This is a genomic window from Nocardia sp. CA-084685 (genome assembly GCF_050955785.1).
In the GTDB taxonomy this organism is placed as follows: domain Bacteria; phylum Actinomycetota; class Actinomycetes; order Mycobacteriales; family Mycobacteriaceae; genus Nocardia.
This window is the reverse complement of the sequence record NZ_CP192094.1, coordinates 7,179,029-7,409,714: the sequence shown is the minus strand read 5'-3', so window position 1 is coordinate 7,409,714 and position 230,686 is coordinate 7,179,029. Positions and strand designations below refer to the sequence as shown.

The following is a 230,686-nucleotide window of genomic DNA, read 5'->3' as shown; positions in this document are numbered from 1 at the left end:
CCAGCGCTGATCAGAACAGCCACCACCTGTTGGCCGGCTCTTTCTGGTCCGTTGCGAGACCGTAACGACGATCTTGCCGGCGTGAGGCCCTTCTCGAGGTGGCGGTGGGCGTCGACGACGTCGTCGATGGCGAACACCTTGTCGATGGCGGGTCGTAGTGCACCGAGGCGTACACCGGCGTTCAGGAACGCCGCCATGCGCTTCACCACGACGGTGTCGAGGGTGTGCTCGAAGCTCCGGTAGCTGAAGATCGTGAGCGGCGTGCTGGTCGGGAAGGGTGTGGGCCGAGTGATGGCGATGGGCACGGCGCCGATCTGATTGGCGATCTGCATTGCCGCGCGGCCGACACCGCCGGACGCGGCAGGGATGAGGACGTCGTCGCCGGGCCGCATCCTCGCCTTCTCGATGAGCGCGCCGTAGGCGGTGGAGTACGCGACCCAGATCGCCGCCGCCTCCGTGATTGCGAGACCTTCCGACCGGGCGAGGCTCCAGCCCCCGGGCCTTTTGTGTTCCAGGGTCATCGTGCCTAGTTCTTGGCAACGGAGGAGAACTGCTTAACAGAAAGCCGAAAACTGTGCCCAGCGGTTTGGGACCGGTCATCCGACACTCACCCGCGCCGGGTAGCTCGGCCAGCACCTGGGTAAGGCAAGAGCGTGCCTAGACGAACCCAACTATGGAAGGGGCGTGAGATGCTCGACCGGCGCGATGACGTCGCAAGGCCGGACCACGCGGACACCGCGCGACGCGGGTCCGGATCGGGCGTCGATCTCCTCAACAAGGTCGCCACGCTGATGCCGGTACCCACCATGCTGGCGGGCGCCGTCTGTGTTGCCCTGTCGTCCGTCTTCGTGCCTCTCACGCACGTCTCGACCGGAACGGTGACCTTATTCCGCAGCCTCCTGTCGATGCCGCTGCTGATTCCGATGGCGCTCTCCGAGGCTCGGACCGCGTCCGCCCGGCCGCCGCGCTCACGCTGGATGGCCGTTGCCGCAGGGGTTCTCCTGGCGGGTGACGTCCTGCTGTGGAACCAGGCGATCGCCGACAGCGGCGCCGGAATCGCAACTGTGGTCGTGAACGCCCAGGTGGTCCTGGTCCCCATCCTCGGATGGATCTTCCTCCGGGAGCGCCCGACGGCCGCGTTCGCCGCGATGGTGCCCGTCATGCTCGCTGGGGTGGCGCTGGCCGGCGGCGTAGTGGGTGGCGGCTCCGGGAAGAACCCGACCCAGGGCGTGATATTCGCCGCGGCGGCGGCCCTGTGTTACGCAGGCTTCTTGTTCCTGCTGCGCGAGGCGAGCGACGACGACCATGTCGTCGTGCCCGTCACCGAGTCGGCGGCTGCCTCCGGCGTCGTGGCGCTGGTCGTCGGGCCGCTGTGGCACGGCTTGGACCCGCTCCCGGGCTGGTCGGCGTTGGGCTGGCTGTTCGCCATCGCCGTGACCGGGCAGGTGGCGAGCTACCTGCTCATCGCGAGCGCGCTGCCTCGCCTCTCCGCGTCGATGGGAGCGGCGCTGCTGCTGCTCCAGCCGGTCGGTTCAGTGCTCCTGGGCGCCGTCATCCTGGACGAGCGCCCAACGCTGCTGCAGCTCGGCGGCTGCGGGGTCGTCCTCGCCGCCCTCTACCTCGCCACCCTCGCCACCCGCCGCTGCGACCCCAGGGACGAGGAGGCCACCACTCCGAGGCGGCGTCCCATCAGAGCCCCTGAGCCATGACCGGATCCAGTACACGGCGGGGCGGCCCCGGCGTACGGGCTGGGCGGTAAGACGCCGAAGCTGGGCGGAGCCCGGTCGCGTGTAGTCCTGATTCCACGGCCACAAGGACTTCGCCATTGTGGCAGGGTGCTGGCCGCTACCGCGCTCGGTCCGTGTGGAACTTCGCCAGTCCGAAACCCTTGGGCAGCACGCGATGCAGCACTGGCAGCGACAGCCGGTAACTGCGCGGCAGAGTACTGCGGAGCGCGGGCGGGGGGTCGGTGATCGAGCGGGCATCGGTGACCCGCAAGCCTTGTGCGGCGAACGACTCCGGTTCTCCGCCGGTCCAGGCCCAGCGCGCGTCCATCGCGCCCTTGTCGGCCGCCCGGTTCTGGAACCGCAGCATGCCAGGGCTGTAGTAATCGAGGATGACCGTGGCGTGCGGGAAGCGTGCGGCGAGGTTGTCCAGGGCCCGGCGTACGTCCGCCTCGGGCAGGTAGACCAGCACTCCTTCGGCGACAAAACAGTACGGCCCGGGCTGCGCGGAGACGGTGTCGTACCAGCTGTCGTCGAGTACTGAGGCGACCAGCATGCGGCGACGCTCGGTGTCGGTGAAGAAGTGCCGGCGCAGCGCGATGGTATCCGGCAGGTCCAGGTCCAGCCAGTGCACGTGTCCGTTGTCGACGCGGTCGAAGCGGGCGTTGAGGCCGGTGCCGATTTCAACGACGGTCCCGTCTGGATGCGTGGCCAGGAATTCCCGCACCCAGGTGTCGACGATGGCAGTGCGCAGCACGCTGGGGTCGGGCCCGGCACCCCTGGTCAGCTTCTTGGGCGGATTGTCCAGAGCGGCCATGATGTCGCCGGCTTTCGGGTCGACCAGAATCGGCTTGCGCTTCACCGACTCCCGTGCGCGGCCCGCGAGGGTGATGAGCAGAGTCTCTTGAATGGTGCCGAGTTCCACCGGTATCCGATCCATGGACAGAATTCAGCCAGAGCCGCACCGGCTGCGCAACGGCCGCAGTGATGTTTCACGGCGTGGTGGTCAGCTCACTGATCTGGTAGATGGTCACCCGGCCGCCGTCTTCGGCGTCGCCTGATTCGTGCCCCTGCTGATAATCGCCGACCTGGAAGCGGACCGTCGCATCGTGAAAGTCCTGTGGTACCAGAGCAGTTGCTTGCTTTGTGTCGGTGCCGTACGTCGCGCGGAACACCATGGTGCCATTGCCGATGTCGCTGATAGCGAAGTCGAATCGCTGGTTCATCGGCACCCCGGTGAGCAGCGGGAAAGACAGTGTCTGCGAGCCGCTCTGCTGCTGCCGAGCTACCACTTCGATGGTGCCGGCCCGGTAATGCAGCATCACGTAGGGCACCGAGCTGATGGCGCCCGCCCCGTGTATCTGGCCGAGGATGATGTCCTTGGTACCCGTCGGCACCTGAAGGACCGCGGATGCGACCTTCAGCGTGTGCGGGCCGCTGGTCCCGGCCGAGAAGTTGCTCGAGCTATCCAGCTCGGTACGGGCGTGCTCGGAATGCGGCGTGGTGGCGCCTCGAACCGGCGCCCAGAAAGTGAGACTGCCGTCCGGGCCCCCGGTAAGCCACGGCGGCGCGACGGCGGCAGGCTCGATAACAGCGGCATGGCCGCTCTTGTCCTTCTCCGGGATGGTCAGCTTCCAGCCCCGCAGGCTGATCCGATTGGGGGGGACGGACATCCGCTGTGCCGCCGTGCCGAGAGGGTGCTGGTGCCGGCCAGCACCGGGACCGGCGGACACCGACCACATGCTTCCGCCGAACAGCACGAGAACAACCACAACAGCCAGTCGATCGCGGTGTAGGCATCTCGGCCGGCCGCCCGGATCCCTGGTCATGAGTACACCCCTCGTCGGTCGGACTCGAGTGCATCACTGCCCGATCGTGTCCATAGTGTGAGGCATGGGCGAGGACGGCGGCGGCCGACCCCAAGCCCGCATGTGTCGGAAGGCCAGCACGATTGCTTTGCTACGGGGGAGGACTGCTCGCGAAGCGGCAGGGCATCGCCGGTCGCATAGCCTTTTCCTGCTCAGTCGCCTGCTCGGGCGTGACGGACCGTCCTAGACGCAGTCGGCCGGGAGGTTGTCTACTTCTCAGCGGGGCTCGTCCGTCAGGGCATACCGAGGGAGTGCTGAGCCCGGGGTTCGGTGGGCGCTTTCCCACTGCTGGGGAATGGCGGAGCCGTTGAATACCATCCGGTTGGTTCTCGGTTTGCCGCACTGCCGAGCCGCGCCGGGAACCGTATGGGGTCGGAGCCGAGTCTCGTGCGCCCGTCCGGGAAGGACGATCGAGGCTCGGCTCCGCCGGATTCCAATGGTGCGGTCCGGTAGCTCTGCGCTGGGTTCGGCCGACTCTTGCCATGGCGCGGCAATATCCAGTAACCCCTGAACTGCCACTCGCGCAAGATATCTCGTGATCCGCTTTGGTTCGCTTTCCGAATGTGCTGCCGGCCAGCGAAGCTGGCGCGGTGACGTGTAATCCCCTGCGCCGGCGCTGATCAGCCGGACGATGAGTCCGCAACAGGTGTAGCGCGTCGATCGCCGCCCGAGCCGGGGATCGACAGTACCGAATACCGGCGGGTTGCTGTCGACATGACGTCGGGACGATGGAAGCGCGGTCGGTTGCGAAGCAGTGAGCATGGGTGTGGGACGCGGATAGGTGGTCCGGGTGCTTGGCAACATTTGTGCGAAACCGGACGAAAGCGGATCAGCAGATGCGTTGCCCGGCAACCGGTCCAGGAGTGTTAATGAAAGAGCCGGAGCTTTCGGCAGGAGTCGGTGCCCCTGGATGCGGAGCAACGATCGAACGCAGCAACGAGGAGGCAAGCATCATGCCTATCATCGCGTCGCCTTCTCCGACCTCAGGACCTATCGTCGGAACGTCCCCAAGCCGCGCTGACCGGTTGCCGATCGGCTCGCCGAACGAAATCGATTGGCTGTGGAAGTATTTCGGGTGCCGGCAGCACGCGCGGACCGATGCGATCGTGATCGCACGTGTCCGGCGGGCGGCAGGCAATCAGGTCCGCCCGATTCGCGACCGAGGAAACCACAGCGGCTACGAAACTGTCCCTGCCTCCGGTGTGATCCTCGCCGCGGTGCTGGACATTCCGGCAGTCGAATCCACACGCAGCAGGGACGATCCGGGCCGTCCTCCTGGTGGCGGTGAAGCTGTATGAGAAGCCCGAAGTCGCCTGCCCGCCACGACCCGTTCGAGGTGGTCCTCTGCGCTGTGTTCGGCATTTCGGCCTTGCTGCAATGTTTCTACGGTTCGCCTCCGAACTCCGCTGTCGCGACACTGCCGCCGGGATTGCGGGTACTGTGGCTGGGGCTGACGCTGAGCGGTTGTCTGATGACCCTTGTCGGCGTGTTCGCCCGGCGGGTATGGGGTTATCTGATCGAGCAGATCGGTTTGGGGGCGCAGGGCTGGTCACTGTTCGCCTTCGGCACGCAACTGCTGATGATGCAGATCCATCAGCAAACCATCAGTGCGGCCACGGTCCTTGGCGGTCCACTGCCCATCGCGTTGGGTGTCGCGTTCCTGTGGAAGCGCCGACAGGTTTTGCAGGATCTGAAGACGCTGCGCGTGATCCGAGCCAGGAGGACCGCCTCGTGAGCACGCTCGCGTCCTCATCCCTGTTCTCCATACTCGTGCTGCTCGCCAGTTCCTCAGCGCTGTCAGCCGCGGTCACCGCATGGTTCAAACGAGGCGATGTCGACGCCACCATGACCAAGACGAAAGCTGACGCCGCCAAGGTGCTGAGCGACCTCGCCATCTCCGAAACCCAACGGATGTCCGAACAAATGGGCGAATTCCGGATGGCGCTGCGAGCGCATCGGGAGTGGGACCGGAAAATGGTTACCCGGGCACGCCAGGCAGGCATCGAAATCGACGACCCTCCTGAGCTGTACCTGTAACACAAGCGAGGTCCGCTACTCTCTCATCCGCCGAAATCAGCGCTGCGACTATGCAGTGGAGTGTCACTTGCCCGGTGCGCCCAGACCTGAGCGCCTGACGATTCTGCCATCGCATTTCGGCGGTCGCAGTGGAATGAGCAGAGCCCAATCGGGTTCGGGGGTCCCTCGGGGCTGGGCAGGCTTCACTCTGCGCGCGAGAGCACCGCCACTAGAAAGTCGGACTCGTCGGTAAATGGACGTAGATCCCAGGTCGATAGCCGCAGGTCCACCGTAAGTCCGGCGTCCTCGGCGTCGGCCAGGAACTGCGGGAACTCGTAACCGCGGCCGGCGCCGAAGCCCACAACCACCCGACCGGCTGGGGCGAGATGGCGGGCGAACCCGGCCAGCACCGCCCGCCGGGTGGAGGGCGCCAGAAATGTCATCACGTTGCCCGCGCACACGATGACATCGAAGTCGCCGGCGACTCCTCGGCCCGGCAAGTCCAGTTCGGCGAGATCACCGACTATCCAGGTCGGACCGGGATAGTCCTGTTCCGCCGCGGCGATCAACACCGGGTCGACATCGACGCCGACCACGACGTGGCCAGCTCGGTGCAGATAGGCACCCACACGCCCTGGACCGCACCCCGCATCCAGGACTCGGCTACCGCGGTCGAGCATCGCGTCGACCAGTCGCGCCTCCCCGACAATATCGGTGCCTTCGGCCGCCATCGCTCGGAACCGTTCCACATACCATGTCGAGTGCGCAGGGTCCGCGGCAGTGAGCTCTTCCCACTGGCTGGGGGTACGTCCGTTCATGGTCTGTTCCTCTTCGCTCGGTCCCGCCTCTGGTTCACTGTGCCACCGCCGTGCCGATAGTGAGCGCGCGGCCTGATGGTGCCCGCCGCTGGTGCGGCCCGCCCATCGACACCGCACTTCAGGCGGATGACGACGCCCGAATTTGCCCATGTAGACCCTCCGTCCCGATTCTCAACCAGAGCACGCCATAGCTACCCGCTCTGCAGAATGTTCGGGCCGCGGCAGGTCTCGCCCACAGCTGCATGCCGGGCGGATCAGTTTCTTCTCCAGACGCTTATCGACAAGTGCGGTGGACGCGAGAAGTCCCGGTGTAACGGGCGAGATCGGCCGCCGAGGCCAGCCGAAGCGCGAGATCGTCGCCGGCCGGTGATCGGCAAGTTGGTTGGCAACTGTTGTCGACGCTGGTGGTTGCTCAGGCCGGTCGTCGTTGCACGGCATCGGAGATGACCGATGTCACGAATTTGTCGATCGCTGCTGTGGTCGGCGGGCCGGAATCGCGGTCTGTGAACAACAGATGCCCGCCGCCGACGAGGGAGAGAGTGAGCGAGTCGATGTCGGCGTCGGCGGCGATGCGGCCGAATTCGCGCTCGGCGGTCAGGTAAGTGGAGATCGCGGTCGTCGCCTCGGCGAGGATCGCTATGCCGCCGCCGGTGCGCGCTCTCCGTAGTCGAGCGCGCACCTCGTCGCGGAAGGTGATGAGCGGGATGATCGCCACCGGAACCGGTCCGAATAGCACGGTCAGCGCGCCGGTCAGGTTGGCGGCCACCGTGCCGGTGCCGGCAGTGGCATGCAACGCATTCGCCTGTGCCTCGAGCTGGGCGGCCCGGTCGAGCACGAGGTCGGTGAGGAAGGCGTCGAAGTCGGTGAAGTGCCGATGCAGAACGCCTTTGGCGCAGCGCGCCTCGTCGGTGACGGCCCGGCTGGTCAGTCCGTTCGGCCCGTCGCGCAGCAGCACGCGTTCGGCGGCGTCGAACAGTTGCTGTCGCGCAGCGTGTAGGTGCACTCCGGTCGGCACTCGCAGATCCTTTCGTACGTCGATTCACCGCAGTCGTTGCGCAGTGGGCATGTGCCCACTAATGTGGGCGCATGCCCATACTATCGCGAGAGCAACCAGAACCGCCCTCAGCGCATCCGGGGGAGTCCCAGCGCATGGCCACGTCGTTCGGCGTGGACGCACAGCGCTATGACCAGGCCAGACCCGCCTACCCCGACGCATTGGTGGCGCGTATCCTCGCCGGGATCCCCGGGTCGGACGTGCTCGACGTCGGCTGCGGTACCGGCCTCGCGGCCCGCCAGTTCCAGTCCGCGGGGTGCACGGTGCTCGGCATCGAACCCGATGCGCGAATGGCCGACTTCGCGCGAGCCCGCGGCCTGCGGGTCGAGGTGGCAACCTTCGAGGCGTGGGAGCCGGGCGACCGGATGTTCGATGCGGTCATCGCCGCTCAGTCGTGGCATTGGGTGGATCCAGTTGCCGGTGCCGCGAAGGCGGCCGGCGTGCTGCGTCCAGGGGGACGACTGGCGATCTTCGGTCACGTGTACGAGCCACCCGCCGAGGTGGCAGAACCGTTCGCCGCCGCCTACCGGCGCGTGGCACCGGACTCCCCGCTCAGCGGCCAACCAGCTCGACGTCCCCTGGAACTCTACGAGGCCGGCTACGGAAAATTCGCCGACCGGATCCGCGAGACCGAACAATTCGGAGATCCCGAACAGTGGCGATTCGACTGGCAGCAGTCCTATACCCGCGAGCAATGGCTGGAGCTGCTCCCCACCACAGGCGGCCTCACCCGGCTCCGTCCCGATCAGCTGGTCGAGATACTGGACGCGACCGGCAGCGCCATCGACTCGCTGGGCGGATCCTTCACGATGGACTACACCACGCTGGCCGCGACCGCCGTACGCGCGGGCACCTTCTGACAACCGCGCTCGATCTCGCCCCGCGCGGGCGGAATCGCCTCCCCGCTGCCGGACCCGGTGACCAGACGACTCGACCGAGCAGCGAGGCCGGCAACAGGATCAAACGCAGTCGAGCATGCGGCACGCCTGGAATCTCCACCCGCGCACACCCATCGGATATTCGAGATGGCCTCAGCTTGAAGGAAACTCACCGGTACGGACCGCTGCGGCGTCCAATGCCGACAACTGCCCCGCTAACCCTGGTACGGGTGGTTGGTGAACTTGACTTCGCCCGACTCCGGGAAGTGGGCCGCGTTGAGTGTGACGGTGCCGACAAAGTTGTCGTGGCCGGGGCTGAACAGGGCCGAGTAGCCGCTGTTGCCCCAGTATCCGGGGCCATTGGCATGTGCGGTGAAGCTACCGGTTTCGCCGGTGTCGACATTGCGGTAGTGCAGAGTGATGTCGAGTGAGCAGGCGCCGACGCCGATCATCTGGGCGGTGACGGTGAAGGCGGCCATGCCCGGGTAGGCGTTGCCGTTGACCGACGAGTCGACGATCGCGACGCACGGGCCGGTTGTCAGCGAGTAGATCGTCGCGAACTTGCCGCCGCTCGAGTCCGCGGAAGCTGGTGCGGCCGTGGCGGTTACGGCCGCTACGGTCATCGCGGCGACGGAGAAAGCAGTCACGGATCGGATCGAACGCATCATTACCCCCAGCGTTGGATGGTGGTCATGCCGACGTTATGCCGTGCGACGGTACCAGTTTTCGCGTCATCCCATGACCGTTCGCGCGGAACAGAGCTGACACCAACGGCAGATCTCGCGCGATGAGTTCAGCCGAGGCTGAAGGGTTGGCCCCAAAGGGTTTCGGAGTCGTGGGCGTGCGGATTCGACGGTTGGCGACCTCGATGACAGTTCGGCGCTCGGGAACAGGGTGTCTGCGATGCCGCGGATACTCCAGCCCGGTGGAAAGTCGATGAATCGGACGTCGTCGAGGCGGTGGCGCGGAATCGGCGCGCCGCGGGGGTCGTCAAGTCGTCGCGACCAGGAACTGCTCCGCGCTCGGGGGCCGGAGGCCGTCCGTTCGGTCGGCGAAGTAGCGCTGTGTCAGGGTGGATGTCGAAATGTGTTGCGCCGAGACGAAACCCGCTGCCTCGGCCAGCTCGATCAATTCATCGGGCCTGAAGAGGCTGAGGAATGGCACTCCACTTGCTCGTGCGGCATTCTCGACGGCCTGGCGTATCGCGCGTTCCTCGACACTCAGTAGGTCCAGCGGCAGTTGGAAGGTCATGGCCAAGGTGGAGCCGGATGCGAGGGTCGAGATCCGCTGCAGCGTCTGGATATTCGCTTCGCGGGTGAGGTACATCGAGACACCGGTTTCGGCGACGACCGCGGGACGTGACGGGTCGAAACCCGCCGAAATGAGCCGGTCCCACCACGATTCGGCCTCGAAATCGACCGGAACCAGCCGTAGCCACTGTGGAATCCCGAAGCCGAGTTCGTCCAACCGCTGCCGCTTCCACGCTTGCGGCCCGGGCTGATCTACCTCGAATACGGTTAGACCGGAAGCGATTTCGGATCGACGCTGAGCAAATGTGTCGAGTCCCGCCCCGAGGATGACGTACTGATCGACACCGCGCGCTGCCTGCTCGACCACCAAGTCCTCGACGAAACGGGCGCGCGCCACGACGCACGCTCGTGACAGGCTCGTCGTCTCGGGATCCATATCCGCTCGGGCGCGCCATCCGGCGTCGGGGTCGATCAGTCGCAGCCCGATCTCGTCTTCGAGCACATGCGGCGCCGGATCGATCTCGACATGCAAGGCCCGCCACAGCGCCACGCGCTCCGCCGTGCTCTCGGGACCGATGACCTGTGGCATGAGTCAGCCGACCTTTCCGACCTGCAGACTCCACAGCCGGCCATCGGGGTCACGCACCGTCATTTCCTTTGTCCCGTAATGGGTTTCCTCGAACGGCGTGACCACCTCGATGTCACCGCTCGGCCGGAACGCATCCGGTTCGGTGACCGTGAGCACGAGCTGTGTCTGTGGGGTCTGACTGCGCGGGACCTCGGCGATGAAGACATAGGGACCATCGCCATTGCGGAACAGTCCGGAGTTGTGGTCGGTGGTGAATTCGGGTTCGAAGCCGAGCGCCTGAAAGAACCGCGCCGACTTGCCCCAATTGTGCGTTTCGACGAATACGCCTTCGATGCCCTGCGTCGTCATATCGTCTCTCCTTCTCGCGTTCACGGTTGCTGATCGTGGGTGTCGTCGAGGTATCCGCGCAGCGCCTCCGCGACCAATGTCGACAGCGACATCCCGGACTCGATAGCCCGGAACTTGACCTGCTTGATCAAACCCACCGGCAAATACACGTTGAACTGCTTCACATCCTCGTCACCCACGACGCGATGCTAGCATTCTAGGAAGCTAGTATCAAGATCATCATCGAGTGCGCTGCCAGGTGATCTTGATCAGGCCCCGGATTGCGGGGGCATTCGGCCGGCCGCGGGGCGGCGCGATAACTTGAGCGGGTGATCAAGAGTGCGGTATCCACGACGGCGGGGGCATGGCGGGCAGGTGACGGCGTCCCGGTGACGTTGCGGGAGGCGACGGTGGCATGGGCCTTCGCGGCACATGCGGAGCTGTCGGAGATCGCCACGAGGTACGGGAACTTCATCACTGTGGATGAGTTGGCCGGCCGGGTGCAGGAAGCGTCGGGGGTGCACACGGGTGCGCCGACGCGGATGTGGATGGCGGCGATTCTGCGCAAGGTCGCGCGACGTTGCCACAAGGCGGGCGAGCCGCCGCTGACCTCGCTATGCGTGCAGGAGAACCACACCGTCGGCGACACCTACAAGTACGTGCTGGAATTGGCCGGGCTGCCGATTCCGAAGGACCTCGAGTTGCACGCCTCCTACGCCAGGTGGCAGTGCTACGAGCACCACGGCGCCACCATGCCCGCCGAGCCGACCGCTCCGCCGCTAACACCCAAGGTCGCGGGCCGCCGTTCGGCGAGCACCACCACGCAGGAGGCCAAGCCGGAACCTGCCCGCGCGGCAGTGTGCGGCCAATGCTTCATCCAGCTGCCTGCCAGTGGGACCTGCCAGTACTGCGTGTAGGCGTCACGGCGAAATGGCCTTCCGGACGCTCAATGCACCATCCATGTTGGCGTGATATCGGCAATAGAAGGGGTGCGACCCGACTTCATCGGGCGCGGTGAAAGTGATGCTCTGGCCCGGGCCGATCTCCCGATCGAAGAGGCCGGGACGCTTGCTGGTGATGCTGTGTTTCACCGAATCGTGGTTGACCACCGTGAGCGCCGCACCCGGCGTGATCGGGGGAGTGCCGCTGTAGTTCTGGTGTTCGATGGTGATGGTGACGGTGGGTATCGGCGCGGGGCCGGACCACGTAGGCGGGGCGCTCTCCTCCGAGGAGCCGCACCCTGCCGCCCACGCGACGGTGAGCAAACCGATCGCGATCCGATGTCGCCACGGCGAGGTTCGAGTGCTGTTCACCTAGACCGGCTGCCCACAATCCGAGCCGCCATGCCCATCGGCTATAACGAGTTGACGACTGGTGATGTCACCCTGCTCGACGGTGTTTAGGCCACGGCCGAAACATAGTGGGGGTAGCGCCCGCTGATTCCTAGGCTGCTGAACAGTGCGGATTCGGGAGTCGAAGATGGTGAACGAGGTATCGGCGCGGCCAGTAGGTCTGGTGCTGAGATGGCCGAACGTAGTCGGGTGGCGGAATCGGTGGCGGCCGAGCTGGTTTCGTTGGACGGCCCCGCCGTCGGCTACCGATCAGATCCTTAGGATGGATCCGGTCCTCGCGGTAATGCTGCGAGGACCGCGGTGATCGCGGGTACCGTGAGGTACCTCGGTATCACGATGCGGGGCAGCCTATGAAGCGGATCTATTGCACAATCGAGGATCTGACGCGCATCCGGATCGGAGCGCCGCTCGGCGCGATGGGCGAGACAATGCTGGCCACCCGGGTGGTACAACGCACCGACGCGACGTTGTACGACGGTTGGCGCGGACAGGTGCGGCGCGCGATGCCGGACAACTTCGGCGTGCTCGCGGATATCTTCCCCGGCGTGCATCACTTCGTCGACCTGATCACACCGACCCGTGGCGCGCGGTCGATGTCGGCGGGGATCGAGGCATTGCATCTGGCCTCTCGTGACGAACTCCGCCGGGAGGTGGAGCACGCGGGTCGCCAGCGGGCGCTGACCGACCATCCGCTCCCGGCCTGGACGCGAAATCTGTCCGACCGCGACAGCGCCGCCCGCCACGATGTCGCGCTCGCCGTCGAGGCATTCCACGCGGTGGCATTTGCCGGTCGGTGGGCGCATGTGCAGTCGTATCTGGAGGTGGCGGCCGAGCGGATGGCGCGCACAATCGCCACCGAGGGCGTCGAACGGTTCTTCGCCGGACTGGCGCCCTTCGCGCGGTGGCGCGCGCCCGCCCTCGAAGTGCTCACCCCGAGCGAATGCCACGACGAATATCTCGACGGGCGCGGCCTGATCATCATTCCCTCGCTGTTCATCTGGCCCGGACCGAAGCTGCTGAAGTCCACCACCGATAAGGACGCGCCGATGACGCTGGTGGTTCCGGTGCTGCGCGATATCGCCGATTTCGCCTGGGCGTGGGGTCCCCGCGCGGCCAACGAGGCGCTGACGGCGCTGCTCGGTCGGACGCGAGCCGCCGCGCTCCAGGAGATCGCCGAGGGCTGTACCACGACCGAACTCGCTCGCCGACTGGGCATTTCACCCGCGACGGCCAGTGAACACGCATCGATACTGCGCGAGGCGGGGCTCATCGAGAGCTGGCGGCACCGCAATGCGATGCGGCATCAGGCAACCACTTTGGGTATCGCCCTGCTCGACGGCGATCTCGACAGCGGTGTGCGCATCGCTTAGTGCGGGGCCAGTATCGTCGGGCGGGTGCAGCTCATAACCGACCGGAAGACAACGCTTCGGCTGGGCGTCGGACTGGCGGCCGCAGCGGCGCTGGTCGTCGCGGGTGCAAATCTCCGATTGTGGCTGGTGTCGGCCGGATATCGCTGCGGACCCGCGGCCGCGCCGACGGTTCCGGTGGTGATCGTGCCGGGCGCGAAGGTCGGGCCCGATGGCGCGCCGATGGCCTATCTGCGTGGACGACTCGATGTCGCGATCGAACTGCTGCGGGCCGGAAAGGTGCGCGAGATCCTGGTGTCCGGTGATGCGGCGGGCACATCCGGCGACGAAATCGCGTCGATGACAAGCTATCTCGCGGACCACGGCGTCGATCCGGCGGTTGTGCGCTGCGATGGCGAAGGGTTGTCGACCCGGGCGACATGTGAGCGGGCGAAGAACGTGTTCGGTGTCGATCGCGCGATCATCGTCACCCAATACCAGCACCTGCCACGCGCGGTCGCATTGTGCCGTGGCGCGGGCATCAATGGCTACGGTGTCACGGCCTACTGCGAATGTAAGCGAAAAACACTGATGCGCAACACTATTCGTGAATGGTTGGCCGCACCTCGAGCAGTCGCCGCGCTGATCTGAGCGCTACCGCGGCTCCGGCAGCGCCGGATCCATCGGATCGACCGGACCGCCGGGATTCGGGATCGGGGGCGGTCGCATCGGATCCGGACTCGGCCGTGGATCGGGCATCGGCGGCTCCGGCGTCGGGCCGGGGGCCGGCGGTGGTACCGGCTCGGGGTGCGGTACGGGACCGGGCACGGGCGGTATCGGATCCGGTGAGGGGCCGGGCACTGGCTCAGGACCGGGCACGGGCGGTGCCGGATCCGGTGAGGGGCCGGGTACCGGCTCAGGACCGGGCACCGAGTCCGGACCAGGCTTCGGTGGAATCGGTTGTGGTGCCGGACCTGGGATCGGTTCCGGCCCCGGATGCGGTTCGGGCTCGGGCACCGGTTCGGGGCCGGGTTTCGGTGGTACCGGATCCGGGATCGGTGTCGGTGGTACCGGCTCTGGGATCGGCATCGGCGGGATGGGGCTCGGATTCGGTGGCACGGGACGAGTCATGCGCTTACCTCCTCGACACAGCGGTACCCACCCGATTGCGGGCGAATCAGCCCGATGTCGGACGCCGAGCGTCGACCAACCTCCGCAATGAGATGTCCCCTCCTCCTATCGGGTGATTCCGCTCGTTCGGAAAACCGAAACCGCTTGATGACTGGAGGTTTCGCGATATCGCGGTGCTGCGCACCGCGATATCGCGGTGCGCAGCAGCGATGCCCACGACTTCGACCTGGCCGTATTTCCGGTGTACCTCGCCTGACGCACTCAGTTGGTGCGCGTGGCGTACCACGGCGGTAGTTTGTGCGGCGGACAGTCGATCACGGTGTCGTCGTCGAGATCCCGGGATTCCAGGAAGGTAATGCGTCCGGATGCGGAGACCAGGGTCAATGGATAGGTCGGTCCCCGGTCGCGCTCGGCGATGATCGCGTCGAGATTCTCCTCGTAGCAGGTGAGGGTGCAGTCGGGATAGTCGAGCATCCATTGCGGGTAGGAGATCGTGGTGTGCACCCGACGGTCGCCGAGCCAGACGATGAGCACGGTGGTGGTTCCGGTCGCCTCCACCCAGGCGATTTTGTACATATCGTCGCTTAGCTGGACCAGTTTCGCCGCCTGATTCTTGGCCCAGCGCCCGAACATCGGCCCCATCAGACTTCGCGATTCGATCGTCTGCTCATCGCGCACGTACAACTCGTATTTCCAGCCGTTCTCGTAGGCGTAGATGAGGTGTTTGCCGACAATGCCGGTCAGATCGCCGTGTAGCGCCATGTGCGTGGTCGCCAACCGCTGCGCGCTCATCGCCTGACTCCTCTCGGTCGACCTCCGATGTCGGGACCTGCGTCTTCTATGTCAGCCTAACCAGTGGCGCGGGTATTGCGGCCGGTTTGCGGGGAACGCCGAAATCAGGGCCGCGCGGCCGCGTAGAGGACCTCGCGCATCCCGGGCAGCGATTCCTGATCGGCCCGCCACACCAGCCGCAGACTCAGCTCGGGCATCGGAAAGTCCAAGCGGACCAGCGTGCCGTGCGCGAGGCCGTCGGCGACCGCGAATTCCGGCAGCAGGGATATGCCGAGTCCGTGTTCGGTCCAGGCCCGCATGACCGGAACCGCACCGGCCTTGATGCGCCGCGGACCCGAGCCGAGTGCCTTCTCGCCGGCCATCCAGAACGAGCATTCGGGCACATTGACGAGCAGCCGTTCATCGATGAGGTCGGCGGGCGTCAAGCCGGACCGCGCTGTCAGCGGATGCGTCGGCGCGGCTACCAGGGCCAGCGGCACCGGATCCAGGTCGAGGAACGCCAGCGGTTCGGCGGGAGCCGGGAAACCCAGATCACCCACGGCGCCACCGGAATCAAGCAGCAATGCCGCATCGAGGTCGCCGCAGACCACGTCGGCGAGCAGTCCGTCGCGGGCTCGATCCGAGCGCACCTCGACCTCGATATCGGGCCGTCGTTCGGCCAGCCGCGCCAGCACCTGCGGCACATAGGCACCTGCGAGGGTTTCCAACGCGCCGAGTCGCAGGACGGGCCGTTCCTGCCTTACGTCGCGCGTTGCCTGTTCGGCCTGTTCGAGTAGTCGCCGCGCCCATCCGGTCAGCCGCTGACCCGCGGGGGTGAGCCGCATGCCCTTGGGATCGCGTACGAAAAGTGTCACCCCGAGTGCGGTTTCGAGCGTGCGGATCTGCTGGGACACCGATGACGGCGCGAGCTCGAGCGCGACCGCGGCGTCGGTAACTGTGCGGTGGCGCACAACGGCCTCGAAGGTCCGCAGCTGACGTAACTCCATGGCCTGGCCAACAGCGCCGCAGCATTCGGATATTCCGAATGCGGTATGCGCCTCGGCCGGTAGAGCCGACGTGCCCGTTCGAGAAGAGTCGATCGCGTCATCACCGAGCCGAGGAGCTGTCGCAACCGGATGAGCATTCTGCAATCGCGGGCGAGTACGTCCGCATCAACCAGGGCATTGCTGGGGATATCACTCGGATACTTCATGGTGCTGTTGGATATGACGGTGCTTTCGGTCGCCGAGCCGGATCTAGCGGCGTCCCTGCACACCTCGGTCGCCGGACTGCAATGGGCGACCACCGGCTATACCGTCGCCTTCGCCGCACTCCTGCTCTCGGCGGGCGCGGTCGCCGATCGCCATGGTGCACATCGGGTATTCCGCTTCGGCACAGCGGCTTTCGGGTTGATCTCGCTGCTGAGCGCATTCGCCCCGAATCTGTGGGTGCTGGTCGCGTTACGGGTGCTGTTGGGCGTCACGGCGGCGGCATGCGTGCCGGCATCAATGGCGATGATCACCCAGCTGTACCCGGATCCGGGTCGACGCGCACGGGCGATTTCGACGTGGGCGGCGATCAGTGGCGCGGCGGTCGCGGCCGGGCCGATCGTTGGTGGCGCACTGGTCGGGCTGGCCGGTTGGCGGTCGATATTCCTGGTCAACGTCCCGATCGCGGTGGTCGTGTTGGGGCTGAGTATGGGATCCGCGGTGACCTGCGGGCGCGGTGATCGCCGCATCGACTGGGCGGCGCAGTCGACCGCGGCCGTCGCGCTGGCGCTGTGCACGGACACGTTGATCGCGGCGGGCGCGCAGTCGTGGGAGCATACGGCGTGCTCGCTCGGCGGCGCGGTACTCACGGTAGGTATTTTCGCATTTCTCGAACGACGCAGTGCCGCACCGGTATTGAATCGCGACCTGTTGCGCACGGGCCGGGTGCGGGCGGGGTTGCTGGTAGGTGCCGCGGTGAATTTCGCGCTCACCGGGGCATTGTTCGTCCTGCCATTGCTGCTGCAGCGACAGCTGAATCCACTGCAGACCGGGCTCGCTTTCCTCCCGCTGACCGTACCGTTCGCGATCATCCCGCCGCTCGCGGGCAAACTCGTGGCCCGTGTCGGACCGCGTCGCCCGATCCTGACCGGACTCGCCCTGCTGAGCGCGGGCGGTGTGGTGCTTGCCGCGGCGGTATTCGCGGGGCTCGCCTATCCGGTCCTGGCGGTCGGCCTGCTGCTGTCGGGATTCGGTGTCGCCTTCGCCCTTCCAGCGCTGGTCACCGCCATTGTCAATGTGGCACCACCGGGTGCTGCGGGCGCGGTAGGCGGCCTGCTCAACGCCGTCCGCCAAGTCGGCGCGACCCTCGGCGTCGCAATCATGGGCGCACTCGTCACCCCAGGCATCGGCTGGTCCTTGCTGACCTCAGCGGCCGCCTGCGCACTCGCCTTCATCGTCTTCGGCTACCCCCGCGCCGCCGAATCCTGATGTTGGCGAGGCGAATCGGGCCGGCGAACGACTCGTTGTCTGCCCTGGCTCGGACGCCGAATCGGCGTTCGCGACGCGCAGCCGCAAGCCTCGCGAGCGGACGGTTGGCGACCCGCGAGCATCGAAGGTTGACCGTGCGCGGTTCGGCGGGGCATGGTTGCCCGATGAGCGCGGAAGAGGTTCGTGCGGGTGTCGAGCTGACCAATCTCGACGCACCGCTGTTCGATGGCGCCGAGGCGACGAAGCGTGATTTGATCGACTATCTCGAATTCGTCGGTGATCGGCTGGTCGGGCAATTGCGTGACCGTCCGCTTTCGGTGGTGCGCATCCGGCCGGGCCAGGAACCGTTCATGCAGAAGAATCTGCCGAAGTACACACCGGAGTGGGTGCGCCGGGTGACAGTGTGGGCCGAGACGTCCAAACGCCAAGTGACCTACGCCCTCTGTGATGACGTGCGCACGCTGGTGTGGTTCGGCAATCAGCGCGCGGTCGAATATCACCCGACGCTGCTGCTTGCCGACCACACCGCGGGGCCGACCCACCTGATCCTGGATCTCGATCCGCCCGAGGGCGGCGACTTTCGGCAGGTCGTACTGGCCGCCGAGTTGATCAAGCAGGCGCTGTCCGATGACGGACTCGCTGGCGCGGTGAAAACCAGCGGTGCAAAGGGCGTGCACATCTTCGTACCGATCCAGCCGCGCATCCCGATCGAGGATGTCGCCGCCGCCACCCGGGCGATCGCGGCGAGGGCCGAACGGATCGACCCGGATCTGGCCACCACCGCATTCATCCGTGAGGACCGGGCGGGGAAGGTGTTTCTCGATTCGACGCGCGCAGGCGGTGCGACGGTGGTCGCGGCCTACAGTCCGCGCGTGCGTCCGGGGGTACCGGTGTCCTTCCCGATCGAATGGGCCCAGCTCGCCGACATCAGCCCGGGGGATTTCACTGTACGCACCGCACCGAAGCAGTTGGGTGATCAGGATCCGTGGGCGCAGGAGATGCCCGCGCCGCAGGCCTTGCCCGCCGATCTCATCGAGGAGGGCCATACCATCCCGGTGGCCCGGGTCCAGGCGATGCACGAGGGCAAGCGCCGGGCCCGAGCCCGCAGGCAGAGTTAGCTTTTCAGTGATCGATGACGGTGCGGAAGTGTGCCGCCCCGTCGGTGATCGCGTCGACAGTCACCAGGGCCCGGAACTCCATCCCGTTATCTGTCACCGTGCAGACCTCTGTCGCGCCGATATCGGCGTCGAGGGAATCGGGGCAATGAACGTGCTGCGGGGTGTGCCCGGTCTGGTCGGTGAAGTCGATGGCGACCGACCGGGCGAGCTGTGAACCGGAGATCGCATCCCTATCGTCATCATCGCTCCAGCCCATGGAGGTTTCGCCGAAGCTGCCGAGAATGCCGACGATGAGCATGACGATCAGCAGCGCCCGGCCGCCGCCGGAGAGCACAAGCGGGCGGGTCGGCGACTGCGCAGCTTCCGGCCCACCTGTCACCCGACCGGCTCCACCCATCGGACCGCTCGGCGATCCGATATATACCGGACCGGGTGGGGGCGCCTGCCTATCGCCGAAAACGCCTTTCAGGTATGTCGGGGTCAGCAGGTACGCGTAGGCGGACACTCGCATTTCGGTGCGCAGCACCGCCGAAGTGGCCTCGAAGATCGCATGCGGCATCCGTCCGGTGATCAGGACGATCAGCCACAGAATGAACGAGATGATCCCCCACCCGGTGGTGAACCATCCCGACAGCACCAGGATCGGGAAGGCCAGGATGAGCCGGAACAGCACCGCGAGTCGGTTCAACGGCGTGGGCGCGGGGAACAGCAGGCGGATCGGATAGTCCGGTGCGTGCCAGGCGAACGGCGGGTAGTCGTCGACCAGCAACATGACATAGCCGTGCACCCGCACGGTGTAGCCGTAATATCCGCGCAGGAATTCACCGCACCACTCGGGCAATCGGCCGAGCACCAGCGCGGCGAACCAGCCGCAGACGATCACCACGAAGGCGGCGACGCTCAGGAACCAGAGCACAATCAGCTGGGGTATGGCCAATAGCAGCCGCAGCAGAACGGTCCAGCGGCGGTGTTGCTCCGGCGGAAAGACATCCAGTTCGACCAATGCTTCGCGACTGGTCGGTGATCCCTCGCTCATTACCACGGCGATCCACTCACTTCCTTCGGCCAGCGGAATTGTCCAGAACTCGGATGAGTGAGATCGAATGTAGCCCGTGGGTTGCCGATAGCTCGGTAACCGCGCCGCCCGCGGCGAACTCGAGCGTTCTGTTAAGGGATTCTAAATAGCCGTCTCCGAACAGGCGCCACCGGCGGGCGCGGCGCACAATTCCGTTGTCGGAGAGAACGATCCACTCCTGACGGTACGGGTCCTCAGTGGATCTGGTGAGATAGTTGTCAGCGGAGGAACCAGTGCCCCCACATGTGACCGTGATTCATCGAGTGCGCGGCGTCGACGTCCCCTACCTCGAGCGTATCGACCACAATGCCAATGCCGTCACCTACGTTTGCGCGAGGGATCTGATCGACGGAATACCGAGGCATGCGGCCGCCGCCGTCGAATTACTCGAGGATATGGACAACGCGGCCGAGGCCGTGCACATGTTGGCGGCTCGATTCGGTACGCCGGACCGTATTGTCGCGCTGCATGAATTCGATTTGCTGACTGCGGCTCGATTGCGGCGGGAGTTCGGTATCGCGGGTGACAGTCCGGACTATGTTCTCCCGTTTCGCGACAAATTGGTGATGGGTGCGATTGTCGCCACCGCTGGGGTGCCGACACCGGCCTTCACCCATGTCGGCGATATCGAGTCGATCACCGATTTCGCTGCGGTGCACGGCTTTCCGCTCATCGTCAAACCCCGTCTCGGTGCCGGAAGCAAGGACGTTATCCGGCTCAATTCCATCGATGACTGCGCGACACTGCCCGACCTGAGCGCGGAACCCTTTCTGGTACAAAGTTTCTGCCCGGATGAGGTCGGCGCCGTCGACGGCGTGTGGACCGGCAGCGCACTCGGTCCGTGGCGGGCCTCGCAATATCTCGGCAACTGTCTCGAATTCGCCAATGGCGGCACAACTCTCGGTTACGTAGAGCTCGACGAGCCGGAATTGCTGGCGGCGCTGACGAACTTCGTCGAGGCTGTGCTGGGCGCGCTGAGCGCCGACGTGCCGACGGTTTTCCACCTCGAATTCTTCCTCGGTCGCGACGGCGCCGCACCGCGTATCCAGTTCCTCGAAGTGGCCGCGCGGGCCACGGGTGGCGAAACCACCCATATGTGGCGGGAAGTGCACGGCTACGACCTGCTCGGTGCGGCGGTCGATATCCAACTGGGCCGAATTCCGGCTGCCGACCCACTGACCGATGCATCCGTGGTCGGTGAGTTGCTGATCCATCCGCAGGTGACCCCACCGTGCACCGTGGTGGACGTCCAGCTGCACGTCCCGCAGCAGCATGCGCCATACCATGTCTCGGTCCCGGAGCCGGGCACGACCATCACTCAGACGTTCGGCTATGCCGAAATCGGTGCCGCCTTCCGCTTCCGGGGCAACTCGACGGTGGAGGTCATCGACTCCTTGCGACGCACTGCGGCGGGGTTCCGGATGGATTGTGTGGCTTACGATCCGGCCGTCGACCCGGCCGTCGACCCCGCTGTCGCCTGAATCGCGGGATCGGATCGTGTCCCGGTTCTTCGCTGCCCTGCCGCCGGTCGGCCCACAGCGCGTACTGACGCTGATCACCGCGGCCTCCGCCGTTTTCAGCGGGATCTATCTGTCCACCGTTGTCCTCTATTTCACGCGAATCGTGCACATTTCGCCGATGCGGGTCGGTATCGGCCTCAGCGTCGCGGGGGCCGTATCCATCGTCGTCTCGATACTGGCCGGGAAGTTGTCGGATCGACGCGGTCCGCTTGGTGTGCTGCGGGTCAGTCTGATCTTCGCGGCCTGTGGCACCCTCGGCTTCCTCACCGTCGGTGAATTCGCCTGGTATCTGGTCGTCATACCGGCCACGGCCGCCGCACAGACCTGTGTGCAGCTGATGATCTCGACAATCATCAACCGCGTCGTCACCGAACGGGCCAACGAATTCCGGGCCTACATCCGCTCGATTCTGAATGTGGGCATAGCCATCGGCATCGGCCTTTCCGCGGTTGCCGTGCAGTGGGATTCGGCGAATTTCTATCATGCGGCCATTGTCATCGGTGCTGGCTGCGTCGCCGGGGCCGCGCTACTGGTCGGGCGGCTACCCGCATTGGGGCCGGTTGCGCTGGAACCCGGAGCGGGCGGACAACGCTGGGCGGTATTGCGTGATCGGCCGTATCTGGCGCTCACCGTATTGGATGGGGTGTTGTCGCTGCAGTACCGGATTCAGTCGGTCGCGATTCCGCTGTGGATCATCGGTGCGACGACGGCTCCGCGCTGGTCGATCGCGGCGATCGACATGCTCAATATCGTCATCGTGGTGTTCTTCCAGGTCCGCGCGAGCCGCAACGTCGCGACCGCTCGCGCGGGCGGTGCCGCGCTCCGACGCGCCGGATGGGCCTTCCTGCTGGCCTGCATTGTGCTGGCGGCGGCAGAAGGCCAGTCGGGCTGGCTCGCTGTGCTCACCCTCGCCAGCGGTGCGGCGGTTTTGAGCGTCGGTGAATTGTGGCAGACGGCAGGCGGTTTCGAGGTATCCAATGCCTTGGCGCCACCGGAGGCCATCGGTGAATACCTCGGGGTATTCGGCACCGGACTGCGGTTGGCCGATGCGCTCGGCCCGGCCTTGCTGACGTGGTTGTGCATCGGCATCGGGGTCGCGGGCTGGTATGTCGCGGGGCTGATCCTGCTCGCCGCCGGTCTGCTCGCGCCGGTAATCGTCGCCAAGGCGGAGTCCCGGCGAGACGGGCACACACTCGTGGCGGCATCGTAGGCCGCTACCCGGTGGCCGAGACCGCGGTATCAGCCGGACCGATCGATAGGACGAAGTACAGCTCACTGCGCCGAGCCACCCCGAGTTTTCGATAGACGCGGGTGAGATGTTGTTCGACGGTGCTGGTGGTGATGGCGAGTTCGGCTGCGATTTCGCGATTGGCCTTGCCGCTGGCCGCTAACTCCGCCACCCGTCGCTCGGCGGGACTCAACGTCGCTAGCTCGCCCGGAATCCGGCGCAGTGCGGGCATCGGTTGGGTCGGCTGCGTCGCGGTGTGGGGTTTGCCGTCGAGCAGATCACGCAACAGCACCTCTGCGCCGCAGGTTTCGGCGATGCGCGCCGCATCGCGGATCAGCGTGCGGGATCGCTCGTGGTCGCCGACAGCACGGTGTGCCTTGCCGAGTTCGCCCAGGGCTGTGGCCAATTCGACATCGTCACCGCCGGTGCGGGCGATCGCGGCGGACTCACGAAGGAAGCGGAAGGCCTGATAGCGATCGCCGGCGGTGGCGAGCAGCCGGAGTGCGACGCCACCGGAGCGGTGCCGGTCGGCGGCCCCGAGCAGCTCCAGATGTCTGGCCGCGAATTCCTGTGCCTGTCGATACTCGCCGACTGCGAGATGCGCGGCCGCAATGTCATTGCGCCACGGCACCAGCCAGGGGAAGTCCATATTCCAGCAGTTCATGAGATAGCCGCAGCGGCGGAAACTGCGCAATGCTTCGTCGGCGCGGCCGACCGCGAGTTGATGGTGGCCCTGTGCTTGCAGATACGGCAGTCCGAAGCGAGATTCGAAAATCGTTCGGGGCACCGGCCTTTCGAGTTGGGCTGCGGCCTCGGCATGCCGACCGGCGATCGTCAGTGCGTGCACCATCGCGGCGATCGGCGTGCCGATCCAGAGTCCGAGGTGTTCGGCGGGCACGTAATTCAGCGCCAGCGCCGCATCACTGATCGCCCCGTGAATATTGCCCTTGCGCAGCATGGTTTCCGCGCGCAGTCCAGCGAAGATCGACTGCCAGGTCGGGGCGCGGCGGGCATCGGCCTCGGCGAGCAGCGATTCGCACCAGGCAGCCGCGGTATCGAGCCGATTGCTGTAGATGAGACATCGCACGGCCGCGACCAGGGTTTCGATGGTGGTCGAGGTGAGGCGGTGACTGGTGAGCAATCGCTGCGCGAGCGTGGCGATCTCGTCGAGCGGATGGGTGAATAGGCCGGTGAGCAAATCCGCGCCGTGGCGATGCGGTGAATGTTGGTCGGCGCGCACCTTGGGCGGCCGGGCCGGGGCCGCGAACAGTCGCGGATGACGTTGGACGTGTGGGGGATAGGAGTATCGCAACCAGGCGCGCAAGAAGTCGATCTCCGGCGTCGCCGCATCGGGCTTACCGCTGTTGAGCCGACCGAGTGCGTAATCGGCCTGCTGCACCTGGCCGTGCCAGAGCAGATACATGACGGCGGCGGGCAACTCATCATGCGGTACCCGGCCCGCGCGCAGCGCGGCCTTCAATCGGGTGAACTGGCGCGAACGGGTCGACGGGTTGATCCGCCATTCCAGGCAAACCAGCCGGATCGCGATGGTGGCCCGCTCGCCCGCATCCCGGGTGGCGCGATAGGCCAACTCCAACCGATCGACCGCGGGTTCGATCTGGTCATTGGTTATCGCATCCTCGGCGGCGGTGCGCAGTACCTCGACCGCCCACGGGTACCCGGCGGCACCGGCGTCGACCAAATGGTCGGCGACGGTGCTCGCCGGAAAACCCCGATGGTGCAGCAGTTCCGCGGCCCGGCTGTGCAATTGCCGCCGGACCTCGTCGGGGGTATTGCGCAGAATCCGCGCACCGACCTGCGCATGTTCGAAGCGCGCGGTTTCGGCGAGTTGTCGAACGACGGCCCGCACCGCGACCTCGTCCACCTCCAGCAGTTCGGCGACCAGGCCGACCGTGCTCGCGGCGCCGAGTACGGCCATGGCCTGACCGACCCGGGATTTGGCGAAGTCGGCCCAGTGGTCGCGGTGCGCCGGGTGGTCGCTGTGGGGCGGGACAGGCTGACACATACTCGCAAGGCCCTTCGTCGAGGTGGTGAGCCCGACTGTGGGAGAGCACCATCGAAAACGAGCAGCTCGGGTGCACTGAGGATGCGGCATCGTCGCAGCGGGAAGGACGCGTCCACGCGCCCGATGATCCAGCCGGTGAACCCAGGTTAATTCGCCCGCCCGATCCTGTCACGACAACTGATGACACCTACGTAATATGAGGTGCTTCAATGCCTTTCGTATCATTGACTCCCGGCGTGCGCGAGTACGTGCTGGTGGTAGGCCAGACAGGCGGCCGAGGTGTCATCGGCGGCCAGGAACAGCACCGTGCGTGCCGCGGCGAGGGCGCCGCTGTCGCGCGCGCTCACATACGCGTGCACCGGAGCCGCGGAGTACGGATTGTCCACCGAAGGATCGACCCCGACGATCGCTTCCGGCGTGAACCCGAGCGCCGATGCCAGACGGGCACGGAAGGCGAGGGTCCAGGTCGGTGCGAGTAGCACCGCGCGACCCTCGGCGAAATCGTCGACGTCCAATCCGTCGGCGGTCAGGCAATCGCGCACGGCAACCATGGCCAATTCGACCGGATCGTCGGCGCCGGCCTTGGTGCTCATGGCCGAGCGGCCGTTCGCGCCCACCTCGCTCATCGCTACCCAGGCGGTCGGATCGGCGGGCCCCGCGGTATCGGTGGTGTGCAACGCACCGAATCCGCCGGTGGTGCTCGATGTTGCGAGCAGGATCGCGGCGGCGCTGGTGCTATAGGGGAAACCCTCGACATGACGTTCGGTCGACGGATGGGTATCACCGGCGACCAGCAGCGCATACGACACTTCGCCGCTGACCAGAAAACATTCGGCGGTCGCGATCGCGTGTAGTAGACCCGTCCCGCCGTTCATCAGATCGAAGGAGAATGCGGGCACCCGGCCGGGCGTGTATTCGAGGCCGATGCCGATGCGCTTCTGGATCAGCGCCGATACCGCGGGTTCACAGATGTTCTGATCGCGGAAGACTCCGGCATTGATCAGCATTCCGACCTGCTCCGGGGCGACGCCTGCCTGTTCGAGGCAGGAGGTGGCCGCGCGGGTCGCCAGTTCGAAATAGCTGCCGGTATCGAGATCGGCATTGATCGCGGCCGCGAGGATGGTGGTCGGCATGGGTCAGGCCTCCAGACGGGAGATGGTGGCGGCGAGGTGTCCGGAGACGATGCCGGATGCCTCCGGAATCATCAGCACCTTGGAACCTTTGGGGATCTTCTGCTGCGCCAGGTGTTCGTGCAGGACGACGAAGTGCGAGGTCGACGCGGTATTGCCGAAGTCGTGCAACACATTCAGGGCCTGCGGCATCGGGGTGCCGAAGTGGCGTTCGGTGAGGTGCGAGATGTACTCGATGGCGGGTGCGCTGAACTGGTGGTGGATCCAGTAGTCGAACTTCTCGCTCTCCCAGGTGCGCCCGGTCTCCTCGAGGAAGGTGGACATGCGGTTGATGGCCTGCAGATAGCGGCCCTCGTTCTGCATCGCGCGGTTATCGGTGTAGAGCGCGATTCCGGGGGCCTGGTCGCTGGGCATGCCGATGCAGTGTTCGGCGCCGTCGGCGGAGGTCATCAGTTCGACGTAGTGGATTTCGTCGTCATCGTCACCGCGGTCGTCGAGCATCACCGCGACCGCCGCATCGCCGACGGTCAGCGCCGCGAACTGCGGATCGTATGGCTTGTTGATCTCGCGCGCCGCCGTTTCGGCGATCGGGGTGATCTGTTCGCCACTGACCACCAGCCCATTGCGCACCACACCGGCCTTGATCATCCGATCCAGCACCAGCACCCCGGTCATCATGCCCGCGCAAGCATTCGACACATCGAAGTGCCTGGCCTTCGTCGTGCCGATCTGCTTGCCCAGCATCACCGCGAAAGACGGTGCGTAGCAGAAGATCTCCTTACCTCGGGTGCGGGTAATGGAGGCCGAGACGACCACATCGATGTCATCGGGGGCGTAATCGGAGTGCGCCAAGCAGTCCTCGATGGCGCGCAGTGCCAGATCGAAGGAGGATTCGTAGCCCTCGTCACTGGAGTCGTAGACCCGCCGATGCTTGATACCGGTAATCCGTTCCAGATCAAGGGATCTCGGTACCGCGAGTCCGGCGATGATCTCCTCGGTGGAACGGACGGTGGATGGTGTGTACGAGCCGATGGACTCGAAACGCGTGCGCAGCATTACCCCTGCTTTCTGTGTCGCGTGATTTCCCTGTGTTGCCAGGAGGTTCGACGGCGCTGTCGTGGGTCGCCTTATCCGGGCAGCCCGACCAAACTCGCGCTCACCTCGTACAATCTGCGGGCCAGCGCATCATCGCGGGCCAGCCGCGACGGTTCGCGCTCTCGGGTCTTACGGAAATAGGCGCCGGTCACCTCCGCGACACTCGGATCGGTCGCGAGGAAGGTGAGCGCGGCGGCGCCCTCGGCCGCGGTGATGAAGAATAGGCGCTTGCCGAGCGCGATAATCGGTTGCCCGAACCACGGCAGCGAATTCCAGATACCGGTCGCGACCGCGCCGGGATGGAACGCATTGACCGTTACGCCGGTGCCCGCGAGCCGATCGGCCAGTGCGCGGGCGTAGAGCACATTGGCCAATTTGGACCGGCTGTAGGCCTTTTCGCCCGAATAGCCTTCGCGGAACCCGAGATCGTCGAAATCGAGGGTCGCGCCGTAGTGCATCACCGAGGAGGTGAACAGAATGCGCGCGGGGGCGCTGCGCACCAGCAGATCGATGAGCAGTTCGGTGAGCAGGAATCCACCGAGATGGTTGGTGGCGAAGGTTGCCTCGATACCGTCCTCGGTTTCGGTGCGCGTCTGGTGGTAGCCGCCCGCGTTGTTCGCCAGTACATCGATGCGGTCATAGGCGGCTTGGACCGCCTTGGCGAGTTGGCGCACCGAGGACCGCGATGCCATATCGCATTCCAGCGTATCGACCCATCCCGCCCCTGCGGCCCGTACCAATTCCGCGCTGGCGGCGAGCTTCTGCGGATTCCGGCCGACCAACACCAGCCGATCGCCCCCCGCGGCGAGCTGTTGTGCGGCTTCCAGACCGATGCCCGAGGTGGCCCCCGTTATCAGGATCGTCTTCATGTTCGATCACCTTGCCACCAATGGCATATCCGAAATCCGCTCTCGGGGTGGCTTCGGCGAGTTGCCCGATGCCTGCGAATGACCAGGTAGCTCAAGGGCGTCCCATCGATTGTGCAGATCAGCACGCGCGTGCCGAATTCGGCCCGACGATGCTGCGCCGTAGTTGTCGCCGTCGTGCATGACTGTCGATAGGGGTGGATAGGGGTAGGTCGTTCCATCTGAGCGGCAATCCCGATCCCGATGCATACCCGGCTGCCACCACGACGGCATAAGCCGCACGGTCGGGAAACTCGCGCACCGGAAGTACAGTGACTGTCATCGCAACACCGAGGAAGGGCGGATATATGCGAGATGCTCAGTGGTCGCCGGCTCCGGAAGCCGTCGATCCTGCGCCCAGGCATATGACCGCGGACGAGTTTCGGGAATACGGTCGCGCGGTGGTGGATTGGCTTGCGGACTACTGGGACCGAGTGGAGTCTTTACCCGTCCTCGCACAGGTGGAACCGGGACAGGTGCGAGAGCAACTACCGGCCCGGGCGCCGGAGCACGGTGAAGATTTCTATGCGGTGCTCGAAGATATGGACACGATTGTGGTGCCCGGTCTCACACACTGGCAACATCCCAGTTTCTTCGCCTACTACCCGAGCAATACTTCAGGACCGGCAGTGCTGGCCGAATTGCTCACTGCCGGACTGAATGTGCAGGGGATGATGTGGCAGACCGGCCCGGCATGTACCGAACTGGAGCAGCACGTCCTCGATTGGCTGGCCGGACTGTTGGGGTTGTCCGATCGGTTTCTTTCCACCGGCAGCGGAGGTGGTGTCATCCAGGACACCGCCTCCAGTGCAATACTGGTGGCCCTGCTCGCCGCGCTGCACCGGGCTTCGAACGGACGGGCGACGCGTGACGGTGTGGCAAGCGGTCGGTTTACCGTCTACACATCCGCCGAAGGACATTCGGCATGCGAGAAAGCGGCCCGCGTCGCCGGGCTCGGTGCCGCGGCGCTGCGAACGGTCGACACCCGCGCGGACTTCTCGATGGACCCGGACGCACTTCGGAACGCGATGAAGCGCGATATTGCTGCGGGTTATACCCCCGCAATGGTGCTGGCGACAATCGGTACAACCTCGACCGGCGCTATCGATCCCGTCCCACAAATAGGATCTGTCTGCACGGAATTCGGTGCCTGGCTGCACGTAGACGCCGCACACGCCGGAGTGGCCGCCATATGCCCCGAACTGCGCTGGATTCATCACGGCGTCAACGACTACGCGGACTCTTACGCCACCAATCCGCACAAATGGCTGCTCACCACATTCGACTGTGACGCCTGCTATGTAGCTGATCGTGACGCGCTGATCGGTGCCTTGTCCGTGCTGCCGGAATATCTCCGCAACCAGGCCAGCGAGTCGCACTCGGTGGTGGATTACCGAGATTGGGGGGTGCCGTTGGGCCGTCGGTTCCGCGCCCTGAAGCTCTGGTCGGTCATCCGCTGGTATGGCGGTGAAGGTCTTCGCGCGCACATCCGGCACCATGTCGCGCTCGGGCAGCAGTTCGCCGAATGGGTTGCCGGCGATAGTCGATTCGAGCTGATGGCACCACATCCGCTATCGCTGGTGTGTTTCCGGTTGCGCGGGCCGGATGAAGTGAACCGGCAACTCCTCGAAGCGGTCAATGCGACCGGACGGATCTACCTGTCCCACACTAAATTACGGGGAACATACACGTTACGAATGGCCATAGGCGCGATCTCCACCCGAGACCGCCATGTGGCAGATGCGTGGGATCTACTCTGCCGCGAAGCGGCTCGCCTCCTGCCCGGATAGCGTGATCTGCGGTTCGAGAAGCCGAGACCGCGAACGGGCAAGGCGAGACAGGACAGCTGTCGCCGGTACCGCGCTGTGCGGAGCCATCCGCAGACTCGGACTGCGGTCGCCGTCGAATCGAGCGCAGATGCCTTGGTGGGCAAGGTAAACGGAGTGCAGTGTGGCCCGCAGTGCCTCCCGGTGTTCCGAGAACTCCGCGGGCATTGCCCCCAGTGTCGGTCCTACCGCTCGCAGCAATGTGATGAGGCAGGCGTGGTCGGCGGACGCGAGTCCGGTGAATTCCGGTGGCATCGCGGGACGCACGGTTCGGCGGTAGTCGTCGGAATGGAAGTCAGCGGTGAAGCGCAGGCACGCTTCGGATGCGGCAAGCATCGCGGTGCCATAGTCCAGCGCGGTGACCGCGTCACGCCATGCTGCACGTTCCGCAGCGTCCAGAAAACCGCGTAATCCGATGATGACGCATTGGGTGAGGACGAAAAACGCACGGTGTCCCACTTGCCAGCGCCCGGCAGGATCAGCAGCGCGGTGAGGGCGCGGCAGCGGCGAATGTCGGTAGCAGGTGCGCCTGTCGGCAGGCAGCAGGAAATTCAGCGTGCTGTGTATTCCGGCAGCCAACGGATGCCATTGCACCGGTGCGAGGTTCGATCGGGCGGACCGTAGATTGTCGAGCACGCCGTGGAAGGCGATGAGGACGCCCTTGGCCAGGGCGTCGTGGTCTCGAGTTCTACGGACGCCGAAGTATGCGTCGTACCGAGCCTGTGTGGTGTCCAGCCGTAAAGCAGACTCGTCGCTGTTCGCCATGATCGGTGGTTGGAGATTCCGGAGATCGGGTAGCGGCACTTCCTCGTCGTCCATCGCCCGGCGAAGGCACATCGCTAGATCGGAGCCGATGGTGCTCGGCGCAGAGACCAGAATCTGTTCCCGCATACCGGGAAGTTCCCGAGGATGCAGCAGGGGAAGGATGGGTAGCGGCACAACGGACTCCGGGTCGGGAGGCGAGTGTTCACCGAGGCGTCCGACACACGTCCGCACGCCTCGGGCGAAGTGAACAAAACTCACTTGGTGATCGTGAAGGTTCCCTCGAGCGTCGCGGAGGTCACGCCGAGGCACAGTTGGCCGAAGGGGGTCGCGATGCTGGAGCCGATTGTGGGAGTCACAGTGTTAGTGTCGGTGGCGGTCTTGCCGTTATAGGGTCCGGTACTGATCAGCGTTGGGAATTCGCCGCTACGGGATCCGTCGGCATCGATTTCGGAACTTCCGCTGCTGACTGCGGTGGTGGTGCCGTCGGACCAGACAATCGTCCCTGTGCTTTCGTTGTCGGTGGTCGGCTGACTGCAACTGGCGGTCTCGGTGCCGGCGTCCGTCTCACTGACGGGATAGGGCAAACCCTGGTCAATCGCCGGGCCAGTGCAGTTGCTGAATGTGATCGTATCGGTCCAACCGACCTTTGCGGGTGAGTCGCCGATCCCGGCGCCGAGCCAGTTGACGGTTCCTTTCTCGGTGCACGTGAGCAACACGTCATCGGCGTTAGCTGGTCCTGCGAGCGGTATCCCGACGAGGCTGGCGAGAATCGGAACCGACAGGGCCAGAGCAAATTTCGAGTTCATCATGGCGGTGAGATTAGCAACGTCCCGTCGCAGTCGTAGCCACCGCTACCCCTGTCCGCCGAGTGCATCTTGCGTCGCTGATCCAAAGCCCGCGAACGGCTCGGATAGAGTCACGGGCCATGACGATCAGCCAGGCAACCGGCGGGCGGGGGATGGCCGAATCCGGGCTTATCCCACAGCGATTCGCGAAGATCGACGGGGTAGGCCTGGCTCAGGGCATCGGCATGCTGGAAGCAGTGGTCGACGAGATTTACTGGTTGGACCGCTCACCCTTCCTTGCCGCATCCGCGCGCCCTGCTCTCCGTGCGGGACGGGGGCCTGAGCTGCACGCTGTTTCACCGTTTTCGCATTCCGACAAAGATGCTCCCGGGACTGCCGGGCGTGCGGTGTGCGTGGCATTCGCCCCCGAACATGGTCCGACGGCCATCGAATGGGCTGCGGCCAAAGCCTTGCCGTTGCTGGCGCCCGACCCGGCGGCGTCGGCATTCGCGGCGGACAAGCTCGACGCCCTGACCCTGTTCGCGCAAGCCGACATCGAAACGCCGGAATTCGTGCGGGTGCCGTCCGCCGACCGTGCCGGCGCGAGACAGTACTGGCCCGACGCCTGGGAGGCGGTGGTGGTCCAACGCCGCGAGAACAATCTGATCGGCAGGGGCACTCGTTTCGCGCGGAATCACGACGAGTTACAGGAGTGTCTCGATGCCTGGGCCGCAAGGGAATTGCGAGTGGGCCGGTACGTGGACGGCCCCTCGGTAACCGTCACCGCATGCGTCGCCGGAAACGCCACGATCGTGACGGCGGTGTCGCAGCAGCTGGTCGGCATCCCCGGCTTGACCACCGTCTGGGGCGCCCACTGCGGCAATCAGCTCATCGCCCCCGCCGATCTACCCGACGGCGCCTACGAAGCCATCCGCACGGCCGCGGCTCGGGTGGGTGATCAGCTTCGTCTGCGCGGATACCGCGGGGTCTTCGGCTTGGACATGGTACTGGATGGGAATCGGCCGTTGGCCATCGAGATCAATCCCCGATTCCAGACGGTCGTGTCGTTGGTGCAAGCAGCCGAGCAGCGCGCAGACCTGCTGCCGTGCCTCGGTCTGCATGTGCTCGCCTGTCTGCTGCCGGAGCTGCCGGTGCAGACCATCGTCGCACCGGTGCCAATGCTCGGCCAGCTGGTTGTGCACGCCGAGCGCGACAGGCGGCTGGGCGCACTGCCGGAATCTGGAACTTATCGGCTGGCAGGCGGTGCCCTCGTGTCAGCGGAAAACCGTTGCCTGGCAGACCTTCCAGCCGGTCACGCATTGCTGTGGGCGCAAGCCCAACCCGGGGTGGAGGTAGCCGAGGGAGACGAGCTCGTCTTGCTCCAGCTCGCTGAAGCTGCCGCCGGCCTGCAGGCGCATCCGCACCTCACCGCGGCCGGGTCCGACTGGGTGAGGGCCGTGTCAGCCTGCGTCGAAGCAGCGTCATGCTGACCCCGCCACCGCTGACCCTGCCGGTCGACCAGATGCGTGCGGCGGGCCGACGTGCGATCGAGTTGATCATCGAGCGCATGAGCGAAGGTGAGCTCGGGCCGGTACTCGTCCGCCGGTCTCGCGATGACCTCGAACAGAATTGGGATGAGCCGATCCCCGAACACGGCCAAGACCTGGTTGGGTTGTTGGAGCGGCTGGCCGGCGACGCTTTGCCGTCCGGTATGCATTCCGACCATCCGCGGTGCTTCGGCTTCGTGCCGACCTCCGGCAACTATCCGGCGGTACTCGCGGACGCGTTGGCGGCGGCCTTTTTGTCGGTCCCCGGGGCGTGGCTGGTCGGCTCCGGGCCCACCCAACTGGAGTTGGTCACGCTGCGTTGGCTGCGCGAACTCCTCGGTCTCGAACCATGTTTCGGCGGACTGTTCGTCTCCGGCGGCTCGATCGCCAACCTCACGGCATTGACCGCGGCGCGTGACAGCTTGCTCGGCGGCGATCTCAGTACAGCGCGCGCCTACTGCTCGACCCAAGCCCATCCCTCGATCGCCCGCGCCCTGCACATCGTCGGCCTGCAACGTGACCAACTCGTGGTCCTGCCGCCTGATGACCGGCTCCGCCTGGACCCGGCGCGAGTGGCCGAGCGTATCGGTTCCGACCGCGCTGCTGGATGGCATCCATTCCTGGTCGTCGCCACGATCGGCACCACCAGTACCGGCGCCGTGGATCCGATCGAGGAACTCGCCGACGTATGCGGTCGTGAAGGGATGTGGCTGCACGCCGACGGCGCGTTGGGTGCGGCGGCCGCCGCCACCGCCCGCGGTCGCCGCACCCTGGCGGGTCTCAATCGTGTTGATTCGCTTACCTTGGACCCCCATAAGTGGCTCTTCCAGCCCTATGAACTCGGATGTGTCCTACTTCGGCAGCCCGAGCGGTTGACGGAAACCTTCGCGATGGCCCGGCACTTCCTCGACAGTGGCTACCTCGCGGTCGCCGAATCCGATGGCAGGGAACCGAATCTGTCCGACTACGGCCCGCAGCAGACCCGCGGTCTGCGTGCGCTCAAACTGTGGTTGTCGCTGAAAACCTTTGGCGCGAACGCCTTCCGCGACGCCGTCGACCAAGGAATTGCTCTGGCCGAGCACGCGGCCACACGCATCGGCAACCACCCTGACCTCGAACCGGCCAGCGAGCCGGGGCTGGGGATCGTCACTTTCCGATATCGCCCGCCCGGTGTGGCGCCGGGCGCAGGACTCGACTCCTTCCAAGCCGAGCTGGCCCGCACCGTGCTGGACGGCGGATTCGCCATGATCACCACCACGGCGGTGCGCGGCGAGACCGTCCTGCGGATGTGCACCATCAATCCGCGAACGAGCGTCCGGCACATCGACAACACCCTCGATCACATCGTTGAGTGCGGCCGAGTTCTCGCCGCTCGTACTTGAACGTTCGGCAGCAAACGACATGCCGCATTGACATCGCGAGCCGGGCGCATACGCGTCGGCATTACGATGTTTCGACTTGCGGCGTAGGCGGTTCGGTCGGCTGGCCAGTACTCACTACCCGCGTGGCGGGTCTCGTCCAGCAGGTCGGCGAGCATCGGATCCGCCACCGCCCCTGGATATGCCGCCCCGCGCTGTCGTGAACCAACTACGACGAACTGGACGTGTCGATCGGTCCAGCGCCGTTCACCATTCGGCCGATCTGTCGGGCCAGGTCGTCGGGGTCGGCGAGTAGTTGTTTCGCCGGTGTCAGCCAACATCGCGCGAGCAGGTCGTATCCGATCCGTCCGATCTCGGCATGTCGAGGCCATTGCGCACTGGTCCACGGCGGTTCATCGCGATAGGCCGCGACACCGCTGAGGTGGTTGCCGACGAGTTCGAATTGCAAATCGCGACGCCAACCGACCATTGGGTTTTGTGTGTCGGGACACGCACTCGACCCTTTTGCTCTAGCGTTGGCAAAGTTGCTGCCGAGAGGGGTTGTCGATGCGTACGGGGATGCTGGAGCTGGTGCAGTTGCGCGCGCTCGTCGAGGCGGGGGAGATCGACACGGTGCTGGTAGCAATGACCGATATGCAGGGCCGTTTACAGGGAAAGCGGTGTGCTGCCAGGTTTTTTCTGGACGAGGTGATCGGGCATGCCACCGAGGCGTGCAACTATCTGCTCGCGGTCGATGTCGATATGGCCACGGTCGACGGGTACGCGATCTCTTCTTGGGAAACCGGTTATGGCGACTTCGTGCTGCGGCCGGATCTGAGTACCCTGCGGCTGGTGCCGTGGCAGCCGGGAACCGCGCTGGTGCTGTGTGATGTGGAGCACGTGGAACCGGCGCACACGCCGGTGACAGTTTCGCCACGGCAGATATTGCGGGCGCAATTGGCGCGGCTCGCCGAGCGCGGACTGCGGGCTTATGTCGGGACCGAACTCGAGTTCCTGGTCTTCGACGACAGCTATGAGGACGCGTGGAATTCCGGCTATCGCGATCTGCGGCCCGCGAACCAGTACAACGTCGACTATTCGATGCTCGGGACCGCACGCATCGAACCGCTGCTGCGCCGTATTCGCAATGAAATGGCCGGTGCGGGACTGTATGTCGAATCAGCGAAGGGGGAATGCAATCCAGGACAGCACGAAATCGCCTTCCGCTATGACGAGGCGCTGGTGACCTGCGACAACCACAGCATCTACAAGAATGGCGCCAAGGAAATCGCCGCCCAGGAGGGGCGCAGTCTCAGTTTCATGGCGAAATACAATGAGCGCGAGGGTAATTCGTGCCATATACATATCAGCCTGCGCGGTGATTCGGGCGCGGCGGTGTTCGCGGGCGACGGTGCACACGGCACGTCGGCGCTCATGCGGCATTTCCTCGCCGGACAACTGGATTGCCTGCGCGAATTCACCTATCTGCTCGCACCGAATATCAACTCCTACAAGCGATTCGTGCCAGGAAGCTTCGCCCCGACCGCACTGGCCTGGGGACGCGACAACCGGACCTGTGCGCTGCGCGTGGTGGGTGAGGATCTGTCCCTGCGGATGGAGAATCGGATTCCGGGCGGCGATGTGAATCCGTATCTGGCCGTCGCCGCGACCATTGCCGCCGGATTGCACGGTATCGAGCACGCGCTCCCGCTCGAGCCGGAATTCCATGGCAATGCCTACCGGTCCCAGCGCCCGCGAGTGCCGCGTACGCTGCGGGAAGCGGCGCAATTGTTCGGCGAGAGCAAGGTGGCACGAACAGCGTTCGGCGACGACGTGGTCGACCATTACCGGAATGCGGCACAGGTCGAGCTGGACGCCTTCGACGCCGCGGTCACCGATTGGGAGCGAATCCGTGGTTTCGAACGGCTCTGAGCAGATCCGTCCGGTCATCGGCCTGCCGACCTACCTGGAACAGACCCGATTCGGCGCCTGGGATGTGCCGAGTGCGGTACTGCCGCACAATTACCTGCAGCTGGTCGAGCGCGCGGGCGGCATACCGGTGCTGTTGCCACCCACCGGCGTGGCGCGCGCGGAGCTGGTGGATCGGCTCGACGGGCTGGTGCTGACCGGCGGCGCCGATATCGATCCGGCCCGCTACGGTGCACCACCGGACGGCGCCCTCGGACCACTCCGAGCCGACCGCGACGATTCCGAATTCGAGCTGTTCGCCCTGGCGCGCGCGGCCGGTGTGCCGATTCTCGCGATCTGTCGCGGCATGCAACTGGTCAACGTCGCCTTCGGTGGCACGCTGATCCAGCATCTGCCGGATCAGCTCGGCCACGACGACCATTCCGGTACGCCGGGCGGCTTCCACCCGAACCGGGTCACGACCGTGCCCGACAGCCTGGTCGCCACGATCGCCGGGCCCGAGGTAAAGGTGAATTGCCACCATCACCAAGCAGTCGCCATCCTCGCCGACGGCCTGGTCGCGACCGCGCATGCGTCGGACGGCACGATCGAGGCGGCCGAGTCGCCGGACGGTCCGTTCCTGGTGGGTGTGCAGTGGCATCCGGAGGCGGATGCGACCGATACGCGGCTGATGCGAGCACTGGTCGAGGCGGCGGCCAACTATCGAAAGGAGCGGAATTCGTGATGACAACACAGGTGGTCAACCCGGCGACCGAGCAGGTCGTCACGACACTCGAGCTGGTGAGCGCGGCCGAGACCGATGCGGCCATCGAGCGGGCGCAGCGGGCCGGGGCCGATTGGCGCGCCGTCGCGCCGGGCGATCGGGCTAGACTGCTGCGTCGATTCGCCGACGTCGTCGACGCGAACATCGAGCAGCTGGCCCAGCTCGAGGTCACCAATGCCGGACACACCATCGGCAATGCGCGCTGGGAGGCGGGCAATGTCCGCGATGTGCTGCATTTCGCCGCCGGGATTCCGGAACGCCTGCTCGGCAACCAGATTCCGGTCGCGGGCGGGGTGGATATCACCTTCCACGAACCGCTCGGCGTGGTCGGGGTGATCGTGCCGTGGAACTTCCCGATGCCGATCGCGGCATGGGGATTCGGGCCTGCCCTTGCCGCCGGGAATACCGTGGTGCTCAAGCCTGCCGAGCTGACCCCGCTGACCGCTGTTCGGTTGGGTGAACTCGCGCTCGAAGCCGGTATGCCGGAAGGGGTTTTCCAGGTGTTGCCCGGCAAAGGGTCGGTGGTGGGTCAGCGGTTCGTGACCCATCCGGCTGTCCGGAAGGTGGTGTTCACCGGGTCCACCGAGGTGGGCAAGGAGATCATGGCCGGATGCGCGCGTCATGTGAAGCGGGTGACGCTCGAACTCGGTGGGAAGAGCGCGAATATCGTGTTCGCCGATGCCGATGTGGAGCGCGCGGCCGCGACCGCGCCCTACGGCGTTTTCGACAATGCTGGACAGGATTGCTGTGCGCGATCGCGAATTCTGGTGCAGCGCAGTGTTTTCGACAGATTCTTGGAATTGCTGGAACCGGCGGTTCGCGGGGTTCGGGTCGGTGATCCGGGCGATGAGTCCACCGAAATGGGGCCGCTTATTTCGGCCGCCCATCGCGTCCGCGTGGCATCGTTCATCGATCCGTCGACCAAGGTCGCCTTCACCGGCACACAGCCGCAGGGACCCGGATTCTGGTATCCGCCAACGGTTGTGCTTCCCGATACGCCATCGGATCGGGTGCTCACCGAGGAAGTGTTCGGGCCGGTGGTCGCGGTGGTGCCGTTCGAGGACGAGGCCGATGCCCTTCGCATTGCCAATGACACCGAATACGGCCTATCCGGCTCCATATGGACCAATGATGTGGGCCGGGCGCTGCGGGTGGCACGCGGTGTGGAGGCCGGGAACCTGTCGGTGAATTCGCATTCCTCGGTGCGGTATTGGACGCCGTTCGGTGGATTCAAACAGTCCGGTCTCGGACGCGAACTCGGACCCGATGCGGCACTTGCCTTTACCGAGACCAAGAACGTCTTCATCGCCACCTAGTTAAGGAGATGTGTTGCAGCGCTTACAGGATCGAGTCGCCGTCGTCACCGGTGGCGGAAGTGGTATCGGCTTGGCCACGGTGCGCCGATTCGCGGCTGAAGGCGCCAAGGTTGTCGTCGCCGATATCGATGCCGCCGCGGGCGAGGCCGCGGCCAGTGCCGTGGGCGGCTTGTTCGTCAAGGTGGACGTCACCGACGAGGCCCAGGTGGAGGCCATGTTCCAGACCGCCGTCGACACTTATGGCGGACTCGATATCGCCTTCAACAATGCCGGCATCTCACCGCCGGAAGACGATTCGATCCTGACCACCGGTATCGAAGCCTGGCGTCGGGTGCAGGAGGTCAATCTGACCTCGGTGTATCTGTGCAGCAAGTACGCCATCAATCACATGCTGGAACGGGGTAAGGGCTCGGTGATCAATACCGCGTCGTTCGTCGCGGTGCTGGGTGCGGCGACCTCGCAGATCTCCTACACCGCATCCAAGGGCGGTGTGCTCGCGATGAGCCGTGAACTCGGAGTGCAGTTCGCGCGCAATGGGATCCGGGTCAACGCGCTGTGCCCCGGACCGGTGAACACGCCGCTGCTGCAGGAACTGTTCGCGAAGGATCCGGAGCGCGCCGCGCGCCGTCTGGTACACATCCCCGTCGGGCGTTTCGCCGAGCCGGAGGAAATCGCGGCGGCCGTCGCATTTCTGGCCAGCGACGACGCCTCGTTCATCACCGCATCGCAGTTCCTGGTGGACGGTGGCATCTCCGGCGCGTACGTCACACCGTTGTAAAGGTACGGTTGATGCGGGCGGACCGCTGAGCAGCAAGCCAGGGTTCGCCATAGGTCGCCGATCAGAGGGAGGCTCGTGATATGAGTACGGAAGATGGGCGATCGCCCGGGCTGTTCAGCCACGACGCCTTGGCGACGGAGTCGTCGGTCCAAGCCGACACCAGCGGCGGCGACTTCCGCCCGGTGTTCAGCCGCAGTGACGGCAGCGCGCCCGGATCGTATCCACAAGTGGATCAAGGGAATTGAGTATGCGTAGCGCCGGATTCAATGCGGCGCTACGCCGAGAGCGATAGCAAGGGCATGGGTAACGTTACGGCGTTACCCTGCACATATGGTCGACGACGGACAGCTCCCGAGCGCACAATTATCGGGCACCGCCCGGGTGGAGGCATTCAGCGATGGCGTGATGGCCATCGCAATCACCCTGCTGATCCTCGAGATTCGGGTACCCGAGCACGAACCGGGCCACCTGCTCGAAGCCCTCGGCCACATTTGGCCGTCGTATGTGGCATATCTGGCTTCATTCCTGACCATCGGCATCATCTGGATGAACCACCACAGCTTCTTCGGCCGCCTGCGCCACCTCGACCACGTGATCCGGTGGTGGAACCTGATGCTGCTACTCGGTGTCTCCGTATTGCCGTTCCCCACCGGCCTTCTCGCCGAATACGTGGTGCACGGCGAACAACGCGACGCGGCCGCGGCCGCCGCCGTCTACGGCATAGCGGGCGTCGTGATGACCATCCCCTGGGCCCCGTTGTGGTGGCGCCTTGTCCATCACCCCGAACTCTTCGAACCCGGCTACGACGCCGCCTTCGCCCGCCGCGAAACCACCCGCGCCTACCCCGGCATCCTCATCTACGCCCTCTGCATAGCCATAGGTCTCCTCTGGCCCGTAGCCGCCCTCATCCTCTACCTGCTGACCGCCATCTTCTACGCCATCACCAGCCAAGGCTGGGGGAAGCAGTCCGCGCAGGACACCGAATAGGTTGCGGTCGGCGTGGGAGGGAACCGATCACCGTGCTGGTCGTCCAAGACCGTCGCGGCACGTGGAAGCTCGGCGGCGCGTCCGGCGTCGAATAAGCCGAGGACCGTCTTCAGGGAAGGTGCATCAGCTGCCCGGCGAGCGTGAACAGGCGGCGGCCGAGCCGTGTGACAGGGAGCCCCAGCGGAATGAGGAGCACTGTCACGCACAGCACCGCGCCGACGAGCCAGACCACGGCCGCGAGGATCCCGACTACCGTGCCGAGCACGGCCGTCACGATCCCCAACACCACACCGAGCAGGCCCTTTAGCAGTTGCATCATGACCTCCTGGTCCCATTCTGCGCTCTTTCGAGCGCGGTGCCGAGGTCGAGGTTGTCGGATTTGTCCGAGCCGCGATGGGCCGTTTCGTCGGGTATCGGCCGCCACCGATCGACGCGCGAGGCGACGACGAATCAGGCGGGTCCGTCTCGGCCGAACCACACGAGAGGGCCTACCACTACTGGCTGGCGTTGTGCCGGGTGGAGTTGGTAGTGACGCGCGAAGCGGGCGCCGTCGCCGTAGGCGCGGTGCGCGCCATTCCCGCCTGGAGTGATCTTTTACGAGGTACAAGCCCGCAGCATGCGCGCAGATCCACGTGCGTTGAGCCGTGGCGGTGCGCAGCCTGGCCCGGATGGGGTATGCGGCGGCTCGTGTGTACGGCGCGTGCTTAGACTGACGGGGGAGAAGGAAGGACCGCTGATGAAGCGAAATCTGAACTGCCCCTGCGGCGAACGGATCGTCGGGACGGATGAGGATGACCTGGTCGAGAAGACCAAGGCGCATCTGGCCGAGAACCACCCGGGGCACGACTATTCCCGGGACGAAATTCTGTTCATCGCTTACTGATCACCACACCCGGCTTTTCGTCACGCGAACACGCTCGTGACGAAAAGGCCGGCTGCGGTGGGTTATTTGGGGGAACCGAGGCGAGCACCGCCGTCCACCCGAACCACCACGCCGGTGGTGAAGGTGTTGTCGGTGAGGAATTCGATGGCCTTCGCGATATCGTCCGCGCTGCCGATCCGGCCGACCGGAGTCTGCGCCGCGATTCCGGCGAACACCTCGGCGCGGGCATCCTCGGGGACGAAGCTCCACCATTCGGTGTCGATCACACCCGGCGATACGGCATTCACGCGCACAGGTGCGAGTTCGACCGCGAGCACAGGGACGATGGCCTCGACACCGGCATTGACGGCGGCCAGTGCGGCGGTTGTCGGCATGGCGCCGCCCGCGGACGCGGCGGAGACCAGCGTGATCGATCCGTCCTGCGCGAGGTGCGGTAGCGCCGCCTGAATGGTGGCGACGTGCGGCACAAGTTTGCCGGAGACATGGGCTTGCAGATGGTCCAGACCCAGCTCGCGGAACGGGGTGGTGCCGGACGGTCCGGTCACGGTAACCACCACATGGTCGACCGGTCCGACCTCCGAAAACAGCTGTGCCAGTTCATTTTCGGCCCGCGCATCCACGACCTTGCCGGTGACCTGCGGGCCGAGGTCGGCAAGTGCCGCGGCGAGTCGTTCTTCGTTGCGTCCGGCGATGACGACCTGGGCGCCGTGTGCGGCGAGTCGGCGAGCGGTCGCCAGGCCGATTCCAGAGGTTCCGCCAACGATGACGACTTTGTTGCTCACGACTGCGCCTCGCTGGCGCTCGGCTCCGTCGTGCGCAACGCGCGCTGTGACATGGTTCGCTCGCTGACGCTCGCTCACAAGATCCTCCTGAAGTTCGAGTCACGATGATTTTCGAACCACCGTGCCTCGTTAATATATTCGAGGCACAGTGTCTTGTAAAGTGACGCGCATGACAGGAACCCGCGGTCGACCCCGCAGTGAGGACGCCAGGCGCGCCATCCTGCACACCGCGCTGCAGCTCTGCGAGCGGGACGGCTACCAAGACCTGACCATCAAGGCCATCGCGGACGGGGCGGGCGTCGGGCGACAGACGGTCTACCGCTGGTGGCCCGACAAGGCCTCCATCCTGATCGAGGCACTGATCGGATTGGCCGAAGAACATGCGGCACTGCGGGTTTCGGACGAATCGGTGGATGTGCTCGTCGCGGTCGAGCGCCTGCTCACGGCCACATTCGAACTCGCGCGGAAAGTGACGGGTCAGGCGCTGGTCGGTTTGATGGCCGACGCACAGCGCGATCCGGCCCTGTCCAAACGATTGCAGGACAGCGTGATCGGCCCGCGACGAGCGACACTACGTGAACTGTTCCAGCGCGGTATCGACGCCGGAACACTGACCCCGTCGGTCCCGCTGGATCTCGTCGTCGACTTCGTCTTCGGTGCGATGTGGTATCGACTGCTCAGTCACCACGCACCGGTGAACGCCGCGCTGGCGAAGGATGTCACGAGCAGTGTCGCGACCATGCTCGCGCCGTGAGATCCTTTGTAAATCCGCCCATGTGGGGTCGGTCCCCGCTGCGCCCGCTCTGCCTAAGCCGGCGCCGGACAACCATCGGGTGAGGCGCCCGGGAACCAGGCGGCCATGTGAATGCCACCATCCACCTCCGGGGCAGTGTCGGGTACGGCATCGATGACCCGATGAGCCCAGGTGACGGCGTCGATGCGAAGCTCATCACGCTGGTGTTGCCTGCCGCCCTCTTCGATCAGATCAAGCAGGCGCTGGCCATGTTCGGCGTGCGTCGGATGGTGGTGTGCCAGATCTACCGGGTGGACGACCGCGCCAGTCGAGTCGAACGCTATCGGGGTCAAGAGTTCGTCAGCGATGTCGATCCGGGGCTGCGCATCGAATTGCTTGCCAAGAACGACGATGTCGCCGATCTGGTCCGGTTGATCGATCGGATCGGTGAGAATGCCAGGCCGTCCGGAATTCAGATCTGGATGATCGACGCGCGCTCGTTGTGAATCGGCATCGCTCGCGCGGATGAGTGTCGGGTCATCCTGGCGAGGGAGGCGGGGTATCCGGGTGCGGGAGACACTGGATTTCTATGAGTTCTCTCAGCGGTTCGCATGGATGTCGGTGGCGGTGTTCGCAACACCCGCTGTCGGCTCGTTTCGGCGGCGAGACGCGCCCAGGAGTCACCCGCAGCGACGGGTGATAACGAACAGCATTCGTCGCGCTGAAAGACAACTGTGACCATGCTCACATTTGCCGCTGATCTCGCAGGTGGCGGCGGGCCGGTCACCGGCTCAGCGGGCCCGCCGCTTGTTTGCCCAGTTTGGAACGTGGGTACCGGTTAGTTCCGGGTCTGCACTCGGAAAATCCGGAGCGGGCCGGTCGAACGAATCGAGGCCCCTGACCGGGGTTGGTGAGGAGGCGCACGTGACGGATCGCGAATCGGAGAAGAAGACGCTACGCCGATCGGTCGCCGCCTCCGCGATGGGTAATGCCACCGAATGGTTCGACTACGGCGTCTATGCCGCGACCGCCACCTACCTCACCGACGCATTCTTTCCGGGTGAACTCGGCACCCTCGGCACCATGCTCGGCTTCGCGATCTCCTTCCTGCTGCGCCCGCTGGGCGGCATGGTCTGGGGACCGCTCGGTGACCGACTCGGCCGAAAAGCCGTGCTGGCCACCACAATTCTGTTGATGGCTGGTGCGACCGGATGCATCGGTCTGCTCCCGACCCATGCCCAGATCGGTTGGTTCGCACCGGTTCTGCTCATCTCCCTGCGCGTCGTGCAAGGGTTCTCGACCGGTGGCGAATATGGCGGCGCCGCGACATATCTGGCCGAATGCGCCAACGACCGCAGGCGCGGATTCCTCGGCAGTTTCCTGGAATTCGGCACCCTCGGCGGATTTGTCGGCGGCTCGGCAGTGGTGCTGCTGTGCCAGGTGATCTTCGGTTCGGATGCGATGCACGACTGGGGTTGGCGCCTGCCTTTCCTGTTCGCGGTGCCGCTGGGCCTGATCGGCTGGTACCTGCGCTCACATCTGGACGAGTCGCCGGTATTCACCGAGGTGGCCGATAAGCCGCACCCGCCGGGCGGCGTGTGGGAGGTGCTGACCACCTATCGCCGCGAAACCCTTACCCTGATCGGCTTGGTGGTCGCCCTGAACGTGGTGAACTACACCCTGCTCACCTATCAACCGACCTACCTGCAGAAAACCATCGGCGTCGGCGAGTCGACCACCACCGCCATGATGCTGATCGGGCAGTTCGCGATGATGATCGTGCTGCCGTTCTTCGGCAGGCTGTCGGACCGGGTGGGCCGCCGCCCGCTCTGGCTGGTCTCGCTGGTCGGACTCGCGGTGCTCGCGCTGCCCATGTACTGGTTGATGGGGCAGGGAACTGGGTGGGCCATCACCGGATTCGTCGTGCTCGGCCTGCTGTATGTGCCGCAGCTGGCGACCATCAGCTCGACCTTCCCGGCGATCTTCCCGACACATGTGCGCTATGCGGGTTTCGCCCTCGGCTACAACATCTCCACCGCCGCATTCGGCGGCACCGCTCCGCTGGTCAATGAGGCCGCGATCGAATCAACCGGCTGGTCGCTGTTCCCGGCCGCGTATATGGTCGGCGCCAGCCTGATCGGACTTGTCGCTTGGTCCTTCTTGCGCGAGACCGCTGGAACCTCGTTGCGCGGCACCGTGGTCCCCGATGCCCAGGAATTGAAGCCACCGATCGCGGCGCAGCCCGCCTGAACTCAGGGATCTGCTGAGCACACACCTGTGCGAGTAGTGTCGGCATTGCCGATGGATTGCTGAGTTCGCGCTCCGCGAGCCGGTAACCATAGGCAAACACCTATCGGATTGGAGACGCTCGTGCAGATCCAGGTCAACACCGGCAGCAATATCCACGGCGGCGCATCACTGGCCGAGCGTGTGGAATCGACGCTCTCTGCCACACTCGACCGCTTCAGTGAGCAGCTCACCCGACTCGAAGTCCACCTGACCGATCTGAACGCCGATAAAGGCGGGCCGGATGATAAGCAGTGCGTAGTGGAGGCTCGGATATCGGGTCAGCCACCGGTCGCCGTAACCCATCGCGCAGCCACCGTCGAAGAGGCTTACACCGGCGCCGCCGACGCCATGGCGAATCTCCTCGACAGTCGCTTCGGCCGCCTACACCACACAAAGGGTGGCGAAACCATCAGGCACTCGACCGCCAAATAACAACCGCCGAACCGCCGCCCGTTGCTGCGCACGAATTGTCCCGCCGCGCACGGATATCCGGGCAAAACCGTGCGTGGCGTGCTGAATCGTGCGCGGCATACATTATGGGTGGGGGACAGTTCAGTCGCCTTCGGGCGAGTCTTCCGGCCAGCTGTCTTCGATGATGAGGCGGCCGGATTGCATTGCCTGTGTGTACTGTTCGGCGACTGCGGCGGTGGGGTAGGTGGGCCAGTAGGAGATGGCGCCGGTGGGTTTGTCGATGACGCAGACCGAACCGCCGATGGTCGGGGGGAGTGGGGGTTTGTGTGGGTCGATACCCGGTGCTGGCGCGATGATGGCGACGACTGTGAAGCCCGCGTCGAATTCGGTGAGCAGGTTGATGATGCCGTCATCGGCGGGCAGGTAGTGGTCGGCGAGGCGTTGTGCCTCGGCGAGATCCACCGGTGTGTTCGCCTCGGTGGGGTAGGCATGGATGTCCATGCCTACGAACTTACGGCCAAAGGCCAACGGGCCATATTCATTCGAAGTGGACGGTGGCGATCATCCGGCGGGCCAGGGTTTCCGGATCGGAACTGTCCGCCGAATCCTGTAGTGCCCCGTCGCGCCACAGTGCCGCGAAGCCGTGGACCAGCGACCAGGCGGCGAGGCGAGTGGCTTGTTGCTGCTCGACGGTGCTGTCGGGCTGCATGACCGAGACTCCGGAACGCAGCGCCGTACCCGCCGCGGTGCGGGCGGCGACCAAGCGCTCGTCGTCGGCGTGCAGGAGCTCACGTCGGAACATCACATCGAAATGACCAGGATGTTCGCGGGCGAAGCGGGTGTAGGCGACCGCGACCTCGCGAAAGTCCGGTCCGGCCGCGGCCAGCTGTGCGGCGAGCAGGTCGAAACCCTCGATGGCGAGTGCGGTCAGTAGTCCGGCGCGATCACCGAAGTGGTGCGCGGGAGCCGCATGCGATACATCGGCGCGGCGTGCCAGCCCGCGCAGGGAAACCGCGTCGACGCCATCGGTCGCGATTTGGTCGGCGGCCGCGGCCAGGATGGTGGCCCGCAGATCGCCGTGGTGATAGCCGCTCTTCGCCATGTCTCGATGGTCACCGAAAATCTAGTCATTGACAAGTTCCCGCTCAAACGTAATCTAGTCACTGTCAAGATTAGGTGTTCGACCCACAGGAGACTCTGATGGCACCGCTGGTTGTACTCATCGTCATCGCCGGACTCGCTCGGTTCATCGGCTGGCTCGGCAACCTCGGTTGGCTCGACTCCTGGCCGCACGCCGCCGCACTCGGCCTGGCCGCGATGTTCGCCCTCACCTCGAGCGCGCACTTCGTCGAGCCGAAGCGCGGCGCACTGATCGCCATGGTTCCGCCGCGGTTGCCCAATCCGGCGGGCTGGGTGACCTTCACCGGCCTGCTCGAAATCGGCGGTGCGATCGGCCTTTTGATTCCGCCCGTCGCCAAACTCGCCGCCGTGGGCCTGATCCTGCTCCTGATCGTGATGTTCCCGGCGAATATCCGTGCGGCCCGGGCGGATATCGGCATCAAGACCATGCCGCTGCCGCTGCGCACCGTCGTACAGTTCATATTCCTCGGCGCAGCAGGACTCGTCCTATTCAGCTGATCCCAAAACACATGTCGGCATACCGAATTCGGGTGCCGACATTGTCGTGTCTGCCCACTGCTACGGCATCGGTCGGCTCGGCCGAGCCGCTCCGACCCGGAAATAGCGGCCCACCGCGACAGCTCCGATCTCGATACCAGCCAGCGGTAGTTTCCCGGTGTGGTTGGGGTCCGGCTCGCGGTGCGCGTCGGAGCGCGATAGCGCCGGTATTCTGCGACGGGCACGAGTTCCGCGGCCGAGAGGTATCGATGTCATCACTGATTCCCGCGACACTCGGCTGGCTGGTACTCGGCTACGTCGGCGTCATCACGCTGGGTCGGCTGATGTTGTTGCGGGACATGATCATCGATCAGCTCATCAATCGGATGCTGCTCTGGAGCATCGCCGCCCTGGTGTGCTACCGATGCGCCCAAGCGAGCGTCACCAGTCCGGTCTACCTCCTTGCACTGGGATGCGTGGTGATGACGACCATGCACCTATACGTCATAGCCCGATACATTCTCGCCGAGACCGAGTCGGCCGCGGTATGGCGGCGGCTGCGTCGGTGCGGTTTCGTCGCGGCGGCGGCCACCATCGTCATGCTGTTCGCCGGGATGATGGCACAGGACCACGGGCGAGCGGTCGATCTGAGCGCCCACGGTCCCGCGGCGATATTCGGAATCGCCTACGCCGCACCGCTTGCGGTCAATATGGTCGTCTTCCTGCTCTCGGGCATCCACGAGCTGCGCCTCGGCGACCTCAGCGCGAAGATGCAGGTGGTCTGCTGGATTCTCGGCAGCAGCGGCGGCTTCGTCCTGAGCGGTCAGGCGCTGTCCACCGCGCAGCTGCTGACGGGACGCCCCGACCTCGGTCCGCACTTGCCGCGCGGAGAACTGGATTTCGTGCTCTGCCTGACCCTCGACGTGACCCTGCTCGCGATCCCCTTGCTCAGCGCGCTGCTGACGCTCGCCGGTTGGGATCGCGACGGCCGAATCTGTCGCCGACTTCGACCGCTGTGGCGCGACCTCACCGGCGCGGTCCCGGAGATCGTGCTGCCCGCCGACGCACGCCACGGTGCGGATCCGGTCACCCGGCTCTTCCGCATGACCGTGGAAATCCGCGATGCACTGCTGCACCTCGGTTCCTACCTCCCCGCTGAGACCGCGCAGCCGCAGCATCAGTCCGAATCAGATTGGGAGATAACCGATTACGCATACCGATTGGCGCACGCGGTGCGCGCCAGAAAGGCAGGCGAACTTCCCGCCTCCGCCGGATCCAGCCCCCGGCAGCCCATGACCGCACACGATTTCGACGCCGAACTCCGGCATCTGCTCGGTCTCGCCCGCGTCTGGCGCGAGACCGCGGTGCGATGATCGGGTGCCGCGGAACACCCACGGCCATAGGCTGTATCCCATGACCTACAAGATCGTTTCTCGGCAGTTCGACCTCGATGTGGACGGCTCACCGCTGACCGGCTATCTGGCCCGTCCGGAAGGCGACGGCGCCTTTCCGGCCGTACTGGTCGGCGCCGAGCTGTGGGGACTCACCGAGGACGCGCGCCGGATTGTCGATCGGGTCGCCGAACTCGGCTTTGTGGCCTTCGTGGTGAACGTCTATCACCGCTCCGGTCCGGAAACGGTCGCGGGACTGGCCGAGACCGATGAGAACCGGACGCGCGCCTTCGGCCTGCTCGGCGAGCTCACCCGCGACGGTGTGGAGGCCGACTTCCGGGCCGCGATCACCTATGCCCGCGAGCACGGCGGCGCCACCGACAAGACCGGTGTGCTCGGCTTCAGCCTCGGCGGCCACCTTGCCTACTTCGCGGCCACTCGACTGGACCTGGATGCCGCGGCGATCTTCTACCCGGGCTGGCTGACCACCGCGGGCACCGCGTTGAGCAGGCCGGAGCCGTTGCTGGCCGCGACCGAGAACATCGCCAAGGGGGATGTCCGGCTGCTGCTGTTTTTCGCCGAACTCGATCATGTCATCGATGTCGAACAGCGTGAACAAGTCGAGGCGGCCTTGAATCAGGCCGGTGTGCGGCACGAGTCAGTGGTCTACCCGGGTGCGAAGCACGCCTTCTTCTTCCCTGGCCGGGAACCGTACGACGAAGCCGCCGCGCAGGATTCGTGGCAGCGCACCGCCGAGCTCTTTGCCACCGAATTGAGCTGAACCCGAACCGAATACGTCGAGAACCCGACCGGCCCTGTCTCCCCCTCCGAAGACAGGCCCGATCGGGCTGCAATAAATATTCCTCGGAGAGCTTGACAGGGCCTTAAAGGAGCCTTAATAGAGGCGCGTCAAGCGGATCAATGCCGCTTGGCACCGAGTTGGGCCAGGAATTGGGCATTGGTCGGAGCCTGACGCAGACCCTCCAGCAGCAGGTCGATGCTCTGCTGACCGTCCACCGCGGCGAGCGTGCGGCGCAACAGGTGCGTCGCCGCTAATTCGTCCGGGGTGAGCAGCAATTCGTCCTTGCGGGTGCTGGATTGTGCGATATCGATGGCCGGGAAGACTCGGCGGCTCGCGGTCGTGCGATCCAGTTTCAGCTCGGCATTTCCTGTGCCCTTGTACTCCTCGAAGATCACGGTGTCGGCCAGCGAACCGGTCTCCACGAGCGCGGTGGCGATAATGGTGAGCGAGCCGCCGTTCTCGAAATTGCGTGCGGCGCCGAGGAATTTCTTCGGCGACGCGAGCGCGGCGGCATCGACGCCGCCGGAGAGTACCCGCCCGGAGGACGGAGCGGCGTTGTTGTAGGCGCGGGCGAGGCGAGTCAGTGAGTCGAGCAGCACGACGACATCTCGGCCCATTTCGGCCAGCCGCTTGGCATGTTCGATGGCGAGTTCGGCGAGCGCGATCTGCTCACGCGGAGTTTGGTCGAAGGTGGCGGCGGCGACATCGGCGGCAACCGACCTGGCCAGATCCGTAACCTCCTCGGGCCGTTCGCCGACCAGTACGAGCATCAGTTCGCACTCCGGGTGGTTCTTCGCGATACCGTGCGCGATCGCTTGCAGCACAGAGGTTTTGCCCGCCTTGGGCGGTGCGACGACGAGTGCACGCTGACCTTTGCCGATGGGCATGACCAAGTCGGTGATCCGGGTGGTCATGGCATGCGGTTCGGTCTCCAGACGCAACCGCTCATTGGGATAGATGGGGACGAGATTCTCGAAATTGGGCCGTGCCGGTGGCCGCTTGGGGTCCTGTCCGTTGACCGATTCGATGCGGGTCAACGGGTCGAGTTTGCCGCTGTGCGCGGGTTCGGCGATGCCGACGATGAAATCGCCACGGCGCAAACCGAATTCGCGAATGAGTCGAGGTGGCACGTGCACGTCGTGCGGGCTGGGGAGGTAGCCGTCGACCCGGAGGGTGGCGGCGCGGTTGTCGGTGATATCGAGGATGCCACTGACGGATCGGACGGGGTGCGCAGCGGTCTCGGCCGCCGTATCCCCGTCTTGTGGTACGGGAAATGCGTTGTCTTTCATGGTTTTCCTTTGCGTGGGTACGGCGAGCGGCCGTATGAGGCAGCGGCGATCGGGGTCGCTGCGGTGAAATGCCCTCTAGGCTCCGGGAACGAGGTGGATTACCATCGTGGTGGGGGAGTTGAGAGATCTTGTGGGGGTCCGGCGCTGATCGGCCGGGATACCAACATCCACAAGGACAAGGCCGAGGGTACATCGTCGAACGGCTGTTGCGCAACGGTCACAGCCCGACTATGGCAACCGGAACAGGCCACATTTTCGTATCGGTAGCCGACCATGTGAACGGCTCGGCGGTGTGTCTCGTATCAGTCCATATCCGGCCAGACCGACGGAAGGTAGGAGCTGCAATGGCCGAGTTCGAACCGTTCTACCGGCAAGTCCAATCGCACTACGACGTCTCCGACGACTTCTACCGACTATTCCTCGACCCGTCGATGACCTACAGTTGCGCCTACTTCGAGCGTGACGATATGACCCTCGAACAGGCCCAACTCGCCAAGATCGATCTCGCGCTCGGCAAATTGGATCTGCGGCCCGGGATGACCCTGCTCGATATCGGATGCGGTTGGGGTGCGACGATGTTCCGTGCGGTCGAGCGCTACGGGGTGAAGGTCGTCGGACTCACCTTGAGCCGCAATCAGTACGAGCACGTCCGCTCGCAGATCGATCGGCGCGGTGTGGCAGGCGTCGAGATTCGGCTGCAGGGCTGGGAGGAGTTCGACGGGGGTGCGGACCGGATTGTCAGCATCGGTGCGTTCGAACATTTCCGCCGCGAGCGGTACCCGGCATTCTTCGAATGCTGCAGCCACATGCTCCCGCCCGACGGCCGGATGCTGCTGCATACGATCATCGGCCATACCCTCAACGACCTGCGTCGCATGAATATTCCGGTGACCCGGGAGGCCGCGCTTTTCCACATCTTCGTGAAGCGCGAGATCTTCCCCGGCGGACAGTTGCCCCAGCCCGCCGAGGTCACTCGCTTGGCCGGGCAGGCCGGACTCGGCACCGAACAGATCCAGCCGCTGCGCCTGCATTACGCGCGCACGCTGGATCAGTGGGCCGACGCGCTGGTGGACCATCACGATGAGGCGGTGCGGATCGCCTCGGAGGAGGTCTATGCCAGATACCTCGAGTACCTCACCGGATGTGCCCAGTACTTCCGCAGCGGGCACCTCGATGTCATGCAGTTCACAATGGCGAAGTGAGCCTCGGGGCTCCGGCGGTGAAGTGAGCCTCGGGGCTCGGCGGTGAAGTGAGCCTGGGGCTCGGCGTCAGAGGACGGCCTGGGTCTGAGTCACCTTGGCGACGAGTTTGTCTGCGTCATCGTGGATTTCGGTTTCCACCACGATGAACGACCGTCCCGCGTGCAGCGGTCGCGCCGTCGCGGTCGCATAGCCGGAGCGCACGGCCCGCAGGAAATTCGTCTTGGACTCCACGGTCGTGGTGCCCTGCTTGCCTTCGGGCAGATTCAGGAACGCACACACCGCGGCGGTCCCATCGGCGAGCGACATCAGCACCCCACCGTGCATTACTCCGCCCAGCGTGCATAGTGATTCGTCCCATGCGATCCGACTGCGCACCAATGCGGCACCGTGTTCGAGCCCCTCGACTCCGAGGCGCTCGGTGAACGGCATGGACTGGTGAAAGAGCTTGGTGCCCACCTCATCGATCATGGAGTCAGCCTGCCTGATCGACCCGCCGCGCGTCGACTACTCCGGAGGTAATGAGCAGTACGAGCAGCACTGTCGCGCCGCCGCAGACCAGTACCGCCCCGGGTGAGGTCCGATCCACGATCAGTCCGCCGACCAGCGCACCGACACAGAAGGTCGCCTGGAATGAGGCGGTGAACAGCACCGACGCCACCTCGGGGGCATTGGGCTGCGCTACGGCGAACCAGGTCTGCAGTACCACCGGCACACCGCCGTATCCGATACCCCAGACGATGAGCAGTGCCACCGCACCGAACTCCCAGCGACCCAGCGTCGGCAGCAGTAGCATCGCGGCCGCCATCGCACTCGCCGCGAAGCCGAGCGCGAGGCGGGGACGACCGACCAGAGTGCCGCCGAGGAAGTTCCCGGCAATGCCCGCCACACCGTAGCTCAGCAGCAGCACCGTGATCGTGGCAGCGCTCACGTCGGTGACCTGCTCCAGGAACGGCGTGACGTAGGTGTAGCTGCCGAACTGCGCGATCACCACGAAAAACGTTGCGAGCAAAGCGGTTCGGACTTCCGCGCGGCCTAGACTGACGCGCAGTGCGGTCAGGCGAAGAACCTGCTCGGCGGGCAGCGCGGGCAATGCGCCCGCGAGCAGCACCAGCACCACCCCGGACACCACGCCCAAAACCACGAACGCGGCCCGCCAGCCCGCGATATTCCCGATGAAGGTGCCCACGGGCACGCCGAGCACCGAGCCGAGCGGGACGGAGGAGAAAATCACCGCCGTCGCCCGGTGCACCGACTCCGGCGGCACCAATCGTGCGGCGAGTCCGGCCGCGATCGACCAGTAGCCGCCGATGGTGATCCCGATCAGTACGCGCGAAGCCAGCACCACCCAGAACTCAGGCGCGCTCGCGGCCACCGCATTGGCGATCACCAGCAATAGCGTGCAGCCGCACAGCAGCAATCGGCGATCGATCCGGGCGGCCGCGACGGTCACCATGGGCGCGGCGATCGCGGCCAGCAGCCCGGGCAGGGTCATCATCAGCCCAGCCATGCCATCGGAGATCGTGAAATCGGCTCCAATCGAGGTCAGCAGGCCGATCGGCAGAATCTCGGTGGTCACGATCGAGAAGATGCCGAGCATGACCGCGACGACGGCGAGCCACCGGATCAGCGGCGGCCGGGAGACGGTGCTGGGGGAGGGCGCAAGGACTGTGGACATGTGCTCCAGTCCAGCAATCCCGCGCGCCGAGTTCTGGCGGGTTCCAGCCGCGAATGCCGCTGCGGTGCCAACTATTCGGCGCGAGTGCGATGCCCGGCGTGCGCCAGGAAGTCGACGGAGCCGATCGCTGTCGCGTCGACTGGCTTCAGCTCATGCGGGCAACGACCGCGCGCGGCAGATGTGGCAGCACCACATCGATGAGTCGCCACGGCCACCCCGGCACGCAGGCACGAATCCGCTCCCGCTCGATCGCCCGCACCATCGACGCCACACCCTTCGCCAGTGGCGCGACCATGCGCGCGTCACCGGCCTGCGCCGCCATATCGGTGGCGATGAAACCCGGCAGCAGCGTGGTCACCGCGATCGGTGAAGTCGCGAATTCGACCGTGAGTGCCTCACCGAGGGCGGCCAGGCCCGCCTTGCTCGCGGAGTAGGCCGCCTTCTTGCCCGGCAGGCCGCGCACCGCGCTCATCGAGGACACCAGCACCAGGTGCCCCGACTTCTGAGCGCGAAAGATCTCCAATGCCGCCTCGATCTGGGCGAGGGCACTCACGAAATTTGTGGTAGCCGTGGCGATATTGGCATCCGCGCGACCGGTACCGAGCCGCGCGCCCTTGCCGATACCCGCATTGACGATCACCCGATCCAATCCGCCGAGTTCATCGCGCAATTCCGCGAAAACCCGTTGGACGGCCGCATGATCATCGACGTCGAGCGCGCGGACCGCGACGGCAATCCCCGGGTGCGCGGCGGTGAGTTCCTCGCACAGGGCTTCGAGCGCGTCCAGGCGTCGGGCGCACAGGGCCAAGTTCCGGCCCTTTGCGGCGAAATCCCGCGCCATGGCCGCACCGAGTCCGGCGCTCGCGCCGGTGATCAGGATCTTGCTCCGCGTCATGATTGCGAACCATAGCGGTTACTGAACGCGAGTCAATATTGCCGCGGCGTTCGGCTCAGCCGCCGAATGAGCCGGTACTCGGTGGCAGCATGTGCCAAGCGCCGCAGTTCACGGTCTTGAACGCGACATCGGTCGGCGCGATCTCGGCGCGGACCGGACGGTTCCTGGTGAACTCGTTATTGATGATGTAGTGCTGATCGGTGTTATCGCCCTCGACCTTGCGCAGCCGCCGCCAGTCGCAGCCGACGGCCGGGTCAGAGGTGCCTTGGCCCTCCCAAACCCCGGGGAAGATATCGACGCCGACCAGATAGACACCGTCCTCGGTGATGGTGTTGCGGGGCTGGGCGGCCGCGGTGCCGGTGCCCAGCAGTGTCACGGTGGACGCCATCGCCCCCGCGATCACGAGCGTGCTTGCACGCATACTGCTGTCTCCTCGAAATTGTGCTCTGGCCGCCACTGGCGGCTGACCTGCGGAGATCCCCGTATCTCCGGGGCCAAGGTCTACCAGACCCAGTGGCCGATTTCGGTGGAATCGCCAGATTCTGCTGGGGCGTGATTCCACTCGACCGGATTTCGGCGATATCTCTTGTATGAGTGGTATTTGTCCGGTGGTCGATGTCGCGGGCAGGCGGTCGACTTGCGGGGTGGCATGTGCTGGGCTCTGTACCGACGACGGGCTCGCCGCCGTGCTAGCCGCGGATCGCGCGCTACTGCATTGGCGCGCCATGCGCGGACTCGGCGATTCCGGCATCGCCGAACACGCGGTCCAGGAGACGTTGCTGCGAGCCTGGCGCTCGTGCTCAGGGTTCGATGAACGCAAGGGCACGGTGCGCACCTGGCTGCTCGCGATCGAACGCAACGTCATGATCGATATCGCCCGTGCCCGCGCCGCCCGGCCCGCGGATACCGGCTGGGACGAGATCACCGAGCTCAGCGATGTCCGCTTCGCGAATCCGGACTTCGCCGAACGTCTCGTCGACGGTCTGCTCGTCGCCGATCTACTCGCCCGGCTGCCCGACTCGCAACGTGCGGCGGTGGTGGAGGTGATCCTGCGGGACCGGGCCTATCAAGAGGTGGCCGATGACTTCGGCGTTCCGGTCGGCACGGTCAAGACCCGGGTGCACTACGCCCTGCGGTCTCTGCGCCGTTTGCCGATAGGGGCCTGAGCCCGCATCCGGCTGGCAATCCCCTTCTCGGGGCGGTGGGAGCAGCAGTTTGGACGTCTGATCAGGGAGAATACATGCGAATACATCGATAACATTTCGATAACTGGGCTTGCTTTGCTGATGCTGGCGTTGCCAGAGTGAACCACTGGGTTTGGTGTTACTAGTGGGAAGGGAGGGGTGCCCCGTCCCGGGGCACCGACACCGCACATGAAGCCAAGCATCATCAGTACCGGTATCTGCGGCGCCGTCACGGCCGCCGTGGTGGTCACGCTGTCGGGGCTGACGCCCGCCGCGATCGCCGATCCGGCATCGCCGGATATCTCCACGAAACTCGCAGGCAAGACGATATTCCTCGACCCGGGTCATCAGGGCCCCAACCACGCCGAGAACTTGGCGAAGCAAGTCGGCAACGGTCGTGGCGGTACCAAGGATTGCCAGACCACCGGCATGACCACGATCAACGGCGTGCCCGAGCACACCATCAACTGGAAGGTAGCCGATCTGGTTCGGGCCGCCCTGCAGGATCTAGGCGCCAAGGTGGTGCTCAGCCGTCAGGACGACTCCGGATGGGGCGGCTGCGTCGATGAACGCGCGCAGGCCGCCAATGCCTCCGGCGCCGATGTCGCGGTGAGCATCCACGCCGATAGCGCGCCGGCGCAGGACCGCGGCTTCCATCTGATCGTGCCGCAGCTGCCGATCCCGGATCCGAGGGCCGATCAGGCCCAGTCCGGGCCGGGTCTCACGGCGACCAAGGCGGTGCGTGACGCGTATCTGGAGGCCGGATTCCCGGCCGCGAATTATGCGGGCGCACAGGACGGTTTGCAGACCCGCGCGGATGTAGCAGGTCCTGCGATGACCACCGTGCCCGATGTATTCATCGAGATGGGCAATGGCGCCAATGTCGAGGACGCCGCACTGCTGGAGAGTCCCGAGGGTCAAGTCAAGCACGCCCTGGCCATTACGACCGGCCTGGTCGGCTTCCTGCTCGGCGCGCAGCAGGCGATGACGGCACTGGGCACGATTCCGGCGCAGACCGGGTCGGGCGATCGGCCGGCCTCGGCTCCGCTATCGAATACACCGCAGGCACAGGCGGTTCCGCAGGCTCCCGCCGCAGTTCCTGATGGAGCACAGGCTTCGGTCGTTCCCGAACCCGCAGCGGCGCCGAATACCGCGGGGACGGCGCCGACCGCACCCGCATCGTTGAACCCGCCGCAGGGATATGCACAGGCACCGGGCTACGCAGAACTGCCGAGTTCGCCGGACACGCAGACACCGGGGTCGGCGCACTCCACCAGTGCTCCGCAAGCAGGCGCACCGCAGTCGCAGCGCTACGGGCTCTCGCCCAACGCACCGCAGTCGCAGCGCTACGGGCTCTCGCCCAACGCGCCGCAGTCGCAGGGCTACGGGCTCCCCAACACCCCACAGTCGCCCGGTTCGGGCCACACACCCGGTTCCCAGTTGTCGCCGGGCCAGACCGTCCCGGGCACGACCGGCACCCTGCCAGCACTCGTTGGCACGATTATCCAAATGATGCTGCCGTTGGCGAGGTCCCTCGGCCTGGACAACACCATGATCACCTCGGAACTGATCAACTTCGCCTACACCTTGGCCAGCACCCTGCTCGGCCCGACCAAGTAGCACGGCAGCCCGACTGTGGACATAGTCGCGAGCGGCCCGCATTGGGGCAACTACTGCGGAGCGAGTCTTACCGGGGACGTTCGTGGCCCGTCTCGCGTCCGAGTCATCGAAGCACATGCGCCGCAGGCGCGAGTCTCGACGGCTCGGACGCGAGGCCCCCGCCGCCCGACCACGACCCCTCATCGAATCGCAGGCGATGCCGACATTCATCGGCCGCGAATACGCAGCGTCGTAGGCGCTGCCAATAGACTCGGCCGGGTGGCTCAGCGGATTCCTGTTCTCATAGTCGCCGGGTTCTTGGGCTCCGGGAAGACAACGCTGCTCAACCATCTGCTGCGCAATAACCGGGGCACCCGGATCGGGGTGGTGGTCAACGACTTCGGGGCCGTCAATATCGATTCCATGCTGGTGGCCGGGCAGGTCGACGCGATGGTGTCACTCGGCAACGGTTGCGTCTGCTGCGCGGTAGACGTCGGTGAACTCGATGACTTGTTCACCAGGCTTGCGCAGCCGCGCGCCAAGATGGACGTGATCGTGGTCGAGGCCAGCGGACTTGCCGAACCGCGCAATCTGATCCGGATGGTGGTGGGCAGCGAGAACCCGCGCATCCGCTACGGCGGTTTGGTCGAGGTGGTCGATGCCGCGCAGTTCCCGGACAGTCGTGAGCGTCATCCGGAACTCGCCACCCATCTGCGCTTGGCGGATCTGGTTGTACTCAACAAAGCCGATCGGGTGTCGTCGGAGCGGCTGGACGGGTTGCGGCAGGAGATCACCGAGCTGATCGGGCAGGTGCCGGTTTACGCGACCACCCATGGCCGCATCGAGCCGGGCCTGCTGTTCGACGAGCCGCTGCGGGAAGTTCCGCGGGTCGCCGAACAATTGAGCTTCGACGAACTGCTCCACGACCACGATCACCACGACCATGCCGATCTTTTCGAACGACCTGCAAGCGGTCGCTACGGGCCGCACCGGCACCTGCACGATGATTACACCAGCGTGTCCTTCACCAGCGAGCGGGAATTGGATCCGCGCCGGCTGGTCGAATTCCTCGAGGATCCGCCGCCCGGACTGTTCCGCGCCAAGGGATTCGCGGCCTTCGGGGTCGCGGCCGAACGTCGAAAGTTCGTGCTACACATGGTCGGTCGCCACATCGTCTTCGAACCGGACTCCTGGTCGCGCGGCGAATCGCGCACGACCCGTTTGGTGCTGATCGGTGCCGGTCTGCCCGCCGATGCGGCACTCGCGCGGCTGCACGAGACCGTGCACACCGCCGCCGAACCGCTCGATCAGCAAGCCATGCTCGGCGTCTGGCGCTACACCCCGCACTGACCCTCGAAAAGTTTGGCGCGTTCTGCTCGAAGCTGGCGTGTTCGGTACTTGGCGCGGCGATCGCACGGACATAGAACTGAATATTGTCCCGCCGCGCGCGGCATGTGCGCAACGGAGCGAACGTGGCGCGTGCGGTGTCGGTTCGAGAACCGTGATCGACCGTATTTTGTCTCTACGACCGATTGGAGAGTTCCGTGTCAGAGACCTGGGAGAGTGCCACCGCGTACGTGATCGCCGCGTTGGAGGCCAAGGGCACCGCGACTCGCGACGATTTCGATGTGCCCGCCATCGTCGCCGCATCCCGAGATATCGCCGACAGCTGGGATTTTCGCGCCATTGAGGATTCGACCTTCTGGCGGATCGCGGCGACCTTCCTGAAGGTCTGATCGAGCCCGAGTGACCGTGCGCCGGATGCGGCACGGGGGATGCGGCGGATCAGACCGGCAGTTCCGATCGGTATCTGAGCTGGGTCATGGATCGACGGCGTGCTGCCCGCCGCATCGAACCCACATCCGAATATCCGAGCAGTTCGGCCTGACGCGATCGACTCAGGGTGACGCCATTCGCGCTCGCTTGTGCGAGGCGAGTATCCCGAGCCCGCTCCAATTCCATCCGCCACGTGGTGCCCGCCTCCATCAGCCGACGCTGTAGCGTCCGTGGACTGGTGGCGAGCCGGCGGGCCACCCGATCCAGCGATACCGCACCCTCGGCCATCGCCTCGGCCAGCGCGGTCGCCACTCGATCCGACCATGCGGTCGGCAAAGTCGGCGGTGGGGGCAGTGCGTCGGCGAGCGGCTGCAGCACGGTCGCCAGCACCGGATCGCTGGTGGTCAGCGGCAGTTCCATATCGGCGGCAAGGAAGGTCATGGCATCGACCGGTGCGTCGAATTCGATGGCGGCCGTACCGAATACCTCGATGAAGGTATCGAGTTTGTCCGGCGCCTGCTGCCGCAACGTCACCCGCAGCGGAATCAGCGGATCGCGGAGCACGCGTCGCGCGCGGCTGAGTACCGCGGTCAGTCCCCACAGTTGGGTGAGGTCACGGCCGCGACCATGGCCATCGATCATGTCCAGATAGAGCGTGACCTCGTGCTCATTCTCGGTGACCAGGTCGAAGCGGTGATTGGTGGTCACCGCGGCCACATACGGGCCGCAGGTGGCCAGGCCCGCACCGAGGGTCGGCGCGGTGGCGAACAGATAGTCGTAGAGGCCGAGGCTGCTGAGTTTGTAGCGGCTGGCCACACGCAATGCGACATTCGGATCGCCGAGCCCGTGTTCGCCCAGTTCCCAGAGTCGGGAGAAGGTGTGGCTCGGCAGGTGTACGTCCTCGCCGACCATGGTCCATTCGGGTAGGCCGGTCTCTCGGATCAGCCGATCTCGATCCAGTCCCGCATCGGTCAGCTGCGAGATGACAAATCTGTGCAGCAGCACCTGATCGGTTCCCAATGCGCCCCTCCTACCGCCGATCGACCTATCTCGTGCGGGGGAACGCTATCCCGCACATATTGAATCGTCAGTGAATTCGCGTCACAGTGCTGTTTCGGGCAACAACGGCAGGCGGTTACACCTTGTTGTGCACACACAATCGGGCCTTACCCGCAAGCGTTGACCCATTCCGAGAGGCCGTCGGCGAAGAGTTGGCGCTTCCAGATCGGCACCTCGTGCTTGATCCGATCCACCAATTCCGCACAGGCGGTGAAGGCTTCGGCCCGGTGTGGGGCGGCGACCGCGACGACGATCGCGAGATCGCCGATAGTCAACTGACCGATTCGGTGGACAGCGGCGACCGGGAGTCCGGAGCGCTCGGCGAGTTCCGCACAGCAATTTCGCAGGAACCGTTCAGCTTCCGGATGCGCCGAGTATTCCAAAGCGGAAACCGCTTGTCCGCCATCGTGATTGCGCACTTTGCCGGTGAAAACTACAACGGCGCCGTGCTCGGGTCCGGTCACCGCTGCCTCGACCGCCGCCGGATCGAGAGGTTCTGTGCTGATACCGGCCAGGCTTACGGTCGCGAATTCACTTGTTGTCATGGTTGCCGCCTCCGGCTACTTGCGCGAGCAGATGATCCAGCAGCGGCTCGAGCACCGCCATACCGTCTTTGACACCACCGGGGGAGCCGGGCAGATTCACCACCACCGATCGGCCCGCCAGTCCGGCCACCCCGCGACCGAGCGCGGCAAGTGGGAATTTCGCCGTGCCGCGTTGTCGAATCGCCTCGGCGACACCAGGTAATTCGCGATCCAGGACGGCCAGCGTGGCCTCGGGGGTCGCATCGGTGGGGGAGGCGCCGGTGCCGCCGGTGCTGATGACCAGCGACGGTTCGAATCGCAGGGCATCGGCCAAGCCGATATCGATTTCGGCGTCGGCGTAGATCAGCGGGCCGCGCACCGAGAAGCCGAGTCCGCCAAGCCACTCCGCGAGTACTGGACCGGTGGTGTCCACCCGGGTGCCGCATGCGGCGCCGGTGGATGCGACCAGGACGACCGCGGAGCGCTGATCGGGATCCGAGATCTCCTCGGGCGCAATGTCTTCCGTTTCGGTCTCTGGTTCGTCGGCGATCGCCGGAATGTCCACGGCTTCCTGCTCGGCGGCCCGCTCCCAATGTCCGTGTTTGCCGCCCTCTTTGCTGAGCAGCCGCACGCCGTTGAGCGTCGCGGCCGGGTCGACCGCCTTGACCATATCGTGCAGCGTGAGTCCGGCCACCGCCACCGCGGTGAGTGCTTCCATCTCGACACCGGTGGGGCCCTTGGTCTTCGCGCTCGCCTCGATCGTGATGGTGTCCTCGGTGAAGCCGAATTCGACCCGCACCGAGGACAAGGCCAGTTGATGGCACAGCGGAATGAGTTCGGAGGTCTTCTTCGCACCGGCGATACCGGCGATCCGCGCGGTCGAGAGCACATCGGCCTTCGGCATATCGTCGGCCCGGACCAGTGCGACCACCTCGGCGGTGGTTTGCAGCTCACCGGCCGCGACGGCGATCCGAGTGGTGTCGGATTTCGCGCTCACATCGACCATGCGGGCGCGACCTTCCCGGTCGACATGGGACAACTCGCTCATAACGACCACACTCGCACAGGCGCGCCGACCGGCAGCGAGGTGACCTCGGCAGGTACGTCGATCAGGACATCCGCCCAGGCCATGCCCGCGATGAGATGCGAACCCGGGCCGGAGACGACCTCGACGGCAGTCGGCCTGCGATGCAATCCGGGCGCCGCATCGTCTTCGCGCACCAGCTGTCCGCGCAGGAATTGGCGTCGTCCCTCGGGGGAGCGCACTGCACTGCGCAGCGGCACCTCGTAGATCTCCACCTCGGGCAGGCCCGCGATGTGACGCAGTATCGGCCGTGCGAACACCTCGAATGACACCATGGTGCTCACCGGATTCCCGGGAAAACTCAGCACCGGCACGCCGTTGACGACGGTAAGTCCTTGCGGCCCACCGGGTTGCACCGCGACCGAGCCGAATTCGCCGCCCAGTGGTCGCAATACGTCCTTGACCACCTCGAAATCGCCCTTGGACACCCCACCGGAGGTGAAGACGATATCGGCGGACTTCGTTGCGGCGGAAAGTAATGCGCGGAACTTCGCTGGATTGTCGGTACTGTGTGCCACCGAGACGACCCTGACGCCATTGGCGCTGAGCGCGGCCGCGAGGGCGATGCCATTGGAGTTGTAGATCTGGCCGGGGCGCAATGGTGTTCCGGCAGTGACCAATTCGTCACCGGTGGTGATGACCGCCGCCCGAATCGGCTGGAACACCGGCACATCAGGCAACCCGACCGCTGCCAGTGCGGCAATGTGACGCGGGGCCAGCGTGGTGCCCGCGCGAGCCAGTAGCTCGCCGGTGCGCACATCGGTGCCGGGTTCGCGCACGAACTCACCCGCTGTGCGGCCCCGTTCGACCGTCACCGTCGCGCCATCGCTGTGCGCATCCTCGACCGGCACCACACAATCGGCACCGGGCGGGATCGGCGCACCGGTCATCACCTTCATCGCGACGCCGTGCGGCAACGGAGTCTGCCCGGCCGCGCCCGCCGCGACCACCCCGACCAGCGGCAGTGTCACCGGCGTGACCACCACCGATTCGGCACGCACCGCATATCCATCCATCGCCGAGTTACGGAACACCGGAAGATCGACCGGCGCGTGGATGTCGTCGGCCAGTTGCCGGCCCAACGCCGCAGGCACCGGGACGGATTCGACCAGACGGGCGGCTAGCGGGCGCAGCAGCGCCTCGATGGTGTCCCGATAGGCGTCGACGGACCGGGCGGTGGCGGGCGGGCTCGGCCGGTGGCCACCGGAGGTGTCGGCACGCGAGGTCATACGGTCAGCCTAATCGCCTACCGCAGCGAGTTCTCTTGTCGTATCGCACGAACGCTCACCTGCTGAACTCGGGGTTTGTGAGCTCCAGATGGTGCGGTCCGCCCATGGCCACAGCGTGCGGACCGGTCATAATGGACTGGTGACGCTGGTCGAGATGGGGATTCCCGCCGTGCGGTCCAGGCTGCCCTCACTCGACGGGCGGCCCGACACGCCGTACCTGGTTGATCGATTCGGGCGCACCGCACGCGATCTGCGCGTATCGATCACCGAGAAGTGTTCGCTGCGATGTACCTACTGCATGCCCGAAGAGGGCCTGCCCGCGATCCCGCAGGATGAACTGCTGACCGTCGAGGAGATTGTGCGACTCGTCACGCTCGCGGTCCGGGAGTTGGGGGTGCGTGAGGTCAGGTTCACCGGCGGTGAACCACTGCTGCGTCGCGATCTCGAGCGGATCATTGCCGGCTGTCATGAGCGGGTGCCCGAGGTCCCGCTGTCCATGACGACCAATGGCGTCGGACTCGCCCATCGGGTCCGCGGTCTCGCGGCTGCGGGGCTGAGCCGGGTGAATGTCTCGCTGGATACCGTGGATCGGCTCGGCTTCGCCCGCCTGACCCGCCGTGATCGGCTCGAGTCCGTTTTCGCGGGCATTCGTGCGGCCAGGGATGCCGGACTGGCGCCGATGAAGATCAATGCCGTCCTGATGCGCGACACTCTCGCCGGTGCGCCGGATCTGCTGCGCTGGTGTCTGGACGAGGGCTGTGAACTGCGGTTCATCGAGGAGATGCCGCTGGACGCCGATCATGAATGGGCCAGGGCGAATATGGTGACCGCGGCCGAATTGCTCGACGTGCTCGGCACCCGGTTCACCCTGACCGAGGTCGGCCGGTCGGATCCGTCCGCTCCCGCGGAGAAATGGCTCGTCGACGGCGGCCCGGCCACGGTCGGCATCATCGCGACGGTGACCCGCAAATTCTGCGATACCTGTGACCGGACCCGGCTCACCGCCGACGGCATGCTGCGCTCGTGTCTGTTCAGCGATCAAGAATTCGATGTGCGCCAAGCGCTGCGCACGGGTGCCGACGACGATGAGATCGCCGCCATCTGGCGCGGCGCCATGTGGAACAAATGGGCGGGACACGGGATCGATGCCGAGGATTTCGTTCCGCCGGAACGCACGATGGGAGCCATCGGTGGTTGAGATCCGCTACTTCGCCGCGATTGCCGACGTCGTCGGCAAGGACCGGGAAATCCTGGACTTTCCAGCCGACGCCACCGTCGCCGACCTGCGCACCACCCTCGCCGAATCCTACGGTCCGGACCTGGACAAGATGCTCGCCGTCTGCGCCTACCTCGTCGGCGACGAACTCACCCGTGACCCGTCGGTCGCGCTGACGCCGCGCGTCGACGTCCTACCCCCCTTCGCCGGCGGCTGACCCCGACCCTTCAGTGCGGCTCCCCAACCATTGCCGCCGATGGTCATACGGCGGCCCCGCTCAACCACCATTCGACTACCGTCGGCGTTGGTCCTGCGCCGGTACCGAGGTGGCGGCTCTGGGAGCGCTCGGCGCGACCGTTCGCCTTACGTCGGTGGGGTTTGTGGGGCGGGGTTAGCATCGGCGCGCCAACGCATTTCGTTGCTCCATTGGAGGAGGCCGACCCTATGATCAAGCCGCCGACGTTGTCGCTGCATCCTGCGGTCCGTAAACAGCGGGAGATGCGAGCGGCCAACTTGCAGCTGCGGCTTGCCGATCAGATCACCAGATTTGCCGGGTCGATGCAGTTCGTGTACATCCACGCGGTGTTGTTCGCGGTCTGGATGCTGTGGTTGGAGCAGAGCCCGTGGCCGACGCTCACATTGATGGTCTCGCTGGAGGCGATCTTCCTGTCGACCTTCGTGATGATCGGTCAGAATCGGCAGGCGCAATTCCAGCAGATCAAGGCCGATCACGACTTCACCGAACAGGAGTTACAGCTCAAGAGCGATCTCGAGCTGACGAAGTCCATTCACCAGATGACCAAGGAACTGCACCGCAGGCTGATCGAGGAAGCGGACCGGAAGTAGGCCGTGAGTTCGGCCGGCAAGGGGCTCAGCGCCACCAGGTGTCGAGCGGGGTGACCGGGACGGTGCGCTTGTGCCTGGTATTCACGAAGATCGCTTCGAGCTTCTCGACGACCTCGGCGGTGACGTCCTTACCCTCCAGATAGTCATCGATCTCGCTGTAGCGCAGGCCGAGCGCCTCCTCGTCCGGCAGGGCGGGGCGGTCGTCCTCGAGATCGGCGGTCGGCACCTTGGACCAGATACTCGACGGTGCGCCGAGTTCCTGCAGCAGCGCCGCGCCCTGACGCTTGGTGAGGCCGGTGAGCGGGGTGATGTCGACGCCACCGTCGCCGAATTTGGTGAAGAAACCGGTGACCGCCTCGGCCGCGTGATCAGTGCCGACGACGAGCATATTTTCCTGCCCGGCGATGGCGTACTGGGTCACCATGCGTTCGCGGGCCTTGATATTGCCGCGGACGAAATCGCGCAGTTTGTCGACGCTCATCGCCGAGGCCACTTCGGCGGCAACGGCATTGGCGCCGGGGCGGATATTCACCACCACGCAGCGGTCGGGCTGGATGAACCGCAGCGCGATCCGCGCATCGGCCTCATCGGCCTGCACACCGTAGGGCAGTCGCACCGCGATGAACGCGGCATCCGCGCCCTCGGCACGCAGTTCCTCGATGGCGAGCTGGCACAGTCGTCCGGTCAGCGCGCTGTCCTGACCACCGCTGATGCCGAGTACGAAACCTCGTGCGGGACTTGCGCTCAGATAGTCCTTGAGAAAATCGACCCGGCGGCGCACCTCGAGCTTCGGTTCGATATTCGATTGGACGCCCAACTCGGCGATGATCTGTTCACGCAGGTTCCCCATGACGCATCACTCTACTGGCCGCGCCGAGATCACAACCCGTCGAACGAACGCCTCCCAGTTATCGCCGATCCGACAGCGGTCGTAACCAAGGACATGCATTTGATGCATCACCAAGGCGGCGCCGAGCAGACCCAGCAGACCATCGGCGACCAGCACCACATCGCCGTCGATGCGCGCCTGCCGCAGCAGCATCGTCACGTGCGCGCGCAGCAGTCCGTAAGGCGGGCCGGTAAATCGGTCGCCCGCCTCGCCGATCTCCGCCGCGCGATGCAGTTCGCCCGCGACCTCGATATCGAGTAGCCGGGCCCGGCCGAAGGCGACCAGTCGCTCCACCGGCGCCGCGCCCGGCCCCAGCGGTGGCGGTCCGAACATGAACTCTTCCTGGAACTTTCGCTCGGCGTGGTCCAACAGTGCGCGCAGCAGCCCCGACCTGCTGCCGAACCGTCGGAAGACGGTGCCCTTGCCGACGCCCGCGCGCTTGGCGAGCGCGTCCATGGTCAGGCTGTCCACGCCTTGTTCGCGCACGATCTCCTGCGCCGCGTCCAGGAGTAGCTGGCGGTTTCGCGCGGCATCGGCGCGTTCGTGATTTCCGGGCAGGGGCGCACCGATGCCGAGCAACGGGCGCTCGGGCATCGTTCCGTCCGGCATGGATGTGCTGTAGCTCACAGGCCTCTCGCGGTTCTCCCGGGAATGTAATCGGACCATGGTCCGGTTAGTGTAGGCAAAAGACCGGACATCACATTCAGTACACCAGGAGTCATCCATGAGCGAGCGAATCAACAACACGGCGCCCTTGGCGGACGGCGAAGCCGAGACTCGGACCCGCATCCTTACCCTTGTCGGCAGCCTTCGCGCCGCCTCGATCAACCGCAGGCTCGCCGAGGCCGCGGCTCAGACCGCCCCCGACGGCGTCGAGATCTCCATCTATGAGGGCCTTGGGGATATCCCGTTCTACAACGAGGATCTCGACGTGCCCGGCTCCGTACCCGCCGCCGCGCAGGCACTGCGTGACGCGGTCGCCGCATCCGATGGCCTGCTCCTGGTGACCCCCGAATACAACGGCAGCATTCCCGCCGTGCTGAAGAATGCCATCGACTGGGCCTCGCGCCCGTACGGCGCCGGGGCGATCAAGGATCGGCCGGTGGCGGTGGTGAGCGGTTCGATCAGCCCGAATGCGGCCAAGTGGGCGCACGGCGACGTGGTCAAGGCCCTTGGTGTCGCGGGCGCCCGGGTTGTCGAGACCGCCCACCTGCACTTCGCCGCTTTCGGTGAGCGGTTCGCCGCATCGCATCCGCGCGAGGATGCCGAGGCGCTGACGCAGCTCGGCGCGACCGTGCACGAACTGGTTCAGGCGACCGGCGAACTGGTGTCCGCCTGACCGTCGAGGTTCCGCCCGCAGGGCCGCCCCCGACTCCATGCGTGGGAGTAGGGGCGGCCCTTTTTCGTCCGTCGAAATAAGTTTGCTGAAAGGGCGCTACGGTACGAAATTGTGATCTGCGCCACTGTTGTGTCGGGTTGCGAATCGACCGTCCAGGTACTTACCGCTTGGGAATTTCATCGTTGTGACTCGCAACATGTCGTGTTTTATGACTCTGTCGGCCACTAGGTGTAGTGTCTTCCGTACTGGAAGACGGGATGAGATCAGCTTCGGCCGCGAGCGGCTGAGCAGGGGTTTCAGCTACCGCTCCAGGAGTTTGCGCAGGTACGTCGGATCAAGCACTGCATACGGATCACAGGCTGTGGATCAGGCATAGGAGAGAGGGACATCAATGACCATCACCGTGTACACCAAGCCCGCTTGCGTCCAGTGCAATGCCACCTACAAGGCGCTCGACAAGGCCGGGGTGGACTACGAAGTCATCGACATCTCCGAGAACGACGAGGCGCGTGATTACGTCATGGCGCTGGGTTATCTGCAGGCGCCGGTCGTCGTCGCCGGTGAGGACCACTGGTCCGGCTTCCGGCCCGACCGCATCAAGTCGCTCGCGACCGTGGCTGCCTGATCGTATTCAGCTTTCCGGTGTATCCGTTGGAAGGGGGAGGAGGTAGCCATGTCTACAGGGACAGCGCTGGTCTACTTCTCCAGCGCCTCGGAGAATACGCACCGCTTCGTCGAGAAGCTGGGACTCCCGGCGACTCGCATACCACTGCACACCGCTGACTCGCTGCGCGTAGACGAACCATACGTGCTGATCGTCCCCACCTACGGGGGCGGTCGGCACGTACTGGGGGGAAATAGATCCGATAAGGATTTCGTGCCGCGGCAGGTCGCCAAGTTCCTCAACGATCCGCACAACCGTGCGCTGCTGTGCGGCGTCGTCGCGGCGGGAAACACGAACTTCGGCGATACCTATTGCTATGCGGGCGAGGTGATCTCGCGTAAGTGCGGGGTGCCCTACCTGTATCGCTTCGAACTCATGGGAACCGCTGAGGACGTCGAGCGCGTCCGCGAGGGATTGGGATTGTTTTGGCAACAGCAACGACAGCACCGACCGGCAAGACAGCCCGCTTAGAGCAGGCGCCGGTCCGTACCGCCGAGACGGGCGAGGTCATGGACTACCACGCCCTCAACGCGATGTTGAACCTGTACGGCCCCGACGGCAAGATTCAGTTCGACAAGGACCGCGAGGCCGCGCACCAGTACTTCCTGCAGCACGTCAACCAGAACACCGTCTTCTTCCACAATCTGGACGAGAAGCTGGACTACCTGGTCGACGAGAACTATTACGAGGCAGAGGTTCTCGAGCAGTACAGCCGCGCGTTCATCAAGTCGCTGTTCCAACAGGCCTACGCCAAGAAGTTCCGGTTCCCGACCTTCCTCGGCGCGTTCAAGTACTACACCTCCTACACGCTCAAGACATTCGACGGCAAGCGCTACCTGGAGCGGTTCGAGGACCGGGTTTGCATGGTGGCGCTGACGTTGGCGGCCGGTGACGAGGTGCTCGCGAGCAAGCTGGTCGACGAGATCATCGACGGGCGCTTTCAGCCAGCCACCCCGACCTTCCTCAACTCGGGTAAGAAGCAGCGCGGTGAGCCGGTGTCCTGCTTCCTGCTGCGCATCGAGGACAATATGGAGTCGATCGGACGCTCCATCAACTCGGCGCTGCAGCTGTCCAAGCGCGGCGGCGGAGTTGCCCTGCTGCTCACCAATATTCGTGAGCACGGTGCGCCGATCAAGAAGATCGAGAACCAGAGCTCGGGTGTCATCCCGATCATGAAGCTGCTCGAGGATTCGTTCTCCTACGCCAACCAGCTGGGCGCTCGCCAGGGGGCGGGCGCGGTGTACTTGCACGCGCACCACCCGGACATCTACCGGTTCTTGGATACCAAGCGGGAGAACGCCGACGAGAAGATCCGGATCAAGACACTGTCTCTCGGGGTGGTGATCCCCGACATCACCTTCGAGCTGGCGAAGAAGAACGAGGATATGTACCTCTTCTCGCCCTACGACGTGGAGCGCATCTACGGCGTGCCATTCGCCGATATCAATGTCACCGAGAAGTATTACGAGATGGTCGACGACAAGCGCATCCGCAAGTCGAAGATCAAGGCGCGCGAGTTCTTCCAGACCATTGCCGAGCTGCAGTTCGAATCCGGCTACCCGTACATCATGTTCGAGGACACGGTGAACCGGGCCAATCCGATCGCGGGCAAGATCACCCACTCGAATCTGTGCTCGGAGATCCTGCAGGTATCGACGCCGTCGCTGTTCAACGACGATCTGTCCTATGCCAAGGTGGGCAAGGACATTTCCTGCAACCTCGGCTCGTTGAACATCGCCAAGACGATGGATTCACCCGATTTCGCGCGGACCATCGAGGTGGCGATCCGGGCGCTGACCGCGGTATCGGATCAGACGCACATCTACTCGGTGCCCTCGATCGAACAGGGCAATAACGAATCCCACGCTATCGGCCTCGGCCAGATGAATCTGCACGGGTACCTGGCTCGCGAGCGAGTGCGTTACGGGTCCGAAGAGGGTATCGACTTCACCAATATCTACTTCTATACCGTGGTGTACCACGCGATTCGGGCCTCGAACGTGATCGCGAAGGAGCGCGGCGCCTACTTCGGTGGCTTCCCCGAGTCCAAGTACGCCTCCGGTGAGTACTTCGACAAGTACACCGATCAGGTGTGGGAGCCGAAGACCGAACGGGTCGCGCAGCTGTTCGCCGATGCGGGCGTGCACATTCCCACACAGGACGATTGGCGTGAACTCGAGGCCTCGGTCATGGAGCACGGCATCTACAACCAGAACCTGCAGGCCGTCCCGCCGACCGGCTCGATCTCCTACATCAACCACTCCACCAGCTCGATCCACCCGGTGGCGTCGAAGATCGAGATCCGTAAGGAAGGCAAGATCGGCCGCGTTTACTACCCGGCCCCCTACCTCACCAACGACAACCTCGAGTACTACGAAGACGCCTACGAAATCGGCTACGAGAAGATCATCGACACCTACGCCGCCGCCACCCAACACGTGGACCAGGGCCTGTCACTGACCCTCTTCTTCAAAGACACGGCCACCACCCGCGACCTCAACCGCGCCCAGATCTACGCCTGGCGCAAGGGCATCAAAACCCTCTACTACATCCGTCTGCGCCAAATGGCCTTGGAGGGCACCGAAGTCGAGGGCTGCGTCTCCTGCATGCTGTGATTTGAGGCTCTGCGGCAACGGATTTTCCATTGCCGCAGGCCTATTTCAGCTTGAAGCGACCCTACTGACCCAGTTGCGCCCGGTCATCGTAAGGCTCAGCCGAAGAGTTGGAGGGGAGTTACTACGACGGTGAAGGTGCCTACGCACCAGAGTTTGATCAACTGCCAGAGGGTGGGGAAGGTGTTGTCGGGGTAGCGCAGGCGTAGGCCGAAGAAGGCCTTGCCGAGGGTTGTGCCGGTTATGCGCTGGATGAATGTGCGGTGCGCGAAAGATGTTGCGACCGCGGCGGTTACGGCCAGCGGAATGGCCTGCTCGGGGTCTGGGGAGTATTTGGTGATCGTGAGCCAGACAGCGCCGCCGATGGCCGCGTGCAGCAGCAGATCGATGGCGAAGGCGATGAGCATCGGCCATCTCGGCTCTTCGATGGTGCCGTCGGGGCGCGGCCGACCGGCGTTCAGCGACATCGAATCGTATTTTTTCGCTTCGGGTTTGCGTACCGGTTCGACAGAGCGCGGTAACCCGTTCGGGTCGTGTTCGAACCGCGACCGCGCAGCCGGAGGCGGCGTCGGCGCGTCTGCATAGCGGCCCGGATTGCCATGCGCCACAGATATCTCCCGAGTCATCGTGTCGTGAGCTGGTCGCCGATCATTGTGTCAGCGGTCCCAGTGGTGGGAAGTCCGAGGTCCACAGGCGCGGCGGCCTGCGGACCTCAGCAGTTACCGCAGGGCTGGGGCTATTTCGCGTTCGAAGAGGTCGATTCCACTGGTGTCGTAGGCGGCTTCGGGAAAGTTGAAGATGGCGTAGCCGAGGCCGAGGTCACCGACGGCGGACAGGCGCTCGGTGAGCTGTTCCGGGGTACCTACGGCAGGGGAGGTCCGGAGCATGCCGTCGACGAAGGATTTGGCCTGGTCGTCGCTGATCACCGTGGCCAAGCGCGCCTGCAGGGCCGAAAGGCGTTGCTCTACTTCGGCTTCGGTGGATCCAATGACCGCGTTGAAGTTCGAGGAGCGCACGATGGCATCGAAATCGGTCCCCACCTCGGCGCAGTGCGCGCGCAGGATCTCGGATTTGTGGGTGAATTCCTCGGGTGCGCCACTGAAGTTGGTGTACTGGGCATACTTTGCCGCGATTCGCAGCGTCTTCTTCTCACCACCGCCCGCGACCCAGATCGGAATACCACCCTTCTGCAATGGAAGTGGCCTCACGATCGCACCATCGACCTGGTAGTACTTACCGTCCAGTGTGGCCTTGCCCTCGGTCCAGGCTTGGCGGAAGATCTGCACACCCTCGTCGAGCCGGCCGAGCCGCTCACCCGCCGACGGAAACCCGTAACCGTAAGCGCGCCATTCGTGTTCGTACCAGCCGCCGCCGATACCCATCTCGACCCGGCCGCCGGAGATCAGATCCGTGGTCGCGGCGACTTTGGCCAGATATGCCGGATTGCGGTAGCTGATCGCGCTACACATCTGCCCCAGCCGAATGCGTGATGTGGTGGCCGCGAACGCTGCCATCAGCGTCCACGCCTCGTGCGTCGCCTCCTCGGTCGGCACCGGCACCGTGTGGAAGTGGTCGTACACCCATAGCGATTCCCAGGTATCTCCGGCATCCGCGCGCTGGGCGAGATCGCGCATCACCCCCCACTGCGCCGCCGGGTCGATATCGACCAAATCCAGCCGCCACCCCTGTGGAATGAAGATGCCGAAGCGCACAGATCTCTCCTTCGTGTGTTTACTCAAAACTAGCCGCCATGATCCTCGCGGGCTCGCCATGATTGGCGCAGAGTTCGACTCGGTCTGCGTCGAATCTCCCGCTGGCCGGAAGATTCGCTGGCGGCGCGGTGCGCTCCGGGTCATGCTGAAGGTCGATGAACAAAGAAAGACAACAGCGACTCGGCATCGACTTCGGCCGGGTCATTCAGGGTGCGGCCTTCGCGACGGGCGCTGCGGACACCGTATTTCTATCGGGGGGAATCGAGCAGGCACTGGCATCACCGCCGAGTACCGACGCGTTCGAGGTATTGGCGCGGTTGGTGCGTCGGTTCGAGGGCCAGGCATGGGTCATCTCGAAATGCGGGCCCCGGGTTCAGGAGCGCACCCTGCAGTGGCTCGACCACCACGAGTTCTACGACCGGACGGGCGTGCCGAAGGGCAATGTGCGGTTCTGCCGGGCAAGGGCGGATAAGGCGAAGCACTGCGCAGAATTGCGGATCACGCACATGATCGACGACCGCTTGGAGGTGCATCAGGCCCTACGCGATCTCGTACCGCATCTGTATCTGTTCGGTGTGCAGGAGGGGCCAGTACCAGAGTGGGTGGAGCACACGCCGACCTGGCCCGATGTCGAGATCGCCGTCGGCGCCACCTCGACATCCTGACACCGGATGTGGGTCCGGTCATATTCGAGCCAGATATCGTCGGTCTTTACGCGATTCGAGTGTGAACACCCGCGTCGCCGCATGTATCCTTCAACCGGAAGCTGTGCGGTCGGTCCGATCCGGCGGCGCATTCGAGTAATCCGCAGTGGTGGCAACGTTGAGGAGGTGGGGTTGCGATGCGCAGCGAACCTCCCAGTCGAAGGCCGCGCGGCGCCGCCCCTTCGTAAAACCGTACTGCAGTAGTCGGTCCCGGGGTTGGTGCCCGCGGTGTGACTTCGTTTTCGATTCACTCGCTTACTCGCCGTGTGCTGAGGACCCCCCATGTCGCAGACCGATCTCATCGAAGCACGTCCGACGCTGTCCGCATCCCTGCAGGACATCGTGGATACCCATCGTGTCGACGCCGCGCTCGACTGGCTCGACAACCAGCAGCCGCATGTCATAGCGGACGAACTCGCACGCATGGACGCCGTCCAGGCGGGCATCGCCTTCCGTCTGCTCGACAAGGATCTGGCGCTCGCCGTGTTCGAGGAACTCGAACCCGTTGACCAGCAACAGATTCTGGAGGGCCTGCGCGATCAGAGCTTCCGCGATCTGGTCGAGGCGATGGATCCCGACGACCGTGCCAGGATGCTGCGCGAGGCACCGGCCAAAGTCGCCAAGAAGGTGCTGGCCGGACTGAGTGCGCGCGAACGCCGGATGACCGCTTCGCTGCTCGGCTATCCAGAGGGCTCGGTCGGGCTGTACATGACGCCGGAAGTCGTTGCGTTGCCGCGCAATCTGAGCGTGCCGGACGCTCTGCAGACGGTGCGGATCAAGGGCATCAATGCCGAAACGGTATACACGCTGCCCGTCGTCGACGCCGGCCGCCGACTCACCGGCATTGTCGAATTGCGTGAGCTGGTACTGAGTCGTCCCGATGCGATGGTGTCGGATCTGGTCGTGACCGAGCCGACATTCGTGCGTGCGACCGACTCCGCCGAGAAGGCGGCGCGGCTGATGCGCGAAACCAATGTCATCAATCTGCCGGTCGTCGACAGTGAGGACCGGCTGGTCGGACTGCTCACCATCGATGACGCGGTCGAGGTCATCGAGGCCGCCGACAGTGAGGATGTCGCCAAGCAGGCGGGTTCGGCACCGTGGGAGGGCCACTACATGGCGGCCAAGGTGTTCCAGCTGGCCCGCTACCGCGCGCTGTGGTTGCTGCTGTTGCTGTTCGCGGCCACCCTGACGGTCAGTGTCACCGACTTCTTCGAGGGCACCCTCCAGCAGGCGGCGCACCTGGCGTTGTTCATACCGCTGCTGATCGGCGCGGGCGGGAATGCCGGTGCCCAGGCGGCAACCGCATGTGTGCGCGCGCTCGCCGTCGGCGAGGTGCGCGGCTCCGACCTGTTCAAGGTGATCTGGCGCGAATGCCGCGTCGGCCTGGTCCTTGGCACCATGCTGGCCACGGCGGGCGTCGCCATCGGCGCGCTGTTCGTCGATCCGGGCACGGCGCTGGTCGTCGGCATCACCCTGGTCATCATCTGCGGCTGGGCCGCGACCATCGGCGGCACCATGCCCTTGCTGGCCAAGCGATTCCGCATCGATCCGGCGGTCGTCTCGGCCCCGATGGTCACCACCCTCGTCGACGCCACGGGCCTCATCATCTACTTCACCACCGCCAAACTGGTCCTCGGCATCTGACCCGAATTACGTTGCGGCGACCGGGTTCCCGTCGTCTTCGGATGGCGGGGACTGCGTGTTCAGTCCGCTCTGGTGGCACCCGGCCCCACAGCTTGGGGCTACTTCTGCACCCCGACCCCGCGCCATCGCCGACCCGAGCGCAACCGACACGCACGTTGGACCGCGTACTCGGCATGACGACACCGCACTATCCCGGCGGCGGATGTGCAGAAAGCACAAAGCCCGCCTGAAAGTGTGTGCCCTCAGGACCTTTCCGGCCTCGGAGAGGCTTATTACCCTCGTACTCCATAGCAAGTCGAAAATGGTCGAGGTCATGGCTGCGGCTTTTGAACATTTCACGCGGCGGCGCGCTTCCGAATCGGGTGATCCGTATATGCCCGGACAGGGACGTGCGAGAGCTCACCGAGCGGTTCGGGGCCTGCGTGGCTCCACTCGAGGTGGCCGTCTCGACGGCACGGACGCCGTCCGAATTTCTTTTCCATGAATTACTTTCGTGGGCACGGTCTCCTGAGGAGGAATATGGGATCAACCACAGGAGATCTTCCGTCGGTCGCCCCGCTTCCTGGCCATGCACTCCCAGGGCTGGGAACTTCTGTCCCGGCACTATTAAGCTCATCGACGCCGCACTCGGAACGATCGAGACTTACCGGGGCGCCGACGCGGTCGCCGAGCAATCCTGATTGCCCAACGCCCCCATCCCATTCGACATGGAGTGGGTGTTGGACTCGCATACCGACCCGGTTCGCAACCAGACCGATCCGCAGGAGCCCGCGATGCACGACCCCGCATCCTCGACCACCGAGGTTCGGCGGACGTGATCGCAGCCGTCGTCGGCGGCGGACCCGATGGCTCGCCGCTGCTGTCCGCATACCCCGACACGATGTTGAAGGTCAACTGGCTGACGCTGCCGACCGTCATCCACCCCAACCAGCGAAGTTCGGCATTGCAGTATCGGCGGACAACCCATCGTTCGCCAGTCGCGCAGCGGGCGCGCCTATGAGCGCCTTTGCCAACTCGCCCCATCAGCGCCAGTTGTCCCGTGTCTCGGCCATGGACGATGCGGCCGCGGTCATAGCGGACATCGCAAGCACACTGAAGTCGCGGGAACGGGAGATCACCCAGGCGATGAGCGCCATGATCGCGCGAGAAATCGACCACCTCGACAACGACCCTCAATTGGAGGAAATGCTCGAGGCCAGTGTGCACGGCAACTTCACCACCGTCATCCATATCTTGGCCAACGATATTCCCGTCGACCATTTGCAGCCCGCCACCGCGGCCGTCGAAAACGCATTACGACTCGCCCAGCGCGAAGTTCCGCCCCATTCGCTGGTACGTGCGTATCACATGGGTCAGAACGACCTGCTGCGTCTGTGCCACGACGAGATCGATCGCCGCCACCTGCCCGCGCCACTCGCACTCGCCGTCGTCAAGAGGCTCACCGAGCTGGTCTCCACCTACGTCGACTGGATCACCCTGCACGTCTTGGACGCCTACGAGGCCGAGCGCAGCCGGTGGATGAACGCCCGCGGCAGCGTGCACTCCTCCACTGTGCATGCCGTACTGTCCGCGGACGCAGTCGATACAAGTGTCTTCGAGACCGAGACCGGCTACCTGCTCGGCCAAACCCATCTGGCTCTCATCCTGTGGCGCTCCGGCCATGATCAACCGAGCACCCTGAACCTCCTGGACACCCAGGTGCGGACGCTCGCCCGTGGCCTGCGCGCCGAGGGTCCGGCGCTGGTCACTGCCATCGACCGCCACACAGTGTGGGCGTGGTTACCGTTCGGCCACCGCCACCCGGTGATCGATACCACCGAACTGCACGCCATGGTGGATCCCGCCGACGGCGTGCGACTGACGGTCGGACTGCCCGGAGACGCACTCGGCGGATTCCGCCGATCTCATCAACAGGCCATTGCCGCATACTTCGTCGCCAGTGTTTCGGGGATCCATTCCTCGCACACGGTCATCGGCTTCGGCGATCCCGGTGTCGCCGTCGTCTCCTTGCTCGCCAAGGACCTGGACTCCACCCGCGCATGGGTCCGTGAAGTCCTGGGTGAACTGGCGGTCGACACCGATCAGGCAGCCACTCTGCGCCGCACCCTCAGCACCTACTACACCGTCAGCGAAAGCCATGTGCGCACTGCCCAAATCCTCACTCTGCACCGCAATACCGTCAAATACCGCATCACCAAGGCGATCGAGGCCACCCGCGCCGGCACCGCCCCACATGACAAACTCGATATCGCGCTGGCTTTGCAGGTCTGCCGCTTCCTCGGTGCCACCGTCCTGCGCCGACGGTCCTGATTATCCGCCGATCCTGCACGCACGGCACGCGGTGCTGAACCACCGGTAGAAAAGTGTTGCGAATATATCAAAATAAATGACGCTGGAATCATAGATTTCCGATGTGGGCGACTGCGGAAAGCGCAGCGAGTATTTCGGTCGGGCGGCCGATAATAGAGCGACCATCGGGGGCGATCTCCTTCAATCGAATTTCGTGGCCGTCGGCGAGATCAATCGCCGGGGTCGATTGGCATGACCGCCTGCGTTACGAAATTCTTTGTGATCCAAACTGATTCGATTTCGAGAAGGATAGTCTGTTGATTGAGGAACTGGTGCCGGTTCGCATTCTGGCCGGTGTCGCCGGACGCAGCCTCGCTCTTATGGCGGGGATGGTCAGTGGCACCGTGGATAGTTTGAATTCCAGGCGGGCGAAAATACTGGCGGATCGTGGTGTCACAGGGGCGACACCTATTCAGCCAGTCGTACTGGGTGTCAGCGGAGGGGCTATCGGTGCCGCCGCCGCGGCTTTGGGAATGAGTCGCACGCAGCTGCGCCAGATCGCCGTCGATCATCCGGCAAGCGAAGTAGTCGGCAACCGAAGCTTTCACGCGATGTTGACCAAACGCACGCTCTACCCCGATGCTCGCCTACGCGAACTCGCACATGCGGTTGTCGGCGATCGGACCTTCGCTGATTTCGTGCTCGAACCGAACGTGGCTCGGCGGCAGCCGTCGGGGATCGCTTCCTCGTTGATCATTCCGGTCTACTCGGGTGAGCACGGCACATTATTCCTTCCTCAGGATTTGCCGAAGCTGGGCTTGACCGATATGCCCGTCGCCGATGCGCTGGTCGCGGCGACACGGATACCGGGGGCCTTCCCTGCCGCCACCGCGCTCGATCACATCTTCGATGGCGGAACACACCATCGTGTCCCGTATGAGGTGTTCGAGTCTCATCCCGCGCTCGTCCTCGACCTCTACGGCCCTGAGCCGCACTACAGCCGCGGCGGGCTACTTCTTCCATTGGCCCATTCGTCACTGCCGATGATCCCTCGCCGCACACGACCTTTCCGTGACAAAAACCTTTGCGCACGAACCATTTTCGCCGAACTGCCATATGGGTCGGCGCTGCGGTCCCCGACGCGTTCACCGGAGGAGCTCTTCGACCACGGTTACGACATCGCGGCGACGTGGATCAACACCCGCACCACCGACCAACTCCTTGCCGTCGTCGATCCAGATGTACTCGGTGAGCCGATGCCGGTGTTACCGGCCGACGATGCCGTGGCGCTCGGTGCGCGGCAATAACGCGAACGCTCCATTAGAAAGGATGCCCGTGGCGATCACGGACATAAAGACATTTTCCCATCTGAACGAAGCAGATATCGACGCCCTCTGCACGAAACTGGACGCGATTCGTCGAGACATCGAATTGTCACGAGGTGAACGCGATTCCAATTATATTCTGCGTGCGATCAGAGCACAGCGGATGCTGGAGTTGGGCGGGCGATTGACGTTGTTCGCGAGTCGACGGCGGCCGGCATGGCTGGTGGGCACGGCGATGCTGGCTCTCGCGAAGATCATCGAAATGATGGAACTCGGACACAATATAAGCCACGGTCAGTGGGATTGGATGAACGATCCGGAGATTCATTCCAAGTCATGGGAGTGGGATTTCGTCGGTCCGTCGGCGCATTGGAAGCGGTCGCACAACCACTTCCATCACACATACACCAATGTCGTCGGCATGGACGAGGATCTGAGCTTCGTCGTCATGCGAATGACTCGTGACGAACCGTGGCGTCCGGTTCACCTGTTTCAACCGGTGTCGAGCCTTGTTGTCGCGGCGCTTTTCGAGTGGGCAATCTCGGTGCACGACTGGGCGCTGGAACGCCGGTTCACGCATACATCGCGCCGACGGTTGTTATCGAAGCCGAACCGGGAGTTCGCACGAAAGATCGCCCGTCAACTCGGCAAAGACTTCATCTTCTATCCGGCACTGACAGGTCCAGCGTTCAAACAAACGCTCGGTGCCAATGCCAGCGCGCTGCTGCTGCGGAACCTATGGTCGTTCATCGTCATCATGTGCGGGCACTTCCCCGACGGTGCGGAGAAGTTCACTATCGAGGCGTTCGACAACGAAACCCGTGGTGAGTGGTATCTCCGGCAACTACTCGGCACCGCCAACTTTGAGGCGGGGCCGGTGCTGGCGTTCATGTCAGGAAATCTCAGCTATCAGATCGAGCATCATCTGTTTCCCGACCTGCCGAGTAACCGCTATGCCGAGATCGCGGTGCGGGTACGTGCGCTGTGTGACGAATACGACTTGCCCTACACCAGTGGTTCGCTGACCAACCAATTTTTGCAGGCATTGCGGACGGTCCACAAACTTGCGCTGCCCGATGGTTTGTTGCGTCGCACCGTTGACGACGCGCCCGAGACCAGATCCGAACTCGAATTCATGGGCGTATCGACCCAGTATGCGACATCTGATCGGCTTCCGGCCGGCCCGGTCACCGGCAAGCGCCGTGGCCTTCGCGGGCGACGTGGGACGCTGAAGTCCGATGTTGCTCAGATCCTACAGATTCTGCGGGAGCCCAAGGGCGACAAGTAGTTCAGGATCCACGAAACCCGGCTCGAGCGGCTGGCCGGGCCGGGCTTCGTGGTAGCAGCTCGTGTCAGAACTCCCAGTCTTCGTCTTCGGTGTTGACGGCCTTGCCGATGACGTAGCTGGAGCCGGAGCCGGAGAAGAAGTCGTGGTTCTCGTCGGCGTTCGGGGACAGGGCCGAGAGGATGGCTGGGTTGACGTCGGTTTCGTCCTTGGGGAACAGGCCCTCGTAGCCGAGGTTCATCAGGGCCTTGTTGGCGTTGTAGCGCAGGAACTTCTTGACGTCCTCGGTGAGACCGACCTCGTCGTAGAGGTCCTGGGTGTATTCCACCTCGTTGTCGTAGAGCTCGAACAGCAGCTCGAAGGTGTAGTTCTTGAGGTCGTCGCGTTCGGCCTGGCCGAGCAGTTCCAGACCCTTCTGGTACTTGTAGCCGATGTAGTAGCCGTGCACGGCCTCATCCCGGATGATCAGGCGGATCAGATCGGCGGTGTTGGTGAGCTTGGCCCGCGAGGACCAGTACATCGGCAGGTAGAAGCCGGAGTAGAACAGGAAGCTCTCCAGCAGGGTGGAGGCCACCTTGCGCTTGAGCGGATCGTCGCCGCGGTAGTACTCCAGCACGATCTCGGCCTTGCGCTGCAGGTTTCGGTTCTCCTCCGACCAGCGGAACGCGTCATCGATCTCGCGGGTGGAGCACAGCGTGGAGAAGATCGAGCTGTAGCTTTTGGCGTGCACCGACTCCATGAACGCGATATTGGTGAGCACCGCCTCCTCGTGCGGAGTCGCGGCGTCCGGAATGAGGCTTACCGCACCGACCGTGCCCTGGATGGTGTCCAGCAGCGTCAGGCCGGTGAAGACCCGCATCGTCAGTTGCTTCTCGTCGGCGGTGAGGGTGTTCCAGGACGGAATGTCATTGGACACCGGCACCTTCTCGGGCAGCCAGAAGTTGCCGGTCAGGCGATCCCAGACCTCGGCATCCTTCTCGTCGGGCACCCGATTCCAGTTGATGGCCGACACCCGATCGATCAGTTTCATCCTGCCTCCACACCCTTCCCGAGCACGCTGCCGTCACGGAATTGCTTCACCCAGAACACTACTCCTTGGGGATGACAGGTCCGTGCAGCACAACACCTTGTGTCGCAGCGGTGTCTTTTGTGATGGCGCAGATGCGCCGGTGACCACCGCGTGCGGCACCTATTGTGCGGCACGCAGCGCGAAATCCGTGCATCGATACCGGAGCCGTCATCGCGGTCGCCCGCGGTTTGCCGACCGGTCGGTCGCAGGCTCGTGGCGTGGTTCTGGTGTCGCTGCCCAGATTGCTGCGATTGCCGGGCGACCACCGATGGTGCGCCGGGCCCGGTCGGCCGCATCGAAGTGGGCGCAGCGTCACATTTTCACTCACGGATGTCGGGGCTCGGCAGTAACATCGGTCCGACCGAGTTGCGGCAACCGAGGGGGCCCGATGTCCGCACCGACCGATCCGGATATGTCCGGTCTGCTCGGCCGACTCGCGCGTGTACCGAGCGGCCGCCGGAGCAAATGGGTGGTGCTCGGCGTCTGGATCATCGCCCTGCTGGCACTGGGTACCTTCGCCGGAAAGCTCACCGGCGCACAGAAGAACGACAACGTCACCTGGCTGCCCGACAGCGCCGAATCCACCCAGGCCTTCAAGCTGGCCGAGAAATTCGGCAATAGCGACGATGTTCCTGTTGTGCTGGTCTACGAGCGCCGCGACGGAATCACGGCCGCCGATCGATTGGCCGTCGGGGCCGATGCCAATCGGTTCCGGCAGGTCGAGCATGTGGTGCCCGATAAGGTGCTCGGCCCGATTCAGTCCGGCGATGGTCAGGCGCTGGAAATTCTGGTGCCGATCTCGATGGGATCGGAGGGCTGGAACCGCCTGACGAATGTGGTCGCCGCGGTCGATGACGCGGCGGGGGAGCGCCCCGACGGATTGTCCTTTTATGCCACCGGGCCGGCCGGGTACGCGGCCGAATTCGGCGAGGTATTCAAGGAGATCGACGGTCTGCTGCTCTATTCGGCCGCTGCGGTCGTCATCGTCATCCTGCTGCTTACCTATGGTCCGATGCTGTGGGTTTTTCCGCTGCTCACCGTGGGATTCGCGCTGGTGATATCACAGGCCGCGGTATTCGGCGCGACCAAGGTCGGCCTGACCGTCAACGCGCAGAGCCAGGCCATTCTCACCGTCCTTGTCTTCGGTGCGGGCACCGACTATGCGCTACTGCTGGTCGCGCGCTATCGCGAGGAACTGCGCCGCCATCCCGACAAACATGATGCGATGGCGGTGGCACTGCACCGTGCCGGACCGGCGGTGCTGGCCAGCGGTTGCACCGTGATCGTGTCGATGTTGGCCCTGCTGCTGGCGGAAATGAACTCGACCAAGGGCATCGGTCCGGTCTGTGCCATCGGAATCACGGTGGCGCTGCTGGCGATGTTGACGTTGCTGCCCGCGCTGCTGGTGATCGTCGGCCGGTGGATCTTCTGGCCTCGGCATCCGAATTTCGGCACCGTCAACGAGACCGAATCCGGGCTCTGGGCGCGGGTCGGATTCGCCATTGCCCGGCGGCCGCGCACCGTCTGGGTCGGCACCGCCCTGGCACTGGGCGCATTCGCACTCGGCGCCAGCGGGCTGGAGGCCGAGGGCATCGCGAATAAGGACGCCTTCGTCGGCTCCTCCGCCGCGGTCACCGGAACCGAGGTGCTGGAACGGCATTTCGAGGCAGGTACCGGTCAGCCGGTAATGGTCGTCGCCTCCTCCGCGCGGATCGACGCGGTCGCCGCGGCTTTGGGATCGACATCCGGAATTACCGCGCCGTCACGACCGATCGTCAGGGATGACCTGGCCTATCTGGAGGGCACGCTCACCGATCCGCCGGACAGTCGTGCCGCCGAGGCCACCATCGACCGGGTGCGAGCAGCCGTGCGCACGGTGGATCCGCAGGCCAGGGTGGGCGGCCAGACCGCCGTCGTGCTGGACATCAAACGGGCTGTGGCACATGACAATCGGATTATCGCGCCGGTGGTGCTCGCCATTGTGATGGTGATCCTGATGGTGCTGCTGCGCGCGGTGACAGCGCCGATTCTGCTCACGGCGACCGTGGTGCTGTCCTATTTCGCCGCGCTCGGGCTGAGCCGCTGGATCTTCGATCTGGCCGGTTTCCGGGGCGCCGATGCCGGACTGCCGCTGTTGACCTTCGTCTTCCTGGTGGCGCTCGGCATCGACTACAACATCTTCCTGATGTCGCGGGTGCGAGAGGAGACGATCAAACATCGCACCAAGGCGGGCGCGCTCATCGGTCTGGCCGCAACGGGCGGGGTGATCACCTCGGCCGGATTGGTGCTGGCAGGCACATTCGCGGTATTCGCGACCATGCCGGTGGTGACCTTCGCCGAGATGGGCATTGTGATCGCCGTCGGCGTGCTGCTCGACACCGTGATCGTGCGTTCGATCCTGGTCACTGCCCTGACCCTGGATATCGGCGACCGGATCTGGTGGCCGAGTGCGCTGGCCCGGCCGCGTTCTGCGGCCGAACGCGAACCGGAGATCAGTCTCAGTAGGTGACCCGCGCCGCCGCGCTGCGGCGTTTCGGGTACGTCCGGGGTTACGTTGTGGCCGTCGGTTACCACGCGTTTCGCCAAGGAGGGTGTGTTATGACCAGTCCCGGCCCGACCAAGACCGGACCCGCGCTCAATGACATGACGATCTTCGCGGGCGTATTGATTCTGATCACCGGCCTGCTGCATCTGCTCGCCGCCATAGCGGCCATCGCCAAGCGCGACTTCTTCGTTTTGACCGAGGATCAGGTTTTCCAAGTGAATGTCTCGGCCTGGGGGTGGGTCCACCTGGTGATCGCGGTGCTGATCATTATCGCGGGTATCGGCATTGTGACCGGGCAGACCTGGGGTTATCTCGCGGGCATCGTGATGGCCTCGGTCAGTCTCCTGGACAACTTCCTGTTCGCGCCGATGTACCCGTTCTGGTCGTTGGTAATGATCGCGCTCGATGTGCTGATCATCTGGGCGCTGGCGCGGCAAGTCGGCGCCGACAGCACAGTCATCCGATAGGTTTCGCGTGAGCGGCCCCCGATCCGTCGAGTGCGGGTCGGGGGCCGAGTTGTTCGCCTATCTGGTGCGCGGCGGTGGTCCGCCCTGACCGCCGGGGCCGCCTTGTCCACCGGGACCGCCCTGTCCCGGTGGCGTGCCCCCGCTGCCGGACTGGGTGTTCTGCGATTTCTCGGCCACGCCAACGGTGATCGAAACGGTCATACCCGAACTCGGCGTGACCGTGGCCATTTCGGCATCCCAGCCGTCACCGAAGACATTGTCCGAGGCGAGTGAGATCTGGGAGAGGTTGCTGATGCTCTGTGAATATCCGGAGTCGGCGGTGAAGACGGTGCTGCACACGTCCTGCGGCAGTGCGATCTGTGAGGTGAGCCGGGCGTCATCGCCCGCGACGGCGGCACCGAGCGAGTCGTAGACCTCGAAGTGGATATGAGGCCAGCGACCGGAGTAGCAAGCGGGGAAGATCGAGGTGAAGCTCACTTCGCCGTTGGCATCCGCGATCTGCACGCCACGCAAATAGTTCTGGTCGGTAATGCTCTTGCCGTAGAGCGAATATTCACCGGAACGGTCGCAATGCCAGACGTAGACGGCCATGCCCGCGCCGGCAGCGCCGCTCTTGGTCAAGTCCTGCAACTTCAACTTCAGGGTCATCGGAACACCCTGTGCGACACCGGAATACGCGCCGAAGCTGGTGGTGATATCGGATCGGACGACGCCGGATTGGATCAGCACATTGGGTCCGTTGGAGCCGTCGCCCGGATATGGGCCCGCGGTCTCCTGCGGTGCGGCGGTAACCGTGCCAGTGCTGCTGCTGGTGGTCGTGGTGGTTGCGGAGGTAGCGATGGTAGTCGTCGCCGACGCGCAGCCTGTCGTCACGGTCGCCGCCCCGGCCGCGCCGAAGAAGAACAGGGCGCGGCGACGCGACATCACCTTCAAGTCGTGGGCGAGGCCGAGATCGTGTTCGTCGACCTCGCCGGCGCCGTCGTGCCGGGGATGTGCGCTCACTGCATTGTCCTTCCGTTGTGGAGATTGCGCTGTCCACGGTGACGTTATGAACGGGTGCTATGGGTGGTATTGGGCCCGGCTGTGCGTGCGCTGTGAGTGATGCCGCCGCCTACGTTCCGCAGATCGCGTGGGAGTCGAATGACGCCAGGCGGTCATAGCAAACGGCACGAGGCGCCGTCCGAATTCCGCGGTCGATAATTCGGTCGATTCGAATTCGGCATTCAGTCGGTGCCGGCAGCTGTCAAATGCTCGTCGAGCACACGCGCGATGATCGCGAGCGCGTGCGGCGAGGTTAGTTCATTGTGGGTGACGTCTATCTCGTGGTTGAGGACGCGGCCGGTGGTATATGGACGCCAGCCGTCCGGGCCGACGAGATCGGAGGTATCGACAGTGGCGCTGAAATAGAGCAGGTCGCCGTCAAAGATCGGACGGCGATATCCGGTGCGGGTGCGCGCGGACGCGTTGTAGGAATTGGCCATTCGCTCGATGAGCTCGGCATCGATGACCTCCATGCCGAGCCGGGCTTTGATGAGGTCGGCCGCCTCCTGTGCGCTCGCTTCGGCGGGCACGTCCTCGATGCCGAAGATCGAGCCGAAGGTATTGACGAACGCGCCCGCCGAGAGCCGTTCGATAGTGTCGCTATCGATATCGGCGTGGTCGCTGTCCAAGAGCGCGACAACGCCAACAGTTTCGCCCGCCGCCTGCAGTTTCGCCGCCATCGCATGCGCGATGAGACCGCCGAAGGACCACCCGAGCAGGTGGTATGGCCCGTTCGGCTGGACGGCTCGGATTTCGCGAATGTACCGGTCGGCGGCCTCCTCGATGGAGCGCGCCGACGGTTCGCCACCGAGATCCGGCGCTTGCAGACCGTAGATCGGGCGGCCGGGCCGGAGCCGTTCCGCGAATCCCAGATAGCTCCACGACATTCCGGACGAGGAGTGGATGCAGAACAGTGCGGGTTCGGTGCCGCCGAGTCGGATCGGCAGGAGTACGTCGAGGCCGAGTCCGGTTGGCGTGGTGGCGGTTTTGCGTGCGGCCGCCTGCGCCGCCAGGGCCGCCTTTTCGTCCGCGGCGGCCTGCTGCGCCGCAGGAGTCTGCGCGAAATCGGCTGCCGCACTGAGCACATCGGACCACACGGTCGCCAACTCGGCGACCTCGGCGCGGTTCAGCAGTGTTTCGGGGAAGCGGATATTCGCATGCAACCGATCATCGATGACGAACGCGGTCACATCGATCGCGACCGTGACCGGGACACCGGGGTGCTCGTCGGCGCGCAGCTCACCGAATTCGTCGGTGGGCGACCAGCCGAGCCCCTCGAGCCCGGCCGGAATGTCGTCGGCCGAGCGCCGATCCAGGAATTCGAAGCCGATCTGGCCGGGCGGCCGGGATGGAAGTTGTTCTGCTACAGCATCATTGAGGTAGCGCAGCGCGCCGAAGCCGATGCCATGGTCCGGCACACCGAGCAACTGATGTTTGATCGCGCGCAGTGCCGCACCCATGGCGAGGCCACCTGCGCAGGCGTCATCGATATCGATCTCGGTCAGATCCAGCCGAACCGGATAGATAGGGGTGATCCAGCCGAGAGTCCGACTCAGGTCAGCGCCCGGAATCGCCTGTCCCGGTCTGTCATCGGCTCTCAGGCGCAGCAGAGCCGTCGGTTCGTCGACCTGGTGGCGCGCCCGCCAGCGATTCAGCGCCAGGGCCAGGGTGGCGAGCAAGGTATCGGTGCCGGTGCCGTGCAGTAGCCCGGGCAGGGTGGTGAGCAGCGCGTCGGTTACCTCCTCGGAAACCTCGAGTCCGACCGTGCGCAGGGTGTGCGTCTGATCGATCGCCGGATCGAGTTGGCGGGAGCCGACCAGCGGATCGGGACCGCTGAGCACGTGGCGCCAATAGTCGAGTTCAGCGATACGACGGTCGGCATGCGCGTCCTCGACCAGCGCGTGCGACCACCGGCGCATCGACGTACCGGTCTCGGCTAGCACGGGTGTATTCCCCACCGACACCTGTGCCCATGCGGCGATCGAGTCCTGCACCAGAATTCGCAACGATGGGCTGTCGATGGCGATCATGTGCACCACCACAAGCAATCGGCCCGATCTCGTCCTGGCTCCGGCGTCGCCGACCGGGTCGAGCCAGACGCATTGCAGCACAATGCCCTTCGCTGGACTGAGTCGGCCCGCCGCGGCATCCAATTCGGATACGGCGTATTCGCGCAGATCGAGCGGGTCGGCGGCGGCATCGAATTCGATGCGGTGCACCAGCGCGTCGACATCGACGGATCCGGGCTCGTCGACCCGTAGCCGCCAGCCGTCCTCGGCCTGCCACAGCCGCGAGCGCAGCATGTCGTGCCGGTCGACCACGGCGGTGAGCGTGGTGACCAGTTGGCCGCGTTCGATGCCGACCGGAAGTTCCAGCACCGCGGCCCGCGCGCAGCGATCGAAGTTACCGCCGCGCTCCACCAGGGCGCGCACATTCGGGGTGAGCGGGAGTTCACCGATACCACCGCCGGGCAGTTCGTCCAGCGGCACGACCGCGACGGCGGCGGCGAGCGCGGCTACGGTGCGATGTTCGAAAAGCTGCAGCGGTGTGCACTGGATGCCGCGCAGCTTCGCGCGGGATACCAGCTGGATCGCGAGAATGCTGTCGCCGCCGAGCGCGAAGAACGAATCATCGGCGCCGACCTTGTCACGGTCGAGAAGTTCGGCGTAGATCTGTGCCAGGATCTGCTCGGTCGCGGTCGAGGGGGCGCGGTATTCGGTCTCCTCGACGACGAATTCGGGTTCCGGCAGGGCCTTTCGGTCGAGTTTGCCGACGGCGTTGAGCGGGATGGCATCCAGGACGACGAAGGCGGCGGGCACCATATACGCGGGCAGTGCATCGGCGGCGACCGCGCGTACCTGCGCGATGTCGAGTTCGACACCGGGCTTGCGCACGAGATATGTCGCCAGCGCCGTCGATCCGGTGGGGCCGGGAACGCCGAGCGTCACGGCGAAATCAACCCCGTCCGCGCGGCCGAGCACCGCATCGATCTCACCCAGTTCGATGCGCTGGCCGCGCACCTTGACCTGGAAGTCGGTGCGGCCGATGTACTCGAGTTCGAGGGAGTGCCCTGCGGCGCGGGTCCAGCGCACCAGGTCGCCGGTGCGGTACATGAGTTCGCCGGGTTCGCTGAAGGGGTTGGCGATGAACCGTGATGCGGTCAGGCTCGGCCGGGCGTGATAGCAGCGGGCCAGTGCGGGGCCGGCGAGGTACAACTCGCCCGCGACGCCGATGGGCGCCGGGTGCAGCCGATCGTCGAGGACCAATGCGGCGGCACCGCGGATGGGCGCACCGATGGTAACGGGTGCATCCGCGACCAGGGGTGCCGAACCCGTTGCCCAGATGGTGAATTCGGTCGGACCGTACAGGTTCACCATGGTCCGGTCGGTGCACCAGCGCTCGACGAGTTCGGCACCGATTGCCTCGCCCGCCACCGCGAGCACCCGCACGCTCGAAACCTCGGTGGGATCGATCGTGGCCAAGGCCGATGGCGTGATCACCATATGCGTCACGTATTCGGCGGCGATCAGTTCGGCGAGTGCGCTGCCGCCGAAGACCTCCGGCGGGGCGACCACCGACGCGCCGCCGGATCCGAATGCCATCAGCGCCTCGAACACCGATGCGTCGAAACTCGGTGAGGCCACTTGCAATACCCGGGAGTTGGCGTCGACACCGAGCGATTCTCGTTGTGCGACAATGAGATCGGCGATACCGCGATGCGGGACCGAGACGCCCTTCGGTGTTCCGGTCGACCCGGAGGTGTAGATCATCCAGGCCGGATTGTCGGGATGGATCGAATACGGTGACAGGGCAGCATCACTCGCCGCCCGCCAGCGTGCGCTGAATGCGATGTCGTCGAGGACGAGCCATTCGGTGCTGTCGGGCAGTAGTGGCCGATAGGCGGCGCGGGTGAGCCCGATCCGCGCACCGGAATCGGTGAGCATGTGATCGATGCGGTCCACCGGATGTTTCGGATCGACCGGCAGGAAGGCCGCGCCGACTTTCGCGGCGGCCCACATGCCGGTGAGCAGTTCGGCGGAGCGCGGGAGACCGAGCGCCACTACGGTTTCCGGTCCGATATCCGCTTCGAGGAGCAGCCGGGCCAGCTGATTCGACTGGGCGTCGAGCTCTCGGTAGGTCGTCGTGTGACCATCAGCGACCACGGCCGGGTGGTCCGGGTACGACGTGGCGGATGCGGCGAGTGCCTCGGCCAGTGTCGTGGTGCCCGCGGTCCGCGGGCCACGTACCGGAACCAGCTGTGTGCGTTCGGATTCGCCGAGGATATCGATATCGGCCAGACGTACATCGATATCGGAGACGACCGTGGCGAGTACGCGACGCCACCGCGCGGCGAAGGTCGCGATCGTGCTCGGATCGAAAAGATCTCTCGCATAGGTCATTACGCCCTCGACACCGTCCGGGCCAGCGGCGCCGAAACGTTCGCGCAAATCGAGGGTCAGGTCGAATTGTGAAGCAGCCCGATCGAAATCCTCTACCTCGAATCGCAACCCTGGCAGTTCCAGGACCGGTTCGACGAAGTTCTGCAGTGACAGCGACACCTGGAATACCGGGTGGTGTGCGGTCGATCGGGTTGGGTTCAGTACCTGGACGAGTCGCTCGAAGGGCACATCGGTATTGCTGAACGCATCCAGATCGGCGGCTCGCACGGTGGCGAGGAACTGGCGGAATCCGGTCCCCGGATCGACCGGCGTGCGCAGCGCGAGCGTATTGACGAACATGCCGACGAGTTGGTCGAGTGCCTCCGCGCCACGACCGGCGACCGGTGTTCCGATCACCACGTCGTCGGTGCCGCCGAGCCGCGCGAGCAGAACCGCGAGTGCGGCGTGCACGACCATGAATACGCTGACATTGTTCGCTGCCGCGAATTCGACAATGGCACGGTGCAATGGCGCGTCGAGGGTGAAATCGACGTCGGCGCTGCGCATGGATTGCACGGCGGGGCGCGGGCGGTCCGCGGGCAGCTCCAGCAGATCCGGCGCACCGGCGAGGGTGTCAATCCAGAACCGGATCTGGCGGGCCGCCAGCGATTCCGGATCCGACTCGCTGCCGAGCAGTTCCCGATGCCAGAGGGCGAAGTCGGCGTATTGCACCGTGAGCGGCCCTCTGTGGGTCTCGGCCCCGCTGGCCCGCTCGGAGTAGGCGGCGACCAGATCGGCCGCCAGCGGCGCCATCGATGCGCCATCGGCGCTGATGTGATGTACGACGAGCACAACGACGTGCACATCGGCCGATCCGTCACCGACGGAATCCGATACCGCGGTCTCCGTCGCGGTGTAGCTCGAAGACACCGGAGCCAGGCCTGCGGAGGCACCCGATGACACCGGCGGGACGCCAGCGGACGGGCTCGAGCTGACCGGCGCGACGGTGGCGGATTGCTCCGCCGCCCCCGGCGCGTCGCTGGCGGAATAACTCGATACGGCAGCGACCGGATCCACGATCCGGAACAGCCCCACCCGCACCGGCGGCTCGATGGCGAGATCGAATCCGGTACCGGCGAGCTCATTGATGCGCGCACGCAGCGGGGCGCCGTCTTCGGTATCGAGCACCGGCATGGGCGGCGCGGCCACCTGCACGCTGACGACCACCTGACGTGGTCCCTCTGCGTCGACGGGATACAGCGTGCGCAAACTCTCGTGCCTGCCGATCACATCGGCCATGGCCCGGCGCATCGCGTCGGTATCCAGGTGGCCGGTGAGCCGCAGCGCGACCGCGATGTTGTACGCCGACGAGGTGGGATCGAGACGATTGAGCACCCACATGCGTTGCTGAGCCGGGGACAAGGGAACTCGGTCCGGCCTGATCCGCGGGGCGAGAACGAACCGGCCCGGTTTGCCGTCGGTCGCCGGGATCACCCGCGCGGACAGTTGCGCGACGGTCGGCGCGTCGAACAGATCGCGCAGCGCGATGGTCGAGCCGAGGGTCGAATTGATCCGTGAGACGACCTTGGTGGCGCTGAGGGAGTTGCCGCCGAGTTCGAAGAACGAGTGGTCGACGCTCACCTGTTCAGTGCCGAGTACATCGCCGAATACCTGGGCGACGGCCTGTTCGACGGGTGTGCGCGGGGCCAGATACGGCCGTTGCGTTACCGAGAAGTCAGGCATCGGAAGGGCTTTGCGATCCAGCTTGCCGACCGGGGTGAGCGGGATCTCGTCGAGCACCACGACGTGGCTGGGCACCATATAGCCGGGCAGTTCGGCCGCGACTCGGTCACGCAGCCGCTCGGGGTCCAATTCGGTGCCCGCCGTGGGCAGCACATAGGAGACCAGTACGGTCGCCCCCGCCGGTCCCGGCTGGCCGATGGTCACCGCGTATTCGACCTGTTCGTCACGGGAGAGCACGGCATCGATCTCGCCGAGTTCGATGCGCAACCCGCGGATCTTGACCTGGAAGTCGCTGCGGCCCAAGTACTCCAGTTCCAGCGCGTCGTCGGATCCGATGACCCATCGGACCATATCGCCGGTTCGATACATCCTTTCTCCGGCCGCGCCATACGGATTCGCGATGAAGCGCGCCGCGGTCATTCCGAATCGATTGAAGTAACCACGGGCCAGCGCGGGACCGGCCAGGTACAGCTCACCCACGATGCCAATGGGTACCGGTCGCAGCCAGGTATCGAGCACCAGATTGGACGCGCCGCGGATCGGGCCGCCGATGGTGATCGGCTTCCCCGGCAGCAGCTCGGCGGGGTTGGTCGCACAGACGCTGAATTCGGTGGGGCCGTAGAGATTCACCATCCGCCGCCCGACCGCCCAACGGTCGATCAGTTCGGGTGCGCCGGCCTCGCCCCCGATCCCGAGCACCTGTAGGTCGGGCAGATCATTCGGTTCCATGGTGGACAGCGCCGACGGCGTGACCGCGGCATGGGTGACCCGTTCGGTGCGCAGCAGATGTTCGAGATCGCTGCCGCCGTAGACATCCGGTGGCGCTACCACCAAGCGGCCACCCGTCGAATGCGCCATCAGCAGCTCCATGACCGATGCGTCGAAACTCGGCGAAGCGACCTGGAGCGAACTGGTAGAGGGACCGAGTTCGAGGGCCTCTTGTTGTGCGGTGGCCATATTCGCCAGGCCACGATGGCTGACCAGGACTGCCTTGGGCTTACCAGTGGAGCCCGAGGTGTAGATCAGGTAGGCGGTCTGGTCGATATTGATAGGGCCGCCGCGCTCTTCGTCGGTGATGGGTGCGTCGGAGACGAGCATGACTCGTCGAATCGTGTTCAGGTCGTCGAGCAGCAGCCAGTCGATGGTGCCGGGCAGTGTCTCACCGGTCGCCGTGACGGTCACTCCGATCGGGGCCTTCGAATCGGTGAGCATGTGCTCGATCCGCTCCACCGGATAGCTCGGATCCAGCGGTAGGAAGGCCGCTCCGGACTTGGCGAGCGCCCAGACGGCCACCACGGATTCCAGTGATCGGGTGAGTGCGAGTATGACGAAGATCTCCCGGCCGACACCGCGGCCGAGCAGTACCCGGGCGAAGCGGTTGGACCAGGCGTCGAGTTCGCCATAGCTCATGGTGAGATCGCCCGCGGTGATCGCGATGGCATCGGGATCGACGCGCGCACCCGCCGACAGGATATCCGGAAGTGTCTGCGGCGGAACCGATTCCGCGCCGCGCACCGGCAGCAGGGTGGCCAGTTCGGCGTCGTCGCAGTATCGCAGTTGGGAGACGAGGGCATTCGGGCTGTCGGCGAGTTGGGTCAGTAGCCGGATGAAGCGGTCCAACAGTGGTCGTGCCGCGGTGATATCGAGCTGGTCGGCCATGAATTTCAGGCTGATGCGCAGCGTGTCGTGCCCGTCTTCGCCGTGCACCGGAATGACCATGAGGCCCAACGGGTAGGGCGTCGCGTCGGTGCCCTCGATATCGAGCACCCGCATACCCGCGATATCGAGCGCCTGCGACAGCGCCTCCCGGTCGATCGGATACGACTCGAATACGGTCAGCGTGTCGAAGAGTTCGGCGAGGCCGACGGCACGGTGGATAGCGGCCAGCCCCACATGCTGGTGGTCCAGCAGGCGCGCCTGCTCGGCCTGGATGCGGGTCAGTAGGTCGGCGACCTTCTCCGCGGGATCGAGTTGGACCCGTACCGGCAGCGTATTGATGAACAGCCCGACCATCTCTTCGACACCGGGCAGCTCTGGTGGCCTACCGGATACGGTGCCGCCGAACACCACATCCGTGCGTCCGGTCATCATGGCGAGCAGCATTGCCCATGCGGACTGCACCATCGTATTCACCGTCGCGCCGGATTCGCGTGCGGTGGTCTCGAGCCGCTCGACCGTGGCGCGGGTCAGGTCGCGAGAGATCATTCCGGTCTCGGTCGATTCGATCCCGGCCAGTGTCGGGACCGCGCGCGTCGGCGTATCCACGCCGGCCAGCGCTTGCGTCCAGGCCGCGAGCGAGGCCTCGTTGTCCTGCTCATCGAGCCACGTCAGGAACTCCCGGTAGGAGTGCGCGGGCGGCAGTGTGGAGGTGTCGCCCGTCATGACGTAGAGCGTCAGCAGCTCGCGCACCAGCAGCGGCGTCGACCAGCCATCCAACAGCAGATGATGATTGGTCATGACCAGCCGATAGATATCGGCCCCGGTGCGGATGAGGGTGAAGCGGATCAGGGGTGGGCGGTCGAGTTCGAATCGGGTGCGGGCATCGACGGCGATGAGGCGGTCGACTTCGCGGTCACGTTCCTCGGCGTCGGTGATATCGGTGAGATCGATATCGTGCCAGCGGATTTCGGCATCGGCGAGCACGAGCTGGCGCGGACCGTCGTCGGTTTCGGTGAAGGCGACGCGCAGGTTCTCGTGCCGTTCCAGCAGGGCCTGCGCCGCATCGCGCAAGCGGGCGGAATCCACGGTGCCCGCCAGGGTGAGCATGGATTGGACCGTGTAGTCGTCGGCGGTATCGGTGTCGTAGAGCGCGTGGAAGAGCAGACCGTACTGCAGCGGCGAAAGTGGCCAGACGTCGACGAGATTCGGGTAGGTGCGCTCCCAGCTCTCGATCTGCTGTTGCCGCACCGGGGCCAATTCGAAGTCGGACGGGGTGCGTCCGCCCGCGTCCGGCGAGTCGGCGTGCACCGCGAGCGCACGCAGCGCCTGCGACCACAGCTCGGCGAGTCGACCGACATCCGCCTCGTCGAGCAGCCGCGAGGCGTAGGCCCAGGTGACCTCCAGACCGGCATCGGTGAACACCGCATTGATATCGACGACCGCGGCCAGTGGCGCCGATTCGTTGTGCGTCGCCGCGAAACGCTGTGGCAGCCACGCTCCCGCGTGCCCGCCGGTGAGCGCACGGCCGAGATAGTTGAAGCTGAGCTGCGGGATCGGCGCGTCCGCGAGCGCGGCAGCGGACTCCGGATGCTGATAGCGCAGCATGCCGTAGCCGATGCCCTTATCCGGTACCGCGCGCAGCTGTTCCTTGACCGCCTTGATCGCGGTGCCCGCCGCGCTGCCACCGGCGAACGCGTCGTCGAGATCGATACCGGTCACATCGATGGCCACCGGGTAGATGTTGGTGAACCAGCCGACCGTGCGGGCGATATCGGCGCCGAGCAGCAGCGTCTCGGATCGGCCGTGGCCTTCCAGGGTGAGCAGCGCGGTAGTGCGATCGCGCCAGCGGCTCACCGCGAGGGCGAGTCCGGCGAGCAGCACATCGTCCGCACCGCAATGGAATTGGTCGGGCAACGTGGCCACCACGGTGTTCGCGATATCCGGGTCGACGATGGTCCGGCACTGGCCCATGGTGGCCACGACGTCGACCGCGGGATCCAGTGCCGCCGAGCCGATGGCCGGATCCGGGGTAGCCAGCATCTCTTGCCACAGTGGTAGTTCGGCCGCCCGCTCGGGCGCCTGTTCGGCTTGACCGTATGCCCACCGTCGGAAGGAGGTGCCGACGGGCGCGAGCGCGCCGCCCGCCGCCGCGATCGCCAGGTCCGGCAGCAGGATTCGCCAGGAGACACCGTCGGTCACCAGATGGTGCAGCACCAGCCAGCACAGTGGATCGGCGCCCGCCCGCTCGATCAGCACGAAGCGCGCGACGATACCCGCCTCGGGGTCGAGCAGATCCGCCGCGTGTTGTAACTCGCGTTCGTAGCTGTCGTCGGACTCCGCGTCGGCCGCGACTACCTCGATCAAGTCATCGGCGGTTATCGAATCACGCTCGGTGACAATCCATTCCCAGCCTTGTTCGGTGTGCCGCAGTGAAGAGCGAAGCACATCGTGATGGTCGATGAGAGCTTGGACCGCCGCGCTGAGCTGGTCGCGACCGAAACCCTCGGGTAGACCGATCAAGACGGCCTGACCGAAGCGGCTCCAGGTCGGTCCCTGCTCCACCATGGCGTGCACGATCGGCGTGAGCTCCACGGTGCCGACCCCGCCGCCGGGCAGTTCGGTGATCGTCTGCGCGCGCACATCGGTCGCGATCGCGGCCAGCGCGGCAACGGTCTTGCGCTCGAACACATCTCGTGCGCTGAAGCCGATCCCAGCCGCCTTCGCGCGCGATACCAACTGGATGGAGACGATACTGTCGCCGCCGAGTGCGAAGAAGCTCTCGTCGACACCGACCGTCTCCAGTCCGAGGACATCAGCGAACAAATCCGCCAGTGCGGCTTCGCGCGGCGTCGAGGGCGCCCGGCTCGCAACCGCTCGGACGCTGAAATCGGGTGCGGGCAGGGCCCTGCGGTCCACCTTGCCGAGCGGTGTCAACGGAATGCTGTCGAGCACCATGATGACCGAGGGGACCATATAGGCCGGAAGCGTCTCACCGGCAGCGGCTTTCAGCGCCTCGGGGTGAATCTCGGTGCCTGGCTTGCCGAGCACGTATGCCACCAGCGCGGTCGCTCCGGCGGGAGTCTCGGCACCGATGGTGAGTGCGAAGTCGACATCGGGCTGCCGTTGCAGCGCGGCATCGATCTCGCCGAGTTCGATGCGGAACCCGCGCACCTTGACCTGGAAGTCGCTGCGGCCCTGGTACTCCAGTTCGTCGTGCTCGGTCCACCGCACGAGATCGCCGGTGCGGTACATCCGCTCACCCGGCGCGTACGGGTTGGCGACGAAACGGCTGGCGGTCAGCCCATTGCGCTGGTGGTAGCCGCGCGCAACGCCCGCACCGGCCAGATACAGCTCACCGACCGCGCCGCGCGCCACCGGTCGCAACCACGGGTCGAGCACGACAGCGGTGACACCGAGAACGATGCTGCCGATGGTGACCGGCGCGCCGGGGCACAATGGTCCGCTCAAGGTCACGGTTACGGTGGTTTCGGTGGGCCCGTAGCCGTTCAACAGCGTCCGCCCGGCCCAGGTGGTCACCAGCTCCGGCGGACACGCGTCACCACCAACGACGATCGTGTGCAGATCCGGCAGCGTCGCCGGGTCCAGCGAGCCCACCACCGTCGGGGTGACATTGAGATGGGTGACCCGGTGCGCGCGCAGGACCTCGGCCATTTCCTCGCCCGCGTACGCCGACGGCGGCACTACCGCGAGCGTCGCACCCGCGGCGAGGGTAACCAGGATCTCCTCGACGGAAATATCGAAACTCGGCGAAACCGCGTGTGCCACTACCGAATCGGCGCCGACACCGAATCCGGCGCCGGAACCGGTGACCAAATTCGCCAGGCCGCGATGCGACACCAGCACACCCTTGGGCAGTCCCGTCGATCCGGAGGTGTAGATGATGTAGGCGATCTGATCCAGGTGTACCGGCGCGCGGCGGTCGGCATCGGTGATCGCCGCCGAATCCCGTGCTTCCACTGTTTCGGCCGTCGCTTCATCGTCCAGCGGCAGCCAATGCACGCGGTCCGGCAGGGACTTTCGCGCCGCATGCACGGTCAGGCCCGCGACGACACCGCTGTCGCCGACCATATGCTCGATCCGGTCGGCGGGATAGGTCGGGTCGATGGGCACGAATGCCGCACCGGATTTCGCCACCGCGAGCGTGGCGAGGACGGACTCGGCCGAGCGCGGAATCGAAATCGCAACGGTGCGTTCGGGTCCGGCGCCCGCCGCGATCAGGACGCGGGCCAGGCGGTTGGTGTACTCGTCGACCTGACGGTAGGTCATGCTGGTATCGCCGCTGCGCAGCGCCACAGCCTCCGGGTCGAGTGCGGCACCGGCGGCGATGATTTCGGGGAGGGTGCGCGGTGCGACGGCTTCGGGTCCGCGCGCGGGCACCAGCTGATCCTGCTCGTCCGGGGAAACGACTTGGACGGTACACAGCGGCGCATCCGGTCCGGCGGCCAGGAACGCCTGCAGGAACATCGAGAAGCGGGCATGGTGTGCCGCCAATTCATCGGTGCTGTACAGGTTCCCGTTGCCCTGCAGATCGATGTGGGTGCTCTCGCCGCCGACGCCTGGATACAGGTTGAAAAACACGTCATCGATCAACCCAGATGTCAGCACGTGCAGTCGTCCGGTGACCGAGCCGAGCTGAATCCTGGTGTCTACCATCATCAGATTCACGGCCGGGCCGAACGACGACGCCTCGTCCATCGACCAGCCGAGATCACGGACGATGTCCTCCTGCCGATAACGCTGCCTGCGCAGCGCCCCGGTCAGCTCACTCTGCGCTGCCCGGATCACATCACCGACCGTGGTGGTCGGTGCCAACCTCAGGCGCATCGGAACGACATTGGCGATCATGCCGCCGGAGCGGCGCAGCGCCGCCGTGGTGCGTCCCGAAACCGGGAGACTCAGTACTACTTCGGGCGCGCCGGTCATCGCGGCGAGATAGGCGCCGAAGGCGGCGACGATCGTCGGCGCTGTGTTCGAGCCCGCCGCCTTCGCCACGATATCGAGCAATTCGGCCGTCGCGGCGGGCAGTGCGCCCGAGACCCGGCTCGGCGGCGCGTCGACATCGGCCTCGCGACCCGCGAGATTGACCGGGTCGGCCATCCCCGCCAGATGCTCGCGCCAGTACTCGCGGTCCGCCTCGAATCGGTCCGAGTCGCGGTAGGCCAGATCGGCCTCGACGATCTTCTGCAGTGGTTCGGCCTTGGCGGGCGGCGCCTCGCGGCCCTCGATGGCGGCATTGTAGATCTCGCCGGTGCGCTGTACCAGTGCGAGCGCACCCATTCCGTCGAGCACGATGTGGTGCATGCGCGAGTACCAGAACCAGCGATCGTCGGCGACCCGCAGCATGGCCATCGCGACCAGTCGATCGCGCATGAGATCCAGTGGTGCGGCGTACTCCGCGCGCATCCAGGCATGTGCCGCCGCCTCGGGATCGGGCTCGTCCCGCAGATCGATGACGACGGGCTCGTCTTGCAAGGTCGCGTCGACGTACTGATACGGCTGACCCTCGACTTCGAGCAGCCGGATATATCCGGTACCGAATTCCCGTCCGGTCCGGCGCGCGGCCTCCGCCAGCGCGTCGAGGTCGAGTTCGCCGACCAATTCGACGTACTGTGCGATTGAAATGGGCGTATCACCCGCTATGTGCTGGGCGAACCAGATGCCGCGCTGGGCTGCCGACAGCGGAAACGCGCTGTTGGGCGGTGCGGTGCCTATTTTTCCGTTCGAGGACGATGGCTGTTGCATAGAAGCACACCTGCGTTCTGACGTCTGGAGCGGTGGTACACCGCTGGTCCCGACCGTCGCGTAGTAGCAAGTTCATTTTGGACCGGTGCCGAGCCGACCGAAGGCGTATTGACAACACTGTGTTCGATCGGCGGCGTATGTGGTTGCGCAGTGCCGCCTCCGAGACCGGCATACGCGCCGCAGCGCGCCCGAACTCCGTGGGTTCGGGCGCGCAGGCTGCGTAACGGGTCAGGCGGACTTCCGCTCGGTCAGCCGCTCGGCGGCGGTGATCGGGGCGTCGGAGCTGACCAGGTAGCGCTGCAGCGTCGAGCGGTCGTCCAAGAGCAGCCAGTCGATGGCATCGCTGAGCTCGGGACGGCGTTCCTTGGTGGTGATGCCGAGGCGAGCACCGGGGGCGGCGGTCGCGTCCTGAGCCACTGATGCCGGAATCGCGCCGAGCTTGACGACCGCGGATGTGGCAACCGTGGCTTCGATCTGCGGGTCGATCGCCAGCGCAATCCGCGCGTGCCCTGCGGCGCCACGGGCGATCAGCACTCGGGCCAGCCGGTTCGCCCAACGATCCAGCTCGACGTTGGCGAGCTTCCCCGAGTTGCCGAGGACCGCGGCCTGCTCGAGCTCGGCTGCGTTGCGCAGGCGCGGCTGCAGCTGGATGACGTTAGTGGCGGGCGTTTCGACCAGAGTGCTCATTGCGATCCCCTCAAAGGTTCCGTCTTGTTTCTCGGTGTACCTCTAATCTCCCTGCTGGGAGGGGCTGGCGACAGCTACCCAAGCGCTGGTAGGAGCACTCCAAGGGTGTGCGAATCCATACCCAAGGTGTGCGAGGAAGACCGGCCGATCAAGCCATTCGCAATGACAACGGAGTGGGTTTTGCGAGTGAGGAGTGCGTGGCCCGTCTCGGCTCCGAGTCGTTGATGTGCGCGTGGCGCGGGCGCGAGTCTCGCTCTTCCGCCATGCGTGCGTAAGGTGCCGGCCGCTGCGTTATCACCGACCACAACGGAGAGGTTTGCGAGCGACCCGTTCGCGGCCCCTTTCGCGTCCTAGTCGTTGATGTGTATGTTCCGTAGGTGCGAGTGTGGCTCTTCTGGCATGCGTGCGTAAGGTGCCGGCCGCTGCGTTATCACCGACCACAACGGAGAGGTTTGCGAGCGAGGGGTGCGCGGCCTGTTTCAGCTCCGAGTTGTTGATCTGCATGTTCGCGGGCGCGAGTCTCGTCTTCCGACATGCGTGCATCAGGTGCCGAACACCCCCGCCATCACCAACCACAACGGAGCGAGTCTTACGAGCGACCGTTCGCGGCCCGTCTCGCGTCCGAGCCGTCGAAGCGCATGCGACGAAGTCGCGAGTCTCGACGGCTCGGACGCGAGACACCAGGGGGCCGCGAACACGCCGCGGCGGAGCCGCGGCCAAAGATTCAGTCGACGTAACCGTTCAAGCTGCTGCGCAGATCGGCGAGTAGTGCACGGGCGGCGGTGAGTCCGTTACCGTGCCACACGGTGTCTTCGACGGCGAAAACGCGCTTATCGGCGGAGGCGCTGAGATCCTTCCACGCATCGCTGCGCAGCACTGCCTTACCGTGCTGCTCACCGGTTTCGCCCGCGAAGATGACGTAGATGATGTCGCCCTCGACCTTGGTCAGATCCTGTTCGGTCACCTCGAATGAGGTGCCGCGCTGCGCGGTCGGCCGCTGCACGCCCACATCGGCGAGGACCTGTCCCGCGAAACTATTGCTGCCTTGGACCTGATCCTGATCGGCCGTGAAGCGCACCATCGAGGCTTGGGACTGGCTGGCGCCCAGGGCATTACCGGTCTCGCGTGCTTCGTTGCGGTAGTTCTCCAATGCCGTTGCCGCGGCATTGCGACGCCCGAGACCGGCCGCGAGCGTGTTGAATTCGGCCTGCCAGCCGCTGGCGGGATCGGCCAGAACGGTCGGCGCGATCGCCTGCAATGCGGCGAAACCGCCTGGGCCACTGGATATATCGCCGATGATCAGATCCGGATGCAGGGCGGCGATCTGTCCGAGATCGGGCTGTACCGCCGAACCGACCGCGGGAATCTTCAGCACGCCGTAACCGAGATACATGGGCTGCGAGCGGGGTCCGTCGATCGGAACCGCGCCGACGACCCGTTCCCACAGGCCGACCGCACAGGCGGCGTCCAAGGCGGAGGTGGACAACACCACGACGCGCTGCGGATCCGCGGGCACTTCCGAGGTGCCCGCGGCGTGGGTGACGGTGCGGGTCTTGCCGTTCGACGGATCGGGTGCGCTCGGCAGCGGGCAGGCCTGCGAGGTGTCGCGCTCGAGGCCTACTACACCCGCGCCCGCGATATTCGTCGTGGTGCGAATGATCGAGCTGGCGTCGTCTTGCTGACTGCAGCCCGCGACCAGCAATGCGGCGCAGAGCAGGGCGACCGCGGTGCCCCCGTGCCGGACCGCGTGATTCCTGGCGGTGTCGTATCGGCGGAAGTCTGTGCGGTTTCGGGTGCGAACAAGGGCGCTCACCGGCATGCGGGTGAGGGTACCGCGTGGTGTGGGTGCCGGGACGCGAAGGCCACCACCGCGCGCATGCCGCGTCCGCGCCACAGCGGCGGACCGCCCGGAATCCTGCTGTTCTACAGCGGATTCCGTGCGGTCGATCGGCTACTTGGTATTGCCGCCGATGCTGAAACGTGCCCCGGTCGGGTCGGCGACCTGCGCGATCCGGCCGTAGGGGGTGTCCTCCGGCTGGGCCAGCACGGTGCCGCCCAACTCGACGACCTTGGCTACGGCCGCGTCGACGTCATCGGCGCCGAAGTAGATCTTCCAACCCGCCGGTACGCCCTTGGGCAGGTATGCCGAGGCATCCATGACACCGCCGAGCATCGGGGTGGTGGCGTGGATGGTGGTGTAGCGGAACTCCGGGGAGTCGGAGATGGCGAAGGTATCGTTCCAGCCGAAGACCTCGCGGTAGAAGTCGAGCGAGCGCGCGTAATCACGGGTGTGGAGTTCGAACCAGGACGGGATGCCGACGTGGTCGCTCCATGTGCCGCCCGAGGCGATGCCGATGGTCTCGAAACCGCCGAAGGTGCCGGTCTGCCAGATACCGACGCCCGCGCCGCCGACGTCGCCGAGCACGGCCATCGCGCCGAGGTCGCCCACATCCATGGGTGGCACGACGACCACGCCGCCGTGCTCAGCTGCCGCATCGGCGGTGGCCTTGGCATCGCGCGAGGCGAGGTAGACCGTCCATTGGTCGGGTCCCTCTACTCCGTCCTCGCTCTTGCCCATGCCACCTGCGACGGCCTTTCCGTCCTTGCGGAAGGTGATGTAGCCGCCGAATTCCTCGTCCGCGCGATCGGCGGTCCAGCCGAACAACTCGCCGTAGAAGGCAATGGCACCGTCTGGATCAGAGGTGTAGACGTCGACCCAGCAGGGATCGCCGGTCTTTGGGGCGGGCCCACCCGTTGCCCGACCGCCGCCGCTGATCGAATCGCTACGCGATGCTGTACTCATCAAAGGTCTCCTTGCCGAGAGAGTGGATCACTGTCACCGATAGAGACGTCGGCGGGTCGGGAAAGTCATCGCACGCGCTGCGGCCGAATGCAGATTGTCGCCGTAGTTGCCCGCAGCGTGAAATACGACGCAGAGTAGGACCCGTGCGGATGGCCGCGACAGCACCGTTTACGATCTCAGGAGCGCAAGCGAACTCCTCGTCTGTCCCCGGTTGTGGGGCGGATGCGAGCAGCGGAGCCTGCGGAGCGACCTAAAGGCACCTTTCAGGAGGATCAGTGACTGCCGTAGAGCCAAAGCCAGTCCCTCAGTTGGAAGCGACTCGGCCGTATCCGGCTCGGACCGGGCCGAAGGGCTCGTTCATCGTCAAGATGGTCACCACCACCGACCCCAAGGTCCTTGGTGTCATGTACCTGACCACCTCGATGGCGTTCTTCCTCATCGGTGGTCTGATGGCCCTGCTGATGCGTGGTGAACTGGCGCGGCCGGGTCTGCAGTTCCTGTCTCCGGAGCAGTTCAACCAGCTGTTCACCATGCACGGCACGATCATGCTGCTGTTCTACGCGACCGCGATCGTGTTCGGTTTCGCCAATATCGTGCTGCCGCTGCAGATCGGCGCACCCGACGTCGCCTTCCCGCGACTGAATGCCTTCAGCTACTGGCTGTACGCATTCGGCGCGACCATGGCGACCGCGGGCTTCATCACCCCCGGCGGCGCCGCGGACTTCGGGTGGACGGCGTACGTGCCGCTGACCGACATCCTGCACTCGCCCGGTGTCGGCACCGACCTGTGGATCCTCGGCCTTGCGGTCTCCGGTCTGGGCACCATCCTCGGTGGCGTCAACATGCTGACCACCGTGGTCTGCCTGCGTGCCCCCGGTATGACCATGTTCCGGCTGCCGATCTTCACCTGGAACATCGCCGTCACCAGCGTCCTGGTGCTGCTCGCCTTCCCGCTGCTGACCGCCGCGCTGTTCGGCTTGGCCTACGACCGCCACCTCGGTGGCCACATCTACGATCCGGCCACCGGCGGCATTCTGCTCTACCAGCACCTGTTCTGGTTCTTCGGCCACCCCGAGGTGTACATCATCGCGCTGCCGTTCTTCGGCATCGTCTCGGAGATCTTCCCGGTCTTCTCCCGTAAGCCGATCTTCGGTTACACGACGCTGGTCTACGCGACCCTGGGAATCGCGGCGCTGTCGATCGCGGTGTGGGCGCACCACATGTACGCCACCGGCGCGGTGCTGTTGCCGTACTTCTCGTTCATGACCTTCCTGATCGCCGTCCCGACCGGTGTGAAGTTCTTCAACTGGATCGGCACCATGTGGCGCGGCCAGCTCACCTTCGAGACGCCGATGCTGTTCTCCCTCGGCTTCCTGGTCACCTTCCTCTTCGGCGGCCTGTCCGGCGTCATCCTGGCCAGCCCGCCCCTGGACTTCCACGTCACCGACTCGTACTTCGTCGTCGCGCACTTCCACTACGTGCTCTTCGGCACCATCGTGTTCGCCACCTACGCCGGTATCTACTTCTGGTTCCCGAAGATCACCGGACGCATGCTGGACGAGCGCCTGGGCAAGTGGCACTTCTGGACCACCTTCATCGGCTTCCACACCACCTTCCTGGTGCAGCACTGGTTGGGCGCCGAGGGTATGCCGCGCCGCTACGCCGACTACCTGCCCGGTGACGGGTTCACCACGCTGAACACCATTTCCACCATCGGTGCCTTCATCCTGGGCGCGTCGATGCTGCCGTTCATCTGGAATGTGTTCAAGAGCTACCGTTACGGCGAGGTCGTCACGGTGGATGATCCGTGGGGTTACGGCAACTCACTGGAGTGGGCCACCACCTGCCCGCCGCCGCGGCACAACTTCTACGAACTGCCGCGCATCCGTTCCGAGCGTCCCGCTTTCGAACTGCACTACCCACACATGGTGGAGCGGATGCGGGCCGAGGCACATGTCGGCTGGGGCTCGGGCAAACATGCCACCGAGGTGCACGAAGGCGCCCTGGCAAAGCACTAGGCGCAGTAGCGTCACCACGATGAGTTGTGCACCTGCTGGTATCAGTGGGTGCACACTCATTTGTGGGAGAAGCATCAACCGGAGCGTTGCGACATCGGGGTCCAGCACAGCTCCGGCAAACAACTAACTTGGAGCACCTCAGTTGGCCGACACCACCGTCCTCGCCACCGTCACCGGGCCCGACCGGCCCGGTGTGACCTCCGTGCTACTCGCGGCGATGTCGCGGCATTACGTGAGCCTGCTGGATGTGGAGCAGGTCGTCATCCGTGGCCGATTGACCCTCGGCGTGCTGGTCACCTGCCCGAGTGATCCCGAGGCGCTGCAGGACGAGCTCGAAGAGGCGATGAATACCGTCGGTATGCATGTCGATGTCGAAGTCGACGCGCAGATCGGCAGGCAGCCGATGTCCACCCATGCGGTGGTCATCCTCGGCGCGCCGGTGACCGCGCGCGCATTCAGTTCGGTCTCCCGCCAGCTCGCCGCGCTCGGCGCCAATATCGACACCATTCGCGGCATTGCCGACTATCCGGTGACCGGCATGGAACTCATGGTTACCGCCACCGACACCGGCCCGGATTCCGATGCGAGGCTGCGCACGGCGCTGGCCGAGGTCGCGGTCGCCGAACAGGTGGACGTCGCGGTGGAGCGGGCCGGACTGGCCCGCCGGGGCAAGCGACTGATCGTCTTCGATGTCGATTCGACCCTGATCCAGGGCGAGGTGATCGAGATGCTCGCCGCACACGCCGGGGTGGAGGATCAGGTCCGCGAGGTCACCGAGGCGGCCATGCGCGGCGAAATCGACTTCGCCGAGTCACTGCGTCAGCGGGTCGCGACCCTCGAGGGGCTGGACGAATCGGTGATCGAGGAGGTCGCGGAGCGGATCGAGCTGACGCCGGGCGCGCGCACCACCATCCGAACCTTGCGCCGCATCGGATTCCGCTGCGGTGTGGTGTCGGGCGGCTTTCGGCAAGTGATCGAACCGCTCGCGCACGAGTTGGAATTGGACTTCGTGCAGGCCAATACGCTCGAGGTCGTGGACGGCAAGCTGACCGGCCGGGTGGTCGGAGAAATCGTCGACCGTGCCTTCAAGGCCACTGCGCTGCGCAAGTTCGCCGCGGAGGCGGGGGTGCCGATGGAGCAGACCGTGGCGGTCGGCGACGGTGCCAACGACATCGACATGCTCAATGCGGCCGGGCTCGGTGTCGCCTTCAATGCGAAGCCGGCGTTGCGCGAGGTCGCCGATGCGGCTCTCTCGCACCCCTACTTGGACGCCGTCCTGTTCATCCTCGGCGTGACCCGCGACGAGGTGGAGGCTGCCGATGCCCGCGACGGCGGAATACGTCGCGTGCCGCTCGTCGGCAGCTGACTCACGTCCGGCGATTATCTCCGGAGGATGTGGTGCTGGAAGTCGCTCCAGACGGTTCGGCGTACAGGACTCCCGCGGGAATTCGGCAGGCTTCACGAAGCTTGCACTCGAGTGCGACCTGCCGTGAGAGGTCGCGCCCGCGCAGCATGTTGACGATCGAGGTGGAGTGATGTCGAGTATCCCGGAGAGCACCGCCGGATTCCGGGACGGTGGTACGGCGGAGCCCGAATTGTCAACGGGTGTCGAGGGTTTCCGTATTCGACATGCGGAGCTGGCGCGCGGTTACGGCGGTCTCGGCGATCCCGAGGATCCCGCCCTGGTGCAGGCCATGCAGATGGTGCTGCACATTCCGAAGGTCGATCCGCCGCGACGCAGTGCGCTGCTGGAGGCCGCTGCGGCGGCCACGGTGGCGCTGTGCCTGGATGAACGGGTCGGACCCGAGGGGGTGTGGGAGCAGCGGTTCCTGGCCTGGAAGCGGTCCCGGATCCGCAAGGTGGCGCGTCGGGCGCGCGGTGCGCAGTGGCTGGCCGCCGATGAGGTCGACGGGGTGACCGTCGAGGTGGACGGTGCGCAGGCGCGGGCCTTCGTGCCGGGGCCGGTCGGTGCGGTCGACCCGCGGATCAGGCGGCTGCAGATCAATGGCACCGATCTCGAACACGACGATCCCGGACCCGCCGATCCCGACCTGCCGGTGCTGTGGGTGAATGCGAAGCTCGGCATGACGCTCGGCAAGGCCGCAGCGCAGGTCGGTCACGCCAGCATGTTGCTCGCCGGTGCGCTTACCGCGGAGGAGGCGCTGCGGTGGTCACAGCGCGAGTTCCGATGCGCGGTGCGCGAATCCGGACCGCAGCGGTGGGCGTCGCTGTGCGAGCAGGTGTCTCGCGGACAGGCCGTCGCGGTTCGGGACGCCGGTTTCACCGAGGTCGCGCCGGGTTCGATAACGGTGATCGCGGTACCGGGACAATCATGATTGCCCGCTGGCAATGATCGTCGCGCCGATGTTCGGCTGCACCGATGAGTCCCCTGAAAATCCGCCGCGAGCGGTGCGCCCACCGGCCGTGGCGGCCTGTCTTCGCGGCCGAATGGCCACGTCGTGGCTACCGGCATGGGTCGGTCGTACGAACAGCGCGCATTTGGGCCAAGATGGAGCCCGTGCCGCAACCGGATCCCGATCTGCTCATTGATTTCACCGACGTGACCATCCGACGTTCGGGTCACACCCTCGTCGGCCCGGTCACCTGGCAGGTCGAGCTCGACGAACGCTGGGTGGTCCTCGGACCCAATGGCGCGGGCAAGACCTCGCTGCTCCGCATGGCCGCCGCCGAAGTGCATCCGACCTCGGGCATTGCCCATTTGCTCGGTGAAGTCATCGGCAAAACCGATGTCAGCGAGCTACGACCGCGCATCGGCTGGTCCTCGGCCGCGGTGGCCAGCCGGATTCCGCGCGAGGAGAAGGTCAGCGATCTGGTGGTCTCCGCCGGGTACGCGGTCCTCGGCCGCTGGCGCGAGCGCTATGACGATGTCGATACCGACCGCGCCATCGATATGCTCGAAAGTCTCGGAGCCGAACATCTTTCCGATCGCACCTACGGAACGTTGTCCGAGGGGGAGCGCAAGCGGGTGCTGATCGCCCGCGCGATGATGACCGATCCGGAGCTGCTGTTGCTCGACGAGCCCGCCGCCGGGCTCGATCTGGGCGGTCGCGAGGAGTTGGTGGAACGTCTCGGCGATCTGGCATCGGATCCCGATTCCCCCGCCATGGTCCTGGTGACCCACCATGTCGAGGAGATTCCGCCGGGCTTCACCCATGGCCTGCTGCTGAACGAGGGCGCGGTCGTCGCACAGGGTTTGCTGCCGGATGTGCTGACCGCTGAGAACCTGAGCGAGGCGTTCCGACAGTCGATCGCGCTGGATCGCGTCGACGGTCGGTACTTCGCGCGACGCGCGCGTCGTTTGGGGCGGCACCGTTCGCGCTGACGGCATACGAGTGATCTGGATTACGCCGTAAAACAAGCACGCGTTAGGGTGCAAGAGTGAGCGGGCGTGAATCAGCAACAGAGCGCGCAATCGCGCATGACGGAGCCGAGCGTGAGCGAGGTGCGGTCGTGCGCGGGCGTCAGCGAGTGAGCCGTCAGCACAAAGCGCGATCGCGCATGACGGCGCCGGATGTCAGCGCGGCGCGGTCATGAGCGAGACGAACGCGCAGCAGCCGATTCCGTCGCTGAGGGACGCGTCGACGGTGATGTTGGTGCGTGACGGTGCGACTGGTCCCGAGGTATTCCTGCAGCGCCGGGTCGGGGCGATGGCCTTCGCCGCCGGTATGACCGTTTTCCCCGGCGGCGGTGTCGATCCGTCCGACGGCACCGCCGATATCGAATGGGCCGGACCCGAACCCGCTTGGTGGGCCGCGAAATTCGGCACCACCGAACCGAGGGCCAAGGCGCTGGTGGCGGCCGCCGTACGCGAAACCTTCGAGGAATGCGGTGTGCTGCTGGCCGGGCCGACCGGCGAAACCATCGTCTCCGATACCACCGGCTACCACGATGCCCGTGCTCGGCTGGAGCGGCGTGAGGTCTCGCTCGCGGCCTTCCTCGCCGAGGAGAAGCTGGTGCTGCGCGCGGATCTGCTGCGGCCGTGGGCGAATTGGATCACCCCGGTGATCGAGCCGCGGCGCTACGACACCCGGTTCTTCGTCGCGGTCCTGCCGCAAGGACAACTCGCCGACGGTGCCACCTCCGAGGCGGCAGAGGTGCAATGGCGCACCGCGGCGGAGGCGCTCGAGCGTTGGCGCGCTGGCAGCGATGTGCTGTTGCCGCCGACCTGGTCGCAGCTCGACGCCATTGCCGAATTCGCTTCCACCGCGGAGATTCTGGCCGTCGACCGGGTGATCGAACCGATCATGCCGGTGCTCACCGGTGACAACGGGCGGCAGGTGCTCGAATTCCCGGAAAACCAGCGCTACTTCGCCGGATTGCCGGATACCAGCAGGCTCCGGGGATCCGCGCGTCCGTGAGGCAGTAGGTTTCCTGCCATGGCCGAATTCGTGACCCTGGAGTTGCCCGAGGATCCCGCCGTCCGCGGCGTTGCCGTCCTCCGGATCGACCGCCCGCCGCTGAACTTGCTGAACGCACAGCTGGTTCGGGAGGTGGCCGAGGCGGCGGCGGTTGTCGCCGCGCACCCCGGGGCAGCGGCATTGGTTGTCTACGGCGATGAGCGGGTCTTCTGCGCGGGCGATGACCTCGTCGAACTCTCCGGGCTCGGCCCGGATCAAGCCGAAGCCATGGCCGCCGATCTGCAGGTGGCACTGGGCTGCCTTGCCAAGGTGCCCCAGCCCACCGTCGCCGCGATCAGCGGCTACTGCCTTGGTGGCGGTCTGGAACTCGCCCTTTCCGCCGACCGCCGCATCGTCGGCGACAATGTCAAACTCGGCCTGCCGCAAATCAAAGCGGGCCTCATCCCGCTCGCGGGTATCCGCCGCCTGTCCCTGCTGATCGGCCCCGGCCCCGCCAAAGATCTCGTCTACACCGGCCGCTTCGTCGAGGCCGAAGAGGCCCGCACGCTCGGCCTGGTCGACGAAGTCGTCGCCCCCGACGACGTCTACACCACCGCCCTGCGCTGGGCCCGACAATTCACCGACGCCCCGACCCGAGCCCTCGCCGCCGCCAAGTCCGTCTTCGAGGCAGGCCCCCACGGCCTGGACCGCGCCCGCACCGAATGGACCACCCTCTTCACCACCGACGACCGCCGCATCGGCACAGAGTCCTACCTTGCCGACGGCCCAGGTTCGGCAACGTTCGTCGGACGCTGAACTCCATCGGTCAAGTGCGATCGGCGGCTTCGTCCGGCTGACGCTTCGGCGTGTTTGTCGTTACTGGCCGGTAGCTCAGGTTTTGCGGTGCTGCGGTCGGTTGCCTCGGGATTGGGCGAGCCGAGTGCCGACGTGGGGTGTAAACAGGAACACGTTCCTGGGTGGTGGGTGGGGTGACTTCCGCGGCGCTCGATGATCGTGAGCCCCGCTCGAGCCCCAGGTTGCTGGCCGCATCCGGGGTAGTCGGCGACGCGCGGGTAGATCATCGGGCAGGATCAGAACCAGAACGAGTCTCGGGGGAAGTGATGGCAATCCGAAATCAGGGTCCTACTCACTGGTCCGCTGCACACGTGCGGCGCGGGGTTGGCTAGGCTTGCCCACCATGACGGTCCACCCCGATGACCCGGCGCCGAACCCGCATGCCACCGAGGCCGAGGTCGAAGCAGCGCTGAAGGATACGAAGCTCGCCCAGGTGCTCTATCACGACTGGGAAGCCGAGACCTATGACGACAAATGGTCGATTTCCTATGACGAGCGCTGTATCGACTATGCCCGCGGCCGGTTCGACGCCGCGGTCGGCCCGGCGCCGCTGCCGTACGAGCGTGCGCTGGAACTGGGCTGTGGCACCGGTTTCTTCCTGCTGAACCTCATGCAGGGCGGCATCGCGAAGTCCGGTTCGGTCACCGACCTGTCGCCGGGGATGGTGAAGGTCGCACTGCGCAATGCCGAGAACCTCGGGCTCGATGTCGACGGCCGTGTCGCCGATGCCGAGACCATCCCGTACGAGGACGACACCTTCGATCTCGTCGTCGGCCACGCGGTGCTGCACCACATCCCGGATGTGGAACTGGCGCTCAAGGAGTGCCTGCGTGTGCTGAAGCCGGGCGGACGTTTCGTCTTCGCCGGTGAACCGACCACCGCGGGCAACTTCTACGCTCGCTGGCTCGGCCGCATCACCTGGAAGGCCACCACCACCGTGACCAAGCTGCCCGCACTGTCGGGTTGGCGGCGTCCGCAAGCTGAACTGGACGAGTCCTCGCGCGCCGCGGCGCTGGAGGCGGTCGTCGACCTGCACACCTTCGATCCGAGCGACCTGGAGGCCATGGCCCGGCGTGCCGGTGCGACCGACGTCAAGGCGAGCACCGAGGAATTCGCGGCGGCGCTGTGGGGCTGGCCGGTGCGCACCTTCGAGGCGGCCGTGCCGGACGAGAAACTCACCATGGGCTACCGGATGGCCATGTACCGCGCGTGGCTGCGGCTGAGCTGGTTGGACGAGAACGTCATGCGCCGGGTGGTGCCGCGCCAGTTCTTCTACAACGCCATGATCACCGGCGTGAAGCCGGGCGCCGCCGCCAAGTAGTGGGCTACCGCTTCGGCCGCGAGGATGTCGTCTTTCTCGGCAGTGCGGCGGGTACCGCCGCGCTGACCGAGGTGGACCGGCTGGAGCTGACACCCGCGACGCACCTGCGCGATTTGGAACGGGTGCGTCGCGAATTCGGCGAGCGGTCGGGGGCTCTCGTGGAAACGGTGCGCCTGCGCCGTCGTGCAGCGGCCAAACTCGTCGATACCGGGCAATGGCTGTTCACCGATGACTCGCTGCAACAGGCGACACCGACGCTGGTCGCCCGCCACCGTGCCACCCGCCTGTCCGGACGCGCCGTACACGATGTGACCTGCTCGATCGGCGCGGAACTCGCCGAGCTGGCCCGCACCTGCCCTTCCGTACTCGGCAGCGACCTCGACGACGTGCGCCTGTCCATGGCCGCACACAATCTCGCGGCATCCCGAAATGTCCTGCTGGCCAAGGCCGATGCCCTTGTCCCGACCAGTACCGGCACCGTAGTCATCGCCGATCCCGCCCGCCGCGCGGACGGCCGCCGCACCCACGATCCGGCCAAACTGCAACCCCCGCTACCGGATCTGCTTGCCGCTTATCCGGGCCGCGACCTAGCCGTAAAGTGCGCTCCCGGACTGGATTTCGACCGCCTGAACTGGTCCGGCGAGATCGAGGTCGTCTCACTCGACGGCGCGGTCCGCGAAGCCTGCCTGTGGTCGGCAGGTCTTTGCGACCCCGGCACAACCCGCCGTGCGACAGTCCTCACCTCCCGTGGCGAATCCGCCACCTACACCGACGCCGCCCCCGATGAGATTCCGCAACAGCCCCCCGGCGAGTGGATCATCGACCCCGACGGCGCCATCGTCCGCGCAGGCTTGGTCCGCCACTACGCCGCTGAACACGGTCTCTGGCAACTGGACCCGCAAATCGCCTACCTGACCGGCAACACCGTCCCTCGAGGCGTCCGCGGCTTCCGCATCCTCGACCGCCTCGAATTCCGCGAAAAATCCCTCCGCCGAGAACTGACCCGCCGCAACTGTGGCCCCCTGGAAATCCGTATCCGCGGCCTCGACATAGACCCCGACACCCTCCGCAAACGCCTCAAGCTCCGCGGCACCACCCCCTACACCCTCATCCTCACCCGCCTATCTCGTACCGCCGCCGCCTTCCTCTGCTCCTAACCCCCCGGGAATGCGCCTCACCCACCGGGAATGCACTTGCGTCACCGAGAATGCACTGTCGGCGCCCGCGTCCCGACGCAGACCGGTGACGATCAAGTCCCCAGAACTGCGCCCGCCCCCACAGCACCGTTGCCTTATCGGCCCGGCCATGGCGTCGAGAATGTAATGGGGGCGGGGTCACTTCGGTGTTCACCGCGACCAGCGATGGTGATCACGGCCCAGGACCGCGCTGCACCCCAACCGCACGCCACACCGTACTCGCACACGCCCCCTCCCCGCGCTCGCCGGCGTCGAGAATGCCACATGCTCTCGACGACCCAGAGCGCCTACCGCTCGGGCTTGAAGGTGAAGACTTCGCCTATCCGGGTAGCAAGGACTACCTCGCCCTTGGGGCCGATGGAGGTGCCGGTGGTGGTGCCCTTCGCGTTCGGGAGGACATCCGAGTCGACGGTTGTGCCGGTTTTGGTATCGAAGGTGATCAGATTGATGCCATCGCCGATGGCGGCGGCCGTGTAGCCGGTGTCACCCGCGGTTTGGACGGGGATGCCGCGCAGGGTGAGATCCTTACGTTCCCAGGCGATTTCGGCGGTGTCGCCCTTATCGCGCAGTGCGAGCAGGTGGCCGTCGTCGCCCGCCGGGATGATCAGGCCGTCGCTGGAGACGGAAATGCCGCCGCGCGGAGCCCAATCCAGCGGCTGCACCCATTTGGTGCGGCCGTCGGCGGCATCGACCGCGATGAGGCGCTTGGAATTGTCGCCGACGTAGACGGTGCGGCCGTCGGCGGACAGCGTCGGACTGGTCGCGCTGCCCTCGGTCAGCAGGTCCGCGCTCCATTCCTGCTGAATCTTATTGTCGGCGTAGCGCAATGCGACCAGTGCGGCAACCGGCTTGCCCGGCTTCCACAACGTGACGAAGAAGCGGCCGCTGGACACCTCGATCGGCGAGATATTGGCGACCGGGCACTGCGGCCCGCCGACCGCGCAGTCGTCGAGACCCTGACCGGATGCGGGGCGGATGAGGTCCGGATACTCCAGGAAATCGGGGTCGCCGAGCAGTTGGGCGGTGCCGACGACGCGCTCGCCGGTCTGGCGGCTCAGCACATCCATCTGACCGGACTGGGTGACCGTCAGGATGTTCCCGTCACCGGTGAATTGCGCCGAAACCGGTACGCCCGCAACGGGAGTCCGCCAACGCGGCTGTCCGATGGAGTTGAACGCATTGACCCCGCTGTCGTCACCGACATAGACATTGGTCCCGCTGTCGACCACCGACGGCGCGGAGATCGCATTCGGTCCCAGCGCGTTGCAGAAGCGCTTGCGGCCGGTCGGCATCTGCAGCGAGAGAATGGCGCAGTTGTTGGGGGCCGACGTGGTGAGGAACATTTGCCCGTCCGGGCCGATCGTCAAGGGTTCCTCGATCGGCCCACCGACCGGTCGTGACCAGCTCAGCGAGAGCTTCCGCGAGCCGGTGACCGGGCTGACGCCACTGTTGCGGCCGCCGTTGTGCGCGGTGGTCCAGCCTTTGCCGGATCCGACGGTGATGTCGTCGACATCGGTACCGCAGCCCGTCAGTATCAGGGCCCCGATGGCCGCCACCGCACCCAGTCGGGACAGGGTCAGCCTGCGCGCCGGATTGGCCAGTACGCCGCCGCTTCGCACCTGCTGCACTCCTGTCGTCGTGGACGTGACCGAAAGCGTGTCCGCCCCCCGGATACGTGCACCGCCCAAGTCGGGTTGCCCGCGTGGAGGTTCGCCGCCGTCGGCGGCGCAGCGATCACTGTACGGGAGGGTCGGCCGACGTTGTACGGGTCCCGGCGGTGTTTGTCGACCGGATAAGCTCTAAGCCGTCGCGACCGGGACGGTCGCCATGGAAGGACCACGACAGGAGATGAGTTCGTGACGAGCATGTGGGGCGCACCGTTGCGCTCGCGGTGGCGCGGCTCGCGCCGCCGGGATCCGCAGCAAGCGCGATTTCTGACGCTGGCTTCGCTGCGCTGGGTCCTCGCGAACAAGGCGTACACGCCTTGGTACCTGGTGCGGTACTACCGGCTGTTCAAATTCAAGGCGGCCAATCCGCATATCGTGCTGCGCGGCATGGTCTTCCTCGGCAAGCGCGTCGAAATCCACGCGACCCCTGAACTGGGCCGGATGGAGATCGGACGCTGGGTGCATATCGGCGACGGCAACGCCATTCGCTGCCATGAGGGTTCGCTGCGGATCGGCGACAAGGTCGTCTTCGGCAAGGACAATGTGGTCAACACCTACCTCGATATCGAGATCGGTGAATCCACGCTGGTCGCGGACTGGTGCTACATCTGCGACTTCGATCACCGCATGGACGACATCAATATGCCGATCAAGGATCAGGGCATCGTCAAGAGCCCGGTCCGCATCGGCCCGGACACCTGGATCGCCGCCAAGGTGACCGTGCTGCGCGAAACCCGCGTCGGCCGCGGCTGTGTGCTGGGCGCGCACGCGGTGGTCAAGGGCGAGATTCCGGACTACAGCATTGCCGTCGGGGCACCCGCCAAGGTTGTCAAGAATCGCAAGGCGACTTGGGAGGCCGGAGCCGAGGAGCGCGCCAAATACATTGCCGCGCTGGAAGATATCGAGCGCAAGAAGAACGGCGCCACCCAGTCGGTATAAATACCATCGGGCCCCGGGATCCGGACTGGACCCGGGGCTCGTGTTCTTTCGGACGTCGTGCGTCGGTGCCAGTCGGTACGGTCACGGCATGAACAGGTACGCGGCGCTGTTGCGCGGGATCATGCCGACGAACCCCAATATGAAGGGGGAGAAGCTGCGCGGGGTGTTCGAGGGACTCGGATTCGAGAAGGTCGCCACGGTATTGGCCAGTGGGAATGTGGTCTTCCGTACCGCGGACACCGATATCGCGAAGTTGGAAGCCCGCATCCAGGACGCGCTGAACAGCGAACTCGGAATTCCGGGCGGCACCATCGTGCGCACCTACGACGAACTGCGCGAGCTGCTCGATACTGATCCGTTTCCGGGCCTGACCCACGGTCGCGGCACCTACCTCACCGCGACCTTCCTCAAACAGGCCCCGCCGAACGTTGCCGAAGAGCTGCGCGAACACTCCGAACCCGGCGTCCGGATCGTCGGCTACGACGCGGCGGCCCGCGTCGTCCTCGCGGTCATCGACAACACCGAACCGCGCACCCCGAATTTCATGGCCTGGATGGAGAAGACCTATAGCAAGGAGATCACCACCCGCACGTGGCTCACCATCCAGAAGATCGTCAAGAAGATGGAGAGCTAGCGCTACTTCGGATCCCGCTCGGGGAGGGGGCGTTCGATGATGGTGGGGCGGCCGAGGGGGTTGCGAACGCGGCGTTTGGCCGAGGAGTAGACCAGGGCGGTTTCGGCGGCCACGACATCCCAGGCGAAGTCGGCGGTGAGGCGTTCGCGGGCGGCATAGGCGCGGTCCTGGGCGGCGGCCGGATCGTCGAGGGTGGCGCGCACCGCATCGACGATGCCGTCCACGTCCGCCGGTTCGAACGACGCGCCGGTGACGCCGTCGATGACGGCCTCGCCGAGACCACCAGCGGTGGAGGTGATCAGCGGAGTACCGGCGGCGGCGGCTTCGAGTGCGACGATTCCGAAGGGTTCGTAGCGGCTCGGTAGCACGATGGCATCGGCGCCGTGCAACCAGCCGAGCAGTTCCTCGTGATCGAGCTGACCGGCGAAGGTCACCGCCCGCGCGACCCGATGCACCCGGGTGCGTTCGCGCAGCCATTCGAACTGGGTGCCGATACCGGCGACGGTCAATGTTGTGCCGGGGTGGGCGCGGCGGATGCGTGGCAGCGCGGCGATCGCGTCCTGCACGCCCTTCTCGTACTCGAGTCGACCCACGTAGAGCAGACGCGGCGGGCCGGTACGCGGTGCGCGCGGCCGAAAAGTCCAGGCGCCCACATCGATTCCATTGCGGATCACCGTCATCGGTACCCGCTCGGGCCCGTAGAGCCGCTCCACCTCGTCCTGCATGGACGTGGAGCAGGTGATCAGGGCATCCGATTCATTGGCCAGCCACCACTCGACCGAATGCACCTGCTTATTGACCCGACCCGAGACCCACCCGCTGTGCCGCCCTGCCTCGGTGGCGTGGATGGTCGACACCAGCGGCACGTCGTAGTACTCGGCCAGCGCGATCGCCGGATGCGCGACCAGCCAATCGTGTGCGTGCACGACATCCGGGACCCAGCCGTCGCCGATGCCGGGCTTGCCGAGTGCGACACCCGCGCGCACCATGGCGTGGCCCATGGCCAGCGTCCAGGCGAGCATGTCCTCGCCGAAGTCGAAACACGGCGGATCCTCCGCGACCGCGACCACCAGCACGCCATCGGCGATGAAGGAGTGGGTGGGGTGGGTCACGGAGTCGGTGCCGGAGGGGCGGCGGGCGAGCACGACAACTTCGTGACCGGCCGCGGCCAGTTCGACCGCCAGGTGATGCACATGGCGGCCCAACCCACCGACCACAACCGGTGGGTACTCCCACGACACCATCAAGATCTTCATGAATGTCCTTATCAGGCGGAGTCTCGGTCCGCGATCGCCAGCCGCCGTGCGTCCAAACTCGGGAAGAACCCGTCGGCCGCCCCCCATCCTGCCGCCAACTGGTGTGCTTTGGCGACTTGGCCCGCGCCGACGGCGGCCGCTATTTCCCGCACGGCGTGGGCGTGTCGGTGCGCGCGGTCGCGTGCGTAGCCGGCCGCGGAGTCCTTGCTGACCATGAATGCCCAGTCGCTGGACACGGTGAGGATGGCCTCGCGCAGCAGTTGATCGGCGACCGGGTCGCGCAGTGCTGGACCGCCGTCCGCGGCGCGCATTTTGTCGACCGTATCGAGGGTGAGCCGGACTATATCGTCGTTCAGTTCGACCAGGTCTTCGACCTGGTCACCGGCCCACACTCGCCAATCCTTACCCGAACCCCAGGACGAATCGGCCAGCGGGACCGGTTCGCCAACGAACCCACGCGCCCTGGCATCGGCCAGGGTGCCAACCGTGACGCCAGCCTCGGGCAGTGCCCGCAGCACCTTGGCCAGCCACTGCGGACCCTCATGCCACCAGTGCCCGAACAACTCGGTATCGAATGCGGCGACGACCAGGGCCGGACGTCCGATCCGCGCCGATTCGTCGATCAGTCGTTCGCGCACGGTACGCACGAAATCGTCGACATCGCGAACCACGGCCGCGGCCGCCAGTTCCGGGTCGTACGGGGCCTTGTCCGGGCCGGCGATCGTTTTGCCGGTGACGCGGGCGGGCTTGAGACCCGTGGCATGGTCATAGTGATGAAAGTCACGGTAGGCGCTCTGCCCCGGATAGCCGGACTTGGGCGACCAAACCCGGTAGCTCACTTGCAGATCGCGCCCGAAGGCCACCACATCCGATTCCCGGACCGGGCGGCCGAGGGTGGTATCGCCGCGCAATGCGGGCCCGTCGACCATGAAATGTGTCACCCCGGCGGCCGAGTATCCGGTCTCCATGTCGGGGGTGTAGCCGCACTCGGGTGCCCAGATGCCGGTCGGGGTGTGACCCCAACGGTGTCTGGCATCGATCAGACCCTCGCTGAGCTGGAACGCGCGCAGCCGCGGGTGCAGCAGGGGCTGAAACGGGTGCGCGAGCGGGCCGCCGAGCAGTTCGATGGCCTCGGCGTCGATCAGCTGCCGCCACACCGGCGCCGCGCCGTGGCTCCAGTGCAGTTCGAATTCCGCGAGCGCTGCCGCGGCCAGCCGGTGCTCGTGTCTGCCGAGCGCGATATTGCCCGCCATCGCGGCTTCGTCGGCGCGCAGCTGCCAATTGCCGAGCCAATGATGCATGCCCGCAAGACAATGTGGATCATCGAGCTGGGCGGCGAGCACCGGTGTGATGCCGAGGCTGAGCAGATGCGAATGGCCCTCCGCGGCAAGGGTTCTCAGTACATCGACGACCGGAAGGTAAGAGGCTGCCCAGGATTGGTAGAGCCATTCCTCGCCGACCGGCCAGCGGCCGTGGTGGGCCAGCCAGGGCAGGTGGGAATGCAGGACCAGGGTGAACTGGCCGGGAACTTCTTGTCTACTCAAGGCTTCACCGCGATGGCGACCAGGTCGAGGCTCGCATCGATGTCCTCGGTGCTCAGTGCGAAATCATCGATGGCGACCGCTGCGACATCGGCGGTCAGCTCAGCGGGCCACGGCTGTCCGGCCAGCGCGCGCTCGATCTGTGCATCAATGAACGAACCACCGTGTTTGGCATCCAGCGCCTTCAGCGTCGGCCCGTGGTGCACACCGGTCATGAGCGTGACTCGGAAACCCGCGTCGACGAGCAGTTCGGTGAGTTCGTCGGCATTGAGTTCACGGGTGTGGAACGGGTTGAGCGGGGTATCGCGCCCGGGGGAGAAGGTGATCCGGTTCGGCGTGCTGATCAGCAGTTCGCCGCCGGGACGCAGCACCCGCAGGCACTCCCGGATGAACTGCCCCTGGTCCCAGAGGTGTTCGATCACTTGAAAATTCACCACGACATCGACCGTCTCGTCCTCCAACGGCAGCGCGGCGAGATTGCCTTGGATCATCTCCACTCGCGGATAACGCGCGCGCACGTGCTCGACCGCACTGGTGTCGTAGTCCAGACCGATTACTTTGGTGGCCACATCGGCGATCATGTTCGCGCCGTAACCCTCACCGGATCCGGCCTCCAGCACCGTCTTTCCGGCGCATCGCTCGAGCAGGCGCGCATAGACGATCTCGTGCCGACGGAACCAGTAGTTCTCCTCGGCGATGCCGGGTACGGTCCGCTCGCCGGTCAGCGGCAACGGCTCCAAGGCCGACTCGGGAGTAATGCCCGGGGTGGTGCCCACTGCGGCAGGGATCACAGCCTCGCTCATCGCTCCGACGTTACTGGTACGGCGGCCGCACATTATCGCCAGGATCGCTGTTGTGAGAGAGAAGCAACTAAGTTACCCATGAGTAACTTAACGTAGGGTAGTGTCACGCCCTGAGCTACCAACAAGGACGTACGGCGCCGCTCGTGCGACCACCACACACGTGTAACCAAGAACAGGAGGTCGACGAAGACCGATGCCGAACATCGTCGTACTCATCAAGCAGGTTCCCGACACCTGGTCCGAGCGCAAGCTGACCGACGGTGATTTCACCCTCGATCGCGAAGCCGCCGACGCCGTTCTCGACGAGATCAACGAGCGCGCCGTCGAAGAAGCGCTGCTGATCAAGGAGGCCCAGGGCGGCGAGGTCACCGTGCTGGCCGCGGGTCCGGACCGGGCCACCGAGGCCATCCGCAAGGCGCTGTCCATGGGTGCCGACAAGGCCATCCACATCAACGATCCGGCGATCCACGGCTCCGACGCCGTGCAGACCGCCTGGGTGCTTGCCAGCGCGCTGGGCCAGGTCGAGGGTGTCGAGCTGGTCATCGCGGGCAACGAGGCCACCGACGGTCGTTCCGGTGCGGTCCCCGCGATCATCGCCGAGTACCTGGGCCTGCCGCAGCTGACGCATCTGCGCAAGCTGACCGTCGACGGTGACAAGATCACCGGCGAGCGCGAGACCGACGAGGGTGTGTTCAAGCTGGAGGCCACCCTCCCGGCCATCGTCAGTGTCACCGAGAAGATCAACGAGCCGCGCTTCCCGTCCTTCAAGGGCATCATGGCCGCGAAGAAGAAGGAAGTGCAGACCTTCACGCTGGCCGACCTGGGCGTCGACCCGTCGACCGTCGGTGTCGCCAACGCGGGCACCGCCGTCACCGCGGCCACCCCGAAGCCCCCGCGCACCGCGGGCGAGAAGATCGCGGACGAGGGCGACGGCGGTACCAAGATCGCCGCGTACCTGGTTGGTCAGAAGATCATCTGATCCCGCCCGAGACTGCTTAGGAGAGAACACAAATGGCAGAAGTACTTGTGCTCGTCGAGCACGCCGACGGTGCGATCAAGAAGGTCAGCACCGAACTGCTCACCGCCGCGAGCACACTCGGTGAGCCCGCCGCCGTCGTGACCGGCCCGGCCGGTACCGGTGAGAAGCTGGCCGACGCGCTGGCCGCCGCGGGCGCCGCGAAGATCTACATCGCCGAATCCGACGATGTCGAGAACTTCCTCGTCACCCCGAAGGTCGATGTGCTCGCGGGTCTGGTCGAGTCGATTTCCCCGGCCGCGGTGATCGTCGCCGCCACCGCCGAGGGCAAGGAGGTGTCGGGCCGCCTCGCCGCGCGCATCGGCTCCGGCCTGCTCGTCGATGTCATCGACGTCAAGTCCGACGGTTCGGTCGTGCACTCCATCTTCGGTGGCGCGTTCACCGTCGACGCCAAGGCCACCGGCGACGTGCCGGTGATCTCGGTGCGCCCGGGCGCCGTCGAGGCCACCGCCTCGGCCGGTGCGGGTGAGAAGGTGACCGTCGAGGTACCCGCACAAGAAGAGGGTGTTGTGAAGGTGACCTCGCGCGAGCCGATCGTCGGTGGCGACCGTCCGGAGCTCACCGAGGCGAGCATCGTCGTCTCCGGTGGTCGCGGTGTCGGTTCCGCCGACAAATTCGCGGTCGTCGAGGCGCTGGCCGATTCGCTCGGCGCCGCCGTCGGCGCCTCGCGGGCCGCGGTCGACTCCGGCTACTATCCGGGCCAGTTCCAGGTCGGGCAGACCGGTAAGACGGTCTCCCCGCAGCTCTACATCGCCCTCGGCATCTCCGGCGCCATCCAGCATCGCGCCGGTATGCAGACCTCGAAGACCATCGTCGCGGTCAACAAGGACGAAGAGGCCCCGATCTTCGAGATCGCCGACTACGGCATCGTCGGCGACCTGTTCAATGTCGCCCCGCAGCTGACCGAGGCTGTGAAGGCGCACAAGGGCTGATAGCTCAGCGCTGTTCGAGTGGCCCCGGCCGGAAACGGCCGGGGCCACGGGGTTTTCCGGGGCTATCATTGCGGCATGTCCCTGCCCCGCCTCGAGCGTCCTGACCTGCCTGAGTACATGACTTGGGAGGAACTGGAGCGTCTACCCGGCGAGATCGCGGAACAGATCGAGCTGTGGGAGGGGCGTGTGGTGTGTGGTGTGGGTACGCCGAGGTCCCGGTGAACATCAGATATTCATGCGCCGATTGACTCATGAGCTCGAGCGGTGCGCGCGCAACGATATGGCGGCAGACGCTGAACGCTGCTGGGTGGCCAATCTCGAAACCAATGTCTTTCTCGGGAACAGCGGGAAGTCCGACTTCCTCACCCCCGATTTCTTGGTGCGCCGCTGTCTTGGTGGGGCTTACCGGGACGTCCGCGCGGCCGATACCGTGCTGGTAGGCGAAGTGCTGTCACCGTCCAATATCCCGTCCGATATCGAGGCCAAGAAGAGTCGGTATGCGAAGGCCGGGATACCGTGGTATTGGGAAGTGACTCTGAAAGCGGATGTCAGCGCCATCGCATTTATCCGTGCGTACGGCTTGGAGATCGGGTACGCGCAGCTACCCGACGGGATCAGCCCGCTGCACCCAGCCGCGTATCGGATCGTCGGGGAATGGGTTAACGACGGCGAGGAGCGAGTGTCATTCACGCACCCGTTCCCGATCGATGTTCCGTGGACAGCGCTCGCCTACTGACGGGATGCCATGTGACTCAGTGCATCGAACCGCACCCGGAAGTGTTCGGCGTCGTCTCCGTGTGTTCGCTCGGCAATATCGCGCACCGGTCGCAGTTCAGCTACCAAGCGCGCCGATGCAAGCCGCCGTTATCGAGCCAGCGAGGCGGCCGAATCTATAGGACTGGCAACCATTTTGGGCTACTGTTCGAAGGCGCTGACTGACTGCGAGTTCTGGGGCAACGGGGGGTTTGCATGACCAACGTCGATGACAATGGCGGCCTTCGAGTGGAATCGGCATCGTCGACGCTGGGTGGCGGCCTAGCGGCCAGTGCTCGACAGGAACAGTTCAGCCTTGCTTTCATCCGCATGGTCGCTGCTGCTGCGGGTTGTTCGATCAAGAGTCATGCAACCGACTACGACGGAGTTGACATCACGATCGTGGCGTCTGCGGAGTACGAGCGGTACTACTGTCCAGAATTCGAGATGCAGCTCAAGTGCACGACACAGCATCACCTACTCAAAACCAGCCATCTGGCATAGTCGCTGGAGCGTGACCGGTTCCTCAAGCTGGTGAACCATTTCAAGCCGCATGTACTGAGAACATGCGGCCAACCTTGGTGAGATCGAGGATCATAAGGCCAGCAAGACTGTCCACCTACCCAGAAGTAACCTGTTTGATGTTGGTGGGCTTCAGAGCATTATGCAGATAATCGGCGAAGGAGGTCAGTGGTGAAAAGGGCTCCGCTCGACACCCTCGGCGAGATTGCGTCCACTCTATCGCCGCCAGCTGTGTCGCAGTACCTCGCGACCCATGACTGGCAGCTCGAGACTCGCGACCAAGATGTCAAGGAGATTTGGCGACTTCCGGGTGAGGACGGCCTCCTCGGCCGGATCATGTTGCCTCTAGCCACCGATTACGTCGATTTCCGTGGGCGCTTCCGGGACACACTCCAAGCTCTCGCCACCATATATGACTGGGATCCTGCGCAACTGGCCGAACAAATCGCTGCGGCACGTGCCGATCTGTTTTTCGTGCGACTCGACCAAGAAATGACAGACGGCACAATCCCGTTCCGACAGGCCGAAACCACCCTGGAAGCCCTGTTTGCGATGATGAAGGCCGCCGCCACAACCGCTGACGACCCAACTCACTCGCATCGTGGTAGAAGGTCGGCCACCGTCACCGACTTCCTCGAAGATGACATTCGTCTCGGACATACCAAACGTGGCAGCTTCGTATTCACCGTAGTCACCCGCCTTGGTGATATCCCGGGCGTCCCCGAAAAGTGCACGTTCCGTTGGCTGGTGACGACTACGAATGGGCGATCCGGGCACACCAGAGCAAGCAGCCGATTGTCGTGTCCGGTGACCTGATATTCGAACGTGGCGCTTGGCGACTGACGGGAACGATCAACGTAGACCCGAGCTTCTTGGACCGCGAGACCTGACGTCGGCTCGCGACTGTGGCGCAAACGGCGAACTGTTACGCAGCTGACCCAAAGTCTTGACGGCGCAAAGGGCTGGAAAGCCTACGTTGCTCGAGTGGCCCAGGGGTAACAGCCGGGGCCACTTGCGTCTTCATGCGTCCGCGTCCAATCGGGCTAACCTTTAGCGGCGGTGCAGCCCCGCCAGCAGCGTGGTGAGGATCGGGGAGCGGCGCGCATCGCTGCGCAGGACCGCGGAGACCGGAATTCGTAGTCGGTGCTCGGCGAGGTGCAGGACGACCAGGCCCTCGGTCGGACTGTCGGCGTAGAGCACGGTCCAGGCGTCCGGGCGATTGATCAGCTCCATGGTCGCGGTGTGGTCCGGTGGAATCGGTGGACCGAAGGTGGGGCCCGCGGCTAGATCGGCGAAGGCGGCCCGAATCACATTGTGCAGCAGGACCTGTTCCTGCTCGGGCGGGAGCAGCAGCGGATACGGGCTCAGATCCGCCAGCGTCACCTGATCACGCGGGGCCAGCGGATGGGCGGCGGAAGTCGCGATGACGAGGTCCTCGATCCACAGCATCTCGACCGCCAGACCCGGCTCGTCGACACTGCCGCGGATTAGCGCGAGATCGCAGTCGCCGTCGGCTACCGCGGTGATCCGCTGCCGGAACGGTTTGATGACGAATTCGATCTCCGCGTCCGAATGCGCGGCGCGCGCCCCGGCGATCGCGGACAGCGATCGGGTGGCGAAGGACATATTGGCGGCCAGCCGGATGCGGTGACCGGAGGTGCGCACGGTGGCGCGGATGGCCGACTCCAGACTGAGCATCTGTTTAGCCAGGGGAAGTAGCCGCATGGTCGCGTCGGTCGGCACAACGGCCCTGGTAGAGCGCTCGAACAGGGTTACGCCGAGGTCACGCTCCAGCCGGGCGATCTGATGGCTGATCGCCGATTGGGAGATGTAGCAGCGGGCGGCGGCCCTGCTGAAACTCAGCTCCTCGCACACCGCGACGAAGTAGGTGAGCTGGCGAAGCTCCACTTGATCTCCAATTCATGAGCAATCCAGATAAGAGTCATATCTATTATGCGCCTGAACACCTGAAATATCTGCGGATCGAATGACGGTTGGTAATGAGAGAAGGAGGCTGTCATGGAACACGCAGATGTTGTCATCGTTGGATCGGGATTCGGGGGGCTTGCCGCCGCTAAGCAGTTGGCCAAATCGGGCATTAGTTACGTTCTTATCTCGAGCACTCCGGAGCATCTCTTCCAACCGTTGCTCTACCAGGTCGCGACAGGTGTGCTGGCCTCGAACGAGATCGCCCCGCCGATCGCCTCGGTGCTGCGTAGGCATAAAGAGGCCGATGTCCGGCTCGGCAAGGTCGTCGCCATCGACGCCGACAACGCGGTGCTCACCTACGAGCACGACGGCGCGCGCACCCAGATCCGCTACGGCTCACTGATCGCCGCCACCGGCGCCTCGCAGTCGTACTTCGGCCGCGACGACTTCGCGGACAAGACGTTCTCGCTCAAGACCATCGACGACGCGAAGTTGCTGCGCGCACAGATCGAACGTGTCTTCACCGAGGCCGAGGCCGAGGACGCGGATGCGGAGACCCGCAAGCGACTGCTGAGCTTTGTGGTGGTCGGCGCGGGCGCGACCGGTGTCGAAGTTGCCGGTCAGCTGAAGGAACTCGCGAAACGGCATTACCACCAAGAGGTTTCGGTGACCCTGGTCGAGGGTGCGGGCGAGGTGCTGCCGCCCTTCGGCGGTGGACTCTCGGAATATGCGAAGGCCTCGCTGACGAAGAGCGGCGTCGAGGTGCTGCTCGGCACGTTCGTGACCGATATCGAATACGGCAAGGTGACCGTCAAGGATAAGCAGGGCCATGAGCGCCGGATCGCTGCCGAGACGGTGGTCTGGTCGGCGGGTGTGCAGGCGGGCGGATTCGCGCGGATCCTGGCCGAAGCCACCGGCTGCGAAACCGACCGGGCCGGAAGGCTTTTGATCAACCCGGATCTGACCGTCGGCGGACATGCCGATATCTACGCGATCGGCGATATGACCTCGCTCAACGGCTATCCGGGCCAGTCGCCGGTCGCCATGCAGGAGGGCAGGCACGCCGCCGACATCATTCGCCGCAAGCAGCTCCCCGGCACCCCGTTCAAGTACTGGGACAAGGGCAGCATGGCGGTGATCAGCCGGTTCAGCGCGGTGGTGAAACTCAACGAGCACATCACCTTCCGCGGCGTCATCGCCTGGACCATGTGGCTCGCGGTGCATCTGCTCTACCTGGTCGGGTTCCGCAACCGCTTCGCCGCCGTGGCCTCGTGGCTGGTCGCCTTCATCGGCACGGGTCGTCCCGGTTTCGACGAGGTGGACGCGGCCCGAGAGCCCGAACGTCTGCCGGAGCGCGATGCCGCTTGATCCACTCCGACATCGCGTCGGGTCGATGTGATCCGACGCGGTCCCGCATCTTCGGGTGGTCGCCACCGCAACGACTGATTTCCTGAGGCGCACCTGAGTCTGGCCTGAAGACGCGGGGAGGCGGCCAAGCTCATCATCTCGTTCACCGAACCGGCATCGCGGCGACACTTCGAGGTTGCTCCTGCGCAGTTTCGGGCTGGCTTCATCACGGATATGACTATTTCGTCCGTGTTGACAGCCCCGGCTCGACCGACGGACTCCGGGGCGGAACGGTCTCGGTATTCGCTGGTCGTCTCATCCGATTCGGAGCACCGGCTGGCCGCGCAGCGCCTGCGCTACGGCGTGTTCGCCAGTGAGCCCGGCTTCCACATTCCCGATAACGGAACGGGTCTGGACGCCGACCGTTTCGACGAGTACTGCGATCACCTGCTGGTTCGCGACGATCGGACCGAGGAATTCGTCGGCTGCTATCGAATGCTGCCGCCGGACAAGGTGACTGCCGCGGGCGGTTACTACACGGCCACCGAATTCGATCTGGCCCAACTGGATCCGCAGGGAAACCGGATCGTGGAAATGGGCCGTGCGTGCGTGGTCCCCGACCACCGCAACGGCTCGGTGCTGACCCTTATGTGGGCGGGCATCCTGCACTACATCCAGCTCACCGGATACGAGTGGGTTATGGGTTGCGTATCGGTGCCTATGCAGGACACGCCCGCCGATCCGGTCGGTGTGAATGTGCGCGGGGTGCGCGATATGCTGCTCGGCCGTCACGGATCCGATCCCGAGCGGCGGGTACATCCGCACCGCCCGGTGGTCGTCGACGGGCTGACGCTGGACGAGATGACACCGCCCGCGCGCCCGAAGCTGCCCCCGCTGCTGCGCGGCTACCTGCGCCTGGGCGCGGAGATCTGCGGTGAACCCGCGCACGATCCGGACTTCGCGGTCGCCGATTTCGTCGCGCTGCTCGGCCTGGACACGATCAACACTCGCTACCTCAACCGATTACAAGACGCGGCCAATGCACTCGACGGGGGACGGTGAGTCAGATGGTGTTCGACGCGCCGCCCGCACAGCGCACCGCGCATTCCTGGATGCCGTCGAGCCCGTGTGGGCCCGGCTGTATCGATTCCGTCGACGAGATCGGCACCGCACGCGTGATCGGCCGACTATTCGGTGTGGTCGGGTTGTTGGTCAGCTTTCCGGTTGTCAATGTCGTGACGCCGCGCGGTCGGCGCGAACAGTTGCAGCGGCGGTATGCGCGAACTGTTTTGAGCTGTCTCGGGATTCGGTTGCGCGTTGTCGACAACCGAGCCGATGCGGGGGATACGGCCGATGCCCGCTTCGGCGATTCGGGTGCCGGGTTGCTGATCGTGGCCGGACATATCGGCTGGACCGATGTGGTCGTCCTGGCCGCGGTGCAGCCACTTGGTTTCGTGGCCCGCGCCGATATGGTCGACTGGCCGTTACTCGGTGGACTGGCCAAACTGATGCGGGTCATTCCGATCGAGCGCGAACGGCTGCGCGAATTGCCCGGTGTGGTGGCGCGTCTGGGCGAGCGGCTGGCGGCGGGGGATCGAGTCGCGGTCTTCCCGGAGGGCACCACCTGGTGTGGCCGCGCCTACGGCACTATGCGGCCCGCGCTCTTCCAAGCGGCGGTGGACACCGGAACATCGGTGCAGCCGGTGCGGCTGCGGTATCTGGACGCACACGGCACTCAGTCGACCATTCCCGGATTCGTTGGTGACGACAGCTTCGGCACTTCGGCGAAGCGGGTCCTGCGCTCGCGCGGCATGGTGGCCGAGGTGGTGCTCGAACCGGTGGAGTATCCCGGACTCGATCGTCGTGATCTGGCTCATCGGTGTGAACAAGCGGTGCGCGGTGCCGATCTGTCGCGCCACGGCGCCATCGAGGCCTCGGATTGGATCGAGGCGACGGCGACCCGGGTGCAGGATCCGGAATCGGCCGATGCGCAGCCGCAACGGCCGTCGCGGCGGTTGCGACCGTTCCGGCGCAGGGGCTCCGGACACCGGGTCGCGGTGTCGACAGACTGATCCGCCCGTCTGGCGATGCCGACATGACCTGTGGCACGGCCGCGCCCGGGCAGGTGAAGCACAGCTCGCGAACGAGTTGATCCGCGACCGCAGCGTGGTGGCTGCGGGTTTGCTGGCCGGGGCGTCGGAGGGTCGGGTACGTTGAGCCAAGGCGAGAACGGCGATGCCCGTGCACGGATTCATCGAGCGAACTCGGCGGGCGATCGGCGGCACCTTCGCAGCGGGAGCGGCGCTATGGATCTGAATACGATCACCGATATTGTTCGGCGTCCTTCCGAGCAACCGGGCGCGGACTGGCGCGACGGCGATGCGTGGCTGGCCGGGGGAACGTGGTTGTTCTCGACCGAGCAGCCGGAACTGCGCCGTCTCGTCGATATCACCGCACTCGGCTGGGACAGTCTGGTGCCGAGTCCCTCGGGACTGGAGATCGGCGCGACGTGCACCGTCCGCGAGCTGAATGCTTTTGCGCCGCCACGTGATTGGCTCGCCGGGACGCTGTTCTCCACGTGCTGCGATGCGTTTCTGTCCTCGTTCAAGGTCTGGAATGCGGCGACGGTCGGCGGCAATATCTGCATGTCGCTGCCGGCGGGGCCGATGATCACGCTGACGGTCGCACTGGACGCCACGTACACCGTGTGGGCCACCGAAGGATCCGAACGCACCGTCGATGCGGCCGACTTCGTTATCGGTGACCACCGAAACGTCCTCGGCCCCGGCGAGATCCTGCGCCGCATCGATATCCCGGTGACCGAACTTCACAAGCGGTGTACGCACCGGAGGTTCAGCCTGACGCGCCTTGGCCGCTCGACGCTGTTCCTGATCGCCACCCAATCGCCGGAGTCCCGGGACCTGCAGCTCACCATCACCGCGGGCACTACTCGCCCGGTGCGCTTGGCGTTCGACACCATGCCCGACGCCGAGACGCTGCGCGAGCGCGTCGACGCCATCCCCGAAGACCTGTGGTTCAGCGACCCGAACGGCACCCCCGAGCACCGTCACCACCTGACCAGGTACTTCGCCGAGGAGATCCGCGTCGAACTCACCGAAGGCGGTCGGCCGTGACGTACACCGTGAACGCGAAGACCTTCGACGCCGAGCCGAATCCGGGTCAATGCCTGCGCACATTCCTGCGCTCGCTCGGCTTCCACGGTGTCAAGAAGGGTTGCGACGCGGGCGATTGCGGCGCATGCACGGTATGGCTGGACGGTGCGCCCGTGCACAGCTGCATCACGCCCGCGTTCCGTGCCGATGGACGTGCGGTCACCACCATCGAGGGCCTCGGTTCGCCCGAAGATATGCACCCGATGCAGCGGCAGTTCCGCGACGCTCCCGGCTTCCAATGCGGCTTCTGCACCGCTGGCATGATCATGACCGCGGTGGCGCTCACCGACGCCCAGCGGGAAGACCTCTCGCGCGCGCTGAAGGGCAGCCTCTGCCGCTGCACCGGCTACCGGGCGATCGAAGACGCGATGCACGGTGTCGCCGAGATCGAAGTCGCTCAGCCGGGCCGGGTCGTCGGGACCAGCGTCGGCGCTCCGGCGGGCACCGAGCTGGTGACCGGTAGTGCCGAATTCACCATGGACACCGTGATCGACGGCATGTTGCACCTGAAGCTGCTGCGCTCTCCGCACGCTCATGCCCGCATCGTGTCGATCGATAAGACCGCGGCGCTCGCGGTTCCCGGCGTGCATCGCGTCTACAGCTGGGAAGACGTGCCGCGCAAGCACTTCACGACCGCGATTCACACCGATCACCTCGTCGATCCCAGCGACACCTACATTCTCGACGACGTGGTGCGCTTCGTCGGTCAGCGCGTGGTCGCGGTGTTGGCCGACACCGTGGGAGCTGCCGAGCAGGGCTGCCGCAAGGTGGTCGTCGAGTACGAGGTGTTGCCCGCGGTTTTCGATCCGGAAGCGGCCATGGCCGACGGCGCTCCGCAATTGCACGGTTCCCAAGATCCGTTCGTGCGCGATCCCGAGCACAACATCCTGCTCGAGATCCACGGGGATATCGGTGATGTCGAGGCGGGTTTCGCCGAGGCCGATGTTGTCCATGAGGGCACCTACTACTCGCCGCCCGTGCAGCATGCGCATCTCGAGACGCACGGATCGATCGCGTGGATGCAGGACGGTCGCCTGCATGTACGCACCAGCTCACAATCGCCCTCGATCGCCAAGAACAAGCTCGGCTATCTGTTCGACCTGCGTCCCGATCAGCTGCGCGTGTTCTGCAAGCGGGTCGGCGGCGCGTTCGGCGGTAAGCAGGAGGTCATCACCGAGGACTTGGTTGCCTTGGCCACGTTGGATACCGGTCGGCCGGTCTGTTTCGAGTTCACGCGCGAGGAGGAGTTCACGACAGCCTCACCGCGGCACCCGATGTCGCTGACGGTGAAGCTGGGCGCACGGTCCGACGGCACGCTCACCGCGATCCAGGTCCGCAATGTGTCCAATACCGGCGCCTATGGCAACCACGGCGGCGAGACGCTGTTCGCCGGTGGGACGGCCGTCGCGACCTACCGCTGTCCCAACAAGAGGTTCGACGCATATTCCGTCTATACGAACAACGTGCCGGGTGGCGCGCTGCGCGGCTACGGCATGACCCAGCCCGCCTTCACGATGGAGTCGGCCATGCACGAGCTGGCGGTGGCGCTCGATATGGATCCGCTCGAGCTGCGGCGGCGCAATGTCGTGCGTCCCGGTGATGCTCTCGTCGCATTCGACGACGGTCCGGACGACGTTATGTTCCGCGAGGACGGCCTCGTCGAATGCATCGATCTCGTCGACGACGCGTTGCGGCGCAACACCGTCGAGCCGCCCCCGAGTATCGATTGGCTCATCGGTACCGGCACCGCCAGCTCGCTGCACGAGACCGCGCCCCCGACCGACCACCTCTCCGAGGCCTGGCTGACCCTCGGTGACGACGGTAGCTACGAACTCGCCGTCGGTACCGTCGAATTCGGCGAGGGCACCTCGACCGCCCACGTGCAGATCGCCGCCGACCGGCTCGGCACGACGCCGTCACGGGTGCGGCTCATCCAATCCGATACCGACCGAACGGGATTCGACACCGGCGCGTTCGCCAGCGCGGGTCTCTTCGTCGCCGGGAACGCCGTGCTGCGAGCAGCGGAGGCTCTGCGCGATCGCATTCTGTTCTTGGCGGCCGAACACGCGCGAGTCGATATCGCTTCGTGCGCTATGGACGACAACGGTGTCATCTGCGGTGACAGCCACGTATCGCTGTCGGAACTAATCGAGGTGGCGCGCCGCCGCGGCATCCGATTGACCGAGGCGCGCAAGGCTTTCGGGTCGCCGCGCAGTGTCATCTTCAACACGCACGGCTTTCGGATCGCGGTGCATCGGATAACTGGTGAGATCCGCATCCTCTACAGCGTGCACGCCACCGACGCTGGAGTCCTCATCAACCCGGCGCAGGTGCGGGGCCAGATCGAGGGCGGCGTCGCACAGGGCATCGGCTTCGTGCTGACCGAGAACTTCCACGTCGACGCAAGCGGGGCGATGGTCAACCCGAACCTGCGCAACTACCGCATCCCGACCTATGCCGATATTCCCCGCACCGAAGTACTGACGGTGGACTCCGCAGATTCCGTCGGTGCGATGCACTCGAAGGGTATTGCGGAGTGCTGCATCAACCCGGTCGCGCCCGCGCTGGCCAATGCGCTAGAGGACGCGACGGGCATCCGATTCCGCGCGCTGCCGCTCACACCCGAGCGCATCTATCGGCGTCTCATATCGGTTCCGGCTCGAAAGCCGTGAGGAGACCGCGATGGGAGCCGGGAAGCTCACCGACAGCGCGGCGACGGTCATCATCGGCCAGAAGGTGCGCCCGGGTTTCGAGAAGGCCTTCAAGTCCTGGCAGGAGGACCTGAACGCCGCGGCGTCGGGCTATCCGGGATTCGTCGGCGCCGAGATCGCCGCCCCCACCGCGGTGCAGCCCGAATGGGTGGTGGTCTACCGCTTCGACTCCGTGGGTCATCTACAGGATTGGATAAACAGCCCAACCCGTCAGGAATTCTTGGACAGCGGGCAACAATACTTCGACGGCCCCGCCACCCAGCAGGTCATCAGCGGCGGCACGCGACCCGCAGATCCCCTCGTGACGGTCGTGGTCACCCATCGTGTGACGCCCGAGAGCATCGCGGATTTCCTTGCTTGGCAAGCGGATATGAGTCGTGAGGAGGCGAAATTCGAAGGCTTCCGCGGCACCGAGCTCTTCCGTCCCATCGAGGGTGTGCAGGACGAGTGGACGGCGCTCTATCGTTTTGACACCGCGGCGAATCTGGCCACCTGGCTCACCTCGAAGCGGCGTCAGGAACTCCTCGCCGAGGGCAGGAAGTTCAGCGATTTCGAGTTGCGCACCATCGATAACTCGTTCGGCAGCTGGTTCGCCTTCGATGAGGACGGCAACGAGACTCCGTCGGATACGAAGACGGCAATCGCGGTATGGGTGGGCCTCTATCCGACCGTGGTGCTGCTTACCCTCGCTCTGGCACCCTTGCAGATGCCGCTGTGGCTGGGGTTGCTGATCGGCAACCTGCTGTCCAGTTTCGTGATGAGCTACGTCACGATGCCGTACTACGTGAATCGGCTGCTGCGGCGGTGGCTGCGCCCGCCCCCGGATATCCCGGCGGCGAAAACGAACCTCCACGGCATCGCCATCGTCGTCGCGGTCATGCTGGCCTGGGTCGTCATCTTCTACGTGGCCACGACCAAGCTCTGGTCGTTGCCCTGACGGCCACCCAGCGGTGCGGGTCCCGTCGGTGCGGGGATTGTGCTCACTAGCTTCGATGTCAGGGCTGTGGCATGCGGGTCGGCCAGGTCCAGTCCGAACTTGCGGACCTAGACGGCGTTCATCGCCGCGGCGGCTGGTGCGTGTCGGGTCAGGATCGCGGCCACTGTCGGAGTGAGGTAGGCCGGGATACGGCCAGCCGCGCGTCGGCGTGCGCACTCGTTACGGGCGACGGGGCCGCCGCGGGACGGTATAGGTATCACACCGGGCTCACCAAACGTCGCCCGGATTCTCGAGTCTCGGGCGCCACTGCCGTGCTGTACACGCGCTCGATTTCGGACAGGAGGTCGAAGTGCGCCATGAAGAAGTCGGGGTTGGCGCTCTGGAACACTACGACGGTCAGATCGAGGTCTTCTTCCATGCGGGTCACCAGATCGGCAAACTTCGACGGTGTCCAGGTCGATGAGATTGATCGGCGCGTTCTCGAAGGTCGCCTTCCAGTAGGACGGCGACACCGGTAAGCAGAAACAACCGTGCATCCCCTCGCGGACCGGGCCGATCGCACGCCGGGGCTGCCGGTCTGGCGCATGTGACGACGAGGCGGGCTGCCATACGACCAGCGAGGCAGACTGGTCAAGGAGGCGCAGCCGGGGGCATCCGCAGCGGACGCCGGACATCGGCGGCGCTGGGGTTGAGGGAATACCGTCGCGCCCGGCTCGGCTTCATGTTGTGGGTGAATCGTAGACGGTGGCGGGATACCCCGGAGATATGCAGGTCAACGGTGGGATAAGGTTTGTAGGTCATGAAGTCGGCTTTTGCGGGTTCGGTCCATGGGGCGCCCCGGACGGTCTACCTCGATCATGCGGCGACCACTCCGATGGTGCCTGCCGCGATCGAGGCGATGACGGCCGCGCTCGCGATGACAGGCAATGCCTCGTCGCTGCACGGTTCCGGGCGTGCGGCCCGGCGGATGCTGGAGGAGGCGCGCGAGTCGATCGCCGCCGATCTGGGCGCCAGGCCGTCAGAGGTGATATTCACCTCGGGCGGGACCGAGAGCGACAATCTGGCGATCAAGGGCATCTATTGGGCCCGGCGCGATGCCGAACCGCGCCGCACCAGGATTATCGCGGGTTCGACCGAACATCACGCCGTCATCGATACCGTCGAGTGGCTCGAGCAGCACGATGGCGCGCAGGTGACTTGGCTGCCGGTCGACTCCGACGGTGTGGTGTCGCCGCGGGCGCTGCGCGCGGCGCTGGCCGAACACGTCGACGAGGTCGCGCTGGTCAGCATCATGTGGGCCAATAATGAGGTCGGCACTATCGCGCCGATCGTCGAATTGGCCGCGGTGGCACAGGAATTCGGCGTGCCGATGCACAGTGACGCGATCCAGGCGGCCGCGCAGCTGCCGATCGATTTCGCGGCCAGTGGGCTTTCGGCGGCGAGTTTCGCCGGGCACAAGGTCGGTGGCCCGCATGGTGTCGGCGTGCTGCTGCTCGGCAGGCAGGTACCGTGTGTGCCACTGATGCACGGCGGCGGGCACGAGCGCGATCTGCGGTCCGGGACTTCGGATACCGCCGCCGCCGTCGGGCTGGCGACGGCACTGAACTACACCGTGAACGAGTTCCCGATGCGTACAAAGGAATTGATCGCGCTACGGGACGAATTGATCACGGGTATCCGCGATACCGTTCCGGACGCGGTGCTCAGCGGTCCCGACGGTGAGCGACGCTTGCCTGGCAATGTGCACTTCACTTTCCCTGGCTGCGAAGGGGATTCGCTGCTGATGCTGCTGGACGCGGCCGGGATCGAATGCTCTACCGGGTCTGCTTGCAATGCGGGTGTGGCCACCCCGAGTCATGTGCTGATCGCCATGGGCGTGCAACCGTGGCAGGCGCGCGGATCATTGCGATTTTCATTGGGGCACACCTCGACTCGCGCCGATGTGGACGCGGTGCTGAATGTCTTGCCCCAGATTGTGGAAAGGGCCATGGCCGCGGGTCTGGCCGGTGCGAAGGGAGGTGTCTGATGCGAGTACTCGCCGCGATGAGTGGTGGTGTGGATTCGGCCGTGGCGGCGGCACGAGCCGTGGACGCTGGTCATGAGGTGGTCGGCGTACACCTGGCGCTGTCCGCGACACCGGGCACTCTGCGCACCGGTTCGCGCGGTTGCTGCTCGAAGGAGGACGCGGGCGACGCTCGGCGAGCCGCCGACGTGCTCGGAATTCCCTTCTATGTCTGGGATTTCGCGGACCGTTTCAAGGAAGACGTGATCGACGATTTCGTCGCCGCCTATGCCGCCGGTGAGACACCCAACCCGTGCCTGCGCTGCAACGAGAAGATCAAGTTCTCCGCCCTCGCCGATCGCGCGGTGGCTCTCGGCTTCGACGCCGTGGTCACCGGCCACTACGCACGGCTCGAGGACGGTGTGCTGCGTCGTGCCGTCGACGCCGACAAGGACCAGTCCTATGTGCTCGCGGTGCTGACCGCACAGCAGTTGTCGCGGGCCATGTTCCCGGTGGGTGACACCCCGAAGCCGCAGATCCGCGCCGAAGCCGCCGAGCGTGGGCTCGCGGTGGCGAATAAGCCCGACAGCCATGACATCTGCTTCATCCCCTCCGGTGACACCAGGGCCTTCCTCGGCGCGAAGATCGGCATCCGGCCCGGCGCGGTCGTCGATGCCGACGGGCAGGTGCTCGCGAATCACGAAGGTGTGCACGGGTTTACGATCGGTCAGCGCAAGGGTCTCGGACTGCCCGGACCGGCCGCCGACGGTAAGCCGCGCTATGTCACCGAGATCGATCCCGACTCCGGCACCGTGCGCGTCGGCTCGGCCGAGGATCTGCAGGTGTGGACCGTCCAGGCCGAGCGCGCCATCTGGACTTCCGGTGCGGCGCCCGAGGGGCCGATCGAGTGTGTGGCGCAGGTGCGTGCGCACGGCGGCACCGCACCGGCCGTAGCCGAGGCGGTCGGCGACGGGCTCATCGTGCGACTGCGCGAGCCGCTGACCGGTGTTGCCCGCGGCCAAGCCGTCGTGGTGTATCGCCAGGATGCGTTGGGCGATCAGGTGATCGGCAGCGGCACCATCACCGACACCGCGCGTGATGCGTCGGAATCTGTGGGTAGCGCGGGCGCGAGCACAAGGCAGTGAGCGACGCCCACATCGGGCGGCGCGGCAAGCGAGATCGCTTCGTCCCGGCGCAGACCGGGATCCACCACACGATGGGGTGCATACCCCGCATAGGGGCAACGCAGTGAGCAAGCGTCAGCGAGTGAGCCATCGACCCGGCGCGCAATCGCGCACGATGGAGCCGAGCGGCAGCGAGGCGCTGTCGTGAGCGAAATCGCCAAGGAATCACGCGAAATTCCAGCGAAGCAACCGGTGCGGATTTCGGGCGGCATCGCGACCGCCGTCGGGTCCTGGCCGGGTACGGATCCGCGGGAGGCCGCGGCCACCATCATCGGTGAGTTGCCCGATTTGCCGCATCTGGTCGAATTGCCTGGTCGCGGTGTCGGTGCGGATATGATCGGCCGCGTATCGGCACTCCTGGTGGATATGCGATTCGACACCACCACGCGAGGTTATCGGTTGGCGGCCAGGCCCGGTGCGGTCGCGCGGCGTGCGCGCGACCTGCTCAGGTCGGATCTGGACGCACTCGAACAGGCCTGGGCGACATCGGGTTCGGCGGGCACGGTCAAACTGCAGGCCGCCGGGCCATTGAGCCTCGCGGCCCAACTAGAACTCCCCGTCGGACACCGGGTGCTCACCGATTCCGGTGCGGTGCGCGATATTTCGGAATCTCTGGCCGAAGGTCTTGCCCAGCACGTGGACGAGGTGCGCAAACGCCTTGGTGCGCACGTCGTTCTGCAACTGGATGAACCGTCACTTACCGATGTCCTCAACGGCTCCCTGCGTGGCGTCAGCGTGCTGGACACGGTGCGCGCGGTCCCTGAACCAGAGGCACTGGCGGTCTTGGATGCGGTCATCACCGCTCAGGCTGTTCCTGTCCTGGTCCACACCTGCGCCGATGCGCCCGCCCTTTCCTTCCTGCGCGGTAGCGCGGCCACCGCCATCGGCTTCGACACCACCACCATCACCACCCGCGCTCTGGACGATATCGGCGAAATACTGGACGCCGGAAAGCAATTGGCTCTCGGACTGATTCCGACGACGCCGCCGGGCAAGCCCCCGACCTGGCGCGATATCGCCGAGCCCGGTGTCCGCCTCATCGACCGCCTCGGCCTGCGTCGCTCCGTGCTGGCCACCCAGATCCTGGTCGCCCCCGCTTGCGGCCTGGCCGGTGCCCCCCTCGAATGGGCCCGCCAAGCCCTCCGCCTGTCCACCGAAGTGGCGCGCGCCTACGCCGAAGAGCCGGAATCGCTCGACTTCTCCTGACGCTCGGACAGTATTGCCGCCGTTCGAGTTGCGATCGTCATCGGTACGAACGCGCGAAGACCAGGCGGTATCCCAGGTTGTCGATCGGCGCGGTTGATCGACACCCGGACCGATGCCACCGCGGACGGTGATCCGATCACGCGCGTCGCGTGGGTGCGAAACAGCGATGGTCGACCTCCGGATTCGCGGCGGTGCGAGCGACGGGCAGCGTCACCTCGGACCGGATCCGCCGCCCGGATAGTCCGCCGCGACGTGCGGGAATGTGACGGTGACTTGTCGGTGGGCTCGACTAATGTGCGATGGGTGAGTGACAGCGACATTGCGGCGGACCCGGCTACGGCGGAGCAGCGGGTGGAGTGGCAGCGGCTTGCGGACGAGGTTCGGGAGCACCAGTTCCGGTATTACGTGCGGGACGCGCCCATCATCTCCGACGGTGAGTTCGACAAGCTGCTGCGGCAACTGGAGGCGCTCGAGGACGCCCATCCGGATCTGCGCACGCCCGATTCGCCGACGCAGCTGGTCGGCGGCGGATTCGCGACGGATTTCACCGCTGTGGACCATCTCGAGCGAATGCTGTCACTGGACAATGTCTTCGACTTCGACGAGCTGCGCACCTGGGCGAGCCGGGTCGAGGCCGAAACCGGGTCGAATCTGCACTATCTGTGCGAGGTGAAGATCGACGGTGTCGCGCTGAACCTGGTCTACGAGAAGGGGCGGCTGGTGCGCGGCGCGACCCGCGGCGACGGACGCACCGGTGAGGACGTCACGCTCAATGCGCGCACCATCGATGACATTCCGACCGAGCTGACCGCGACCGCGGAGTTCCCGGTCCCGGACGTGCTCGAGGTGCGTGGTGAGGTCTACTTCCGGCTGGAGGATTTCGAGACGCTCAATGCGGCGATCGTGGCCGAGGGTAAACCGCCGTATGCGAATCCGCGCAATACCGCGGCGGGTTCGCTACGCCAGAAGGATCCGGCGGTCACCGCGCGGCGTCGGCTCCGGATGATCTGCCACGGATTCGGGCGCATCGAGGGCTATACCCCGACCTCACAGCACGAGGCCTACCGCGCGCTGGCCGCATGGGGTCTGCCGGTCTCCGAACACACCACATTGGTGCAGGGCATCGATGCGGTGATCGAGCGCGTCGACTATTGGGGCGAGCACCGTCACGATATCGAGCACGAAATCGACGGCCAGGTGATCAAGGTCGACGAGATGGCGCTGCAGCGTAGGCTCGGCTCGACCTCGCGCGCCCCGCGCTGGGCCATCGCCTACAAGTACCCGCCCGAAGAGGCCACCACCAAGCTACTGAATATCGAGGTGAATGTCGGGCGCACCGGCCGGGTCACCCCGTTCGCGGTGATGGAGCCGGTATCCATCGCGGGCTCCACGGTCGCCATGGCCACGCTGCACAATGCCTCCGAGGTGAAGCGCAAGGGCGTGCTCATCGGCGACACCGTTACCATCCGCAAGGCCGGTGACGTGATTCCGGAGGTGCTCGGCCCGGTGGTCGACGCACGCACCGGTGACGAGCGCGAATTCGTCATGCCGACGCACTGTCCGGAATGCGGTACCGAGCTGGCGCCGCAGAAGGAGGGCGATGCCGATATCCGCTGCCCCAACCAACAGTTCTGCCCGGCGCAGCTGCGGGAGCGGGTATTCCATGTGGCCGGGCGCGGCGCTTTCGATATCGAATCGCTCGGCTACGAGGCCGCCAACGATCTGCTGAAATCGAGCGCGATCACCGACGAGGGCGATCTGTTCGACCTCGACGAGGCGCGGCTGCTCACCACTACGCTGTTCGCCAATAAGAACGGTGGTCTGTCCGCCAACGGCAAGCGACTGTTGGAGAATTTGCAGACCGCCAAGAATCGGCCGCTGTGGCGGGTGCTGGTCGGGTTGTCCATCCGGCATGTGGGGCCCACCGCGGCGCGGGTGTTGGCCAGGGAATTCGGCAGTATCGACCGGATCCAGGACGCTGCGGTCGAGGAACTGGCCGCCGCCGACGGCGTCGGCCCGACCATTGCCGCCGCGGTCGCCGAATGGTTCACCGTCGATTGGCATCGCGCGATCGTCGACAAATGGCGTGCCGCGGGTGTGCGAATGGCCGATGAACGCGATGCGTCCATCGAGCGCACCCTCGAGGGGCTATCGATCGTGGTAACCGGGTCGCTGGAGGGGTTCTCCCGCGACGGCGCCAAGGAGGCGATCCTGGTGCGCGGTGGTAAGGCCGCGGGTTCGGTCTCGAAGAAGACGGCCTTCGTGGTGATCGGTGATTCGCCGGGCTCCAAGGCCGCCAAGGCGGAGGAACTCGGTGTGCCGATCCTCGACGAGGACGGATTCCGCAAGCTGCTCGAGCAGGGTCCGGCGGCGGTGACGCCGGAGACGGCCGCCGAGGATGCCGAAGCCGAGGAGTAGATATGCCGTCGGCGAATACGCCTTGACCTGAACCTGGCTTCAGGTATGAGGATCGACTGGTAGGTAACTATCAGGAGATTCGATATGACTCACCGCTCTACCGCTCTGGTCACCGGTGCTTCGGCGGGATTCGGTCTGGCTCTTGCGCGTTCACTCATCGGCCGCGGCTGGCGGGTGATCGGTACCGCCCGCCGCGTCGACCGGCTCGCCGGGGTGAGCTCCGAGCTCGGCGAAGCATTTCTCGCGGTGCCGGGCGATATCACCGATCCGGCGCATCGTGCTGAACTGGCCGAGGTCTCGAGCGAGTTCGGACACCTCGATCTGCTCGTGAACAACGCCAGCAGCCTCGGGCCGAGTCCGATGCCGCGTCTGGCGAACTATCCGCTCGATCAGCTCGAGCTGGTGTATCGAACCAATGTCATTGCGCCGCTGGCGGTTCTGCAGTTCGCACTGCCGCTGTTGGATCCGGATGGTGTCGTGGTGAATATCAGCTCCGACGCGGGTGTCGAACCGTATCCGGATTGGGGCGGATACGGCTCGTCGAAGGCGGCCCTGGATCAGCTCACCGCCATCCTGGCCGCCGAACATCCGGAGCTGTCGATCTACGCCTTCGATCCCGGCGATATGCGCACCGAAATGCATCAGGCGGCATTTCCCGACGACGATATCTCCGATCGTCCCGAACCCGAGACCGTCGTGCCCGCGCTGCTGCGTTTGCTCGAGCAGCGACCCAAGAACGGCCGTTATACCGCCGCTGATTTCGCCGCGGGGGTCGGCAGATGACGACAGCGTTGCATGAATGGGCCGATGTCCTGCCGCCCGAGCGCAATGCCGCCGCTCCGCCGGAGGCGCGCGGCCTGGCCCGCGACGAGGTCCGGATGCTGGTGGCCGCGGAGCGCCTCAGCCACCACATATTCCGTGAACTACCACGGCATCTGAACGCGGGTGACCTTGTGGTGGTGAACAATTCGTCGACCGTGGCCGCGGCGGTCGATGGCACCCTCAACGGCATGCCGGTCACGCTGCATCTGTCCACCTGGCTCAACGGACCCGTCGACGGGGCCGGTGGTGCACCGGATACCTTCGGCGGTTGCGACGGCCTGTGGGTGTTGGAGGTGCGCACCCGCGAACGCACACCGTATCCGGGTGACCTGCACCCGGGCAATGAGATTCAGCTGCCGGAGGGTGCCACGGCAACCCTGCGCGAACCCTGGCTACCGGGTGCGCGCCGACTCTGGATCGTCGAACTCAGCGCCGACCCCACCTGGCTGCTGGCGAACCACGGCTATCCGATCACCTATTCGTATGTGCCGCAACGTTGGTCGCCGTCGTACTACACGACGGTGTTCGGCCGAATTCCTGGCAGCGCCGAAATGCCCAGTGCGGCACGTCCTTTCACACAGAGATTGGTGCTCGATCTGGTGACCTCGGGCGTCGCGATCGCGCCGATCACTCTGCACACCGGCGTCTCCTCACCCGAGGTCGGCGAACCCCCGAGCCCGGAGCGGTTCGCGGTACCGTCGGCGACCGCACGTCTGGTGAACGACACCAGGGCGGCGGGCGGCCGCATCATCGCGGTCGGCACCACGGTGACGCGAGCGTTGGAGACCAGCGCCGATCACCACGGAGTCGTGCATCCGGCCCGAGGGTGGACCGAACTGGTCCTCGGTCCGCGCCGCCTCGCCCGGGTGGTCGACGGCATCATTACCGGCTGGCACGCTCCCGGCGCATCGCATCTGGATCTACTTCTCGCGGTCGCGGGCGCGGCCACCGTCCATGACGCATATGCCACCGCCCTCGATACCGGATATCTCTGGCACGAGTTCGGCGACAGCGCATTGCTGTTCGGTCCCGGTGCTAGGAGGGACTGATGCTCACGGTGGAGTCGAGTTGGCCGCCGACCTCGATCCGGCCGCACTGACCGTTGCTGAGATCGAGATGGGCGTTCCTGGTCTTGGTCCGGCTTTTCTGGATGGTGGTATCGACAATGACCTGGACCTTGCCGACCGAGCACACCTTCACAAGGGCGGGCGAGCCGTCGAAGCTGTAGGTGCCGCCACTCTGGCAGGTATTGGTCTCGTCGTGGAAGAAGATCCGGGCGGTACCGTCCGGACATGGCGCCTCGGCGGCGGCTTGCGGCGGTCCGAGCACGACCAGCGGGCCCAGTGCGAGCGCGGCCGCGACGGAGCTGCGGGCCACTAGACGACTAATCGTCAGTTCCATCGTTGAATCCCTCATCAATACATTTCCGGCAGATGCCAGCGGGTAGCCGCGGCGCCTGCATGATAACGCGTGACGTGCGCATTTGTCCGCCGGAAGCGCCGCCGGCAGTGCCGATCCCGACCCGTGACCCGGGGTGCGGTGTCGCGGTCGGGTGGGTGAACCGACAGGATGTCGGGATGCTGCGCAGTTTTCAGGTGACCAATCACAGATCGCTGGCCGAACGGCAGGACTTGCGTTTGAGCCGGGGGAGCGGACCGGTCGCGGTTCCGGTGACGGCCGTGCACGGTGCCAGTGCCGCGGGCAAGACAAGCCTGATCGATGCACTGGGGCAAATGCGCGATGCGGTGCTGAATTCGGTGATCGGCTGGGATCCGTATGCGGGACCGGTGCGTGCGCCGCATCGCGGATTCCCCGATCGCCCCTCGGAATTCGTGGCGAGCTTCGTAGCGGAGGGCGTGCCGTACACCTATGGATTCCGGCTGGACAACGCGGATGTGACGGCCGAGTGGCTCTACACGCATCCGCGCTCGCGCAAGCGAATCGTGTTCGAACGCAACGGCGAACAGATCAAGATCGGTCCGATGTTCGAGGCCGCGCGTTATGGCATTGCCGCATTGTTACCGCTGGTGCGGCCGAACGCGTTGCTGCTCAGTCTCGCCGGGCAGATGTATGCCGAGGCGCTGGTGCCCGCGTATCGGTGGTTCTCGGCGATGCTGGAGGTGCAGCACGGTGCGGTGGATGCGACGGCGGTCGAGCATCGGCTCGGCAGTCATCTCTCTGCCGCCCCGGACCATGCGATGCGGCTGCTCATGCTGCTGCGCACCGCCGAACTCGGCATTACCGATCTGCTGATCGCCGAGCCCGACCCGATGTACGCGGATTATCTGCGCGAACTCGACGCCGATATCGCGGGGACGGCCGAACAAGTGGAGCTGTGTGCGATCTCGCCCGCGCATGCTGATCAGTTGCTGCGGGACAACGGCATCACCGAGGTCATGCTCGAGCGCGAGCTGAGCAACCTGAAGGCGGCACGCGATGCCCTCTACACCCGGATGGTCGAGCGTCGCGGTGTCGGCCTCGGACTGGTGCACGCTGGTATCGACTCCGCCTTCGATATCACCGAAGAATCCGCCGCCACCCTCTCGATGCTGCGCTTGCTGCCGACCATGCTCGACGCACTGGACTCCGGCCGGGTGCTCGCGATCGACGATATCGGCGCACATCTGCCGGTCGAAGAGACCGACCGACTGATCCAGCTGTTCCAGAATCCGGAGACCAATTCCCGTGGCGCACAACTGATCTTCACCACGAACAGTCGGTCGCTGATCGATCGGACGAACGGTCGCTCACAGCGCACTCGCACCGCCGTCTGGCAGATCCGCCGCACCGAACACGGCACCAGCGAGCTCGCCTCGCTGTAGTGCACGGGCATGAGGCTCAGCGGTGGCGGCGGCCGCCAGCGCACCGAGCTGTCAGCGCCGCGGTTCGAGTGCCGTCGCGTGGTGCAGTTTGCGATGGCGGTGAGTGTGCTGTGCTGGCGTCGGTCGCTGCCCGCGCCTCGAGGCGCGTCGGTTCGCGTGCCTGGACCGAGTGCGGTGGCATGGTGTGGCCAGCGATGCTGCTGGGCGCTTGCATCGGACTCATTGCCGCCGTGCCCAGTCGCGTCGTACCAGGTGTAGTTGGACCGAGCGTGGATGCCGGCGCGCAGGTCGCGATGCTGGTAGAGCGTGTTGCGCTGACGTCGGTTGCCGCCGTGCCGAGCAGCGCCACATATGGCTTCCCGGAGCAATAGCATGGGTGCCATGGTGCAGTTCGGGATGCTGGTGATCATGGTCGGCGCGCTGGTGGCGATGGTCATGCTCTACCTGCGTGGGCGCAACGGTGTCCGGCTCACGAATCCGGAGAGCGGGACGCTGTATGTCAGCGGGGTGAGTCCGCGGCCCGACGCGACCGGCGAGCAATACGTGACCATTACCGGCAATCTCACCGGCCCTTCGGTTCCTGGCACCGTGGTGTACGGCCGATTGGTGTGGGATGTGGACCACTGGCCTGCCATCGGAGATCTCATCGCGGTCGTCTACCCGTCCGGGAAACCGGAACGCTGGCAGATCTCGCATCCGGGTGCGCGTCCTGGGCTCGGATCCTGACCGGTTCGGTCGACCGACCGGGTTGTTGTGAATCGGTCGCTCGGGCGATGGGAGGATGCGGATATGGATGCGCAGGACTCCGCAGTCGTCATTCGCGACGCTCGCCCGGACGAATACGACGCCGTAGGTGCCCTGACGGTCGAGGTCTATGTCGGCGAGGGCTATGTGCGTCCCGGCAGCCCGTATGTCACCGAACTCGCCGATATCACCCATCGCGCGGGTGCGGCGCAGGTGCTGGTCGCGGTGCACGATGATCGGGTGGTCGGTTCGCTGGCGGTGGCTCGGCCGGGCACGCCGTATGCCGAGATCGCCCGGCCGGGTGAGTTGGAATTCCGGATGCTCGCCGTCGCGAAGTCGGCGCGCGGGCTCGGTGCGGGGACAGCATTGGTGCGCACCGTCATCGAGATCGCACGTGCGGAATCCTTTGCCGCCGTACTGCTTACCACGATGCCAGCCATGGTCGACGCTCGGCGGATGTATGACCGATTCGGTTTCGTCCCTGCGCCGGAACGGGATTGGAAAACCGATGCGGGCGAGTGGCTGTCGGTGCTACGGCTGGATATCCCCGCCTGAATCCGATAGCGCGCAAGGACCGGCGCGGCGGTCGGAATTCGGGCGTCCTCAGCCCAGTGCCGTCGCGACGATCCCCGCGAGATAACCGAGCCGTGCCACCTCGGACGGACGGAAGTCGGGCCCACCGGGACGTCCGAGCAGCAGCACCTTGCCGGTGTTTCCGAGCGGCGCCGCGGCCAGCTTGGTGTCCATATCGCGCCAGATCTGCGGCACCCAGTCGCCCTCGGGATCCAGAACGGCAGGCTTCTCCAACGGCATCCACGGCGCCGACCCAGCCTGCGTCTGCGGCGCACTCTGGCTGCCGACGAGACGATAGGCACCCTGCGGCCCCATATCGATGATCGTGCTCCAGCCGACGCGCAGCACCCGCGGCACTCCGTCGACGAGCACCTGCAGCCGATCGTCGCGCGCACTGGCGACCTGATCGATCAACTCGAGTTCGCGATGGGTATCGAGCACCCCGGAATACGGGCGAATGGAGTCCACGTGCACATCGCCGATGGACTCGGCGGCGGTGATCAAGGTGTCCGGTAGCGCACCCTGTGGCACCTCGACCACGAGATCGTCGACCGCGTACCCAGCACCCCGTTCGACCACGTCAAGGGAGAGGATGTCGGCGCCGACGGAGCCGAGTGCGAGCGCGAGCGCACCGAGGCTTCCCGGTCGATCCGGAAGTTGCACGCGGAGCAGGTAAGACACGCGCGTTCCTTTCCTTGGCGGCCGAGGCTCTGAAACGAATACCCGGGTCTCGCAATACTTACACCCACAAGTCCCGGTTATCGACTCGAAGTGCGTCCAGTGACGGATGCCACAGCGCGAATTCGCGCGGAAGCGGCGTGTCACGCTAGCCGCAGGGGTGTGTCGTTGCCTGCGCGGCTCCTGTGAAAGTTGTGGAGTGGGGAGTCGCTAGGCTGTTCGGTGGCCGTTCACCAAGCTCAATCATGCCGAAAGGGGTCCGCGGTGCCCGCCATTTCCCGCGACGAGGTCGCACACCTCGCCCGGCTGTCCAGGCTCGCCCTGTCCGAAGCCGAACTGGATCAGTTCGCCGGTCAGTTGGATTCGATCTTGAGTCACGTGCGGACCATCTCCGAGGTCGCCGCCGCCGATGTTCCGGCGACCGCGTCGCCGAATCCGGCGACCAATGTGACGCGTCCGGATCAGGTCATTCCGGGCCTCACCCCGGACGATGCGCTCTCGGGCGCGCCCGCGGTCGAGGACCAGCGGTTCCTGGTCCCGCAGATTCTGGGAGAGGGCGAATGAGTTCAGCATCGCGCAGTGATTCCGTGGGGGGTGGCGGTCAGGCGACGGGTGGGCGCGACCTGACCGCGCTGTCGGCCGCCGAACTGGCGGCGAAGATCCACGGCCGCGAGGTGACCTCGGTGGAGGTCACCCAGGCACATCTGGATCGGATCGCCGCCGTCGACGGCGAGTACCACGCGTTCCTGCACGTGGCCGGGAACGAAGCGCTCAGCGCGGCCGCCGCGGTGGACGCCGCGCTCGCCGCGGGTACGGCGCCCGCCTCGCCGCTGGCCGGAGTTCCGCTGGCGCTCAAGGACGTATTCACGACCACGGATATGCCGACCACATGTGCCTCGAAGATTCTCGAGGGCTGGGTCGCACCCTATGACGCGACGCTGACCACTCGGTTGCGCGCCGCGGGCATTCCCATCCTCGGCAAGACCAATATGGACGAGTTCGCGATGGGCTCCTCCACCGAGAACTCGGCCTTCGGCCCGACCCGGAATCCGTGGGATACCACGAGGATTCCCGGCGGTTCGGGCGGGGGTTCGGCGGCCGCGCTGGCTTCGCATCAGGCGCCGCTCGCGATCGGCACCGATACCGGCGGCTCGATTCGGCAGCCCGCCGCGGTGACCGCTACGGTCGGCACCAAGCCGACCTACGGCACTGTGTCCCGGTTCGGTCTGGTCGCGTGCGCCTCTTCACTGGATCAGGGCGGACCGTGCGGGCGCACCGTGCTCGACACCGCGCTGTTGCACGAGGTGGTCGCCGGATACGACCCGCGCGACTCCACCTCCCGCAATGTGCCGGTGCCGCCGGTGGTCGCCGCCGCGCGCGAAGGTGCGACAGGTGATCTACGCGGCGTGAAGGTCGGTGTGGTGAAGGAACTGCACTCCGACAGCTACCAGCCGGGTGTCCTCGCATCCTTCGATGCGGCGGTGGCTGTGCTGAAGGATTTGGGCGCCGAGGTCGTCGAAGTGTCTTGTCCGCACTTCGAATACGCGCTCGCCTCCTACTACCTGATCCTGCCGAGCGAGGTGTCCTCGAATCTGGCCCGCTTCGACGCCATGCGTTACGGGTTGCGCGTCGACGACGACGGCAACCACAGCGCGGAACAGGTCATGGCCGCGACCCGAGCCGCCGGATTCGGCCCGGAAGTCAAGCGCCGCATCATGATCGGCACCTACGCGCTGTCGGCCGGGTACTACGACGCCTACTACGGTCAGGCGCTCAAGGTGCGCACGCTGATCGCCCGTGACTTCGACAAGGCTTACGAGCAGGTCGACGTGCTGGTCTCTCCAACCAGCCCGTTCACCCCGTGGAAGCTGGGTGAGAAGGTCGACGATCCGCTGGCGATGTACCTGTCCGACCTGTGCACGCTGCCCACGAATCTAGCTGGGCATCCGGCGATGTCGGTGCCGTCCGGATTGAGCAAGGACGACGGGATGCCGGTGGGTCTGCAGATCATGGCTCCCGCGCTTGCCGATGACCGGCTGTACCGCGTCGGTGCGGCGTACGAGGCCGCGCGCGGGCCGATCGCCTGAGAAGTGCTGGCCTGAGCGCCCATCCCTGTTTCGGTCCCGACGGGAATGGGCGCTCTGGGCATCCCTATGCGGGCCAGACGAACTCTGGATCGCTGAGGTAGTCCTGCCGCCGCTGGTCCAATGCCATCGCGACCATGTGGTGTGCCCCAGGGCCGATTACCTTGCGCACCGGCGGGTTCGGCATATTCACCAGCGCGATCAGTTCTGTCGCAGCGACTTCCGGAGGCGCTTCCACCCACTCGCCGTCGATATCTGTCTCCGGCGGTGGGGCGGTGGGGTCCGGGTAGTTCGGCATGCCCAGGATGCCGGTACGCAGGTCGTCGTACGCCGGGAGCGCCGTCGCGAACTTCATGCTGGACTTCGCCCAGTCGGTATCGAAACCGCCGAGCTGTGCCAGCGTGACGTGAATTCCGAAAGGCCGCAACTCATCCGCGAGTGACGCGCCGAAACCCTCCAGCGCCCACTTGCTGGCGTTGTACATGCTGAAAAGCGGCAGGCTGCCGACCGCGCCGACTGTCGAGATCTGCACGATATGTCCCGATCCCTGCTTGCGCAGGTGCGGCACCGCGGCCTGTGAAACCCACAGTGCGCCATAGAAATTGGTATCCATCTGGGCGCGGATCTCGGCTTCGGTCAGTTCCTCGACCGCACCGACCAAACCGTATCCGGCGTTATTCACAATCACGTCGATGCTGCCCGCGGCCGCGAATGCCTCGTTCACCGTGGCGATCGCACGGTCGCGGTCGCGAACATCCAAGGGCAGCACCGTCAAGCGTTCGTCATCGATATCGGACATCGATCGCGGGTCGCGAGCGGTCGCGACAACGCGGTCGCCACCGGCGAGGACGGCGAGTGTGAAAGCCCGACCGAGCCCGCGATTCGCGCCGGTGATGAACCAGGTTCTGGTCACTGTCGATCCTTTCGTCACGAGACGCGCCGTCTCGTTTGGCGATCATGTCAATCGAATCTCGTCTTGTCAAGACGAGACGCTTCGTCTCGCCGTTGGTACAGTCTCGTCATGCCCGAAACTCCCAGCGCAGCCAGGCGCAGCGAACGTGCCCGCGCTGCGATTATCGGCGCCGCCACCGAATTGATCCGTGAGTTGCCCTACGCGAAGCTGAGCGTCGAGGCCATCGCATCCCGCGCGGGGGTCGGCAAGCAGACGATCTACCGTTGGTGGCCATCGAAGGGTGCCGTCGTCTTCGACGCGATGCTCGAACTGTATTCGGGTCCAGACGGTCTCGTCCTCCCCGATACCGGCGACATCCGCGCGGACCTGCGCGAACTGCTCCGGGGTTCGATCGCCGAACTCACCGATCCGAGCTTCGAGGCATTCCTGCGCGCTATGTACATCGAGATACAACAGGATCGGGAACTCGCCAACGCCTACCGCGAACGACTCCTGCTCCCACAGCGTGCCGCCATCGCCGAACGGCTGACTGCCGCTGTCCGAGCCGGGCAGCTGCGCTCCGATCTCGATTCGGACTTCGCCATCGATCTGCTGCTCGGCCCGATCCAATCCCGGTGGTCGCTGGGGCTTGCTGGTCTGACCGATTCCTTCGCCGACGCCACTCTCGAAGCCGCGCTGGCCCACCTCGGGCCCTGACCTGTTGATCGCGTGCGCGAGAAGATCAGTCCGGACAAGGAGGTGGGTGCCCGAGTGCGGCGGAGGCGAGATGATGTTCGAGGACCGGCGGCCTCATCGGCGGTTGGCCCTGGAAAAGGCGGATCAAGGTGATTCGGCTCGCGCCGAGTGCTCGTGGTTGGACTGCCCTCCGCAGCCCCGCGAGGTGGGTTAGCGGATGTCGGCGGGGTTGATGGTTGCGGCCATGGTGCGGTACCCGGCGTCATTGGGGTGGAGATGGTCGCCGCTGTCGTAGGCGGGGGCCAGCCGGTGCGGGTTGGTCGGGTCGGCGAGGGCGGCGTCGAGGTCGACGATGGCGTCGTATTCGCCTGCGGTGCGGATCCATTCGTTGACCGCGAGACGTTTGGTTTCGGCGGCAGCGTTGAAGTAGGGCGAATCGCCGAAGGGCAGGATGGTCGCGCCGAGGACGCGGAGTCCGGCGGCGCGGGCCTGGCGGATCAGGTCACGGTAGGTGGTGATGAGCTGGTCGGGGGAAACATCGACGACGGTGTCCAGTGCGGCCAGGCCCGAGCTGAGGCCGATGTCATTGGTGCCCTCCAGAATGATCACGGTGCCTACGCCGGGCTGGTCGAGCACATCGTGGCGAAACCGGGTCCGGGCGCTGTCACCGAGCCAGCTCGAGTCGACGGTGACGCGGTTACCGCCGATGCCCTCGTTCAGCACGGCGCGCGGGGTGCCTGCCGCGGCCAGGCGTTCGGCGAGTTCATCCGGGTAGCGGTTGTCGGCATTTCCGGTGGAGCCGACGCCGTCGGTGATCGAATCGCCGAAGGCGACCACCGCCGAGCGTGGCGGCACGACATCGGCGACCTCGACTGCGGCCAGGTAGTACCAGGATTGGCTGGTCTCGGTGAAGGCCGCGGCGGTCGGGTCGGCGCGGTGGTCGCCAGCGGCGCGGTAGGTGGTGGCGAAGGACTGGGCGTGCTGGGTGGCTGGGCCGGTCGGTTCGGCCAGGTACAGGGTGATGGTGACCGACTCCAACGGCGCCAGCGGCAGTGCGACCGGATCGGTCGCGAGATCGGCTCCCGGTTCGATGTGGAACGACGGTGCGAGGCCGACCGTCAGGTTCTGTAGGGTCTCCGGACGGATCGCGCCATCGGCGGCGCTGCGGGCAATGGTCGCGCCCGCGACCGCGAGCGGTGTCGTGCCGTAGCGGTTGGTCAGCCGAACCCGAATGGCCGGACCGCCGTCACTGACCCGAACTACCTGGCGCACAGTCTGATTCGCGAATCCGGTCTCGGCCCAATTGGTCACGACAGCCTTGCTCGGCCGATGCGCCGAGGTCGACCAGACCGTAGTCCAAATGCATTTTTCCGGTGGCGTCGCGCTGGCGGTGACGACGGCGGCGGGCAATAAGAACAGCAGCATAGTTATCAGGGCACGAACTGTACGCACGCGAAATCCATTCTGTTGCGGTCTGGCCCGTTTCACCGGACCGTCCGCACAACCACCCGGCCCGAATCCACATTCCCCCCTTACCCCGAAGAGACTCTGACCACACCCCGCCCCGATCGACATCCGACCCTCGCGCACGTCTCGTCGGATGGTGCTCCTGCATCAACCTCGACGCCGCAATGGCGAGCGTCGATCCCCGCCCGTGCACATATTCGCACGAGCGCGTCGCACGGTTCGACGGTGACCCGCCGAACCGCCCCGCACGCTCAGGCCGCGCTTGTTCAAGTGCGGTCAGACCAGCCCGGCAGCCCGGCTCAGCGACCCACACACTCCTGCGTTCGCGCGAGTGTGGTCCCTGTAAAGCTCGACGCACATGCTCCCGCACGGTCGTATGCGCGCCGTCTGGGCATGTCGTACAGCCCGGGTATCCCCGGGTATCGCGGCCCCGCTTACTTGACGCTCGAGTTTTTCGCACAAGTTCTTATCGCGGCGCCGCGCGGCGGGCGGCAGGTCTATGTGAGTGTGTGATTATGCCCGGGGATTCGGGCGGTTCGGTACCTGCGAGGGGGCCGCTAGTGGGCGCGCAGGGATTCGGCTTGCTTTTGGATGCCTTCGGTCATGCCTGCGAAACCGCGCCGCAGGTTTTTGCCGAGGACGGCCTCGACAACGGGGCGCAGCCAGCCGCCGAGTTCGAAGTGGGATTCGTAGCGGGTGCGGTCGGGGCCGAGGGAAGTGACTCGGTGTGAGCGCAGGCTGTGCAGGGCGCCGAGGGGGACCGGCTTCATCGAGTAGCTGAGTTCGGTGCCGGGGGTGTGCGAGATCATCCATTCGCGCTGGCGGCGCGGCGTGGAGCCGGAGAGTACGACCAGCATATCGATCGGTTCGCCGGGGACGAGGGTGCTGCGGCATTCGATGCAGAAGGGGTTCCACTCGCCGTAGCGGGGGAGGTCGGTGATCACCTGCCACACCAGTTCGGCGGGGGCGTCGATCTCGACGGTGGCATCGATGACAAAGGGCATGGTTAGCAAATTAGAACAAGTTCTATAGCCGATCAAGCCTCTCAGCAGGGAAGTCGCGGGTCAACATGTGCCCATGGCGGTGCCCTGATCGGTGCCGTAGCGGTGGCCGTGGCCCGGCGGCGCATTCAGTGCGGCCAGCAGATCGGCGCTGGTCTGCAGGAAGCTGATCACCGGAAGCCATTGCGGCACAGGGGCGTCCACTCGCACCCCGCGGAGTTCGGGTGCGCGCCACAGTAGCGATGGCGACCAGTGCACCACCGGATCAGAGCTGTTGGCCAATACGGTCGCGCCCGCCCGGTGCACCTGACCGGCGGGCGGACCCGCCCAGAGGGTCGCGCAGGTACGGTGGTCCTGATCGGCGTCGTCGGCGAATATCGAGCTGCCGCCGAGTGCGCCGAGGCTCTGCCCGTAGACGTAGAGCTCGGGCTTGTGATCGAGCGTGCCTATGCGGCGCTCCACGGCATTGAACAGCGCTCGCGCAGAGGCGACCGCACCGTCGCGCCCGAAGACGAAGCTCACCCAACTGGGTGCGTAGGAGTACTGCATCCCGACCAGGGCGACATCACCGCCGAAGCGTTCGTAGAATCCGCGAACCGCATTCGCATCGATCCATCCGGACCCGGTCGGCACCGCGAGCACGATATTCGACCGTTCGAATCCGCCGGACCGTTCCAGTTCTCGAATGGCAAGGGCCACACGGGAATCGAGATCCGGTGCGGAATCGAGCCCGACATACACCCGAATCGGTCCGGCAGGCGCTCCGGTGACGAACTTGCGTCCCTCCGCACCTAGTGATGTCCAGCTGATCGCGGATTCGGCGCTCCCGGATCGGGCATACGAAACAGGTTGCACCAGTGCGGGATCGATCGTCGCATTCGCGGCGGCATAGGCGTTGCGTCGCCAGTCGACGGCTGCGGGTACCCCGATGAGATAGAGCACCGACGCCGCGGCTAGGCACACCGCAATACCGCGCGCCCAACCCGACTTCCGGACGAACAACCCGCTCGCTCGCGCGATGGCGACGAATACACCGACGATAACGACGGATACGAGTCCCCAGCGCAGCCAGTAATCCGGACCGATCAGCGCCGTACCCATCGCCATCCGCAACCGGTTCTGCCAATGGGTCGCGTGCGCGACCATGCCCAGAACCGCGACCGTGGTCAAACCGAACAATGGGGCACGGAAGCGATCCGGCCGTCCATTGATATCGAAGCGCCGCACAGCAAATCGAAGAACTCCCGCCACGGCCAGCGCGACAACGACGAGCAACCCGGTCACCATGGCCTGGGCGCTCGATGTGCGCGGAAGTAGGCTGGGTGCCAGCGACATCGTAGTGCCGAGACCGACTGCGAGCGTCGTGCCGATCCGCGGCCGCACAGCACTATGAAACCCTTTGGTGGTAAGCGTCTTCCAGTGGTATCTCTGGCGAGTCGACCGACCCGTGTCATATATCTCACCGGCCGACACCGGTCTGGTCGTGGTCAACGTGCTCATGCCTGAACCCCCACAACGCCTACACGATCCGAAACTTGTACCGAAGCACGACGACGATCCCGCGCACCCGCGATCCGCCGCCTGACCGACGGCAGGACCCCGGCCGCCCCGAGCGCGACCAGACCGCCACCGACGATGAAACCGCAATCCCCCGCCCCGAAACCGGGTTCGACAACCGGCGCCCCATAGTCCTGCCGGCGCGAATTCAGTTCGACGAACGTATTCGCGATACTCGCCATCGCATCGCACCGAGCCCGCGAAAACCCGTCCTCGCGAGCCGCGCACGCCTCGTGCATGTGCACGGCCAGCGTCGCATCGAGTGCCTGCCTGGCCCAACCCCCGAGTGGCTGACCATGCGCGTCCGCATAGCGCAGCAGGTCATAACCCAAATCGTGTGCCTTACAAGCATTTTCGAACTCGCTGGGCAATGTCACCGGCGACGAACACTCTCCGTTCGGATCCACCACCAGCCCGTCGGCGACAGCAGGGCGATAGCCGAACCGTTCCGCGAAATCGGCGGGAATCGCATCGACGGACCCCGGCCCACCCGAGGTCAGCTCGACCACCGCCGCGCCGGCCGAGGCATTCTCCACCGGTCGCTCGACGGTGGCGGCGTTCGCGGCGGGCGCCAACATGAGAGCGGCCGCGATGGTGGTCAGCGCGGCCGCGGTCAATGCGGCACAGCGTTGGGCGATGGGTTGGATTCGGGCGCCGGCATCGATGGTCGGTGTGCTCATGGTGCTCGACGCTAGAAATCCATCTCGCTACGCCACCTCACGCCGCAGAGCGGTTTACCGGCCCGTGCCGCTGGGGGAGCGCGGTCGAGTCCTCCCACTGCGGTACTGGAGCGGAATTCACCCGTGGGTATGAGGACCGCGACCGCTCGGCTTCCTACTGTCGTAGCCATGAGGGAAAAACGTCGTAGCTGGATCAAGGGGATGAACGCGCGGATGTGGTTCGACGCGTTCACCGTGCTGCTCGCGGTGATCTTCTACGCCGTCGCATGGCCGACACTGCACCTCACCCATCACGTACCGGTCGCGGTGCAGCCGTTCATCGCCGCACTCGCCGCGTTCCCGATCCTGCTGATCCGGCTCAACCCGGCCCTGGGGTGGGCGATATCCGCGGGCTCGGCGCTGCTCATCGCGCTGGCCATCCCGAATCAGCCGGACAATGAGATCCCGATCCAGGTCGTGCACATCCTGTGTCTGTTCGCGCTGCTGTTCGCGGTGGCCCTGCGGGCCGCGGTCCCGATCGTCGCGGTCGCCTGGGGTGCCACCTCGTTGCTGCTGGCCACCACGATGACCAGCGACGGCGATATCTCCGGCGCCGCATGGGCCTGGCCGATCGCCTTCGCCGCGGTCGTGCTGTTCGCGATGCTGGTGCGCTGGCTGGTGCAGTCGCGGCAACAGTTGCTGGCCCAGGAGGAGGAGAACGATCTGGAGCGGGCCCGGCGCGCCATCCTCGAGGAGAAGGCCCGGATCGCCCGTGACCTGCACGATGTCGTCGCCCACCACATGTCTCTCGTCGTGGTGCAGGCCCAGACCGCGCCGTATCGGGTCGAGGGTGTGAGTCCCGCCGCGCGCGCGGAATTCGAATCCATCGGCTCGACCGCCCGCGAGGCATTGAACGAGATCCGCGGCATGCTCGGCGTACTGCGCAGCGATGGCCAACTGCCCGAAAACGCGCCGCAACCTAAGGCGGCCGATGTGCTCGGCCTGTTCGAGGGTGCCCGCCGGGCCGGTGTGCGCATCGACTGGACTGTCGATGGACTGCTCGATCTGGTGCCGGATTCGGTCGGCCTCACGCTGTATCGGATCGTCCAGGAATCACTGTCCAATGCCTCCCGGCATGCCCCGGGCGCGCCGGTGCTGGTATCGATCGTGATTGGCGGCGACGCGCTGCGGTTGAGCGTCGGCAATGCGCTGAGTGCGACCGTCGCCCGTCCGGTCGGCAACGGCGGTCACGGCATTGCGGGCATGCAGGCGCGTGCGCTCGCGGTCGGCGGTGAGGTATCGGCGGGCCCACGTGCGGACGGCGGTTTCGAGGTCGTGGCTCGGCTGCCGATCGCTTCGACTCCGGGACCGGGCCCCAGACCGGTGACACCTGCGGCAATGGGCGCTGTCAACGACGTCTGACCATCGGCACGACAACGGAATACCGGCATCTGCGCGACTATCTGTATTGTGACTCTTTGCCTATCGGGCAACTGATTTCGTTAGTGCATGGGTAACTCATCGGGTACGCCCAAAACTGGTGCTGCACCAGCCGCAGGACCTGAAGGCTACCGATCACGCGCCTGACTGATATGGCCTGAATACGCGGAGAGGCGGACGAGCTGTCAATTACTGTTCTGATCGCCGACGACCAAGCCATGGTGCGCCAGGGTTTCGGCGCCCTGCTCGCCGCCCAATCCGATATCAGCGTGGTCGGTGACGCGCCGGATGGGAAGGTGGCAGTCGCGGAGGCGAAGCGGCTGCGCCCGGATGTGGTGCTGATGGATGTGCGCATGCCGGAGATGAACGGACTCGACGCCGCACGCGCCATCCTCGCCGCAGGTTTCGACCCGCCGGTGCGGGTGCTCATGCTGACCACCTTCGATATCGACGATTACGTCTACGAGGCGCTGAGCATCGGCGCCAGCGGCTTCCTGCTCAAGGACGCGCCCGCCGAGGAGTTGGTGCGTGCGGTGCGCGTGGTCGCTGACGGGCAGGCACTGCTCGCCCCGACGGTCACCCGCCGCTTGATCGCCGATGTCACCCGCCGCCGCACCGCGAGCCGGGTCAAGCCGACACCCGCGCTGGCGTCACTGACGCCGCGTGAACGCGAGGTACTGGAGTTGATCGCCAAAGGTATGTCCAATACCGAGATCGCCACCGCACTGTTCGTCGCTGAGCAGACCGTGAAAACCCATGTATCCAAGGTATTTTCGAAGTTGAATCTGCGCGACCGCGCGCAGGCCGTTGTGCTCGCCTACGAATCCGGTCTGGTCACTCCGGGCTAGCGCGGCTGCTGTTGGCACTTACCGCCGTTGAGATCGTCGAGGTGCCGCGAAAGCAGCCGGGCCAGCCGGTCGAGCAGCTCGGTCGCGTCCTCGAAGGTGCCCGACTCCGCCTGTGCCGCAAGCGCGACCGCGACACCGCCCGATCGCGTCGGCACGATGCCGAACTGGCGGACCGTGTAGACGCCGGTTTCGTCGTCGGGCCCCCAGCCGCCCTTGAATTCGGTGCCCTCGATGGTGCCGAGCCCCCAGCGCTGCTCCGGCGTGATCTGTTCCATCAGCTCGACCACGGTGGCGGATTCGGGCAGGCACGGCAGCTGCGAGGCGAAACGCACCTGATTGGCCAGCGTCCATTCGGTCGCGCCGAATGCGTTGTAATCCAGATTTGTCTTCGGTCCGTACACATTGGTCAGCGCGTCACCGGCCTCGTCGAGGACCCCCTGGACCGCCCGCGCGGCCTCTTCACCGTCACCGAGCGACTGCCACAGCGCTTCGGCCGCATCGTTATCCGAGACGGTGATCGCCTCGTGCGCGTATTCGACGACACCGGTCGGGTCGTGCCGCAGCGCCGCGATGGCCAGCGGCACCTTGATGGTGGACCAGGCGATGCCGCTGGTCCAGTCGCCGAAGATGGTCATCCGGCCACCGCCGACCGGCATGATCGCCATCCCGACCTGCCCGAGCAGATTCGGCTGTAGCTGGGTGAAGTCGGCGGCCAGTGAATCGGGCCGCGAGATCGACCAACCGGGATGCCAGGAACCGGGCCGTTCGACGGGTAGCGCCGGCTCCGCGGGCGCGTCGTGCGTGCTGGGTAAGAGCGAACAGGAGGTGAGTGTGACCAAAACCGTGAGTGCCGCGCCGCGCAGCGCCACCCGATAATTCACCATCGTTGTTGTAGACCTCACCGCCGCGTTCTTCCCACCGCCACAACCAGACACCCGTTGTTCCATCGGCGGTGCGAAAAACATCCTCGTCACACCCGCCCGGTCGGTGACCGGGCGTCGCGCGATCAACACCGGGTCGGGCCAGCGGCTGACACGGTGAAGACGCCCTGTTGATAGTTTCGCCGATTTTCCCGGAGAATTCGAAACGGCGTGGCCAAGGGGCTACCCGGTAGGCTCACAACTCTGTTTACGCGTTTGGACGACCGATGTCCGAGGGCCGCAGTCACCTGAAGGGGGTCGCGTTGCTGAACAGCGGTGAGGTGTTCGCCGGGTTCACCGTGGAGCGGCTGCTCGGCCAAGGGGGGATGGGCTCGGTATACCTGGCAAGACACCCCCGACTCGGTAAGCAGACGGCCCTGAAGCTGCTGAATCGGGAACTGTTCGCCGACGCCGAGGTACGTGCGCGCTTCGAGCGGGAGGCCGATCTGGCCGCGCATCTGGACCATCCGAATATCGTCGCCGTCTACGATCGCGGCTCCGAGGACAACCAGCTCTGGATTTCCATGCAGTACATCGACGGCGTCGACGCGGCGACCGTCGATCCGATGACGCTGCCGCCGGAGCGGGCGGTGCAGATCATCGAGGGGGTCGCCGCGGCCCTGGATTACGCGCACGGCATGGGCGTGCTGCATCGGGATGTGAAACCCGCCAACTTCCTGCTGGCTCGCCCCAGCGGTGGGCAGGGCGAGCGGGTCTTCCTGACCGACTTCGGCATCGCCCGGTTGCGCGAGGACTCCACTCACCTCACCCAGACCGGCATGTTCAGCGCGACCCTGTCCTATGCCTCGCCGGAGCAGATGACCGGTGCCGAGCTGGACAACCGTACCGATCAATATTCGCTGGCGTGCGCACTGTACTGGCTGTTCACCGGCATGGCGCCATTCGACGCCCCCGATCCGAACGACATCATCCGCGGCCATCTGCAACACCTCGCCGCGCCATTGGCGGCCCGACGGCAGGGGTTGAATCCCGCACTGGACGGGGTGCTCGCCAAGGCGATGGCCAAACGTCCTGAGCATCGGTTCGCGACATGTGTCGAATTCGCCGCCGCGGCCCGCAAAGCATTGACCGCGCCGCCGGTCGCCACCGTGCAGGTGAATCCCGGCTTTCCCCCGGTGTATCCGGGACAGGTCGTTGGCTCCGCGCCGCCCGCACCGGGATTCGGTGCGCCCGCGGATCAGGCGGCCTTCGTACAGTCCACGCAGGCGGTCGGTCCTGCGGGATATGGTGCGCCGCAGGCCTATCCACCGGCACCGCAACAGGGGGCGCCGCAGGCAGCGGGTTACCCGGCGGCACCTGCGCAGCAGCCGGCTGCACCGGCGACGCAGGGGCCATCGGCGCAAGCCGTGGGCTTTCCGGCAGCTCCACTTCAGCCGGGGGCGCCGCAAGCTGCGGCATATCCGGCGGCACCGCAGCAGGCCGTTCCGCCGCAGCAGGGCGCACAGGGGCCAGCGGCGCCGGGGCAACAGATGCAGGGCGTGGCGGTCCAGGGTCAACAGATGCAGGGCGCAGCGGTACCGGGCCAGCCGATGCAGGCCCCAGCTGGGCCGGGCTCGCCGATTCCGGGCCAGCCGACGCAAGGACCACCGATACCGGGTCAGCCGACGCAATCGCCGCCTGGTGCCGCGCCGTCCCCCTTCGCACCGAATGCCATTGGCCCGCAATCGACTCCGGACCACCGCCGGAGCACGGCGGTGCTGGTCGGCTGGATCGCCGTCGGCATCGTGGTCGCGGTGATCACGGTAATGGGCACGCTCGTGGTCGTCGGCTGGGAGTCGCAAGGTCCGTCCGATGTCGCCGTGCCGCCACCGGTTACCGCCACGACGGCGGCCGCTGCATCCGATGCACTTGCCAAGAGCCGCAGGCTGTTTCCGAATCTGGCACCACAGGGCAAGGAAGACTTCGGCGAGGCATATCAAGACGCGCGCTGCATGGCATCGGCGGCCGGGGAACCGCTGAGGATCGAGGACGAATCCCTGAAATCCAGTCCCTGGATCACCGCCTGGGAATGCCACCGCGAAACCCAGACCACCACCCAGATGAGCTACACCATCCTCGAATACGCCTCCGCCGCCGACGCCCGAGCCGTGGTCCAGGCCCTACCCGCCAATGTCGCGACGGCCGGCAAGAAAAGCGGGATCCCGGTCAACACGCACCGCTGGACCGTAGAAGACCCACCGGGCCCACTTCAGCCCTTCTACCAGACAGCCAAACTGGTGGTGAGCTTCGAATCCGACCCCGCCCGCGCGAATTTCCTGGTGTACGTGAGCAACCACGGCACGGCTGGAGGGGTACAAACCGTCCCGCCGACCCCAACTGCCCAGGACGCACTAACCGCATGGTGGGACGCAGCGCCGCTGTAATAACTTGCAGGACAGCTGAATTGCGTAAGTTATCGGGCCTCCGGAAAGAATCTACGACCCAGCCGGCTCAGTCGACAGCCAGCGCCTCCACGATCGGCATCCGTGCCGCACGCAACGCTGGCGGAATCGATCCGAGCAGCGCCAATGCCAATGCGGCGGTGCCGTACACCAGCAGCATCGGGCTCGGCTCGTACGTGATGTCGATTGTCAGGGCGTGCCCGACAGCGACGGTCGCCAGATATTGGATGGCCGCGCCGGCGGCGAGACCTATTGCCGCGCCGATGAATCCGATGCCAACTGCCTCGGCGAGCACCGAGCGTGTCAGGAATTTGCGGCTGGTGCCCATGGCGCGCAGTACGCCGAGTTCGCGGCGGCGTTCCAAGACCGAGAGCATCAAGGTGTTCAGCAGTGCCACCGTCGCCACCAACACCACGATCCACAGGATGGCGTAACTGATCGCCGAGCCCTGCCGCAGGCTGGAGGAGATGGCGACGACCGCCTGCGCGCCGGTGTCGACGTGGATATCCGTGGGCACCACGCGCCGCACGGCAGCCTGCACCGCGGACTTGTCCACGCCCGGTCGGAAATGCACCGCTAGCACGGTTTCGCCCGGTCGCTGGTACCACGCGCGCATCTGGTCGAGATTCATCACGACCACACCCGAGATGGCCGAGATGTAGGGAATTACGTCCCGCACCCGCACGGTGTGGTTGCCGGTCGGGGTGGGCAGGGTCAGTTCGGCCCCGGTGCTGACGCCGAGCGATCGCGCGACATCCCGCGAGATCGCCACCCCCGCTCCAGTGGCAAAATGGGCCATGACTTCTCGACTCACCGAGCCGGTCTCGGATTCGTCCGCCTCGCTCGGATAGCCCTGCAGCATCACCCGCCCGGTGCCGAGGGTGGCGAAGGCCATCTGCGCTGGCCCGACTTTCTCGACTCCGGGCACCTGGGCGATCTTCTCGCGTAATCCATTGGGCAGCAACGGCCCCGTCGGGAACTGCTCCATCGAGCTGGTGCTGACGAACAGATCGGTATCGCTGAAACCCGCGAAGGACGCGGTTGCCGAATCGACCATATTGCGCGAACTCCCGCCCATCGCGACGGTGGCGGCTACGCCGATCGTCACCGTCATCGCGGTGGCCCACACTCGCCGCGGTGCCCGTTCGAGGGTGGTGGCCCCGAGCGTGCCCGGTGCGCCGAAGCGTCCGGCGATCGCCGCGGCGGCCCGCACGATCGGTCCGGTGGCGGCGAAGCACAGCGTCACCGCCCCGGCGAACGACATCGAGATCGAGGCAAGTGACACGCGTCCCAGATCCGCCTCGGCAATGACAATCGCGCCGACAACCAGCCCGACGCCCAGCACGATCGAGGTCCAGCGCAGCGCCGCACTTGTCGTATCGGTGCGCGCCACTCCCACCGGCGCCAGCGCCTCGATCGGTTCGACCTTGTACACCTGCCGCGCCGCGATGGCGGCGGCCAGCACACTGGCCGCCACACAGGCGCCGATCGCCCCCGGAATCGCGTACCCGGGCACCATGTATTCGGTGCGTGCCTCCACCGATTGCATGATGGCGGTGGGAAGTCTGTCGATCGTGACGCCTCCCATGGCTGCCCCTACCGCCGAGCCACCGACTCCGCCGAGCACGCCGAGCAGCGCCGCCTCGACCAGCAGATCACGCACCATCGGCCCGCGCTTGCCACCGATCGCCCGCAGCATGGACAGCACCGGCCTGCGTTGGGCGACGGCCATACTCATCGCGTTGTAGATCAGAAAGGCCGAAACGATCAGGGCGGCCGCCGAGGCCATGAGCGTCGAGTACCGCACGATCTGGATGGCACCACCGGCTTGTGCGGTCCGCAGTCCGGGATCGGCGACCACAGCGCGGCCGTCGACCACCGTGGTCAGCGCCTCGCGCAACCGGTCGGCATCGGTGCCGTCGGCCGCGATGATCTGAATCGAGTCCAGCCGCCCGACGCGGTCGGTGAGTTTCTGCGCGAGCCCGAGCGGGGCGGCGATGATGTGGCCGCCATTGAGTCGCTTCGAGGTCTTTTTATCGAGAACCGCTGCGACGGTGACGGTTCCGGTGCCGAGCGGGAATTGTTCCCCTTCGGCGCGTCCCATCCCGGACCCGACCAGGACACCGTTCGGCACGGTGAGCATCTTGCTCGCCTGCGCGGCCATCGGCCCGCCCAGATCGCTGCCGAGTGCGGTGATGCTGGTGTCCGCGCCGATCAGCAGCGCCTTATCGGCACCGGAGCCGACCTGCGCGCGCAGCATCGGCACCGCCTTGACGACGCCGGGAGTGGTCGCGATCGGTTGCAGTTCCCGCTGATCGAAGCCCGCATCGGTGATCCCGGTGACCTCCAGCACCGCCTTGCCGCCGAGACTGCGGGTGAGCCGGTCCACCGAACCGGTGACCGAACCGGAAATGCTGAACACCGCGACCAGCAGCGATGCCGAGATGGACATCACCGCCAGTGACATGAGGGTGCGGCCGCGGTGGGCGAGCAGTTCACCGATATTGAACAGCCGCAGCCGATCCCATGCCGCGCCGATCATGCGCGTACTGTCCGCGTGGCGTTATCGACCTTGTCATTGGCGCCGATTCGCCCGTCGCGCAATGTGATCACCCGGTCGCAATATTCGACCGCGCCCATATCGTGGGTCACCATAACCACTGAATTACCGTTGCCCGCGATGTCGCCGAGCAGTTTCAAGATGGACGCACCGGTCTTGGAATCCAGGTTGCCGGTCGGTTCATCGGCCAGGATCAGCGGCGGATCCATGATCAATGCCCGCGCCGCCGCGACGCGCTGCATCTGACCGCCGGACAATTCGGCGGGCCGATGGGCGGCGCGATCGCTCAGCCCGACCAGGTCGAGCAGTTCGAGTGCGCGCGGTTTGGCTTTACGTAATCCGGTGCCGTCCAACAGCTTCGGGATCGCGACATTCTCCCAGGCGGTGAGGGTCGGCAGCAGGTTGAAGAACTGGAAGATGAAACCGACACGGTGGCGGCGGAATTCGGACTGCCGCTCGTCATCGAGGTTGCCGATCTCCTCGCCTTGGAAGCGGATCGACCCGGAGTCGGGGGTATCGAGTGCGCCGAGCAGATGCAGCAATGTGCTCTTACCCGAGCCGGAGGGTCCGATGATCGAGGTGAATTCACCGGACTCGACGCGCAGGCTTATACCGTCCAGTGCGCGCACCGTCTGGTCGCCGACCCGATATTCCTTGGTGATCTCGGTCAGTTCCAGCATGGCCCGGTCCGACATGGCGGTCCCCACCCTCTTTCTCAACTATCCGATCTTGGATTGTGGCGCACCACAGTGTCGCACCGCGCGTTATCGCGCCATCGCCTCGGCTGCTCGAACTCGGCGGCGATATTGCGCGTCCAGCACGGCGCGCAGGACCGGTTGTTCGGCGGCGAGTTCGACATAGGCCTCCACCGCGGATTGGCCCTGCACCAGTGCCTGCTCCAATTTCGCGTCGAGATGGATATTCCACCGATATCGCAACGCGAGCAAGAGGCCCTCCGGTCCGCCGAACAACCGGTCCAGTTCCGGGATCTCCGCGAACAGGTCGGGACTTGCCGGATCGATCGCCGCGCGGGTGAGTACGGTGTGCACGATCTCGGTTCGACGGTGATGATCTTCCCATCCATTGCGACTGTTCGGTCCGTCGAAATGTTCGCCGTAGCGATTGTTCGCAGGCCGTTCGAAATGATCGGACATCGCCTATGTCCTTCCGTGATTTGGTAGATCTCACGCTACGGACGGCGAAATACGGTGTCTTCGTGCCAGGGACGCGAATCGATCTCCTACCGGGGTAGGAGCCGCGGCCCGCTCTGAGCACGATGCACCGGCTCCGACCTGGTGGCGCTGGAGACCGAGTGCTGGCCGGGTTCGTGCTGTGCGACGTCGCCGGGTTGTCGGACGCGACGATCAGCTCGGATGTGAACAACATCGAGCAGACGCGAGCGTGGTCGGGTCGTCGCGGTCGCGGCGTGCTTTGTCAACGGATGTTAAAGATTTTTCGGTAATTCGAAAGGCCGCCGCTACCTCGACCTGGAGCTGGCCCAATCCTCGTGCCGCTACCAACAGCACCGAATCCGCAGAACAGGACACTACGTGCACAGCATTCACTGCCCGACCGACAACCGGATCAGCGGTGACCGCCCTGATACAGCACGCCCCGGCGGGCTTGACCGGATCGGCTCGGATCGATACCGTCGCGACCCACGATTCGATGGCGAAAAATCTTCGCTGCTCGCTATCTCTGACCCCGGAAAGTCGTTCATGGTGACCAACAATCCGATCGCGGACAGGCACACGACCGAGCCTGGCACGGGTTGGTATGGAACGGCGGCGAAGCTCGCGGGATTACACGATCTGACAGCCCGGTCCAGATCCCCTGGAACGCCGCGTGCACTTGCCAGGCAACGGTCGCGTGGCAAGAAGACTGCCAGAGAACGCATTGCGCTTTTGCTCGATCCTGGCTCCTTCGTCGAACTCGATGCCTTCGCACGGAACCATTCGACCGATTCGGATGTGGACGACCATCCGAACGGCGACGGCGTGGTCATCGGCCATGGCACCGTGGATGGCAGGCCGCTTGTGGTGTTCGCCCAGGACTTCACCGTCTTCGGTGGCACGCTCGGAAAGGTGCATGGCGAAAAGATCTGCAAGATCCTCGATCTGGCCGCCAAGGCGGGTTGTCCGGTGGTGGGCATCAACGATGGAGCCGGTGGGCGAATCCAGGAGGGGGTGATCGCGCAGGCGCTCTACGGTGAGATCTTTTTCCGGAACGTCAGCATGTCGGGTGTCGTTCCGCAGATTTCGATCATCATGGGCCCGTGCGCTGGAGGCGCGGCGTACTCGCCGGCGCTCACCGATTTCGTCGTGATGGTGGACAAGACATCACATATGTTCGTCACCGGCCCCGATGTACTGGCCGTCGCCGTGGGCGAGCGGGTGGGGCTCGAGGAACTCGGCGGCGCTCAGGTGCACAACTCTCGTTCTGGCAATGCGCACTATCTCGCCGAGGACGAGGAAGACGCGATCGATTATGTGCGGGATCTGTTGTCCTACCTACCAGGCAACAACTACAGTCTCCCGCCCGTCTATGCCGCGGGGAAGAGCCGGGCCGGGTCCGCGCTGGATTCGCTGGTCCCCGACTCCGCGAACCAGCCGTATGACATGTATGCGGTGGTCGATGCCATCGTGGACGATGGCGACTTCCTCGAAGTACAGCAACTGTTCGCACCCAACATCATCTGCGGCCTGGGCAGGATCAACGGGACTTCGGTCGGGATCGTGGCAAATCAGCCACTGAAATCCGCCGGATGCCTGGACATAGACGCATCGGAAAAAGCCGCGAGATTCGTGCGGACCTGCGACGCATTCAATATCCCGATCGTCACACTGGTCGACGTACCCGGATTCCTGCCCGGCTCCGACCAGGAATGGAATGGCATCATCCGACGTGGTGCGAAACTGCTGTACGCCTACGCGGAGGCCACGGTTCCGAAGATCACCACGATTATTCGTAAGGCTTACGGCGGAGCGTACGTTGTCATGGGCTCCAAGCACCTGCGCGCGGATATCTGCTTCGCCTGGCCGACCGCCGAGATCGCGGTGATGGGCGCCGCGGCCGCAGGAAATATTCTGTACCGCGACCAAATCGTCGACGCAGCGGATCCCGAAGCTCTTCGCAGCAAGCTGATCGACGAATACGACCAAACCCATTGCACGCCTTATCGAGCCGCCGAACGCGGATATGTCGATGCGGTGATCGCGCCATCCGAGACGCGGCGGAATATTGCAGCCGCACTTTCCATCATGAACGACAAGCGCGAGCCATCGCATCCGAAGCGGCACGGAAACATACCACTGTAGAGAAACCCACCTTGTTGCGCCGGTACCAGTCGGAGTAGTTGTTTGAAAGGAAATGCCGATGGTGATCGGTGATATCGCACATCTGCTGATGGACGAGCCGCGGCGACTGGACGAACCTATCGCGGTCGTTGGGATGGCCTGCCGCATGCCGGGTTCGGTCGAGTCGCCGGACGATCTTTGGCGGCTGCTCATCGAGAAGCGGGACCCGGTGCGTGAGGGACCCTTCGACCGGTGGGACGTCGACGCCTTCTACGACCCGGATCGAGAAGTGCGAGGCCGCTCCAACACTCGTTGGTCGGCCACACTCGACGACATCACCGGCTTCGATGCCGCATTCTTCGGTATCTCTCCCGCGGAGGCCGCGTCGATGGACCCGCAGCATCGGCTGCTGCTGGAGGCCTCTTGGGAAGCACTGGAACACGCCGGCATCCCACCACGCGATGTCGCGGGATCCCAGGGTGGTGTGTTCGTCGGACTGTGGAGCCAGGACAACGCCGTCCGCCTCGGCACGCACTACGACGCGATCGATGCCTATGCCGCGACCATCGGAAATGTGCACTGCACCGCGGCAGGGCGGGTCTCTTATGTTCTCGGGTTGCACGGCCCCTGTGTCGCCATCGACACCGCCTGCTCGTCATCGCTGGTCGCTACCCATCTGGCCGTTCAGAGCCTGCGAACCGGGGAAGCCGATTTCGCGCTGGCCGGTGGTGCGAACATCATGCTGACCCCGGAGTTCATGCTTTCCGGAACGCAATGGGGGATGTTCTCACCCACCGGGCGCTGTCATGCTTTCGACTCGCGCGCTGATGGTCTGGTGCGCAGTGAGGGCGTCGGAATCGTTGTCCTCAAACGGCTTTCGGACGCGCAACGCGACGGTGACCGGGTGCTCGCGGTCATTCGCGGCTCCGCGATCAACCAGGACGGACGATCGCAGGGACTCGTTCACCCTTCCGAAGATGCCCAGCGCATGGTCTACGCTGCCGCGGTCGCACAGGCGGGCATCGATCCCGGCCTGGTGGGGCTGGTGGAGACCCACGGCCCCGGGACCCAGGTCGGCGATCCGATCGAATTCCGCGCGCTGACGCCGATCTACGGCGACGGCGCGGGACGATGCGCGCTGGGTTCGGTGAAATCGAATATCGGCCATCTGGAATCGGCCTCGGGAATCGCGGGCTTCATCAAAGCCGTCCTCGCGCTCCAGCACGGTGTCATCCCGCCGAATCTGCACTTCCAACAGTGGAATCCGAAAATCTCTCCGGAAGGCACCCGCTTCTTCGTGCCGACCGAGCCGACCGAGTGGCCGGTGGACGCGCCGACGCGGCTGGCAGCAGTGTCGTCGTTCGGATTCAGCGGCACCAACGCTCATATTGTTCTGGAGCAGTACACGGATCCGTCCACCGCCGAGACGGCGACCGACTCCACACCGCGTCCGGTCTTGGTGCCGCTCTCGGCGACGGCGCCCGGGATGCTCGGTGCGACCGCCGCGCGGCTGTCCCGCTGGCTCACCGACAACCGCGACGGGGTCGAACTGGGCGATGTGGTGCATACGCTCGCGGTACGACGTTCGCATCACCGGTCTCGGACGGGTGTGGTTGCCGAGTCCGTGGACGAGCTCATCGACGGGCTGGACCGAGTCGCCGCGGGCGATGACCAGGACGATTCGCTCGACGACACGGTTCGCGCCGCCGCCGCCGAAGGGGCGGTGTGGGTGTTCTCCGGGCAGGGTTCGCAGTGGGCGGGTATGGGACGTCGACTGCTCGACGAGGATCCGGTCTTCGCCGCGACGATCGCCGAACTGGAGCCACTAGTAGCCGCGGAGGCCGGCTTCTCGGTGACCGAGACGCTGGGCGCCCCGACGGTGGTCACCGAGATCGACCGCGTGCAGGTCGCCCTGTTCGCCACCCAGGTGGCGCTCGCCGCGGTGTGGCGGTCCCTTGGTCTGCGACCGGCGGCGGTACTCGGGCATTCGATGGGCGAGGTGTCGGCCGCGGTGGTCTGTGGTGCCCTGTCGATACCGGACGGCGTGCGAGTCAGCTGCCGCCGCGCCGCCCAGCTGGTTCCATTGGCGGGCACCGGTGCCATGGCATCGGTGGACCTGCCGCACCAGGAGGTGGCGGAGGAACTGCGTCGGGTCGCCGACGTTACGGTGGCGGTCATCTCGTCACCGCGTGCGACCGTGATCGCGGGCGGCCCGGAACCGGTGCGACAGATTGTCGAGGACTGGCAGCAGCGTGGGCTCATGGCCAGATTCGTCGCGTCCGACGTGGCGGCACACGGACCGCATCTGGACCCCTACGCTCCTCAGCTGATCGGAGCGCTCTCCGATATCCGGCCTGAACGGCCCACTGTGCCGTTCTACTCCACCGTCACCGACGATCCGCGGCAAACCGTGCTGTTCGACGGCGCTTACTGGGCGGACAATCTGCGCAAACCGGTCCGGTTTGCCCATGCGGTGCAGGCGGCCGCCGAGGATGGGCATGCCGTATTCCTCGAAGTCTCGGTACACCCCATAGTCGGGCACGCGATGCGTGAGACGCTGCAGGAGATCGACGGCGACGCGGTTGTCACGCATACCATTCGCCGCGACAACGACGACCTGCGCACCATCACCGGCCAGTTGGCCCGTCTGTACCGCGTGGGTGTTCCCATCGACTTCGGCCAGCGTCATGGGCACGGAACCCTCGTCGCAGCGCCGGCGACCACATGGAACAGGATCCGCCACTGGATCGATCTGCCGCTGCCGCACCCGGCGCGACAGCTGGCGGACGAGATTCGGCCACCGCTGCTCGGTATACACACAGTCGTCCCCGAGGCCGGGCGCAGGCATCTGTGGCAGGTCGACGTGGGTACCGGGGCACAAGCATGGCTGGCCGATCATCGAGTCGAAGGCGTCACGGTACTGCCGGGCGCGGTGTACTGCGAGACGGCACTGGCAGCCGGAATCGAATTCTTCGACTGCGCCGTAGAGCATGTACAGCTGTCCGACATCAGATTCGTCCGGCTACTGCCGGTGCGCGAACACACCACGCTCCACACCTCGCTCAGTCCACGCGGCGATCACACCGCGATCGTGGAGATGGTCAGCAAGGGTGATGGCGACGACGAGTGGATCACCCACGCGACCGCCGAGTTGCGGTACCTGCCTCAGGGGATCGGTTTCGAGCCGGTCGATCCCGCTGCCCTGGATGCGCTCTATCCCGAGCAGATCGACGTCGAGGGCAGCTATGCGGAACTTCGCGCGGACGGCTACCACCATGGCCCAGCGTTCGCCGGACTGGAGAGTCTGCGCCGCGCCGGGGACGGGAGGATGCTCGCGCGTGTCGCTGTGCCGCCCGCCGCCCGTGCCCTCGCCGGCCAAGTGAGCCTGCATCCGGTCCTGTTCGATGCCTGCCTGCAGACTCTGCTCATCTCGGCAGTCGCTGCCACCGGCAGTGCGGGTACCAGCATGCTGTTCCCAGTCGGTGTCGGATCACTGCGGGTCTACGCCGCAACCGGTGCGGCAGCATATTGCGAGGCGGCACTCGTTTCGGCTTCGGCGGACGGCGCGATCGGTCAGCTGCGAATATTCGCGGCGGACGGCTCCGTGCTGGCCGAGGCAACCAACGTGCGGTTCGCGCCAATGGAGCGGAAGACACCCACCCGCGGGCATGAGCGATTGTTCCATGAGATCCGGTGGACATCTGTGCCGCTGGAAGGGACGACCAGTGCACGCGGGACATGGCTGCTGCTCGGTGACGACGACAACCCACTGTCGGCGGCTCTGTCTGCCGAACTGACCGCGTCCGGAGCGACCGCGACACAGCTGAACGCCCGAGCGTCGGGTACGTCGTCGCCCGCGCCAGCAGTGACGAGCGCGCTCACCTCCGTGACGGACGTCGTCTTCTTCGCGACCTCATCGGCTTCAGCAGCGCCGGATATCGCGGACTTGTGCCGCGACGAGGTGATGCGTCTGATCGATCTGACCGTGCTGTTGTCCGAGTCCGAGACCGGCACACCTCGGCTGTGGATCATTACCCGAGGTGCGCAGGCGATCGCCGGAGACGAGGTGCCTACCCTCGAGCACGCTGGGTTGCGCGGTGTGAGCCGGGTGGCGATGTGCGAGCACCCCGGTCTGCGCACGACCTTGATCGACGTGGAACCGGGCACAAGCGACCTGCGCAATCTCGTTGCCGAGCTGTTCGCCGACGGTCCCGACGACGAGATCGTATGGCGAGGCGGGCAACGCTGGGCGGCTCGGCTGGTCAACGCTCGGATCAGCGACGAAACCTGGCGAACACGGCCACAGCGGATCCAGCGGTACGGTCGTGACCGGATCTCGCTCGACATCGCTCGCCCGGGTGATCTGGACACGATCGGCGTAGTCGCCCGACCGCGTCGCGCCCCGGGGCACGGTGAGGTCGAGATCGGGACCACGGCCATCGGCCTGAATTTCGCCGACGTCATGCACATGCTCGACATGTTCCCCGACCTGCACGGCACCTCCGGCCGACTCGGCCTGGAATGCGCCGGCGTCGTCACCGATATCGGTTCTGGAGTGCACCACGTGCGGGTCGGCGATCGGGTCATGGCGTTCCACGACGGCACGGCGGACACTTTTGTCACCATGCCCGCGGAAGTTGTTGTTCCCGTGCCCGAAGCGATGACCGATATTCAGGCGGCCGGTGTGCCCGCCGCCTACCTGACCGCCTGGTACGCGCTGACCCGGATCGCCCGCCTCGGTGCCGGCGAGCGAATCCTCATCCACGCGGGCACTGGTGGAGTCGGCTTGGCCGCGATCGCCATCGCGCGCTCGCTCGGTGCGGAAGTACTCGCCACGGCGGGCAGCGATCGCAAGCGCTCCTACCTCCGCGAACTCGGCGTGCAGCACGTGATGGACTCCCGCTCACTGGACTTCGTCGACCAGACCTTCGCTGCCACCGGCGGCGAAGGAGTGGACGTCGTGCTGAATTCGCTATCCGGACCCGCACTCTTCGCGGGCCTGGAAGTGCTGAACCTCGGCGGTCGATTCCTCGAGATCGGCAAACGCGATATCTACGCCAATGCCAAATTGGGACTGCTGGCGTTGCGCCGCAACGTCACGGTGGCCGCCGTAGATCTGGCCGTCCTCGGACGAGAACGTCGGCCTCTGATCCGGGATCTGCTGAACGAACTGGTGCGGGAGTTCACCGCCGGTCGTATCGACCCGCCGACCTGTACCGAATTTCCATTCACCGAGGCGGCCACCGCATTGCGATACATGGCTGCTGCCAAGCACATCGGCAAGCTGATCCTGACGGTTCCGCGAGAGGGCGAGATCGAGGTCGCGGCTGCGGAGGGCAGCACGCCGATCGTGCGCGAAGGCGCGAGCTACGTAGTCACCGGCGGACTCGGCGGGCTCGGCCTGGAAATCACCCGTTGGCTCGCCGACCGCGGTGCCGGCCGGATCGTGCTCAATGGCAGATCGGCGCCTTCCGAATCGGCTCTCGCCGTGCTGGCCGACATTCGCGCGGCGGGTACGCAGATCGAGATCATCCGCGGCGACATCGCCGAACCTGGTGTCGCCGAACAACTCGTCACGGCGGCAACGGCGGACGGGCGGCGTTTGTCCGGGGTACTGCACGCGGCGACGGTCCTCGATGACAGTGCTCTGAGCCAGCTGAGTGCCGACCGGCTCGACCGGGTATGGCGGCCGAAGGCGACCGGCGCGTGGCGGTTGCACGAGGCAACCTGTGAGCTACCACTCGACTGGTTCGTGCTGTTCTCCTCGGTGGCTTCGCTTCTCGGCAGCCCGGGACAGGGCAACTATGCCGCCGCCAACGATTGGCTCGACTCTTTCGCCAGATGGCGACGGGCGCGCGGGTTGCCGGCACAAGCCATCAACTGGGGCGTGTGGGGAGAGGCCGGCCGGGCAACGGAGCTGGGCCAGCACGGGTACGCGGCGTTCAGCACCGCCGAGGGTCTGCGCTGCCTGGCGGATCTGATCGACCACGAGCGGACCAACGCGGGCGTCTTCATCTACGACCCCGAACACTGGTTCCACGCTTCTCCCGGTGCGGCCGAATCTCGGTTCTTCGCCGACATGCCGGCGCGAGCGGCGGAGGAATCCGACGTGAGCAGCGACGACGGCATCAACTCCCGGCTGCGGACCGCCGCGCCCGATGAGCGGATCCGGCTCGCGCTGAGCTACCTCGGTGTGTGCATGCAGACAATACTCGGACTCGGCAGTGCCTCGGTCGACTCGAAGACGATGCTGTCCGACCTCGGATTCGACTCGCTGACCGCGCTCCAGTTGCGCAATCGGCTCGAAGCGGACCTGCAGATGAAGATCCCCGCCACCATCGTGTGGACGCATCCCAGTGCGGGCGAGCTGGTCGACTATCTCCTGGAACGCCTCGATCTGGAGGCGGGGACGGACGATGAGCAGACGCATGCCGTTCCTACCGACACCGTCGTCGCGGCCGGACGCTGGTTCAAGACGTTTGCGCCACGGCCCGACGCCGCGACACGGTTGTTCTGCTTCGCACACGCTGGAGGTTCGGCATCGACCTACCTGCCGTGGAGCGATCTGCTTCCCGAGCATGTCGAGTTGCACGCCGTCCAATTGCCTGGACGTGAAGACAGGGCCGAGGAGGAACCACGGCGCGATCTGTTCGCGCTGGCTGAAGAACTCGCGGCAATGATCGCGGCGGACCCGGATCGTCGTCCGTTCGCATTCTTCGGGCACAGCGGCGGTAGCCTGCTGGCGTTCGAGACCGCTCGTGCGCTGTGGGTCGGCCACGCCATCACTCCGGTGACGCTCGGGATTTCGGCCGTACCGGCACCCGACGGCCCAGGAATGGCCCAGCTGTCGGAACGCCTTTTCCGTCACCCGAGTCCGGAGGCTCTGGAGGCGTTGGCCTTCATACCGCAGGAGATCAGGCACGAACCCAGTCTGCTCGAACGAGCCACACAGGCCTTGGGCTACGACTACACGATGTACCGCGGTTATCAATACACTGCCGCATCTGTTCCGCTCGACTGCCCTGTTGTGCTGTTCACCGGCGACGATGACCCGCTCTGCAAGCCCGAGCACCTGGCGGGATGGGATAAGCAGACGACCGGTTCCGTAACAACCCACGTTTACCAGGGGGATCACTTCTATCTCCGAAACCACCTCCCGGAATTGATCGAACAGCTGACGAAAACGTTCGAACGAATCCCGCCCCACGGCCGGGCCATCCGGGCCGGCTAGCTGTTCCGGCGTTCGGTAGATCTCCGGCTACGGACGGCGAAATACGCTGTCTTCGTGCCAGGACGCGAATCGATCTCCTACCGCGGTAGGAGCCCGCGGCCCGCTCTGAGCACGATGCACCGGGCCCGACCTGGCGGTTAGCCTTACAGGATGGATGTGACCCACGCCATCGGCTCGTCGGCGGGCGCCCAGTCGGCGATACCGTTCCGCGAGAGTGGGCGCGTCCGGGATCGGTTCGTGGCCTTCGTGTGCAACCCGGTCGCGATCTTGCGCCGCAATCTCGAAGAGCTGCCGTTCGACTATCCGCCGTCGGTCATGATCAGCGCTGATGCTGCCCTGCTCGTGGTCGGTGTCGGCGCGGTCATCCAGCGGCACGAATATTTTCCGACCGCGCTGCCGATTCTGGCGCTCATCCTGGTCTTTGTTTCGGTGCCGCTGTTCTGCTTCTTCGGTGTGGCGCCGAGTCCGATCCTGCTCGCCGTCTCCGGCCTGGTCGCGACGGCCATCATGCTCACTCAGCCGGTGTCGTCGGACTTCTCGCCGTTCATCCTGGTGGTGATGGTCGGCGAGGTCGCGGCCATCGTGCGCAAACGCTTCAGCGCATTGTTCGCGGTGATCGCGGTGCTCGAGTTGACGGCCTTCGACGCGGCCGGTCACTTGATGTGGAGCGTGACCGGTGAGCGGTTGCAGGGCATCCAGATGTACATCGTCGGTATCGCTCTGGGCTGGCTGGTCGGCGTGATGCTGCAGTACCAGCGCAAATTTCTTTATCAGGAGCGCCAGAGCCAGCAAATCCGGGCCGAACGCGCCGCCGACGCGGAACGCAGCCGAATCGCGCGCGAGGTGCACGATGTCATCGCGCATTCGCTGAGCATCACCCTGTTGCATCTGACCGCCGCTAGGCACGCGTTGCAGACCGACCGCGACGTGGACGAAGCAGTGGACGCGCTGGTCGACGCCGAGCGACTCGGCAGGCAGGCCATGGCCGATATCCGCCGCACCATCGGCCTGCTCGATACCCGGCCGTCAAAACTCGTTCCGGAGCCCGGTATCCGCGATATCGATGACCTGGTCGGCGATTTCGCCGGGGCCGGATTGGATGTTCGCTACACCCGTACCGAGGATTTGTCCGCGGTATCCGCGGCGGTCGGACTCGCGCTCTATCGGATCGGTCAGGAGTCCCTGGCCAATGTGATCAAACATGCGCCCGGCGCGACCGCGACCGTGCGATTGGAGGTGGACTCGTCGGTGGCCCGACTCATCGTGAACAACTCGCTGCCTAAGGGATTACCGCCGGATCCCGGCGGCGGGATGGGACTGTCCGGTATGCGCCAGCGCGCCGAACTGCTCGGCGGCCGCATCAAGACCGGCCCCTTCGACGATGGTTGGACGGTGCGAGCCGAATTCCCGCTGAGCGGCGCGCGGGCCTTGTCGATGTCGTGCGGTCTGCCCGAGGTGATCCACGGGGCCGCGAGTGCCGTGCGTGACATGCGGCGCGACGGTGCGGTGGGGGAGGGCGCGTGACCGCAGGGGCTGGGGCCGGTGGCGAGCCCGTCACCGTGCTGGTCGTCGACGATCAGGAACTCGTCCGTGGCGGCCTGCGGCGCATTCTGCGCCGCCGTGACGGTTTCGTGGTCACCGAATGCGCCGACGGCGACGAGGTGCCCGCCGCGATCGCGGCCAACCGGCCCGATGTCGTACTGATGGATTTGCGCATGAAGCGTATCGGCGGCATCGACGCGACCCGCATGCTGCGTGCCCGCGACGGTGCGCCACCAGTGCTGGTGCTCACCACCTTCGACGACGACCAACTGCTCTCGGGTGCGCTGCGCGCCGGGGCGGCCGGATTCATTCTCAAGGATTCACCCGCCGAAGATCTCATCCGGGCGGTCCGCACGGTCGCCGTCGGCGGAGCGTGGCTGGACCCATCGGTGACCGGCCGCGTGCTCTCGGCATATCGAACGGTTCGCCCCGCCGTCACCCGCGACGACAGCCGACTCGCCGAACTCACGGCACGCGAGTACGAGGTGCTCGAATTGATCGGGCGCGGCCGCGTCAATGCCGAGATCGCACGCGACCTCGGCATCTCGGAAGTCACCGTCAAGAGCCATGTCGGACATATATTCGGCAAACTGGAGCTGCGGGACCGTGCGGCCGCTATCGTGTTTGCGTTTGACCACGGGGTGGTTGCACCAGGACAATCCACGGGTTGACGGGCAGCCGGATCGCGCATACCCGGAGCTGGTGATGGGCGATTTTGCCCGGGATGTGGAGGAATGACGGGGTGGACGGACCTGGATGGAGAGTCGGCAGTCGGTTCGGGCCGTACGAGCTCAGAGCGCTGCTCGGCAAAGGGGGTATGGGCGAGGTCTACGAGGCGTACGACACGGTGAAGGACCGCGTGGTCGCGGTCAAACTGCTGTCCGATGAACTCGCCAGGGACCCGGTCTACCAGGTGCGCTTCCGGCGCGAATCGCAGGCGGCCGCCCGGCTGGCCGAGCCGCACATCATCCCGATTCACGACTGGGGCGTGATCGACGGTGTGCTGTTCATCGATATGCGGCTGGTGCCCGGCACCGACCTGCGCGAAATCCTGCGCGATCAGGGGCCGATGAGCGCCGAGCGCGCGATCGGCATCATCGAGCAGATAGCCGCGGGCCTGGATGCCGCGCACGCCGACGGTCTCGTGCACCGCGATGTGAAACCGGCCAACATCCTGATCACCGAGGCGGACTTCGCCTACTTGGTCGACTTCGGCATTGCCCACACCGAGGGCGACAGCGCGGTGACCCAGGCGGGCATGGCTATCGGTTCCTACACCTATATGGCGCCGGAGCGGTTCGATTCCGGACCGGTGACCGGTCGCGCCGATATCTACTCCCTCGCCTGCGTGCTGCACGAATGCCTCACCGGAGCGACACCGTTTCCGGCCGGAAGCATGAGCGCGCTGATCCGGGCGCATCTCACCGCGGCGCCGCCGCGACCGAGCGTGCGGCGGCCGGGGGTTCCCGCGGCGATGGACGAGGTGATCGCCCGCGGCATGGCCAAGCAGGCCGCCGATCGCTTCCCGACCGCGACCGATCTGGCGCGCGCGGCCAGGGCCGCACTCGCCACCGCGCCCGCCGCGAATACACCGACCTTGATCGTGCGGCCGCCCGACCCCTCTCGCGGACCCTCGGATCAGGCTGTGGTGCACCGCAGTCCGACGACGCCCGCGGAGTCGACGGGAACGATTCCCGCGGTCATCCATCCAACCGCGCCGACGGTGGTCTCGCTCGCAGATCTGCAGTTCACGCCGTTGCCGCCGCAGCCGCCCGCCGCACCGCCGACCGGGACGCCCGGCGTTGGCCGGCAGGTGCGGCCGTTTCCGGATGCGCATTTGTACGAGGAGTCGCCGCCGGAGTCCCCGCAGCACTTGCCGTTACCGCGGTACCCGAGTGATCCGCCGACTCGGCGGTATCCGGACCAGCCGCAGTACTCGGAGGCGTCGCAGGCCGAGCAGACTCAGCGGTATCCCGAGTCGCATTACTCCGCCGCCCGGTATCCGGAAAACTATGGCGCGCAACAGGATTCGTCCGCACCGGAGACCCGCCGTGTCCCGCTACCGCAACCCTTCTCCGGCACACCGCCGTTCGAGCCGCCGCGCGGCCCGGCCCATGCGGCGCCCAACCCCTACCGGTCATCGGCGCAACCCGCCGAATATTCGCCGCAGGGCTATGCCGCGCCCGACTACGAAGACGATTACTACGCACAGGATCCCGCCGCGGATCCGTATCGGCGGGATCGATCGGTCCTGTTGCCGATCATGGTCACCGTCTTCGTCATCGTGGTGCTCGCGGTCGGCGGCGCCATCGGCTGGCAGGTGCTCGGGTCCGGCAAGTCCGGGGATACCACTGTGCAGGCGGGTGCGCAGGTGACCACGACGGCCGCCAACGGCACCTCCGGCCGTTCGACCGCGTCGCCGTCGACCTCGACCACCAAGGCCGCACCCACCACGGTCACCCTGCCCGCCGGCGCGACGAACTGCACCAACGGTCAACCCATTTCCGGCAGCTTCACCCAATCGGCCACCGGATCATCGGTCACCAGTTGCGGTTTCGCGGAAGCCGTCCGCAAGGCCTACGCCGAATCCGCGGCCACGAACGTCTCGCGCTCATCACGCTCAGTAGTCGCGACAAGCCCTGTCACCGGCCGCAGCTACACCATGAACTGCGTCGCAGACGGACAATTGGTCACCTGCACCGGCGGTGAAAATGCGGTGGTCTACGTCTACTGACACAGCAACCGCGGCGAACACGCAATGACTTCGTGTCCATAGGATTCCCGCATTCCATCTCCTGTGCGTCCACGCTATGTCGGGCCCAGTGGACGTCGACGATCCCGAGATAGCGGGTGTGGCTCTCCGGTGAGTGCCGAGAGTGCTTCCGCGATCTCGACGATGCTGATGCGACGTAGGTGAACGTCGTACGGGCGCGTGCTGTGCTTCTGCTGGTCCAGCGTGTATAGGCGATGGCGACGCCGAATTCCCGCTCGATCCACGTCAGGGTGGTGTGGCGCAACCAGTGCACGCTGAACTGGAGTCCGGCGGCCCCAACTCAGGTGCGTAGCGCGCGGTGACAGAGGTAGCGGCGGGAGTGTTCACTCGATGGAACCGTTTCGAAAGACGGTGCGTCCATTACTGATAGAAGTGCCTCGAGCCGACCGGCACTCAGGTCCCACTGTCCGAAGCGCCCAGCACGGACCGGCGACCCGAGACCCTGGGTCGGCATGTACATGACTTTTGTGAAGGAGAGTGTTGACTTGACCGGGTTTCTGCAGGTGGACATCGATGTGTTGAGTAAGACAGTTCAGTCTCTCCGCGGCGCCGAGCAGGTTCTCAACGATGCGATGAACGCGATGAAGGAGGGCGGCCACGGCGACATCGGGACCAAGACTCTCAACGACGCCGTCGACAGCTTCCAACGACGATGGAAGTTCGGCATCGAGCGGATCGGCGAGTCCGCCAAGGCAACCGCGGACGGTGTCGCGCAATGTCTCGATGCGTATCGACAGACCGACCAGGCATTCGCCAAGGTGGTCGAGCAAGCCACGAGCGTCGTCGACGGACAGCCGAGCACCTCGGTCACCGCATGAGCCAGAACTCGTACCCCTACCTCGGTTTCAACCCGGTTCCGGGCGCGCCTGACGACGTCGCAGGGCTGCGCGGGCAGATCAGCACAGCCGCGGAGGCGGTGAAGGAGACCAACCAGCTGTTGAACAGTCTGCGCAACAGCAACGAGAACGTCTGGCAGGGTGAGGGCGGCGACGCTTTCCGCGCCAACTTCGATGCCACGCTCGCCCAAGACCTCGGCTACGCACAGAACTCGCTCGAAAAGGCCGTTGGCCTGCTTGCCGAATGGCACACGGATCTGGTGGGTTTCCAGGACACCGCCAAGGGCTTGGAAGCCGAAGCTGCCGAGGCCAAAGGGCAGTACAACAGTGCACTTCAAACATTGCAGCAAGCTCGGTCGAACACAGACTTGGGTCTGGGCAGTATGACGTTCACCGATCCGGTCGAGCTGCAAGCCGCGCAAACACGCCTCAATGCCGCCACCGCACAGGTCAATGCCGCCGTCGCAGCAGTCAACACCTGGGAAGGGAATGTCGATTCGATCATCCGCCGCGCGCGAGATCTCGAAAGCACACACGACAGCACGGCTCGGCGGATCGCCAGTGAACTGGACGCGGCCGCAAAGGATTTCGCGCCCAGCCCACCCGATAAGAGCATCTGGGATCGCATTACCGATGCGATAAAAGGTATCGGCCAATGGATCAGCGATCACCGAGAGCAGATCCACGATGTCTTGGCAGGAATAACTGCTGTTACCGGCCTTCTCGCGTTGGTGACACCACCGCCCGCCGACGCGATCTTCGCGGGTATCGCGCTCGTCGCCGGTGTAGGTGTCCTCGCAATGGATGCCCTCGATCCCGAAGTCCGTGACGCGCTCGAGGATGTCTTTTCTGGGGATTTCAATAGTGATGCACTCGAGAAGATTGGGATGACGGTCGGTCTCGACAGTCTAGGTGTCATACCTGGCGTTGGCGGGGCGGTAAAGGGTGTCAAAGCATTTACTGAACTCGGAGAATTTGCGCCTGCTATCAGGTCGTTCACTGAGGGAGCGCAAGCGCCGGGGATAGCAACGAAACTTATTGATGGTGTTCCGAATGTTGTCAACAAGATTCCGCTGATGCCGTCTGCCGTGAGCCGATCCATGGGCGACTTCACCAGCTTCTTCGAAGACTTCGGCCAGGCCAGCAGGTTGGAGGCGGGGACCTCGGCGGCTGGTATCGAACTGTTCTCGCGGGCCGGGAAGGCTGGCCTCGGGCTCTTCAACATTGGGAACATAGGAAATGGCTGAGACAACGGTAGATATCTGGATTCCGCACGGCTTCATGGCAATGCCGCTGACCGATATCGAGAGACGGATAGGGGTGGCCCAAGAGATCGTTGGAGAAATGCGTCCGTCGACCATGAAATCCATGGCTGAGGCTATCTTACCCACTGCGGCAACGCTCTTTGCAGAACTAGTGCACAGGGATGCGAGGTATTGTGGCATAGGTCGGCACCTGACGTCGGACGGAAACCCGATAACATCATGTATCACGATTTGCGTGTATGAAACCGGCGGAGAGAAGATCAACCCACGCTTGGCCTTAACGAATCTGGTCGAGTCCAGGGCCGAATCCGGCGAAACATATGATATCGAAATGGTGGAGGTGGACGGTCGGCCAATGATGTTCGCTGAACGAGTGACAGAGCTCCCAACGCCGGAACTTCCGGGGAGGCCGTATGTGAGTAACGCAACGGCTACGTACCAACTCGAAGCGGTAGTGCCGTCGAATGACGGGTCAGCCCTTGCTGCTGTCGAGTTATCGACCGCAGCGGTCGACTATGGCTCGGAATTCCGAAAGATGATGGTCGATATGGCACAGTCGATCGAATTCCGGGCGCACCGTCGGTCGACGTCTCGCCCCTCGTCGCTGGACTTGTGAGGGCTTTCATCGTGGAAACATCATCAACGGCCGCATCCTGGCCAACGACACGCGCCGCGTTGCGAAAGGGCGCGCTTTTGCCGTGGATGGCGCTGGCCGTCGGGATCGTCAGCATTCCGGCATTGGTAATCTTCATAAGTATGGGCGATCCTGGCAATAGCCCTTGGGGCCACCGCCTGTCCGCTCCCGGGTGCATAGTTTCGGTAATACTGTTCTGCACAGGGATTATCGGCGGGTGCATGGTGTGGATCAGGCGACGGACAAGGCGGATATTGCTGCGGCACCCCTGGTTGGAATATCGAGTCGGCCATGTTACCAACGGCCGGTACGAGTGGGTTGAGCTGAAAGACGCAAACGGCGCTCGGATCTCACAATTGATCGTCAGCAGTTGGGTTCATCAAATAGGAAAGGTGATCGATAATAGCTCTTCGGTAGTGTGGTTCGCAGGTGATCCGCGCAAATGCGGGGTCATCTCGACACCAGGCGGAGCAAATCTGCGATACGCTTATCATAGAGGAGATGCGCCAGCAGGACGTAAGCGTGCAGAAAATATAGAAACCAGCCTGTCGCGACACGGTGGTAAAGATGATCGCCGTTACCCATCGCCTCGTACGCTACGTCGAGTCTGTGCATTCGTCATCGACTGGTCATTACATTTCGGAGCCGCCGCTGCAGTCGTCATTTTTGGTAAAGGTGTGATCCCGCTTGCCGGCGCCGCTGCGCTCGGCGCGTGGTTGACGACTTCTTTTGCCAATCGAGTGATACTGCAAGCAGCGTTTCATACGACGGTCGGGAAAGCGCTGTTCGGTCTGTGTGTGATTCAGCCTGGTGACGGTTCGTTTCCGGCCTATGGCAGACTGACAAAAGTCTGGTTTATGACTTTGTATTTTTCCGTTATGCTACCCCTGGCGCTATTCGGTGGGGACGGCCCTGGCCCCGACAATCTCAGTGACTACTTCCTGCCCGCAGTGCGTCGTCGCGATCTGGTCGATCTGAACACCGTCTACGCCGAGGTGTAGCAGCGGCGACCGGTTCTGGTGGACCCGAGGGTGCCGACTCCGAGGCGCATTCCCACTAGGCGATTACATCAGTGCCGCAGTGTGATTCACTGCGGCGCATTTCTAGGTTCGTGAGGTCGTGCCGTTGTTGCGGCGCTGCCGAACGCACGGCGGTCCGCTAGTTTGGTGTTCCATACCCGCTCGGTGATCAGGAGATACGGTGGAGTTCAAATCGGTGCTGGGGCCTGTTGCGCGCGGATTCAATGCGGGCGTCATGGCGTTGACCAAGGCACCATGGATCGGGCCTCGGGTGGGTCGGGCGATTACCGAAATCACCTATGTCGGCCGACGCTCCGGAAACACTTTCAGTACACCGGTGGGCTTTCGACGCGCTGGCGACGAGATCACGATCCCGGTCGGCATGCCAGACCAGAAGACGTGGTGGCGCAACTTTCTCGGCGCGGGTGGCCCCATCTCGTTGAAGCTGGACGGCACCGAACGGTCCGGGCACGCCGTCGCCCGACGCGATGACAAGGGCCGTGTCAGCGTCATCGTGCACTTGAACGAGGTCGATTAGCCCACAGCAACGGTTCCGCTGGGACCGCGTCGTCGACACCGCTGCGTTTCTATGTCGCTCCACGGCGGCAGACCGGTCGAGTAGTTGAATAGTTGCTGCCCTGTGCCGGTGCCCGTCTTGTGCGGGAATCACAACATCGACTGATCGGTCGGGATCGGCTCGGGCGACCGGCGTGGCGAGGGCAGTGCCATCGCGAGTTCTCCACGTCGGGCAGCCCGCCAACAACGCTGTCCGGAGTCGATGGCACGCCGGATCTTGCGCACAGTGGGTACCTGTGTGAGCAGGTGTAGCTGGTATCGCCACGGCATTTGTACCCCGTGCCGAGCCGCCATCGCATAGGCGAACTGCACAGCGCTGCGGTCGAGATACCGGTCGGCGTGTTCGAACCAGATCATGCTGGTACGGGCGGCGGCCTGGATCGGGCGCAGCGCGGCGCGCCGCTGGGCATCGTAGTTCTCCAGCGCGTCGGCGACCTCGGCATGCTCGTACAGGTTCTGTGCGAGTACGACGGCGTCGATGATTGCCAACCGGGTGCCCGAACCGATGGTGAAGTGCGTCGTGTGCGCCGCATCGCCGAGCAGCACCACGTTGTCGTGGTACCAGGTCTTGTTGGTTATCTCGGGAAAGCGGCTCCACCTTGCGAACTCGCCTCGGGTCTTGCTGATCAATGAGTGACCGTCGAGGGGGCGCGTGAATATGTTTTCCAGAACACGCAAGTTCTCCAGGTCGTCCAGGGAATCGAATCCCAGTGTATGCCAAGTCTGGGGTTGGCACTCGACGATGCAGGTGCTGATTTTCTCGGCGACCGATGGGTAGGCATGGAACCAGATCCAGCCGGCCGAGGTGTGTTCGAAGGCGAAGGTGAATCGGGTGAAGATCTTGTCCGTACCCAGCCAGATATATCGATTCTCGCCGAGTGTGACGGACGTGCCGAAATGCGGATTACCCAGTTGCCGTACCCGGCTGTTCGCGCCGTCGGAGGCGACGATCAGATCAGTGTCGTCGAAGCCGGACAGATCGTGGACCTCTCGCCCGTGCGCGACCTCTACGCCCAGGTCGCTCGCCCGTCGGGAAAGTACGTCGAGCAATGCGGCGCGCCCCATGCTGAACCCGTAGCCCGCGAAATGCGCGGTCTGGTTGTCGTGCACATGGATTGCCTGTTCACGCCATAGGACCGATCCGGCACGCACCGCTTGGGCGCTGTCGGGGTCATTCCGATACAGAAGGTCGAGCAGGTCGTCCCAGTACACGACGCCCCAGCCATAGGTGGACCCGGGAGGATCGCGGTCGATCACCGTGATGTCATGGGCCGGGTCGCGCCGCTTCATCGAAATCGCGAAGTACAACCCGGCCGGCCCGCCGCCGATACACACAATCTTCATCTCGCTACGCTCCAGCCCGGCTGGTCGATCCTGGCTCCACATGATCGATACTCGATGCGACCGAGCCCGGCACGCTGTGCGTGTCCGGGCTCGGTCACCGGCGCTAGAAGCTGCCCCAGCCACCCCAGCCGGGGTTCCACCAATTCCACCAGCCGGGATTCCATCCCCAACCGCCGCCGCCCCAGCCGCCGCCGTGACCCCAGCCGCCGCCGTGACCCCAGCCGCCGCCGTGACCCCAGCCGCCGCCGCCCCAACCGCCGCCGCCCCAACCGCCGCCGTGACCGCCGCCGCCCCAACCACCGCCGCCGCCGCCCCAACCGGGGCTGTCAACAGCTTGGGTTGCGGACGTGGACGTCGTTGCGTGCGCGGTAGGCGCTTGCACGGCGGCTGCGACGACCGGAGTCGCCGCAACTGCGGCTATACCCGCGGCAGCCGCCAACCGGGCGAACTTCGTGTGTGAATTCTTTCTCTCAGTCATGATAGGACTCCAAAATGCTGTCCCGACCTGCTGGAATTCTACGCGTTTTCGCCCAACTCCAGAAGCCGCCGCGTTGACTGATCTATAATCCCGCCACATTTCCCGCTGTTGCCCAATCCGAGGATGCCCGCATACTGCCTCTCTGTGCCCGGCGAGGGATTGTGACGGCGGCTGGTGCACTGTTTCACGGTCGTCGTCGAGCACGGGCATTTCGGTCGTGCCGCCGAGGCGCTGCACCTCACGCAGCCGTCGTTGAGCCGCCAGATCCACCGGCTCGAACAGCAACTCGGGGTACGGCTGCTGGATCGCGGCCCGCAGGGCAGTCGACTCACCGAAGCCGGCGAGGTGTTCTTACCGCAGGCGAAAGCGCTGCTGCGCACCGCGGACCGGGTCGTCACGCAGACCCGCGCCGCAGCCCGCTCCGACCGCGTCACAATCGGCTACACCGGGAACTTGATCATCACCCCCGTCGTGCGCGAGATGCGCCAGCGCCATCCCGATGCCGAAGTGCGCGCACAGCATGTGTCGGTAACCGACGTCCCGGACGCGCTGCTCGACCACCGGGTGGACGCACTGGTTTCCCGCCTGCCGTTTCCCACCGAGGGGCTACACGTCACCATCCTCTACGACGAACCGCGCGTCGTGCTCATGCCGGTGGACCATCGGTTGGCAGGCAGGGAATACGTCACCCTCGACGACATCGCCGACGAACCCGTGCCCCGACTACGGCAGTCGAACCCGGACTGGAATGCCTACTGGCGCATCGATCCCCGCCCCGACGGCCGCCCCGCACCCGACGGCCCGATCATCGACGCCCTCGAGGACAATCTCGAAGTCATCGCCGCCGGTGAGGCCATCGCCATCGCCGCCGGCCACCACCTGGCGGTGCGTCCCGACGTAACCGCGATCCCGCTGCACGGCGTCGACCCGGCTCACGTTGTGCTGGCCACCCGCCGCGACGACCGCAGCCGCCTGGTCGCCGCATTCCGGAAATACGCCCGAGACCGGCTCACGGACCCTGAGCCGGGGAGGCTCACCGATCCGTGATCCCAAGACAGAGCATGGCGGGCGTGGCGGGGGCTTTCTGGCCGGTCACCGATGAAATCGATCCCCCCGGTGGCGTCGATATCAGTGATCCACCGGAGAGGAGAGCGCGATGAACCCGTCCACCAATGAACTTCCCGCCGTTCACCGACGAGTTCGAAGTAGCGGACCGAGTGTCCGCAAGCATCGGCGATGCGCTCGACAGCGATGCGGCAGTGGCCACTCGCGCTCGCCGCCAAAGGATTTCCTCGCCGATCAGGAGGGGAAGGTGTCGAGGTAGGCGCGGTAGGTGCCGAAGGGGAGAGTCGCGTCGTAGACGAGGTCGCCGGTGGGAGTGAATTCGGAGATATGGGGGGCCATGCCCCAGCAGACCAGGGTGTTGCCGTTGGGGAGTGCTTCGGCATTGCCCATCGCGAAGGAGACCAGGCCCTCCGGGTGTTCTTGGTTGCGCAGCAGGGTGGCACGGTTCGCGGCCAAGTCGATGTTGATCCATTCGACGCTGGAGTGACCACGGGATTCCGGGCCGTCGGAGTTGTTGTTGAACAGCCGCAACGTGGTGGCGTCGGTGAATTCGGCGTCGTGTTGGAAGGCGAATTCGACGCCAGGATCGGCGGCAAGGGTCGGGTGCTTGCCGCCCAGCTGCCAGCGGATATCCCCGGTGCGCGGGTCCACGTCGTACACAGCGGCGGTGTTACGCAGGGACACAAGCAGATTCCCGGACGGATCGAGACTGATCGAGTTCATGTGGTACGGGTCGTACACATCACTGTTCAGCTTGCCGGGGGTCTGCGAATCGGCCAGCGGCACATGCTCGGCCGCGCTCCAGCGGAACAACTCCTTGCCCGAGGCCACATCCATCACCAGCGCGACGGTGTCGAACATCTTGCCGTTCTTCGGCCCTCCGATGGCGGTCAGATCGGCATCGACCTGTGGGTAGGAGGTGAGTAGCGCGTGGCCGTCCGGGGTCAGCCGGAACTCGTGCACATCCGCGCCAGCGCCACCCGGATCGACCGTGGTCAGCACGTTGAAGTTCTCGTCCGCGATGATCCCGACACCGGAACCGTGCCCGGCCACGGTGCTTCCCTGCCACCAGGTGAGCACCTTGCGGCCCTGGTACTTCTGCGTCCGGAAGTTCGAAACATCTTGTCCCACAGGCGGTTCGTACCGCTGGATCGGCTTGCCGGACCGGTCGGCGATGACATTCGCGGGCTTCCCGCCCGGCAGCGCCTGCGCCACCGCCCCCAGCCCTGGCACCAGCGCCGCCGCGCTTACCCCGACCGTGTAGTACAGATACCCGTCGCTCACCCCCGGCTTCTCCACGTTCACCGTGTAGGTCAGTCCGCCGAACGGCACGGTCGGCAGCACCGGATCGGCGGCGGCAGACCCGCAGGCGGCAGCGACGAGCGTGGCCGTGGCGGCCAACGATATCGGCAGGCGACGCCGCATGATGGGTGAGGACTGTCGAACATCGGAGTCGGAAACGCCCGTGACCTTCAGAACAGCGAACGGTCGGCGCCAACCAGATGCTTTTCCGCCGGTGGTTGTAGTCGGCGGAATGGGGGCATGATCGTCGACCACGTGAAGTGCTTGCGTCTCCGAATACACCGTCGCTAGTTTAGTACGGCACTGTTTCGTTTCATATCCTGGGTTGCAATGAGCGATGACCAGGTCCAGCCGCCCCCGGGGCACGTTTGATCGCGAGATCGAGTTGCTCCACGCGGCGCTCGATGTCCTGCGTGCGGTTATCAACTGCTGCCTGAATTTTGACAACGTTGGGGGCGTGGTCATCACCTTCGAATGCGACCGGTGACGAATTGACGATTGGACCGTAGGCAATCGGTGCAACCCTGTCAATTTCCGACTTTCTTTCTCGAACCCCTTGCGGCTGAAGCATTTTCATGACCTACAGCGGGTTTCGGATAATTTTCCGAACTTGTTGTTCAATCTATTGCCGCTGGAGGGGTTTTATGGCCTATGCCGGTTTCCGAGACTGTGATGCGTGGTGCGGTGCCGGCCTTCTGGAGCCGGGTCGACATCCGGAGCCGGGGCAGTGAGGTTCGATATTTCAGCTGGTAGAGGGGTTTTCAACCCGCAGCACGGCGGCGATACCGGACGTGTATAACGCTGGAACGCGAAAAGTTGGCCTTTGGTTGGTTTCAGACAGTCCCAGGTGATCACACGCCATCGTGCTTCATGATCTGCAATCGGCATCATCACGCGCACACCGCCATTCAACTGGTCGGTCACCGCCGCTTTTCGAGCAACCTACTGCTGCTAATGGGTTCATGCACGACGTGGGTTTTGTATTTCGATGTGGACACGATATCGAGGACTTTCACTCGAGCTCGCCGCGCCCCAGCACACACTCGTACGGGCTCGAAGATCCAGTAATCACCTTTCATGCTTGGACACCTGTATAGGTTTGCTGACTCGAAAGGAACTGCGATATGAGCGTTCTGGGCACCCCGCTCAAAAAGATCGTCGCCACCAGTGCGATTATCGGTGGGACCGGCATGGCATACATCGGCCAAGCTTCCGCCGCTACCGATCAGCAATGGGACAGCCTCGCCGCGTGTGAGTCCGGCGGTAATTGGAGTATCAACACTGGCAACGGGTTTCAGGGCGGCCTGCAGTTTTCGCCGGGCACATGGGCCGCATATGGCGGTGCCGCGTATGCGCAGACCGCCGACAAGGCCACCCGTGAGCAGCAGATCGTCGTCGCCGAGCAGGTACTCGCCGCTCAGGGTTGGGGCCCGTGGGCAGGATGTTCGGCAGCGCTCGGCCTTCGGTGACACCACAGAGCTGTCCAGTGGGTACGACCGAGTCGTGAGACTGTCATCGTCCGGGTCCCCGTGCTCGACCCTGTCGAGGCCATGGTCGGAAGTGCTGTTCGCGGCAACAATAGTGGCGGTCGCGGGCACTGCGACATGGTCAACTGTCGGAAAGGACTCCGTCGACCACGACGCTGACCAGCTTTTCCGGAAGGTCCGGCGTTATCGGCCTACCCGTCAGGACGACTCGCATCTGGATCGTGGCGAATAATGGCTCGAGCACATCAATGGCGGCAATTCCGGACTGCACCTCACCGCGGGTGATCGCGCGCTCGACGACAGGCTCCATCGCCCGAAGGCGGGTATCGAAATACAGCCGTCGTGCCTCGCTCGCCGCCGGGTTGTCCGCCGCCGCGACACTCATTTGCAGAAGCGAACGTCCGACCGGGCTGCCGAGGTAATCACACGCCTGTTTCATGAGATCGGTCAGATCTTCGCGCAGCGAGCCGTGGTCGGGTACGACCAGCGATGCCTCGCTGCGCGTCGTCAGCGCGTCGAGGATCATACGTTCGCGCGTCTTCCACCGTCGGTATACCGATGTCTCGTGTATACCGGCGAGCCGTGCGACGGCCGCGACGGACACGGCGTGTACCGGGGTGCCGTTCATGATTTCCGATAGCACCGCGTTGCGCACGGAAGTAACGATGTCCGGTATGTCGGTGACCTGGGGCACGCTGAACTTGTCGGGCATTTTCGCAGTATAACGGCGCAAGTGCATTGTTCCCGCCGCTGGCATTCCATCGAGATTTCACACAATGGGCCGGAGCCGAGAGCGCATCGAGCCGGATGCATTCGGATAAATCGTGGTCTCGAATTCGACTGCGGGGCAAGTCGATCCGAACGTATTGGGGGAAGTCGTCGCCGAGCTTGTCGTGGCGCGTCCGGTGCTCTGCGCCATCGTTCGGTCGGCTGGTGCTCGGCCATGGATGGCGCTCGGCAGTCGACGACCGTAGCGCTCTCGGCGAGCACTCGTGGTGTTGGTATCCGCGCGCGACAGCCCGGGGGATGTGCGGTGGCGCCGGACCCATACGGCGGATCCGCTTCGCTGCCACCAGGTTTCGCTCCCGTGAGCATGTGTCTTCGCCCAATCTAACTATAGATTTCTATAGTTACAGAAACTCGTGTTGCGCAGTCGGGCCGACCCGATTATGGTCGTACGCAAGTCGACTTGCGCAGTGCCGGGCGGGGCCCGGTGATGGGGACCCTGAAGCGCTTGTCGTGTGTATATACGGTGACGATGCGGCGGGGAGTGCTGCGCCCAAAAGAAAGTCGACCAGAGCGCGACATTGCTGTCGCCGCGTTCGACAATGCTGTCGCTACGTGCATTGCAAATAACCGGCCCGAGGGCCGTTCTGCACAGTGAAGGGGATATCCAGATGAGCCTCGAAACGGACGTGTACGGCGATATTGCCGACTACCTGGAAAATCACTACAGCATCGAGGTCGATAAGGTAGACCCCGCCGCGACATTCGAGGAAGTGGGCTTGGATTCGCTTGGGCTGCTTGGCATTGCGGAGATCCTGGAACGCAAGTACACGATTTCGCTGAATGACGAGCGCATCGCAAGCATCAAGACGTTCGGAGAACTCGTCGATGCCGTGCGGTCACGCTCGGAGGAATCCAGCGCGAAGTCCCTATAACGGACTGAGCGACACATTCAACAGCATTGGAGTTTCCGGTGACCGCATATATCACCAGCACTGGCCGATTTCTACCAGGCGATCCGGTAACAAACGACGAAATCGAAGATTTCATCGGCAAAGCGGGCAACGCGAGTTCCGACCTTCGGGACACGATTCTCGCCAATAGTGGAATCAAGACACGCTATTACGCCTTGGATCGGGAACAGCAAACTGTGTTCTCGAATACGGAATTGGCCGCTCGGGCGGTGGAGGACGCCGTCGAACGATCGGAGATCGCTGCCGAGGATCTGCAGTTACTCGCCGCCGCCACGACGTTGCCGGACCTGATGGGGCCGGGTCACGCGAGTATGGTCCATGGCCGCCTCGCCTATCCGCCCTGCGAAATCGTCACCGCGCACGGCATCTGCAGCTCGGGAATGATGGCGCTGAAGAACGCCTACCTGCAGGTCGCGATCGGGGAGAAGTCGGCCGCCGTCGCGGTCGCCAGCGAGTTCGCTTCCCGTGGCTTCAAGAGCAGCCGATACAAGGCACTCGAGAGCCGGACGGAAGACGGTTCGCTGCCCATGGAGACCGCGTTTCTGCGGTATATGCTCTCCGACGGCGCGGGAGCGGCGGTCGTACAGGACAAGCCGAGGTCGAACGGGGTGAGCCTGCGCATCGACTGGATTTCGCTGACCTCGTATGCCAATACCGAGAAGGCATGTATGTATTTCGGCAGCGAGTCCAACGATGCCGAGAAGACCTGGATGGACTACGCCGACGCCACCGAGGCCGCGGTAGCGGGCACTCTCGTTGCCCGCCAGCGCCTCTCGCTGCTGCCGCATCTGGTCAAGGTCGGCATCGACGAGTACGAGCGGCTCCTGAACGCGGGCAAATTCGACCCCACCACCTTGAAGTGGCTTCCGGCGCACTATTCGAGCGAGCGTATGAAGTCGATGGTGCTCGGCGAGTTGTCGCGGCGCGACGTGCCACGACCGGGACCGGAAGTGTGGTACAGCAACCTCACCCGCGTCGGGAACATCGGTAGCGCAAGCATTTTCGTGATCCTCGACGAGATGCTGCGCGAAGAGCTCGTCACGCCGGGCGACACCATGCTCTGCATGGTCCCGGAATCGGGCCGTTTCGCGATTTCGTACATGCACCTCACGGCCGTGGACGGCGGCACGAGCGCATGAGTACCGCGCCAGCGGATCTACCCGTGCGGGAGGTCGGCGCTGAACCCGCCGTGATCGCCGTCTACTGGTACTCGCAGACCGGGCAACTGCGCGAGTGTCTCGAACATTTTCTCGAGCCGCTCGTTGCCGCGGGCAGCGAGGTCCGGTGGATCGAAGTCACCACCTCCGCTGACTTTCCGTTTCCGTGGTCACTCGGTCGCTTCTTCGGTGTGTTCGCGGAGGCCGCCGATGCCGAGTCGACCGTGGATATCTCCGTCGGAGACGGCAGTCGGCAAGTCGGCGATGACGTGGACTTGGTGCTGATCGCGCACCAGGTGTGGTATCTGAACCCATCGATCCCGATGCGATCGTTGGTGCGGCGCTACCCCGAGCGGGTGACCGGTCTGCCGGTTGTGCAGTTCATCGCCTGCCGCAATATGTGGGTGTCCGCGGCGGTGAGTATGCGCAGCATGCTGACCGCCGCGGGTGCTCGCCCGGTCGGCGTGATCGCGGTGACCGATACCGCGAACCAACTCGTGTCGTTGTTCACCACCCTGCGGTGGCTGCTGTTGGGACGGCGGGAGGCATCGTTGGGTCTGCGTGCCGCTGGTGTGCCCGATGCCGAGCATCAACGGCTGCGCAGGCTCGGACGACAATTGGTCGAGGCCGGCGCGGATACGGGGGAGCAGATCACCGCGGTGCTGCCCGAGGTGTTGGCGCAGGCCGAGTCGGCCCGCGAGAATGCCGCGGTGATCGGTCCGGATCTGTTGGCGGGCATGGCGTTTCGGTTCGCGTCCCGACTGATCCGCCGGTACACCGAACCGGGTGGTCTCGGCGAGAAATCAGCACTGGCAGGTTTCGTCGGTGCGCTGGGTGCGGGGATCGTACTCGGCCTGCCGGTGGCCACGGTGCTGCGCATCGTCTTCCGTCGGCGCGTGGACGTCGCCATCACGAGCTATCTCGACCGCGCGCTGTACGCGGTCGCCGACGACACTGTGCCGGCCCGGCGCGGACACGAGGTGTCACCATGACTGTCGACCATTGCGAAGTATTGATCGTCGGTGGTGGTCCGACCGGCCTGATCGCCGCACATCTGTTGGGCCGCGCGGGGATTCGCACCCGCCTGGTGGAACGCCGATCGAGTGCGTCCACGCATCCGCGGGCCACGATGGTCAATGTTCGTACCGCGGAAATACTGCGCGACCTCGAGCTGCTGGGTCCGGCGCAGGAGGTCGGCACCAGTCTGGAGGCGTCCGGTCGGGTCAGTTTCCACACCACCCTGGTCGGTGCCGAGCTCGGCGAGATCGACATGGTGGGAGACGCCGAGAAACTCATGCGGACGGTGTCGGCGAGTCCGGTGCTGCCGCTGATCTGTCCGCAGAACGAGTTGCAGACGCTCTTGCTGCGTGAGCTATGCAACTACCCCTCCGTCAGCGTCGAGTCGGGTGTGGAGATCACCGATCTGGTCGTCGACCCCGACGGGGTCGGCGCGGTCCGAGCGGACAATTCCGCGCTACGCGCTTCCTACGTGGTCCTCGCCGAGGGAATTCACGGTCGGTTGCGTGAGCGCGTCGGCATCACAGTCCAGGCCTGCGCACCGCTCGGAACGATGTTGGACATCCATTTCACCGCCGATCTCGGCTCGGCGGTCGCAGGTAAGGAGAGCGCCCTGTACTGGGTCATCAACGATGACATACAGGGAGTGCTCATCACCGTCTCGCCGCAGCGCGGTACCTGGCTGCTCGAGCTGACCGGCATCGACATCGACCCATCGGCGATGCCCGACAAAAGCGAGTGCGAGCGCCTGGTCCGAATGGCCATCGGCGCGGCCGACATCGACATCACGATCGAGTCGGTTCGAACGTGGGCGTTGGGTACGACGGCCGTCGACCGGTGGAGTGACGTCCACCAACGGGTGTTCGTGGCAGGCGACGCGGCGCACAGCTTCCCGCCGACCGGTGGCTTCGGCATGAATACCGGCATCCAGGACGCGCACAACCTCGCGTGGAAGCTGCACGGTGTGCTGCGTGGCTGGTCGAGTCCGCGGCTGCTGAACACCTACGAAGCCGAGCGGCGGCCCGTCGCGGATTTCAACGCCGAGCGCAGCGTGCACAACGCCGTTGCCATGGACGAGTTCTTCACATCGGCACGGTCGCTGATCGGATCCGGAAACGGATCGGGCCCCGAGATCAGCGATGCCGCCGCACTGGCCGACGACATCGAACGACAACGGCCGCATTTCGACTTCTACGGTCAGGCAAGGGGATTCGTCTACCGCACCGACGAAGACAACCCGCAGCCGGTTGTCGCGGACGTGGTCGACTATCACCCCAGCGTGCTAGTCGGTGCCGTCGCACCGCACGTGTGGCTGGAAGAGGATGGCCGGCGCACAGCCGTCGCCGATCTGACCAACGGGGCCTTCGCGCTGCTGACTTCGGTCGAAGCCGCGCCCGAGTGGCAGGACTCGTTCGGTGCGTGGGCGTCGGTGCTCGGTGACATACCGCTGCGGATATGGCCGGTGTCCCCGATACCGCGTCCGGACGCCTTACACGATTTCCGCGACGACGCCATCGGGGTCTTCGGTTTGTCCGACGCGGCGGCGGTCGTCGTGCGTCCCGACGGCCACATCGGCGCGATATTGCCCGGTGCGGATCCGCACGGCGAGTTGGCCCGATACCTCAACTCGATACTCGGCGAGAAAGCGGTGACCGCATGACCGACATTTCCCAGGACGACACCTCCGGCGTCGATCCGCAGCTCGCGGCGGATCTGCTCAGCAATGACCGGGGCCGGGTCAAGCGCGCGATCGAGAGCATCTCCGCGCAGCGGCTCGCGGACCATCTCGAAACCGACACCGGCACAGCGGGTTTGGTCGCGGCATTCGATTTGATGCCGACGTTCTATCGCGGCGGTATGCCCGAGCGTGCGGTGATTCGCTGGGCCGTGACCCGGCGCTCGCACGGCAAACTCGAACGCGACGTCGAGCTGACCCCCGACAGCTGCACAATCGGCGAAAAGGGCGCCTTCGCCACGCAACCGGCGGCGACACTGACCGCCCCCGCATCGGCGTTCGTCGCGCTGGCCTGCGGTGCTACGCGCGGTGTCGAATTGATGTCGCGCGGTGATCTGCGGGTGGCGGGCAACGTGCAGCTCGCCATGAAGATGGAGCGCCTGTTCGATCTCGAGCCGAATGCGACATCGTCATGAGCGCGCCGAGCCTGCCGCGCCCGCTGACCGCCCGGCGCAGGGTCGCCATCACCGGGATCGGTGTGGTGTCGCCGGTGGGAAACTATCCCGGCGTGCTGTGGGACAACCTGCTCGAAGGCCGCTCAGGCGTCGGTCCCGTCACCACGTTCGACGTGTCGAACAAACGGGTTCGGATCGCCGCGACGGTCGATGATTTCGCAGCGACGGACTGGATGGAGCGCAGGGATGCCATCCGGTTCGATCGTTTCTGTCAGCTCGCGATGGCAGCCTCCGACCTGGCACTCAAAGACGCCGGCGAGCTCAGCGCCGATCCGTGCGACGTCGCGGTCATCATCGCCAGCGCACTCGGTGGGGCCGACACGATTCGCGCCACCGTTGGCAATGACCCGGACGGTGAACGGATTCCACCGACCTTCATCCCCGTGTCGATGTCCAATGTCGCCGCCTCGGTGGTGGCCCAACGCCACGATTTCGCCGGGCCGAGCTATACGCCGAGCAGTGCGTGCGCGTCCTCGGCCGACGCCGTCGGCCAGGGCATGCGGATGATCAGGGACGGATACGCCGACGCGTGCGTTGTCGGTGGATCCGAAGCTTGTGTCAATCCGGTAATCATGGCCGGTTTCGCCAGCATGCGGGCATTGTCGCGGCGCAACGACAGTCCCGAGCAGGCCGCGCGCCCGTTCGACGCCGACCGCGACGGATTCGTGCTGGGCGAGGGCGCGGCGGTGCTGATTCTCGAGGATATGGATCGTGCCCTCGCGCGGGGAGCGACCATATACGCCGAGATCGCGGGCTACGGTCAAACCAATGACAGCCACCATCTGACCGCACCGAGGGCCGATGGTTCCAGTGCCGCCCGGGCGATTCGCATCGCGCTGCGCGACGCGGGCATCACGACAACCGATGTGGACTACGTCAACGCACATGGGACGGGCACGATTCTCAACGACCGCGCGGAAATGGCCGCGTTGCGTACTGTTTTCGGTGCTGATCTCGCGAAAACCGTTGTGGCTTCTACCAAATCCATGACCGGCCACCTCCTCGGCGCGGGAGGCGCGTTGGAGGCCGCCATCGCCGCCCTGGCCGTCAAGACATCGATGATCCCACCGTCGGTCAATCTGGACCGAGTGGCCGAGGACTGCACGGGCGCGTCGTTCGTCTCGGCATCGACCGAGGCCGATATCGCTGCCGTGCTGACGAATTCCTTCGCATTCGGCGGCCACAACTCGTCATTGGTCCTGCGCCGTAACGACCCTTTCCGCACCGAGGAGTAGTCCATGGAATTGAAGTTCGAAGGTGAAGTCACCGCGTCTCTGCATCCTCCTCGCATGGTGGGCAACACCCCGCACGGAATTCGCATGTTCATCGAGGTCGGTGAGGGAAAGCTGGAGGGTGAGCGCATCAACGGGCGGGTGCTGCCCGGCGGTGGCGACTGGGTGCTGATCGGCACCGACCAGTGGGCGCGCGCCGATGTACGCGCGCAATTCGAGACCGACGACGGTGCGATCATCTACGCGCAATTCGATGGGCTGATCGAGATGACCGATGCCGTGCAGACAGCGTTCGCGGACGGGGTGCCCACCGCATTCGAGGACCAATACTTCCGGGTGCTGCCGCGCCTGGAGACCGGTGATCCCGACTACGAATGGATCAACCAAACGCTTTTCGTCGGTGAGGGCCGATTCACCGAGGGCTTCGGTCTGCAATACCGCTTCTACCGGATCACCTGACCCGACTCGGCCGCCCCGCACAGTGTCACATCCTTCCACTGTCTGAAAGTGAGGTGATCGGCCCGATGAATTCCTCGGATGCCGACTCGTCGTCGCGTGCGATCGACGTCCGGTCGGTGACTGTGCGAAGGAGGCGGAAAACGATCCTCGACGACATCTCGTTCACCGTCGGCCAAGGCTCGGTGACCGGTTTGCTCGGGCCAAGCGGCTGCGGCAAGACCACCCTGATGCGCACCGTCGTCGGCGTGCAGAAGTTGTCGTCGGGCACGATCACCGTGCTCGGTCAACCGGCCGGGCATCGGCGGCTGCGCCGTGACGTCGGCTACGTGACCCAGTCGCCGTCGATCTACGACGATCTGACCGTTCGGCAGAATGTTCGCTATTTCGGGGTGATGTACGGGGCGAAGTCCGAGTCGGTGGATCGGGCCATCGAGGACGTCGGGCTGCTCACCTACCGAGACACGCTGGCCGCCAAGCTTTCCGGCGGACAGCGTGCACGGGTGTCGCTGGCATGCGCGCTGATCGCTCGGCCCAAGCTGCTGGTGCTCGACGAGCCGACCGTCGGCCTCGACCCGGTGCTGCGCCGCGACCTGTGGGCTTCCTTTCACAGCCTGGCCGATGGCGGCACGACGTTGTTGGTGTCCAGCCACGTGATGGACGAGGCAGAACGCTGTGATCGCCTGCTGCTCATGCGGGAGGGCAGCGTGCTCGCCGATTCCGACCCCGCGGACTTGCTGCGGCGAACCGGAGCCGACACATTAGAGGGCGCTTTCCTGCGGCTGATCGAGTCCGGCGACGGTGCACGATCGTCCACCACCGTGAATTACGTTGCGACTCATCAGGTTTCCGAAGAGACCCGGCCGGAGGTTTCGCTGTGAATGCCCACATGCTGTTGCACACCACCGCGCGTGTGCTCACCCAGATTCGCCACGACCGCCGCACGGTGGGGCTACTGCTCGTGGTGCCGAGCGTGCTGCTGACCTTGCTGCGCTTCGTCTTCAACGGTCGTCCCGACATCTTCGACCAGTTGGGATTGATGCTGCTCGGCATCTTCCCGTATGTGTCGATGTTCATGGTCACCAGCGTCGCCATGCTGCGTGAACGCACCACCGGCACGTTGGAACGACTCATGAGCACGCCACTGTCGAAGATGGATCTACTGCTCGGCTACGGACTGGCCTTCGCCGCGGTCGCCGTGGTGCAGGCCGCGGTCGCGGCCACGGTCGCCTATCAGTTCCTGGGGCTCGAATCGCAGGGGTCCATCGCGGCAGTGCTGCTGATCGTCATCGCGACGGCCGTGCTCGGCTCGTCGACCGGTCTGTTGACCAGTGCGTTCGCGCAGTCGGAGTTCCAGGCAATGCAGTTCATGCCCGCGTTGGTGATTCCGCAGCTGCTGCTCTGCGGTCTTGTTTGGCCACGGGAGCAGATGAGCGGTTTCTTGCAGGGGTTGAGCAACGTCGTGCCGTTGCGCTATGCCGCGCAGGGACTCACGGAAATCGGTACATACCCACACCCGACCACCACGATGTGGATCGATCTGGCTGTCGTGGCGGCCTTCGCCGCGGCCTCCTTGCTCACCGGCGCGGTAACGCTACGCCGACGCAGTTCGTAATCACCACTCGATCGCAGCAGGAGCTCCCACGTGCCAGCACTTCGCGTTCTTCGCCGAATACTGCCCGTGCCCACCCGAGCCGACGCACTGTTCGCGCGGCGCGGCTTCCCGACCTCGGCGCCGATAACCAACACGCTCGAACAGGTCGGCGTAGCGGTGATCCGGGGTTTCGAGATGGGCGCAGACATCGCCGACATCGATGACCTCGCAGCGGCCCTCGACCATATCGACCCGTTCTATCGCAGCCTGGCCTACGAAGGGGCGGTGACCGCGCTCGTCACCCGCGACCTCATCGGCCTTCGGCGGCGACATCTGGCCCGGCGATTCGTCGAGGGCCCGGGCGCCCCACACGCCTATATGGCTTATGTCGGCTATGGGCTGTTGATGCCGCGCCTGCCGAGGTTCCTGTGGCGACGGTGCACGCCGAACCTCGGCGAGGATGCGGTGTTGTCGCGGCTGACCTGGCTGGCGGCCGACGGATTCGGTTTCGACGGCGCGTTTTTCCACACGGCACGATGGATCGATAGGCAATGGCGGCCCAAGCCGTACTCGTGGGAGGGGGACAGTTCCTACTTCCTGCGCGCAGTCGATCAGGGCGTCGGACGAGCGTTGTACTTCGTCAACGACGCGGACTTGGCGGCGATCGCCGACCGGATCGACCGCATGGACCCACACCGCCGAGCCGACCTGTGGAGCGGCATCGGCGCGGCCATCGCCTATCTCGGCGGAGTCGCGGAGTCCGACGTGCGAACGGCGCAGCGACGCGCCGGGCTCGCGGCCGCGGATATGGCGCAGGGTGCCGCGTTCGCCATCAAGGCCAGGGCACATGCCGGGTACATACCGGAATGCTCGGTGTCGGCGGCACGAGTGCTCTGTGATCGCGATGTCGATGCGGTCGTCGCGGTTGTCGACGAGACGAGCACCCAATCGTTCAGTACCGGCGAGCCCGGTTATGAGCAATGGCGACGCCGGTTACGTGAGCGCCTCGCGCCACCGACGCTATTGCACGCGGTCGATCAACCACGAGGAGCTTAGATGTCGCGCTTTATCGATGACGTACTGTCCAACAGCAGCTCCGACCGGGGCTTTTCCTACGGCGAGCCCGATGCGCTGGGCCGCAAGACGTGGTCGGAGTTGTTGCGGCACAGTCGATGTGCCGCGCAGTCGCTGACCGACCAGGGCGCGTCCATGGGGTCGCGGGTCGCCATCCTCGCCGGTGAACCAGAGGACGTCGTGGTATCGGTCCTGGCCTGCTGGTTGCTCGGAGCCTCGGCCACCATGCTGCATCAACCGACGCACCGAACCGATCTCACCGTCTGGGCGCGTGACACGGTCAGATCCCTCGATGTCATCGACGCCAAACTGGTGTTGATCGGAACCCCTTTCGACAGCGCGGCGACCATACTCGCCGAGCACGATGTGCCGAGTGTGTCGATCGCGCGGCTCGGTGCGTCGACACCGTTGGAGCCTGCCGATGTTCCGGATGACACCCTGGCGCTGCTTCAGCTGACCTCGGGGTCCACCGGTACCCCGAAAGCCGTCGCCATCACCCACGCCAACCTGTACGCCAGCGGCCGTGCCATCGCACGGGGCGCCGACATGGATCCGGCCAACGAGATCGGTGTGAGCTGGCTTCCGCTGTTCCACGACATGGGCATGGTCGGTTTCGTGGCGACGCCGTTGCAGTTCGGGGTCGAGGTCGTGTGTGTGAGTCCGACGCATTTCCTGCGTGCACCGCTGGTATGGATGGATCTCATCACGCGGTATCGCGGCACGATGACCGCCGCGCCCAACTTCGCCTACGAGATCGCGGCACGGCGAATGGAATTGGCTCCGGACGGGGCCTTCGACCTGTCGAGTATGCGGTTCGCATTGAACGGCGCCGAACCGATCGATGCGACAGCGATCGCGCGATTCATCGAGGCCGGAGCACGCTTCGGCCTTTCCCCCGGTGCGGTGGTGCCCGCGTACGGTATGGCGGAGGCCACGCTCGCGGTGTCGTTCAGTCCGGTTGGTCTCGGTGTGCGAACCGATGCCGTGCGACCCGACGCCATCGAGACGGCGGGTTACGCGCAGCCGACCGACGATGCGGACGCCCGGATGTTCGTGACGCTCGGTACGCCGGTGCCGGGTGTCGAGGCACGGGTGCTGGACGACACCGGAGCACCTGTCGGGCCGCGTACGGTCGGCGAGATCTTCATCTCCGGTGCCGCGGTCACCGATGGCTACTTCACCGAAAACGGTTACAGCTCAGCACGAAACGACGAGGGATGGTTGCCGACCGGCGATCTCGGCTACCTGACCGAATCGGGGGAGATCGTCGTGTGTGGGCGTAAGAAGGACACCATTATCGTCGGCGGCCGCAATATTTTCCCCACCGACATCGAGCGCGCCGCCGCGACGGTGGCGGGTGTCCGACGCGGCAACACTGTCGCCGTGCGACTCGAACCCGGGGAAATCCGCGAGGGTTTCGCGGTCGCCGTCGAGTCCGCCGACTGGAACGACGACAAGCACGTCGCACGCATCCAACGGGAGGTGACCCGCGTCGTCCGCGACAGCGTGGGGGCGACACCGCGCTCGGTTGCCGTTGTCAGTCCGGGGTCGATACCGAAGACTCCGTCGGGCAAGGTGCGCCGAACGAACTCCGCCCACCTGATCCGATGACCGGCCGACGCGCCGGTATCGGCATCGTTGCGGCCGCCATGCTGCTGCTCGGCGGCACCGCGTGTACCGCCGATGGCGGTCTGCCACGGCCCGCTCAGTTACTGCGCAACGCCGCCGCGGCGGCGCGTGCGACGACAAGCGCGCACGTCACCTTGCAACTCAGCGGCGCGCCCCTGAGCGGAGTGAATGTGCGGGCCATGTCGGCCGATGTGGTCCGTCACGGTGACGCGCGAGCGAAAGGACAGCTCGTGGTGCCGTCGGCATTCGGGGATGCCCGCCTCGATTTCGTCGAGATCGACTCGACCATCTACACCCGCGACGCCTCCGGGCGATTCGCGCCGGCGCCGCCACAGCAGAACGGGGCGGCCAATCCGTTGCCCACCACGCTGATCGACCCGCACCGAGGAGTCGCGAACCTACTGTCATCGATGACTTCCGTGCAGACCGAGGCCAGGGAGACGGTGGGCGACGTCGATGCGTTCCGCGTCACCGGACTCGTCGCCGCCCACGACATCGGGCAGGTGGTACCGAGCGTCATCACGGACGGCACATTGACCGTGTGGTTCAAGGTGGGTGGCCGACACGAGCCGGTCGCGACGCGGCTGGTCATCGGTCAGGGGGAGCCCGCATCGCAATCCGTGCTCGATGTGCGGGTCAGCGACGTCAACCGTACCGTCCATGTCGCCGATCCGCGCAGCTAGCTCGACATCACAACGAACGCGCCGCAGCCATTCGGCGGCCGATGGAGGGAATCCGATGGACGACATCACCGAGATCGACCCCGCGCAAGTCTCGCCGGGTGAGTTCAAGAACCTCATCACCAGTACCTCCGATGAGCAGTTGCGCGCCGCGCTGGCTGATCCGGAGTTACGAAGCACCATGCTCGACACCGTCTTCCTGCGCATGCCGGACCGATTGAGTATCGAGGAGGCACGCGGGGTCGATGCCACCGTGCTGTGGCGAGTAGGACAGACTCCCGACGAGTGGTTGGTCACCATTCGCAACGGTGCGTGCACCGTGACGAAGGCGCCGGCAGGGGTCAAACCGACAGTGTCGTTGACGCTGGGCGATGTGCTGTTCCTGCGATTGCTCTCCGGGCAAGCGTCGGGAACGAAATCGATGCTTTCGGGCAAGCTGCGTGTCAAGGGTGACGTACTGTTCGCCAGGCGAGTGGAGAAGCTGTTCAACACGGATTAGTCGGGTGCGTCCGTCGTAATCAGCGTCCGGTCTTGCGGGTCAGTTCCGCTTCAGGGTGCCGACACTCAGCGATCCGCTCGCAGCGGTCCGCGGCTTCTTCTCCGCTTCGCGGATGTAACTGACGGGATCCTTGTCCACGGGCTGGACGCCGGCGTAGTTGCGCGCCTCGTAGGCGGCGAACGCGACGGCCAGTTGGTGGCGACGCGCCAGCCCGGCCAGGCGGCGGAAGTCGGTGAGGCCCTCGCGTTCTTCCTCGGCCATGTGATCGCTATTGGCCGCGTTGGCCGCCGCGACGGCCGCGTACCAGCCATCGGTGCCGACCTGATGATGCGCCACTTCGGCGATCGCGTCCCTGATCTGGTTGTGGTCGTGGATGGCGTCGAGTGTCTCGTCTTCCACCCCGCCGGCGCGCCGGGCCGCGATACCCGCCTGCAGCAGCGCGGGATAGAAGATCTCCTCCTCCGCCTGCGCGTGCAGCTCGAGGAAGGCGGCCAGCCTGTCCCAGATCGCGGAAAGCGCCCCGGTCTCCGCGCGATCAATCTGCTCCAGGATCGCGAACAGCCGCCGCTGTTCATGGTGGTCATCGAGGATCAGCTCGGTAATATCCACAATTCCTCCCTGATTCCGCATTTCAGGTCAGTACTGAACGTCAGGGCAGACTGCCTTCGAGCAGCTGGCATATCCCCTAGGGAGCCGACGATAACGCACCTCCGAGACGCCCCGCTGCTAACGCACCAACGTGCCGCCACGCTATCCGCGTCGGCCGCACCGTCCAGGGATCGCGTGCCCACCGGCAGACCAATGTCGTGGATGGCGTACAGCGACATCCACGACATGTCGCCCGCGCGCTTGACATTGTCACTGTGTGAAGGCCTTCACTGGCTGCCGGAGGTGGTCCCCATTAATTCGACACACAGCAATCCCCGGGACATGCGACTGCTCGACGCATTGGCGGCTGGGAACTCGTCGACACGGCTCGCGGTGGCTCTGGCACTCGGCACGCGGCCCGAGCCCGGTTTCGTCGATGCACTGGTAGAACGGTGCGCGATCGAGCCGGACTTCTTCGTGCGCGACATGCTCACATGGGCCCTGACTCGTCTTCCGTCGCAGCTCACGGTCCCGAAACTGCGCGCGGAGCTTCGTTCCGAACGTGCACAGGCCCGCAGCCAAGCGCTGCACACGCTGTCCAAGATCGGGGACAGGGACGCATGGTCGGCAATCACGCGGTCATTGCTGCAGGACGCCGACGACGAGGTCGCGCGGAGTGCATGGCGCGCTGCTGTAGTTCTCGTGCCCGACCCGGAGAAGCACGGGCTGGCCACGCAGCTGGCCACCCAATTCGGCCGCGGTGACCGGGAGGTACAACTGAGTCTGAGCCGTGCCCTGGTCGCGCTCGGTGACGTGATCGAGCCGGTGCTGCGCAAGGCGATGGCAAGTCACGACCCGACGGTGCGTGCGCACGCGAACGCTACCGACAGGCTCCTGAGTGACCCGGATGCCGGATTCGACCTCGCCATCGGTGCGGCGAGACGGGTCGTCGCGCTGGGGCTGGACCGGCAGGAGACAACTGCGTGCTGATCGGCGAGGTGGCGCACCGCTCGGGAGTCAGCGCCCGGATGCTCAGGCACTATGACGCCCTCGGGCTGGTACGACCGACCGGCCGCACCGTGGGTGGCTACCGGGAGTACTCTCCCGAAGACATCCGGCGGATTTTCCATGTGGAGGGGCTGCGCTCCCTGGGACTGTCACTGAGCCAGATCGGACGCGCGCTCGACGGCCCCGGCTTCACCCCGTCCGGACTGGTCGGCGACCTCATCCGGAAGACCGAAGAACGACTGAGCGGGGAGCGAGAACTGCTCGAGCGCCTCCGTAGGGTTGATGCAGCCGAGCCCTCGGACTGGCAAGACGTCTTGCGCATCGTCGAGCTTCTGCACGGACTCGGTTCGCAGAGTGCGGCCCGGCGGCAGCAGGCCGTCCTGGCATTGGCCGACGATGTGCCGGTGCCCGCCGAGATGCTGGCCGAGGCGGTTCTCACCGAATCCGATCCGAACGTTGCCGGGGCCCTGCGGTGGGCCCTCACCCGGGCCGGTGGTGACGGGGTGGCGAGGGTGGCATCCGGCATGGTCTCGGCGGATGTCGACGTCCGGCGGCGCGCGGTCCTGGCGCTCGCCGAGCTACCGGGTGACGAGGCGACCGCGGTGCTCACGGACGCGCTCGAGGACGCGGACGCGACAGTCCGTAGACATGCTGCCCTCGCACTGGGTGCGCGGGGCGTGACCCGGGCGGTGCCCGGACTCGTCGGCACTGTGGTCGAGGGTCCGAACGATGTCGAGGCGGCCGAGCTCTTGGGAACGTTGGCGCGGGACGCGGACTGGGCGGACCGGATCATGAGCGCACTGGTCGACGAGTTCACCGCACACGCGGCGAACTCGGCGGTGCGGATACGACTGACCCAGGCACTCGCCGAGATGCCAGGAACGATCGCGCTGGATACCCTGCGGCAACTGGCCCACGACGATGATCGCGCCGTCGCCCTCATCGCCTCTGCCCTCGTGGAAACGCTCGAAGCACGGTCCGACGATGGCGCGTCGTCGCCGCACCGCTGCGGGACGCTGAGCGCTCCTTACTCCGATCCGCGCCCGCTCCGGCCTGCTGACGCGACCGGTGAGGGCGGATAGTCCTCGACGGTCATCGAGTTGTAGAGACGTGCGCTCCTGGTGGCGAGGCGGACGAAGGCGCGGCTCGGCCCTGCCGGCAGCGCGGAAATCAGGCGGGTGGCCTGGACCAGTCCTGACACGCCGAGGCGGGACGTGGGGATCAGGGTCTTCGCTGCGCTCAGTGCGACCGCGTGGCTGCCGCGCACATGCTCGGCGATCCCGCGCTCGTAGGCAGGGAAGGCGCGCTCGTGGTCGCCGCCCGCCCGCGCCAGCTCCCCGGCCAGGACGTACGCGCCGACGACGGCCAGGGTGGTGCTGCCGCCGACGGCGGGGCCCGGACAGTAGCCCGCGTCGCCGACGAGCGTCACCCGCCCCCGCGACCAGGTGTCCATACGGAGCTGGGTAATCGAGTCGAAGTAGAACGCCGGGGTGCGTTCGAGCTCGTCGAGCCAGTGGTCCACCTCGGCGTTCATGCCGCCGAACGCATTGCGCAGCAACTCCTTCTGCCGGGGCACGTCGCGGTGGTGGTAATCGAGCTCGCGCTCGCTGCGGAACAGGAACAACGCCCGCGCCTCGCCGAGGTGCCGCGCGCCGTACATACCGGCGGTGCGGCCGACACCGACGTGCATGCGGAGCTCCCCGTCTAGACCGAAGCCGTTGGGCAGGGTCAGCACCCCGAGATATGCCCCGATGAAGGCGCTGAAGCGGGACTCGTCGCCGAAGACGAGGCGGCGCACGTTGGAGTGCAGCCCGTCCGCGCCGACGACGAGGTCGAAGCGGCGCGGCGCGGCGTTCTCGAACCGCACCTCGCCCTCGGGTGAGATCGCGGTGATCGAGTCGCCGAAGACATACTCGACGTCCTCGCGGGTGGTGTCGTAGTAGATCTCGCTCAGGTCGTCACGCATGATCTCGACGTGTCGGTCGGAGGCGGCGCCGAAGATCTTGGCCACGTCCACCCCGACGGGACGCCGTGCGCCCTCCGGGTAGAGGGTCATCCGTTTCGTGCCGGTGGCCCGCTTCTCGACGCGCGGGAGCACGCCCATCTTCTCCGAGATATCCATCGCGGGCCGGAACAGATCGACCGCGTGGCCGCCGGTTTTGCGCAGCGCTGTCGCGCGCTCGACAACGGTGACCGAAAAGCCGTGCCTGGTGAGCCAATACGCCAACACCGGACCGGCGACGCTGGCACCGGAAATGAGAATCCGCATGAGCAGTTTCCTTACTTGACGAGAATTCTTGATCGACGGATGCGCCGCGGTTCTTGCCATCACGGCGCTCGGTCCGGGCTCAGGAGATCTGGATGCCCGTGAAGGACAACAGGATTTCGGCGGTTCGGGTGGGATCTTCGACCAGGGGAGAGTGGCCGACCCCCGGCACGGTTACCACCGTCGCGCCGGGAACGGTGCGGTATGCGGCGGTGGAGGTGGAGTAGCGCCACCGGCGATCCTGTTCACCGAAGATCACCAGCAGGGGTTTGCCGAGGGCGGTCAGCCGGTCCGGAAGGGTGCGCTGGTTCAGATAGTCGCTGCTGGCCGCCGCGGTCGCGGTCAGGGCGTGGTAAGTCATGCCACTCAGGTCGTCGACGAACTGCTGCGGGATCGGGAAATCGTCGGTGGCGAAGGCGTTGGTCATGGTTTGACGAAGCAGGCCGTCGGTGCGTAACCGCCACAACGCTTCCCCGACTGCCGGAGTCGTGAGCAGCCGACTGGCGGGAGTTTCGGAAATGTCGTCGCCGAGGGTGGGGCCGGTGCCGATGAGCGCCAACGCCGTCACCAGGTCGGGGTGTTGTTCGGCGAGGGAGGTGGCGACCGCGCCGCCGGTGGAGTGGCCGATAACGATGGCGTGCCGGATACCGAGCTGTTCCAGCACCGCGGCGACTCGGTTGCCGTGCTGCGGGATCGAGTAGTCGCCGCCATCGGGTTTGGCCGAGCTGCCGTGTCCGAGCAGGTCGATGCGGATGACCTGGTAGGAGTCGGTCAGCAGCGGTACCAGCCGGTCCCACCAGTGGGTGGATGCGGCGAGCCCGTGGATCAGGACCAGGACGGGGGCGCCGGCGGGTCCATCCTGGCTGACATGGATGTCCTGACCGTCGACGGTCAGTGTCGATTCGTCGGTGGCCGCGGCGCTCTGGTGCGCGGTCACCACCGAGTTGCCCAGCAGCAGCACGACAATCGCGCCGACAATCGCCGCGGCGACGCAGCGGTGCCTTCGGTGTTTTCCTCGGTGCCGGTGGGTGTACGAATGGCTGTCCAGTACAGGTGAAATCACCCTTCGACTGTCGCCCCTGGTGGGGGACAGTGTATTGAACAAATGTTCCCGAGCGTCCAGCATGTGGGGGTGCGCTTCACACGGCCGGAACCTGTGTGGGATGTCGTCTGTCCGTCGCGACCCAGCCGGATACCCGGCGTCGTCATGGCCGGATTCCGCGATCATGGGGTGAATCCTGTTGACCAGCGGACACTTCCGCATCCCGCTGCGACACTTGTGCTGGACTTCGGTGCGCGTTCGCCCATCGTGGATGACAGCGCCGGACAGTGGCGGGGCAGCCTCGCCACCGGTCTCGGAGCCGGGACGCGGCGCGTGCGTGGCGAGCAGATCGAATGCGTGCAAGTGCGGTTGTCACCGTTGATCGCGGGTGCCGTGCTGGGCGCCTCCCTCGCCGAATTGACCGATGCTGTTGTACTTCTGGACGACCTGTGGGGCCGGGAGGCAGCACGGATCCGCGAGCGGCTGGCCGAAACCTCTTCGTGGACAGAGCGTTTCGCGCTCGTCGAGGCGCTGCTCGCGCGCCGCCGCGGCGCCGGACCGGCACCCGATCCGGAAGTGGTCCTGGCCTGGCGGCGGATCCGGGCCGGGCACGGCCTGGTCCGGATCGATACGTTGGCCGACGAGGTCGGTTGGAGCCGCAAACGACTGTGGTCCCGGTTCCAAGCGCAAGTCGGTTTGCCGCCCAAGCGAGCGGCGACGCTGATCCGCTTCGACCGAGCCGTCCACGGCCTCGCCGCAGGCATCGACCCGGCCCGGGTCGCGGCCGACAGCGGTTATGCCGACCAATCCCACCTGCACCGCGATATCGTCGCGTTCACCGGCGTCACACCGACGGCCGTGGTCGGCGAATCCTGGCTGGCCGTCGACGACATCGCATGGCCGCCACGTGCTGACGTGCCTTCGACCAATTGACCGAGCCGATGACCGGCAGTTCCGGGCGGTGCTCAGCACGAGCGGGCGAGTACATGACCGGGCGGCGATAAGCAGGTATCCGGGGCCGTGCTCGCCCCGGGGGTCAGCATTGGTTCAGGCTGGTGCGGATCGCGTCCACCGTTGCGTTGAGCCGGACCTGATGCGAGCCCTGCCAATAGATCCGCCCGCAGTCGCGGCACTGGCGAAACGTGTCGCAATGGCGGCGGGTGAGCGGTTGGAGTCGATCTTCGACTTCGGCTTTGGCGACGGCGACGACGGCGCCACCGCAGCGCAGGCACCGGGTGAACGGCACCATGCGTTCGGCGAGGTCCAGCCGTCGGATCAGCTCGACGATCTGGTCGAGCGGCCGGTCCGACCGGATGTAGACGCCATGAGTTATGTTCCGCCGCTTCAGCAGTCCACGGTCGCGGGTGAGCAGGATCCGGTGCTCGGCCGCCGACAGCTCGGCAAGTGCGGCATCGTCGGCGTCCCATCGGCAGTGCACGTCCAGGCCCATCAGCCTCATCAACTTGGCGAGGCCGCCGAGATTGACATCGGCGAGGAAGCGCGGCTCGCGCAGTGGGTGTGGGCGCACCCTGGTGACCCGGCCGATGTCCAGGGTTTCGAATACGGGATAGGCGGTAATCCGGTCGTCGTTGCGCGGGTGCTGGCCGAAGGTCACCGGTTGGCCGTTGACCAGCACTAGGTCGACCTCGGTATGCGGGATGCCGGCCGCCTCGATGACGTCCTTCACGCTCTGGTGCGGACGGAACGGTCGACGTAGTAGCGTGTACCGCTCGTCGGGCCGTAGGAAATCGTTCAGCTCGGCATAGACCCGCAGGTCGACGCTCATTCGACGAATACCGCCATCGATGCCGTGAATCCGTGCAACGCATTGCGGCCGGCGATGGGGCCGATCTCGCCCGCGGCGAAGATGCCCGCCAGCGGTATGCCGTCGAGCAGGTCCTCGATCGCGGCGGCGTCGTGGTTGGCGACCCCGAACATCCGGCGACCCCGTCCGTTGCAGGTGAACAGCAACGCACCCGCCGGACGTCCTGGCAGCTCCGAACCCGCTCGGACGAGGGCAGCACGCAGATCTTCATCCGCCCCGACCGCGTCGCGGACCTGGAACTGTACGGTCGTGCCGACCTCGACGAGCTCGCCGATCTCGATCGCGCCGCTCGACGGGTCGGCACCGATGAGGCCGCGGATGAGGAAATCGCCCTGCCCGGGTACGGCCAGATGCTCGTCGACCACGATGCCGATCTGCAACCCGTTTGCCACGAGTTCCTGCTGGTCGAACGGCAGCATCTCGACGATATCGCGCAACCGCGCGATCGGCGGCCGGCCGCCTAATTCGGTGATCAACGCACCACGCGCGCCGGTGACGATATATGGATAGCCGATCGGTCGGCAGCCCTGCGACACGATGGGAACACCGTGCAGTCCGGGAAGTCGCACACCGACCGCGCCGGAGGTCAGCACATCGTGGTCGTGGAACAGCCTGCAGCCGCCCGGCCCGCGCGCGCCGCTCACGAGCCCGCCCATCACGGTGATGCCGGGCAGATCGGTGTTCAGGTGCTCGAGCAGAATGTCGGCCGGGAACGAGAACGGGTCGGGCAGCAGCAGATGGAAGTCGCGGGCGGCCTGGTCGAAACGGTAGCCCGCGAGTAGCCCTCCGGTCGCCGTGCGGACGAAGTCGAGCTGGAATGTCTCGGCGGCGGGCAATCCGGATGCCAGCCATACCACCACGGCGGGCTCGTCCTCGATCTCACGGCGGCCCGCTACGATCGCCTGCGCCACACATCCGACGAGTGCGGGCACCCGGACCGTCTCGTGGACCGCGGCGAGTACGGCCCTGGCATCGTCGGTATGTGCTCGTGATGCGAGCAGCACAGCAAGCGACGGCGACTCGCCCGCGATCTGATCGCGTGCGTGCGCTGCGGCTTCCACACCTGCCTGCCACGCTCCCGGCGCGGTGGAGAGCCCTACTCCGATCCGCACATCTCCATCGTAGCGAACCCCGCTGCGAGCGCAGATAATGTTGCTGCACAAGGTATTTCAGAGGTAGTAGGGCAAAACACGCCGTCAGAGCGGTGGATATGGTCCTCGCAGGCGTGTGCATCGATAGGCGACCTTGCGTCTCCGGCTGATCTGGCGCGATGCCGCGTCCCGCAGTTGGTTCCGGTCCCACCGTTCGGAGGGTGTGGACCGGACGCGGACGCAGAGGTCGCCGTGCGCTGCCAGCACGCGGGGGATTACCGGGTTCTCTGTGCCGGGCTGCAGACTGGTTGGCAATGAAACTCCCCGAACTTCCCGATCTGCCGGTGCGCGGCGCGCTCGATCACATCGTCGCGACATTGACCGAGCGTGGCACCGCCGTATTGGTCGCGCCTGCGGGAACCGGGAAGACGACGTTGGTGCCGTTGGCGTTGGCGACGGTCGGGCGGGTTGTGGTGGCCGAGCCGCGGCGGTTGGCGGCGCGGGCGGCAGCTGGTCGGATGGCCGCGTTGTTGGGTGAGCCGGTGGGGGAGACGGTGGGATATTCGATCCGCGGAGATCGGCGGGTGAGTGCCCGGACCCGGATCGAGGTGGTCACATCCGGGTTGTTGGTGCGCAGGTTGCAGGGCGATCCCGAGTTGGCGGGCGCGGATGTCGTTGTCCTCGACGAATGTCATGAGCGCCATCTCGATGCGGACCTGCTTTTGGCGTTGCTGCTGGATGCGCGGGCCGGTTTGCGGCCCGATCTACGAGTGCTTGCTACGTCGGCAACCGTTGCGGCCGATCGTCTTTCGGCGCTACTGGGTAGTGCGCCGGTGGTGCAAGTGCGGGGGCGGGCCTATCCGGTGCAGACGGCGTACGTTCCGCCGTTGCCGAGGGAGCGTGGCGAAGCGCAGGTGGCCCGTGCGACTCGGGCGGCGCTCTCCGGTGTGGACGGGGATGTGCTGGTCTTCCTACCCGGAGCAGCCGAAATCCGCCGGACCATGGATCTGCTGGCCGATGTAGAGGTTGATCTGGTTCCGTTGCACGGCAGGCTTTCCGCTGCTGGTCAGGATGCTGCATTGCGGCCCGGTGCACGGCGGCGCGTGGTGTTGTCCACGGCGGTGGCCGAGTCCAGTTTGACGGTGCCCGGTGTGCGTGCCGTGGTCGATTCGGGGCTTGCTCGGGTGCCGCGCATCGATCGGGGGCGCGGGTTATCCGGCCTTGCGACAGTTCGGGTTTCGGCCGCGGTGGCCGAGCAGCGCGCTGGGCGCGCGGGACGTGAGGCGCCGGGAAAGGTATGGCGCTGCTGGCCGGAGTACGAGAACGGCACGCTGCCCGCCTACCCGGAGCCAGAGATTCGTACTGCCGATCTGACGCGTCTGGCATTGGAACTCGCCTGCTGGGGCACACCCGATGGCCACGGCCTCGCATGGTGGGATGCGCCGCCGCAGGGTGGACTGGCTGCCGGCCGAGATGTGGTGCGCGCGTTGGGTGCTGTGACCGGATCAGGAGAGGTCACCGAGCGCGGGCGGCATATGGCGCGAGTCGGATTGCATCCCCGATTGGCGCGAGCGCTACTGGATGGTGCCGCCGAGGTCGGCAGCCGGTCGGCCGCGGAACTGGTGGCGGTCCTCGACGATGACACCCTAGTGCCCGGTGTCGATCTCGTCGCCGGTCTGCGCGCGTTGCGTCGTGAGCGGCCGCCGCGCTGGCGGCGAGAAGTCGAGCGCCTGTCGCGGTTGGTCGACGCGACGGACGGCGGCGACGATCCGGCTTTCGTCGTCGCACTTGCGCATCCCGAGCGTCTGGCACGGCGGCGCAGTCCTGGCTCGACAAGCTATTTGATGGCCGGGGGCACGGCGGTGACCCTGCCGCCGGGTTCCGGGTTGGGTGATGCGGAATGGCTGGCAGTCGCGGTGGCGACACGCGATCCGGGGCGTTCCGAGGGGCTGATCCGGTTGGCCGCGGTCGCCGACGAAAAGCTCGCCCGCCGTGCGGCGTCGAATCTGCTCGAGATCGCGGATGAGGTGGATTGGGACGACGGTGACGTGGTCGCCAGGCGGATCGAACGACTGGGTTCGATTGTATTGTCGGAGCGTCCTATTCGCGATCCGGATCGCCAATTGCTCAGCGCGGCCGTGCGACGCGGGCTGAACTCGATCGGACTCGCTCTGCTGCACTGGGATTCCGACGCGATCGCCCTCCGTCAGCGCCTCGACTTCCTGCATCGCACCCTCGGCGCGCCCTGGCCACCGGTCGACGACGAATCACTGCTCGCCGATGTCGACACCTGGCTCGGCCCCGAACTCGCCACCGCGCACCGCCGCGCCGACCTCGCCCGCATCGATGCGGGACAGGCGTTGCGTCGCCTGCTGCCGTGGCCGGATGCCGCGCGCATGGACGAACTCGCGCCGGAGCGCCTGCCGGTGCCCTCGGGCAGCCGAATCCGTCTCGATTACTCGACCGACCCGCCGGTGCTCGCGGTCAAGGTACAGGAAGTGTTCGGCTGGACGCAGACACCGTCGCTGGCAGCTGGACGAGTGCCGATCGTGCTGCACCTGCTATCACCCGCCCAACGCCCGGTCGCGATCACCGCGGATCTGGCATCGTTCTGGCGCACCGGATGGCCGCAGGTACGCAGTGATCTACGTGGTCGCTACCCGAAGCATGCGTGGCCGGAGGATCCGACGAGTGTGCCAGCTCACCGTGGTACCGCCCGTAACGTCGGCTAAGGGATCAGTCCGGCGAGTTGGATTCTGTCGCAATCCATTTCGCGAGAACGGCGGCCTGGCTGTGGTCGACGTCGCGGGTGGCGGTCAATAAGGTCACCGGATGTGCGCGGGCAATCTCGCGCAGTTGCGCGACGGCCGCGCGGTGCTGGTTATCGCGCAGTTCGGCCAGATATCGGCGACGGAATTCGGCGAAGCGCTCGGGCTGGTGTCCGTACCACTTGCGCAGTTCGGTCGACGGTGCGATATCGCGCATCCACTCGTCCAGGTGCGCGTCCTCCTTGCGGATCCCGCGTGGCCAGACCCGATCGACGAGTACGCGAGTCCCGTCCGACGAAATCGGTGCTTCATAGATTCTGCGGTAGGTGACGTGCTCGGTCATCATGCTCCCGTCCTGAGCTGGTCTTTTCTCCTCGCGTGGAGCTGTAGAGATAGCTCCCATGTTAAGCCTGTCGTAGTTCGCCCATCATCGATTCAATCAGTGATTGAATCGATGATGCGAACGTGGTTGACTACGGTCATGGTGGAACAGGCGGCCGCGGCGGGCACACGTGAGCGGCTCTTGCTCGCGGCCGAGCGGCTCTTGCTGACCGAGCGGTACGACGATGTCTCGGTGCGAGCGATCTGCGCGGCAGCCGGGGCCAATCCCGCTGCCGTGCACTATCACTTCGGCTCGAAGGAAGCGCTGGTGGCGGCCCTGCTGGAGGATCGGCTCGGGTCATTGTGGGCCGAACGACTGACCGAGGTGACGGCTGCCCACGGCTCGGTGTCGACGCTGGTGGATGCGGTGATCGGGCCGTTCATCGGATTGGCGGCCGATCCCGTCGGGCGGCTGCATCTGCGGCTGCTCGCCCAATTCGTCCTCGGTCGGCACCCGACGATGTGGCGTCGGCACTGGTTCCGCATGGACGCCTGGGTCGGTTTGCTGCCGGAACTGAGTGAACGCGAAAGTCGGCGGCGCTGGGGATTGGCATTCGACTTGATCATCGTGCAGTTCGGCGGCATCGGCACCGGGGAGCGCGAACTGTCCGACGAGGCGGTGCGCACACTGCGCGATTTCGTGGTCGCCGGACTGACCGCGGCGGGAGAGAAATGATGAACGAAGTATTCGCACCAACTGAGCTCGGCCCGATCACCTTGCGCAACAGAGTGATCAAGGCCGCCACCTTCGAGGGGCGAACACCAGACGCACTGGTCACCGATGACTTGATCGACTTCCATCGGGAAATCGCAGCTGGCGGTGTGGGGATGACGACGGTCGCCTACTGCGCGATATCGCCGGGCGGCCGCACCGACCGGCACCAGATCTGGATGCGCCCGGAAGCCGTTGCGGGGCTGCGCGAACTCACCGACGCCGTGCATGCCGAAGGTGCCGCGGCCAGCGCCCAGATCGGACATGCGGGCCCGGTGGCCAATGCCGCATCCAATCGCGCACCCGCGCTGGCGCCGAGCCGAATGTTCAGCCCACTCGGTATGCGTCCGATGCATGTTCCGGACATGTCCGAAATCGCGACGGTCATAGCCGATTACGCGAATGCCGCGCGACTGGCCGAGCAGGCGGGCTTCGATGCGGTGGAAATCCATTTCGGCCACAACTATTTGGTGAGTTCGTTCCTGAGCCCGCTGCTGAACCGGCGCAAGGATCGATACGGTGGATCGCCGGTCAACCGCGCTCGACTCGCCCGGGAGGTCGCACTGGCCGTGCGGGAGGCGGTCGGCGACCGCTTGGCCGTAACCGCGAAACTGAATATGGAAGACGGTGTGCGCGGCGGACTTTCGCTCCCGGCGTCATTGCAGGTGGCCACCTGGCTGGAATCGGATGGCGCACTGGACGCCTTGGAACTCACCGCGGGCAGCTCACTGCTCAACCCGATGCTGCTGTTCCACGGCGACGCCCCGCGCAAGGAATTCGCGAAAGTCCTTCCAGCACCGGCACGCTGGGGCTTCCGCCTCATGGGCCGTGCCTTCCTCCGCGAATACCCGTACCGCGATGCCTACTTACTGGAACGCGCCCGCGAGTTCCGTAAAGAACTGTCGATGCCTCTGATCCTATTGGGCGGCATCACCGACCTCGACACAATGCGCACGGCAATGGCCGAGGGTTTCGAATTCGTAGCCATGGGCCGCGCACTCCTGCGTGAACCAGACCTCGTGCTGCGAATCCAAGCCGACCGAGCCACCCGCTCGGCCTGCATCCACTGCAACGAATGCATGCCCACCATCTACACCCGCACCCACTGCCCGCTCGTCTGACAATTGACCGAGGATGTATTGGTGGCGGACCGCTCTCGAAATCCACCGCCACCGATACGTGGGTGATCGGGTGTCCCGGGACTGCTCGCGCCCAGAATTGACCCGCTGGTGCTACAGCTTGTAGCCGATTTGCCGCAGTAGCTGTTTGCGGGCTTCTTTGTCGCTGGATCCTTCGACGCCGAGTGGCGCACCACCGTCGACAATTCCGATAATTCCGCGCCCCAATTCGGTTTCGGCAATCAGGACCTCGACCGGATTTGCCGTGGCACAGAAGATTCCACAAACTTCGGGAACCTGTCGTATCGCATTGAGCACATTTACCGGATAACCTTCACGCAGGAATACGATGAACGAATGTCCCGCGCCGACCGCGACGGCATTGTTGGTGGCGAGCTCGGTTAGATCCTCGTCATTGCCGGAGGTTCGGATCAGTCGCGGCCCGGATGCCTCGGCGAATGCCAACCCGAAACGCAGATGCGGACCGATCCCGACCAGTGTCTCGTGCAGGTCCTCGACAGTCTTGATGAAGTGGGCCTGCCCGATGATGACATTGAGATCGTCCGGTTTATCGATGTGTACCGAAGTCAGCTCCATCGAACTATCCTGCGCCGCCTTCGAGGCTGCGCGCCAGGGTGACACGCCCGTCCCTTGATGACGCGCAGTACCTCTGGTACCAGGAAAAATGGGCTGTGCCGGATTTGTCGAGTACGTTGCGAAGCGATGTACACAAGAAGTTCGCGGATGAGGGCGGCAGCGCGCGGTCGTGCACGACCAGCGGCGCCCGGCGGGCACATTACGGTGTACATGCCGGTTGACCTCGCTGTAAGCCGTTGTCGCTGTTCAAGGTTCGGCGGTGTCGGCGCGGTTGCGGTGGGCGGTCGGTATCAATGCCAAGTACGGTGTCGGGATGCCGTGTTGACATCGGAACCTGGGCGAGTTCGAAACGAGAATGTGTCGAAGTATGTATTTTGAGCTATCCCGGCGCCTGCGCAAAGCGGTCGGCGGTACCGCGCTGGCCGGACTTCTCATGGTGGTCGGCTGCGGCTCCGACGCGGACAAGCATTCCGCGGAGCCCAGCATCACCGCGGCCGCCGCGCACACCGACCAGCAGCACCTATCGATCACGGTGCCCGGCACACTGGCCGCCGGTTTCCAGGAACTGCAGTTGAGTCTGCACGCGAAGCTCGGCATGGCGATCATGCCGGTCGGCGGCGAGAAGATGGTGACCTTCGGCGATTGGACCACCGGACCCGCCTGGTCGACGATGAAGGTGCCGCTGGTCATCGCTTCGCAACGCAAGAGTTCGGCGACCTCGAATTACGCGGCGACAGCCGCGATCACCCAGTCCGATAACGCCGCCGCCGATACGCTCTGGCAGTCCCTGGGCACCGCTCAGGACGCCGCCAAGGCGGTCGAGGCCGTGCTGCGCGAAGGTGGCGATACCAAGACCACGGTGCCCGCCACCAAGACCCGCTCCGATGCCTCCGCATTCGGACAGGCCGATTGGGCGCTCACCGAACAGGTTCGGTTCGCCTCCCGGCTGCCATGCCTGCAAGAGAGCTCGAGCGTGATCGACCTGATGGAGCAGATCACGTCGAGTCAGCGCTGGGGCCTCGGCGAACTCACCGGCGCGGAATTCAAGGGCGGTTGGGGGCCCGACACCTCCGGCTCCTACCTCGTCCGCCAATTCGGTCTGATCCAGGGGCCGGGCGGTCAGATCGCGGTCGCCGTCGCCACTCAACCCGATTCGGGCACCTTCGCCGACGGCATCAACATCCTCGACAAACTCGCCACGGTGATCTCCCAGCATCTGGACGAACTCTCCGGCGGCAGCTGTTCCTGATCCGAGTCCGCGCCCACGGGATCCCGTGGGCGCACACTTGGCCGGGTAACAGTGGCACCCGAGAATCCCGACTAACGGGTGAGATCGCAGGACCACGACTGTGCGGCGGTTCGGCGAGGTGGAGGTAACGGGGTGGACGAAACGCAGTCGCGGGCCGGTACGCGATTCGGACCCTATGAATTGCGTGCACTGCTGGGCCGCGGCGGGATGGGGGAGGTCTACGAGGCGCACGACACGGTCAAGGACCGGGTGGTCGCGGTCAAACTGCTGCCCATGGCGCTGGCCGGTGATCCGCGGTTCCAGCAGCGATTCCGGTACGAGTCGCGGGTCGCCGCGCGGTTGGCCGAACCGCACGTCATCCCGATCCACGACTGGGGCGAGATCGACGGTGTGCTCTATATCGATATGCGGCTGGTCCGTGGCAGTGATCTGCGCTCGGTGCTGCGCGACAAGGGCCCGCTGAGCCCCACCCGCGCGGTCGGCATTATCGAACAGGTCGCGGCCGCGTTGGATGCCGCGCATGCCGAGGGTCTGGTTCATCGCGACGTCAAACCCGCCAATATCCTGGTCACCCCTTCGGATTTCGCGTACCTCGCCGATTTCGGCATCGCCCGTTCCGAGCGCGACCCCAGCGTGACCGCGACCGGCCAAGCCATCGGCTCCTACAGCTACATCGCGCCGGAACGATTCGACACCGCCCCGATCAGCGGTACCGCCGACGTCTACTCCCTCGCCTGCGTAATGTTCGAATGCCTCACCGGCACACAGCCTTTCCCACCCGACGGAATGAGTTCGCTCATCCGAGCCCACCTCTCGACCCCGCCACCCCGCCCGACCACCAAACGAGCCGGACTACCCGGCGCCCTGGACGAGGTCATCTCCCGAGGCATGGCCAAGGAACCCGCCGATCGCTATCCAACAGCCGGTGCACTCGCGTCGGCAGCCAGAGCTGCTGTGTCGGGCACATCGCCCCTCCCGAACTCGGACTTGCCCACCGCCCAGATCGCCAAGCACACCCCCGCCCCAGCGACCATCATCTTCCCGACCTTCGGACCGGAATCGCCGGTCGGTCCACAGTCGGCGAACTGGCCACCGCAGTCGGGCGGGTCGCAGTCAGCCGGTGGTTTGGAGCAGGCAGGCGGGTCGCAGCGGTCAGGTCCGTCGCAGTCGGCCGTTGGGCCGCAGCAGTCAGGGCGTGAGCAGTGGGGTGGTCCGCGGCATGCAGGTGGCCCGCCACGGGCAAATAGTCCACTGCAGCCGGATGGGTCGCGGTCGGCGGGTGGTCCGCAGCAGTCGGGTGGCCCGCCCTGGACGGGCGGTCCGCCGCGGGAGGGTGGTCCACCGCAGGCAAGCGGGGCGCCGCAAGCAGTTGGTCGGCAGCAGTCTGATGGTTCGCAGCAGTCGGGTGGTTCGCCGTCGGCGAGTGGGCCGCAGCGGGCGGGCGGCCGGCTGCACGCGAGTCTCCAGCCGCAAGGGAGTGGTTCCCCACTGTCGAATAGATCTCAATCGCATGTCGGGCAACAGTCCACCAGCGGACCGCAGCAGGTCACCGGGCTGGAGCCGACGTTCGTACCCCGGCACCCATCGGATCCGATGCGCCGCGATATTCCACCGCATGATGCGACGACCGAGTCATTGTCGAGAACCATCGGCATGCCGATGCCGCAACCCGACCCACCGTATCCGCCTGGTCCGACTCCCATGCCCGCGCGTCGATCGATCCGAATCGTCTGGATCGGCGTGGTGCTTGTGATTGTGGCGATCGGGGGCATTGTCGGCTGGCAGGTGCGCAACAGCGCCGAGCATTCCGGCCAACCGACAACCACCATGCCCGCACATCTGCCCGCCGGTGCGAAACCTTGCGCCCAGTTGTATCCGGCGCTCGGCCGCTTCACCTCGTCCGCGATCGGCACCACGGTCACCAGTTGCGCCTTCGCCGAGGAGGTGCGCAAGGCGTATGCCAATGGCGGTGACAGCGCCATTACCGATCGATCGGTCATGGCGCACAGCCCGATCAACAATCGGGATTACAAGATGAATTGCACGGCCGGTGATCAATTCGCGACGTGCAGCGGCGGGGAGAACGCCATCGTCTACGTGTATTGAGTCGTAGCCGTTACCCGGTGTTCACGGGGGTGCGGCCACGTCATCGCGCGAAGCGGGGCAAGATATGCGCCATGCGCATCGGAGTCTTGACCGGAGGCGGCGACTGTCCAGGACTGAACGCGGTCATCCGTGCCGTCGTTCGCACCGCGAACGGACGCTACGGCGACGCGATTATCGGCTTCCAGGACGGTTGGCGCGGACTACTCGAAGACCGAAAAATCACCATTCAGAACGACGATCGCACCGACCGCCTGCTCACCAAGGGCGGCACGATGCTCGGCACCGCACGCACCAACCCCGACAAACTGCGTGCCGGACTCGACCAGATCAAACGCACCCTCGACGACAACGGGATCGAGGCGCTGATCCCGATCGGCGGTGAGGGCACGCTCACCGCCGCGAGCTGGCTGTCCGATGAGGGCGTCCCCGTGGTCGGTGTCCCGAAGACCATCGATAACGACATCGACTGCACCGACGTCACTTTCGGCCACGACACGGCACTGTCCATCGCCTCCGAGGCCATCGACCGGCTGCACACCACCGCCGAATCGCATCAGCGCGTCATGCTGGTCGAGGTGATGGGCCGCCACGCGGGCTGGATCGCGATCAACTCGGGCATGGCTGCGGGCGCACACCTCACGCTGGTACCCGAGGAGCCCTTCGATGTGGACGAGGTGTGCTCGATGATCAAGCGTCGCTTCCAGCGCGGCGATAAGCACTTCATCTGCGTGGTCGCCGAGGGCGCGCACCCGGCCCCCGATTCCGGATTCGCGCTGCGCGAGGGTGGTATCGACGAATTCGGCCACGAACGGTTCACCGGTGTCGCGCAGCAACTCGGCACCGAAATCGAGCGCAGGATCGGCAAGGAGGTCCGCACCACCGTGCTCGGTCACGTGCAACGCGGCGGCAGCCCGACCCCGTACGACCGGGTGCTGGCCACCCGCTTCGGTCTGCACGCCGCCGAGGCGGTGCATGCCGGACGATTCGGCCAAATGGTTGCTCTGCACGGCACTGCCATCGAATTGGTTCCGTTGTCCGAGGCCACCAAGCAGCTCAAGCGGGTCCCCACCGAGCGTTACCGTGAAGCGGAGGCATTTTTCGGCTGATTCCGGCGGTTGTTGCACAATCGAGACCTGCCGAATTCCTTGTCGCACAGCTAGTCTGGTCGTCGTGGCTCAACTCCAGGTATCCGACCTGCCCACCGATGCTGTTGCCGTGTTCCGCCGCCGTGCTCGCATCGCGGGCATATCGATCGAGGCTCAGGTCCGTCAGGAACTGATCGCGATGGCGCGCAGGCGAACTTCCGTGGACACGATCGTGGAATTCCTGGAGGCCCAGGGCCGCGATCTGACTCCGGAATTCGACTCCGACGCGGTAACCCTCATCCAGGTCTACGATCTGCCCGCCGATGCCCTCGGCATGTTCGGCCGCCGCGCCCGCGCCGCCGAACTCCCCCTCGGCGCCTACGTTCGCCGTGAACTTCTCGCCATCGCCCGCCGCGGCGGCGTGTCCGACGCAATTCTGGAATTCCAAGAGGCCGAAGAAGACGACCCGACCCTCGAACTCGATATGGACGCAATCGCCGCCGCGGTCCGATACGCCCGCGGGGCCTGACCGTCAGCTATCGGCTGGAAGCGTTCGGGCCGCCGAAACGGCGATTGCCTGGATCGAATGGAAGCGATTGTCGCATCGGTTCGACACGCGTGATGGGCATCGGCATTGCCCCGCATTCCGTCCGTGCGGGCTGCCCGTATCAGGATGGTCGAATCGGCCGGTGGTCAAGATCAGAGAACGACCATATGACTGCTATCGGCGGGCGGGACGACTGCGCAGGCGGGCGACAGTGGTACCGGGAAGTGGCGGGAATGCTGGTGTGGACCGGACCGTTGTGCGCGTCCGAGTTTCGTTCGAAATGTCCGCGCGGATCGGTAGTGTTGCGGCATGCGCACTGGGCGATGGCTCGTCTCGGTTCTGGTCCTGATCGTTGCGTTGGTTGCGGGGTGTTCGTCGGATAAAGGCGAGACGCGGTCGCTCGCCGGGGATTGGCACGGGGCCATCCCGGTGCCCGGCGCACCGTTGGCGGTGGGGGTGAGTTTCGCCGATAACGGCAGCGCCACCATCGACATCCCGTCCCAAGGCGTGAGCGGCGCACAGCTGAAAGATGTTTCCGCCGAACCGGATCGGGTGGCGTTCGCGATTCCGAACACTGCGGGCGATCCCGTGTTCGAGGGCAAATTCGACAAGGGTGCCAACCGGATCAGCGGTGAGTTCCGGCAAGCGGGCCACAGCCTGCCGTTGACGCTCCAGCCAGGAAAGATCGGGGCGTCCGGACATCCGCAGGAGCCGAAACCGCCGTACCCCTACCGCTGCGAAGACGTCACCTACCGCAACGGTGATATCACCATCGCGGGCACGCTGACCCTGCCCGAGGGCAACGGTCCCTTCCCGGCGATTCTGATGATCTCCGGCAGCGGCCCCCAGGACCGCAACGAAGAACTCATGGGCCACAAGCCTTTCCTGCTGCTGGCCGATACCTACACCCGCGCGGGCTACGCCGTGCTGCGCACCGATGACCGCGGCGTCGGCGGCACCGGCGGCAAACTCGACGACGCCACCTACAACGATCTGGCCGAGGATGCGGCCTCCGGTGTGCGCTTCCTGCGTGCCCGCCCGGATATCGATCCGGCTCGCGTCGGACTGTTCGGTCACAGCGAGGGCGGTTACCTCGCCCCGCTGGTGGCATCGCGCCCGGACAGCGGTGTCGCCTTCGCGATTCTGATGGCTGGCCCCGCCGTACCGGGTTGGGATGTGCTCATCGAGCAAAACCGCGCACTGCTCACCGCATCCGGCGCACCGCAATCCCGAATCGATGATCAGGTCAGCTACATCACCGACTGGACCAACCTGATCCGCTCCGGTGACCTGGCGGCCGCCAGGGATCTCGCGAACCGCCACAACGAATCCCTCCCGCCGGACCAGCGCGCCTCCGCGGAAACCCTCGACGCTTACAACACCACCTATATGGCGTCTTTCATCACTTACGACCCGGCCCCCGCGCTCTCCGCCCTGCGTATCCCGGTCCTCGCCTTCTTCGGCACCAAGGACAAGCAGGTCCTCGCCACCCAGAACGAACAACCGATGCGCGACCGCCTAACCGCCGACCCGGATGCCACCGTCCACGTCTTCCCCGACCTCAATCACCTCATGCAACCCGCCAACTCCGGCCTCCCCAGCGAATACACCGGCATCGAAACCACCATCGCCCCCGATGTCCTCACCTACACCACCACCTGGCTCACCCAACACGCCCGACCCCGCTGACCGAACCGCCCGGCCAGAGCGCTAGCGCACATCCAGTGCGCGCCTCACAGAAGTTCCACCTTCTGCGCGGCGCGCACTGGTTATGCGCCAGCTCAGCAGTCACCAGGCCGATGCGGTCGCGACAGGCACGGCGGGTGCGACCGCTTGGCGGGGGCGGTGGGCGGGTCAATAGACTGATCGCTATGAGTGCACCCACCGTCGACTTGATGGACTATGCCGATGTCATCGACCGGTTCGAGCCGGTGCTCGGCATGGAGGTTCACGTCGAGCTGAACACAGCCACCAAGATGTTCTGCGGTTGCCCGACCGAATTCGGCGCGGAGCCGAACACCCAGGTGTGCCCGGTGTGCCTCGGTCTGCCGGGTTCGCTGCCGGTGGTGAACGAGCAGGCCGTGGAGTCGGCGATCCGGATCGGGCTGGCCCTGAATTGCGCGATCACCCCATGGGGCCGGTTCGCGCGCAAGAACTACTTCTACCCGGACCAGCCGAAGAACTACCAGATCAGCCAGTACGACGAGCCGATCGCCACCAATGGCCACCTCGATGTGGTGCTCGATGACGGCAGCACCTTCCGCGTCGAGATCGAGCGCGCCCATATGGAGGAAGACACCGGCAAGTCCACCCACATCGGTGGCTCCACCGGCCGCATCCACGGCGCGAGTCATTCGCTACTGGACTACAACCGGGCTGGTGTGCCGCTCATCGAGATCGTCACCAAGCCGATCACCGGTGCGGGGGAGCGCGCGCCGGAGGTGGCGCGCGCCTACGTGACCGCGCTGCGTGAGGTCCTGAAATCACTGCAGGTCTCCGACGTCAAAATGGAGCAGGGCTCGCTGCGCTGCGATGCCAACGTTTCGCTGATGCCCATCGGTGCAACGGAATTCGGCACCCGCACCGAGACCAAGAACGTCAACTCGCTCAAGAGCGTCGAGGTCGCCGTTCGCTTCGAAATGCGCCGCCAGGCCGCCATCCTCGCCGACGGCGGTTCGATCGTGCAGGAGACCAGGCACTTTCACGAGAGCGACGGCACCACCTCGCCCGGTCGCCGCAAGGAAACCGCCGAGGACTACCGCTACTTCCCCGAGCCGGACCTGGAACCCGTTGCGCCCGCTGAGGATTGGGTTGAGCAGCTGCGCGGCACCATCCCGGAGTACCCGTGGCTGCGTCGCGCGCGCATCCAGTCCGACTGGGGGCTGTCCGATGAGGTTATGCGCGACCTGGTGAACGCGGGCGCACTCGATCTGATCATCGCGACCGTCGATGCGGGTGCACCGGTCAACGAGGCGCGCTCGTGGTGGGTTGCCTACCTCACCGAAAAGGCCAAGGAGCGTGAGGTTTCGCTGGAGGAGCTGCCGATCACACCCGCCCAGGTAGCGGAGGTGATCAAGCTTGTGGAATCGAAGACGGTCAACAATAAGGTCGCCAAGCAGGTCGTGGATTTCGTCCTGGCGGGCGAGGGTGATCCGGCGAAGATCGTGGAGACCAAGGGCCTCGGCATGGTCAGCGACGAGACCGCGCTGCAGGCGGAGGTGCGCAAGGCGCTCGAGGCCAATCCCGACATCGCCGAGAAGATCCGCTCGGGGAAGGTGCAGGCGGCGGGCAAGATCGTTGGTGATGTCATGAAGGCCACGCGCGGCCAAGCCGATGCGGCTCGCGTGCGCGAGCTGGTGCTCGAAGCCTGCGCCTGAGTTCCGCACCGGCGACTACCGAACTGAAGTGGGCGGGTCCCTGAGGACCCGCCCACTTCACTATCGGCGCGGTTAGTCCGGCCCGGTGCCCTGCGACGGCGGCGGGATCTTGATCACCCGATCGTCGAATGGCCCGTGATTATCGTCATTATTGACGGTGGTCGCCCAGATGGTGCCGTCCGCACCGGCCGCCGCGCCGCCGAGCCTGCCGTACTTGTCCTGCACGGTGAACGTCGGCGCCGCGGTGATCGCATGGGTGTTCGCATCCGGATTCGCGATCGCCAGCGCCTTCGCCCCGGACATCGCGATCGCCACCACATCGGGTCCGGCCGCGCAGCCACCGACGCCAGGCCGATCCGGCCAGGTCCACGCGGTGGTGATCGATCCGTCCCGGCCCAGGCGCTGCAGACGATCCTCGGTCGGCGTGCGATCGGTGATCCAGACGCTGTCCTTACCGTCGTCGCACAGATCGCCCGCCGTGCCCAGGCCCGACACTACGACGTCCGGACTGGCTCCCGGCGACGGCGAATTGATCCGCAAAACCTTGCCCGCCAGCGACGATGGCGCACTGGCCAAACCGGGATTGCCCGCATCGCCGGTCAGCACCAGCAGCTCGGTCGGCGAAATGAATTCCAACGCACCATGATTGCCGACCGACCCCTTCGGAATTCCGGTCAGGATGGCCTTCGGCGGGCCGTTCTCCGCGATGCGCACCACCCGGTTATCGGATCCGGTGGTGATGTAGGCGTAGATGAGTCCGTCCTCGCGGTAGGTCGGCGAGAGGGCGATGTCGGAGATGCCGCCGTCACCTGAGCTGTCCACGTCCACCTGACCGACCAAGATCGGCGGCGACTGCGGATCGCTCGGATCCACCGCGACAGTCTTGTAGATGCGGCCGGTGCGTCGCTCGGCGACCAGCGCGTCCTCGCCGAGGGCAATGATGCCCGCGGTGGAATCCAGGCAGGTCGTGATCACATTCGGGTCCGGATCGATGCACGGTCCGGTCGGACGCGGGCGCTGCGAGGGGCTCTGCTGCGGCGATTTGGGTTCGGCGGGGTTGAAGGTCGGTTCGGGTGTGAACGGGCTGGAGGCGGAATCGTCGAACCGAGCGCAGCCGACCAGCGCGACGGTGCTGAGCGCCAAGCTCAGGGCGATACGCCCCGCGACAACCAAACTCATGGTTCAAACGTTACGGAAACCGCGGCCGATGTGCCGCTCCGGGTCGATTAACGGACACGCCGTCGCGTCGAGACCGCACGCGCGCAGGCGCGGCCGCATAGGGTATCGACCGTGACCGAAGAGCCCAAAGACACATCCATGCCCAAAACCGAGGGCGCGGCAACGTCCACGGAGGAGCAGTCGGCGGTGTCGTCCACCGGTCGTGGCGTGACCAGTCCCTATGATTCACCCACCGGCGTGCTGCCCAGAATGTCCTCCGATACCGCGCCGAGCGGCCCACAATTAACCAAGGATGTGCCGCGCACCGAGGAGGAACTCGGCCTCGATCCGGAGATCCCTTCGGTCGGTGAACAGACCAGGGCGAACGAAGCCGCGGCCTACGCCTACGCCAGCATCCCACCCGCCCCGAACGCATCCGGTGAGCCGAGCCGTCCCCTGCGCCGTCGCAATGGCGACACCCGCCGCGGCACCCTCGATCTCGGCCTGTTCGTGCTGCGCCTCGTCGTCGGCGGCACCTTCATCTACCACGGCCTGCAGAAGCTCACCGGCTGGTTCCACGGAGCGGGGCTGGACGGCACCCGCGACATGATGGCGGCGGGTGGCTGGGATCACGCGACCCTCTCGACCATCCTGGTCATCGCCGGTGAAGTCGGCGGCGGCGCACTGCTGGTACTGGGCCTGGCCACCCCGCTCGCCGCGGGCGCGGTGCTCGCGGTGATCATCGACGCGTGGCTATGGAAGCAGGGCATGATCCCCGGCCTCCAATACAAGTCCTCGGTCAAGAGCGGTGTGGAAGGTGTGGAATTGGAGTCCATCCTCGCGGGCACCGCCGTGGTCCTGCTCCTGACCGGCCCCGGCCGCCTCTGCTTCGACCGCAATCGCGGCTGGGCCACCCGTCCCGCCTACGGCTCCTTCGTAGTCCTCATGTTGGCCATCGCCGCCGCCATCGGCACCTGGTACTGGCTCCACGGCGGCGACCCGCTAACCGGTATCGGGCCCTTCAACTAACCTGCCCCCAAACAACCGGCGCCCTTCAGTATCGGAGGGCGCCGTTCGTCTTTCGGGTCAAAGTTTGGTGAGGCACAAGGCATGCCACGTCTGGCGCACCGGCGCCGTCACACCGTCCGACAGTTATCCACCGGCGCGCAGAGGTGCGGTGGAACGGAAATGGCGTCCCTCATGTGGTCACGAGGGACGCCGTTGGTGTTCATGACGGGACTAGGGCACCTGGCGAACGGCGCCCTTATCGGCTGAGGTGGCCAATGCGGCATACGCGCGCAGGGCCGTGGTGACCGGGCGGACGCGATCGAGGGGCTGCCAAGGCCGTTCGGAGGCATCCATTTTCGCGCGACGCTCGGCCAGGATCGCGTCGTCGACCAGCACCTCGAGGGTTCGAGTTGCCACGTCGATGCGGATCTGGTCGCCGTCTTCGATGAGTCCGACGGCACCACCCGCTGCGGCCTCGGGCGACATATGGCCGATCGACAGGCCGGAGGTGCCGCCGGAGAAGCGGCCGTCGGTGATCAGTGCACACTGCTTGCCGAGTCCCGCACCCTTCAGGAATGCGGTGGGGTGCAACATTTCCTGCATGCCTGGCCCGCCCTTGGGGCCCTCGTAGCGAACCACGATCACATCGCCCGGCTTGATCTTTTTGCCGAGGATCGCCGCGACCGCCGCCTCCTGGGATTCGACCACGACGGCCGGGCCCTGGAAGGAGAACAGCTCCTCATCGATGCCCGCCGTCTTCAGGATCGCGCCGTCGGGGGCGATGTTGCCGCGCAAGACAACCAGGCCGCCCTCGACCGTGTAGGCGTGCGCCTTGTCGCGGATGCAGCCGCCCTCGGCGTCGGTGTCGAGCGCGGACCAGCGGTTGCTCGTGGAAAAGGGCTCGGTGGTGCGCACGCCACCGGGCGCGGCGTGGAACAGCTCCAGCGCCTCATCGGATGCCTTGCCGGAGCGGATATCCCAGGTGTCGAGCCATTCGTCGAAGCTCTTGGTGTGCACAGTGGTGACGTCGGTCTCGAGCAGTCCGGCGCGGCGCAGCTCGCCGAGGATCGCCGGAATGCCACCGGCGCGGTGCACATCCTCCATGTGGTAGTCGGAGTTGGGGGAGACCTTCGACAGACACGGCACTTTGCGAGAAATCTCGTCGATGGTGCTCAGCTCGAAGTCGATCTCACCCTCCTGTGCGGCGGCCAGGGTGTGCAGCACCGTATTGGTGGAACCGCCCATCGCGACGTCCAGTGCCATCGCATTGCGGAAGGCCTTGGCATTGGCCACATTCCGCGGCAGCACCGACGCATCGTCCTCGCGGTACCAGCGATTCGCGATATCGACGATCACCGTGCCCGCCTTCTCGAACAGGGCGTGGCGGGCGGCATGGGTGGCCAGCGTGGATCCGTTGCCGGGCAAGGCGAGTCCGAGCGCCTCGGTGAGGCAGTTCATCGAATTCGCGGTGAACATGCCCGAGCAGGAGCCGCAGGTCGGACACGCGCTGCGCTCGACCTCGGACAGGCCGTCCTCGCTGACATTCATATTGGCACTGGCCGCGATCGCGGTGATCAGATCGGTCGGCGCCTGTGCCACACCGCCGACGACCACGGCCTTACCGGCCTCCATCGGGCCGCCGGAAACGAAGACGGCCGGGATGTTCAGGCGCATAGCGGCATTGAGCATGCCGGGTGTGATCTTGTCGCAGTTCGAGATGCACACCAGCGCATCGGCGGTGTGCGCGTTCACCATGTATTCGACCGAATCGGCGATGATTTCGCGCGAGGGCAACGAGTAGAGCATGCCGCCGTGGCCCATCGCGATGCCGTCGTCGACCGCGATGGTGTGGAATTCCCGCGGTACACCGCCCGCGGCGCGCACCGCGTCCGCGACGATCTCACCGACATTCTTCAGATGCACGTGGCCCGGTACGAACTGCGTGTAGGAGTTCGCGATGGCGACGATCGGCTTACCGAAGTCGGTGTCGGTCATACCGGTAGCGCGCCAGAGTGCGCGTGCGCCCGCGGCATTGCGGCCGACGGTGGTTGTGCGTGAACGAAGCGGTGGCATGTGGATCCTCGGGAGGTCGCGGGGGCTGATGTGCGACTGCGCGGATTTCGCTCATCGAGCGAAATCAACGACCGTCCACGTTACTCCCGCGCGTGGGCGGGTTTTTCGCGGCGGTCGACGGCGCTGATCGCCATCGGTCGGTTCGGGATGGTGTCGCCGCGAGGGTGGTCGTCGGCGCGGACGGTGTCATCGGTCGTGTCGGTCCCGGCACCGTCGGTATCGACTGGTCCGGTGCGTGCGGGGATTGTCCGTCCGACGCGGTCACCGGATCGCGCATCCGGCGCCGAGCCTACCGGCGACGGCCGCTATCCCCATCACCGGTGAACCGCTACGAGTGCGAGTCGCGCGCTGGGGTGTCGGAGTCGCGCCCGTCGGTGGAAGGTGCCTCGGCATCGGCGCTGGTCCCCACCGCTCCGGCATCCGCTGTGCGCGGGTTCGTCCCGGTTTCGGTCTTGGGTCTCGACTCAACTTCGGCCGTGGTCGCTTTCGTCCCGGTTACGGTCTCGGGTGCTTTCGACTCGGCTTCGGCGTTAGTCGCTTTCGTCCCGGTTTCGGTCTTGGACGGTTCCGTCCCAGCTTCTGCCTTGGTCACCTTGGCCTCGTCCGCACCCTTGCGCGCCTCGTACTCCGACTCCCGAGCCGCCGCCTCCGCCGCGAACAGATCCGGAATCCGACCGTTGGACGCGCGGATCAGATCCCGCAACCGGTCATAGCTCACCGCGGGCAACTTCACCTCGGTGTCATCGCTGAGATGCGCGCGCACGAACCCGCGCTTCGGAATGGCGACTCCCGCTACCTGCCCCCAGTCCAGGTGCCGCGAACCGAAAACGGTGCGCAGATCCAGTCCATCTTCGGACACCGTAGTACGCGTGCGTTCGATCCACACCGCTGCCGCGACCGGGAGCAGCAGCAGCCACCACAGCCCGATCGGCCAGCCGACGAAGGCGAAGAAGACACAGAACAGCAGTACCAACACACCGAGGTGGGCCATCTGGGTAATGCGGATGACCTGCACCGTCTGCTTCGGCTCGGATGGTTGCGGCGAACTACCCGTCTCCGATCCCGCCTCGGACGTGTGGGACGATTTAGCCGGTGGCACGGACTGATGCGGTGATGACACACCACCATCCTCGCATCATGGTGAACGGACTCGAGCACCCGCTCGGTCTCACATAATGAGACCTGTTTGACTGATCGACTCGCGCACACATACCGTCATGCGCGTGAATCGAAACGAGTTGCTCGTAATCGGCCGGCGCGTCCAGCGTTGAGCCTGACTACCTGAGTCGAATACGTCAGCTCGCGTTGCGACGCGCCACCCTCGAACAGCCATGCGCTGTCGGGGGCTTTTTTGTGTTCGGGACAAAAGTCCTGGCATGTGGCCGCTTCGCAAGGCACCACGTGCAAGCACAGTTGTCCGGGGTCTAGTACGAGCAGTTAGGAACGAAGACGGTGAGTGCACCAACCGCACGGCCCGGGCCCTCGGCCCGCAGGCCGGCGCCTTCGGCGAATCAGCAGGCCGCGCCCGCTGGCGGTCCGACGAACGCGGCGAACCGCCGCCAGGTCCCGCCCGAGCGGGTCACCGGCGCGCAGTCCGTCGTCCGCTCCCTCGAGGAACTCGGCGTCGACACGGTATTCGGCATTCCCGGCGGCGCGATTCTCCCGGTCTACGACCCGCTCTTCGATTCCACCAAGGTCCGTCACGTCCTCGTCCGGCACGAGCAGGGCGCAGGACACGCCGCGACCGGTTATGCGCAGGCCACCGGCAAGGTCGGTGTCTGCATGGCCACCTCGGGTCCGGGCGCGACCAACCTGGTCACGCCGATCGCCGACGCGCAGATGGACTCGGTTCCGATCGTCGCCATCACCGGTCAGGTCGGGCGCGGACTGATCGGCACCGACGCCTTCCAGGAAGCCGATATCTCCGGCATCACCATGCCGGTCACCAAGCACAACTTCCTGATCACCGAGGGCATCGACATCCCGCGCATCATCGCGGAGGCCTTCTATCTGGCCTCCTCCGGACGCCCCGGCGCGGTGCTCGTCGATATCCCCAAGGACGTGCTGCAGGCGCAGACCACCTTCAGCTGGCCCCCGGAGATGCGGCTGCCTGGCTACCGCCCGGTGACCAAACCGCACGGTAAGCAGGTGCGCGAGGCCGCACGGATGATCTTGGAGGCCAAACAGCCGGTGCTGTATGTCGGCGGCGGCGTGATCAAGGCCGACGCCTCGCCCCAGCTGCTGGAACTGGCCGAGCTCACCGGCATCCCGGTGGTCACCACGCTGATGGCACGGGGTGCGTTCCCCGACAGCCACCAACTCAACATGGGTATGCCGGGCATGCACGGCACCGTTGGCGCGGTCGCCGCCCTGCAGAAGTCCGATCTGCTGATCACCCTCGGCGCGCGTTTCGATGACCGCGTCACCGGTCAGCTGGACTCCTTCGCGCCCGACGCCAAGATCATCCATGCCGATATCGACCCAGCCGAGATCGGCAAGAATCGGCACGCCGACGTTCCGATCGTCGGCGATTGCCGTGAGGTGATCGTCGAACTGATCGAAACGCTGAAGGGCGACCCGTCCGGCGCGCCGAAGCTGAAACTCACCGACTGGTGGCAGTACCTCGACGGCATCCGCAAGAGCTACCCGCTCGGCTGGTCGACACCCAGCGACGGCTCACTATCGCCGGAATTCGTCATCGAGGCGCTGGGCCGCCTCGCCGGACCCGACGCCGTCTACTGTGCGGGCGTCGGCCAGCACCAGATGTGGGCCGCGCAGTTCATCAAATACGAAAAGCCACGCACCTGGCTGAATTCCGGTGGTCTCGGCACCATGGGCTACGCCGTACCGGCGGCCATGGGCGCCAAGATGGGCGTGCCGGAGAAAGAGGTGTGGGCGGTCGACGGTGACGGCTGCTTCCAGATGACCAACCAGGAGTTGGCCACCTGCGCCGTCGAGGGCGTGCCGATCAAGGTCGCGTTGATCAACAACGGCAACCTCGGTATGGTCCGGCAGTGGCAGACCCTGTTCTATCAGGAGCGATACTCCAACACCGATCTGGGCACGCACACCCTGCGCATCCCCGATTTCGTCAAACTCGCCGAAGCCCTCGGCTGCCACGGCATCCGGGTGGAGCGCGAGGAAGACGTGGAGGCCGCGATCCGCGAGGCGCAGTCCATCAACGACCGTCCCGTGGTGATCGACTTCATCGTCGGCAAGGACGCCCAGGTGTGGCCCATGGTCGCCGCGGGCACCAGCAATGACGAGATCATGGCCGCGCGCGGCATCCGCCCACTCTTCGACGAGGACGAGCAGGCCGCCGAGCCCGCCGTCATCCACGAGGCGATGGCGCACGACAAGAACAAGGGGACCGAACAGTGAGTACGACTCACACCCTCAGCGTGCTGGTCGAGGATAAGCCGGGCGTGCTGGCACGGGTCGCGGCGCTGTTCTCCCGCCGCGGCTTCAATATCGAATCGTTGGCGGTCGGCGGCACCGAGATCCCGGAGATCTCGCGCATGACCATCGTCGTCACGGTCGAGGATCTGCCGCTAGAGCAGGTCACCAAGCAGCTCAACAAGCTGGTCAACGTCATCAAGATCGTCGAGCAGGACGCCGACACCTCGGTCGCCCGCGAACTGATCCTGGTGAAGGTGCGTGCGGACGCCAGCGTGCGGACTCAGGTCATCGAGGCCGTAACGCTCTTCCGGGCGAAGGTGATCGACGTTTCGCCGGACGCGCTCACCGTCGAGGCGACCGGGACCCGGTCCAAGCTCGACGCGCTGCTGCGGATGCTCGAGCCGTATGGCGTCCGGGAGATCGTGCAGTCCGGTGTGGTGGCCGTGGGCCGCGGGCCGAAATCCATCACAGCGACTCGCTGACGCTCGCCGCTGTGGCGCTGTGCTTCCGACCAGCCCGAAAGCGGGCTGGTCGGCTAGCTGCTGATCCTTCGATCGTGGCGACCAGCTAGTCTTGCTGCGATCGACGGTCGGCGTGCCGCGCTCCCCGCGCACGCGGGGGACCCGATTTGATCCGAATTTTGCAAACTCATCACCTGTGCCGAACAGGTGTTCCCCGCCGAGGCGGGGATGATCCGAAGGGAACCTACAGTGGCAGTCGAGATGTTCTACGACGACGACGCCGACCTGTCGATCATCCAGGGCCGCAAGGTCGCTGTCATCGGCTACGGCAGCCAGGGGCACGCGCACTCGCTGAGCCTGCGCGACTCCGGCGTCGAGGTCCGCGTCGGCCTCGCTGAGGGTTCGAAGTCACGGCCGAAGGCCGAAGAGGCGGGCCTGACCGTCGGCACCCCGGCGGAGGTTTCCGCGTGGGCCGACGTGATCATGGTGCTGGCCCCCGACACCGCCCAGGCGTCGATCTTCACCAACGACATCGAGCCCAACCTGAAGGACGGCGACGCGCTGTTCTTCGGCCACGGCCTCAACATCCACTTCGGCCTGATCAAGCCCCCGGCCAACGTGACCATCGGCATGGTCGCGCCGAAGGGCCCTGGCCACCTGGTGCGTCGTCAGTTCGTCGACGGCAAGGGCGTTCCGGCGCTGATCGCGGTCGAGCAGGACCCGAAGGGCGAGGGCCAGGCGCTGGCGCTGTCCTACGCCAAGGGCATCGGCGGCACCCGCGCCGGCGTCATCAAGACCACCTTCAAGGAAGAGACCGAGACCGACCTGTTCGGTGAGCAAGCCGTGCTCTGCGGTGGTACCGAAGAGCTGGTCAAGACCGGTTTCGAGGTCATGGTCGAGGCGGGCTACGCGCCGGAGATGGCGTACTTCGAGGTGCTGCACGAGCTCAAGCTCATCGTCGACCTGATGTACGAGGGCGGCATCGCCCGCATGAACTACTCGGTGTCCGACACCGCCGAATTCGGTGGGTACCTGTCGGGTCCGCGGGTTATCGACGCCGATACCAAGAAGCGCATGCAGGACATTTTGCGCGACATCCAGGACGGCACCTTCGTCAAGCGCCTCGTCGCCAACGTCGAGGGCGGCAATAAGGAGCTCGAGGCCCTGCGCAAGGCGAACGCCGAGCACCCGATCGAGGTCACCGGCGCCAAGCTGCGCGGCCTGATGAGCTGGGTCGACCGCCCGATCACCGAAACCGCGTAATACGCGCGAACGCCACAGTGGCCCATCCCGATTGCGTCGGGGTGGGCCATTGTGGTTTCGGCGGGCGCGCAATTACCGCGAACCTGAGCAATATCGGCCTCGACCGAAGCTCGTAAGAGCGGAGTTCGGAATCCCACGTCTCGGTGTTCAGCTGGGTTCGCGGCCGTCGCGGATCGGCGTTTCTGGTCGGGATTCACGGAAAACCGATTCTCCTGCAGATACCCTCACTATCCGATCTAGATGCCATGGGTACGCCCAAAATCGCAGGAAGGATCGAAATCGTGCGCAGCCGAATACTTGGAATGGCCGCAGCTTTGACGGGAACCCTGATTGTGGTCGGAGGCGGGACGGCTACCGCTCCATACGCATGGACGCAACCGCCGGGGGAACAACCGGTCGCGGAGGCCGGTGATTTCTACCTTCCGCCGCCGTCACTGCCGGACGCGCGGGGCGCTATCGTTCGCGCCGAACCGGCGCCGTTGGCGATGTCGGCGCCCGGACAGCCGGGAATCGTCCCCGCGGCGGCGACGCGCTTCATGTACGTCAGCAGTGATACCCATGACGCGCCCACCGCGGTGGTGGGCACGTATCTGCAGCCGAGCGTGCCGTGGACCGGCCCGGGCGAGCGTCCGCTGATCGCGTACGCGGGCGGCACCAAGGGACAGGGCGATCAATGCGCGCCCTCGAGGTTGATGTCGCAGATTGTCCAGGCCGATCCGTCGCCGTTGGACATAATCTTCGAATACGACCTGGTGGCAATCCGTTCGCTGCTCAACCGCGGTGTGGCGATAGTGGTGACCGACTATCACGGCCTCGGCACACCCGACGTGCACGACTATCTCAACCGGAAGTCGCAAGCCTACGCGGTACTGGACTCCGCGCGCGCTGCCCTGCAGTTGCCCGGCACCGGTCTCAACCCCGGCACGCCGGTCATTCTCTACGGGTATTCGCAGGGCGGTATGGCTTCTGCCGGTGCCGCCGAACTGCAATCGAGCTACGCCCCCGATCTGAATGTGCGTGGCGCCTACGTCGGTGGGCCGGTGGTGGACGACGAATACTTCATCGGATACAACGACGGCCGGGCCGATTTCGCACCGGCAATCGCCTGGACGCTCAACGGCATTGCCGCCGACTACCCGGAGACTCGGCCCGTGCTCGACGCTGAACTGAATGACCTCGGCAAGGCGATCCTGCAGGAATCCCTTGGTAAATGCGCGGTCCCGACCGGACTTGCCCAGGAGCATCTGCGCACGTCCGAGTGGACCAACAGCGGCGAGCCGATTACCGCCGTTATCGATCGGTCCCCGGCGTTGCGGTCGGCATTTGCCGAGCAGCGTCTCGGCACACGAGCTCCGGCCGTTCCGGTACTTGCCGCATCGGCCGTGAACGACCAGGGAGCACCATTTGTGCCGGTGCGTGAAGTGGCCGCCGGTTGGTGTGGTGGCGGAGTGCCCGTTCAGTTGGAAGCGAACGCCGAAATTCCGCCCTCCTCAGGACTCGTGGGCACCCATGTGATTGCCTTCTTCCCGTCGCTGGTGGCCTCGCAGCAGTGGTTGACCGATCGGTTGGCGGGCATGCCAGCCCCGTCCAATTGCGCGGCGCTGCCGTAGCAGTGTGATTTTCGGTGCGTAATACCCGGCGGGCGGGTTCCAGGGCCGAAACCCGCCGCCGGGCACGCTGATCGAGTACCGCGTTCGATCTCTGAGCGCGGCACCCACGCGCGCG

202 protein-coding genes and 2 pseudogenes (1 of these 204 only partly in view) are annotated in these 230,686 nt (G+C 65.5%); 127 read left to right on the top strand and 77 right to left on the bottom strand.

Going from position 1 to position 230,686, the window contains the following annotated elements:
- Positions 1–521: the 5' portion of a hypothetical protein gene (locus ACQP2U_RS32940; RefSeq protein ID WP_433711033.1), read on the bottom strand. The gene continues 46 nt to the left of window position 1, outside the view; the window shows 521 of its 567 coding nt (coding positions 1–521); it begins with the start codon at positions 519–521; its stop codon lies off the left edge, out of view.
- Between the two features lie 168 nt (positions 522–689).
- Between ACQP2U_RS32940 and ACQP2U_RS32935 the strand changes: the two genes are divergently transcribed.
- Positions 690–1,709, top strand: coding sequence for a DMT family transporter (locus ACQP2U_RS32935; protein ID WP_433711032.1), 1,020 nt, complete (start codon positions 690–692; stop codon positions 1,707–1,709).
- A 136-nt stretch (positions 1,710–1,845) separates the two neighbouring features.
- Here ACQP2U_RS32935 and ACQP2U_RS32930 read toward each other — a convergent pair whose 3' ends face one another.
- The gene (locus ACQP2U_RS32930) at positions 1,846–2,664 is read right to left on the bottom strand and encodes a class I SAM-dependent methyltransferase (protein ID WP_433711031.1); all 819 of its coding nucleotides are present in this window, start codon (positions 2,662–2,664) and stop codon (positions 1,846–1,848) included.
- 52 nt (positions 2,665–2,716) lie between these two features.
- The gene (locus ACQP2U_RS32925; protein ID WP_433711030.1) at positions 2,717–3,397 is read right to left on the bottom strand and encodes a polysaccharide lyase family 7 protein; all 681 of its coding nucleotides are present in this window, start codon (positions 3,395–3,397) and stop codon (positions 2,717–2,719) included.
- Positions 3,398–4,886: 1,489 nt separating this feature from the next.
- On the opposite strand from ACQP2U_RS32925, the gene ACQP2U_RS32920 reads away from it, so the two are divergent.
- Both ACQP2U_RS32920 and ACQP2U_RS32915 read left to right on the top strand, forming a co-directional pair.
- The gene (locus ACQP2U_RS32920) at positions 4,887–5,327 is read left to right on the top strand and encodes a hypothetical protein (RefSeq protein ID WP_433711028.1); all 441 of its coding nucleotides are present in this window, start codon (positions 4,887–4,889) and stop codon (positions 5,325–5,327) included.
- The gene (locus ACQP2U_RS32915; RefSeq protein ID WP_397035350.1) at positions 5,324–5,629 is read left to right on the top strand and encodes a hypothetical protein; all 306 of its coding nucleotides are present in this window, start codon (positions 5,324–5,326) and stop codon (positions 5,627–5,629) included. The genes ACQP2U_RS32920 and ACQP2U_RS32915 overlap by 4 nt, the downstream gene beginning before the upstream one ends.
- A 182-nt stretch (positions 5,630–5,811) precedes the next feature.
- Here the strand turns inward: ACQP2U_RS32915 and ACQP2U_RS32910 are convergent, their stop codons facing one another.
- Together ACQP2U_RS32910 and ACQP2U_RS32905 are read right to left on the bottom strand one after the other, a co-directional pair.
- Positions 5,812–6,426: a class I SAM-dependent methyltransferase gene (locus tag ACQP2U_RS32910; RefSeq protein WP_433711027.1), complete on the bottom strand. Its 615-nt coding sequence runs from the start codon at positions 6,424–6,426 to the stop codon at positions 5,812–5,814.
- 412 nt (positions 6,427–6,838) lie between these two features.
- Positions 6,839–7,441, bottom strand: coding sequence for a TetR/AcrR family transcriptional regulator (locus ACQP2U_RS32905; protein WP_433711026.1), 603 nt, complete (start codon positions 7,439–7,441; stop codon positions 6,839–6,841).
- 134 nt (positions 7,442–7,575) lie between these two features.
- Between ACQP2U_RS32905 and ACQP2U_RS32900 the strand changes: the two genes are divergently transcribed.
- The gene (locus ACQP2U_RS32900; RefSeq protein ID WP_433711025.1) at positions 7,576–8,340 is read left to right on the top strand and encodes a class I SAM-dependent methyltransferase; all 765 of its coding nucleotides are present in this window, start codon (positions 7,576–7,578) and stop codon (positions 8,338–8,340) included.
- Positions 8,341–8,573: 233 nt separating this feature from the next.
- On the opposite strand, the gene ACQP2U_RS32895 is transcribed toward ACQP2U_RS32900, so the two are convergent.
- The 4 genes from ACQP2U_RS32895 to ACQP2U_RS32880 all read right to left on the bottom strand — a co-directional run bounded on the left by ACQP2U_RS32895 (position 8,574) and on the right by ACQP2U_RS32880 (position 10,724).
- Positions 8,574–9,005: a hypothetical protein gene (locus tag ACQP2U_RS32895; RefSeq protein ID WP_433711024.1), complete on the bottom strand. Its 432-nt coding sequence runs from the start codon at positions 9,003–9,005 to the stop codon at positions 8,574–8,576.
- Positions 9,006–9,348: 343 nt separating this feature from the next.
- Entirely contained in the window at positions 9,349–10,197 is an 849-nt protein-coding gene (locus ACQP2U_RS32890) for a class I SAM-dependent methyltransferase (protein ID WP_433711023.1), read from the bottom strand.
- Positions 10,198–10,200: 3 nt separating this feature from the next.
- Positions 10,201–10,545: a VOC family protein gene (locus tag ACQP2U_RS32885; RefSeq protein ID WP_433711022.1), complete on the bottom strand. Its 345-nt coding sequence runs from the start codon at positions 10,543–10,545 to the stop codon at positions 10,201–10,203.
- Positions 10,546–10,565: 20 nt separating this feature from the next.
- The gene (locus ACQP2U_RS32880; protein ID WP_433711021.1) at positions 10,566–10,724 is read right to left on the bottom strand and encodes a CopG family transcriptional regulator; all 159 of its coding nucleotides are present in this window, start codon (positions 10,722–10,724) and stop codon (positions 10,566–10,568) included.
- Between the two features lie 129 nt (positions 10,725–10,853).
- On the opposite strand from ACQP2U_RS32880, the gene ACQP2U_RS32875 reads away from it, so the two are divergent.
- The gene (locus tag ACQP2U_RS32875; protein ID WP_433711020.1) at positions 10,854–11,441 is read left to right on the top strand and encodes a hypothetical protein; all 588 of its coding nucleotides are present in this window, start codon (positions 10,854–10,856) and stop codon (positions 11,439–11,441) included.
- 3 nt (positions 11,442–11,444) lie between these two features.
- Here the strand turns inward: ACQP2U_RS32875 and ACQP2U_RS32870 are convergent, their stop codons facing one another.
- Positions 11,445–11,837 carry a cupredoxin domain-containing protein gene (locus tag ACQP2U_RS32870; RefSeq protein WP_433711019.1) on the bottom strand — a complete coding sequence of 131 codons (393 nt, stop codon included), beginning with the start codon at positions 11,835–11,837 and terminating at the stop codon, positions 11,445–11,447.
- 389 nt (positions 11,838–12,226) lie between these two features.
- Between ACQP2U_RS32870 and ACQP2U_RS32865 the strand changes: the two genes are divergently transcribed.
- Both ACQP2U_RS32865 and ACQP2U_RS32860 read left to right on the top strand, forming a co-directional pair.
- Positions 12,227–13,246, top strand: a complete 1,020-nt coding sequence (locus ACQP2U_RS32865; protein WP_433711018.1) for an ArsR/SmtB family transcription factor — start codon at positions 12,227–12,229, stop codon at positions 13,244–13,246.
- A 24-nt stretch (positions 13,247–13,270) separates the two neighbouring features.
- Positions 13,271–13,873 carry a SanA/YdcF family protein gene (locus ACQP2U_RS32860; RefSeq protein ID WP_433711017.1) on the top strand — a complete coding sequence of 201 codons (603 nt, stop codon included), beginning with the start codon at positions 13,271–13,273 and terminating at the stop codon, positions 13,871–13,873.
- Positions 13,874–13,876: 3 nt separating this feature from the next.
- Here the strand turns inward: ACQP2U_RS32860 and ACQP2U_RS32855 are convergent, their stop codons facing one another.
- The 3 genes from ACQP2U_RS32855 to ACQP2U_RS32845 all read right to left on the bottom strand — a co-directional run bounded on the left by ACQP2U_RS32855 (position 13,877) and on the right by ACQP2U_RS32845 (position 16,131).
- Entirely contained in the window at positions 13,877–14,353 is a 477-nt protein-coding gene (locus tag ACQP2U_RS32855; protein WP_433711015.1) for a hypothetical protein, read from the bottom strand.
- Between the two features lie 261 nt (positions 14,354–14,614).
- Positions 14,615–15,145, bottom strand: coding sequence for a phenolic acid decarboxylase (locus ACQP2U_RS32850; RefSeq protein WP_433711014.1), 531 nt, complete (start codon positions 15,143–15,145; stop codon positions 14,615–14,617).
- 104 nt (positions 15,146–15,249) lie between these two features.
- On the bottom strand, positions 15,250–16,131 hold the full coding sequence (locus ACQP2U_RS32845; protein WP_433711013.1) for a LysR family transcriptional regulator: 882 nt from the start codon (positions 16,129–16,131) through the stop codon (positions 15,250–15,252).
- Positions 16,132–16,260: 129 nt separating this feature from the next.
- Here ACQP2U_RS32845 and ACQP2U_RS32840 point away from each other — a divergent pair, with 129 nt between their 5' ends.
- Together ACQP2U_RS32840 and ACQP2U_RS32835 are read left to right on the top strand one after the other, a co-directional pair.
- Entirely contained in the window at positions 16,261–17,601 is a 1,341-nt protein-coding gene (locus ACQP2U_RS32840) for an MFS transporter (RefSeq protein WP_433711012.1), read from the top strand.
- 164 nt (positions 17,602–17,765) lie between these two features.
- A complete protein-coding gene (locus ACQP2U_RS32835) occupies positions 17,766–18,719 on the top strand; it encodes a DNA polymerase domain-containing protein (RefSeq protein ID WP_433711011.1) in 954 nt (317 codons plus the stop codon).
- 4 nt (positions 18,720–18,723) lie between these two features.
- Here ACQP2U_RS32835 and ACQP2U_RS32830 read toward each other — a convergent pair whose 3' ends face one another.
- On the bottom strand, positions 18,724–19,755 hold the full coding sequence (locus ACQP2U_RS32830) for a DUF4389 domain-containing protein (RefSeq protein WP_433711009.1): 1,032 nt from the start codon (positions 19,753–19,755) through the stop codon (positions 18,724–18,726).
- Between the two features lie 272 nt (positions 19,756–20,027).
- Here ACQP2U_RS32830 and ACQP2U_RS32825 point away from each other — a divergent pair, with 272 nt between their 5' ends.
- On the top strand, positions 20,028–21,275 hold the full coding sequence (locus ACQP2U_RS32825; RefSeq protein ID WP_433711008.1) for an ATP-grasp domain-containing protein: 1,248 nt from the start codon (positions 20,028–20,030) through the stop codon (positions 21,273–21,275).
- Entirely contained in the window at positions 21,223–22,524 is a 1,302-nt protein-coding gene (locus ACQP2U_RS32820; RefSeq protein ID WP_433711007.1) for an MFS transporter, read from the top strand. Before ACQP2U_RS32825 ends, ACQP2U_RS32820 begins: the two co-directional genes overlap by 53 nt.
- Before the next feature lie 4 nt (positions 22,525–22,528).
- Here the strand turns inward: ACQP2U_RS32820 and ACQP2U_RS32815 are convergent, their stop codons facing one another.
- From ACQP2U_RS32815 to ACQP2U_RS32800, 4 genes are all read right to left on the bottom strand, one after another.
- Positions 22,529–24,568, bottom strand: coding sequence for a LuxR C-terminal-related transcriptional regulator (locus ACQP2U_RS32815; protein WP_433711006.1), 2,040 nt, complete (start codon positions 24,566–24,568; stop codon positions 22,529–22,531).
- 221 nt (positions 24,569–24,789) lie between these two features.
- Positions 24,790–25,701, bottom strand: a complete 912-nt coding sequence (locus tag ACQP2U_RS32810; RefSeq protein ID WP_433711005.1) for a hypothetical protein — start codon at positions 25,699–25,701, stop codon at positions 24,790–24,792.
- A 3-nt stretch (positions 25,702–25,704) separates the two neighbouring features.
- Positions 25,705–26,754 (bottom strand): 3-oxoacyl-ACP synthase III family protein, encoded by a 1,050-nt coding sequence (locus ACQP2U_RS32805; RefSeq protein WP_433711003.1) that lies wholly within the window; start codon positions 26,752–26,754, stop codon positions 25,705–25,707.
- Positions 26,755–26,825: 71 nt separating this feature from the next.
- Positions 26,826–27,662: an SDR family oxidoreductase gene (locus ACQP2U_RS32800; RefSeq protein WP_433711002.1), complete on the bottom strand. Its 837-nt coding sequence runs from the start codon at positions 27,660–27,662 to the stop codon at positions 26,826–26,828.
- Positions 27,663–28,063: 401 nt separating this feature from the next.
- Here ACQP2U_RS32800 and ACQP2U_RS32795 point away from each other — a divergent pair, with 401 nt between their 5' ends.
- On the top strand, positions 28,064–29,488 hold the full coding sequence (locus ACQP2U_RS32795; protein WP_433711001.1) for an aminotransferase class V-fold PLP-dependent enzyme: 1,425 nt from the start codon (positions 28,064–28,066) through the stop codon (positions 29,486–29,488).
- Here ACQP2U_RS32795 and ACQP2U_RS32790 read toward each other — a convergent pair.
- A complete protein-coding gene (locus ACQP2U_RS32790) occupies positions 29,450–30,547 on the bottom strand; it encodes a hypothetical protein (protein WP_433711000.1) in 1,098 nt (365 codons plus the stop codon). The genes ACQP2U_RS32795 and ACQP2U_RS32790 overlap by 39 nt on opposite strands.
- Positions 30,544–31,098 (bottom strand): hypothetical protein, encoded by a 555-nt coding sequence (locus ACQP2U_RS32785; protein WP_433710999.1) that lies wholly within the window; start codon positions 31,096–31,098, stop codon positions 30,544–30,546. Before ACQP2U_RS32785 ends, ACQP2U_RS32790 begins: the two co-directional genes overlap by 4 nt.
- A gap of 116 nt (positions 31,099–31,214) precedes the next feature.
- On the opposite strand from ACQP2U_RS32785, the gene ACQP2U_RS32780 reads away from it, so the two are divergent.
- Positions 31,215–32,564, top strand: coding sequence for an ATP-grasp domain-containing protein (locus ACQP2U_RS32780; RefSeq protein ID WP_433710998.1), 1,350 nt, complete (start codon positions 31,215–31,217; stop codon positions 32,562–32,564).
- Positions 32,558–34,003, top strand: a complete 1,446-nt coding sequence (locus tag ACQP2U_RS32775) for a pyridoxal phosphate-dependent decarboxylase family protein (protein WP_433710997.1) — start codon at positions 32,558–32,560, stop codon at positions 34,001–34,003. The genes ACQP2U_RS32780 and ACQP2U_RS32775 overlap by 7 nt, the downstream gene beginning before the upstream one ends.
- Before the next feature lie 205 nt (positions 34,004–34,208).
- Here the strand turns inward: ACQP2U_RS32775 and ACQP2U_RS32770 are convergent, their stop codons facing one another.
- Positions 34,209–34,469, bottom strand: a complete 261-nt coding sequence (locus tag ACQP2U_RS32770) for a hypothetical protein (RefSeq protein ID WP_433710996.1) — start codon at positions 34,467–34,469, stop codon at positions 34,209–34,211.
- A 77-nt stretch (positions 34,470–34,546) separates the two neighbouring features.
- On the opposite strand from ACQP2U_RS32770, the gene ACQP2U_RS32765 reads away from it, so the two are divergent.
- From ACQP2U_RS32765 to ACQP2U_RS32740, 6 genes are all read left to right on the top strand, one after another.
- A complete protein-coding gene (locus ACQP2U_RS32765; protein ID WP_433710995.1) occupies positions 34,547–35,911 on the top strand; it encodes a glutamine synthetase family protein in 1,365 nt (454 codons plus the stop codon).
- Positions 35,892–36,632, top strand: a complete 741-nt coding sequence (locus tag ACQP2U_RS32760; RefSeq protein ID WP_433710994.1) for a gamma-glutamyl-gamma-aminobutyrate hydrolase family protein — start codon at positions 35,892–35,894, stop codon at positions 36,630–36,632. Before ACQP2U_RS32765 ends, ACQP2U_RS32760 begins: the two co-directional genes overlap by 20 nt.
- Positions 36,629–37,987, top strand: a complete 1,359-nt coding sequence (locus tag ACQP2U_RS32755; protein WP_433710993.1) for an aldehyde dehydrogenase family protein — start codon at positions 36,629–36,631, stop codon at positions 37,985–37,987. The genes ACQP2U_RS32760 and ACQP2U_RS32755 overlap by 4 nt, the downstream gene beginning before the upstream one ends.
- 10 nt (positions 37,988–37,997) lie before the next feature.
- Positions 37,998–38,765 carry a 3-oxoacyl-ACP reductase gene (locus ACQP2U_RS32750; RefSeq protein WP_433710992.1) on the top strand — a complete coding sequence of 256 codons (768 nt, stop codon included), beginning with the start codon at positions 37,998–38,000 and terminating at the stop codon, positions 38,763–38,765.
- 80 nt (positions 38,766–38,845) lie between these two features.
- On the top strand, positions 38,846–39,010 hold the full coding sequence (locus tag ACQP2U_RS32745; protein ID WP_397035320.1) for a hypothetical protein: 165 nt from the start codon (positions 38,846–38,848) through the stop codon (positions 39,008–39,010).
- A gap of 85 nt (positions 39,011–39,095) precedes the next feature.
- Complete coding sequence (locus ACQP2U_RS32740; RefSeq protein WP_397035319.1) at positions 39,096–39,752, top strand: TMEM175 family protein; 657 nt, start codon at positions 39,096–39,098, stop codon at positions 39,750–39,752.
- 109 nt (positions 39,753–39,861) lie between these two features.
- Here ACQP2U_RS32740 and ACQP2U_RS32735 read toward each other — a convergent pair whose 3' ends face one another.
- A complete protein-coding gene (locus ACQP2U_RS32735) occupies positions 39,862–40,068 on the bottom strand; it encodes a hypothetical protein (protein WP_433716654.1) in 207 nt (68 codons plus the stop codon).
- Positions 40,069–40,488: 420 nt separating this feature from the next.
- On the opposite strand from ACQP2U_RS32735, the gene ACQP2U_RS32730 reads away from it, so the two are divergent.
- Positions 40,489–40,635, top strand: coding sequence for a DUF1059 domain-containing protein (locus tag ACQP2U_RS32730; protein WP_397035317.1), 147 nt, complete (start codon positions 40,489–40,491; stop codon positions 40,633–40,635).
- Positions 40,636–40,697: 62 nt separating this feature from the next.
- Here the strand turns inward: ACQP2U_RS32730 and ACQP2U_RS32725 are convergent, their stop codons facing one another.
- Positions 40,698–41,417, bottom strand: coding sequence for an SDR family oxidoreductase (locus ACQP2U_RS32725; protein ID WP_433710991.1), 720 nt, complete (start codon positions 41,415–41,417; stop codon positions 40,698–40,700).
- A gap of 169 nt (positions 41,418–41,586) precedes the next feature.
- On the opposite strand from ACQP2U_RS32725, the gene ACQP2U_RS32720 reads away from it, so the two are divergent.
- The 4 genes from ACQP2U_RS32720 (at position 41,587) to ACQP2U_RS32705 (ending at position 44,871) form a co-directional block, all read left to right on the top strand.
- Entirely contained in the window at positions 41,587–42,171 is a 585-nt protein-coding gene (locus tag ACQP2U_RS32720; protein WP_433710990.1) for a TetR/AcrR family transcriptional regulator, read from the top strand.
- Positions 42,172–42,278: 107 nt separating this feature from the next.
- Positions 42,279–42,656 carry a hypothetical protein gene (locus ACQP2U_RS32715; protein ID WP_397035314.1) on the top strand — a complete coding sequence of 126 codons (378 nt, stop codon included), beginning with the start codon at positions 42,279–42,281 and terminating at the stop codon, positions 42,654–42,656.
- A gap of 475 nt (positions 42,657–43,131) precedes the next feature.
- The gene (locus ACQP2U_RS32710; RefSeq protein WP_433716653.1) at positions 43,132–44,400 is read left to right on the top strand and encodes an MFS transporter; all 1,269 of its coding nucleotides are present in this window, start codon (positions 43,132–43,134) and stop codon (positions 44,398–44,400) included.
- A gap of 120 nt (positions 44,401–44,520) precedes the next feature.
- Positions 44,521–44,871 (top strand): HPF/RaiA family ribosome-associated protein, encoded by a 351-nt coding sequence (locus ACQP2U_RS32705; protein ID WP_397035313.1) that lies wholly within the window; start codon positions 44,521–44,523, stop codon positions 44,869–44,871.
- Positions 44,872–44,991: 120 nt separating this feature from the next.
- Here the strand turns inward: ACQP2U_RS32705 and ACQP2U_RS32700 are convergent, their stop codons facing one another.
- Both ACQP2U_RS32700 and ACQP2U_RS32695 read right to left on the bottom strand, forming a co-directional pair.
- Positions 44,992–45,351, bottom strand: coding sequence for a hypothetical protein (locus tag ACQP2U_RS32700; protein ID WP_433710989.1), 360 nt, complete (start codon positions 45,349–45,351; stop codon positions 44,992–44,994).
- Between the two features lie 37 nt (positions 45,352–45,388).
- The gene (locus tag ACQP2U_RS32695; protein WP_433710988.1) at positions 45,389–45,952 is read right to left on the bottom strand and encodes a TetR/AcrR family transcriptional regulator; all 564 of its coding nucleotides are present in this window, start codon (positions 45,950–45,952) and stop codon (positions 45,389–45,391) included.
- Positions 45,953–46,050: 98 nt separating this feature from the next.
- On the opposite strand from ACQP2U_RS32695, the gene ACQP2U_RS32690 reads away from it, so the two are divergent.
- The 3 genes from ACQP2U_RS32690 (at position 46,051) to ACQP2U_RS32680 (ending at position 48,639) form a co-directional block, all read left to right on the top strand.
- Entirely contained in the window at positions 46,051–46,488 is a 438-nt protein-coding gene (locus ACQP2U_RS32690) for a DoxX family protein (RefSeq protein ID WP_433710987.1), read from the top strand.
- Positions 46,489–46,736: 248 nt separating this feature from the next.
- A complete protein-coding gene (locus ACQP2U_RS32685) occupies positions 46,737–47,840 on the top strand; it encodes an MAB_1171c family putative transporter (RefSeq protein WP_433710985.1) in 1,104 nt (367 codons plus the stop codon).
- Between the two features lie 40 nt (positions 47,841–47,880).
- Positions 47,881–48,639, top strand: a complete 759-nt coding sequence (locus ACQP2U_RS32680) for a dienelactone hydrolase family protein (protein ID WP_433710984.1) — start codon at positions 47,881–47,883, stop codon at positions 48,637–48,639.
- Positions 48,640–48,776: 137 nt separating this feature from the next.
- Here the strand turns inward: ACQP2U_RS32680 and ACQP2U_RS32675 are convergent.
- Positions 48,777–49,883, bottom strand: a pseudogene (locus ACQP2U_RS32675) (transcription termination factor Rho, short form); the annotation flags it as partial.
- Between the two features lie 410 nt (positions 49,884–50,293).
- Between ACQP2U_RS32675 and ACQP2U_RS32670 the strand changes: the two are divergent.
- Entirely contained in the window at positions 50,294–51,151 is an 858-nt protein-coding gene (locus ACQP2U_RS32670; protein ID WP_433710983.1) for a cyclopropane mycolic acid synthase family methyltransferase, read from the top strand.
- 66 nt (positions 51,152–51,217) lie between these two features.
- Here the strand turns inward: ACQP2U_RS32670 and ACQP2U_RS32665 are convergent, their stop codons facing one another.
- The 4 genes from ACQP2U_RS32665 to ACQP2U_RS32650 form a co-directional block, all read right to left on the bottom strand.
- Positions 51,218–51,619, bottom strand: coding sequence for a PaaI family thioesterase (locus tag ACQP2U_RS32665; protein WP_433710982.1), 402 nt, complete (start codon positions 51,617–51,619; stop codon positions 51,218–51,220).
- Between the two features lie 4 nt (positions 51,620–51,623).
- Positions 51,624–52,826, bottom strand: a complete 1,203-nt coding sequence (locus tag ACQP2U_RS32660; protein WP_433710981.1) for an MFS transporter — start codon at positions 52,824–52,826, stop codon at positions 51,624–51,626.
- 145 nt (positions 52,827–52,971) lie between these two features.
- Positions 52,972–53,721, bottom strand: coding sequence for an SDR family oxidoreductase (locus ACQP2U_RS32655; protein WP_433710980.1), 750 nt, complete (start codon positions 53,719–53,721; stop codon positions 52,972–52,974).
- Between the two features lie 55 nt (positions 53,722–53,776).
- On the bottom strand, positions 53,777–54,142 hold the full coding sequence (locus ACQP2U_RS32650) for a hypothetical protein (protein WP_397035305.1): 366 nt from the start codon (positions 54,140–54,142) through the stop codon (positions 53,777–53,779).
- Between the two features lie 169 nt (positions 54,143–54,311).
- On the opposite strand from ACQP2U_RS32650, the gene ACQP2U_RS32645 reads away from it, so the two are divergent.
- From ACQP2U_RS32645 to ACQP2U_RS32630, 4 genes are all read left to right on the top strand, one after another.
- The gene (locus ACQP2U_RS32645) at positions 54,312–54,887 is read left to right on the top strand and encodes a sigma-70 family RNA polymerase sigma factor (protein ID WP_433710979.1); all 576 of its coding nucleotides are present in this window, start codon (positions 54,312–54,314) and stop codon (positions 54,885–54,887) included.
- Between the two features lie 207 nt (positions 54,888–55,094).
- Complete coding sequence (locus ACQP2U_RS32640) at positions 55,095–56,525, top strand: N-acetylmuramoyl-L-alanine amidase (protein WP_433710978.1); 1,431 nt, start codon at positions 55,095–55,097, stop codon at positions 56,523–56,525.
- Between the two features lie 258 nt (positions 56,526–56,783).
- Positions 56,784–57,854, top strand: a complete 1,071-nt coding sequence (locus tag ACQP2U_RS32635; protein ID WP_433710976.1) for a CobW family GTP-binding protein — start codon at positions 56,784–56,786, stop codon at positions 57,852–57,854.
- A gap of 194 nt (positions 57,855–58,048) precedes the next feature.
- Entirely contained in the window at positions 58,049–58,240 is a 192-nt protein-coding gene (locus tag ACQP2U_RS32630; RefSeq protein WP_433710975.1) for a hypothetical protein, read from the top strand.
- A gap of 49 nt (positions 58,241–58,289) precedes the next feature.
- On the opposite strand, the gene ACQP2U_RS32625 is transcribed toward ACQP2U_RS32630, so the two are convergent.
- The 4 genes from ACQP2U_RS32625 to ACQP2U_RS32610 form a co-directional block, all read right to left on the bottom strand.
- Complete coding sequence (locus ACQP2U_RS32625) at positions 58,290–59,300, bottom strand: AraC family transcriptional regulator ligand-binding domain-containing protein (protein WP_433710974.1); 1,011 nt, start codon at positions 59,298–59,300, stop codon at positions 58,290–58,292.
- A 146-nt stretch (positions 59,301–59,446) separates the two neighbouring features.
- Positions 59,447–59,884 (bottom strand): molybdenum cofactor biosynthesis protein MoaE, encoded by a 438-nt coding sequence (locus ACQP2U_RS32620; RefSeq protein ID WP_433710973.1) that lies wholly within the window; start codon positions 59,882–59,884, stop codon positions 59,447–59,449.
- Positions 59,871–60,911, bottom strand: a complete 1,041-nt coding sequence (moaCB, locus tag ACQP2U_RS32615) for a bifunctional molybdenum cofactor biosynthesis protein MoaC/MoaB (RefSeq protein WP_433710971.1) — start codon at positions 60,909–60,911, stop codon at positions 59,871–59,873. The genes ACQP2U_RS32620 and moaCB overlap by 14 nt, the downstream gene beginning before the upstream one ends.
- Entirely contained in the window at positions 60,908–62,176 is a 1,269-nt protein-coding gene (locus tag ACQP2U_RS32610) for a molybdopterin molybdotransferase MoeA (protein WP_433710970.1), read from the bottom strand. The genes moaCB and ACQP2U_RS32610 overlap by 4 nt, the downstream gene beginning before the upstream one ends.
- Positions 62,177–62,330: 154 nt before the next feature.
- Here ACQP2U_RS32610 and moaA point away from each other — a divergent pair, with 154 nt between their 5' ends.
- The 3 genes from moaA (at position 62,331) to ACQP2U_RS32595 (ending at position 64,238) form a co-directional block, all read left to right on the top strand.
- Positions 62,331–63,374, top strand: coding sequence for a GTP 3',8-cyclase MoaA (gene moaA / locus ACQP2U_RS32605; protein ID WP_433716652.1), 1,044 nt, complete (start codon positions 62,331–62,333; stop codon positions 63,372–63,374).
- Entirely contained in the window at positions 63,367–63,609 is a 243-nt protein-coding gene (locus ACQP2U_RS32600; RefSeq protein ID WP_397035295.1) for a MoaD/ThiS family protein, read from the top strand. The genes moaA and ACQP2U_RS32600 overlap by 8 nt, the downstream gene beginning before the upstream one ends.
- Before the next feature lie 227 nt (positions 63,610–63,836).
- The gene (locus tag ACQP2U_RS32595; protein WP_433710969.1) at positions 63,837–64,238 is read left to right on the top strand and encodes a DUF1003 domain-containing protein; all 402 of its coding nucleotides are present in this window, start codon (positions 63,837–63,839) and stop codon (positions 64,236–64,238) included.
- A 25-nt stretch (positions 64,239–64,263) separates the two neighbouring features.
- Here the strand turns inward: ACQP2U_RS32595 and nadE are convergent, their stop codons facing one another.
- Positions 64,264–65,088, bottom strand: a complete 825-nt coding sequence (nadE, locus tag ACQP2U_RS32590; protein WP_433710967.1) for an ammonia-dependent NAD(+) synthetase — start codon at positions 65,086–65,088, stop codon at positions 64,264–64,266.
- A 6-nt stretch (positions 65,089–65,094) separates the two neighbouring features.
- Positions 65,095–65,736, bottom strand: a complete 642-nt coding sequence (locus ACQP2U_RS32585) for a TetR/AcrR family transcriptional regulator (RefSeq protein ID WP_433710965.1) — start codon at positions 65,734–65,736, stop codon at positions 65,095–65,097.
- Between the two features lie 115 nt (positions 65,737–65,851).
- Here ACQP2U_RS32585 and ACQP2U_RS32580 point away from each other — a divergent pair, with 115 nt between their 5' ends.
- From ACQP2U_RS32580 to nrdE, 4 genes are all read left to right on the top strand, one after another.
- Entirely contained in the window at positions 65,852–66,466 is a 615-nt protein-coding gene (locus ACQP2U_RS32580) for an NAD(P)H-dependent oxidoreductase (RefSeq protein ID WP_433710963.1), read from the top strand.
- A 391-nt stretch (positions 66,467–66,857) separates the two neighbouring features.
- Entirely contained in the window at positions 66,858–67,091 is a 234-nt protein-coding gene (locus tag ACQP2U_RS32575) for a redoxin NrdH (RefSeq protein WP_040693941.1), read from the top strand.
- Between the two features lie 48 nt (positions 67,092–67,139).
- On the top strand, positions 67,140–67,601 hold the full coding sequence (gene nrdI, locus ACQP2U_RS32570; RefSeq protein ID WP_433710961.1) for a class Ib ribonucleoside-diphosphate reductase assembly flavoprotein NrdI: 462 nt from the start codon (positions 67,140–67,142) through the stop codon (positions 67,599–67,601).
- A gap of 38 nt (positions 67,602–67,639) precedes the next feature.
- Entirely contained in the window at positions 67,640–69,745 is a 2,106-nt protein-coding gene (gene nrdE / locus ACQP2U_RS32565) for a class 1b ribonucleoside-diphosphate reductase subunit alpha (RefSeq protein ID WP_433716651.1), read from the top strand.
- A 95-nt stretch (positions 69,746–69,840) separates the two neighbouring features.
- Here nrdE and ACQP2U_RS32560 read toward each other — a convergent pair whose 3' ends face one another.
- The gene (locus ACQP2U_RS32560) at positions 69,841–70,209 is read right to left on the bottom strand and encodes an RDD family protein (protein ID WP_397035289.1); all 369 of its coding nucleotides are present in this window, start codon (positions 70,207–70,209) and stop codon (positions 69,841–69,843) included.
- Between the two features lie 252 nt (positions 70,210–70,461).
- The gene (locus tag ACQP2U_RS32555) at positions 70,462–71,454 is read right to left on the bottom strand and encodes an LLM class F420-dependent oxidoreductase (protein WP_433710959.1); all 993 of its coding nucleotides are present in this window, start codon (positions 71,452–71,454) and stop codon (positions 70,462–70,464) included.
- Between the two features lie 155 nt (positions 71,455–71,609).
- Between ACQP2U_RS32555 and ACQP2U_RS32550 the strand changes: the two genes are divergently transcribed.
- The 4 genes from ACQP2U_RS32550 to ACQP2U_RS32535 all read left to right on the top strand — a co-directional run bounded on the left by ACQP2U_RS32550 (position 71,610) and on the right by ACQP2U_RS32535 (position 76,115).
- Positions 71,610–72,119 carry a hypothetical protein gene (locus ACQP2U_RS32550; protein ID WP_433710958.1) on the top strand — a complete coding sequence of 170 codons (510 nt, stop codon included), beginning with the start codon at positions 71,610–71,612 and terminating at the stop codon, positions 72,117–72,119.
- A 321-nt stretch (positions 72,120–72,440) separates the two neighbouring features.
- Entirely contained in the window at positions 72,441–73,805 is a 1,365-nt protein-coding gene (mgtE, locus tag ACQP2U_RS32545; protein WP_433710957.1) for a magnesium transporter, read from the top strand.
- 814 nt (positions 73,806–74,619) lie between these two features.
- A complete protein-coding gene (locus tag ACQP2U_RS32540) occupies positions 74,620–74,805 on the top strand; it encodes a hypothetical protein (RefSeq protein ID WP_433710955.1) in 186 nt (61 codons plus the stop codon).
- A complete protein-coding gene (locus ACQP2U_RS32535; RefSeq protein ID WP_433710954.1) occupies positions 74,802–76,115 on the top strand; it encodes a PucR family transcriptional regulator in 1,314 nt (437 codons plus the stop codon). Before ACQP2U_RS32540 ends, ACQP2U_RS32535 begins: the two co-directional genes overlap by 4 nt.
- A gap of 209 nt (positions 76,116–76,324) precedes the next feature.
- Here ACQP2U_RS32535 and ACQP2U_RS32530 read toward each other — a convergent pair whose 3' ends face one another.
- Positions 76,325–76,666, bottom strand: coding sequence for a hypothetical protein (locus tag ACQP2U_RS32530; RefSeq protein WP_433716811.1), 342 nt, complete (start codon positions 76,664–76,666; stop codon positions 76,325–76,327).
- Between ACQP2U_RS32530 and ACQP2U_RS32525 the strand changes: the two genes are divergently transcribed.
- Together ACQP2U_RS32525 and ACQP2U_RS32520 are read left to right on the top strand one after the other, a co-directional pair.
- Entirely contained in the window at positions 76,628–77,401 is a 774-nt protein-coding gene (locus ACQP2U_RS32525) for a hypothetical protein (protein WP_433716650.1), read from the top strand. The two genes, ACQP2U_RS32530 and ACQP2U_RS32525, sit on opposite strands and share 39 nt — an antisense overlap.
- A 28-nt stretch (positions 77,402–77,429) precedes the next feature.
- Positions 77,430–78,707 (top strand): fatty acid desaturase family protein, encoded by a 1,278-nt coding sequence (locus ACQP2U_RS32520; protein WP_433716649.1) that lies wholly within the window; start codon positions 77,430–77,432, stop codon positions 78,705–78,707.
- A 64-nt stretch (positions 78,708–78,771) separates the two neighbouring features.
- Here the strand turns inward: ACQP2U_RS32520 and nrdF are convergent, their stop codons facing one another.
- On the bottom strand, positions 78,772–79,734 hold the full coding sequence (gene nrdF, locus ACQP2U_RS32515) for a class 1b ribonucleoside-diphosphate reductase subunit beta (protein WP_387289513.1): 963 nt from the start codon (positions 79,732–79,734) through the stop codon (positions 78,772–78,774).
- 427 nt (positions 79,735–80,161) lie between these two features.
- On the opposite strand from nrdF, the gene ACQP2U_RS32510 reads away from it, so the two are divergent.
- Together ACQP2U_RS32510 and ACQP2U_RS32505 are read left to right on the top strand one after the other, a co-directional pair.
- On the top strand, positions 80,162–82,282 hold the full coding sequence (locus tag ACQP2U_RS32510; RefSeq protein WP_433710953.1) for an MMPL family transporter: 2,121 nt from the start codon (positions 80,162–80,164) through the stop codon (positions 82,280–82,282).
- 89 nt (positions 82,283–82,371) lie between these two features.
- Positions 82,372–82,785, top strand: a complete 414-nt coding sequence (locus ACQP2U_RS32505) for a DUF7144 family membrane protein (protein WP_433710952.1) — start codon at positions 82,372–82,374, stop codon at positions 82,783–82,785.
- A gap of 57 nt (positions 82,786–82,842) precedes the next feature.
- On the opposite strand, the gene ACQP2U_RS32500 is transcribed toward ACQP2U_RS32505, so the two are convergent.
- The 5 genes from ACQP2U_RS32500 to ACQP2U_RS32480 form a co-directional block, all read right to left on the bottom strand.
- Positions 82,843–83,787, bottom strand: a complete 945-nt coding sequence (locus tag ACQP2U_RS32500) for a dioxygenase (protein WP_433710950.1) — start codon at positions 83,785–83,787, stop codon at positions 82,843–82,845.
- 221 nt (positions 83,788–84,008) lie between these two features.
- A complete protein-coding gene (locus tag ACQP2U_RS32495; RefSeq protein WP_433710949.1) occupies positions 84,009–97,370 on the bottom strand; it encodes an amino acid adenylation domain-containing protein in 13,362 nt (4,453 codons plus the stop codon).
- A 228-nt stretch (positions 97,371–97,598) separates the two neighbouring features.
- Positions 97,599–98,057 (bottom strand): AMP-binding protein, encoded by a 459-nt coding sequence (locus ACQP2U_RS32490; RefSeq protein WP_433710948.1) that lies wholly within the window; start codon positions 98,055–98,057, stop codon positions 97,599–97,601.
- 724 nt (positions 98,058–98,781) lie between these two features.
- Positions 98,782–99,876: an ABC transporter substrate-binding protein gene (locus tag ACQP2U_RS32485; protein ID WP_433710947.1), complete on the bottom strand. Its 1,095-nt coding sequence runs from the start codon at positions 99,874–99,876 to the stop codon at positions 98,782–98,784.
- Between the two features lie 132 nt (positions 99,877–100,008).
- Positions 100,009–100,860 carry a VOC family protein gene (locus tag ACQP2U_RS32480; protein WP_433710945.1) on the bottom strand — a complete coding sequence of 284 codons (852 nt, stop codon included), beginning with the start codon at positions 100,858–100,860 and terminating at the stop codon, positions 100,009–100,011.
- Positions 100,861–101,135: 275 nt separating this feature from the next.
- Between ACQP2U_RS32480 and ctaD the strand changes: the two genes are divergently transcribed.
- From ctaD to ACQP2U_RS32440, 8 genes are all read left to right on the top strand, one after another.
- Complete coding sequence (ctaD, locus tag ACQP2U_RS32475) at positions 101,136–102,878, top strand: aa3-type cytochrome oxidase subunit I (RefSeq protein ID WP_397032658.1); 1,743 nt, start codon at positions 101,136–101,138, stop codon at positions 102,876–102,878.
- A gap of 142 nt (positions 102,879–103,020) precedes the next feature.
- Entirely contained in the window at positions 103,021–104,244 is a 1,224-nt protein-coding gene (serB, locus tag ACQP2U_RS32470; protein WP_433710944.1) for a phosphoserine phosphatase SerB, read from the top strand.
- Positions 104,245–104,413: 169 nt separating this feature from the next.
- A complete protein-coding gene (locus tag ACQP2U_RS32465) occupies positions 104,414–105,214 on the top strand; it encodes a peptidyl-tRNA hydrolase (protein ID WP_433710943.1) in 801 nt (266 codons plus the stop codon).
- A 173-nt stretch (positions 105,215–105,387) separates the two neighbouring features.
- Complete coding sequence (locus ACQP2U_RS32460; protein WP_397032710.1) at positions 105,388–106,221, top strand: ABC transporter ATP-binding protein; 834 nt, start codon at positions 105,388–105,390, stop codon at positions 106,219–106,221.
- A gap of 208 nt (positions 106,222–106,429) precedes the next feature.
- Complete coding sequence (locus tag ACQP2U_RS32455; RefSeq protein WP_397032653.1) at positions 106,430–107,257, top strand: NUDIX hydrolase; 828 nt, start codon at positions 106,430–106,432, stop codon at positions 107,255–107,257.
- A gap of 18 nt (positions 107,258–107,275) precedes the next feature.
- Positions 107,276–108,052: an enoyl-CoA hydratase-related protein gene (locus ACQP2U_RS32450; RefSeq protein ID WP_433710942.1), complete on the top strand. Its 777-nt coding sequence runs from the start codon at positions 107,276–107,278 to the stop codon at positions 108,050–108,052.
- Positions 108,053–108,434: 382 nt separating this feature from the next.
- On the top strand, positions 108,435–109,412 hold the full coding sequence (locus ACQP2U_RS32445; RefSeq protein ID WP_397032650.1) for a class I SAM-dependent methyltransferase: 978 nt from the start codon (positions 108,435–108,437) through the stop codon (positions 109,410–109,412).
- Positions 109,412–110,569, top strand: coding sequence for a THUMP-like domain-containing protein (locus ACQP2U_RS32440; RefSeq protein WP_433710941.1), 1,158 nt, complete (start codon positions 109,412–109,414; stop codon positions 110,567–110,569). The genes ACQP2U_RS32445 and ACQP2U_RS32440 overlap by 1 nt, the downstream gene beginning before the upstream one ends.
- 326 nt (positions 110,570–110,895) lie before the next feature.
- Here ACQP2U_RS32440 and ACQP2U_RS32435 read toward each other — a convergent pair whose 3' ends face one another.
- Positions 110,896–112,227, bottom strand: a complete 1,332-nt coding sequence (locus ACQP2U_RS32435; protein ID WP_433710940.1) for a PQQ-binding-like beta-propeller repeat protein — start codon at positions 112,225–112,227, stop codon at positions 110,896–110,898.
- A gap of 237 nt (positions 112,228–112,464) precedes the next feature.
- Between ACQP2U_RS32435 and ACQP2U_RS32430 the strand changes: the two genes are divergently transcribed.
- Together ACQP2U_RS32430 and ACQP2U_RS32425 are read left to right on the top strand one after the other, a co-directional pair.
- Positions 112,465–113,214 carry an acyltransferase gene (locus tag ACQP2U_RS32430; protein WP_397032644.1) on the top strand — a complete coding sequence of 250 codons (750 nt, stop codon included), beginning with the start codon at positions 112,465–112,467 and terminating at the stop codon, positions 113,212–113,214.
- A gap of 88 nt (positions 113,215–113,302) precedes the next feature.
- Positions 113,303–113,848 carry a DUF1697 domain-containing protein gene (locus tag ACQP2U_RS32425; protein ID WP_433710939.1) on the top strand — a complete coding sequence of 182 codons (546 nt, stop codon included), beginning with the start codon at positions 113,303–113,305 and terminating at the stop codon, positions 113,846–113,848.
- A gap of 2 nt (positions 113,849–113,850) precedes the next feature.
- Here ACQP2U_RS32425 and ACQP2U_RS32420 read toward each other — a convergent pair whose 3' ends face one another.
- Genes ACQP2U_RS32420 through ACQP2U_RS32410 form a run of 3 tightly spaced genes read right to left on the bottom strand, consistent with a single transcriptional unit; the run spans position 113,851 to position 117,448 of the window.
- Positions 113,851–115,104: a glycosyltransferase family 4 protein gene (locus ACQP2U_RS32420; protein ID WP_433710937.1), complete on the bottom strand. Its 1,254-nt coding sequence runs from the start codon at positions 115,102–115,104 to the stop codon at positions 113,851–113,853.
- Positions 115,105–115,115: 11 nt separating this feature from the next.
- Positions 115,116–116,648, bottom strand: a complete 1,533-nt coding sequence (locus ACQP2U_RS32415) for a 1,4-alpha-glucan branching protein domain-containing protein (RefSeq protein ID WP_433710935.1) — start codon at positions 116,646–116,648, stop codon at positions 115,116–115,118.
- Positions 116,645–117,448: a class I SAM-dependent methyltransferase gene (locus tag ACQP2U_RS32410; protein WP_433710934.1), complete on the bottom strand. Its 804-nt coding sequence runs from the start codon at positions 117,446–117,448 to the stop codon at positions 116,645–116,647. The genes ACQP2U_RS32415 and ACQP2U_RS32410 overlap by 4 nt, the downstream gene beginning before the upstream one ends.
- A 193-nt stretch (positions 117,449–117,641) precedes the next feature.
- Between ACQP2U_RS32410 and ACQP2U_RS32405 the strand changes: the two genes are divergently transcribed.
- From ACQP2U_RS32405 to ACQP2U_RS32380, 6 genes are all read left to right on the top strand, one after another.
- The gene (locus tag ACQP2U_RS32405; protein WP_062984976.1) at positions 117,642–118,427 is read left to right on the top strand and encodes an electron transfer flavoprotein subunit beta/FixA family protein; all 786 of its coding nucleotides are present in this window, start codon (positions 117,642–117,644) and stop codon (positions 118,425–118,427) included.
- 32 nt (positions 118,428–118,459) lie between these two features.
- Complete coding sequence (locus ACQP2U_RS32400) at positions 118,460–119,416, top strand: electron transfer flavoprotein subunit alpha/FixB family protein (protein ID WP_433710932.1); 957 nt, start codon at positions 118,460–118,462, stop codon at positions 119,414–119,416.
- A 75-nt stretch (positions 119,417–119,491) separates the two neighbouring features.
- Entirely contained in the window at positions 119,492–119,638 is a 147-nt protein-coding gene (locus ACQP2U_RS32395) for a hypothetical protein (protein WP_433710930.1), read from the top strand.
- A gap of 13 nt (positions 119,639–119,651) precedes the next feature.
- Positions 119,652–120,152, top strand: a complete 501-nt coding sequence (locus tag ACQP2U_RS32390; protein ID WP_433710928.1) for a Uma2 family endonuclease — start codon at positions 119,652–119,654, stop codon at positions 120,150–120,152.
- A gap of 233 nt (positions 120,153–120,385) precedes the next feature.
- Entirely contained in the window at positions 120,386–120,673 is a 288-nt protein-coding gene (locus ACQP2U_RS32385; protein ID WP_433710927.1) for a DUF4365 domain-containing protein, read from the top strand.
- 189 nt (positions 120,674–120,862) lie between these two features.
- A complete protein-coding gene (locus ACQP2U_RS32380) occupies positions 120,863–121,507 on the top strand; it encodes a hypothetical protein (RefSeq protein WP_433710926.1) in 645 nt (214 codons plus the stop codon).
- 234 nt (positions 121,508–121,741) lie between these two features.
- Here ACQP2U_RS32380 and ACQP2U_RS32375 read toward each other — a convergent pair whose 3' ends face one another.
- Positions 121,742–122,599, bottom strand: a complete 858-nt coding sequence (locus ACQP2U_RS32375; RefSeq protein WP_433710925.1) for a LysR family transcriptional regulator — start codon at positions 122,597–122,599, stop codon at positions 121,742–121,744.
- Positions 122,600–122,710: 111 nt separating this feature from the next.
- On the opposite strand from ACQP2U_RS32375, the gene ACQP2U_RS32370 reads away from it, so the two are divergent.
- The 6 genes from ACQP2U_RS32370 to ACQP2U_RS32345 all read left to right on the top strand — a co-directional run bounded on the left by ACQP2U_RS32370 (position 122,711) and on the right by ACQP2U_RS32345 (position 130,788).
- The gene (locus tag ACQP2U_RS32370; RefSeq protein WP_433710923.1) at positions 122,711–123,988 is read left to right on the top strand and encodes an NAD(P)/FAD-dependent oxidoreductase; all 1,278 of its coding nucleotides are present in this window, start codon (positions 122,711–122,713) and stop codon (positions 123,986–123,988) included.
- 213 nt (positions 123,989–124,201) lie between these two features.
- Positions 124,202–125,029: a GNAT family N-acetyltransferase gene (locus ACQP2U_RS32365; RefSeq protein WP_433710922.1), complete on the top strand. Its 828-nt coding sequence runs from the start codon at positions 124,202–124,204 to the stop codon at positions 125,027–125,029.
- Positions 125,026–126,039, top strand: coding sequence for a lysophospholipid acyltransferase family protein (locus ACQP2U_RS32360; protein ID WP_433710921.1), 1,014 nt, complete (start codon positions 125,026–125,028; stop codon positions 126,037–126,039). The genes ACQP2U_RS32365 and ACQP2U_RS32360 overlap by 4 nt, the downstream gene beginning before the upstream one ends.
- A 234-nt stretch (positions 126,040–126,273) precedes the next feature.
- Positions 126,274–127,101 (top strand): FAD binding domain-containing protein, encoded by an 828-nt coding sequence (locus ACQP2U_RS32355; RefSeq protein ID WP_433710920.1) that lies wholly within the window; start codon positions 126,274–126,276, stop codon positions 127,099–127,101.
- The gene (locus ACQP2U_RS32350; RefSeq protein WP_433710919.1) at positions 127,098–129,812 is read left to right on the top strand and encodes a molybdopterin-dependent oxidoreductase; all 2,715 of its coding nucleotides are present in this window, start codon (positions 127,098–127,100) and stop codon (positions 129,810–129,812) included. The genes ACQP2U_RS32355 and ACQP2U_RS32350 overlap by 4 nt, the downstream gene beginning before the upstream one ends.
- A gap of 10 nt (positions 129,813–129,822) precedes the next feature.
- Entirely contained in the window at positions 129,823–130,788 is a 966-nt protein-coding gene (locus ACQP2U_RS32345) for an antibiotic biosynthesis monooxygenase (RefSeq protein ID WP_433710918.1), read from the top strand.
- A gap of 256 nt (positions 130,789–131,044) precedes the next feature.
- Here ACQP2U_RS32345 and ACQP2U_RS32340 read toward each other — a convergent pair whose 3' ends face one another.
- Positions 131,045–131,206 (bottom strand): hypothetical protein, encoded by a 162-nt coding sequence (locus ACQP2U_RS32340; RefSeq protein ID WP_433710917.1) that lies wholly within the window; start codon positions 131,204–131,206, stop codon positions 131,045–131,047.
- A gap of 381 nt (positions 131,207–131,587) precedes the next feature.
- Here ACQP2U_RS32340 and ACQP2U_RS32335 point away from each other — a divergent pair, with 381 nt between their 5' ends.
- From ACQP2U_RS32335 to ACQP2U_RS32310, 6 genes are all read left to right on the top strand, one after another.
- On the top strand, positions 131,588–132,814 hold the full coding sequence (locus ACQP2U_RS32335) for a cysteine desulfurase family protein (RefSeq protein WP_433710916.1): 1,227 nt from the start codon (positions 131,588–131,590) through the stop codon (positions 132,812–132,814).
- Positions 132,814–133,935, top strand: a complete 1,122-nt coding sequence (gene mnmA, locus ACQP2U_RS32330; RefSeq protein ID WP_433710914.1) for a tRNA 2-thiouridine(34) synthase MnmA — start codon at positions 132,814–132,816, stop codon at positions 133,933–133,935. Before ACQP2U_RS32335 ends, mnmA begins: the two co-directional genes overlap by 1 nt.
- 192 nt (positions 133,936–134,127) lie before the next feature.
- Complete coding sequence (locus tag ACQP2U_RS32325) at positions 134,128–135,180, top strand: methionine synthase (RefSeq protein WP_433716648.1); 1,053 nt, start codon at positions 134,128–134,130, stop codon at positions 135,178–135,180.
- A gap of 303 nt (positions 135,181–135,483) precedes the next feature.
- Positions 135,484–137,598, top strand: a complete 2,115-nt coding sequence (gene ligA / locus ACQP2U_RS32320; protein ID WP_433710913.1) for an NAD-dependent DNA ligase LigA — start codon at positions 135,484–135,486, stop codon at positions 137,596–137,598.
- 84 nt (positions 137,599–137,682) lie between these two features.
- The gene (locus ACQP2U_RS32315) at positions 137,683–138,381 is read left to right on the top strand and encodes an SDR family oxidoreductase (protein ID WP_433710912.1); all 699 of its coding nucleotides are present in this window, start codon (positions 137,683–137,685) and stop codon (positions 138,379–138,381) included.
- Positions 138,378–139,469, top strand: coding sequence for an S-adenosylmethionine:tRNA ribosyltransferase-isomerase (locus tag ACQP2U_RS32310; RefSeq protein ID WP_433710911.1), 1,092 nt, complete (start codon positions 138,378–138,380; stop codon positions 139,467–139,469). Before ACQP2U_RS32315 ends, ACQP2U_RS32310 begins: the two co-directional genes overlap by 4 nt.
- On the opposite strand, the gene ACQP2U_RS32305 is transcribed toward ACQP2U_RS32310, so the two are convergent.
- On the bottom strand, positions 139,456–139,821 hold the full coding sequence (locus ACQP2U_RS32305; protein WP_397032601.1) for a hypothetical protein: 366 nt from the start codon (positions 139,819–139,821) through the stop codon (positions 139,456–139,458). The genes ACQP2U_RS32310 and ACQP2U_RS32305 overlap by 14 nt on opposite strands.
- A 176-nt stretch (positions 139,822–139,997) precedes the next feature.
- On the opposite strand from ACQP2U_RS32305, the gene ACQP2U_RS32300 reads away from it, so the two are divergent.
- The 3 genes from ACQP2U_RS32300 to ACQP2U_RS32290 all read left to right on the top strand — a co-directional run bounded on the left by ACQP2U_RS32300 (position 139,998) and on the right by ACQP2U_RS32290 (position 142,541).
- Complete coding sequence (locus ACQP2U_RS32300) at positions 139,998–141,242, top strand: AAA family ATPase (RefSeq protein ID WP_433710910.1); 1,245 nt, start codon at positions 139,998–140,000, stop codon at positions 141,240–141,242.
- Between the two features lie 381 nt (positions 141,243–141,623).
- On the top strand, positions 141,624–141,968 hold the full coding sequence (locus tag ACQP2U_RS32295) for a hypothetical protein (RefSeq protein ID WP_433710909.1): 345 nt from the start codon (positions 141,624–141,626) through the stop codon (positions 141,966–141,968).
- A 63-nt stretch (positions 141,969–142,031) separates the two neighbouring features.
- Positions 142,032–142,541: a GNAT family N-acetyltransferase gene (locus ACQP2U_RS32290; RefSeq protein WP_433710908.1), complete on the top strand. Its 510-nt coding sequence runs from the start codon at positions 142,032–142,034 to the stop codon at positions 142,539–142,541.
- A gap of 48 nt (positions 142,542–142,589) precedes the next feature.
- Here the strand turns inward: ACQP2U_RS32290 and ACQP2U_RS32285 are convergent, their stop codons facing one another.
- Entirely contained in the window at positions 142,590–143,240 is a 651-nt protein-coding gene (locus ACQP2U_RS32285; RefSeq protein WP_397032596.1) for an amino acid-binding protein, read from the bottom strand.
- Between the two features lie 261 nt (positions 143,241–143,501).
- Between ACQP2U_RS32285 and gatC the strand changes: the two genes are divergently transcribed.
- Together gatC and gatA are read left to right on the top strand one after the other, a co-directional pair.
- Entirely contained in the window at positions 143,502–143,801 is a 300-nt protein-coding gene (gene gatC, locus ACQP2U_RS32280; protein ID WP_433710906.1) for an Asp-tRNA(Asn)/Glu-tRNA(Gln) amidotransferase subunit GatC, read from the top strand.
- Positions 143,798–145,324 carry an Asp-tRNA(Asn)/Glu-tRNA(Gln) amidotransferase subunit GatA gene (gene gatA / locus ACQP2U_RS32275; protein ID WP_433710905.1) on the top strand — a complete coding sequence of 509 codons (1,527 nt, stop codon included), beginning with the start codon at positions 143,798–143,800 and terminating at the stop codon, positions 145,322–145,324. Before gatC ends, gatA begins: the two co-directional genes overlap by 4 nt.
- 64 nt (positions 145,325–145,388) lie before the next feature.
- Here the strand turns inward: gatA and ACQP2U_RS32270 are convergent, their stop codons facing one another.
- Complete coding sequence (locus ACQP2U_RS32270) at positions 145,389–146,234, bottom strand: SDR family NAD(P)-dependent oxidoreductase (protein WP_433710904.1); 846 nt, start codon at positions 146,232–146,234, stop codon at positions 145,389–145,391.
- Between the two features lie 108 nt (positions 146,235–146,342).
- Here ACQP2U_RS32270 and ACQP2U_RS32265 point away from each other — a divergent pair, with 108 nt between their 5' ends.
- A complete protein-coding gene (locus tag ACQP2U_RS32265) occupies positions 146,343–146,930 on the top strand; it encodes a TetR/AcrR family transcriptional regulator (RefSeq protein ID WP_433710903.1) in 588 nt (195 codons plus the stop codon).
- A gap of 189 nt (positions 146,931–147,119) precedes the next feature.
- Here the strand turns inward: ACQP2U_RS32265 and ACQP2U_RS32260 are convergent, their stop codons facing one another.
- The 4 genes from ACQP2U_RS32260 to ACQP2U_RS32245 form a co-directional block, all read right to left on the bottom strand.
- The gene (locus ACQP2U_RS32260) at positions 147,120–148,361 is read right to left on the bottom strand and encodes an SGNH/GDSL hydrolase family protein (protein ID WP_433710902.1); all 1,242 of its coding nucleotides are present in this window, start codon (positions 148,359–148,361) and stop codon (positions 147,120–147,122) included.
- Positions 148,362–148,933: 572 nt separating this feature from the next.
- The gene (locus ACQP2U_RS32255; protein WP_433710901.1) at positions 148,934–149,380 is read right to left on the bottom strand and encodes an SRPBCC family protein; all 447 of its coding nucleotides are present in this window, start codon (positions 149,378–149,380) and stop codon (positions 148,934–148,936) included.
- A gap of 60 nt (positions 149,381–149,440) precedes the next feature.
- Positions 149,441–150,712: an alpha/beta-hydrolase family protein gene (locus ACQP2U_RS32250; protein WP_433710900.1), complete on the bottom strand. Its 1,272-nt coding sequence runs from the start codon at positions 150,710–150,712 to the stop codon at positions 149,441–149,443.
- A gap of 161 nt (positions 150,713–150,873) precedes the next feature.
- Positions 150,874–151,614, bottom strand: coding sequence for a hypothetical protein (locus ACQP2U_RS32245; protein ID WP_433710899.1), 741 nt, complete (start codon positions 151,612–151,614; stop codon positions 150,874–150,876).
- Positions 151,615–151,782: 168 nt separating this feature from the next.
- Between ACQP2U_RS32245 and ACQP2U_RS32240 the strand changes: the two genes are divergently transcribed.
- On the top strand, positions 151,783–153,015 hold the full coding sequence (locus tag ACQP2U_RS32240) for a sensor histidine kinase (protein WP_433710898.1): 1,233 nt from the start codon (positions 151,783–151,785) through the stop codon (positions 153,013–153,015).
- Between the two features lie 200 nt (positions 153,016–153,215).
- On the top strand, positions 153,216–153,881 hold the full coding sequence (locus ACQP2U_RS32235) for a response regulator (RefSeq protein WP_397032706.1): 666 nt from the start codon (positions 153,216–153,218) through the stop codon (positions 153,879–153,881).
- Here the strand turns inward: ACQP2U_RS32235 and ACQP2U_RS32230 are convergent.
- On the bottom strand, positions 153,878–154,765 hold the full coding sequence (locus ACQP2U_RS32230) for a hypothetical protein (protein WP_397032581.1): 888 nt from the start codon (positions 154,763–154,765) through the stop codon (positions 153,878–153,880). The two genes, ACQP2U_RS32235 and ACQP2U_RS32230, sit on opposite strands and share 4 nt — an antisense overlap.
- A gap of 263 nt (positions 154,766–155,028) precedes the next feature.
- On the opposite strand from ACQP2U_RS32230, the gene ACQP2U_RS32225 reads away from it, so the two are divergent.
- A complete protein-coding gene (locus ACQP2U_RS32225) occupies positions 155,029–157,185 on the top strand; it encodes a protein kinase domain-containing protein (protein WP_433710897.1) in 2,157 nt (718 codons plus the stop codon).
- A 67-nt stretch (positions 157,186–157,252) separates the two neighbouring features.
- On the opposite strand, the gene ACQP2U_RS32220 is transcribed toward ACQP2U_RS32225, so the two are convergent.
- The 3 genes from ACQP2U_RS32220 to ACQP2U_RS32210 all read right to left on the bottom strand — a co-directional run bounded on the left by ACQP2U_RS32220 (position 157,253) and on the right by ACQP2U_RS32210 (position 160,917).
- A complete protein-coding gene (locus ACQP2U_RS32220; RefSeq protein ID WP_433710894.1) occupies positions 157,253–159,745 on the bottom strand; it encodes an FtsX-like permease family protein in 2,493 nt (830 codons plus the stop codon).
- Positions 159,742–160,458 carry an ABC transporter ATP-binding protein gene (locus ACQP2U_RS32215; RefSeq protein ID WP_433716647.1) on the bottom strand — a complete coding sequence of 239 codons (717 nt, stop codon included), beginning with the start codon at positions 160,456–160,458 and terminating at the stop codon, positions 159,742–159,744. The genes ACQP2U_RS32220 and ACQP2U_RS32215 overlap by 4 nt, the downstream gene beginning before the upstream one ends.
- Positions 160,459–160,527: 69 nt before the next feature.
- Positions 160,528–160,917, bottom strand: coding sequence for a hypothetical protein (locus tag ACQP2U_RS32210; protein WP_433710893.1), 390 nt, complete (start codon positions 160,915–160,917; stop codon positions 160,528–160,530).
- Positions 160,918–161,481: 564 nt separating this feature from the next.
- Between ACQP2U_RS32210 and ACQP2U_RS32205 the strand changes: the two genes are divergently transcribed.
- From ACQP2U_RS32205 to ACQP2U_RS32160, 10 genes are all read left to right on the top strand, one after another.
- Positions 161,482–163,080, top strand: a complete 1,599-nt coding sequence (locus ACQP2U_RS32205; protein ID WP_433710892.1) for an acyl-CoA carboxylase subunit beta — start codon at positions 161,482–161,484, stop codon at positions 163,078–163,080.
- A gap of 58 nt (positions 163,081–163,138) precedes the next feature.
- On the top strand, positions 163,139–170,290 hold the full coding sequence (locus tag ACQP2U_RS32200) for an SDR family NAD(P)-dependent oxidoreductase (RefSeq protein ID WP_433710891.1): 7,152 nt from the start codon (positions 163,139–163,141) through the stop codon (positions 170,288–170,290).
- A gap of 150 nt (positions 170,291–170,440) precedes the next feature.
- A complete protein-coding gene (locus ACQP2U_RS32195; protein WP_433710889.1) occupies positions 170,441–171,814 on the top strand; it encodes a sensor histidine kinase in 1,374 nt (457 codons plus the stop codon).
- Between the two features lie 35 nt (positions 171,815–171,849).
- On the top strand, positions 171,850–172,503 hold the full coding sequence (locus tag ACQP2U_RS32190) for a response regulator (protein ID WP_397032703.1): 654 nt from the start codon (positions 171,850–171,852) through the stop codon (positions 172,501–172,503).
- Between the two features lie 71 nt (positions 172,504–172,574).
- Positions 172,575–174,566: a protein kinase domain-containing protein gene (locus tag ACQP2U_RS32185; RefSeq protein ID WP_433710888.1), complete on the top strand. Its 1,992-nt coding sequence runs from the start codon at positions 172,575–172,577 to the stop codon at positions 174,564–174,566.
- Positions 174,567–175,090: 524 nt separating this feature from the next.
- Positions 175,091–175,423, top strand: coding sequence for a hypothetical protein (locus ACQP2U_RS32180; protein WP_433710887.1), 333 nt, complete (start codon positions 175,091–175,093; stop codon positions 175,421–175,423).
- Positions 175,420–176,688: a hypothetical protein gene (locus ACQP2U_RS32175; RefSeq protein ID WP_433710886.1), complete on the top strand. Its 1,269-nt coding sequence runs from the start codon at positions 175,420–175,422 to the stop codon at positions 176,686–176,688. The genes ACQP2U_RS32180 and ACQP2U_RS32175 overlap by 4 nt, the downstream gene beginning before the upstream one ends.
- A complete protein-coding gene (locus tag ACQP2U_RS32170; RefSeq protein ID WP_433710884.1) occupies positions 176,681–177,322 on the top strand; it encodes a hypothetical protein in 642 nt (213 codons plus the stop codon). The genes ACQP2U_RS32175 and ACQP2U_RS32170 overlap by 8 nt, the downstream gene beginning before the upstream one ends.
- A gap of 11 nt (positions 177,323–177,333) precedes the next feature.
- Positions 177,334–178,341, top strand: coding sequence for a hypothetical protein (locus tag ACQP2U_RS32165; RefSeq protein WP_433710882.1), 1,008 nt, complete (start codon positions 177,334–177,336; stop codon positions 178,339–178,341).
- Between the two features lie 199 nt (positions 178,342–178,540).
- Positions 178,541–178,897 (top strand): hypothetical protein, encoded by a 357-nt coding sequence (locus ACQP2U_RS32160; RefSeq protein ID WP_433710881.1) that lies wholly within the window; start codon positions 178,541–178,543, stop codon positions 178,895–178,897.
- Between the two features lie 128 nt (positions 178,898–179,025).
- Here the strand turns inward: ACQP2U_RS32160 and ACQP2U_RS32155 are convergent, their stop codons facing one another.
- The gene (locus ACQP2U_RS32155) at positions 179,026–180,279 is read right to left on the bottom strand and encodes an FAD-dependent monooxygenase (protein ID WP_433710879.1); all 1,254 of its coding nucleotides are present in this window, start codon (positions 180,277–180,279) and stop codon (positions 179,026–179,028) included.
- Between the two features lie 103 nt (positions 180,280–180,382).
- Positions 180,383–180,757: a hypothetical protein gene (locus ACQP2U_RS32150; protein ID WP_433710878.1), complete on the bottom strand. Its 375-nt coding sequence runs from the start codon at positions 180,755–180,757 to the stop codon at positions 180,383–180,385.
- A gap of 171 nt (positions 180,758–180,928) precedes the next feature.
- Here ACQP2U_RS32150 and ACQP2U_RS32145 point away from each other — a divergent pair, with 171 nt between their 5' ends.
- Positions 180,929–181,804, top strand: a complete 876-nt coding sequence (locus tag ACQP2U_RS32145) for a LysR family transcriptional regulator (protein WP_433716646.1) — start codon at positions 180,929–180,931, stop codon at positions 181,802–181,804.
- A gap of 252 nt (positions 181,805–182,056) precedes the next feature.
- Here ACQP2U_RS32145 and ACQP2U_RS32140 read toward each other — a convergent pair whose 3' ends face one another.
- Entirely contained in the window at positions 182,057–183,406 is a 1,350-nt protein-coding gene (locus ACQP2U_RS32140) for an arylsulfotransferase family protein (RefSeq protein ID WP_433710876.1), read from the bottom strand.
- A gap of 31 nt (positions 183,407–183,437) precedes the next feature.
- Positions 183,438–183,701: a hypothetical protein gene (locus tag ACQP2U_RS32135; protein ID WP_433710875.1), complete on the bottom strand. Its 264-nt coding sequence runs from the start codon at positions 183,699–183,701 to the stop codon at positions 183,438–183,440.
- Positions 183,702–184,248: 547 nt separating this feature from the next.
- Here ACQP2U_RS32135 and ACQP2U_RS32130 point away from each other — a divergent pair.
- Positions 184,249–184,587: pseudogene (locus ACQP2U_RS32130) on the top strand (transglycosylase family protein); the annotation flags it as partial.
- 145 nt (positions 184,588–184,732) lie between these two features.
- Here ACQP2U_RS32130 and ACQP2U_RS32125 read toward each other — a convergent pair.
- On the bottom strand, positions 184,733–185,323 hold the full coding sequence (locus ACQP2U_RS32125) for a TetR-like C-terminal domain-containing protein (protein WP_397032551.1): 591 nt from the start codon (positions 185,321–185,323) through the stop codon (positions 184,733–184,735).
- A gap of 685 nt (positions 185,324–186,008) precedes the next feature.
- Between ACQP2U_RS32125 and ACQP2U_RS32120 the strand changes: the two genes are divergently transcribed.
- The 13 genes from ACQP2U_RS32120 (at position 186,009) to ACQP2U_RS32060 (ending at position 197,839) form a co-directional block, all read left to right on the top strand.
- Complete coding sequence (locus ACQP2U_RS32120) at positions 186,009–186,272, top strand: acyl carrier protein (protein ID WP_397032549.1); 264 nt, start codon at positions 186,009–186,011, stop codon at positions 186,270–186,272.
- A gap of 38 nt (positions 186,273–186,310) precedes the next feature.
- The gene (locus tag ACQP2U_RS32115) at positions 186,311–187,450 is read left to right on the top strand and encodes a StlD/DarB family beta-ketosynthase (protein WP_433710873.1); all 1,140 of its coding nucleotides are present in this window, start codon (positions 186,311–186,313) and stop codon (positions 187,448–187,450) included.
- Positions 187,447–188,460 (top strand): hypothetical protein, encoded by a 1,014-nt coding sequence (locus tag ACQP2U_RS32110; protein ID WP_433710871.1) that lies wholly within the window; start codon positions 187,447–187,449, stop codon positions 188,458–188,460. Before ACQP2U_RS32115 ends, ACQP2U_RS32110 begins: the two co-directional genes overlap by 4 nt.
- Positions 188,457–190,145: an FAD-dependent monooxygenase gene (locus ACQP2U_RS32105; RefSeq protein WP_433710869.1), complete on the top strand. Its 1,689-nt coding sequence runs from the start codon at positions 188,457–188,459 to the stop codon at positions 190,143–190,145. The genes ACQP2U_RS32110 and ACQP2U_RS32105 overlap by 4 nt, the downstream gene beginning before the upstream one ends.
- Positions 190,142–190,636, top strand: coding sequence for an SCP2 sterol-binding domain-containing protein (locus tag ACQP2U_RS32100; protein WP_433710867.1), 495 nt, complete (start codon positions 190,142–190,144; stop codon positions 190,634–190,636). The genes ACQP2U_RS32105 and ACQP2U_RS32100 overlap by 4 nt, the downstream gene beginning before the upstream one ends.
- Complete coding sequence (locus ACQP2U_RS32095; protein ID WP_433710866.1) at positions 190,633–191,910, top strand: beta-ketoacyl-[acyl-carrier-protein] synthase family protein; 1,278 nt, start codon at positions 190,633–190,635, stop codon at positions 191,908–191,910. Before ACQP2U_RS32100 ends, ACQP2U_RS32095 begins: the two co-directional genes overlap by 4 nt.
- Before the next feature lie 3 nt (positions 191,911–191,913).
- The gene (locus tag ACQP2U_RS32090; RefSeq protein WP_327100626.1) at positions 191,914–192,366 is read left to right on the top strand and encodes a DUF3237 domain-containing protein; all 453 of its coding nucleotides are present in this window, start codon (positions 191,914–191,916) and stop codon (positions 192,364–192,366) included.
- A gap of 65 nt (positions 192,367–192,431) precedes the next feature.
- Positions 192,432–193,244 carry an ABC transporter ATP-binding protein gene (locus tag ACQP2U_RS32085; protein ID WP_433710865.1) on the top strand — a complete coding sequence of 271 codons (813 nt, stop codon included), beginning with the start codon at positions 192,432–192,434 and terminating at the stop codon, positions 193,242–193,244.
- Positions 193,241–193,978 carry an ABC transporter permease gene (locus ACQP2U_RS32080; protein ID WP_397032536.1) on the top strand — a complete coding sequence of 246 codons (738 nt, stop codon included), beginning with the start codon at positions 193,241–193,243 and terminating at the stop codon, positions 193,976–193,978. The genes ACQP2U_RS32085 and ACQP2U_RS32080 overlap by 4 nt, the downstream gene beginning before the upstream one ends.
- A gap of 30 nt (positions 193,979–194,008) precedes the next feature.
- Complete coding sequence (locus tag ACQP2U_RS32075; RefSeq protein ID WP_433710862.1) at positions 194,009–195,013, top strand: DUF1702 family protein; 1,005 nt, start codon at positions 194,009–194,011, stop codon at positions 195,011–195,013.
- Entirely contained in the window at positions 195,014–196,642 is a 1,629-nt protein-coding gene (locus ACQP2U_RS32070; protein ID WP_433710861.1) for a fatty acyl-AMP ligase, read from the top strand.
- Entirely contained in the window at positions 196,639–197,343 is a 705-nt protein-coding gene (locus ACQP2U_RS32065) for an LppX_LprAFG lipoprotein (protein ID WP_433710860.1), read from the top strand. Before ACQP2U_RS32070 ends, ACQP2U_RS32065 begins: the two co-directional genes overlap by 4 nt.
- A gap of 55 nt (positions 197,344–197,398) precedes the next feature.
- Positions 197,399–197,839: an SCP2 sterol-binding domain-containing protein gene (locus ACQP2U_RS32060; RefSeq protein WP_433710859.1), complete on the top strand. Its 441-nt coding sequence runs from the start codon at positions 197,399–197,401 to the stop codon at positions 197,837–197,839.
- A gap of 39 nt (positions 197,840–197,878) precedes the next feature.
- Here ACQP2U_RS32060 and ACQP2U_RS32055 read toward each other — a convergent pair whose 3' ends face one another.
- Positions 197,879–198,448 (bottom strand): hemerythrin domain-containing protein, encoded by a 570-nt coding sequence (locus ACQP2U_RS32055; protein WP_433710857.1) that lies wholly within the window; start codon positions 198,446–198,448, stop codon positions 197,879–197,881.
- Positions 198,449–198,769: 321 nt separating this feature from the next.
- Between ACQP2U_RS32055 and ACQP2U_RS32050 the strand changes: the two genes are divergently transcribed.
- Both ACQP2U_RS32050 and ACQP2U_RS32045 read left to right on the top strand, forming a co-directional pair.
- Complete coding sequence (locus tag ACQP2U_RS32050; RefSeq protein ID WP_433710856.1) at positions 198,770–199,417, top strand: HEAT repeat domain-containing protein; 648 nt, start codon at positions 198,770–198,772, stop codon at positions 199,415–199,417.
- The gene (locus tag ACQP2U_RS32045; RefSeq protein WP_433710855.1) at positions 199,411–200,517 is read left to right on the top strand and encodes a HEAT repeat domain-containing protein; all 1,107 of its coding nucleotides are present in this window, start codon (positions 199,411–199,413) and stop codon (positions 200,515–200,517) included. The genes ACQP2U_RS32050 and ACQP2U_RS32045 overlap by 7 nt, the downstream gene beginning before the upstream one ends.
- Here the strand turns inward: ACQP2U_RS32045 and ACQP2U_RS32040 are convergent.
- Both ACQP2U_RS32040 and ACQP2U_RS32035 read right to left on the bottom strand, forming a co-directional pair.
- The gene (locus ACQP2U_RS32040; RefSeq protein ID WP_433710854.1) at positions 200,463–201,704 is read right to left on the bottom strand and encodes an FAD-dependent monooxygenase; all 1,242 of its coding nucleotides are present in this window, start codon (positions 201,702–201,704) and stop codon (positions 200,463–200,465) included. The two genes, ACQP2U_RS32045 and ACQP2U_RS32040, sit on opposite strands and share 55 nt — an antisense overlap.
- Positions 201,705–201,783: 79 nt before the next feature.
- Entirely contained in the window at positions 201,784–202,764 is a 981-nt protein-coding gene (locus ACQP2U_RS32035) for an alpha/beta fold hydrolase (RefSeq protein ID WP_433710853.1), read from the bottom strand.
- A 69-nt stretch (positions 202,765–202,833) separates the two neighbouring features.
- On the opposite strand from ACQP2U_RS32035, the gene ACQP2U_RS32030 reads away from it, so the two are divergent.
- Positions 202,834–203,676, top strand: coding sequence for a helix-turn-helix domain-containing protein (locus tag ACQP2U_RS32030; protein WP_433710852.1), 843 nt, complete (start codon positions 202,834–202,836; stop codon positions 203,674–203,676).
- A gap of 103 nt (positions 203,677–203,779) precedes the next feature.
- On the opposite strand, the gene ACQP2U_RS32025 is transcribed toward ACQP2U_RS32030, so the two are convergent.
- Both ACQP2U_RS32025 and ACQP2U_RS32020 read right to left on the bottom strand, forming a co-directional pair.
- Complete coding sequence (locus tag ACQP2U_RS32025) at positions 203,780–204,529, bottom strand: Mut7-C RNAse domain-containing protein (RefSeq protein WP_433710851.1); 750 nt, start codon at positions 204,527–204,529, stop codon at positions 203,780–203,782.
- Complete coding sequence (locus ACQP2U_RS32020) at positions 204,526–205,680, bottom strand: FIST signal transduction protein (protein ID WP_433710850.1); 1,155 nt, start codon at positions 205,678–205,680, stop codon at positions 204,526–204,528. Before ACQP2U_RS32020 ends, ACQP2U_RS32025 begins: the two co-directional genes overlap by 4 nt.
- 293 nt (positions 205,681–205,973) lie before the next feature.
- Between ACQP2U_RS32020 and hrpB the strand changes: the two genes are divergently transcribed.
- Complete coding sequence (gene hrpB, locus ACQP2U_RS32015) at positions 205,974–208,391, top strand: ATP-dependent helicase HrpB (protein ID WP_433710849.1); 2,418 nt, start codon at positions 205,974–205,976, stop codon at positions 208,389–208,391.
- Positions 208,392–208,395: 4 nt separating this feature from the next.
- Here the strand turns inward: hrpB and ACQP2U_RS32010 are convergent, their stop codons facing one another.
- Positions 208,396–208,773 (bottom strand): DUF488 domain-containing protein, encoded by a 378-nt coding sequence (locus tag ACQP2U_RS32010; protein WP_433710848.1) that lies wholly within the window; start codon positions 208,771–208,773, stop codon positions 208,396–208,398.
- Positions 208,774–208,908: 135 nt separating this feature from the next.
- Here ACQP2U_RS32010 and ACQP2U_RS32005 point away from each other — a divergent pair, with 135 nt between their 5' ends.
- Together ACQP2U_RS32005 and ACQP2U_RS32000 are read left to right on the top strand one after the other, a co-directional pair.
- Positions 208,909–209,484, top strand: a complete 576-nt coding sequence (locus ACQP2U_RS32005) for a TetR family transcriptional regulator (RefSeq protein WP_433710847.1) — start codon at positions 208,909–208,911, stop codon at positions 209,482–209,484.
- Complete coding sequence (locus ACQP2U_RS32000) at positions 209,484–210,641, top strand: NADH:flavin oxidoreductase (protein ID WP_433716645.1); 1,158 nt, start codon at positions 209,484–209,486, stop codon at positions 210,639–210,641. Before ACQP2U_RS32005 ends, ACQP2U_RS32000 begins: the two co-directional genes overlap by 1 nt.
- A gap of 111 nt (positions 210,642–210,752) precedes the next feature.
- Here ACQP2U_RS32000 and ACQP2U_RS31995 read toward each other — a convergent pair whose 3' ends face one another.
- A complete protein-coding gene (locus ACQP2U_RS31995) occupies positions 210,753–211,235 on the bottom strand; it encodes an adenosine-specific kinase (RefSeq protein WP_433710846.1) in 483 nt (160 codons plus the stop codon).
- A 367-nt stretch (positions 211,236–211,602) separates the two neighbouring features.
- Here ACQP2U_RS31995 and ACQP2U_RS31990 point away from each other — a divergent pair, with 367 nt between their 5' ends.
- From ACQP2U_RS31990 to gatB, 6 genes are all read left to right on the top strand, one after another.
- Positions 211,603–212,484: a hypothetical protein gene (locus tag ACQP2U_RS31990; protein ID WP_397032504.1), complete on the top strand. Its 882-nt coding sequence runs from the start codon at positions 211,603–211,605 to the stop codon at positions 212,482–212,484.
- 132 nt (positions 212,485–212,616) lie between these two features.
- Positions 212,617–214,590: a protein kinase domain-containing protein gene (locus ACQP2U_RS31985; protein WP_433710845.1), complete on the top strand. Its 1,974-nt coding sequence runs from the start codon at positions 212,617–212,619 to the stop codon at positions 214,588–214,590.
- Between the two features lie 71 nt (positions 214,591–214,661).
- Positions 214,662–215,696 carry an ATP-dependent 6-phosphofructokinase gene (locus tag ACQP2U_RS31980; RefSeq protein WP_433710844.1) on the top strand — a complete coding sequence of 345 codons (1,035 nt, stop codon included), beginning with the start codon at positions 214,662–214,664 and terminating at the stop codon, positions 215,694–215,696.
- Positions 215,697–215,760: 64 nt separating this feature from the next.
- Positions 215,761–216,204 (top strand): hypothetical protein, encoded by a 444-nt coding sequence (locus ACQP2U_RS31975; RefSeq protein ID WP_433710843.1) that lies wholly within the window; start codon positions 215,761–215,763, stop codon positions 216,202–216,204.
- 327 nt (positions 216,205–216,531) lie between these two features.
- Positions 216,532–217,911: an alpha/beta hydrolase family protein gene (locus ACQP2U_RS31970; RefSeq protein ID WP_433710841.1), complete on the top strand. Its 1,380-nt coding sequence runs from the start codon at positions 216,532–216,534 to the stop codon at positions 217,909–217,911.
- A gap of 182 nt (positions 217,912–218,093) precedes the next feature.
- A complete protein-coding gene (gene gatB, locus ACQP2U_RS31965) occupies positions 218,094–219,599 on the top strand; it encodes an Asp-tRNA(Asn)/Glu-tRNA(Gln) amidotransferase subunit GatB (RefSeq protein WP_433710840.1) in 1,506 nt (501 codons plus the stop codon).
- A gap of 72 nt (positions 219,600–219,671) precedes the next feature.
- Here the strand turns inward: gatB and ACQP2U_RS31960 are convergent, their stop codons facing one another.
- Positions 219,672–220,778: a PQQ-dependent sugar dehydrogenase gene (locus tag ACQP2U_RS31960; protein WP_433710839.1), complete on the bottom strand. Its 1,107-nt coding sequence runs from the start codon at positions 220,776–220,778 to the stop codon at positions 219,672–219,674.
- Between the two features lie 111 nt (positions 220,779–220,889).
- On the opposite strand from ACQP2U_RS31960, the gene ACQP2U_RS31955 reads away from it, so the two are divergent.
- Positions 220,890–221,786: a DoxX family protein gene (locus ACQP2U_RS31955; protein WP_433710838.1), complete on the top strand. Its 897-nt coding sequence runs from the start codon at positions 220,890–220,892 to the stop codon at positions 221,784–221,786.
- A 210-nt stretch (positions 221,787–221,996) separates the two neighbouring features.
- Here the strand turns inward: ACQP2U_RS31955 and ilvD are convergent, their stop codons facing one another.
- Complete coding sequence (gene ilvD, locus ACQP2U_RS31950; protein ID WP_433710836.1) at positions 221,997–223,838, bottom strand: dihydroxy-acid dehydratase; 1,842 nt, start codon at positions 223,836–223,838, stop codon at positions 221,997–221,999.
- A 328-nt stretch (positions 223,839–224,166) separates the two neighbouring features.
- The gene (locus ACQP2U_RS31945) at positions 224,167–224,958 is read right to left on the bottom strand and encodes a PH domain-containing protein (protein ID WP_433710834.1); all 792 of its coding nucleotides are present in this window, start codon (positions 224,956–224,958) and stop codon (positions 224,167–224,169) included.
- Positions 224,959–225,290: 332 nt separating this feature from the next.
- Here ACQP2U_RS31945 and ACQP2U_RS31940 point away from each other — a divergent pair, with 332 nt between their 5' ends.
- The 4 genes from ACQP2U_RS31940 (at position 225,291) to ACQP2U_RS31925 (ending at position 230,571) form a co-directional block, all read left to right on the top strand.
- Positions 225,291–227,219 carry an acetolactate synthase large subunit gene (locus ACQP2U_RS31940; RefSeq protein ID WP_397032485.1) on the top strand — a complete coding sequence of 643 codons (1,929 nt, stop codon included), beginning with the start codon at positions 225,291–225,293 and terminating at the stop codon, positions 227,217–227,219.
- Positions 227,216–227,719 carry an acetolactate synthase small subunit gene (gene ilvN, locus ACQP2U_RS31935; RefSeq protein WP_063042942.1) on the top strand — a complete coding sequence of 168 codons (504 nt, stop codon included), beginning with the start codon at positions 227,216–227,218 and terminating at the stop codon, positions 227,717–227,719. The genes ACQP2U_RS31940 and ilvN overlap by 4 nt, the downstream gene beginning before the upstream one ends.
- A gap of 240 nt (positions 227,720–227,959) precedes the next feature.
- The gene (gene ilvC, locus ACQP2U_RS31930) at positions 227,960–228,961 is read left to right on the top strand and encodes a ketol-acid reductoisomerase (RefSeq protein ID WP_174566238.1); all 1,002 of its coding nucleotides are present in this window, start codon (positions 227,960–227,962) and stop codon (positions 228,959–228,961) included.
- A 302-nt stretch (positions 228,962–229,263) separates the two neighbouring features.
- Positions 229,264–230,571: a lipase family protein gene (locus ACQP2U_RS31925; RefSeq protein WP_433710833.1), complete on the top strand. Its 1,308-nt coding sequence runs from the start codon at positions 229,264–229,266 to the stop codon at positions 230,569–230,571.
- The last annotated feature ends 115 nt before the right edge of the window (positions 230,572–230,686 follow it).

Bases quoted from the DNA above. Each gene is read 5' to 3' on its own strand.
- ACQP2U_RS32935 (WP_433711032.1), top strand. From the start codon at position 690: ATGCTCGACCGGCGCGATGACGTCGCAAGGCCGGACCACGCGGACACC.
- ACQP2U_RS32930 (WP_433711031.1), bottom strand. From the start codon at position 2,664: ATGGATCGGATACCGGTGGAACTCGGCACCATTCAAGAGACTCTGCTC.
- ACQP2U_RS32925 (WP_433711030.1), bottom strand. From the start codon at position 3,397: ATGTCCGTCCCCCCCAATCGGATCAGCCTGCGGGGCTGGAAGCTGACC.
- ACQP2U_RS32920 (WP_433711028.1), top strand. From the start codon at position 4,887: ATGAGAAGCCCGAAGTCGCCTGCCCGCCACGACCCGTTCGAGGTGGTC.
- ACQP2U_RS32910 (WP_433711027.1), bottom strand. From the start codon at position 6,426: ATGAACGGACGTACCCCCAGCCAGTGGGAAGAGCTCACTGCCGCGGAC.
- ACQP2U_RS32900 (WP_433711025.1), top strand. From the start codon at position 7,576: ATGGCCACGTCGTTCGGCGTGGACGCACAGCGCTATGACCAGGCCAGA.
- ACQP2U_RS32890 (WP_433711023.1), bottom strand. From the start codon at position 10,197: ATGCCACAGGTCATCGGTCCCGAGAGCACGGCGGAGCGCGTGGCGCTG.
- ACQP2U_RS32885 (WP_433711022.1), bottom strand. From the start codon at position 10,545: ATGACGACGCAGGGCATCGAAGGCGTATTCGTCGAAACGCACAATTGG.
- ACQP2U_RS32865 (WP_433711018.1), top strand. From the start codon at position 12,227: ATGAAGCGGATCTATTGCACAATCGAGGATCTGACGCGCATCCGGATC.
- ACQP2U_RS32855 (WP_433711015.1), bottom strand. From the start codon at position 14,353: ATGACTCGTCCCGTGCCACCGAATCCGAGCCCCATCCCGCCGATGCCG.
- ACQP2U_RS32850 (WP_433711014.1), bottom strand. From the start codon at position 15,145: ATGAGCGCGCAGCGGTTGGCGACCACGCACATGGCGCTACACGGCGAT.
- ACQP2U_RS32845 (WP_433711013.1), bottom strand. From the start codon at position 16,131: ATGGAGTTACGTCAGCTGCGGACCTTCGAGGCCGTTGTGCGCCACCGC.
- ACQP2U_RS32840 (WP_433711012.1), top strand. From the start codon at position 16,261: ATGAGCATTCTGCAATCGCGGGCGAGTACGTCCGCATCAACCAGGGCA.
- ACQP2U_RS32835 (WP_433711011.1), top strand. From the start codon at position 17,766: ATGAGCGCGGAAGAGGTTCGTGCGGGTGTCGAGCTGACCAATCTCGAC.
- ACQP2U_RS32830 (WP_433711009.1), bottom strand. From the start codon at position 19,755: ATGAGCGAGGGATCACCGACCAGTCGCGAAGCATTGGTCGAACTGGAT.
- ACQP2U_RS32815 (WP_433711006.1), bottom strand. From the start codon at position 24,568: ATGTGTCAGCCTGTCCCGCCCCACAGCGACCACCCGGCGCACCGCGAC.
- ACQP2U_RS32810 (WP_433711005.1), bottom strand. From the start codon at position 25,701: ATGCCGACCACCATCCTCGCGGCCGCGATCAATGCCGATCTCGATACC.
- ACQP2U_RS32805 (WP_433711003.1), bottom strand. From the start codon at position 26,754: ATGCTGCGCACGCGTTTCGAGTCCATCGGCTCGTACACACCATCCACC.
- ACQP2U_RS32800 (WP_433711002.1), bottom strand. From the start codon at position 27,662: ATGAAGACGATCCTGATAACGGGGGCCACCTCGGGCATCGGTCTGGAA.
- ACQP2U_RS32795 (WP_433711001.1), top strand. From the start codon at position 28,064: ATGACCGCGGACGAGTTTCGGGAATACGGTCGCGCGGTGGTGGATTGG.
- ACQP2U_RS32785 (WP_433710999.1), bottom strand. From the start codon at position 31,098: ATGATGAACTCGAAATTTGCTCTGGCCCTGTCGGTTCCGATTCTCGCC.
- ACQP2U_RS32780 (WP_433710998.1), top strand. From the start codon at position 31,215: ATGACGATCAGCCAGGCAACCGGCGGGCGGGGGATGGCCGAATCCGGG.
- ACQP2U_RS32775 (WP_433710997.1), top strand. From the start codon at position 32,558: ATGCTGACCCCGCCACCGCTGACCCTGCCGGTCGACCAGATGCGTGCG.
- ACQP2U_RS32770 (WP_433710996.1), bottom strand. From the start codon at position 34,469: ATGGTCGGTTGGCGTCGCGATTTGCAATTCGAACTCGTCGGCAACCAC.
- ACQP2U_RS32765 (WP_433710995.1), top strand. From the start codon at position 34,547: ATGCGTACGGGGATGCTGGAGCTGGTGCAGTTGCGCGCGCTCGTCGAG.
- ACQP2U_RS32745 (WP_397035320.1), top strand. From the start codon at position 38,846: ATGAGTACGGAAGATGGGCGATCGCCCGGGCTGTTCAGCCACGACGCC.
- ACQP2U_RS32740 (WP_397035319.1), top strand. From the start codon at position 39,096: ATGGTCGACGACGGACAGCTCCCGAGCGCACAATTATCGGGCACCGCC.
- ACQP2U_RS32735 (WP_433716654.1), bottom strand. From the start codon at position 40,068: ATGCAACTGCTAAAGGGCCTGCTCGGTGTGGTGTTGGGGATCGTGACG.
- ACQP2U_RS32730 (WP_397035317.1), top strand. From the start codon at position 40,489: ATGAAGCGAAATCTGAACTGCCCCTGCGGCGAACGGATCGTCGGGACG.
- ACQP2U_RS32720 (WP_433710990.1), top strand. From the start codon at position 41,587: ATGACAGGAACCCGCGGTCGACCCCGCAGTGAGGACGCCAGGCGCGCC.
- ACQP2U_RS32710 (WP_433716653.1), top strand. From the start codon at position 43,132: ATGGGTAATGCCACCGAATGGTTCGACTACGGCGTCTATGCCGCGACC.
- ACQP2U_RS32700 (WP_433710989.1), bottom strand. From the start codon at position 45,351: ATGGACATCCATGCCTACCCCACCGAGGCGAACACACCGGTGGATCTC.
- ACQP2U_RS32695 (WP_433710988.1), bottom strand. From the start codon at position 45,952: ATGGCGAAGAGCGGCTATCACCACGGCGATCTGCGGGCCACCATCCTG.
- ACQP2U_RS32690 (WP_433710987.1), top strand. From the start codon at position 46,051: ATGGCACCGCTGGTTGTACTCATCGTCATCGCCGGACTCGCTCGGTTC.
- ACQP2U_RS32685 (WP_433710985.1), top strand. From the start codon at position 46,737: ATGTCATCACTGATTCCCGCGACACTCGGCTGGCTGGTACTCGGCTAC.
- ACQP2U_RS32680 (WP_433710984.1), top strand. From the start codon at position 47,881: ATGACCTACAAGATCGTTTCTCGGCAGTTCGACCTCGATGTGGACGGC.
- ACQP2U_RS32670 (WP_433710983.1), top strand. From the start codon at position 50,294: ATGGCCGAGTTCGAACCGTTCTACCGGCAAGTCCAATCGCACTACGAC.
- ACQP2U_RS32665 (WP_433710982.1), bottom strand. From the start codon at position 51,619: ATGATCGATGAGGTGGGCACCAAGCTCTTTCACCAGTCCATGCCGTTC.
- ACQP2U_RS32660 (WP_433710981.1), bottom strand. From the start codon at position 52,826: ATGTCCACAGTCCTTGCGCCCTCCCCCAGCACCGTCTCCCGGCCGCCG.
- ACQP2U_RS32655 (WP_433710980.1), bottom strand. From the start codon at position 53,721: ATGACGCGGAGCAAGATCCTGATCACCGGCGCGAGCGCCGGACTCGGT.
- ACQP2U_RS32650 (WP_397035305.1), bottom strand. From the start codon at position 54,142: ATGCGTGCAAGCACGCTCGTGATCGCGGGGGCGATGGCGTCCACCGTG.
- ACQP2U_RS32645 (WP_433710979.1), top strand. From the start codon at position 54,312: ATGAGTGGTATTTGTCCGGTGGTCGATGTCGCGGGCAGGCGGTCGACT.
- ACQP2U_RS32640 (WP_433710978.1), top strand. From the start codon at position 55,095: ATGAAGCCAAGCATCATCAGTACCGGTATCTGCGGCGCCGTCACGGCC.
- ACQP2U_RS32620 (WP_433710973.1), bottom strand. From the start codon at position 59,884: ATGACAACAAGTGAATTCGCGACCGTAAGCCTGGCCGGTATCAGCACA.
- moaCB (WP_433710971.1), bottom strand. From the start codon at position 60,911: ATGAGCGAGTTGTCCCATGTCGACCGGGAAGGTCGCGCCCGCATGGTC.
- ACQP2U_RS32610 (WP_433710970.1), bottom strand. From the start codon at position 62,176: ATGACCTCGCGTGCCGACACCTCCGGTGGCCACCGGCCGAGCCCGCCC.
- moaA (WP_433716652.1), top strand. From the start codon at position 62,331: ATGGGGATTCCCGCCGTGCGGTCCAGGCTGCCCTCACTCGACGGGCGG.
- ACQP2U_RS32595 (WP_433710969.1), top strand. From the start codon at position 63,837: ATGATCAAGCCGCCGACGTTGTCGCTGCATCCTGCGGTCCGTAAACAG.
- nadE (WP_433710967.1), bottom strand. From the start codon at position 65,088: ATGGGGAACCTGCGTGAACAGATCATCGCCGAGTTGGGCGTCCAATCG.
- ACQP2U_RS32585 (WP_433710965.1), bottom strand. From the start codon at position 65,736: ATGCCGGACGGAACGATGCCCGAGCGCCCGTTGCTCGGCATCGGTGCG.
- ACQP2U_RS32580 (WP_433710963.1), top strand. From the start codon at position 65,852: ATGAGCGAGCGAATCAACAACACGGCGCCCTTGGCGGACGGCGAAGCC.
- ACQP2U_RS32575 (WP_040693941.1), top strand. From the start codon at position 66,858: ATGACCATCACCGTGTACACCAAGCCCGCTTGCGTCCAGTGCAATGCC.
- nrdI (WP_433710961.1), top strand. From the start codon at position 67,140: ATGTCTACAGGGACAGCGCTGGTCTACTTCTCCAGCGCCTCGGAGAAT.
- nrdE (WP_433716651.1), top strand. From the start codon at position 67,640: ATGGACTACCACGCCCTCAACGCGATGTTGAACCTGTACGGCCCCGAC.
- ACQP2U_RS32560 (WP_397035289.1), bottom strand. From the start codon at position 70,209: ATGTCGCTGAACGCCGGTCGGCCGCGCCCCGACGGCACCATCGAAGAG.
- ACQP2U_RS32550 (WP_433710958.1), top strand. From the start codon at position 71,610: ATGAACAAAGAAAGACAACAGCGACTCGGCATCGACTTCGGCCGGGTC.
- mgtE (WP_433710957.1), top strand. From the start codon at position 72,441: ATGTCGCAGACCGATCTCATCGAAGCACGTCCGACGCTGTCCGCATCC.
- ACQP2U_RS32535 (WP_433710954.1), top strand. From the start codon at position 74,802: ATGAGCGCCTTTGCCAACTCGCCCCATCAGCGCCAGTTGTCCCGTGTC.
- ACQP2U_RS32525 (WP_433716650.1), top strand. From the start codon at position 76,628: ATGAGTCGCACGCAGCTGCGCCAGATCGCCGTCGATCATCCGGCAAGC.
- ACQP2U_RS32530 (WP_433716811.1), bottom strand. From the start codon at position 76,666: ATGATCGACGGCGATCTGGCGCAGCTGCGTGCGACTCATTCCCAAAGC.
- nrdF (WP_387289513.1), bottom strand. From the start codon at position 79,734: ATGAAACTGATCGATCGGGTGTCGGCCATCAACTGGAATCGGGTGCCC.
- ACQP2U_RS32510 (WP_433710953.1), top strand. From the start codon at position 80,162: ATGTCCGCACCGACCGATCCGGATATGTCCGGTCTGCTCGGCCGACTC.
- ACQP2U_RS32505 (WP_433710952.1), top strand. From the start codon at position 82,372: ATGACCAGTCCCGGCCCGACCAAGACCGGACCCGCGCTCAATGACATG.
- ACQP2U_RS32495 (WP_433710949.1), bottom strand. From the start codon at position 97,370: ATGCAACAGCCATCGTCCTCGAACGGAAAAATAGGCACCGCACCGCCC.
- ACQP2U_RS32490 (WP_433710948.1), bottom strand. From the start codon at position 98,057: ATGAGCACTCTGGTCGAAACGCCCGCCACTAACGTCATCCAGCTGCAG.
- ACQP2U_RS32485 (WP_433710947.1), bottom strand. From the start codon at position 99,876: ATGCCGGTGAGCGCCCTTGTTCGCACCCGAAACCGCACAGACTTCCGC.
- ACQP2U_RS32480 (WP_433710945.1), bottom strand. From the start codon at position 100,860: ATGAGTACAGCATCGCGTAGCGATTCGATCAGCGGCGGCGGTCGGGCA.
- ACQP2U_RS32465 (WP_433710943.1), top strand. From the start codon at position 104,414: ATGTCGAGTATCCCGGAGAGCACCGCCGGATTCCGGGACGGTGGTACG.
- ACQP2U_RS32460 (WP_397032710.1), top strand. From the start codon at position 105,388: ATGGAGCCCGTGCCGCAACCGGATCCCGATCTGCTCATTGATTTCACC.
- ACQP2U_RS32455 (WP_397032653.1), top strand. From the start codon at position 106,430: ATGAGCGAGACGAACGCGCAGCAGCCGATTCCGTCGCTGAGGGACGCG.
- ACQP2U_RS32450 (WP_433710942.1), top strand. From the start codon at position 107,276: ATGGCCGAATTCGTGACCCTGGAGTTGCCCGAGGATCCCGCCGTCCGC.
- ACQP2U_RS32445 (WP_397032650.1), top strand. From the start codon at position 108,435: ATGACGGTCCACCCCGATGACCCGGCGCCGAACCCGCATGCCACCGAG.
- ACQP2U_RS32425 (WP_433710939.1), top strand. From the start codon at position 113,303: ATGAACAGGTACGCGGCGCTGTTGCGCGGGATCATGCCGACGAACCCC.
- ACQP2U_RS32420 (WP_433710937.1), bottom strand. From the start codon at position 115,104: ATGAAGATCTTGATGGTGTCGTGGGAGTACCCACCGGTTGTGGTCGGT.
- ACQP2U_RS32410 (WP_433710934.1), bottom strand. From the start codon at position 117,448: ATGAGCGAGGCTGTGATCCCTGCCGCAGTGGGCACCACCCCGGGCATT.
- ACQP2U_RS32405 (WP_062984976.1), top strand. From the start codon at position 117,642: ATGCCGAACATCGTCGTACTCATCAAGCAGGTTCCCGACACCTGGTCC.
- ACQP2U_RS32400 (WP_433710932.1), top strand. From the start codon at position 118,460: ATGGCAGAAGTACTTGTGCTCGTCGAGCACGCCGACGGTGCGATCAAG.
- ACQP2U_RS32395 (WP_433710930.1), top strand. From the start codon at position 119,492: ATGTCCCTGCCCCGCCTCGAGCGTCCTGACCTGCCTGAGTACATGACT.
- ACQP2U_RS32390 (WP_433710928.1), top strand. From the start codon at position 119,652: ATGCGCCGATTGACTCATGAGCTCGAGCGGTGCGCGCGCAACGATATG.
- ACQP2U_RS32385 (WP_433710927.1), top strand. From the start codon at position 120,386: ATGACCAACGTCGATGACAATGGCGGCCTTCGAGTGGAATCGGCATCG.
- ACQP2U_RS32370 (WP_433710923.1), top strand. From the start codon at position 122,711: ATGGAACACGCAGATGTTGTCATCGTTGGATCGGGATTCGGGGGGCTT.
- ACQP2U_RS32365 (WP_433710922.1), top strand. From the start codon at position 124,202: ATGACTATTTCGTCCGTGTTGACAGCCCCGGCTCGACCGACGGACTCC.
- ACQP2U_RS32355 (WP_433710920.1), top strand. From the start codon at position 126,274: ATGGATCTGAATACGATCACCGATATTGTTCGGCGTCCTTCCGAGCAA.
- ACQP2U_RS32345 (WP_433710918.1), top strand. From the start codon at position 129,823: ATGGGAGCCGGGAAGCTCACCGACAGCGCGGCGACGGTCATCATCGGC.
- ACQP2U_RS32340 (WP_433710917.1), bottom strand. From the start codon at position 131,206: ATGGAAGAAGACCTCGATCTGACCGTCGTAGTGTTCCAGAGCGCCAAC.
- ACQP2U_RS32335 (WP_433710916.1), top strand. From the start codon at position 131,588: ATGAAGTCGGCTTTTGCGGGTTCGGTCCATGGGGCGCCCCGGACGGTC.
- mnmA (WP_433710914.1), top strand. From the start codon at position 132,814: ATGCGAGTACTCGCCGCGATGAGTGGTGGTGTGGATTCGGCCGTGGCG.
- ACQP2U_RS32315 (WP_433710912.1), top strand. From the start codon at position 137,683: ATGACTCACCGCTCTACCGCTCTGGTCACCGGTGCTTCGGCGGGATTC.
- ACQP2U_RS32310 (WP_433710911.1), top strand. From the start codon at position 138,378: ATGACGACAGCGTTGCATGAATGGGCCGATGTCCTGCCGCCCGAGCGC.
- ACQP2U_RS32305 (WP_397032601.1), bottom strand. From the start codon at position 139,821: ATGGAACTGACGATTAGTCGTCTAGTGGCCCGCAGCTCCGTCGCGGCC.
- ACQP2U_RS32300 (WP_433710910.1), top strand. From the start codon at position 139,998: ATGCTGCGCAGTTTTCAGGTGACCAATCACAGATCGCTGGCCGAACGG.
- ACQP2U_RS32295 (WP_433710909.1), top strand. From the start codon at position 141,624: ATGGTGCAGTTCGGGATGCTGGTGATCATGGTCGGCGCGCTGGTGGCG.
- ACQP2U_RS32290 (WP_433710908.1), top strand. From the start codon at position 142,032: ATGGATGCGCAGGACTCCGCAGTCGTCATTCGCGACGCTCGCCCGGAC.
- gatA (WP_433710905.1), top strand. From the start codon at position 143,798: ATGAGTTCAGCATCGCGCAGTGATTCCGTGGGGGGTGGCGGTCAGGCG.
- ACQP2U_RS32265 (WP_433710903.1), top strand. From the start codon at position 146,343: ATGCCCGAAACTCCCAGCGCAGCCAGGCGCAGCGAACGTGCCCGCGCT.
- ACQP2U_RS32255 (WP_433710901.1), bottom strand. From the start codon at position 149,380: ATGCCCTTTGTCATCGATGCCACCGTCGAGATCGACGCCCCCGCCGAA.
- ACQP2U_RS32250 (WP_433710900.1), bottom strand. From the start codon at position 150,712: ATGTCGCTGGCACCCAGCCTACTTCCGCGCACATCGAGCGCCCAGGCC.
- ACQP2U_RS32245 (WP_433710899.1), bottom strand. From the start codon at position 151,614: ATGAGCACACCGACCATCGATGCCGGCGCCCGAATCCAACCCATCGCC.
- ACQP2U_RS32240 (WP_433710898.1), top strand. From the start codon at position 151,783: ATGAGGGAAAAACGTCGTAGCTGGATCAAGGGGATGAACGCGCGGATG.
- ACQP2U_RS32230 (WP_397032581.1), bottom strand. From the start codon at position 154,765: ATGGTGAATTATCGGGTGGCGCTGCGCGGCGCGGCACTCACGGTTTTG.
- ACQP2U_RS32225 (WP_433710897.1), top strand. From the start codon at position 155,029: ATGTCCGAGGGCCGCAGTCACCTGAAGGGGGTCGCGTTGCTGAACAGC.
- ACQP2U_RS32220 (WP_433710894.1), bottom strand. From the start codon at position 159,745: ATGATCGGCGCGGCATGGGATCGGCTGCGGCTGTTCAATATCGGTGAA.
- ACQP2U_RS32215 (WP_433716647.1), bottom strand. From the start codon at position 160,458: ATGTCGGACCGGGCCATGCTGGAACTGACCGAGATCACCAAGGAATAT.
- ACQP2U_RS32210 (WP_433710893.1), bottom strand. From the start codon at position 160,917: ATGTCCGATCATTTCGAACGGCCTGCGAACAATCGCTACGGCGAACAT.
- ACQP2U_RS32205 (WP_433710892.1), top strand. From the start codon at position 161,482: ATGGTGACCAACAATCCGATCGCGGACAGGCACACGACCGAGCCTGGC.
- ACQP2U_RS32200 (WP_433710891.1), top strand. From the start codon at position 163,139: ATGGTGATCGGTGATATCGCACATCTGCTGATGGACGAGCCGCGGCGA.
- ACQP2U_RS32195 (WP_433710889.1), top strand. From the start codon at position 170,441: ATGGATGTGACCCACGCCATCGGCTCGTCGGCGGGCGCCCAGTCGGCG.
- ACQP2U_RS32175 (WP_433710886.1), top strand. From the start codon at position 175,420: ATGAGCCAGAACTCGTACCCCTACCTCGGTTTCAACCCGGTTCCGGGC.
- ACQP2U_RS32170 (WP_433710884.1), top strand. From the start codon at position 176,681: ATGGCTGAGACAACGGTAGATATCTGGATTCCGCACGGCTTCATGGCA.
- ACQP2U_RS32155 (WP_433710879.1), bottom strand. From the start codon at position 180,279: ATGAAGATTGTGTGTATCGGCGGCGGGCCGGCCGGGTTGTACTTCGCG.
- ACQP2U_RS32150 (WP_433710878.1), bottom strand. From the start codon at position 180,757: ATGACTGAGAGAAAGAATTCACACACGAAGTTCGCCCGGTTGGCGGCT.
- ACQP2U_RS32135 (WP_433710875.1), bottom strand. From the start codon at position 183,701: ATGAAAATGCTTCAGCCGCAAGGGGTTCGAGAAAGAAAGTCGGAAATT.
- ACQP2U_RS32125 (WP_397032551.1), bottom strand. From the start codon at position 185,323: ATGCCCGACAAGTTCAGCGTGCCCCAGGTCACCGACATACCGGACATC.
- ACQP2U_RS32120 (WP_397032549.1), top strand. From the start codon at position 186,009: ATGAGCCTCGAAACGGACGTGTACGGCGATATTGCCGACTACCTGGAA.
- ACQP2U_RS32110 (WP_433710871.1), top strand. From the start codon at position 187,447: ATGAGTACCGCGCCAGCGGATCTACCCGTGCGGGAGGTCGGCGCTGAA.
- ACQP2U_RS32105 (WP_433710869.1), top strand. From the start codon at position 188,457: ATGACTGTCGACCATTGCGAAGTATTGATCGTCGGTGGTGGTCCGACC.
- ACQP2U_RS32100 (WP_433710867.1), top strand. From the start codon at position 190,142: ATGACCGACATTTCCCAGGACGACACCTCCGGCGTCGATCCGCAGCTC.
- ACQP2U_RS32095 (WP_433710866.1), top strand. From the start codon at position 190,633: ATGAGCGCGCCGAGCCTGCCGCGCCCGCTGACCGCCCGGCGCAGGGTC.
- ACQP2U_RS32090 (WP_327100626.1), top strand. From the start codon at position 191,914: ATGGAATTGAAGTTCGAAGGTGAAGTCACCGCGTCTCTGCATCCTCCT.
- ACQP2U_RS32085 (WP_433710865.1), top strand. From the start codon at position 192,432: ATGAATTCCTCGGATGCCGACTCGTCGTCGCGTGCGATCGACGTCCGG.
- ACQP2U_RS32070 (WP_433710861.1), top strand. From the start codon at position 195,014: ATGTCGCGCTTTATCGATGACGTACTGTCCAACAGCAGCTCCGACCGG.
- ACQP2U_RS32065 (WP_433710860.1), top strand. From the start codon at position 196,639: ATGACCGGCCGACGCGCCGGTATCGGCATCGTTGCGGCCGCCATGCTG.
- ACQP2U_RS32060 (WP_433710859.1), top strand. From the start codon at position 197,399: ATGGACGACATCACCGAGATCGACCCCGCGCAAGTCTCGCCGGGTGAG.
- ACQP2U_RS32050 (WP_433710856.1), top strand. From the start codon at position 198,770: ATGCGACTGCTCGACGCATTGGCGGCTGGGAACTCGTCGACACGGCTC.
- ACQP2U_RS32040 (WP_433710854.1), bottom strand. From the start codon at position 201,704: ATGCGGATTCTCATTTCCGGTGCCAGCGTCGCCGGTCCGGTGTTGGCG.
- ACQP2U_RS32025 (WP_433710851.1), bottom strand. From the start codon at position 204,529: ATGAGCGTCGACCTGCGGGTCTATGCCGAGCTGAACGATTTCCTACGG.
- hrpB (WP_433710849.1), top strand. From the start codon at position 205,974: ATGAAACTCCCCGAACTTCCCGATCTGCCGGTGCGCGGCGCGCTCGAT.
- ACQP2U_RS32010 (WP_433710848.1), bottom strand. From the start codon at position 208,773: ATGATGACCGAGCACGTCACCTACCGCAGAATCTATGAAGCACCGATT.
- ACQP2U_RS32005 (WP_433710847.1), top strand. From the start codon at position 208,909: ATGGTGGAACAGGCGGCCGCGGCGGGCACACGTGAGCGGCTCTTGCTC.
- ACQP2U_RS32000 (WP_433716645.1), top strand. From the start codon at position 209,484: ATGAACGAAGTATTCGCACCAACTGAGCTCGGCCCGATCACCTTGCGC.
- ACQP2U_RS31995 (WP_433710846.1), bottom strand. From the start codon at position 211,235: ATGGAGCTGACTTCGGTACACATCGATAAACCGGACGATCTCAATGTC.
- ACQP2U_RS31990 (WP_397032504.1), top strand. From the start codon at position 211,603: ATGTATTTTGAGCTATCCCGGCGCCTGCGCAAAGCGGTCGGCGGTACC.
- ACQP2U_RS31980 (WP_433710844.1), top strand. From the start codon at position 214,662: ATGCGCATCGGAGTCTTGACCGGAGGCGGCGACTGTCCAGGACTGAAC.
- ACQP2U_RS31970 (WP_433710841.1), top strand. From the start codon at position 216,532: ATGCGCACTGGGCGATGGCTCGTCTCGGTTCTGGTCCTGATCGTTGCG.
- gatB (WP_433710840.1), top strand. From the start codon at position 218,094: ATGAGTGCACCCACCGTCGACTTGATGGACTATGCCGATGTCATCGAC.
- ACQP2U_RS31960 (WP_433710839.1), bottom strand. From the start codon at position 220,778: ATGAGTTTGGTTGTCGCGGGGCGTATCGCCCTGAGCTTGGCGCTCAGC.
- ilvD (WP_433710836.1), bottom strand. From the start codon at position 223,838: ATGCCACCGCTTCGTTCACGCACAACCACCGTCGGCCGCAATGCCGCG.
- ilvC (WP_174566238.1), top strand. From the start codon at position 227,960: ATGTTCTACGACGACGACGCCGACCTGTCGATCATCCAGGGCCGCAAG.
- ACQP2U_RS31925 (WP_433710833.1), top strand. From the start codon at position 229,264: ATGGCCGCAGCTTTGACGGGAACCCTGATTGTGGTCGGAGGCGGGACG.